Source organism: Actinacidiphila polyblastidii (assembly GCF_036353415.1).
GTDB lineage: Bacteria > Actinomycetota > Actinomycetes > Streptomycetales > Streptomycetaceae > Actinacidiphila > Actinacidiphila polyblastidii.
Genome location: NZ_JAZEWV010000011.1, coordinates 1 through 226,283 on the forward strand (window position 1 = coordinate 1; position 226,283 = coordinate 226,283).

Annotated in this window: 207 protein-coding genes and 3 pseudogenes (1 of these 210 running past the window's edge); 80 read left to right on the forward strand and 130 right to left on the reverse strand. The window is 73.0% G+C overall.

Features of this window, described 5'->3' with window-relative positions:
- On the reverse strand, positions 1–408 hold a 408-nt coding region (locus V2S66_RS15575; protein ID WP_330795773.1), incomplete at its 3' end, for a suppressor of fused domain protein.
- Positions 409–780: 372 nt separating this feature from the next.
- On the opposite strand from V2S66_RS15575, the gene V2S66_RS15580 reads away from it, so the two are divergent.
- On the forward strand, positions 781–1,914 hold the full coding sequence (locus V2S66_RS15580; protein ID WP_330795775.1) for a magnesium and cobalt transport protein CorA: 1,134 nt from the start codon (positions 781–783) through the stop codon (positions 1,912–1,914).
- Positions 1,915–1,935: 21 nt separating this feature from the next.
- Here V2S66_RS15580 and V2S66_RS15585 read toward each other — a convergent pair whose 3' ends face one another.
- Positions 1,936–2,955 carry a DMT family transporter gene (locus tag V2S66_RS15585; protein ID WP_413966404.1) on the reverse strand — a complete coding sequence of 340 codons (1,020 nt, stop codon included), beginning with the start codon at positions 2,953–2,955 and terminating at the stop codon, positions 1,936–1,938.
- A gap of 147 nt (positions 2,956–3,102) precedes the next feature.
- Here V2S66_RS15585 and V2S66_RS15590 point away from each other — a divergent pair, with 147 nt between their 5' ends.
- The gene (locus V2S66_RS15590) at positions 3,103–3,600 is read left to right on the forward strand and encodes a hypothetical protein (RefSeq protein WP_330795777.1); all 498 of its coding nucleotides are present in this window, start codon (positions 3,103–3,105) and stop codon (positions 3,598–3,600) included.
- A gap of 22 nt (positions 3,601–3,622) precedes the next feature.
- Here the strand turns inward: V2S66_RS15590 and V2S66_RS15595 are convergent, their stop codons facing one another.
- A complete protein-coding gene (locus V2S66_RS15595; RefSeq protein ID WP_330795780.1) occupies positions 3,623–4,339 on the reverse strand; it encodes a hypothetical protein in 717 nt (238 codons plus the stop codon).
- Positions 4,340–4,528: 189 nt separating this feature from the next.
- On the opposite strand from V2S66_RS15595, the gene V2S66_RS15600 reads away from it, so the two are divergent.
- The 3 genes from V2S66_RS15600 to V2S66_RS15610 are packed head-to-tail and all read left to right on the forward strand — an operon-like array spanning position 4,529 to position 7,825.
- The gene (locus V2S66_RS15600) at positions 4,529–5,944 is read left to right on the forward strand and encodes a magnesium transporter MgtE N-terminal domain-containing protein (RefSeq protein ID WP_330795781.1); all 1,416 of its coding nucleotides are present in this window, start codon (positions 4,529–4,531) and stop codon (positions 5,942–5,944) included.
- A complete protein-coding gene (locus tag V2S66_RS15605; protein WP_330795783.1) occupies positions 5,934–6,632 on the forward strand; it encodes a DUF1003 domain-containing protein in 699 nt (232 codons plus the stop codon). The genes V2S66_RS15600 and V2S66_RS15605 overlap by 11 nt, the downstream gene beginning before the upstream one ends.
- Before the next feature lie 32 nt (positions 6,633–6,664).
- Positions 6,665–7,825: an Mrp/NBP35 family ATP-binding protein gene (locus tag V2S66_RS15610; RefSeq protein WP_330795785.1), complete on the forward strand. Its 1,161-nt coding sequence runs from the start codon at positions 6,665–6,667 to the stop codon at positions 7,823–7,825.
- A 112-nt stretch (positions 7,826–7,937) separates the two neighbouring features.
- On the opposite strand, the gene V2S66_RS15615 is transcribed toward V2S66_RS15610, so the two are convergent.
- The 4 genes from V2S66_RS15615 to sigE form a co-directional block, all read right to left on the reverse strand.
- A complete protein-coding gene (locus V2S66_RS15615; RefSeq protein ID WP_330795786.1) occupies positions 7,938–8,552 on the reverse strand; it encodes a hypothetical protein in 615 nt (204 codons plus the stop codon).
- 165 nt (positions 8,553–8,717) lie between these two features.
- Positions 8,718–9,194: a sec-independent translocase gene (locus V2S66_RS15620; RefSeq protein ID WP_330795787.1), complete on the reverse strand. Its 477-nt coding sequence runs from the start codon at positions 9,192–9,194 to the stop codon at positions 8,718–8,720.
- A gap of 177 nt (positions 9,195–9,371) precedes the next feature.
- The gene (locus tag V2S66_RS15625; RefSeq protein ID WP_330795788.1) at positions 9,372–10,346 is read right to left on the reverse strand and encodes a zf-HC2 domain-containing protein; all 975 of its coding nucleotides are present in this window, start codon (positions 10,344–10,346) and stop codon (positions 9,372–9,374) included.
- Positions 10,343–11,134, reverse strand: a complete 792-nt coding sequence (gene sigE / locus V2S66_RS15630) for an RNA polymerase sigma factor SigE (RefSeq protein ID WP_330795791.1) — start codon at positions 11,132–11,134, stop codon at positions 10,343–10,345. The genes V2S66_RS15625 and sigE overlap by 4 nt, the downstream gene beginning before the upstream one ends.
- 219 nt (positions 11,135–11,353) lie before the next feature.
- On the opposite strand from sigE, the gene V2S66_RS15635 reads away from it, so the two are divergent.
- Entirely contained in the window at positions 11,354–11,986 is a 633-nt protein-coding gene (locus V2S66_RS15635) for an O-methyltransferase (protein WP_330796164.1), read from the forward strand.
- 65 nt (positions 11,987–12,051) lie between these two features.
- On the opposite strand, the gene V2S66_RS15640 is transcribed toward V2S66_RS15635, so the two are convergent.
- On the reverse strand, positions 12,052–12,219 hold the full coding sequence (locus V2S66_RS15640; RefSeq protein WP_069464762.1) for a DUF3117 domain-containing protein: 168 nt from the start codon (positions 12,217–12,219) through the stop codon (positions 12,052–12,054).
- 268 nt (positions 12,220–12,487) lie between these two features.
- Here V2S66_RS15640 and V2S66_RS15645 point away from each other — a divergent pair, with 268 nt between their 5' ends.
- Positions 12,488–13,270, forward strand: a complete 783-nt coding sequence (locus V2S66_RS15645) for an enoyl-CoA hydratase/isomerase family protein (RefSeq protein ID WP_330795798.1) — start codon at positions 12,488–12,490, stop codon at positions 13,268–13,270.
- Positions 13,271–13,316: 46 nt separating this feature from the next.
- Here V2S66_RS15645 and V2S66_RS15650 read toward each other — a convergent pair whose 3' ends face one another.
- Both V2S66_RS15650 and V2S66_RS15655 read right to left on the reverse strand, forming a co-directional pair.
- Entirely contained in the window at positions 13,317–13,910 is a 594-nt protein-coding gene (locus V2S66_RS15650; RefSeq protein ID WP_330795799.1) for a DNA-3-methyladenine glycosylase I, read from the reverse strand.
- Positions 13,903–14,280, reverse strand: a complete 378-nt coding sequence (locus V2S66_RS15655) for a DivIVA domain-containing protein (protein WP_330795800.1) — start codon at positions 14,278–14,280, stop codon at positions 13,903–13,905. The genes V2S66_RS15650 and V2S66_RS15655 overlap by 8 nt, the downstream gene beginning before the upstream one ends.
- 140 nt (positions 14,281–14,420) lie before the next feature.
- On the opposite strand from V2S66_RS15655, the gene folP reads away from it, so the two are divergent.
- A complete protein-coding gene (gene folP / locus V2S66_RS15660; protein WP_330796167.1) occupies positions 14,421–15,233 on the forward strand; it encodes a dihydropteroate synthase in 813 nt (270 codons plus the stop codon).
- Positions 15,234–15,236: 3 nt separating this feature from the next.
- Here folP and V2S66_RS15665 read toward each other — a convergent pair whose 3' ends face one another.
- The 3 genes from V2S66_RS15665 to dapE all read right to left on the reverse strand — a co-directional run bounded on the left by V2S66_RS15665 (position 15,237) and on the right by dapE (position 18,357).
- A complete protein-coding gene (locus V2S66_RS15665; protein ID WP_330795801.1) occupies positions 15,237–16,055 on the reverse strand; it encodes an LOG family protein in 819 nt (272 codons plus the stop codon).
- 16 nt (positions 16,056–16,071) lie between these two features.
- Complete coding sequence (locus tag V2S66_RS15670; protein ID WP_330795802.1) at positions 16,072–17,154, reverse strand: alpha/beta hydrolase; 1,083 nt, start codon at positions 17,152–17,154, stop codon at positions 16,072–16,074.
- A 135-nt stretch (positions 17,155–17,289) separates the two neighbouring features.
- Positions 17,290–18,357, reverse strand: coding sequence for a succinyl-diaminopimelate desuccinylase (gene dapE, locus V2S66_RS15675; RefSeq protein WP_413966405.1), 1,068 nt, complete (start codon positions 18,355–18,357; stop codon positions 17,290–17,292).
- Between the two features lie 1,050 nt (positions 18,358–19,407).
- Here dapE and V2S66_RS15680 point away from each other — a divergent pair.
- Both V2S66_RS15680 and V2S66_RS15685 read left to right on the forward strand, forming a co-directional pair.
- The gene (locus V2S66_RS15680; protein WP_330795803.1) at positions 19,408–20,337 is read left to right on the forward strand and encodes a heavy metal transporter; all 930 of its coding nucleotides are present in this window, start codon (positions 19,408–19,410) and stop codon (positions 20,335–20,337) included.
- A gap of 166 nt (positions 20,338–20,503) precedes the next feature.
- Complete coding sequence (locus tag V2S66_RS15685) at positions 20,504–20,989, forward strand: ATP-binding protein (RefSeq protein ID WP_330795804.1); 486 nt, start codon at positions 20,504–20,506, stop codon at positions 20,987–20,989.
- Between the two features lie 10 nt (positions 20,990–20,999).
- Here V2S66_RS15685 and dapC read toward each other — a convergent pair whose 3' ends face one another.
- Both dapC and fdxA read right to left on the reverse strand, forming a co-directional pair.
- Positions 21,000–22,100 (reverse strand): succinyldiaminopimelate transaminase, encoded by a 1,101-nt coding sequence (gene dapC / locus V2S66_RS15690; protein WP_330795805.1) that lies wholly within the window; start codon positions 22,098–22,100, stop codon positions 21,000–21,002.
- A gap of 130 nt (positions 22,101–22,230) precedes the next feature.
- Positions 22,231–22,551 (reverse strand): ferredoxin, encoded by a 321-nt coding sequence (gene fdxA / locus V2S66_RS15695; RefSeq protein WP_033319951.1) that lies wholly within the window; start codon positions 22,549–22,551, stop codon positions 22,231–22,233.
- Positions 22,552–22,659: 108 nt separating this feature from the next.
- Here fdxA and V2S66_RS15700 point away from each other — a divergent pair, with 108 nt between their 5' ends.
- Positions 22,660–23,670: a GNAT family N-acetyltransferase gene (locus V2S66_RS15700; protein ID WP_413966406.1), complete on the forward strand. Its 1,011-nt coding sequence runs from the start codon at positions 22,660–22,662 to the stop codon at positions 23,668–23,670.
- Positions 23,667–24,491, forward strand: a complete 825-nt coding sequence (locus V2S66_RS15705) for a transglutaminase-like domain-containing protein (protein ID WP_330795817.1) — start codon at positions 23,667–23,669, stop codon at positions 24,489–24,491. Before V2S66_RS15700 ends, V2S66_RS15705 begins: the two co-directional genes overlap by 4 nt.
- A 456-nt stretch (positions 24,492–24,947) precedes the next feature.
- Here V2S66_RS15705 and V2S66_RS15710 read toward each other — a convergent pair whose 3' ends face one another.
- The 11 genes from V2S66_RS15710 to V2S66_RS15760 form a co-directional block, all read right to left on the reverse strand.
- A complete protein-coding gene (locus V2S66_RS15710) occupies positions 24,948–25,562 on the reverse strand; it encodes a response regulator transcription factor (RefSeq protein ID WP_330795819.1) in 615 nt (204 codons plus the stop codon).
- On the reverse strand, positions 25,559–25,717 hold the full coding sequence (locus tag V2S66_RS15715; protein ID WP_330795821.1) for a hypothetical protein: 159 nt from the start codon (positions 25,715–25,717) through the stop codon (positions 25,559–25,561). Before V2S66_RS15715 ends, V2S66_RS15710 begins: the two co-directional genes overlap by 4 nt.
- 42 nt (positions 25,718–25,759) lie before the next feature.
- Complete coding sequence (locus V2S66_RS15720) at positions 25,760–26,086, reverse strand: nuclear transport factor 2 family protein (protein WP_330795824.1); 327 nt, start codon at positions 26,084–26,086, stop codon at positions 25,760–25,762.
- Positions 26,087–26,140: 54 nt separating this feature from the next.
- Positions 26,141–27,007: a hypothetical protein gene (locus tag V2S66_RS15725; RefSeq protein WP_330795826.1), complete on the reverse strand. Its 867-nt coding sequence runs from the start codon at positions 27,005–27,007 to the stop codon at positions 26,141–26,143.
- Positions 27,008–27,020: 13 nt separating this feature from the next.
- Entirely contained in the window at positions 27,021–28,178 is a 1,158-nt protein-coding gene (locus V2S66_RS15730; protein WP_330796171.1) for a sensor histidine kinase, read from the reverse strand.
- Positions 28,179–28,275: 97 nt separating this feature from the next.
- The gene (locus V2S66_RS15735) at positions 28,276–29,016 is read right to left on the reverse strand and encodes an ABC transporter permease (RefSeq protein WP_330795828.1); all 741 of its coding nucleotides are present in this window, start codon (positions 29,014–29,016) and stop codon (positions 28,276–28,278) included.
- Complete coding sequence (locus V2S66_RS15740; protein WP_330795831.1) at positions 29,013–29,993, reverse strand: ABC transporter ATP-binding protein; 981 nt, start codon at positions 29,991–29,993, stop codon at positions 29,013–29,015. Before V2S66_RS15740 ends, V2S66_RS15735 begins: the two co-directional genes overlap by 4 nt.
- Before the next feature lie 107 nt (positions 29,994–30,100).
- Entirely contained in the window at positions 30,101–32,437 is a 2,337-nt protein-coding gene (locus tag V2S66_RS15745) for a hypothetical protein (protein ID WP_330795834.1), read from the reverse strand.
- A 152-nt stretch (positions 32,438–32,589) separates the two neighbouring features.
- A complete protein-coding gene (locus V2S66_RS15750; protein ID WP_330795837.1) occupies positions 32,590–32,973 on the reverse strand; it encodes a DUF6113 family protein in 384 nt (127 codons plus the stop codon).
- Positions 32,970–33,854: an N-acetyl-1-D-myo-inositol-2-amino-2-deoxy-alpha-D-glucopyranoside deacetylase gene (gene mshB, locus V2S66_RS15755; protein ID WP_330795838.1), complete on the reverse strand. Its 885-nt coding sequence runs from the start codon at positions 33,852–33,854 to the stop codon at positions 32,970–32,972. Before mshB ends, V2S66_RS15750 begins: the two co-directional genes overlap by 4 nt.
- 23 nt (positions 33,855–33,877) lie before the next feature.
- On the reverse strand, positions 33,878–34,072 hold the full coding sequence (locus V2S66_RS15760; RefSeq protein ID WP_330795841.1) for a hypothetical protein: 195 nt from the start codon (positions 34,070–34,072) through the stop codon (positions 33,878–33,880).
- A 258-nt stretch (positions 34,073–34,330) separates the two neighbouring features.
- Here V2S66_RS15760 and V2S66_RS15765 point away from each other — a divergent pair, with 258 nt between their 5' ends.
- From V2S66_RS15765 to V2S66_RS15790, 6 genes are all read left to right on the forward strand, one after another.
- Positions 34,331–36,499 carry an alpha/beta fold hydrolase gene (locus tag V2S66_RS15765; RefSeq protein WP_330795844.1) on the forward strand — a complete coding sequence of 723 codons (2,169 nt, stop codon included), beginning with the start codon at positions 34,331–34,333 and terminating at the stop codon, positions 36,497–36,499.
- Between the two features lie 640 nt (positions 36,500–37,139).
- Positions 37,140–38,171 (forward strand): ABC transporter permease, encoded by a 1,032-nt coding sequence (locus tag V2S66_RS15770; RefSeq protein ID WP_330795847.1) that lies wholly within the window; start codon positions 37,140–37,142, stop codon positions 38,169–38,171.
- 112 nt (positions 38,172–38,283) lie between these two features.
- The gene (locus V2S66_RS15775; protein ID WP_330795850.1) at positions 38,284–40,074 is read left to right on the forward strand and encodes an ABC transporter substrate-binding protein; all 1,791 of its coding nucleotides are present in this window, start codon (positions 38,284–38,286) and stop codon (positions 40,072–40,074) included.
- Positions 40,075–40,176: 102 nt separating this feature from the next.
- On the forward strand, positions 40,177–41,160 hold the full coding sequence (locus tag V2S66_RS15780; RefSeq protein WP_330795851.1) for an ABC transporter permease: 984 nt from the start codon (positions 40,177–40,179) through the stop codon (positions 41,158–41,160).
- 56 nt (positions 41,161–41,216) lie between these two features.
- A complete protein-coding gene (locus V2S66_RS15785; RefSeq protein ID WP_330795853.1) occupies positions 41,217–42,278 on the forward strand; it encodes an ABC transporter ATP-binding protein in 1,062 nt (353 codons plus the stop codon).
- 21 nt (positions 42,279–42,299) lie between these two features.
- Entirely contained in the window at positions 42,300–43,415 is a 1,116-nt protein-coding gene (locus V2S66_RS15790; protein ID WP_330795855.1) for an ABC transporter ATP-binding protein, read from the forward strand.
- A 116-nt stretch (positions 43,416–43,531) separates the two neighbouring features.
- Here V2S66_RS15790 and V2S66_RS15795 read toward each other — a convergent pair whose 3' ends face one another.
- The 12 genes from V2S66_RS15795 to V2S66_RS15850 all read right to left on the reverse strand — a co-directional run bounded on the left by V2S66_RS15795 (position 43,532) and on the right by V2S66_RS15850 (position 59,665).
- Positions 43,532–44,611, reverse strand: coding sequence for an ABC transporter ATP-binding protein (locus V2S66_RS15795; protein WP_330795858.1), 1,080 nt, complete (start codon positions 44,609–44,611; stop codon positions 43,532–43,534).
- The gene (locus tag V2S66_RS15800) at positions 44,586–45,620 is read right to left on the reverse strand and encodes an ABC transporter ATP-binding protein (protein WP_330796173.1); all 1,035 of its coding nucleotides are present in this window, start codon (positions 45,618–45,620) and stop codon (positions 44,586–44,588) included. Before V2S66_RS15800 ends, V2S66_RS15795 begins: the two co-directional genes overlap by 26 nt.
- A 28-nt stretch (positions 45,621–45,648) precedes the next feature.
- Positions 45,649–46,644 (reverse strand): ABC transporter permease, encoded by a 996-nt coding sequence (locus V2S66_RS15805; RefSeq protein WP_330795860.1) that lies wholly within the window; start codon positions 46,642–46,644, stop codon positions 45,649–45,651.
- Complete coding sequence (locus V2S66_RS15810; protein ID WP_330795862.1) at positions 46,637–47,560, reverse strand: ABC transporter permease; 924 nt, start codon at positions 47,558–47,560, stop codon at positions 46,637–46,639. Before V2S66_RS15810 ends, V2S66_RS15805 begins: the two co-directional genes overlap by 8 nt.
- A gap of 64 nt (positions 47,561–47,624) precedes the next feature.
- Complete coding sequence (locus V2S66_RS15815; protein ID WP_330795864.1) at positions 47,625–49,265, reverse strand: peptide ABC transporter substrate-binding protein; 1,641 nt, start codon at positions 49,263–49,265, stop codon at positions 47,625–47,627.
- A gap of 248 nt (positions 49,266–49,513) precedes the next feature.
- The gene (locus V2S66_RS15820; RefSeq protein WP_330795866.1) at positions 49,514–50,542 is read right to left on the reverse strand and encodes an ABC transporter ATP-binding protein; all 1,029 of its coding nucleotides are present in this window, start codon (positions 50,540–50,542) and stop codon (positions 49,514–49,516) included.
- Positions 50,535–51,563: an ABC transporter ATP-binding protein gene (locus V2S66_RS15825; RefSeq protein WP_330795868.1), complete on the reverse strand. Its 1,029-nt coding sequence runs from the start codon at positions 51,561–51,563 to the stop codon at positions 50,535–50,537. Before V2S66_RS15825 ends, V2S66_RS15820 begins: the two co-directional genes overlap by 8 nt.
- An 11-nt stretch (positions 51,564–51,574) precedes the next feature.
- Positions 51,575–52,507, reverse strand: coding sequence for an ABC transporter permease (locus tag V2S66_RS15830; RefSeq protein ID WP_330795870.1), 933 nt, complete (start codon positions 52,505–52,507; stop codon positions 51,575–51,577).
- Positions 52,500–53,423 (reverse strand): ABC transporter permease, encoded by a 924-nt coding sequence (locus tag V2S66_RS15835; RefSeq protein ID WP_330795871.1) that lies wholly within the window; start codon positions 53,421–53,423, stop codon positions 52,500–52,502. Before V2S66_RS15835 ends, V2S66_RS15830 begins: the two co-directional genes overlap by 8 nt.
- Before the next feature lie 132 nt (positions 53,424–53,555).
- The gene (locus V2S66_RS15840) at positions 53,556–55,202 is read right to left on the reverse strand and encodes a peptide ABC transporter substrate-binding protein (protein ID WP_330795873.1); all 1,647 of its coding nucleotides are present in this window, start codon (positions 55,200–55,202) and stop codon (positions 53,556–53,558) included.
- A gap of 390 nt (positions 55,203–55,592) precedes the next feature.
- Entirely contained in the window at positions 55,593–57,461 is a 1,869-nt protein-coding gene (gene typA / locus V2S66_RS15845) for a translational GTPase TypA (protein ID WP_330795875.1), read from the reverse strand.
- A 407-nt stretch (positions 57,462–57,868) separates the two neighbouring features.
- Positions 57,869–59,665 (reverse strand): ABC transporter family substrate-binding protein, encoded by a 1,797-nt coding sequence (locus V2S66_RS15850; protein WP_330795877.1) that lies wholly within the window; start codon positions 59,663–59,665, stop codon positions 57,869–57,871.
- 319 nt (positions 59,666–59,984) lie between these two features.
- Here V2S66_RS15850 and V2S66_RS15855 point away from each other — a divergent pair, with 319 nt between their 5' ends.
- The 6 genes from V2S66_RS15855 (at position 59,985) to V2S66_RS15880 (ending at position 67,032) form a co-directional block, all read left to right on the forward strand.
- Positions 59,985–60,272 carry a hypothetical protein gene (locus tag V2S66_RS15855; RefSeq protein ID WP_330795879.1) on the forward strand — a complete coding sequence of 96 codons (288 nt, stop codon included), beginning with the start codon at positions 59,985–59,987 and terminating at the stop codon, positions 60,270–60,272.
- Positions 60,273–60,342: 70 nt separating this feature from the next.
- On the forward strand, positions 60,343–61,173 hold the full coding sequence (locus tag V2S66_RS15860; RefSeq protein ID WP_330795881.1) for a hypothetical protein: 831 nt from the start codon (positions 60,343–60,345) through the stop codon (positions 61,171–61,173).
- A 1-nt stretch (position 61,174) separates the two neighbouring features.
- The gene (locus tag V2S66_RS15865) at positions 61,175–63,136 is read left to right on the forward strand and encodes a fumarate reductase/succinate dehydrogenase flavoprotein subunit (protein WP_330795883.1); all 1,962 of its coding nucleotides are present in this window, start codon (positions 61,175–61,177) and stop codon (positions 63,134–63,136) included.
- The gene (locus V2S66_RS15870; protein WP_330795885.1) at positions 63,133–63,903 is read left to right on the forward strand and encodes a succinate dehydrogenase/fumarate reductase iron-sulfur subunit; all 771 of its coding nucleotides are present in this window, start codon (positions 63,133–63,135) and stop codon (positions 63,901–63,903) included. The genes V2S66_RS15865 and V2S66_RS15870 overlap by 4 nt, the downstream gene beginning before the upstream one ends.
- A gap of 197 nt (positions 63,904–64,100) precedes the next feature.
- Positions 64,101–66,200: a TPM domain-containing protein gene (locus V2S66_RS15875; RefSeq protein ID WP_413966407.1), complete on the forward strand. Its 2,100-nt coding sequence runs from the start codon at positions 64,101–64,103 to the stop codon at positions 66,198–66,200.
- Between the two features lie 115 nt (positions 66,201–66,315).
- Positions 66,316–67,032: a PspA/IM30 family protein gene (locus tag V2S66_RS15880; RefSeq protein WP_330795887.1), complete on the forward strand. Its 717-nt coding sequence runs from the start codon at positions 66,316–66,318 to the stop codon at positions 67,030–67,032.
- Between the two features lie 125 nt (positions 67,033–67,157).
- Here the strand turns inward: V2S66_RS15880 and V2S66_RS15885 are convergent, their stop codons facing one another.
- The 7 genes from V2S66_RS15885 to V2S66_RS15915 form a co-directional block, all read right to left on the reverse strand.
- Positions 67,158–69,701: a SpoIIE family protein phosphatase gene (locus V2S66_RS15885; RefSeq protein ID WP_330796176.1), complete on the reverse strand. Its 2,544-nt coding sequence runs from the start codon at positions 69,699–69,701 to the stop codon at positions 67,158–67,160.
- Positions 69,702–69,909: 208 nt separating this feature from the next.
- Complete coding sequence (locus V2S66_RS15890) at positions 69,910–72,408, reverse strand: SpoIIE family protein phosphatase (RefSeq protein WP_330795888.1); 2,499 nt, start codon at positions 72,406–72,408, stop codon at positions 69,910–69,912.
- Positions 72,409–72,667: 259 nt separating this feature from the next.
- Entirely contained in the window at positions 72,668–73,096 is a 429-nt protein-coding gene (locus V2S66_RS15895; RefSeq protein WP_330795890.1) for a (deoxy)nucleoside triphosphate pyrophosphohydrolase, read from the reverse strand.
- Positions 73,093–73,248, reverse strand: coding sequence for an SPOR domain-containing protein (locus V2S66_RS15900; RefSeq protein ID WP_330796178.1), 156 nt, complete (start codon positions 73,246–73,248; stop codon positions 73,093–73,095). The genes V2S66_RS15895 and V2S66_RS15900 overlap by 4 nt, the downstream gene beginning before the upstream one ends.
- Before the next feature lie 17 nt (positions 73,249–73,265).
- Positions 73,266–73,763 carry an RpiB/LacA/LacB family sugar-phosphate isomerase gene (locus V2S66_RS15905; protein WP_330795892.1) on the reverse strand — a complete coding sequence of 166 codons (498 nt, stop codon included), beginning with the start codon at positions 73,761–73,763 and terminating at the stop codon, positions 73,266–73,268.
- Positions 73,764–73,864: 101 nt separating this feature from the next.
- Positions 73,865–74,617, reverse strand: a complete 753-nt coding sequence (locus V2S66_RS15910) for a GntR family transcriptional regulator (RefSeq protein ID WP_330795893.1) — start codon at positions 74,615–74,617, stop codon at positions 73,865–73,867.
- A gap of 207 nt (positions 74,618–74,824) precedes the next feature.
- On the reverse strand, positions 74,825–75,853 hold the full coding sequence (locus V2S66_RS15915) for a DUF4190 domain-containing protein (protein ID WP_330795895.1): 1,029 nt from the start codon (positions 75,851–75,853) through the stop codon (positions 74,825–74,827).
- A gap of 307 nt (positions 75,854–76,160) precedes the next feature.
- Between V2S66_RS15915 and V2S66_RS15920 the strand changes: the two genes are divergently transcribed.
- Positions 76,161–77,546 carry a glycoside hydrolase family 18 protein gene (locus V2S66_RS15920; protein ID WP_330795897.1) on the forward strand — a complete coding sequence of 462 codons (1,386 nt, stop codon included), beginning with the start codon at positions 76,161–76,163 and terminating at the stop codon, positions 77,544–77,546.
- An 85-nt stretch (positions 77,547–77,631) separates the two neighbouring features.
- On the opposite strand, the gene V2S66_RS15925 is transcribed toward V2S66_RS15920, so the two are convergent.
- Complete coding sequence (locus V2S66_RS15925; protein WP_330795899.1) at positions 77,632–78,459, reverse strand: oxidoreductase; 828 nt, start codon at positions 78,457–78,459, stop codon at positions 77,632–77,634.
- A gap of 96 nt (positions 78,460–78,555) precedes the next feature.
- Here V2S66_RS15925 and V2S66_RS15930 point away from each other — a divergent pair, with 96 nt between their 5' ends.
- Positions 78,556–79,467, forward strand: coding sequence for a LysR family transcriptional regulator (locus tag V2S66_RS15930; protein ID WP_330795901.1), 912 nt, complete (start codon positions 78,556–78,558; stop codon positions 79,465–79,467).
- Positions 79,468–79,708: 241 nt separating this feature from the next.
- Here V2S66_RS15930 and V2S66_RS15935 read toward each other — a convergent pair whose 3' ends face one another.
- Entirely contained in the window at positions 79,709–80,524 is an 816-nt protein-coding gene (locus V2S66_RS15935; RefSeq protein ID WP_330795902.1) for a LysR family substrate-binding domain-containing protein, read from the reverse strand.
- Between the two features lie 59 nt (positions 80,525–80,583).
- Here V2S66_RS15935 and V2S66_RS15940 point away from each other — a divergent pair, with 59 nt between their 5' ends.
- From V2S66_RS15940 to V2S66_RS15965, 6 genes and pseudogenes are all read left to right on the forward strand, one after another.
- Positions 80,584–80,970 (forward strand): DUF5997 family protein, encoded by a 387-nt coding sequence (locus V2S66_RS15940; protein WP_330795904.1) that lies wholly within the window; start codon positions 80,584–80,586, stop codon positions 80,968–80,970.
- Between the two features lie 780 nt (positions 80,971–81,750).
- A complete protein-coding gene (locus V2S66_RS15945) occupies positions 81,751–82,713 on the forward strand; it encodes a hypothetical protein (RefSeq protein ID WP_330795905.1) in 963 nt (320 codons plus the stop codon).
- A 19-nt stretch (positions 82,714–82,732) separates the two neighbouring features.
- Entirely contained in the window at positions 82,733–84,073 is a 1,341-nt protein-coding gene (locus tag V2S66_RS15950; RefSeq protein WP_330795907.1) for a peptidoglycan-binding domain-containing protein, read from the forward strand.
- Positions 84,070–84,648, forward strand: a pseudogene (locus V2S66_RS15955) (ABC transporter ATP-binding protein); the annotation flags it as partial. The gene V2S66_RS15950 and the pseudogene V2S66_RS15955, both read left to right, overlap by 4 nt.
- Before the next feature lie 378 nt (positions 84,649–85,026).
- The gene (locus tag V2S66_RS15960; protein ID WP_330796179.1) at positions 85,027–86,274 is read left to right on the forward strand and encodes an ABC transporter permease; all 1,248 of its coding nucleotides are present in this window, start codon (positions 85,027–85,029) and stop codon (positions 86,272–86,274) included.
- A gap of 64 nt (positions 86,275–86,338) precedes the next feature.
- Positions 86,339–86,854 carry a hypothetical protein gene (locus V2S66_RS15965; RefSeq protein WP_330795909.1) on the forward strand — a complete coding sequence of 172 codons (516 nt, stop codon included), beginning with the start codon at positions 86,339–86,341 and terminating at the stop codon, positions 86,852–86,854.
- A 322-nt stretch (positions 86,855–87,176) separates the two neighbouring features.
- Here the strand turns inward: V2S66_RS15965 and V2S66_RS15970 are convergent, their stop codons facing one another.
- Together V2S66_RS15970 and V2S66_RS15975 are read right to left on the reverse strand one after the other, a co-directional pair.
- Positions 87,177–87,431 (reverse strand): Txe/YoeB family addiction module toxin, encoded by a 255-nt coding sequence (locus tag V2S66_RS15970; RefSeq protein ID WP_330795910.1) that lies wholly within the window; start codon positions 87,429–87,431, stop codon positions 87,177–87,179.
- Positions 87,428–87,709 (reverse strand): type II toxin-antitoxin system Phd/YefM family antitoxin, encoded by a 282-nt coding sequence (locus V2S66_RS15975; RefSeq protein WP_330795912.1) that lies wholly within the window; start codon positions 87,707–87,709, stop codon positions 87,428–87,430. The genes V2S66_RS15970 and V2S66_RS15975 overlap by 4 nt, the downstream gene beginning before the upstream one ends.
- Positions 87,710–88,335: 626 nt before the next feature.
- Here V2S66_RS15975 and V2S66_RS15980 point away from each other — a divergent pair.
- On the forward strand, positions 88,336–89,523 hold the full coding sequence (locus tag V2S66_RS15980) for a PP2C family protein-serine/threonine phosphatase (protein ID WP_330795914.1): 1,188 nt from the start codon (positions 88,336–88,338) through the stop codon (positions 89,521–89,523).
- Positions 89,524–89,538: 15 nt separating this feature from the next.
- On the opposite strand, the gene V2S66_RS15985 is transcribed toward V2S66_RS15980, so the two are convergent.
- Positions 89,539–89,742: a DUF5133 domain-containing protein gene (locus V2S66_RS15985; RefSeq protein WP_330795916.1), complete on the reverse strand. Its 204-nt coding sequence runs from the start codon at positions 89,740–89,742 to the stop codon at positions 89,539–89,541.
- Positions 89,743–90,085: 343 nt separating this feature from the next.
- On the opposite strand from V2S66_RS15985, the gene V2S66_RS15990 reads away from it, so the two are divergent.
- Entirely contained in the window at positions 90,086–91,375 is a 1,290-nt protein-coding gene (locus tag V2S66_RS15990; RefSeq protein ID WP_330795918.1) for an ANTAR domain-containing protein, read from the forward strand.
- A 14-nt stretch (positions 91,376–91,389) separates the two neighbouring features.
- Here V2S66_RS15990 and V2S66_RS15995 read toward each other — a convergent pair whose 3' ends face one another.
- Together V2S66_RS15995 and V2S66_RS16000 are read right to left on the reverse strand one after the other, a co-directional pair.
- On the reverse strand, positions 91,390–92,592 hold the full coding sequence (locus V2S66_RS15995) for a PP2C family protein-serine/threonine phosphatase (protein WP_330795921.1): 1,203 nt from the start codon (positions 92,590–92,592) through the stop codon (positions 91,390–91,392).
- A 19-nt stretch (positions 92,593–92,611) separates the two neighbouring features.
- Complete coding sequence (locus tag V2S66_RS16000; protein ID WP_330795922.1) at positions 92,612–93,337, reverse strand: GAF and ANTAR domain-containing protein; 726 nt, start codon at positions 93,335–93,337, stop codon at positions 92,612–92,614.
- A gap of 347 nt (positions 93,338–93,684) precedes the next feature.
- Between V2S66_RS16000 and V2S66_RS16005 the strand changes: the two genes are divergently transcribed.
- On the forward strand, positions 93,685–94,518 hold the full coding sequence (locus V2S66_RS16005) for a SigB/SigF/SigG family RNA polymerase sigma factor (protein WP_330795924.1): 834 nt from the start codon (positions 93,685–93,687) through the stop codon (positions 94,516–94,518).
- Positions 94,519–94,671: 153 nt separating this feature from the next.
- Here V2S66_RS16005 and V2S66_RS16010 read toward each other — a convergent pair whose 3' ends face one another.
- Positions 94,672–94,989 (reverse strand): STAS domain-containing protein, encoded by a 318-nt coding sequence (locus V2S66_RS16010; protein ID WP_330795926.1) that lies wholly within the window; start codon positions 94,987–94,989, stop codon positions 94,672–94,674.
- 281 nt (positions 94,990–95,270) lie between these two features.
- On the opposite strand from V2S66_RS16010, the gene V2S66_RS16015 reads away from it, so the two are divergent.
- A complete protein-coding gene (locus V2S66_RS16015) occupies positions 95,271–95,609 on the forward strand; it encodes an STAS domain-containing protein (RefSeq protein WP_330795929.1) in 339 nt (112 codons plus the stop codon).
- A gap of 70 nt (positions 95,610–95,679) precedes the next feature.
- On the opposite strand, the gene V2S66_RS16020 is transcribed toward V2S66_RS16015, so the two are convergent.
- From V2S66_RS16020 to V2S66_RS16030, 3 genes are all read right to left on the reverse strand, one after another.
- Positions 95,680–96,171: an ATP-binding protein gene (locus V2S66_RS16020; protein ID WP_330796181.1), complete on the reverse strand. Its 492-nt coding sequence runs from the start codon at positions 96,169–96,171 to the stop codon at positions 95,680–95,682.
- Between the two features lie 101 nt (positions 96,172–96,272).
- Positions 96,273–97,211 (reverse strand): SDR family NAD(P)-dependent oxidoreductase, encoded by a 939-nt coding sequence (locus tag V2S66_RS16025; protein WP_330795931.1) that lies wholly within the window; start codon positions 97,209–97,211, stop codon positions 96,273–96,275.
- Positions 97,212–97,255: 44 nt separating this feature from the next.
- A complete protein-coding gene (locus V2S66_RS16030; RefSeq protein WP_330795933.1) occupies positions 97,256–97,843 on the reverse strand; it encodes a TetR/AcrR family transcriptional regulator in 588 nt (195 codons plus the stop codon).
- A gap of 243 nt (positions 97,844–98,086) precedes the next feature.
- On the opposite strand from V2S66_RS16030, the gene V2S66_RS16035 reads away from it, so the two are divergent.
- Positions 98,087–98,656: a type 1 glutamine amidotransferase domain-containing protein gene (locus V2S66_RS16035; RefSeq protein WP_330795935.1), complete on the forward strand. Its 570-nt coding sequence runs from the start codon at positions 98,087–98,089 to the stop codon at positions 98,654–98,656.
- Here the strand turns inward: V2S66_RS16035 and V2S66_RS16040 are convergent.
- From V2S66_RS16040 to tal, 5 genes and pseudogenes are all read right to left on the reverse strand, one after another.
- Complete coding sequence (locus V2S66_RS16040; protein ID WP_330795937.1) at positions 98,643–99,947, reverse strand: preATP grasp domain-containing protein; 1,305 nt, start codon at positions 99,945–99,947, stop codon at positions 98,643–98,645. The two genes, V2S66_RS16035 and V2S66_RS16040, sit on opposite strands and share 14 nt — an antisense overlap.
- Entirely contained in the window at positions 99,944–100,987 is a 1,044-nt protein-coding gene (locus tag V2S66_RS16045) for an iron-containing redox enzyme family protein (protein WP_330795940.1), read from the reverse strand. Before V2S66_RS16045 ends, V2S66_RS16040 begins: the two co-directional genes overlap by 4 nt.
- On the reverse strand, positions 100,984–101,196 hold the full coding sequence (locus tag V2S66_RS16050) for a CDGSH iron-sulfur domain-containing protein (protein WP_330795943.1): 213 nt from the start codon (positions 101,194–101,196) through the stop codon (positions 100,984–100,986). Before V2S66_RS16050 ends, V2S66_RS16045 begins: the two co-directional genes overlap by 4 nt.
- 55 nt (positions 101,197–101,251) lie before the next feature.
- Entirely contained in the window at positions 101,252–101,926 is a 675-nt protein-coding gene (locus V2S66_RS16055; RefSeq protein WP_330795945.1) for a HemK2/MTQ2 family protein methyltransferase, read from the reverse strand.
- Between the two features lie 692 nt (positions 101,927–102,618).
- A pseudogene (gene tal, locus V2S66_RS16060) lies at positions 102,619–103,734 on the reverse strand (transaldolase); the annotation flags it as partial.
- Positions 103,735–103,996: 262 nt separating this feature from the next.
- On the opposite strand from tal, the gene V2S66_RS16065 reads away from it, so the two are divergent.
- Together V2S66_RS16065 and V2S66_RS16070 are read left to right on the forward strand one after the other, a co-directional pair.
- Positions 103,997–104,881, forward strand: coding sequence for a SigB/SigF/SigG family RNA polymerase sigma factor (locus tag V2S66_RS16065; protein WP_330795947.1), 885 nt, complete (start codon positions 103,997–103,999; stop codon positions 104,879–104,881).
- Positions 104,882–104,935: 54 nt separating this feature from the next.
- Positions 104,936–105,973, forward strand: a complete 1,038-nt coding sequence (locus tag V2S66_RS16070; RefSeq protein ID WP_330795950.1) for a YihY/virulence factor BrkB family protein — start codon at positions 104,936–104,938, stop codon at positions 105,971–105,973.
- Positions 105,974–106,095: 122 nt separating this feature from the next.
- On the opposite strand, the gene V2S66_RS16075 is transcribed toward V2S66_RS16070, so the two are convergent.
- The 4 genes from V2S66_RS16075 to V2S66_RS16090 form a co-directional block, all read right to left on the reverse strand.
- On the reverse strand, positions 106,096–106,545 hold the full coding sequence (locus tag V2S66_RS16075; RefSeq protein WP_330795952.1) for an SRPBCC family protein: 450 nt from the start codon (positions 106,543–106,545) through the stop codon (positions 106,096–106,098).
- Between the two features lie 120 nt (positions 106,546–106,665).
- Positions 106,666–107,814, reverse strand: a complete 1,149-nt coding sequence (locus V2S66_RS16080; RefSeq protein WP_330795955.1) for a glutathione-independent formaldehyde dehydrogenase — start codon at positions 107,812–107,814, stop codon at positions 106,666–106,668.
- A gap of 27 nt (positions 107,815–107,841) precedes the next feature.
- Positions 107,842–108,456, reverse strand: a complete 615-nt coding sequence (locus V2S66_RS16085; RefSeq protein WP_330795957.1) for a flavodoxin family protein — start codon at positions 108,454–108,456, stop codon at positions 107,842–107,844.
- A 176-nt stretch (positions 108,457–108,632) separates the two neighbouring features.
- Entirely contained in the window at positions 108,633–110,561 is a 1,929-nt protein-coding gene (locus tag V2S66_RS16090) for a SpoIIE family protein phosphatase (protein ID WP_330795959.1), read from the reverse strand.
- 398 nt (positions 110,562–110,959) lie between these two features.
- On the opposite strand from V2S66_RS16090, the gene V2S66_RS16095 reads away from it, so the two are divergent.
- Entirely contained in the window at positions 110,960–111,217 is a 258-nt protein-coding gene (locus V2S66_RS16095; RefSeq protein ID WP_330795962.1) for a DUF6479 family protein, read from the forward strand.
- Positions 111,218–111,288: 71 nt separating this feature from the next.
- Here the strand turns inward: V2S66_RS16095 and tkt are convergent, their stop codons facing one another.
- Both tkt and V2S66_RS16105 read right to left on the reverse strand, forming a co-directional pair.
- On the reverse strand, positions 111,289–113,505 hold the full coding sequence (gene tkt / locus V2S66_RS16100; RefSeq protein WP_330795964.1) for a transketolase: 2,217 nt from the start codon (positions 113,503–113,505) through the stop codon (positions 111,289–111,291).
- A gap of 233 nt (positions 113,506–113,738) precedes the next feature.
- Entirely contained in the window at positions 113,739–114,356 is a 618-nt protein-coding gene (locus V2S66_RS16105) for a GAF domain-containing protein (RefSeq protein WP_330795967.1), read from the reverse strand.
- Positions 114,357–114,646: 290 nt separating this feature from the next.
- On the opposite strand from V2S66_RS16105, the gene V2S66_RS16110 reads away from it, so the two are divergent.
- Positions 114,647–115,489 (forward strand): MFS transporter, encoded by an 843-nt coding sequence (locus V2S66_RS16110; protein ID WP_330795969.1) that lies wholly within the window; start codon positions 114,647–114,649, stop codon positions 115,487–115,489.
- Positions 115,490–115,641: 152 nt separating this feature from the next.
- Here the strand turns inward: V2S66_RS16110 and V2S66_RS16115 are convergent, their stop codons facing one another.
- The 9 genes from V2S66_RS16115 to V2S66_RS16155 form a co-directional block, all read right to left on the reverse strand.
- Positions 115,642–116,478: a thiopeptide-type bacteriocin biosynthesis protein gene (locus V2S66_RS16115; RefSeq protein WP_330795971.1), complete on the reverse strand. Its 837-nt coding sequence runs from the start codon at positions 116,476–116,478 to the stop codon at positions 115,642–115,644.
- Positions 116,479–116,504: 26 nt separating this feature from the next.
- A complete protein-coding gene (locus tag V2S66_RS16120) occupies positions 116,505–117,656 on the reverse strand; it encodes a lanthionine synthetase C family protein (RefSeq protein ID WP_330795973.1) in 1,152 nt (383 codons plus the stop codon).
- Entirely contained in the window at positions 117,653–120,640 is a 2,988-nt protein-coding gene (locus tag V2S66_RS16125) for a lantibiotic dehydratase (RefSeq protein ID WP_330795975.1), read from the reverse strand. The genes V2S66_RS16120 and V2S66_RS16125 overlap by 4 nt, the downstream gene beginning before the upstream one ends.
- A gap of 63 nt (positions 120,641–120,703) precedes the next feature.
- Positions 120,704–120,892, reverse strand: coding sequence for an FxLD family lanthipeptide (locus V2S66_RS16130; RefSeq protein WP_330795977.1), 189 nt, complete (start codon positions 120,890–120,892; stop codon positions 120,704–120,706).
- Positions 120,893–120,956: 64 nt separating this feature from the next.
- Positions 120,957–122,201: a methyltransferase, FxLD system gene (gene fxlM, locus V2S66_RS16135; RefSeq protein WP_330795980.1), complete on the reverse strand. Its 1,245-nt coding sequence runs from the start codon at positions 122,199–122,201 to the stop codon at positions 120,957–120,959.
- Between the two features lie 138 nt (positions 122,202–122,339).
- A complete protein-coding gene (locus V2S66_RS16140) occupies positions 122,340–122,957 on the reverse strand; it encodes a JmjC domain-containing protein (protein ID WP_330795982.1) in 618 nt (205 codons plus the stop codon).
- Between the two features lie 8 nt (positions 122,958–122,965).
- Complete coding sequence (locus V2S66_RS16145) at positions 122,966–123,319, reverse strand: hypothetical protein (RefSeq protein ID WP_330795984.1); 354 nt, start codon at positions 123,317–123,319, stop codon at positions 122,966–122,968.
- Between the two features lie 200 nt (positions 123,320–123,519).
- Positions 123,520–123,978, reverse strand: a complete 459-nt coding sequence (locus V2S66_RS16150) for a DUF6415 family natural product biosynthesis protein (RefSeq protein ID WP_330795986.1) — start codon at positions 123,976–123,978, stop codon at positions 123,520–123,522.
- A 20-nt stretch (positions 123,979–123,998) separates the two neighbouring features.
- Positions 123,999–124,487, reverse strand: a complete 489-nt coding sequence (locus tag V2S66_RS16155) for an ATP-binding protein (RefSeq protein WP_330795988.1) — start codon at positions 124,485–124,487, stop codon at positions 123,999–124,001.
- A gap of 440 nt (positions 124,488–124,927) precedes the next feature.
- Between V2S66_RS16155 and V2S66_RS16160 the strand changes: the two genes are divergently transcribed.
- Both V2S66_RS16160 and V2S66_RS16165 read left to right on the forward strand, forming a co-directional pair.
- Entirely contained in the window at positions 124,928–126,361 is a 1,434-nt protein-coding gene (locus V2S66_RS16160; protein WP_330795990.1) for a helix-turn-helix domain-containing protein, read from the forward strand.
- 11 nt (positions 126,362–126,372) lie between these two features.
- The gene (locus V2S66_RS16165) at positions 126,373–126,864 is read left to right on the forward strand and encodes a hypothetical protein (protein WP_330795992.1); all 492 of its coding nucleotides are present in this window, start codon (positions 126,373–126,375) and stop codon (positions 126,862–126,864) included.
- 132 nt (positions 126,865–126,996) lie between these two features.
- On the opposite strand, the gene V2S66_RS16170 is transcribed toward V2S66_RS16165, so the two are convergent.
- The 5 genes from V2S66_RS16170 to V2S66_RS16190 form a co-directional block, all read right to left on the reverse strand.
- The gene (locus V2S66_RS16170) at positions 126,997–128,739 is read right to left on the reverse strand and encodes a relaxase/mobilization nuclease domain-containing protein (RefSeq protein ID WP_330795994.1); all 1,743 of its coding nucleotides are present in this window, start codon (positions 128,737–128,739) and stop codon (positions 126,997–126,999) included.
- Entirely contained in the window at positions 128,736–129,638 is a 903-nt protein-coding gene (locus V2S66_RS16175) for a plasmid mobilization relaxosome protein MobC (RefSeq protein ID WP_330795996.1), read from the reverse strand. Before V2S66_RS16175 ends, V2S66_RS16170 begins: the two co-directional genes overlap by 4 nt.
- A gap of 182 nt (positions 129,639–129,820) precedes the next feature.
- A complete protein-coding gene (locus V2S66_RS16180; RefSeq protein ID WP_330795998.1) occupies positions 129,821–130,615 on the reverse strand; it encodes a DUF2637 domain-containing protein in 795 nt (264 codons plus the stop codon).
- Between the two features lie 379 nt (positions 130,616–130,994).
- Positions 130,995–132,284 (reverse strand): DUF3631 domain-containing protein, encoded by a 1,290-nt coding sequence (locus V2S66_RS16185; RefSeq protein ID WP_330796000.1) that lies wholly within the window; start codon positions 132,282–132,284, stop codon positions 130,995–130,997.
- A 139-nt stretch (positions 132,285–132,423) separates the two neighbouring features.
- On the reverse strand, positions 132,424–132,630 hold the full coding sequence (locus V2S66_RS16190; protein WP_330796002.1) for a helix-turn-helix transcriptional regulator: 207 nt from the start codon (positions 132,628–132,630) through the stop codon (positions 132,424–132,426).
- 136 nt (positions 132,631–132,766) lie between these two features.
- Between V2S66_RS16190 and V2S66_RS16195 the strand changes: the two genes are divergently transcribed.
- Entirely contained in the window at positions 132,767–133,261 is a 495-nt protein-coding gene (locus V2S66_RS16195; protein ID WP_330796003.1) for a helix-turn-helix domain-containing protein, read from the forward strand.
- Positions 133,262–133,282: 21 nt separating this feature from the next.
- Positions 133,283–134,401, forward strand: coding sequence for a tyrosine-type recombinase/integrase (locus tag V2S66_RS16200; protein WP_330796005.1), 1,119 nt, complete (start codon positions 133,283–133,285; stop codon positions 134,399–134,401).
- Between the two features lie 107 nt (positions 134,402–134,508).
- On the opposite strand, the gene ychF is transcribed toward V2S66_RS16200, so the two are convergent.
- Positions 134,509–135,597, reverse strand: coding sequence for a redox-regulated ATPase YchF (ychF, locus tag V2S66_RS16205; protein WP_330796006.1), 1,089 nt, complete (start codon positions 135,595–135,597; stop codon positions 134,509–134,511).
- A 163-nt stretch (positions 135,598–135,760) separates the two neighbouring features.
- Here ychF and V2S66_RS16210 point away from each other — a divergent pair, with 163 nt between their 5' ends.
- Positions 135,761–136,369 carry a DUF6542 domain-containing protein gene (locus V2S66_RS16210; protein ID WP_330796008.1) on the forward strand — a complete coding sequence of 203 codons (609 nt, stop codon included), beginning with the start codon at positions 135,761–135,763 and terminating at the stop codon, positions 136,367–136,369.
- On the opposite strand, the gene ppgK is transcribed toward V2S66_RS16210, so the two are convergent.
- Positions 136,290–137,027: a polyphosphate--glucose phosphotransferase gene (gene ppgK / locus V2S66_RS16215; RefSeq protein WP_330796010.1), complete on the reverse strand. Its 738-nt coding sequence runs from the start codon at positions 137,025–137,027 to the stop codon at positions 136,290–136,292. The genes V2S66_RS16210 and ppgK overlap by 80 nt on opposite strands.
- A 30-nt stretch (positions 137,028–137,057) precedes the next feature.
- Complete coding sequence (locus V2S66_RS16220) at positions 137,058–138,044, reverse strand: 4-hydroxy-3-methylbut-2-enyl diphosphate reductase (protein WP_330796012.1); 987 nt, start codon at positions 138,042–138,044, stop codon at positions 137,058–137,060.
- A 67-nt stretch (positions 138,045–138,111) separates the two neighbouring features.
- On the opposite strand from V2S66_RS16220, the gene xseA reads away from it, so the two are divergent.
- Together xseA and V2S66_RS16230 are read left to right on the forward strand one after the other, a co-directional pair.
- Complete coding sequence (gene xseA, locus V2S66_RS16225) at positions 138,112–139,386, forward strand: exodeoxyribonuclease VII large subunit (protein WP_330796014.1); 1,275 nt, start codon at positions 138,112–138,114, stop codon at positions 139,384–139,386.
- A gap of 10 nt (positions 139,387–139,396) precedes the next feature.
- Positions 139,397–139,672, forward strand: a complete 276-nt coding sequence (locus V2S66_RS16230; protein ID WP_330796016.1) for an exodeoxyribonuclease VII small subunit — start codon at positions 139,397–139,399, stop codon at positions 139,670–139,672.
- A 15-nt stretch (positions 139,673–139,687) separates the two neighbouring features.
- Here the strand turns inward: V2S66_RS16230 and V2S66_RS16235 are convergent, their stop codons facing one another.
- Positions 139,688–140,227, reverse strand: a complete 540-nt coding sequence (locus V2S66_RS16235) for a DUF4245 domain-containing protein (protein WP_330796017.1) — start codon at positions 140,225–140,227, stop codon at positions 139,688–139,690.
- 177 nt (positions 140,228–140,404) lie between these two features.
- Between V2S66_RS16235 and glpX the strand changes: the two genes are divergently transcribed.
- Positions 140,405–141,436, forward strand: a complete 1,032-nt coding sequence (gene glpX, locus V2S66_RS16240; protein ID WP_330796019.1) for a class II fructose-bisphosphatase — start codon at positions 140,405–140,407, stop codon at positions 141,434–141,436.
- 161 nt (positions 141,437–141,597) lie between these two features.
- Here the strand turns inward: glpX and V2S66_RS16245 are convergent, their stop codons facing one another.
- Positions 141,598–141,951 carry a WhiB family transcriptional regulator gene (locus V2S66_RS16245; RefSeq protein WP_413966408.1) on the reverse strand — a complete coding sequence of 118 codons (354 nt, stop codon included), beginning with the start codon at positions 141,949–141,951 and terminating at the stop codon, positions 141,598–141,600.
- A gap of 200 nt (positions 141,952–142,151) precedes the next feature.
- Positions 142,152–142,850 carry a DUF1707 SHOCT-like domain-containing protein gene (locus V2S66_RS16250; RefSeq protein WP_413966411.1) on the reverse strand — a complete coding sequence of 233 codons (699 nt, stop codon included), beginning with the start codon at positions 142,848–142,850 and terminating at the stop codon, positions 142,152–142,154.
- A 308-nt stretch (positions 142,851–143,158) separates the two neighbouring features.
- Here V2S66_RS16250 and V2S66_RS16255 point away from each other — a divergent pair, with 308 nt between their 5' ends.
- The 5 genes from V2S66_RS16255 (at position 143,159) to V2S66_RS16275 (ending at position 150,509) form a co-directional block, all read left to right on the forward strand.
- Positions 143,159–144,853, forward strand: coding sequence for a fumarate hydratase (locus tag V2S66_RS16255; protein WP_330796020.1), 1,695 nt, complete (start codon positions 143,159–143,161; stop codon positions 144,851–144,853).
- Positions 144,854–144,920: 67 nt separating this feature from the next.
- Positions 144,921–146,306: a class II fumarate hydratase gene (locus V2S66_RS16260; RefSeq protein ID WP_330796021.1), complete on the forward strand. Its 1,386-nt coding sequence runs from the start codon at positions 144,921–144,923 to the stop codon at positions 146,304–146,306.
- 34 nt (positions 146,307–146,340) lie between these two features.
- The gene (gene fomD / locus V2S66_RS16265; RefSeq protein ID WP_330796024.1) at positions 146,341–147,096 is read left to right on the forward strand and encodes a cytidylyl-2-hydroxypropylphosphonate hydrolase; all 756 of its coding nucleotides are present in this window, start codon (positions 146,341–146,343) and stop codon (positions 147,094–147,096) included.
- A 265-nt stretch (positions 147,097–147,361) separates the two neighbouring features.
- A complete protein-coding gene (locus V2S66_RS16270) occupies positions 147,362–148,027 on the forward strand; it encodes a class I SAM-dependent DNA methyltransferase (RefSeq protein WP_330796026.1) in 666 nt (221 codons plus the stop codon).
- A 67-nt stretch (positions 148,028–148,094) separates the two neighbouring features.
- Positions 148,095–150,509, forward strand: coding sequence for an ATP-binding SpoIIE family protein phosphatase (locus V2S66_RS16275; RefSeq protein WP_330796027.1), 2,415 nt, complete (start codon positions 148,095–148,097; stop codon positions 150,507–150,509).
- A gap of 201 nt (positions 150,510–150,710) precedes the next feature.
- On the opposite strand, the gene V2S66_RS16280 is transcribed toward V2S66_RS16275, so the two are convergent.
- Complete coding sequence (locus tag V2S66_RS16280; RefSeq protein WP_330796029.1) at positions 150,711–151,979, reverse strand: APC family permease; 1,269 nt, start codon at positions 151,977–151,979, stop codon at positions 150,711–150,713.
- Between the two features lie 177 nt (positions 151,980–152,156).
- On the opposite strand from V2S66_RS16280, the gene V2S66_RS16285 reads away from it, so the two are divergent.
- From V2S66_RS16285 to V2S66_RS16300, 4 genes are all read left to right on the forward strand, one after another.
- A complete protein-coding gene (locus tag V2S66_RS16285) occupies positions 152,157–152,681 on the forward strand; it encodes a PadR family transcriptional regulator (protein WP_330796031.1) in 525 nt (174 codons plus the stop codon).
- The gene (locus tag V2S66_RS16290) at positions 152,678–153,361 is read left to right on the forward strand and encodes an ABC transporter ATP-binding protein (protein WP_330796033.1); all 684 of its coding nucleotides are present in this window, start codon (positions 152,678–152,680) and stop codon (positions 153,359–153,361) included. Before V2S66_RS16285 ends, V2S66_RS16290 begins: the two co-directional genes overlap by 4 nt.
- Entirely contained in the window at positions 153,358–155,841 is a 2,484-nt protein-coding gene (locus tag V2S66_RS16295) for an ABC transporter permease (RefSeq protein ID WP_330796035.1), read from the forward strand. Before V2S66_RS16290 ends, V2S66_RS16295 begins: the two co-directional genes overlap by 4 nt.
- 192 nt (positions 155,842–156,033) lie before the next feature.
- A complete protein-coding gene (locus V2S66_RS16300; RefSeq protein ID WP_330796036.1) occupies positions 156,034–156,477 on the forward strand; it encodes a hypothetical protein in 444 nt (147 codons plus the stop codon).
- On the opposite strand, the gene V2S66_RS16305 is transcribed toward V2S66_RS16300, so the two are convergent.
- The 4 genes from V2S66_RS16305 to V2S66_RS16320 form a co-directional block, all read right to left on the reverse strand.
- Positions 156,478–158,034 (reverse strand): AI-2E family transporter, encoded by a 1,557-nt coding sequence (locus V2S66_RS16305; protein ID WP_330796038.1) that lies wholly within the window; start codon positions 158,032–158,034, stop codon positions 156,478–156,480.
- 133 nt (positions 158,035–158,167) lie between these two features.
- The gene (locus V2S66_RS16310; RefSeq protein WP_330796040.1) at positions 158,168–158,836 is read right to left on the reverse strand and encodes an aggregation-promoting factor C-terminal-like domain-containing protein; all 669 of its coding nucleotides are present in this window, start codon (positions 158,834–158,836) and stop codon (positions 158,168–158,170) included.
- Between the two features lie 406 nt (positions 158,837–159,242).
- Positions 159,243–160,562, reverse strand: a complete 1,320-nt coding sequence (locus V2S66_RS16315) for a PhoH family protein (protein WP_330796042.1) — start codon at positions 160,560–160,562, stop codon at positions 159,243–159,245.
- Between the two features lie 193 nt (positions 160,563–160,755).
- Positions 160,756–161,517, reverse strand: coding sequence for an isoprenyl transferase (locus tag V2S66_RS16320; protein ID WP_330796044.1), 762 nt, complete (start codon positions 161,515–161,517; stop codon positions 160,756–160,758).
- 131 nt (positions 161,518–161,648) lie between these two features.
- On the opposite strand from V2S66_RS16320, the gene mgrA reads away from it, so the two are divergent.
- A complete protein-coding gene (mgrA, locus tag V2S66_RS16325; protein WP_330796047.1) occupies positions 161,649–162,692 on the forward strand; it encodes an L-glyceraldehyde 3-phosphate reductase in 1,044 nt (347 codons plus the stop codon).
- An 83-nt stretch (positions 162,693–162,775) separates the two neighbouring features.
- On the opposite strand, the gene V2S66_RS16330 is transcribed toward mgrA, so the two are convergent.
- Both V2S66_RS16330 and V2S66_RS16335 read right to left on the reverse strand, forming a co-directional pair.
- On the reverse strand, positions 162,776–163,960 hold the full coding sequence (locus V2S66_RS16330; RefSeq protein WP_330796049.1) for a serine hydrolase domain-containing protein: 1,185 nt from the start codon (positions 163,958–163,960) through the stop codon (positions 162,776–162,778).
- Between the two features lie 81 nt (positions 163,961–164,041).
- Positions 164,042–164,827 carry an A24 family peptidase gene (locus tag V2S66_RS16335; RefSeq protein WP_330796050.1) on the reverse strand — a complete coding sequence of 262 codons (786 nt, stop codon included), beginning with the start codon at positions 164,825–164,827 and terminating at the stop codon, positions 164,042–164,044.
- Between the two features lie 23 nt (positions 164,828–164,850).
- Between V2S66_RS16335 and V2S66_RS16340 the strand changes: the two genes are divergently transcribed.
- On the forward strand, positions 164,851–165,267 hold the full coding sequence (locus V2S66_RS16340) for a DUF192 domain-containing protein (protein WP_330796052.1): 417 nt from the start codon (positions 164,851–164,853) through the stop codon (positions 165,265–165,267).
- 42 nt (positions 165,268–165,309) lie between these two features.
- Here the strand turns inward: V2S66_RS16340 and V2S66_RS16345 are convergent, their stop codons facing one another.
- The 12 genes from V2S66_RS16345 to V2S66_RS16400 all read right to left on the reverse strand — a co-directional run bounded on the left by V2S66_RS16345 (position 165,310) and on the right by V2S66_RS16400 (position 175,220).
- On the reverse strand, positions 165,310–165,837 hold the full coding sequence (locus V2S66_RS16345; protein ID WP_330796054.1) for a hypothetical protein: 528 nt from the start codon (positions 165,835–165,837) through the stop codon (positions 165,310–165,312).
- Positions 165,838–165,962: 125 nt separating this feature from the next.
- Positions 165,963–166,631, reverse strand: coding sequence for an OmpA family protein (locus V2S66_RS16350; RefSeq protein WP_330796056.1), 669 nt, complete (start codon positions 166,629–166,631; stop codon positions 165,963–165,965).
- Positions 166,632–166,637: 6 nt separating this feature from the next.
- Positions 166,638–167,225 carry a hypothetical protein gene (locus tag V2S66_RS16355; RefSeq protein ID WP_330796058.1) on the reverse strand — a complete coding sequence of 196 codons (588 nt, stop codon included), beginning with the start codon at positions 167,223–167,225 and terminating at the stop codon, positions 166,638–166,640.
- Between the two features lie 31 nt (positions 167,226–167,256).
- The gene (locus V2S66_RS16360; protein WP_330796186.1) at positions 167,257–167,844 is read right to left on the reverse strand and encodes a pilus assembly protein TadG-related protein; all 588 of its coding nucleotides are present in this window, start codon (positions 167,842–167,844) and stop codon (positions 167,257–167,259) included.
- Positions 167,841–168,083 (reverse strand): hypothetical protein, encoded by a 243-nt coding sequence (locus V2S66_RS16365; RefSeq protein WP_330796060.1) that lies wholly within the window; start codon positions 168,081–168,083, stop codon positions 167,841–167,843. Before V2S66_RS16365 ends, V2S66_RS16360 begins: the two co-directional genes overlap by 4 nt.
- Before the next feature lie 190 nt (positions 168,084–168,273).
- Positions 168,274–169,176, reverse strand: coding sequence for a DUF5936 domain-containing protein (locus tag V2S66_RS16370; protein WP_330796062.1), 903 nt, complete (start codon positions 169,174–169,176; stop codon positions 168,274–168,276).
- A gap of 13 nt (positions 169,177–169,189) precedes the next feature.
- Positions 169,190–170,176, reverse strand: coding sequence for a type II secretion system F family protein (locus V2S66_RS16375; RefSeq protein ID WP_330796064.1), 987 nt, complete (start codon positions 170,174–170,176; stop codon positions 169,190–169,192).
- A complete protein-coding gene (locus V2S66_RS16380) occupies positions 170,173–171,507 on the reverse strand; it encodes a CpaF family protein (protein ID WP_330796066.1) in 1,335 nt (444 codons plus the stop codon). The genes V2S66_RS16375 and V2S66_RS16380 overlap by 4 nt, the downstream gene beginning before the upstream one ends.
- A complete protein-coding gene (locus tag V2S66_RS16385; RefSeq protein ID WP_413966409.1) occupies positions 171,504–171,824 on the reverse strand; it encodes a TadE/TadG family type IV pilus assembly protein in 321 nt (106 codons plus the stop codon). The genes V2S66_RS16380 and V2S66_RS16385 overlap by 4 nt, the downstream gene beginning before the upstream one ends.
- A 173-nt stretch (positions 171,825–171,997) precedes the next feature.
- Entirely contained in the window at positions 171,998–173,587 is a 1,590-nt protein-coding gene (locus V2S66_RS16390) for an AAA family ATPase (RefSeq protein ID WP_330796068.1), read from the reverse strand.
- 52 nt (positions 173,588–173,639) lie between these two features.
- Positions 173,640–174,362 carry a Flp pilus assembly protein CpaB gene (gene cpaB / locus V2S66_RS16395; RefSeq protein ID WP_330796069.1) on the reverse strand — a complete coding sequence of 241 codons (723 nt, stop codon included), beginning with the start codon at positions 174,360–174,362 and terminating at the stop codon, positions 173,640–173,642.
- A gap of 12 nt (positions 174,363–174,374) precedes the next feature.
- Positions 174,375–175,220 carry a hypothetical protein gene (locus V2S66_RS16400; protein ID WP_330796071.1) on the reverse strand — a complete coding sequence of 282 codons (846 nt, stop codon included), beginning with the start codon at positions 175,218–175,220 and terminating at the stop codon, positions 174,375–174,377.
- A 270-nt stretch (positions 175,221–175,490) separates the two neighbouring features.
- Here V2S66_RS16400 and V2S66_RS16405 point away from each other — a divergent pair, with 270 nt between their 5' ends.
- Complete coding sequence (locus tag V2S66_RS16405) at positions 175,491–177,044, forward strand: chitinase (RefSeq protein ID WP_330796073.1); 1,554 nt, start codon at positions 175,491–175,493, stop codon at positions 177,042–177,044.
- 114 nt (positions 177,045–177,158) lie between these two features.
- Here the strand turns inward: V2S66_RS16405 and V2S66_RS16410 are convergent, their stop codons facing one another.
- The 3 genes from V2S66_RS16410 to V2S66_RS16420 are packed head-to-tail and all read right to left on the reverse strand — an operon-like array spanning position 177,159 to position 179,526.
- On the reverse strand, positions 177,159–177,602 hold the full coding sequence (locus tag V2S66_RS16410; RefSeq protein WP_330796075.1) for a RidA family protein: 444 nt from the start codon (positions 177,600–177,602) through the stop codon (positions 177,159–177,161).
- Positions 177,599–178,375, reverse strand: a complete 777-nt coding sequence (locus tag V2S66_RS16415; RefSeq protein WP_330796077.1) for an IclR family transcriptional regulator — start codon at positions 178,373–178,375, stop codon at positions 177,599–177,601. The genes V2S66_RS16410 and V2S66_RS16415 overlap by 4 nt, the downstream gene beginning before the upstream one ends.
- Positions 178,372–179,526, reverse strand: coding sequence for a sugar kinase (locus V2S66_RS16420; protein WP_330796080.1), 1,155 nt, complete (start codon positions 179,524–179,526; stop codon positions 178,372–178,374). The genes V2S66_RS16415 and V2S66_RS16420 overlap by 4 nt, the downstream gene beginning before the upstream one ends.
- Before the next feature lie 167 nt (positions 179,527–179,693).
- Here V2S66_RS16420 and V2S66_RS16425 point away from each other — a divergent pair, with 167 nt between their 5' ends.
- Positions 179,694–181,061 (forward strand): alanine racemase, encoded by a 1,368-nt coding sequence (locus tag V2S66_RS16425; protein ID WP_330796082.1) that lies wholly within the window; start codon positions 179,694–179,696, stop codon positions 181,059–181,061.
- A gap of 77 nt (positions 181,062–181,138) precedes the next feature.
- On the opposite strand, the gene trhA is transcribed toward V2S66_RS16425, so the two are convergent.
- Positions 181,139–181,837 (reverse strand): PAQR family membrane homeostasis protein TrhA, encoded by a 699-nt coding sequence (gene trhA, locus V2S66_RS16430; protein WP_330796084.1) that lies wholly within the window; start codon positions 181,835–181,837, stop codon positions 181,139–181,141.
- A 241-nt stretch (positions 181,838–182,078) separates the two neighbouring features.
- On the opposite strand from trhA, the gene V2S66_RS16435 reads away from it, so the two are divergent.
- Complete coding sequence (locus tag V2S66_RS16435) at positions 182,079–183,902, forward strand: phosphoenolpyruvate carboxykinase (GTP) (protein ID WP_330796086.1); 1,824 nt, start codon at positions 182,079–182,081, stop codon at positions 183,900–183,902.
- A gap of 76 nt (positions 183,903–183,978) precedes the next feature.
- Here the strand turns inward: V2S66_RS16435 and V2S66_RS16440 are convergent, their stop codons facing one another.
- The 5 genes from V2S66_RS16440 to mca all read right to left on the reverse strand — a co-directional run bounded on the left by V2S66_RS16440 (position 183,979) and on the right by mca (position 190,542).
- On the reverse strand, positions 183,979–185,190 hold the full coding sequence (locus tag V2S66_RS16440; protein WP_330796087.1) for a pyridoxal phosphate-dependent aminotransferase: 1,212 nt from the start codon (positions 185,188–185,190) through the stop codon (positions 183,979–183,981).
- A 67-nt stretch (positions 185,191–185,257) separates the two neighbouring features.
- Positions 185,258–186,859, reverse strand: a complete 1,602-nt coding sequence (locus V2S66_RS16445; RefSeq protein ID WP_330796088.1) for an N-acyl-D-amino-acid deacylase family protein — start codon at positions 186,857–186,859, stop codon at positions 185,258–185,260.
- 205 nt (positions 186,860–187,064) lie between these two features.
- Positions 187,065–189,095: a thioredoxin domain-containing protein gene (locus tag V2S66_RS16450; RefSeq protein ID WP_330796089.1), complete on the reverse strand. Its 2,031-nt coding sequence runs from the start codon at positions 189,093–189,095 to the stop codon at positions 187,065–187,067.
- 262 nt (positions 189,096–189,357) lie between these two features.
- A complete protein-coding gene (locus V2S66_RS16455; protein ID WP_330796090.1) occupies positions 189,358–189,654 on the reverse strand; it encodes a hypothetical protein in 297 nt (98 codons plus the stop codon).
- Positions 189,655–189,669: 15 nt separating this feature from the next.
- On the reverse strand, positions 189,670–190,542 hold the full coding sequence (gene mca, locus V2S66_RS16460) for a mycothiol conjugate amidase Mca (RefSeq protein ID WP_330796091.1): 873 nt from the start codon (positions 190,540–190,542) through the stop codon (positions 189,670–189,672).
- Positions 190,543–190,660: 118 nt separating this feature from the next.
- Here mca and V2S66_RS16465 point away from each other — a divergent pair, with 118 nt between their 5' ends.
- Both V2S66_RS16465 and greA read left to right on the forward strand, forming a co-directional pair.
- Positions 190,661–191,113, forward strand: coding sequence for a DUF4307 domain-containing protein (locus V2S66_RS16465; protein ID WP_330796092.1), 453 nt, complete (start codon positions 190,661–190,663; stop codon positions 191,111–191,113).
- Positions 191,114–191,328: 215 nt separating this feature from the next.
- Entirely contained in the window at positions 191,329–191,826 is a 498-nt protein-coding gene (greA, locus tag V2S66_RS16470; protein ID WP_330796095.1) for a transcription elongation factor GreA, read from the forward strand.
- Between the two features lie 84 nt (positions 191,827–191,910).
- Here greA and V2S66_RS16475 read toward each other — a convergent pair whose 3' ends face one another.
- The 3 genes from V2S66_RS16475 to ilvA form a co-directional block, all read right to left on the reverse strand.
- A complete protein-coding gene (locus tag V2S66_RS16475; protein WP_330796097.1) occupies positions 191,911–192,765 on the reverse strand; it encodes an ABC transporter permease in 855 nt (284 codons plus the stop codon).
- Complete coding sequence (locus tag V2S66_RS16480; protein WP_330796098.1) at positions 192,762–193,763, reverse strand: ATP-binding cassette domain-containing protein; 1,002 nt, start codon at positions 193,761–193,763, stop codon at positions 192,762–192,764. Before V2S66_RS16480 ends, V2S66_RS16475 begins: the two co-directional genes overlap by 4 nt.
- Before the next feature lie 178 nt (positions 193,764–193,941).
- A complete protein-coding gene (ilvA, locus tag V2S66_RS16485; RefSeq protein ID WP_330796100.1) occupies positions 193,942–195,162 on the reverse strand; it encodes a threonine ammonia-lyase in 1,221 nt (406 codons plus the stop codon).
- A gap of 136 nt (positions 195,163–195,298) precedes the next feature.
- Here ilvA and V2S66_RS16490 point away from each other — a divergent pair.
- The 3 genes and pseudogenes from V2S66_RS16490 to V2S66_RS16500 all read left to right on the forward strand — a co-directional run.
- Positions 195,299–195,787 (forward strand): annotated as a pseudogene (locus V2S66_RS16490) (MarR family winged helix-turn-helix transcriptional regulator); the annotation flags it as partial.
- Between the two features lie 215 nt (positions 195,788–196,002).
- Positions 196,003–196,557, forward strand: a complete 555-nt coding sequence (locus V2S66_RS16495) for a sigma factor-like helix-turn-helix DNA-binding protein (RefSeq protein ID WP_330796102.1) — start codon at positions 196,003–196,005, stop codon at positions 196,555–196,557.
- The gene (locus V2S66_RS16500) at positions 196,554–196,808 is read left to right on the forward strand and encodes a hypothetical protein (RefSeq protein WP_330796104.1); all 255 of its coding nucleotides are present in this window, start codon (positions 196,554–196,556) and stop codon (positions 196,806–196,808) included. The genes V2S66_RS16495 and V2S66_RS16500 overlap by 4 nt, the downstream gene beginning before the upstream one ends.
- Before the next feature lie 39 nt (positions 196,809–196,847).
- Here the strand turns inward: V2S66_RS16500 and V2S66_RS16505 are convergent, their stop codons facing one another.
- The gene (locus V2S66_RS16505; RefSeq protein WP_330796105.1) at positions 196,848–198,029 is read right to left on the reverse strand and encodes a cystathionine gamma-synthase; all 1,182 of its coding nucleotides are present in this window, start codon (positions 198,027–198,029) and stop codon (positions 196,848–196,850) included.
- A gap of 143 nt (positions 198,030–198,172) precedes the next feature.
- Between V2S66_RS16505 and V2S66_RS16510 the strand changes: the two genes are divergently transcribed.
- The gene (locus V2S66_RS16510; RefSeq protein WP_330796107.1) at positions 198,173–199,750 is read left to right on the forward strand and encodes a M48 family metallopeptidase; all 1,578 of its coding nucleotides are present in this window, start codon (positions 198,173–198,175) and stop codon (positions 199,748–199,750) included.
- 224 nt (positions 199,751–199,974) lie between these two features.
- On the opposite strand, the gene V2S66_RS16515 is transcribed toward V2S66_RS16510, so the two are convergent.
- Positions 199,975–202,047, reverse strand: a complete 2,073-nt coding sequence (locus V2S66_RS16515; protein ID WP_330796109.1) for a glycosyl hydrolase family 28-related protein — start codon at positions 202,045–202,047, stop codon at positions 199,975–199,977.
- A gap of 389 nt (positions 202,048–202,436) precedes the next feature.
- On the opposite strand from V2S66_RS16515, the gene V2S66_RS16520 reads away from it, so the two are divergent.
- From V2S66_RS16520 to V2S66_RS16530, 3 genes are all read left to right on the forward strand, one after another.
- Positions 202,437–203,354, forward strand: coding sequence for a phosphatase PAP2 family protein (locus tag V2S66_RS16520; RefSeq protein WP_330796112.1), 918 nt, complete (start codon positions 202,437–202,439; stop codon positions 203,352–203,354).
- Between the two features lie 158 nt (positions 203,355–203,512).
- The gene (locus tag V2S66_RS16525) at positions 203,513–205,156 is read left to right on the forward strand and encodes a hypothetical protein (protein ID WP_330796114.1); all 1,644 of its coding nucleotides are present in this window, start codon (positions 203,513–203,515) and stop codon (positions 205,154–205,156) included.
- Complete coding sequence (locus V2S66_RS16530; RefSeq protein ID WP_330796116.1) at positions 205,146–206,855, forward strand: hypothetical protein; 1,710 nt, start codon at positions 205,146–205,148, stop codon at positions 206,853–206,855. Before V2S66_RS16525 ends, V2S66_RS16530 begins: the two co-directional genes overlap by 11 nt.
- Positions 206,856–206,947: 92 nt before the next feature.
- Here the strand turns inward: V2S66_RS16530 and xylA are convergent, their stop codons facing one another.
- Positions 206,948–208,120 (reverse strand): xylose isomerase, encoded by a 1,173-nt coding sequence (gene xylA, locus V2S66_RS16535; RefSeq protein ID WP_330796119.1) that lies wholly within the window; start codon positions 208,118–208,120, stop codon positions 206,948–206,950.
- A gap of 102 nt (positions 208,121–208,222) precedes the next feature.
- On the opposite strand from xylA, the gene xylB reads away from it, so the two are divergent.
- Both xylB and V2S66_RS16545 read left to right on the forward strand, forming a co-directional pair.
- Positions 208,223–209,659, forward strand: coding sequence for a xylulokinase (gene xylB, locus V2S66_RS16540; RefSeq protein WP_330796120.1), 1,437 nt, complete (start codon positions 208,223–208,225; stop codon positions 209,657–209,659).
- A 408-nt stretch (positions 209,660–210,067) separates the two neighbouring features.
- A complete protein-coding gene (locus tag V2S66_RS16545; protein ID WP_330796190.1) occupies positions 210,068–211,204 on the forward strand; it encodes an ROK family transcriptional regulator in 1,137 nt (378 codons plus the stop codon).
- A gap of 55 nt (positions 211,205–211,259) precedes the next feature.
- Here V2S66_RS16545 and V2S66_RS16550 read toward each other — a convergent pair whose 3' ends face one another.
- Together V2S66_RS16550 and V2S66_RS16555 are read right to left on the reverse strand one after the other, a co-directional pair.
- A complete protein-coding gene (locus V2S66_RS16550; protein WP_330796122.1) occupies positions 211,260–212,540 on the reverse strand; it encodes a L,D-transpeptidase in 1,281 nt (426 codons plus the stop codon).
- Positions 212,541–212,745: 205 nt separating this feature from the next.
- Positions 212,746–213,099: a hypothetical protein gene (locus V2S66_RS16555; RefSeq protein WP_330796123.1), complete on the reverse strand. Its 354-nt coding sequence runs from the start codon at positions 213,097–213,099 to the stop codon at positions 212,746–212,748.
- A 102-nt stretch (positions 213,100–213,201) separates the two neighbouring features.
- Here V2S66_RS16555 and V2S66_RS16560 point away from each other — a divergent pair, with 102 nt between their 5' ends.
- Positions 213,202–213,483 (forward strand): hypothetical protein, encoded by a 282-nt coding sequence (locus V2S66_RS16560; protein WP_330796126.1) that lies wholly within the window; start codon positions 213,202–213,204, stop codon positions 213,481–213,483.
- A gap of 56 nt (positions 213,484–213,539) precedes the next feature.
- Here the strand turns inward: V2S66_RS16560 and hutH are convergent, their stop codons facing one another.
- The 5 genes from hutH to V2S66_RS16585 all read right to left on the reverse strand — a co-directional run bounded on the left by hutH (position 213,540) and on the right by V2S66_RS16585 (position 219,985).
- A complete protein-coding gene (hutH, locus tag V2S66_RS16565; protein WP_330796127.1) occupies positions 213,540–215,108 on the reverse strand; it encodes a histidine ammonia-lyase in 1,569 nt (522 codons plus the stop codon).
- Positions 215,109–215,440: 332 nt separating this feature from the next.
- On the reverse strand, positions 215,441–216,589 hold the full coding sequence (locus V2S66_RS16570) for a GGDEF domain-containing protein (RefSeq protein ID WP_330796130.1): 1,149 nt from the start codon (positions 216,587–216,589) through the stop codon (positions 215,441–215,443).
- A 191-nt stretch (positions 216,590–216,780) separates the two neighbouring features.
- Positions 216,781–217,578 carry an enoyl-CoA hydratase-related protein gene (locus tag V2S66_RS16575; protein WP_330796132.1) on the reverse strand — a complete coding sequence of 266 codons (798 nt, stop codon included), beginning with the start codon at positions 217,576–217,578 and terminating at the stop codon, positions 216,781–216,783.
- Between the two features lie 79 nt (positions 217,579–217,657).
- Entirely contained in the window at positions 217,658–218,683 is a 1,026-nt protein-coding gene (locus V2S66_RS16580) for an adenylate/guanylate cyclase domain-containing protein (RefSeq protein ID WP_330796192.1), read from the reverse strand.
- Positions 218,684–219,124: 441 nt separating this feature from the next.
- Positions 219,125–219,985 carry a biotin--[acetyl-CoA-carboxylase] ligase gene (locus tag V2S66_RS16585; RefSeq protein ID WP_330796135.1) on the reverse strand — a complete coding sequence of 287 codons (861 nt, stop codon included), beginning with the start codon at positions 219,983–219,985 and terminating at the stop codon, positions 219,125–219,127.
- Positions 219,986–220,118: 133 nt separating this feature from the next.
- On the opposite strand from V2S66_RS16585, the gene V2S66_RS16590 reads away from it, so the two are divergent.
- From V2S66_RS16590 to V2S66_RS16605, 4 genes are all read left to right on the forward strand, one after another.
- The gene (locus tag V2S66_RS16590; RefSeq protein ID WP_330796138.1) at positions 220,119–221,708 is read left to right on the forward strand and encodes an acyl-CoA carboxylase subunit beta; all 1,590 of its coding nucleotides are present in this window, start codon (positions 220,119–220,121) and stop codon (positions 221,706–221,708) included.
- A 48-nt stretch (positions 221,709–221,756) separates the two neighbouring features.
- Positions 221,757–221,963 (forward strand): acyl-CoA carboxylase subunit epsilon, encoded by a 207-nt coding sequence (locus V2S66_RS16595; RefSeq protein WP_413966410.1) that lies wholly within the window; start codon positions 221,757–221,759, stop codon positions 221,961–221,963.
- 84 nt (positions 221,964–222,047) lie between these two features.
- Positions 222,048–222,182 carry a morphogenic membrane protein MmpB gene (gene mmpB / locus V2S66_RS16600; protein WP_330796140.1) on the forward strand — a complete coding sequence of 45 codons (135 nt, stop codon included), beginning with the start codon at positions 222,048–222,050 and terminating at the stop codon, positions 222,180–222,182.
- 178 nt (positions 222,183–222,360) lie between these two features.
- Positions 222,361–222,969: a Maf family protein gene (locus V2S66_RS16605; RefSeq protein WP_330796142.1), complete on the forward strand. Its 609-nt coding sequence runs from the start codon at positions 222,361–222,363 to the stop codon at positions 222,967–222,969.
- A gap of 49 nt (positions 222,970–223,018) precedes the next feature.
- On the opposite strand, the gene V2S66_RS16610 is transcribed toward V2S66_RS16605, so the two are convergent.
- On the reverse strand, positions 223,019–223,576 hold the full coding sequence (locus tag V2S66_RS16610) for a hypothetical protein (protein ID WP_330796144.1): 558 nt from the start codon (positions 223,574–223,576) through the stop codon (positions 223,019–223,021).
- 395 nt (positions 223,577–223,971) lie between these two features.
- Between V2S66_RS16610 and V2S66_RS16615 the strand changes: the two genes are divergently transcribed.
- Positions 223,972–225,735 (forward strand): acetyl/propionyl/methylcrotonyl-CoA carboxylase subunit alpha, encoded by a 1,764-nt coding sequence (locus V2S66_RS16615; RefSeq protein ID WP_330796146.1) that lies wholly within the window; start codon positions 223,972–223,974, stop codon positions 225,733–225,735.
- A 95-nt stretch (positions 225,736–225,830) separates the two neighbouring features.
- Here the strand turns inward: V2S66_RS16615 and V2S66_RS16620 are convergent, their stop codons facing one another.
- On the reverse strand, positions 225,831–226,283 hold the 3' portion of the coding sequence (locus V2S66_RS16620; protein WP_330796148.1) for an MFS transporter. Its footprint extends 1,005 nt past the window's final position; only the last 453 of its 1,458 coding nucleotides appear in the window; its start codon lies off the right edge, out of view — the gene reads right to left on this strand; it ends in the stop codon at positions 225,831–225,833.

A 226,283-nucleotide genomic window follows, 5' to 3' on the forward strand; every position in this document is an offset into this window, starting at 1 on the left:
TTCCGCGACGAGGACCGCGGAGAACGGCGCGCCCGGCCACAGCGGCTCGCCGAGGTCGAGCGAGTTGCCCGGCGCCACCACCACGCCCTCCACCTGCGGGGACGCGGCGAGCACCGCCAGCGGCCTGAGCACCTGGGCGGTGTCCGCCGCACCGGCCCGCACGGTGAGCAGCAGCTCCGCGCGCGGGCCGCGCAGCGGGTCGGCCACCGGGGCCAGCGGGTCGTTCATGGGCTGCGCCGACATGCCGAGCGTGGCGTAGCGCAGCAGGCCGCCGTCACCGTCCTCGAAGCGGAGCACCTCGATGCGCTCCGCGCCGAGGAAGGTGACGGCGGCGCGGGCGCCGGGCGGGCCGAAAACGGAGCGCAGCCGCTCCTCCACAAGAGCCGGAACAGCGGCGGAACGGGTCATGTCGCGAGCATAGAACGCGTATGGAAGAGGCAAAGCGCGCCGGTGGCGGCCCGCCCGCTTGCTAAAGTGGGGCGTTCACGTGTTCACGCACGTACGTCATCCCTCAGCGGGGAACGGCCGGAGGAGGTGGGACTGACATGGATCGAAGTCATCCGTGCAGTACCGGCAGCTCTTCCCTGTCGCACCGTTCCGCGATCTGAGCCCCCGCGTTCCATACCCGGCCTCCAGGCCACGAAACGCGCGGTTTTCACGGCTTTCCCGCGGCTCGTCCCCGCCCTGGAAGAGCGCCCTGAACTGCTTGCTGACCTACCAGCCCTGACCAGCATTTCAGTGCGGCGTGATGCCGTCGGCCAGTCCGTGAAGGAGCTTGCCATGTCGATGATCCGTGACCTGCGCGCAGTCGTCCGTCCCGCGCTGCGCAAGTCCACCGCTTCGTACGACTACGGCCCGACGTCCGACCCGGCCGCGATCAGCGCCGTCGTGGACTGCGCGGTCTACCGCGACGGAGTGCGCCGCAGCGACAACATCGGGCTGCGCGAGGCGCTGGACGCGGTGCGCGACGGCCGGCCCGCCGACAGCTGCGACGGCAGCAACGGCTTCGTGTGGATCGGCCTGCACGAGCCGACCGAGCAGGAGTTCGCGGGCATCGCGGAGGCGTTCGGCCTGCACCCGCTGGCCGTCGAGGACGCGGTCCACGCCCACCAGCGGCCCAAGCTGGAGCGCTACGACGACTCCCTGTTCACCGTCTTCAAGACGATCAGGTACGTCGAGCACGCCGAGCTGACCTCCACCAGCGAGGTGGTCGAGAGCGGCGAGGTGATGGTCTTCACCGGCCCGTACTTCGTCATCACCGTCCGGCACGGCGGGCACGGCTCGCTGCGGGCGCTGCGGCACAAGCTGCAGGACGACCCGGAGCTGCTCGCCAAGGGCCCCTCCGCGGTGCTGCACGCGATCGCCGACCAGGTGGTGGACGACTACCTGGCGGTCACCGAGGCCGTCCAGGACGACATCGACGAGGTCGAGATCGACGTCTTCTCGGCCGGCAACGGCAAGACCTCGCGCGGCGGCGACGCCGGCCGGATCTACCAGCTCAAGCGCGAGGTGCTGGAGTTCAAGCGGGCGGTGTCGCCGCTGCTGCGGCCCATGCAGATGCTCGGCGAGCGGCCGATGCGGCTGATCGACCCGGAGATCCAGAAGTACTTCCGGGACGTCGCCGACCACGTGGCCCGGGTGCACGAGCAGGTCACCGGCTTCGACGACCTGCTCAACTCCATCCTCCAGGCCAATCTCGCGCAGGCCACCGTCGTGCAGAACGAGGACATGCGCAAGATCACCGCCTGGGCGGCGATCCTGGCCGTGCCGACGATGATCACCGGCGTCTACGGCATGAACTTCACGCACATGCCCGAACTGCACTGGCGCTACGGCTATCCGGCCGTGCTCTGCACGATCCTGGCGATCTGCTACGCCATCCACCGCGGCTTCCGCCGCAACGGCTGGCTCTAGGCTCCGGCGGCGGGGCGGGGGTCAGGCCCCGGCGGGGGTGCCCGCCGGGGCGACCGCCTCCGCCGCGGCGGAGGCGGCAGCGGCGCTCTTCCTGCGGTCGGCGAGGATCACCAGGGCCAGGCCCGCGAGGATCACGCCGAGCGCCGGATAGGCGGCGGCCGGCGGGGTCTGGCCCAGCCACAGGGCCGCGATCAGGGCGGCGCCCGGGGTCTCCAGCAGGATCGCGGTGGAGGTGGTCGACGGGCCGAGCCCGCGCACCACCCGGTTGAGCAGCGAGTGGCCGAGCAGCTGGGCGACCACCGTCAGCGCCGCGATCTTCAGCCAGGTCCGCCCGTCGTACCCGCCGAGCGCCGAGCCCGAGACCAGGCAGGCGCCGAGCAGCACCGCGGCCGTGGTCGAGTAGCAGACATAGGTGTACGCGGTGGTGCTCGCGGTCCTGCGCACCTCGGAGCCCAGCAGCATGTACCCGGCGGCGGCCGCGCCGGCCGCCAGCGCCAGCGCGTCGCCCTCCAGCGCCCGGGTGTCGGTGGACAGGTCGATGCCGGTCAGGATGACCACGCCGAGCACCGCGAGCGCGGTGCCCGCCCAGACCAGGGCGGGCGGCCGGTGGCCGCGCGCCCGCAGGATCAGCGTGGTCCAGATCGGGGTGGTGGTGACCAGGGCGGTCGAGGTGGCCACCGAGGTCATGTCCAGGCTGGGCAGCCACAGCCCGAAGTGCAGCGCCAGCACCACGCCGGCCAGCACGGACATGAGCGCCGCGCGGCGGCCCATGTGGCGCAGCTCGCCGCGGTGCCGCCACAGCGCGACCGGGCTGAGCACGCCGACCGCCATGGCGTTGCGCCAGAAGGCGATGGCCAGGGCGGGCGCCGCGGTGGCCGCGATCAGCGGCGCGGACATCGACACCCCGGCGATCGCCACCGCGAGCAGCGTGAAGTCCACGCCGCGGGCCGGCACCGGCGCCTGGGGGTGGCCGTGGTCGGCGGCGGGGAGCGCGGGCGCCGGAGTGGCGGCGGCGCTCTGCGGGGCGGCGGGGGCGGTCACGCCCACCAGGGTAAGGCGCGTACCGGGCCCGTACACCTGTCGTCCCGGTCCGTGGACGGCCGCCGGGCGTCCGGGGCTCGGTCCGGGACCCGTCCTGGGTGCGGTCCGGGGCCCGCGGCCGGCCGCCGCCCCCATAGGGTGGGCCGCATGAGTGACGAGCTGAGCGCCCTCGTCGAGGAGGCGACCAAGAAGTCCGGCCTGGTGTGGGTGAACGGCCAGGCGGTCTGGCACGCCTGGGTCGACGGCGCCCTGGTGCTGGTCGGCGGCCCCGGCGAGCAGCCGCTGCCGGGGCTCTCCGAGGGCGGCACCGCCACGGTGGTCGTGCGCAGCAGGGACAAGGGCGGCCGGCTGGTGTCCTGGCAGGGCGCGGTCTCCCTGCTCGCGCCCGGCGGCGAGCCGTGGACGGCCGCCGCCGCCGAGCTGAAGACCAAGCGGCTCAACTCCCCCGACGGCGAGGCGATCACCGGCCGCTGGGCCCGGGAGTGCGCGCTGTACCGGCTGACCCCGCTGGGCGTCCCCGCCGAGCACCCGGGTGCGATGCCGGACGTCTCGGGCGCCGCCGCGCCCGTGCCGACCCCGGCGACCACCCGCCGCCCGATCCCGGCCGGCCTGCCGCGCCTGCTCGCCCGGCGCCGCAGGGTCTGAGCGGCGCGGCGCGCGTGGCGGGCTACTGCGACGCGGTGGGCGCGGGCGTCGCGCCGACCGTCCTGCCGTAGTCCACGACGTCGGACCCGGCGGGAGCCGCGAGGCTGAAGTCCTGGCCCCAGTCGGAGAGCGTCAGGGTGCCGGCGCCGCCCGCGCGGACGTACCGCAGCGGGTAGGGGGCGCCCTTGAGGGACACGTCGAGCGAGCCGCCCTGAGAACCGTCCAGGGCGATGGTCTTCGTCGAGTCGACCTTGCGGTGGGCCCCGACGGTGACCGTGCCGTCCAGCACGAACAGGCCCGCGAGCAGCACCTTCTTGTCGGTCAAGCCGCTGAACTGCCGGTACGCCGGGTCGCCCGGCGGCACCTTGACGTACTTGCCGTTGAGCTTCGCCGCGGCCGCCTGGCTGTCCTTGTCGTCGCCGCCGTCGCCGTAGAACTCGGCGCTCGCCTTGAGGTAGAGGTCGTCGCCGACCCGCAGCAGCTGGAAGGTGCTGCCCTGGGTGGAGACCTCGCCGACGCCGCCGTTGTCGCGCAGCCGCATGTCGAGCCGGTACGACCGGCCGTCGCTGACCACGGTGCCGGCCAGCCGCAGCGCGTGCGCGCCGGAGGCCGCGGTCCTCGCCTGCTGCTCGATGGTCGGCGCGGGCAGCTTGCCGACGCCGTTCGTCCCCGCGTCCGGGTCGCCGCCGAATCCGAGGCAGCCGCTGAGCACGGTGCCCGCGCACAGTGTCGCGAGCACGGCGGCGGCGGTCCTGCGGCCGGAAAACACAGCTTCTCGTCCTCCAGGTGAGACGGCTTGGCGGGGCGAAGCTACCGCAGCGTACCCCTGGGGAGCACCCCGCAGGGCGGCCAAGATCGGCCCGGAGTAGCCTGTCAGACGGATGAGGTGTGGACCGGAGCAGCCCTCCGCCGACTCTAGGAGGCCCTGATGGCGGCTGGCGCCCCGCGGGTCTTCGTCTCCCATCTGTCCGGCATCGCCGTCTTCGACCCCAACGGCGACCAGGTCGGCCGGGTCCGCGACGTCGTGGTCATGCTGCGGGTCGGCGGCCGTCCGCCGCGGGTGCTGGGGCTGGTCGTCGAGGTGGTCAGCCGGCGGCGGATCTTCCTGCCGATGACCCGGGTGACCGGCGTGGAGTCCGGCCAGGTGATCACCACCGGCGTGCTCAACATGCGGCGCTTCGAGCAGCGCGCGACCGAGACCCTGGTGCTCGGCGAGCTGCTGGACCGCCGGGTCCGGCTGGCCGGTCCCGAGGGCCGCGGCACCGCCGCCGCGGACCGCCCCGGCAGCGGCGGCGACCCGCAGGACGGCGAGGAGGTGACCGTGCTGGACGTGTCGATGGTGCAGCTGCCCGCGCGCCGCGACTGGGAGATCGACAAGGTCTTCGTCCGGCGCGGCAAGGGCGGCGCGCTGCGCCGCAAGGGGCAGACGCTGACCGTGGACTGGTCGGCCGTCACCGGCTTCCGGCTCACAGAGGACGCCCAGGGCGCCGAGAACCTCGTCGCGACCTTCGAGCAGCTGCGCCCGGCCGACCTGGCGAACGTGCTGCACCACCTGTCGCCCAAGCGCCGCGGCGAGGTCGCCGCCGCCCTCGACGACGACCGCCTCGCGGACGTCCTGGAGGAGCTGCCGGACGACGACCAGGTGGAGATCCTCAGCAAGCTCAAGGAGGAGCGGGCCGCGGACGTCCTGGAGGCGATGGACCCCGACGACGCCGCCGACCTGCTCGCCGAGCTGCCCGCCGACGACCAGGAGCGGCTGCTGACCCTGATGCAGCCCCAGGAGGCCGCGGGCGTACGGCGGCTGCTGTCGTACGAGGAGCGGACCGCGGGCGGCCTGATGACCACCGAGCCGATCGTGCTGCGGCCGGACGCGACCGTCGCCGACGCGCTGGCCAGGATCCGCAACCCCGACCTGTCGCCGGCGCTGGCCGCCCAGGTGTACGTGTGCCGGCCGCCGGACGAGACGCCGACCGGCCGCTACCTGGGCCTGGTGCACTTCCAGCGGCTGCTGCGCGATCCGCCGTTCACGCTGCTCGGCTCGATCGTCGACACCGACCTGCAGCCGCTCCCGCCGGACACCGCGCTGCCGTCGGTGACCAGCTTCCTGGCCACGTACAACATGATCTCCGCGCCCGTGGTGGACGAGAGCGGGTCGCTGCTCGGCGCGGTCACCGTGGACGACGTGCTGGACCACCTGCTGCCCGAGGACTGGCGCGAGACCGATCTGCACGGCGCGGTCGGCGCGCACTCCGAGCCGCCGGACGACGAGCCGGACGACCGGCCGTACGAGGGGCCGGAGGACCGGCTCGACGAGGACGGGGCGGGGGCCGGCGATGGCCGCTGAGGAGCGCGAGCGGGACCGGGAGCGGGGCCGCCACCCGAGCGGCGCCAGCGCCGCGGATCGCCGCAGGACCAGGCTCGACCAGCCGCGGGCGCCGCGCCGCAGCCTGCTGCCGACGTACGACCCGGAGGCGTTCGGCAAGTTCTCCGAGCGCATCGCGCGGTTCCTCGGCACCGGCAGGTTCATCGTCTGGATGACGGTCGTCATCCTGCTCTGGCTGGTGTGGAACATCTTCGCGCCCGGAGGGCTGCGATTCGACCCGTACCCGTTCATCTTCCTGACGCTGCTGCTGTCGCTCCAGGCGTCCTACGCCGCGCCGCTGATCCTGCTCGCGCAGAACCGGCAGGACGACCGCGACCGGGTCAACCTGGAGCAGGACCGCAGGCAGAACGAGCGCAGCATCGCCGACACCGAGTACCTGACCCGCGAGGTCGCGTCGCTGCGGGTGAACCTCGGCGAGGTCGCCACCCGCGACTGGATGCGCTCGGAGCTGCAGGACCTGCTCAAGGAGCTGGAGGACCGCCAGGACCACGCCAGGATGCGCCACGGCCACGGCCACGGTCAGGGCCAGGGCCACAGTCAGGGCCAGGGCCAGGGCCACGGTCAGGGGCAGGGGCAGCCGCGGGAGCCGGGCGAGGGCCGCGGCGGGCGCGGCGCCCGTGGTGACGAAGCAGACGGACGGGGCCGCTGAACCGGGGGCAGGCGCCGCCGTACCATCAACGTATGGCTACGACCACTCCCCCGGACACCAAGCCGACCGACGAAGCCGTCCGCGCCGCACTGGCGACCGTGGACGACCCGGAGATCCACCGGCCGATCACCGATCTCGGCATGGTGAAGTCCGTGGACATCGCCGAGGACGGCACGGTCGCCGTGACCGTCTACCTGACCGTCTCGGGCTGCCCCATGCGGGACGAGATCACCGGTCGTGTCACCACCGCGGTGCAGCAGATCCCCGGGGTCGCCTCGGTCCGCGTCACCCTGGACGTGATGAGCGACGAGCAGCGGCGCGAGCTGGCGTCCTCGCTGCGCGGCGGCCAGGCCGAGCGGGAGATCCCCTTCGCCCAGCCCGGCTCGCTCACCCGCGTCTACGCGGTCGCCTCCGGCAAGGGCGGCGTCGGCAAGTCCTCGGTGACGGTCAACCTGGCCGCGGCGATGGCCGCGGACGGCCTGAAGGTCGGCGTGGTCGACGCGGACATCTACGGGCACAGCGTGCCGCGGATGCTCGGCGCCGAGGGCCGTCCCACCCAGGTCGAGAACATGATCATGCCGCCCTCCGCCAACGGGGTGAAGGTCATCTCCATCGGCATGTTCACCCCGGGCAACGCGCCGGTGGTGTGGCGCGGCCCGATGCTGCACCGCGCGCTCCAGCAGTTCCTGGCGGACGTGTACTGGGGCGACCTCGACGTGCTGCTGCTCGACCTGCCGCCGGGCACCGGCGACATCGCGATCTCGGTCGCCCAGCTGGTGCCGAACGCGGAGATCCTGGTGGTGACCACGCCTCAGCAGGCCGCGGCCGAGGTGGCCGAGCGGGCCGGGTCGATCGCGGTGCAGACGCACCAGAAGATCGTCGGCGTGGTGGAGAACATGGCGGGCATGCCGTGCCCGCACTGCGACGAGATCGTCGAGGTCTTCGGCACCGGCGGCGGCGACCGCGTCGCCGAGGGGCTCTCGCGCACCACCGGCACCACCGTGCCGGTGCTCGGCCGGATCCCGATCGACGTGCGGCTGCGCGAGGGCGGCGACGACGGCCGGCCCGTCACCCTGTCGCACCCCGACTCCCCCGCGGGCGCCGTGCTGCGGTCCATCGCGGGCAAGCTGGGCGGCCGGGCCCGCGGTCTGGCCGGGATGTCGCTCGGCATCACCCCGCGCAACAAGTTCTAGCGCCGTCTCCGGGCCCCGCCGGGCCCTGACGGGGCCTTCGGGCAGCCGCCTGAGACGGGGCGGGGGGCGGACGCTCAGGCGTCCGCCCCCGCCCCGTGCCGCTTCGGGCGGCCTACGCCTGGTAGGTGGTGAGGTCGCGGACCACGGACAGGGCGAGCCCGTACGCGCTCATGCCGCGCCCGTACGCCCCCAGGTGCACGCCGCGGGCCGCGCCGGCCATCACCCAGCCGTACTCCGACTCGCGGTAGTGGAAAGGCGTGGGCTCCCCGTCGACCGGAAGGGTGAGGGTGGACCAGTCCGAGCCGGTCAGATCGTCGGCCAGCTCCCAGGCGGCCGCGGTCTGCTGGTCCATCCAGTCCTGCCGCAGCGAGCGCTCCATGTGCGTGGGCCACGTGCAGGACAGCAGGCCGGATCCGGCCAGCCAGGCCGCGGAGGCGACCGAGGTGGCCTCCAGCAGGCCGGTGCCGTCCGCGCTGCGCCGTCCCGGGCGCCTGGCGACCGTCACCACGGTCGCGAACCGCTGTCCCTCCGGGTCGGTGGCCTCGGCCTTGAGGGACGGTTCGTCGCCGTGCCCTATCGAGCCGTGCTCGACCGTACCGTCCGCGCTGACGCCCACCGCCCCGAGCCAGCGGCGCCCGGTGAACGCCTCGTCCAGCCCGTACCACGGAAAGTCGGCCATCAGATAGCCGTCGACCGCCCCCTGTGCCGTGCCGGTCTTCGTCTCCATTGGGTCGCGCCTCCTCATTGCCCTTATGGGCGACTCGCCATCTTGCCCGACCCTGCGGAGGTTCGGGGGACGAAACGGCGTGGGGTGACGGCGAACACACGGTCAAAGCTCAACCGAACGGGTGAAAATTCGCACCCTGGTTGACGGGCGAACCGGGGCGTGACCTCAGGTGGCGTCGGCGTCGAACGGCGGCGCCTCGCCCGGGTCGAGCCGATCGCGCTTGGTGAGGCGGTCGGGCGTGGCGGAACCCCGGCCCGAACCCGCGCCGGTCGCGGAGGAGGCGCCGGCGGCCGCGGCGCCCGGCTCCACGCCGTTCACCGCGTCGGTGACCTCGGCCATCTCCTTGCGCAGGTCGAAGCTGTTGCGCAGGTCCTTCAGCTCGCCCAGCCCGTACTCGTCCTCGCCGCTCATCAGGTTCTTCCGGATGAACGTCTTCGGGTTGAGGTCCTCGAACTCGAAGTCCTTGAACTCCGGGCCCAGTTCGCGGCGGATGTCCTCCTTGGCGCTGTCGGAGAACTCCCGCACCTTGCGGATGAAGGCCATCGTGTCCTGGATGACCTTCGGCAGCTTGTCCGGGCCGAAGACGAGCACGGCAAGGACCACGAGCGCGACCAGCTCCAGCGGGCCTATGTCGAAGAACACCTTGCAGCTCCTTGGGACGACCACAGCCGGTGGGCCCGGGTGGGCAGGGTCCGGCGGACTTACGGTACCCGCCCCCGCGTGCGCCGCGGGAGTGGCTCAGGCCAACACTACGTCGCCGGGCGGTAAAGGGTGACCCCCCCGGGCACCCGTCCGGAGCAGCCGGCGCTCAACTGCCGCTCAGTGCACGACCACCGAGGACTGCGAGGCCGGGGCGCTCGCGGCCGTCAGCAGCGGCACCGTCCCGGGGGTCAGCAGCGGGCGGGCCAGCGCCACCGAACTGGCCGACACCGCGGCGGCGGGCAGCGCGCGCCGGGTGGGCCGCTCCTCGGCGTCCAGCATCCCGCGCGGGGTCACCCCGCGGGTGTCGGAGACCGTGTTCGTACTCGCGCTGAGCGGACTCACCGCCGGACCGTCGTCGGGGCGTGCGCCGCCGTCCACGGCCGCCTCCATCGGCAGGGCGCCGCCGATGGCGATCGCCGCCATCGAGAAGGCGCCGGCCGCCGCGAAGGCGAACCTGCGGCTGCGGGAGGCCGCACTCGGGGCCACGCCGGCCGCCGCTGCCGCCGCGGCGGCGTGGGCGTCCCGGCCGGTGCGCATCGGGGTGTTCGCGTCCGGCGCGACCGGGGTCACCGGGGCGATCGGGTTGACCGCCCTGATCGCCTGGTGGATGCGGAAGCCGCGCGAGCGCGAGCCCTCCGGCGCGGTCAGATCGGGAGCAGGACCGAGAAACGAGAACTCCTCCCCCCGCCCGCTGCCGAAGATGCCGGACCCGGAGCCGAGCAGCCCGCCGTCGAACGGCCCGCGGCGCGCGGCCGCCGCCTGTTCGGCGAAGGGCGAGCCGGGGCCGCCGGGATCGCCCGGGAAGCCTCCGTCGCCCGGTCCCATGCCGGGCAGTCCCTGCAACCGGGCCATCAGGCCGGCCGATATGGCCGGCAGCTCCGACTCGGCGATGACGGACTTCAGCCGGCGCTGTTCGGTGGCGGCCGCCTTGCACTGCGGGCACGTCGCCAGATGGGCGAGTACCCGGTCACGGCTGTCGTCGGTCAGCTCGCCGTCCACGAAGGCGGCAAGCCGGTCTCCAAGATGCTGTTCGGCAGGCGCAGAACGCTCGGTGCGTTGGGGACGCGCCTCGCCTGAACCGCTGCTGCTCACGCTCTCCCGCCCTCCAGGCCAGGTTTCGGTGCGGTGACAGCGAGCGCGGGGGCCGGGGCAGGTCGAGCGGCGACCGCCGGGGCCCGGTGTTCCAGAGCCTTGCGCAGGTGGGACCGGCCGCGGTGGATGCGGCTGCGGACCGTGCCCAGCTTCACGCCGAGGGTCGCGGCGATCTCCTCGTACGACAGTCCCTCGATGTCGCAGAGCACCACCGCGGCACGGAACTCCGGTGCGAGGGTGTCCAGCGCCTGCTGGACGTCCTCGTCGAAGTGCGTGTCGTTGAAGTGCTGCGCCGGGGAGGGCTCGCGGCTGGGCAGTCGCTCTGCCGCGTCGTCCCCGAGGGCGTCGAACCGGATCCGCTGACGTCGCCGCACCATGTCCAGGAAGAGATTGGTGGTGATGCGGTGCAGCCAGCCCTCGAACGTGCCGGGCGTGTAGGTGGACAGGGAGCGGAAGACCCGCACGAAGACCTCCTGCGTGAGGTCCTCCGCGTCGTGCTGGTTGCCGGTCAGGCGGTAGGCCAGCCGGTAGACCCGGGCACTGTGCGTACTGACGATCTCCTCCCAGGAGGGAGGCGTCCACGTCTGCGCATCTCCGTCGGTGGCGAAGGTCGCGGTGGCGGAGTTCGCGTCGTCGGCGTGGGATGCGCGTGAACGGTCATCAGCGGTGTCGGTCACGGATTTGGGCTGTCCGGACGACCTGGAGAAGCGGGTGAGCGCCTTCCGGTCACCGGCCGCAGCCACACCTCCCCTGTCGGCTCTGGTGGTGTCCAGTAGAGCCCCTACCATATCCACCTCGCCCGTTAGCTCCGGATAAACGTACTGTTCGCAGCGCTTGCGCGCTGCTTCGCGCGATGCTGTCGAGGCGGGTGAACACCGCTGCTCTCCCGCCCGTGTGCCTTCGCTGTGACTAACGCGCAGTCCCATCAGCAGGTTCCCGCCCGCAGCGGATACAGTCGCCCCCGCGGGAGCGCAACGGCGGAGCGACCATGGAGCGGGGAGAGGGCCATTAGCGGCAACCGGCAGGCGGACTGGGCGTTCGCCGACGCGTTCGTCGCCGAGGACGATGCCCTGGTACGGACCAGGGCGCGCTCGCACGCGGCCGGCCTGCGGCCGGTCTCCCCCGGCACCGGGGCGGCGCTGCGGCTGCTGGCCGCCGCCGCCGACGCGAAGGCCGTGGTGGAGATAGGCACCGGCGCCGGGGTCTCCGGCATCCACCTGCTGCGCGGCATGCGCCACGACGGGGTGCTGACCACCGTCGACTCGGAGCCGGACCGCCAGCAGCTCGCCCGGCTGGCGTTCGCCGAGGCCGGCGTCGCCGGCAACAGGGCCCGCTTCATCTGCGGCCGCGCCGACGCGGTGCTGCCCCGCCTCACCGACGGCGGCTACGACATGGTCTTCTGCGACGCGGACCGGCTGGAGTACCCGGACTACCTCGACGAGGCGCTGCGGCTGCTCCGGCCGGGCGGCCTGGTCTGCTTCGAGGGCGCCTTCGGGCGCGGCCGCGCGCTGGACGCGGCGCACCAGGACGCCGAGTCCCAGCAGCTGCGCGAGCTGCTCAGGGCGGTGCGGGACAGCCCCCGGCTCTCCCCGGTCCTGCTGCCCACCGAGGACGGCCTGCTGTGCGCGGTGGTGCGCTGAAGCAGACCGCGGCCACGACGCCCCTCAGGGTGTCGTGGCCGCGGTGGTGTCTGGGACCGCTGGTCTCAGGCGATGGCCTTCTTCAGCGCATCGCCAAGGGCGTCCGCCTCGTCCGGGGTCAGCTCGACGACGAGCCGCCCGCCGCCCTCGAGCGGAACGCGCATGATGATGCTCCGCCCCTCCTTGGTCACCTCGAGCGGGCCGTCACCCGTCCGCGGCTTCATGGCCGCCATGCTCGTTCCCCTTCCTGAAACCAGCTCGGACTCGAACACATTGGTTCTCGGCCATTATCCCGCATCCCGGGACCCGATGACCAACATCGGGAACACTCCGTTCGGCCCCGGGCCTGCCCATACCCGGCCAATTCAGTGGAGGTGCACGCCGAGTGGGCCTGTCCGGGGGTCCTGGGACGCAGGAATTGTTTGATGTTCGTCACATGTCCGGCCGGGGTGGCGTCCGGCATTCTGGCCAGGACAGTTGCCGCGACGAAGGGGTTACGCCATGGCCGACAGCGTGCTGTACGAGGTGGGCGACGCGCTCGCGACCCTCACCCTGAACCGTCCCGGGGCGATGAACGCCCTCGACACCGGGACCAAGGACGCGCTGCGGGACGCGCTCGAGGAGGCGGCGGGCGACCCGGCGGTGCGGGCGGTGCTGCTGACCGCGGCCGGCCCGGCGTTCTGCGTCGGGCAGGACCTCAAGGAGCACGTGAAGGTGCTCGCGGCCGGCGGCGGGCTGGCCACCGTCGCCGAGCACTACAACCCGATCGCGCTGACCATCGCGACCATGCCCAAGCCGGTGGTGGCGGCGGTGAACGGGGTGGCCGCGGGCGCCGGCGCGGGTTTCGCCTTCGCCGCGGACTACCGCCTGGCGGCGGACTCGGCGTCCTTCACCACCGCTTTCACCGGCGTGGGCCTGGCCGCCGACTCGGGCATGTCGTGGACGCTGCAGCGCCTGGTCGGCTACGGCAGGGCGGCCGACCTGCTGCTCTTCCCCCGCTCGGTGCGCGCCCAGGAGGCGCTGGAGCTGGGCCTGGTGCACCGGGTGGTGCCGGCCGCCGAGCTGCCGGCGGCCGCCGCGGAGGTGGCCCGCGCGCTCGCGGCCGGCCCGACCGTGGCGTACGCGGCGGTCAAGCAGTCGCTGGCCTACGGCGCGGACCACTCGCTGCCGGACACCCTGGCGCTGGAGGCCGCCCTGCAGAACCGGGCCGGGGCGTCCGCCGACCACCGCGCGGCGGTCGACGCCTTCCTGCGCAAGGAGCCCGCGGTCTACCAGGGCCGCTGACCTCCGCTGCGGCGCGCTGTCCGGCCCCCTCGGACGCCGCTCGGCGCTACCTCGCGGCGCAGTCGGCGAGGTGGTCGTTGACCAGGCCGCACGCCTGCATCAGCGCGTAGGCGGTGGTCGGGCCGACGAAGCGGAAGCCGCGCTTCTTCAGGTCCTTGGCGAGGGCGACGGACTCCGCCGTGGTGGCGGGCACGTCGGCCGCCGTGCGCGGGGCCGGCCTGGTCGCGGGATCGGGGGCGAAGGACCAGATCAGGGCGTCGAGCCCGCCGTCGCGGGTGTCGCGGACCAGGCGCGCGGCGGCCGCGTTGGCGACCGCCGCGTCGATCTTGGCGCGGTTGCGGATGATCCCGGCGTCGGCGAGCAGCCGGGCCTTGTCCTCGTCGGTGAAGGCCGCCACCGCGTCGATCTTGAAGCCGTCGAAGGCGGTCCTGAACCCCTCCCGCCGGCGCAGGATGGTGATCCAGGACAGGCCCGACTGGAACGCCTCCAGGCAGACCCGCTCGAAGAGCGCGTCGTCGCCGTGCACCGGCACGCCCCACTCGCCGTCGTGGTAGGCCACGTAGTCCGGCGTGGACAGCCCCCACGGGCAGCGGGCCAGGCCGTCCTCGCCGACGACGACGCCGCTGACCGGCTCAGTCATCCGCGTCGTTCCCCGGCGACGGCTGCGGCAGCTCCTCGACCCGGGTCGCGCCGTGCGCGTGCACCCCCGCCTGCGCCCCTGCCTGCACCCCGGCCAGCGAGGACTCCAGCTCGGCGATCCGCGCGTCGCGCTCGGCCAGCTCCGCGCCGAGCCGGTCGAGCACCTCGTCGACGTCGAGCATGCGGTAGCCGCGCACCGCGGTCGGCAGCCGTACCGCGTCGATGTCGCCGCGCAGCAGCGGGCGGTCGGGCGGCAGCCGGTCCTGCAGCCGGTCGGGGTCGGAGTCCTTCAGGACGCCGCCGTCCCCGAGGACGGCCATCGCCACCGCGGCGACCACCGCGACGAGCGCGATGAGCATGAACCAGAACACGACGATCTCCCCAGGGACTCAGGACAGCGGGTGCCACATGTCAGGCACGATCGTGCCACGATCGCATGAGTCTGAGATGAGGAGCGGCAGTGGCACTTCGGCTGGGCACCCGGGAATTCGGCGAGCGGGAGCCGGTGATCATGGCGATCGTCAACCGCACCCCCGACTCGTTCTACGACCAGGGCGCCACCTTCACCGACGAGCCGGCGCTGGAGCGGGTGGCGCGGGCGGTCGACGAGGGCGCGGCGATCATCGACATCGGCGGGGTGAAGGCGGGTCCCGGCGAGGAGGTCACGGCGCAGGAGGAGATCCGCCGCACGGTCGCCTTCGTCGCCGAGGTGCGGCGGCGCCACCCCGACGCGGTGATCAGCGTCGACACCTGGCGGCACGAGGTCGGCGAGGCGGCCTGCGAGGCCGGCGCCGACCTGCTCAACGACGCGTGGGGCGGCGTCGACCCGAAGCTCGCGGAAGTCGCCGCGCGCTACGACGTGGGGCTGGTGTGCACCCACGCCGGCGGCGCGCAGCCGCGCACCCGGCCGCACCGGGTCGGCTACGAGGACGTGATGGCGGACATCCTGCGGGTCACCGTGGGCCTCGCCGAGCGGGCCGTGGAGCTGGGCGTACGGCGTGAGGCGGTGCTGATCGACCCGGGCCACGACTTCGGCAAGAACACCCGGCACTCGCTGGAGGCGACCCGGCGGCTGCCGGAGATGACCGCCACCGGCTGGCCGGTGCTGGTGTCGCTGTCGAACAAGGACTTCGTGGGCGAGACGCTCGACCGGCCGGTCAAGGAGCGGCTGGTCGGCACGCTCGCCACGACGGCGGTCTCGGCGTGGCTGGGCGCGCAGGTGTACCGCGTGCACGAGGTGGCGGAGACCCGCCAGGTGCTCGACATGGTCGCGGCGATCGCCGGGCACCGGCCGCCGGCGGTCGCCCGCCGCGGTCTGGCGTAGCGGCTACGCGGTCTCCTGGGTGACCAGCTTGACGGCCTCGTCCACGTCGTCGGTGATGTGGAACAGCTCCAGGTCGGCTGCGGACGCCTTGCCCTCGCCGACCAGGGTGCCGCGGATCCAGGAGGCCAGACCGCCCCAGTACTCGGTGCCGAAGAGCACGATCGGGAACCGGGTGACCTTCTTGGTCTGGACGAGGGTCAGCGCCTCGAACAGCTCGTCCAGGGTCCCGAACCCGCCCGGCAGCACCACGAAGCCCCGGGCGTACTTCACGAACATCGTCTTGCGGACGAAGAAGTAGCGGAAGTTCACGCCGATGTCGACGTAGGGGTTCAAGCCCTGCTCGAAGGGCAGCTCGATGCCGAGGCCGACGGAGATGCCGCCGGCCTCGCCGGCGCCCTTGTTCGCCGCCTCCATGGCGCCGGGGCCGCCGCCGGTGATCACCGCGAAGCCGGCCTGGGCGAGCGCCCGGCCGATCCGCACCCCCGCCTCGTACTCGGGGGTGTCCGCGGGGGTCCTGGCGGAGCCGAACACGCTGACTGCGGGGCCGAGTTCGGCGAGCGCGCCGAAGCCCTCGACGAACTCGGACTGGATGCGCAGCACCCGCCACGGGTCGCTGTGCACCCAGTCCGTCGCGCCGCGGCTGTCCAGCAGCCTCTGGTCGGTGGTGCCGGAGAGCACCTGCCCACGCCTCCTGATCACCGGCCCGGTGTGCCGTTCCGGCCAGCCGCGGCCCTCGGGACTGCCTTCGGCCGCCGCGTTCGCGCTGGCTGCCGCCTCCTGCCGCTCGTCGGCCGGCTCATGTGGTTCCCTCGCATCTCTCATACGCGCAGCGTACGCATCAGGGGGCCGCCGAAGGGGCGAGCGGGACGGCGCGGGGCGCCTCTATCCGGCCGCTGACCCAGGTGAAGGCGTCGGGGAACATCCGGCCCCAGGTCTTCCAGTTGTGGCCGCCGTTCTCGATCCGCATCGTCGTCACGTGGGTGGGCGGCGAGACCGCGCCGGTGATCATGTCGGCGAACCGCGGCGGGCTCTCCGGGTCCTGCAGGCTGGACTCCACCAGCAGCTGCACGGCCGGCGCCGGGTCGGAGTTGCGGGCCAGCCACACCGGCGAGCGCACGCCCTGGGTGGGGTCGTCCGGGGCCAGCGCGGCGCCCGCGGCGAAGGTCTCCGGGTGCTCCAGGGCGAGCCGGGCCGCGCAGTAGCCGCCGGTCGATATGCCCATCACCGCCCAGCCGCGCGGGGCGGGCAGGGTGCGGAAGTTCCGGTTGATCGTCTTGACCACGTCGTCGGTCAGCCAGGTGGCGACCCGGCTCCTGCCCGGCACGTCCGCGCAGCCGGTGTTCACCCGGTCCGGCGTGATCGTCGGCAGCACCAGGATCGCCGGCTCGGCGCGGCCCGCGGTGATCTGGTCCTGCATGATCTGCCCGAGCCGCATGCCCCGCAGGAAGCTGTGCGGGGTGCCGGGGATGCCGTGCAGCACCTCGATCACCGGGAAGCGGGTGTGCGCGAACTCCTTCTTGGTGTACTGCGGCGGCAGCCACACGATCACGTCGCCCTTGGTACCGGAGTCCCAGCCGCGCACCGTGGCCCGCTCGAACCCCTGTGAGTAGCCGGTGAACTTCGCCCGGTAGTCGGGGATCGCCGGCGTCTGCCCGCCGGTCGCCATGGCGGTCGGCCGGCCGCCGCTGTTGGCGTCGCCGAGCAGGTCGTCCCACGACGCGTAGAAGCCGTTCTCGTTGTTGACCACGACCATCACCACGAGGATCGCGGTGATCTGGCAGAACACGATCATGCCGAGCCTCGCCGCCAGCCGCAGCGGCCGCGGCCCGCGGACCCGCGACCAGAGAAGTACCGCGCCCGCCACGGCGGCGATCGCCACGGCGAACAGCAGTACGGCGAACCCAGTGCCGGTCAGACCCACGACGCGTCTTCCTCCCCCCAGAAGAGCGGAAGCATCCGGCCCCCTGACGGCCGGACGCGTCCGATCACACCTTGCCGGGAAGGAGGACCGTCGCGCACCCCAGTTCGGTTGCTCGCGGCCTGCCGGCCCGGCGGGTCAGGCGGTGAGCCAGCGGCGCAGCTTGTCCTCCGCATCCAGGACGGCGGCCACCGCGACGTTCTCCTCGCGGGTGTGGGCGAGCGTCGGATCGCCGGGACCGTAGTTCACCGCGGGAATCCCCAGCGCGGAGAAACGGGCCACGTCGGTCCAAGCCTCCTTGGCCGCGGGAGGAGTTCCGATGGCGTCGAGGAACGCGGCGGCCGCCGGGTGGGACAGTCCCGGCAGCGCGCCGGGCGCGCTGTCGGTGAGCACCACCTCGAAGCCGTCGAAGACCTCGCGGACCCGGTCCAGCGCCTCCGCTTCACTCTGGTCGGGCGAGAAGCGGTAGTTCACGGTGACCGCGCAGGTGTCCGGGATCACATTCCCCGCGTGGCCGCCCTCGATCAGCACCGCGTTCAGGCCCTCCGGGTAGACCAGCCCGTCGATCTCCACCCGCCGCGGCCGGTACGCGGCCAGCCTGGCCAGGATCGGCGCGGCCTTGTGGATGGCGTTGTCGCCCAGCCAGCTGCGCGCGGAGTGCGCGCGGCGGCCGCTGGTCTGCACCCGCACCCGCAGCGTGCCCTGGCAGCCGCCGTCGACGCGGCCCGCGGTGGGTTCGAGCAGCACCGCGAAGTCGCCGGCCAGCCAGTCGGGGTGGCGGTCCACCAGCCGGCCGAGGCCGTTGTGCTCGGCGGCGATCTCCTCGGCGTCGTAGAACACGAAGGTCAGGTCCCGGTTCGGCGCGGGCAGCGTGGCCGCCAGGCGCAGCTGCACCGCGACCCCGGCCTTCATGTCGGTGGTGCCGCAGCCCCACAGCAGGCCGTCCGCGTCCAGCCGCGACGGCAGGTTGCCGGCGATCGGCACGGTGTCCAGGTGGCCGGCGAGCACGACGCGCTCGGCGCGGGCCAGACCGGTCCTGGCGACGACCGCGTCGCCGTCCCGGTCCACCCGCAGGTGCGGGATCGCCCGCAGCGCGCCCTCCACCAGGTCCGCGAGCGGCTTCTCCGCCAGACTCACCGACGGGACGTCCACCAGTTGCGCGGTGAGCGCGGCGGCATCAACGCTCAGATCGAGTGCGGTAGGCATGGCCAGAGCCTATGTCGCTGCCGCTCCACCTCCCGCCCCCAACCCCGGGCTGCGCCCGGACGGCGCTGCGCCCTGCGCCCCACCAGGGGCGCGGGCAGCCGGCCACCGGCCGGTGGCCCGGTCTGCGACCGCAACAGCCCCACCGGGCCGGTGACGACGCACAGCCCTCGCCGCGGCCGGCCGCGCAGTTCCCCGCGCCCCTGAAAAACCCCGGGCTGCGCCCTGCCAGGGGCGCGGGCAACCGGCCAGCGGCCGGTGGCCCGGTCTGCGACCGCAACAGCCCCACCGGGCCGGTGACGACGCACAGCCCTCGCGACGGCCGGCCGCGCAGTTCCCCGCGCCCCTCAAAAACCCCGGGCTGCGCCCGGACGGCGCTGCGCCCTGCCAGGGGCGTGGGCAACCCACCACCGGCCGGTGGCCCGGTCTGCGACCGCAACAGCCCCACCGGGCCGGTGACGACGCACAGCCCTCGCGGCGGCTGGCCGCGCAGTTCCCCGCGCCCCTCAAAAACCCCGGGCTGCGCCCTGCCAGGGGCGCGGGCAACCCACCAGCGGCCGGTGGCCCGGTCTGCGACCGCAACAGCCCCACCGGGCCGGTGACGACGCACAGCCCTCGCCGCGGACCCCGGGCAGCGCCCGGACGGCGCTGCGCCCTGCCAGGGGCGCGGGCAACCCACCACCGGCCGGTGGCCCGGTCTGCGACCGCAACAGCCCCACCGGGCCGGTGACGACCTCCAGCCCTCGCGACGGCCGGCCGCGCAGTTCCCCGCGCCCCTCAAAAACCGCGGGCTGCGCCCGGAATGCGCTGCGCCCTGCCAGGGGCGCGGGCAACCCACCAGCGGCCGGTGGCCCGGTCTGCGACCGCAATTGCCCCTCCGGGCCGGTGACGACGCACAGCCCTCGCGACGGCCGGCCGCGCAGTTCCCCGGGCCCGTCAAAAGCCCGGGGGGCCGGTGGCGGACCGCGCGCCGCGCGGTTGGCCGCGACCCGGCGGAAGCGGCGGGGGGATTCGGCGTGCGGGAGTGGGCTGACGGTTCGGTAGTCTCGGCCCGTGCCCTCGTCATCACGCCCGCCCGGCCAGGGCAAAGGCTGCGGCCTGCGGTTCTTCACCGCGATCGTCGTGCTGCTCGGCGTGGGCGTTTTCCTCGCCTATCACTTCACCAACAACGCGCCGCCCGGGGCGGGTTGCACGGTGAAGGCGGACGCGGGCGAGCTGAAGCTGACGCCGGACCAGGCGTCCAACGCCGCGACCATCGCCGCGGTGGCGGCCTCGCGCGGGCTGCCGGAGCGGGCGCTGACGATAGCGCTGGCGACCTCCCTCCAGGAGTCCCGGCTGGAGAACCTCGACCACGGCGACCGGGACTCGCTGGGCCTGTTCCAGCAGCGTCCTTCACAGGGCTGGGGCAGCGCGACGCAGATCATGGACCCCGTCCACGCCGCGAACTCCTTCTTCACCAGCCTGGTGAAGATCGACGGCTACACCCGGCTGCCGGTGACCGTGGCCGCCCAGCGGGTGCAGAAGAGCGGCTACCCGGAGGCGTACGCCCAGCACGAGGCGGACGCGACGCTGCTGTCGGCCGCGCTGACCGGCCGGCACCCGGCCGCGCTGAGCTGTACGACCGGCGCGGACACCGCGTACAGCGCGGGCGGCCGGCTGGGCGACCCGCGGAAGGTGACGGCCCGTCTGTCCCGGGAGTTCGGCGCGCGGGTGCGGCCGCGCGAGGACACCCTGCCGCGCACCGTCGCGGTGCCGGCGGGCGGCGGCACGCAGCGCGGCTGGGAGCTGGCGCAGTGGGCGGTGGCCCACGCGCACGACCTGCGGGTCGAGCAGGTGACCTTCGGCGGGATGCGCTGGCAGGCGGCCCGCTCCGGTGCGGGCTGGCAGCGGCAGCCGGACTCCGGCGGCAAGGGCGCCACCGCGTCGGCGGCCGCCGGGACCGCCGCCGGCGACGGCCTGGTGCGCATCACCGTCGCGCGCTGACCGGCCGCCGCGGCCCCGGTCAGCGCGGCTGCCGCGTATTCACCCGGACGTGCGCCATTCGGCTTGCGTCACTCGAACGGCCGCAACTTTACGGCGGGTCGAGCGGTAGTCACGGGGACCCCACGGGGCCGTACCGACCCATCCCCTCGACGAGGAGCACCGCATCATGTCCCTCCCCCTCCCGCGCCGGCTCGCCCAGGCCGCCCTGCTGCTCGGCGCCGCCGCCGCGCCCCTGGTCGGGGCCGGCGCCGCGCACGCCGCCGCCCTGCACCCGCAGGGCCTGGGCGGGCTGAGCGCCCTGGACGGCGCCGGGCTCGGCGACACGCTGCGCGGGGCCCCGCACCAGAGCACCGTGCTGGCCGCCGACGCGGGTGGGGACGCGATGAGGTCGACGCTGCCGACCGCCGACCACCTGGTGGGCGCCACCGGGCACAGCGCGGTGCCGACCGCCGAGCAGGGCGCCAGCGACGCGGCCGACACGGCCGGCCGCATCCTCGGCGAGACCGCCGAGTCCACGGCGGGCGAACTGCCCGCGACGGGCGCGCTGCCGAACCTGGGGGCGCTGCCGATGACCGTCCTGCCCACCGCCGCGCTGCCGACGGCCGGCCTGCCCACCGACCACCTGCCGCTGAAGGGCCTGCCGGTCACCTGACCGGTCGGCGTCAGCTCGCCAGTCGTGCCACCGCGGCTGCGACCCGCTCGTCGGTGGCCGTGAAGGCGACCCGGACGAACTCCGCGCCGCGCGGGCCGTAGAACTCGCCGGGAGCGACGAGGACGCCGAGCTTGGCGAGGTCGGCGACGGTGTCCCAGCAGGGCTCGGCGCGGGTCGCCCAGAGGTAGAGGCTCGCCTCGCTGTGCTCGATCCGGAAGCCGGCCGCCTCGAAGGCGGCGCGCAGGGCGGTGCGGCGGCGGGCGTACCGCTCCTTCTGCTCGACGGCGTGCGCGCGGTCGCCCAGCGCTGCGGCCATCGCGGCCTGCACCGGCTGCGGCACGATCATCCCGGCGTGCTTGCGCACCGCGAGGAGTTCGGCGACGACCGCCGGGTCGCCGGCCAGGAACGCCCCGCGGTAGCCCGCGAAGTTGGACCGCTTGGAGAGGGAGTGGACCGCGACCAGGCCGTCGTGCCGGTCGCCGCAGACGTCCGGGTGCAGCACCGAGACCGGCTCCGCGCCCTCCCAGCCCAGCTCGATGTAGCACTCGTCGGCGACGACGAGGATGCCGTGCTCGCGCGCCCACGCCACGATTCGGCGCAGCTCGGCGGCGGCCAGCACCCGGCCGGTCGGGTTGGAGGGGCTGTTCAGCCAGAGCAGCCTGACCCGCGCCGGGTCCAGGTCGGCGACCGGGTCGCCGTAGGTGACCGGCTCGGCGCGGGCGATCAGCGTGCCGATCTCGTACGTCGGGTAGGCCAGCTCCGGGTAGCCGACCTGGTCCCCCTCGCGCAGGTCGAGCAGCGTCGGCAGCCAGCCGACCAGTTCCTTGGAGCCGATCAGCGGCAGGATGTGCGCGGGGTCGGCGCCGGCCACGCCGTGCCAGGTGCGCAGGTACTCCGCGGCGGCCCGGCGCAGCGCCGGGGTGCCGTGCGTGAGCGGGTAGCCGGGGCTGTCCGCGGCGTCGGCCAGCGCCTGGCGCACCGCCTCGGGGACCGGGTCGACCGGGGTGCCCACCGACAGGTCGACCACGCCGTCGGGGTGGCCGGCCGCCGCGGCCTTGTACGGCTCGAGCCGGTCCCAGGGGAACACCGGGAGGCGGGCGGAGATGCTCACGTGCTCACTCTCGCTTTGCGTGGTGGTGGGTGCGTGCCGGCGGACGGCTGCGGGGGGAAGAACGCCGGGCCCCGTACGGCGCATGCGGCCGTACGGAGCCCGGTGGAGTCAGCCGTCGCGGACGCCGTCGTTACTGGTTCTGCGGAGGCAGCTCGGCGATGAAGGGGTGGTCGCGCTCGATCAGGCCGAGCTTGGACGCACCGCCGGGCGATCCCAGCTCGTCGAAGAACTCCACGTTCGCCTTGTAGTAGTCCTTCCACTCCTCCGGGGTGTCGTCCTCGTAGAAGATGGCCTCGACCGGGCAGACCGGCTCACACGCGCCGCAGTCGACACACTCGTCCGGGTGGATGTACAAGGACCGCGAGCCCTCGTAGATGCAGTCGACCGGGCACTCTTCGATGCACGCCTTGTCCTTGACGTCGACACAAGGCTGCGCGATGACGTAGGTCACGCTGTCGTTCCTCCTCGATAGGGCTCATCTCGCGCGGGAGCGCGGCGTCGTCGATGCCCGCACCTAGTATCTCCGTTCCTGAGCACGTTCCGAACAGGAGGGGCATGCATGCCAGCGGAAATTCCGTCCGGTGCACGGCTCGAAATCCGGATCACCCCCGCTGACGTGGGAAAACGCGTGTCGGTACGGCGGCTGACAGGTGTCGCCGACGGGCATCCTACGTTCACGGACACAGTCGGTCTTCTCGCATCTTGGGATGCAGGGGTGGTGTACATCACGCGAAAGAGCGGTGAGACCGTCCGGATCGTGGAATCGTCGCTGGTGGCGGGGAAGGTCGTGCCGCCCGCTCCGGCGCGTCGCGGGCTCGCGGTGCCGCGGGTGACGGCCGAGGAGCTGGAGGAGATCGCCTCGCGCGGCTGGCCCGCGGGCGAGACCGCGCGGCTCGGCGACTGGACGCTGCGCGCGTCCGGCGGCTTCACCCGCCGGGCCAATTCGGTGCTGGTCGCCGGCGACCCGGGCGTGGCGCTCGACGACGCGCTGGCGCAGGTCGAACGCTGGTACGCCGAGCGTCGGCTTCCCGCCTGCCTCCAGGTGCCGGACTCCTCCGCCTGGGCGCAGCGGATCGACGCGGCCGGCTGGGCCCGCGAGGCCGACACGCTGATCCGCACCGCGCCGCTCGCGCCGCTGACGTCACTGCCCGAACCGCCCGCGCACCTCGGCCGGGTACGGCTGTCGCGCGACGTGGACGCGGCGTGGCTGGCCGCCTACCACCGCACCGGGGAACTCACCGACGCGGCGCTGAAGGTCGTCTCCGGCGGCGCGTCGGTGTGGTTCGCGACGCTGCCGGGCGCGGCGGGACACCCGGGGCCCGGCGCGATAGGCCGGGCCGTCGTCGACGGGCCGTGGGCGCTGTTCGGCGCCGTCGAGGTGCCGCCGGAGCACCGGCGCGGCGGCCTGGCCACCGCGCTGATGGGCGCGCTCGCCCGCAGGGCGTACGAGGAGGGCGCGACCGCCGCCCACCTCCAGGTCGAGGCGGACAACGCGGCCGCACGGGCGCTCTACGACCGGCTCGGCTTCACCGACCACCACGGCTACCACTACCGGCGTCCCTTGGCATGAGCGCATCCGTACGCGAACGCTTCGCCGCCGCGGCCCGCGAGGAGCGGCCCGACTTGGCGGAACTGTGCCTGCTGGTCGGCGCGGAGGCCGACCCGGCGCTGGACGGCGCGGCGCTCGACGCCGCCCAGATCGAGCTGGACCGGCTGGCCGGGCTGCTCCCGCACGGCCTGGCGGAGCCGATGGAGTGGGCCGCCGCGCTGCACCGCGTCCTCGGCGCGGGCCACGGCTTCCACGGCACGCCCGCCGACTACCAGCGGCTGGAGTCCTCCCTGCTCCAGCAGGTGCTGGTACGCCGCCGCGGGCTGCCGATCCTGCTGTCGGTGGTGTGGATCGAGGTGGCCCGGCGGGCCGGCGCGCACGTCTACGGGGTGGGCCTGCCCGGTCACTTCGTCGTCGGGCTCGGCGATCCCGACGGCTCCCATGTGCTGGTCGACCCCTTCGACGGGGGGCGGGCGCTCTCGGCCGCCGACACGGAGCTGATCGTCGCCGGGGCGACGGGGGCGGCGCTGACGCCGGCGATGCTCACACCCGCCGATCCGCTGGACACGGTGCAGCGGGTGCTCAACAACATCCGGGCCTGGGCCGCGCCCCGGCCCGAGCTGCGGCCGGTCCAGCTCTGGACGCTCGAGCTGACGCTGCTGATGCCGCGCCACCCGGCGAAGCTCCGCTACGAGCGGGCGCGGCTGCTGGTCGACATGGGGGATTTCCTGGGCGGGGCCGCGGAGATGGACGAGTACGCCGAGATCATCGGGGCGTTCGACCCGGAGACGGCCCGCGCGATGCGCGCGGAGGCGCGCTCCGCGCGCGCCCGACTCAACTAGGCGTCGCAGGATCCTCCTTGACCCCGGAACCGTCCGCCCTGCCCCCCGAGGCACACTCCGGACCACCCACCGGCGCGCAACCGGCACCGCACCCCCCGGGGGCACCCGGCGCGAGGAACAGCGCGCCCAGCCACCCACCGGCGCGCAGCCGGCACCGCACCCCCGGGGGCACCCCGAACCCCGCAGGGGCGCGAGGAACAGCGCGCCCAGCCACCCACCGCCCCGCGGCCGGCACCGCACCCCCCGGGGGGCACCCCGACCCCCGCAGGGGCGCGAGGAACAGCGCGACCAGCCACCCACCGGCGCGCAGCCGGCGGCGAGCCCCCGGGGGCACCCCGACCCCCGCAGGGGCACGAGGAACAGCGCGACCAGCCACCCACCGCCCCGCGGCCGGCACCGCACCCCCCGGGGGGCACCCCGAACCCCGCTGGGCCACCCGCCAGCGCAGCGCAACGGTCAGAGCCACCCCTTCTCGCGGGCCATCCGGACCGCCTCCGCCCGGTTGCGGGCGCCGGTCTTCTGGATCGCGGTGGAGAGGTAGTTGCGGACCGTCCCCTCGGAGAGCAGCAGCCCGCGGGCGATCTCCGCGTTGACCGCGCCGTCGGCCGCGGCCCTGAGGACGTCGCGCTCGCGGGCGGTGAGCGGGTCGGGCCCCTCGGCGAGGGCGGCCGCGGCGAGCGTGGGGTCGATCACCCGCTTGCCCTGGAGCACTTGGCGCACCGCGTCGGCGAGCTGCGCGGCGGGCGCGTCCTTGACGAGGAACGCCTCCGCGCCGGACTCCATCGCGCGGCGCAGGTAGCCGGGCCGGCCGAAGGTGGTGACGATGACGACCTTGACCCCGGGGAGGTGCCGGCGCAGCTCCGCCGCCGCCTCGATGCCGGTCATGCCCGGCATCTCGATGTCGAGGAGCGCCACGTCGGGGCGGTGGGCGCGGGCGGCGTCCAGCACCTGGTCGCCGCGGGCGACCTGGGCCACCACTTCCATGTCCTCTTCGAGTCCGAGCAGCGTGGCCAGCGCCTCCCTGACCATCGACTGGTCGTCGGCGAGCAGTATCCGAATCGTCCCCGTCACCCCGGCAGGGTACCGGCCACCGCGGGGAGGAGCGTCCAGCCGTCGCACTCGTCGGTCCAGTCCCCGCCGATCCGCCCGCCGCGCGACGGCACGGCGTCGTGCAGGGCCCGTACGGTGCCGGGCTCGTGCAGGTCCAGCCGCGGGCCGTCGGGCACGCCGACGGAACCGGCCAGGGCGCGGGGGCGCCGGCCAGGCGGTCAGCCGGTGATGCGCATGAGGGTGACGTGGTTGCCGGCGACGGTGAAGGCGAAGTCGGAGGGGCCGTTGAAGCCGTTGCCGCCGACCTGGGCGCTCACCGTGGTGGTGTCGCCCTCGGTTCGGGCGCCGGTGACCTCCAGGGTGACCTGCCTGCCGATGAACTCGGCGTCGCTCCAGCCGCGTACGGCCTCACGGCCGCGGAACACGCGGCCCCAGTCGTCGACCGCGCCGTCGTCGGCGAAGGCCGCGAGGAAGTCCTCGGTGTTCCCGGCGTCGGCCGCTTCGAGGGCGGCGGCGACAGGGACGGGCAGCACGGGTGGCGTCATGGTCGGGGACCGTACCCCCCGCGGCCGGCCGCGGCCCGCCGCCGCGCGGGCCGTTCAGCCGCGCCGCCACCAACGGCGCTTGAGCGACGGCGTCACCGCGTGGATGGCCGGGCGCAGCAGGTCGAAGGTGACCACGGTGGGGGTGGGGTCGCCGGGCAGCGCGAGGCCGAGGCAGACCAGCTTGACCTGCTCGTCGTCGACCGGCAGGACGGTGAAGACCGGGGCGCCCGCCAGCCCGTCGGGGAACGGTCCGGTCCAGCGCACCGGGTCGGCGTCCTGCCGCGACACGGTGCCGGGCAGCAGCACCTGGGGGCGCTCGGCGTGCCGGGCGCCGGCCTCCTCGGTCACCTCGTGCCCGAGGAGGTACGCGGGCAGCGGCTCGGTGCCGACCATCGCGATGTCGGCCGGCTGGGCGGCCAGCCCCGAGGTGACCTCGTGGGTGGTCCAGTTCCAGCCCTTGCGCTCGGCGTGGATGTGCAGGTCGGTGGTGGGCATCACGGCCACGCCGAGGTCGCCGAGCCGGGTCCACTTCTTGGCGAACGAGGGCAGCACCAGCTCGTCCGCGGGCAGTTCGGGCTCGGCGAGCCCGTCGCGCAGGGTGAACTGGCCGATCTCGTAGCGGGTGCGGGCCTCCGCGGTCACCAGGTACTGCCGGATGACCTCGTGCTGCCCGTTGCTCTGGACGAGGTCGTTGTACCAGAAGGCGGTGGCGAAGCTGCGGTCCGCGCGGGCCGCCTGGAAGGGCAGCGTGGCCCGCGCGGCCGACCTGAGCACGGCGTCCTCGATCAGGTTGCCGGTCCCGGCCGCCGGGTCGTACGCCGGGGCGGGCGCGCTGTCGTACGACGCGCCGGACGCGGGCCGCGCCGCGGACTCGTCGTGGTCGGGGGCGGGCGCCGCTGCGGGCTCAGGGGTCTCAGGCACGTCCCGGACCCTACTACCCGCCGCCGCCGCGCCGGTCCGCACCCACCGGCGCCGGATCGGCCGGCACGGTGGCCGTCAGCCGGAAGCCGCCGTCGCCCGAGCGGCCGGTGTCCAGGGTGCCGCCGGCCAGGATCAGCCGTTCGGTCAGCCCGGTCAGGCCGTTGCCCGACCGCTGGTCGGCCACCGGGCCGCGGCCGTCGTCGGAGACGGTGAGCGTGGCCAGGCCGTCCTCGACCCGCAGCGCCACCACGCAGGTCGCCGCGCCGCTGTGCCGTACGACGTTGGTCACCGCCTCGCGCAGCGCCCAGGCCAGCGCGCCCTCGCCCTGGGAGCCGAGCCCGGCGGGGCGCTCGGCGGCGGGCAGCCGGGCGGCGATCCCCGCGGAGGCCAGCGCGCCGCGGGCGGCGGCGAGCTCTGCGGCGAGCGTCGGCCGCCGGTAGCCGCTGACCGCCTCGCGCACGTCCACCAGCGCCTGCCGGCTGACCTTCTCGATGTCGGCGACCTGCTGCGCGGCGTCCTGCGGGCGGTCGGGCAGCATCCGCCCGGCCAGTTCGCTCTTCAGGGTGATCAGCGAGAGCGAGTGGCCGAGCAGGTCGTGCAGGTCGCGGGCGAGCCGCAGCCGCTCCTCGGTGGCCGCGAGGTGCGCGACCGTCTCGCGGGCCTCGCGCAGCTCCCGCATGGTGCGGACCAGCTGCTTGACGCCGACCATCGCGAAACCGCCCAGCAGCGACGGGATGAGCAGCGCCGGGTAGAGGTCGGCGCCGGTGTCCTGCCAGGCGCCGACCGCCGCCAGCAGCGCGGTCACCGCGGGCACCGCCCAGCGGGACTCCTTCGCGGGCAGCGCCGCCCCGCACGCCACCGCCACGTAGACGAAGAGCACCAGCCAGTTCTTCCCGAGGGCCGCCGACAGCACCAGCGACAGCGCGGTCTGCGCGGCGAGGATGCCGTACACCCACCGCTCCGGGCGCTCGCCGGTGTTGGTGCGCAGGAAGACCAGCGCGAGGTAGGCGACGACGAAGGCGGCCAAGCCGAGCGCGGCGACGACGGTGACGGCCACCGCGTGGTGGCCGTGCACCAGGTCGTCGACCGGCGCGCCGAGGTAGATCAGCCAGATGCCGACCCAGGCCAGCTTCACCAGCGCCTGCCTGCGGTTCTCCGGCGCGCGGGCCATCGCGGTGTCGTCGTCGTCCTCGATCTGCCGCCGCCAGGGCGGCCAGGGCGCCTTGCCCGGCTCGTTCGGGCTCGTCGGTTCCTTCACGGCTTCCCTTTCACGCCTTCCGGGTGTCCTTGCGGTACAGCCAGGCCGCCACGCCGGCGAAGAGGAGCAGGTACACGGCGAGGACGGTGACGTCCTTGGCGTGCGGGGCGTCGCCCAGCTCGATCGCCTGGCCCAGCGCGGCGTACGGCCGCGCGGGCGTGTAGCCGGCGAGCGTCTGCACCCACTGCGGGTACTGGGTGATCGGGAACCACAGGCCGCCCAGCAGGGACAGGCCGAAGTAGCAGATCATCGAGATCGGCCGGGCCACGTCGGCGCTGGCGACGTAGCCGATGGCCACCCCCAGCGCGGCGAAGACCAGACTGCCCGCCCAGGTGGCGACGCCGATGCCGACCCACTGCCAGGCGTCCAGCCGGACGCCCTTGGTCGTCGCGCCGAGCAGCAGCACGATCAGGATGGACGGCAGGCTGACGGTCGCCGCGGAGGCGATCTTCGCGGTGACGTAGCCGCGGCCGGGCAGCGCGGTCAGCCGCAGCTGGCGCACCCAGCCCTTCTCCCGCTCGCGGGCGATGCGCTCCGCGTTGCCCATCAGCACGGCGGTCATCGCGCCGAAGGCGGCCATCGCCGTCATCAGGTACGCCACCCGGGTCAGCCCGAGTCCGCTGATCCGCTCCGTCCTGCTGGTCCCCAGGGTGAAGAAGGAGAAGAGCATCGCCGGGTAGAGCACCGAGAAGAACATGAACTTGCGGTTCCGCAGGGTGCGGGTGATCTCCAGGCGGATCAGGGTCTTCATCGGTGGTCCGCCTCCTCGGCGGTCGCTGCGTCGGTGAGGGCGAGGAACGCCTGCTCCAGGCCGAGCCCGGAGACCTCCAGGTTCCGCGGGTACAGGCCGAGCCCGTACAGCTCGTGCACGGTGGCGTCGGCGTCGTCGGAGCGGATCCTGACGGTGGGCCCGCTGACGTCCAGGCCGACCAGGTGCGGCAGCGCGGACAGCTGCCGCTCGTCGGCGCCGTCGGGCAGGTCGAAGGTGATCCGGCGGGCGCCGGCCCGCGCCTTGATCTCGGCCGCGGTGCCGTCGGCGATCAGCCGGCCGCGGTGCATCACCAGGACCCGGTCGGCGACGGCGTCCGCCTCTTCGAGGTAGTGGGTGGCGAACAGCACCGTCCTGCCCTGCTCGACCTGGGCGCGCATCGTGGCCCAGAACGCCTGCCGGACGCCGACGTCCATGCCGGTCGTCGGCTCGTCCAGCACGATCAGGTCGCTGGCGCCCGCGGTGGCCAGCGCGAACCGGACCCGCTGCTCCTGGCCGCCGGAGAGCTTGTTCACCTTGCGGTCGCCGATGCCGGCGAGGTCGGAGGCGGCGAGCACCTGGTCGACGGGGTACGCGCGCGGGTGCAGGTCGCAGGCGAGGCCGACCAGCTCGCGGACGGTGACCTCCTCCATCAGCCCGCCGCTCTGCAGCATCGCGCCGACCCGGCCGCGGGCGATGGCCTTCGCGGGCGTCGCGCCGAAGATCCGCACCTCGCCGCGGTCGGGGTTCTTCAGCCCGAGCAGCAGGTCGAGCGCGGTGGACTTGCCCGCGCCGTTCGGGCCGAGCAGCGCCACTGTCTCCCCGGGGTGCAGCGCCAGGCTGAGGTCGGCGACCGCGCGTACGGCCCCGAAGCTCTTGTTCACGTCGGTGAAGCTCACCACGGGCGCGGCGGTCGGGTCCGCCGGGCCGTCCCCGGCCGGCCCGTCGCCGGTCTGCGTGCTCACTGCTGGTGCGGTCATGCCATCAGCTTCGCCGGTGCGCGGCGGCTCCGTGCAGTGCCGCGGCTCCGGTCTTCCGGATGACAGATGTCATACCCGGCCGGGGGCGGCGCCCCCGGCCGTCGGGGTCAGCCGACCACCCCGGGCAGCGTGACGGTGCGCTCGGTGCTGGAGCCGAGCGCCTTGACCAGCGCCGTCGCGACGTCCTGCGGGGTGACCGGGGTGCTGCCGCCGCCGCTGCGGCGGAGCAGGACGCCGTCGAACTTGCTCCCGTACAGGGACTTCAGCACGCCGAGGTCGATGTGCGGCTGGAGGGTGCCGCTCTGGTCCGGGACCATCGTCAGGAACTGCGGCAGGGTGTTGTTGAAGGGGATCTGGTGGGCGGCGTCCGCCCGTACCGTCACCGGCCCCTGCATCGCGGTCCTGCCGAACCCGTTGACCGCCTTGTCCAGCGCGGCCTGGCCGACCCTCGGCGGCACCGTCCTGACCGCGAGCGCGACCGGCTGGTCGGCGCCGGTCTCGGCGCGGGTGCGGTAGGCGGCGGCGACCTGGGTCGCGGCGGAGTCCACGTCGAAGGAGGTGCCGGGCTTGCCGGGGACCGCGATGGCCTTGTGGTCGGCGAAGGTGACCTTGCCGTCGCTGCCGGAGCTGCTCCTGCCGGCCAGGCCGCCGAGCGCGGCCTTCAGCTTGTCACCGTCGACCAGGTAGACCGGGGCCGCGGTGCGGCTGCCGCCGAACAGCGAGCCGATCACCGAGACCGGGTTGTAGTCGGCGTGCGCGACGTTGCGGACGGTCGTGTCGGTGTCCACCGAAAGACCGGCCACGGACGGCTTGAGCAGCTGCTTCCTGCCGCCGATGGTGAGGGTGATCGGCGCGGTGGCGCGGTTGCCGAGCGCCTTGTCGAGGGTCTGCACGGCGGCGTCCTGGTTCATGTTGCCGATGTCGACGCCGAGCACGGTGGTGCCCTTGGGCACGTCCGCGTGGTTCATCAGCAGTCCGGCGCCGTAGGCGAGGACGAGCACACCGCCGGCCGCGACGGCCAGCAGCACCAGCTTGGAGCGGCCCTTCTTCTTCGGCGCGGTCTTGCGCTGCCCGGAGGAGGCGGCGGCGACCCGCTCGGGGGCGGGCGCCGGGATGCGCTCGGGGGCAGGTGCGGGCGCCGGGCGCGGACCGCGGGTCTCGCCCGCGGGGACCGCCGGGATGCCGCTGACCAGGGTGTCGCCGGCGACCCGGTCCGCGGGCGGCGGGAAGCCGCCCTGGCCGCCGGGGCCGGTTCCGGGGCCGGCTGCCGGCCCGGGGCGCGGCGGGGCGGCCGGGCCGCCCGCCGAGGGCACCTGCATCGGACCGGTGACCGGGCCGGCCGTCGGGCCCGCGGGCGGGCCGGCGGGCGGCTGGTAGCCGGGGAAGGGCGCGTCGGGAGCCGGGCTGCCTGCCTCGCCGTACGGGTCGCTGGGGCGCGGCACGCCGGGCGGGAAGTCCTGGGTGCCGAACGGCGAGGCGGCGCCGGCCGGCGGGGTGTCCCGCGGGCCGCGCGGGCCGGGCCCGCCGTCCTGCGGGCCGACCGGCGGCGGGAGGTGGGGGATCGGCTGGGTGCCGGTGTCGCCGCCGAAGCCGCCGCCCTGGCCGTCGTTGTGGGCGCCGCGGTGCCGCGGCCCCGACGGGCGGTCGGCCGCCGGGCGCTCGGGCAGCGGCGGCGCGCCCATCGGGCGCCCGGCCGGCGGGCGTTCGCCGCGCGGCGGTGCGGCCTGCGGGTCGGCGGGCGGCGAGGTGAACGCCTCGGCGAAGGGGTCCGCGCCGGGCGCCGGGGCACCGAAGCCCCCGCCGCCGCGGGGTCCGCCCGCAGCGGGACCGAAGTCCCGTGCGCGGCCGCCCGGTTCGCCACCGCCCGGTTCGCCGCCGAACTGCGGGCCGGGGCCGGGCGCGGGCGCGCCGGGCGCCGTTCCCCGGCCGGCTCCGCGGCCCGCACCGGTCTCCGGCGCGGCGCCCGGCTGCCCACCCGAGGCCGGCTGCCCGCCGGCGCCCGGCTGCCCGCCGGCGGCCGGCTTGCGCGGCGCGAACCAGTCGCTGGGCTCCTGCTTCTCCGGCTCGGCCTCGGCCGCGGGGGCCGCGGGCTCGGGCTCGGCGGCGGCAGGGGCGGCGTCGGGGCGGACCGTGCTCTCGTCGACCGGCGTGCGGACGACGACCGGCGGGATCGGCCGCGAGCCGGGGATGTTGATGCGGATCCTGGTGGTCAGCGTCGTCTCGGTCTTCGGCTCGTCGGCCGCCTGCGACGGCCCGCCCTGGCCGGCCGCGCCGTCGGGGGCGTCCGCCTCGGGGGCGCCGCCCGGGGCGTCCGCGGGACGCGGCCGCTCCTGCGGGTGCAGCGAAGGAAACGGGCGCGTGCCGTACGGCGGCGTGCCCGAGGGGTATGCGGCTCCGCCGCGGCCCTGGGGACCCGAGGACGAACTGTCAGTTTCACGACTCAAAGCAGGCTCTCCCGGTTAGCTTCGCCGCCCGTCACGGTTCTCCGCGGGCGGCTCGCCGGCGCGACCACCCTACCGACCGCCGTCGGAGGACAGCCCCGGTGCGGCGGAACGCTCGCGCTCACCCAACCACGTGCCCACCCCTGCCTGCCAAGTCAGGCGGTGTTCCGTCCCGATCCGGGCAGTTGGGGCAGGGTCTGGGGCAGAGTGGCGCAGATCACGGCGGCGCCCGCGCCGCCGAGCAGATAGACGTAGGGTCCGACGCCCGCCGCGAAGAGGAAGTCGCCCTCGGGCCGGCTGGTGCTCAGCAGGATCACGCCGACCACCCACACCACGGCCGGCACCACCACGCCGATCCGCGATCCGGTGAGCTTCAGGCCGCCGTAGAAGAGCGCCACGCAGCCGCCCAGCGCCAGCAGCAGGCCGCCGGGGAACAGGCCCGCCTGCACGAGCGCGCCGGCGGCCGCCACGAGCGCCCCGAGGACGCCGAGCAGGACGAGGGCGGCCACCCGCGGCGGCCCGCTGAGACCGCCCTTCATCGCGCGCCCCCCGCGCCGGCCGCGTCACCGGTCTCGCCGCCGAACAGGTCCCGTGGATCGGCCGGCGGATCGCCGTGCACCTGGTGGTAGTACTCGGTGCCGAAGTACGGCTGGCCGAGGTCGTTGGAGAGCGCGAAGAAGGGGCCGTCCACCGCGATCTGACTGGCGTGCGCGTGCATCGCGGCCTTCTTGCGGTCGGTGTAGGCGCTGCCGTCGACGGTCACCGTCACCTTGTCGTCGTCCACCACGCCCGGCACGTCGTCGGGCGTCGCGATGAACGCGAAGGGGAACTCCCTGCCCGCGGCGGCCAGCCGCTCGAAGCCCGCCTCGACCTCGGAGCGCGGCATGCAGATCTCGTAGACCCGGTCGACGCGGTGGCCGCGCAGCGCGGCCAGTTCGTAGCCGCGCATCGCGACGCGGTGCGCCTGGATGTGGTCGGGGTGGCCGTAGCCGCCGTTGCCGTCGTAGGTCACCAGCGCCTGGGGGCGCACCTCCAGGATGACGTCGGCGAGGTGCCCCGCGGCCTCGTCGAGGTCGGCCTGCCAGAAGCAGCCCGGCACGTCGTTCTGCGCGACGCCCATCATCCCGGAGTCCCGGTAACGTCCGGCGCCGCCGAGGAACCGGTGGTCGGTGACCCCCAGCTCCCGCATGGCGGCGGCCAGTTCGCCGATCCGGTGCGGGCCCAGGCGGTCCTCGCGGTCGGCGGCCAGATGGGCGAGGCCGGACGGGATGACCTCACCCTCCTCGCCGAGCGTGCAGGTGACGAGGGTGACCAGGGCGCCTTCCGCGGCGTACCTGGCCATGGTCGCCCCGTTGTTGATCGTCTCGTCGTCCGGGTGTGCGTGGACGAGCAGCAGACGGCGGGCGGGCAGATCGCTCATGGCGGAAGCCTACGGCCCGTGGCTCAGAACTTGATGTCCGAGATCATCCCCGCGACGTTGTTGGTGAGGTCGGTGATCTGCGGTGCCCACGACGAGCCTGCCAGGTAGAACCCCAGCAGCGTGCAGGCGACCGCGTGCCCGGGCTTCAGCCCGGACCTGCGGACCAGCAGGACGACGATGATCAGCAGCAGCAGCGCCGCCGAAATCGAGAGTGCCACAACGGCTCACCTCCCAGGTACGCAGGGTCATGTCAGTTGCCACATGGCTATTACCCACCCACGGCTACGGATCATAACTTTCCGTGCCACCGCATATGTCGGAGCACGGAAGCACGCGGGGGCGCATGACCAGATCCAGCCACCCGGCCGCGGCGGCGGCGCGCGGCGGCCGGCGCGCCGCCGCAGGTCAGCGGGGCGGCGCGCCACGCGGGTGAAATCCGGGGGCGGTTGTCGGCGCCACCCTCTACTGTCACCGCTATGACGTACCTCTCATTCCCGCGTCAGCACGCCAGGACCCAGCGGTTCACCCTCGGGGCGCCGAGGGGCTTCGTGGCGACGCCGGACGGGAGGGTGGTGTTCGCCCGGTCGCGGTCCGGCACGGACCCGGCGCAGCTGCTGTGGGTGCTGGACGCCGCCTCGGGCGCGGAGCGGATCGCGGCGGACCCGGCGGCGCTGCTCGGCGGGGCGGACGAGGACCTGCCGGCCGCCGAGCGGGCGCGGCGCGAGCGCAGCCGGGAGGGCTCCGCGGGCGTGGTCGCGTTCGCGGTGGACGAGGCGGTGTCGACGGCCGCGTTCGCGCTGTCGGGGCGGCTTTTCACGGCGCCGCTGGACGCCCCGGGACCGGACGCGGCGCCGGACTCCTCCGGCGGCGCGGACGGCGGAGCGCGCGAGCTGGCGGTGCCGGGACCGGTCGTCGATCCGCGCCCCTCGCCCGACGGCCGCTGGATCGCCTACGCCTGCGGGGGCGCACTGCGGGTGGTCGAGAGCACCGGCCTGGGCGACCGCGCCCTGGCGGAGCCGGCGCGGGACCCGGCGGAGGCGTCGGTGACCTGGGGGCTCGCGGAGTTCGTCGCGGCCGAGGAGATGGACCGCAGCCGCGGCTTCTGGTGGGCGCCGGACAGCTCGGCGCTGCTGGTGGCCCGGGTGGACGAGGCGCCGGTGCAGCGCTGGTGGATCGCCGAGCCCGCGCACCCGGGCCGGCCGCCTGTCGAGGTGGCGTATCCGGCGGCGGGCACCGCCAACGCCGAGGTGTCGCTGCACCTGTGCGGGCTGGACGGCGCGCGCCGCGAGATCCGCTGGGACGCCGCCCGCTATCCGTACCTGGCGGCGGTGCACTGGTCGGCCGGCGGCCCGCCGCTGCTGCTGGTGCAGACCCGGGACCAGCGCGAGCAGCTGTACCTGGAGGCCGACCCGGAGACCGGCCTGACCCGCACGGTCGCCGCCGAGGAAGATCGAATCTGGCTTGATCTTTTCGCCGGGGTGCCGGTCATGACGCCCACCGGCGAGCTGGTCAGGATCGCCGACGAGGAGGGCGTGCGCGTCCTGAAGGTCGGCGGCCGCACCCTGACAGGACCCGAGCTGCACGTGCGGGCGGTGCTCGACGCGGGCGGCCCCGGCGTGCTGGTGTCCGCCTCCGCGGGCGAGGCGGCCGCCGACCCGGAGACCGGGCAGTTGCACGTCTACCGGGTGGACGCCTCGGGCGCGGTCCGCGTCTCCGCCGAGCCGGGCGTGCACAGCGCCGTGCGCTCGGGCGGGTGGACGGTGCTCAGCTCCGCGACGCAGGACCGCCCCGGCACCCGCGTCCGGGTGCTGCGCGACGGCGCGCCGGTCGTGGAGATCGCCTCGTACGCCGAGACGCCGTCGCTGACCGCGCGGCCGGTGCTGTGCGAGGCGGGCGAGCGGCGGATTCCGACCGCGGTGCTGCTGCCGTCGGGATACCGGGAGGGCGACGGCCCGCTGCCGGTGCTGCTCGACCCGTACGGCGGCCCGCACGGCCAGCGGGTGCTGGCGGCGCACCATCCGCACCTGGTCTCGCAGTGGTTCGCCGACCAGGGCTTCGCGGTGATCGTGGCGGACGGCCGCGGCACCCCCGGCCGCTCCCCCGGGTGGGAGAAGTCGGTGGCCTTCGAGCTGGCCGCGGTGACCCTGGAGGACCAGGTGGCCGCGCTGCACGCGCTGGCCGGGACGTATCCGCTGGACCTGGAGCGGGTGGCGATCCGCGGCTGGTCCTTCGGCGGCTATCTGGCCGCGCTCGCGGCGCTGCGCCGTCCGGACGTCTTCCACGCCGCCGTCGTCGGCGCCCCGGTCACCGACCTGCGGCTGTACGACACGCACTACCAGGAGCGGTACCTCGGGCACCCGGCCGAGCGCCCGGAGGTCTACGAGCGCAACTCGCTGGTCTCGGACGCCGGCCTGGTCGGCGCGCGGCAGCCGGCCCGGCCGATGATGATCATCCACGGCCTCGCCGACGACAACGTGCTGGTGGCCCACTCGCTGCGGCTGTCCACCGCGCTGCTGGCCGCCGGCCGCCCGCACGAGGTGCTGCCGCTGTCCGGTGTCACCCACATGACCCCGCAGGAACAGGTCGCCGAGAACCTGTTGCTCCTCCAGGTGGATTTCCTGAAGCGCTCGCTGGGTCTCGCCTGACGCGCCGGCGCCGGGCGCCCGGCCGCTGACGGGGCCGGCGCTCCGCGCCCGCGCGGGCCGGGTCCGTATACGGGCCGCCCGCCGCCCGGCCGTCGGCCGTCCCGGTGAATCGTCGAGCCGCCCGCGCATCCGCGCCGGCGGCTTTCTCTCTTTCAACAGGCGTCACAGTCGCCCCGGTTGTCCCTATCCGCCGTCTACGCTGAATCCGCATCCGGCTGGGTAGGTACCTGCGACCGGGGAGCGAGGGTTGGCGAGCGGGATCGAAAGGGGTCATTTCAGGGTCCGGCCGGGGGCCGCGGGAGCCGGCCGAAGCGCCGTGAAACGCTCCGGCCGGCCGACGGCACCCGCACGGCCGTACGTTGTTCAGACTGCTCGGTCCGTATATCGGAGTCACGACAGTCAAGTTGCCAACATGTTAACGCGCTTCGCCCTGACATATACCCTTTGTCCGTTCTGGTGGAGCAATGTCAAGCACATAAGGAAGACGATCTGCAAAACCTTCGCTCAAGATGCCAAACAACAAGGTTTCTTCCTCACGTCCCCCCTTGACTGGAAGTTGATTCCATTGCGAAAGTCCGCTCAACCCACGACGCACACACGGCGTCGCAACGCACGCTCTCGGTCCCGGGGGATGTAACGAATGACCAGTCCAAGTCAGGCTGCCGACGAGTCGGGCAGCCTCACCCTCGAGCCCGAGGGAACGTCCGGCACGCCGGGCGAGAAGGGCGCCCCCGAGCTCGCTGGACGTACGCCGCGACAGCTCGCATGGATCCGCTTCAAGCGTGACAAGACGGGCATCGCCTGTGCGATCATCGTCGCGTTCTTCATCCTGATCGCCGTCTGCGCGCCGCTGATCGCCAAGGTCTACGGCAAGAACCCGTACGACCTCTACGGCCAGGACGACGGCCTGCTGAACAGCTACGGGCTGCCGATCAAGCCCAACGGCGGCATCGACGGCAACTTCTGGTTCGGCCTCGAGCCCAGCCTGGGCCGCGACGTCTTCACGCTGCTGCTCTACGGCATCCGCAACTCGCTCGGGATCGCCGCCGCGACCACCATCCTGTCCGTGGCGGTGGGCGTCCTCTTCGGCCTCAGCCAGGGCTACCTCGGCGGCCGCAGCGACTTCTTCATGGGCCGGTTCTCCGACTTCATGCTGTCGTTCCCCTCCCAGCTGTTCTTCATCGCCTTCTCCCCCGTCGCCATCGCGCTGTTCGTCGGCGTCGGCGACCAGGAGCCCTGGTGGGTGCGCCCGCTGGTGCTGGTCGGCGTGCAGTTCCTGCTCGGCTGGATGAGCATCGGGCGACTGGTCCGCGCCCAGGTGCTGAGCCTGCGGGAACGCGAGTTCGTGGAAGCGGCACGGATCAGCGGGGCCTCCTCCTGGCGGATCATCCGCAAGGAGCTGCTGCCGAACCTGTGGAGCACCATCCTGGTGCAGACGACCCTGATGCTCCCGGTCTTCGTGACCGCGGAGGCGGGCCTGTCCTTCCTCGGCGTCGGCATGCTGCCGCCGACCCCGGACTGGGGTCTGCTCTTCCAGACCGGCGCGCAGTACTACCAGAGCGACATCACCTTCATGTTCTTCCCCGGCATCGCGATGGCGCTCTTCGTGGTCGCCTTCAACCTGCTCGGGGACTCGGTCCGGGACGCTCTCGACCCCAAGACCCTCCGCTAGCCCGCTAGCGCACCTTCAGTCCAAGTTGTCCAGGTCGCCGGAACCGGCCCGATCTCCTGCGGGCACGGCCGACGGCATCGATGGCAGTCAAGTCACTGACAGGCAGGAATTCATGAGAAACAGCAGAGCACGCGTGGCGGCGGCCATCGTGGCGGCCGGGGCGCTGTCGCTCACCGCGGCGTGCAGCAGCGGCGGCAGCGACGGCGGCGGCACCACGGGCACCAAGGGCGGGGGCTCCACGACGGCTCCGCCGGTCCCGAACTACGGTCTGGGCACCGCGGCCGACTCCAAGGGCCCGGCTCCGGCCGTTCCCAGCGCGGTCAAGGGCGGCACCGTCAACGACCTGAACCAGGCCGGCTTCGACTACCTGGACCCGGCCCAGCAGTACGTCAGCGACCAGCTGTCGGTCTCGGTGCTCTACGCGCGCACGCTGACCGGTTACAAGATCGACCCGACCACGGGCAAGACGATCCTGGTCGGCGACCTCGCCACCGACACCGGCAAGATGTCGGACGCCGGCAAGACGTGGACGTACACGCTCAAGGACAACCTGAAGTTCCAGGACGGCACGCCGATCACGTCCAAGGACATCAAGTACAGCGTCGAGCGGCTCTTCGCGGACTTCGAGACCCAGGGCCCGCAGTACATCCAGTCCTGGCTGTACGGCCCTGACTACCGCAAGCTGTACAAGGGCCCGTACACCGGCCAGGAGATCCCGGACACCCAGCTCGCGACGCCGGACGACAAGACCATCGTCTTCCACTTCAAGGAGGCGCACGCCGACGCGCCGTACGCGATGGCGATGCCGGTCACCGCTCCGGTGGAGAAGTCGAAGGACGACAAGGGCGCGTACAACAACCACCCGGTCTCCTCCGGCCCCTACGAGATCGCCTCGTACAAGCCGGGCAAGTCGCTGGTCTTCAAGCGGAACCCCAACTGGGACCCGGCCACGGACCCGATCCGCAACGCGTACCCGGACACCTGGAACTTCCAGCTCGGCATCGAGCAGCCCAGCCTCTCGCAGCGCCTGCAGGCCGGCGCCGGCTCGGACAAGAACGCGCTGGACCTGTCCGGCGTGGCCGACCCGACCGTGATGCAGCAGCTGGTCACCGACCCGAAGTTCAAGGCGCGGACGGTCAGCCAGTACCAGCCGTACGTCGAGACCCTCGACATCAACACCAAGCGCATCACCGACCCGAAGGTGCGCCAGGCGATCGCCTACGCGTTCCCGATGTCGCAGGTGCAGCAGGCGTTCGGCGGCGCGGCCCAGGGCGACCTCGGCACCACGCTGCTGAGCCCGACCATCGCCGGGTGGAAGAAGTTCGACCCGTTCGGCAAGCTCGCCAAGCCGACCGGCGACCCCGACAAGGCCAAGGCGCTGCTCGCCGAGGCCGGCCAGCCGCACCCGAAGCTGGTCTACGCCTACGCGAACACCCCGCGCTGGCAGAAGATCTCGCTGACCGTCGCCAACGCCCTGCAGAAGGCCGGCTTCGACGTCGTCCGCAAGGCGATCGACCCGACCTCCTACTACACGGTCGTCGGCAAGGTGAACAACCAGTACGACATCTACCGCACCGGCTGGGGCGCGGACTGGCCGAGCGGCAACACCGTGGTCCCGCCGACCATGGACGGCCGTAACCTGGCCGACGGAACGAACAACTACTCGTTCCTGAACGACTCGCACGTCAACTCCGAGATCGACCGCATCAAGGCGGAGACCAACCTCACCCAGCAGAGCGCTGACTGGGAGAAGCTGTCGGAGTACTCGCTGCAGACCGACACCGCGCAGGTGCCGTTCCTGTACGACAAGTACTTCAACATCTACGGCGAGGGCCTGGGCGGCGTCACCTACAACTCGGTGACCGGCGTCATCAACGCCAGCACCGTGTTCGTCAAGCAGTAACACCCGCAAGGGCGGCCGGCCCCGGCTCACACAGCCGGGGCCGGCCGCTCCCGGATCTGACCGCGCGGCCGCCGCCCGCGCCCCCACGGAAGAGCCTCACCGATGCTCCGTTTCCTCACACGCCGCGTTCTGGGCGCGATCGTGATTCTGGTGGCCATCAGCGCCGTCACGTACTTCCTCTTCTTCGTGCTGCCGGCCAACCCGGCCGAACTCGCCTGTGGCAAGAACTGCGCGAACCCGGACGTGGTCCACGCCATCAAGATCCGCATGGGCCTGGACCAGCCGATCTACGCGCAGTACTGGCACTACATGACGGGCATCTTCACCGGCCGCACCATGCCGGACGGACAGCACTGCCCGGCCCCCTGCTTCGGCTACTCCTTCGCCGACAGCCAGATGATCTGGCCCGAGCTGAAGGACCGCTACCCGACCACGCTGTCGCTGGCGCTCGGCGGTTCCGCCGCGTTCCTGATCATCGGCGTGGGCCTCGGCATGCTGTCGGCCTGGCAGCAGGGCAAGACCTTCGACCGCGTCGCCAGCTCGATCTCGCTGCTGGGCAACTCGGTGCAGATCTACTTCATCGGCCCGCTGGCGATCGCCCTGTTCGTCAACAACCTCGGCTGGCTCAAGAACGGGTCCGACCCCACCTGGACGTCGAATCCCGGAGCGTCGCTCAACGGCCTGATCCTGCCCTGCCTGGTCATGTCGGTGATCTTCTGGTCCAACTACAGCCGGCAGACCCGCTCCCTGATGGTGGAGCAGCTCTCCGAGGACCACATCAGAACCGCCCGCGCCAAGGGCATGGGGTCGAAGTACGTCTTCTACCGCTACGCGCTGCGCGGCGCCGCGGCGTCCATCATCACGATCTTCGGCATCGACCTCGGCAGCGTCTTCGGCGGCGCGATCATCACCGAGGCCACCTTCAACCTGCACGGTCTCGGAACCCTCGCGGTCGAGTCCGTCAACAAGGAGGACCTGCCGATGGAGATGGCCGTCATGCTCTTCAGCGCCAGCGCCATCGTGATCTTCAACATCGTCGTCGACGCCGCCTACGCCCTCATCGACCCGCGGATCCGGCTCGCGTGACCGCGGCCGCCACCCCCCGCCGCGACCAGCGCACCACCCGGTAGGAGAACCCGCCCGTGACCACTCTGACGAAGCCCGAGGCCGAGCCCACGCCTCAGGAATCCGAGCACTTCCTCTCGGTGCGCGACCTGTACGTGCAGTTCGCCACCGAGGACGGCATCGTGAAGGCCGTGGACGGGCTCTCCTTCGATCTCGACCGGGGCCAGACCCTGGGCATCGTGGGTGAGTCCGGCTCCGGCAAGTCCGTGACCAACCTGGCCGTCCTCGGCCTGCACAACCCGCGCAACACCACCATCACCGGGGACATCATCCTGGACGGCCAGGAGCTGACCGGGGCGTCCGACCGGACGCTGGAGAAGCTCCGCGGCAAGAAGATGGCGATGGTCTTCCAGGACTCGCTGACCGCCCTGTCGCCGTACTACACGGTCGGCCGGCAGATCGCCGAGCCCTACATGAAGCACATGGGGGCCTCGAAGAAGGAGGCCAGGGCGCGGGCGATCGAGATGCTGGCCCGGGTCGGCATCCCGCAGCCGCAGACGCGGGTGGACGACTTCCCGCACCAGTTCTCCGGCGGCATGCGCCAGCGCGCGATGATCGCGATGGCCCTGGTCTGCGACCCGGACCTGGTGATCGCGGACGAGCCCACCACCGCACTGGACGTCACCGTGCAGGCCCAGATCCTGGACCTGCTCAAGGACCTCCAGCAGGAGACCGGCACCGCGATCATCCTGATCACCCACGACCTCGGTGTGATCGCCAACACCGCGGACGACGTGGTGGTGATGTACGCGGGCCGCGCGGTCGAGCGCGGCACCGTACGGGACATCCTCAAGACGCCCGAGCACCCGTACGCGTGGGGCCTGCTGGGCTCCATCCCGCGGCTGTCCGCGGACGTGGACGTGCCGCTGGCGCCCATCCCCGGGTCCCCGCCGAGCCTGCTGAACCCGCCGTCCGGCTGCCCGTTCCACACCCGGTGCGCGTTCACCGACCTGGTGGGCGGCGACCGGTGCAGCACCGAGCGGCCGCAGCTTCCGGCCGGGCGGGGTTCCGCGTGCCACCTGGCGCAGGACCAGAAGCGTGACATCTTCATCGAGCAGATCCAGCCGCGGCTGCGCTGACCAGAGTCGAGGGAACAGCAAATGAGTGAACAGACCCTGGACAAGGTCCCGACGCCGAGTCCGGCCCAGGGGGAGAAGCTGCTGGAGGTCTCCGGCCTGCAGAAGTACTTCCCGATCAACGGCGGTTTCGTCTTCAAGCGGCACGTCGGCGACGTGCGCGCGGTCGACGGGATCGACTTCCACATCAACTCCGGCGAGGCGCTGGGCATGGTCGGCGAGTCCGGCTGCGGCAAGTCGACCACCGGCCGCCTGGTGACCAGGCTGCTGGAGCCGACCGGCGGCCGGGTCAGCTACGCCGGGCAGGACATCACCCACTCCAACCGCAAGCAGCTGGCGCCGATCAGGTCCGAGATCCAGATGATCTTCCAGGACCCGTACGCGTCGCTCAACCCGCGGCAGACGGTGGGCTCGATCATCTCCGCGCCGATGGAGATCAACGACGTCAACCCGGCGGGCGGCCGCGAGAAGCGGGTCCGCGAGCTGCTGGAGATCGTCGGCCTGAACCCCGAGCACTTCAACCGCTTCCCGCACGAGTTCTCCGGCGGCCAGCGGCAGCGCATCGGGGTGGCGCGGGCGCTCGCGCTGGACCCCAAGCTGATCGTGGCGGACGAGCCGGTCTCCGCGCTGGACGTCTCCATCCAGGCGCAGGTGGTGAACCTGCTGCAGAAGGTGCAGAGGGAACTCGGCATCGCGTTCCTCTTCATCGCCCACGACCTGGCGATCGTCCGGCACTTCTCGCAGCGCATCGCGGTGATGTACCTGGGCAAGATCGTGGAGATCGGCGACCGCGACGCGATCTACAACCGCCCGCGCCACCCGTACACCCACGCGCTGCTCTCCGCGGCCCCCGAGGCCGACCCGGACGACGACGGCAGGGAGCGCATCCGGCTGGCCGGCGACGTGCCCTCGCCGATCAACCCGCCGTCCGGCTGCCGCTTCCGCACCCGCTGCTGGAAGGCGCAGGACAAGTGCGCGTCGGAGGAGCCGCCGCTGCTGCAGATCGGGGGGAACACGGAGGGTCACCTCACCGCGTGCCACTTCCCCGAGGAGCCGACGGTCACGGCGCGGGAACAGGACATCGTCCTCGACCCGGCACTCGCCGCGATCGAGGAGGGCGGGACTGACAAGACCCTTTGACCCGGGCTCAGTTCGACCTCCGCTCGGATCGGCCCGTACCCGGGACACCCCAGCACCACCCCGGGTACGGGCCGTTTCACGTGCCCGGCGGCGGCCGGGAGGGCCCTGGACACGCTCTAGTCCCGCGGGACGACCTGCTTCTCCTCGGCGAAGTGGCACGCCGAGGGGTGCTCCGCGGGGCCGGCCGTGCCGCGGAAGACCTCCGGGACGGCGAGCAGCGGCTCCTCCACCGCGCACCGCTCCTGGGCCTTCCAGCAGCGGGTGCGGAAGCGGCAGCCCGACGGCGGGTTGGCGGGCGAGGGCACGTCCCCGGTGAGGATGATGCGCTCGCGGTGCGCGCGCGCCTCGGGGTCCGGCACCGGCACCGCGGAGAGCAGCGCCTGCGTGTACGGGTGCGTGGGGTGCTCGTAGATCGCCTGGTCCGCGCCGATCTCGACGATCTTGCCGAGGTACATCACGCCGACCCGGTCGGAGATGTGCCGCACGATCGACAGGTCGTGCGCGATGAACATGTACGCCATGCCGAACTCGTCCTGGAGCTTCTCCATCAGGTTGACGACCTGCGCCTGCACCGAGACGTCCAGCGCGGAGACCGGCTCGTCCGCGACGATGATCTCCGGCCGCAGCGCGAGGCCGCGGGCGATGCCGATGCGCTGGCGCTGGCCGCCGGAGAACTGGTGCGGGTAGCGGTTGATGTACTCGGGGTTCAGCCCGACGACGTCCAGCAGGTCCTGCACCCGCCTGCGCCGCTCGCCCTTGGGCGCGACCTCCGGGTGGATGTCGAAGGGCTCGCCGATGATGTCGCCGACCGTCATCCGCGGGTTCAGCGAGGTGTACGGGTCCTGGAACACCATCTGGATGTTCCGCCGCACCGCCTTGAGCGCCCGGCCGCTGAGCCGGGTGATGTCCTCGCCCTTGTACAGGATCTCGCCCGAGGTGGGCTGCTCCAGGTTGGTGAGCAGCTTGGCCACGGTCGACTTCCCGCAGCCGGACTCGCCGACGATGCCGAGCGTCTCGCCCGGGAAGAGGTCGAAGTTCACTCCGTCGACGGCCTGGACGGCGCCGATCTGCTTCTTGAAGAGGATGCCGCGGGTCAGCGGGAAGTGCTTGACCAGCTTGCGCACCTGGAGGACGGGCTCGCGGTCCGCCGCGCCCCCGCCCGGTGCCCGCTCAGTTCTGGTCGGTACCTGCGTCATCGAGCGTCTCCTTCCAGAAGTGGCAGGCGCTGGCCCGCACGGTGGACACCTGGTAGAGCGGCGGCACGTCGGTGCGGCACACCTGCTGGGCGCGCGGGCAGCGCGGGTGGAAGGCGCAGCCGGGCGGGATGTGCAGCAGGTTGGGCGGCAGGCCCTTGATCGCGTACAGCTCCCGGCCCTTCTGGTCCAGCCGCGGGATCGAGTCGAGCAGGCCCCGGGTGTACGGGTGCGCGGGCGCCCGGTAGATGTCGTGCACCGGGGAGGTCTCGATGATCCGCCCGGCGTACATCACCGCGATCTTGTCCGCGACGTCGGCGACGACACCGAGGTCGTGGGTGATCAGGATCAGCCCCATGTTGTACTCGCGCTGCAGCTCCGCGAGCAGGTCCATGACCTGCGCCTGCACGGTCACGTCGAGCGCGGTGGTCGGCTCGTCCGCGATGATCAGGTCGGGCTCCAGCGCCATCGCCATCGCGATCATCACGCGCTGCCGCATGCCGCCGGAGAACTGGTGCGGGTACTGCCTGACCCGCTCCGCGGCGGCCGGGATGCGCACCCGGTCCATCAGCTCGACCGCCTTGGCCCGGGAGTCCTTGCGGGACATCCCGCGGTGCACCCGGAACATCTCGCCGAGCTGCTCGCCCACGCTGAGCACCGGGTTGAGCGAGGACAGCGCGTCCTGGAAGACCATCGCCATCCGGGCGCCGCGGACCTTGCGCCGCTCCTCGCCGGACATCCTCAGCAGGTCCTGCCCCTGGAAGAGCACCTGGCCGCCGGTGACGTAGCCGGGCGGGGTGTCCAGGATGCCCATGACGGCCTGCGCGGTGACGGACTTGCCGGAGCCGGACTCGCCGAGCACCGCGAGCGTCTCGCCGGCGTTCACCGAGTAGTTGACGCCGTTCACGGCCTTGGCCACGCCCTCGCGGGTACGGAACTCCACGTGCAGGTCCCGTACGTCCAGCAGCGGGCCGCTCTGCTGGGCGCCGGCGCCCTCGGGGACCGGGGTCATCTCGGCACTGGTGGCCATCGCGTGCTCCTCAGCGCAGCTTCGGGTCGAGGGCGTCGCGCACCGCGTCGCCGAGCATGATGAACGCCAGCACCGTGATGCTCAGCGCGCCCGCGGGCCACAGCAGCATGTGCGGCGCGTTGCGGATCTGGGTGGAGGCGTCGGAGATGTCGATGCCCCAGGACACGGTGGGCGGTTTCAGCCCGACGCCGAGGTAGGACAGCGTGGCCTCCAGGGCGATGTACGTGCCCAGCGCGATGGTGCCGACCACGATGACCGGGGCGACCGCGTTGGGCGCGATGTGCCGCAGCAGCATCCGGGAGTTGCCCGCGCCGAGCGCCCGGGCGGCCTGCACGTAGTCGTTCTGCCGGGCGGTGATCACCGAGCCGCGGGCGATGCGGGCGATCTGCGGCCAGCCGAGCAGCACCATGAAGCCGACCACCGGCCAGACCGTGGAGTTGCTGACCACGGAGAGGAAGACCAGGCCGCCGAGGATCACCGGGATGCCGAAGAAGACGTCGCTGATCCGGGAGAGGATCGCGTCCCACCAGCCGCCGAAGAACCCGGCGAGGCCGCCGAGGACGCTGCCGAGCAGGACCACGCCCGCGGTCGCGCAGACGCCGACGGTGACCGAGGCGCGGGCGCCGTACACGACCCGGGTGTAGACGTCGCGGCCCTGCTGGTCGAAGCCGAAGGGGTGGCCGGCCTCGGGGCCCGCCTGGGACTTGGCGAGGTTGGCGTTGAGCGGGTCCTGGGTGGCGATGGTGCCGGGCCACAGCGAGATGAAGACCAGGAAGAGGATGATCAGCGCGGAGATGATGAAGATCGGGTTGCGCCGCAGGTCCCGCCAGGCGTCGGACCACAGGCTGCGCGGTTTGCCGGCCGGGCCGCCGGACTCCTGGTCGTGGCCCGGCTTCTTCTCCAGCGTCTGGGCGTCCGCGGCGGCGAGGTCGAAGCCGCCGCCGTAGCCGCCGCCCGGGGCGATCGGGCCCTGCTCCGGGTCGAGCGGGTTGCTCGGTTCAGGCATACCGGATCCTCGGGTCCAGGACCGCGTAGAGCAGGTCGACGAGCAGGTTGGCGACCAGGAAGACCAGCACCAGGACGGTGACGAAGCCGACCACCGTGGGTGAGTTGTTGCGCAGGATGCCCTGGTAGAGGTTGTAGCCGACGCCGTGGATGTTGAAGATCCGCTCGGTGACGATCGCGCCGCCCATCAGCGCGCCGATGTCGGTGCCGATGAAGGTGACGACCGGGATCAGCGAGTTGCGCAGCAGGTGGCGGGTGATCACGCGGCGCCGCGGCAGGCCCTTGGCGACCGCGGTGCGCACGTAGTCGGCGCGGGTGTTCTCCGCGATGGAGGTGCGGGTCAGCCGGGTGACGTAGGCGAGCGAGACCAGCGCGAGCACCAGGCCGGGCAGGATCAGCTCGTTGAAGGGCGCGCTGGGCGAGACCGACGAGGCGGTCCACTTGAGCTGGACGCCGAAGATGTACTGGAGCACGTAGCCGGTGACGAAGGTGGGCACCGAGATGACCACCAGGGTCAGCAGCAGCACGCCGGTGTCGACCGGCTTGCCGCGCTTCATGCCGGTGATCACGCCGAAGGCGATGCCGATGACGATCTCGAAGAGGATCGCCACGATGGTGAGCCTGATGGTCACCGGGAACGCGTGCTTCATCAGGTCGATGACGGACTCGCCGCTGAAGGCGGTGCCGAAGTCGCCGGTGAAGATGTTCTTCATGTAGTGCAGGTACTGGGCGCCCAGCGAGTGGTCGAGGTAGAGGTCGTGCCTGATCTGGGCGGCGGTGGCCGGGTCCGGGGCCCTGTCGCCGAACAGCGCGGACACCGGGTCGCCGAGCGCGTAGACCATGAAGAAGATCAGGAATGTGCTGCCGATGAACACCGGGATCATCTGGAGCAGCCGCCGGATCACATAGCGTCCCATGGAGCCTCCCGAAACGGCGGGCGGAGGCCGCACCGGGGGTGCCCGGTGCGGCCTCCGCCCGGTGTCACTTGACCTTGATCTCGTTGTAGACCGGGACGCTGAACGGGTTGAGCAGCACGTTGCTGAGGTTGGTGGAGTAGCCCGCGCTGCCGTTCTGGTACCACAGCGGGATCGCCGGCATGTCCTTGACGAGCTGCCGCTCCGCGTCCTGCCAGGTGGAGACGGCCTTGGCGGAGTCGGACTCCGCGTTGGCCTGGTTGGCGAGCTTGTCGAACTGCGGGCTGCTGTAGTGCGCGTCGTTCGACGAGGCGTTGGTGTAGTACTGCGGCTGCAGGAAGTCCTGGATCAGCGGGTAGTCCATCTGCCAGCCGGCCCGGAACGGGTTGTTCAGCTGCTTGTTGGTGACCTTGTTGCGGAAGTCGGCGAAGGTCCCGATCGGGGCGCCGACGCACGCGTTGTTGTTGCCCAGCGAGTTGTTGATGCTGTTGCAGACCGCGTCGATCCACTCCTTGTGGGAGCCGGTGTCGGCGTTGTACGAGATGGTGATCTTCCCGCCGGGCAGGCCGCCGCCCTGCTGGACCAGCTGCTTGGCCTTGGTGGGGTTGTAGGTGCACTCGGCGCCGCACAGCCCGGACTTGTAGCCGCCCGCGTCGCCCAGCACCGGGGAGGTCCAGTCGGTGGCGGGGGTGCGGGTGTTCTGGAAGATCTGCTGGGTGATCTGCTGGCGGTTGATCGCCATCGACAGGCCCTGCCGGACCATCGCCGACTTCGCGGACGACCACCGGCTGCTGTAGAGCGGGAAGGAGATCGTCTGGATGATGCCGGCGGGCTCGTTGATGTAGCGGCTGCCGAGGTCGGACTTGACGTTCTTGAGCTGGTTGGCCGGGATGTCGTCGACCAGGTCGAGGTTGCCGGCCTGCAGGTCGGTGTACGCGGTGTTGTTGTCGGTGTAGACCCGCAGGTCCACGCCGTTGTTCTGGGCCGGGTCGGGGCCCTTGTAGCCGCTCCACTTGCGCAGGTTCATCCCGGTGCCCTTGGTGTACGAGGAGATCTCGTACGGGCCGTTGCCGATCGGCTTCTTCAGCCAGCCGGCGTGGTCGGTGAAGAAGGACTGCGGCAGCGGGTAGAACGCCGAGTAGCCGAGGGTGTCCGGCCACAGCGAGAACTTCTGGTTGAGCCTGACCTTGAACTCCAGGTCGCTGACCTTCTGCAGGCCGGACAGCGTGGTCGCGCTGGGCGTGGCGCCGGCGGCGTCGGGGTGCACCTTGGCGTAGCCGTCGATGTAGCTGAAGAACGAGGCGTTCAGCTGGGCGTTCTTCAGCAGCGCGTCGTAGTTCCAGGCGTTGATGAAGGAGTCGGCATTGACCGGCTGGCCGTTGCTGAAGGTCCAGCCGGACTTCAGCTTGATGTCGTAGTTCTGCGAGTCGCTGGTGGTGATCGACTGGGCGATCATGTTCTCGGCCTTGGCGGTCTTCGGGTCGTACTTCTTCAGACCCCGGAAGATCATGTCGAGGACCTTGCCGCCCTGCACCTCGTTGGTGTTCGCCGGCTCCAGCGGGTTCTGCGGGTCGCCCCAGGAGGCCCGTACGATGCCGCCGCCGCCACCACTGCTGCTGCCACCACTGGTGCCGCCGCCGCAGGCAGTCGCGGACAGGGCGACCGCCGTCACGCCGACGGCCCACATCACGCGCGTGGCTCCGCGCATCGCGTGCCTCCTCATGGGTCACAAATGTCACTTCGCACCCCATGACACCGCAATACGGTCAAAGCCGCACCTATTCACCTCCGTGTCGCGGCCTCCAATGTGTTGGCCACGACCCGACCCATCGTCAGGACACCACCCGTACGGACGTACCGCGCGGGCCGCGGCGCCGGCGTGCGGACATGCCGAAGGGCGCCCCGGTCCTTCCCTCCCGGACCGGGACGCCCTTCCACAGCGGGGGCGCGGACGGCTCAGGCCGCCGGGACCACCTGCTTCTCCTCGGCGAAGTGGCACGCCGACTCGTGCGCGGCCGGCGTGGGCAGGCCCGCGAACACCTCCGGGACGGCGAGCAGCGGCTCCTCCACCGCGCACCGCTCCTGCGCCTTCCAGCAGCGGGTGCGGAAGCGGCAGCCCGACGGCGGGTTGGCGGGCGAGGGCACGTCCCCGGTGAGGATGATGCGCTCGCGGTGCGCGCGCGCCTCGGGGTCCGGCACCGGCACCGCGGAGAGCAGCGCCTGCGTGTACGGGTGGGTCGGGTGCTCGTAGATCTCGGCGTCGGTGCCGATCTCCGCCATCCGCCCGAGGTACATCACGCCGACCCGGTCGGAGATGTGCCGGACGATCGACAGGTCGTGCGCGATGAAGATGTAGGACAGGCCGAACTCGTCCTGGAGCTTCTCCATCAGGTTGATGACCTGCGCCTGCACCGAGACGTCCAGCGCGGAGACCGGCTCGTCGCAGATGATGATCTCCGGGTTGAGCGCGAGGCCGCGGGCGATGCCGATGCGCTGGCGCTGGCCGCCGGAGAACTGGTGCGGGTAGCGGTTGATGTACTCGGGGTTCAGCCCGACGACGTCCAGCAGGTCCTGCACCCGCTTGCGGCGGTCCCCCTTGGGCGCGACCTCCGGGTGGATGTCGAAGGGCTCGCCGATGATGTCGCCGACCGTCATCCGCGGGTTCAGCGAGGTGTACGGGTCCTGGAACACCATCTGGATGTTCCGCCGCACCGCCTTGAGCGCCCGGCCGCTGAGCCGGGTGATGTCCTCGCCCTTGTAGAACACCTGGCCGGACGTGGCCTGCTCGAGGTTCATCAGCAGCTTGGCCACGGTCGACTTGCCGCAGCCGGACTCGCCGACGATGCCGAGCGTCTCGCCCGGGTAGAGGTCGAAGGAGATCCCGTCCACGGCCTTGACCGCGCCGATCTGCTTCCTGAACACGATGCCCTGGGTCAGCGGGAAGTGCTTGACCAGGTCGCGCACCTGGAGGATGGGTTCACTCACCGAGGGTCTCCTTCCAGAAGTGGCAGGCGCTGCCGCGTCCGTCGCCCACCGGGTGGAGCGCCGGGACGTCGGTGCGGCAGACGTCCTGCGCCATCGGGCAGCGCGGGTTGAAGGCGCAGCCGGACGGGATGTGCAGCAGGTTGGGCGGCAGGCCCTTGATCGCGTACAGCTCCTGGCCCTTCTGGTCCAGCCGCGGGATCGACTGGAGCAGGCCCTTGGTGTACGGGTGGGCGGGCGACCGGTAGATCTCGTGCACCGGCGCGTTCTCCACGATGCGGCCCGCGTACATCACCGCGATCTTGTCCGCGACGTCGGCGACCACGCCGAGGTCGTGGGTGATCAGGATCAGGCCCATCGTGGACTCGCGCTGCAGCTCCGCGAGCAGGTCCATGACCTGCGCCTGCACGGTCACGTCGAGCGCGGTGGTCGGCTCGTCCGCGATGATCAGGTCGGGCTCCAGCGCGAGCGCCATCGCGATCATGATGCGCTGGCGCATACCGCCGGAGAACTGGTGCGGGTAGTCGTTCACCCGCTCCCTGGCGGCCGGGATGCGCACCCGGTCCATCAGCTCGATCGCCCGCGCCTTGGCCTGCTTGCGGGACGCGCCCTCGTGCACCCGGAACATCTCGCCGAGCTGGTAGCCGACCGACAGCACCGGGTTGAGCGAGGACAGCGCGTCCTGGAAGATCATGGCGATCTTGCGGCCGCGGATCTTGCGGCGCTCCTCGCCGGACATCTTCAGCATGTCCTTGCCCTGGAAGAGGATCTCGCCCTGCGGGATCCTCCCCGGCGGCATGTCGAGGATGCCCATCACGGCCTGCGCGGTGACGGACTTGCCGGAGCCGGACTCGCCGAGCACCGCGAGCGTCTCGCCGGGGTTCACCGAGTAGCTGACGCCGTTCACGGCCTTGGCCACGCCGTCACGGGTGTGGAACTCCACGTGCAGGTCCCGCACTTCGAGCAGCGGGGAAACCTGCGGGGCGGACGCCGGGGCGCCCGCGGTCTGGTCGATGACAGTCAACGTACGCCCTCCTAGCGCAGCTTGGGGTCGAGGGCGTCGCGCACCGCGTCGCCGAGCATGATGAACGCCAGCACCGTGATGCTCAGCGCGCCCGCGGGCCACAGCAGCATGTGCGGGGCGTTGCGGATCTGGTCCGAGGCGGCCGAGATGTCGATGCCCCACGAGACGGCCGGCGGCTTCAGGCCGACGCCGAGGAACGACAGGGTCGCCTCCAGCGAGATGTACGTGCCCAGCGCGATGGTCGACACCACGATGATCGGCGCCAGCGCGTTCGGCGCGATGTGCCGCAGCAGCATCCGGGAGTTGCTCGCCCCGAGCGCCTTGGCGGCCTGCACGTAGTCCTGCTGCTTGGCGGTGACCACGGCGCCGCGCGCGATCCGGGCGATCTGCGGCCAGCCCAGCAGGATCATGAAGGTCGACACGGTGGTCACCGAGCCGCCCTTGACGACCGACAGGAACACCACGCCGCCGAGCAGGATGGGGATGCCGAAGAAGATGTTGCCCAGCATCGAGATCAGGCTGTCCCAGATGCCGCCGAGGAAGCCGGCCAGGCCACCGAAGAAGGTGCCGAGCAGCGCGGCCCCTGCCGTGGTCAGGATGCCCACGGTCACCGAGGCGCGGGCGCCGAACACCGTGCGGGTGTAGACGTCGCAGCCCTGCGTGTCGAAGCCGAACGGATGGCCGCTCTTCGGTCCCACCTGGGAGTTGGCCAGGTCGCAGTTGAGCGGGTCGCCGCCGGCGATCAGGCCGGGCCACAGGGAGATGACGACCAGGAAGAGGATGAGCACGCCCGCTATGTAGAACATCGGCTTGCGGCTCAGGTCGTGCCAGGCGTCGCTCCACAGGCTGCGGGCCTTCTCCCGCTCGCCGCCGGGGACCGCCAGGCCGTCCGGGGTGGTGGCGGTCCCGGCTTCCGTGACCGCCGAAGGGATGGTGTCAGGCATACCGGATCCTCGGGTCCAGGACCGCGTAGAGCAGGTCGACGAGCAGGTTGGCGGCCAGGAAGATCAGCACCAGGATGGTGACGAAGCCGACCACGGTCGGGGGGTTGTTGCGCAGGATGCCCTGGTAGAGCTGGTAGCCGACACCGTGGATGTTGAAGATCCGCTCGGTGACCACGGCACCGGCCATCAGGCCGCCGATGTCGGTTCCGAGGAAGGTCACCACGGGTATCAGCGAGTTGCGCAGCAGGTGGACGGTGATCACCCGGCGCTTGGGCAGGCCCTTGGCGACGGCGGTGCGCAGGTAGTCGGCCCGGGAGTTCTCGGCGACCGAGGTACGGGTCAGCCGTGCCACGTACGCCAGCGAGACGGCGGCCAGCACCACGCCCGGCAGGATCAGGTCCTTGAACGGTGCGCCCTCACCCACCGCCGGTTCGGTCACGTGCCACTTCACGCCGAGGAAGAACTGGAGCAGGTACCCGGTCACGAAGGTCGGAATGGAGACCACGAGCAGGGTGAACGCGAGCACGCCGGTGTCGGCGAAGCGTCCGCGCCGCAGACCCGCGAGCAGGCCCAGCGCCACGCCGACGATCGCCTCGATCGCGAACGCGACGACGGTCAGCCGCAGGGTCACCGGGAACGCGGTGCCCATGAGGTGCGTGACCGGCTGCTGGTCGGCGCTCTTCCCGAAGTCTCCGGTGAAGATGTGCCCCATGTAGTGGAGATACTGCTGCCACAGGGGATGGTCCAGGTACAGCTGGTGCCGCAACTGCGCCGCTGTGGCGGGATCGGGTGCCCGGTCGCCGAACATGGCGGCCACCGGGTCGCCGAGCGCGTAGACCATCACGAAGATCAAAAGTGTGGTTCCGATGAAGACCGGAACCATCTGGAGCAGTCGCCTGATGACGTAGCGCCCCATCTGCCCTCCAGGGATCGGGCAGACGCCGGCCAGGGTCCTGGGACCCCGGCCGGCAGCCTTACCGCGAGCTATTGCTGTCAGTTCCCCCTGCGCCCGGCCTCCGGGGGGAGGCCGGGCGGCAACCGGATCAGGTCAGTTGTTGACCGTGATGTCGGTGAAGACGGGGTAGCTGAACGCGTTCTCCGTCACGTTGGACACCTTGGAGGACCAGGCGGCGCCGCCGTTCTGGTACCACAGCGGGATCACCGGCATGTCCGTGAACAGCAGCTTCTCCGCCTGCTGGTACAGCTGGACGGCCTTGGTGGTGTCGGGCTCCGCGTTCGCCTGCTTGATCAGCGCGTCGAACTTCGGGTTGCTGTACTTCGAGTCGTTCGAGCTGCCGTCGGTCGCGTAGAGCGGCGTCAGGAAGTCGTCGATCAGCGGGTAGTCCATCTGCCAGCCGGAACGGAACGGCTGGGTCATCTGGCCCTTGGTGATCTGGTTGCGGAAGTCCGCGAAGGTGCCCGTGGGGGCGCCGACGCAGGCCTTGTTGTCGCCCAGCACCTGGTTGATGCTGTTGCAGACCGCGTCCACCCACAGCTTGTGCGAGCCGCTGTCGGCGTTGTAGCCGATCGTCATGTGGCCGCCGGGGATGCCGCCGCCCTGCTGGATCAGCGCCTTCGCCTTGGCGGGGTCGAACGTGGTGGCGTCACCGGCGATGGTGCTGCTGTAACCGCCGGCCGCGCCCAGCACCGGGGAGGTGAGGTCGTTGGCCGGGGTGCGGGTGCCCTGGAAGATCTTCTCGGTGATCGTCTTCCGGTCGATCGCCATCGACAGGCCGAGCCGCACCTTCTCCATGCCCGCCTTGCTCCACTGCTTCTGGTTCAGCGGGAACGAGATGGTCTGGACGATGCCGGCCGGCTGGTTGAGGTAGCGGCCGTCGGTGTCCGACTTGACGTGGCCGATGTCCTGGGCCGGGATCGAGTCGTCGACGTCCAGGTTGCCGGCCTGCAGGTCGGCGTACGCGGTGTTCTCGTCCGTGTAGACCTTCAGCAGCACGCCCTTGTTCTTGGGCTTGCTCGGACCGGTGTAGTACGGGTTCGGGACCAGCTTCATGCTGGTGCCCTTGGCGTAGGACTGCACCATGTACGGGCCGTCGCCGACCGGCTTGGCCAGGTAGCCCGCGTGGTCGGTGAAGAACGACGTGGGCAGCGGCGCGAACGCCTTGTAGCCGAGGCGGTCCGGCCAGGTGGAGAACTTCTGGGTCAGCTTGACCGTGAAGGTCGTGTCGTTGACGACCTTCAGACCGGACATGGTCCGGGCGGTCGGCTTGGCGCCCGCGGCGTCCGGGTGCACCGCGCCGTAGCCCTCGATGTCCTGGAAGAAGTACGCGTTCAGCTGGGCGTTGGTGAGCAGCGCACCGTAGTTCCACGCGTCCACGAAGGACTTGGCGGTGACCGGGGTGCCGTCGGAGAACTTCAGGTTCGGCTTGACCTTGACCGTGAAGTTCTGCTGGTCCGTGGTGGTGATCGAGTCGGCCGCCTCAAGGTTGGCCTTCCCCGTCTTGGGGTCGTACTCCTTGAGGTTCATGAAGATCATGTCCAGGACCTTGCCGCCCTGGACCTCATTGGTGTTCGCCGGCTCGAGCGGGTTCTGGGGGTCGCCCCACCAGGCCCTGACGACGCCGTCGTTCGATCCGCCGGCCTTGGTGTCCGAGCTTTCGCCGGAACCGCAGGCGGTTGCTGCCAGGGCGACGACTGCCGCTCCAACGACCCACTTGGCGCTCTTGGCACCGCGCATGGGTTGCCTCCTCAGGAGTCACTATCGATACGTGAAGGAAGGCCGTGCAGCGTGCTGACACCCCTGACAGCGGCTGCGGCCCTCCGGCTCGTGAGTCGGCGGCCTCCGACAGGAGGGCGTGACCCATTGACCCGAGCTCAACTCCGTCCACTATCCGACAGGTCGGAGGGCGATTCGCACGCCCCATATCTCGCTCAGGTCACGGCGGCCATCGGAAGGCGTCCGGAATTCGGACATTCCGGAACGTAGGCAGACAGGTTCTAAACGGACATTGTGAGATATCCGACAACGATCACCGGGTCCCGATGTCCGATATTCGGACACCGTTCACCACGAAGGGGCGCGGGTACGGCGGGCGGGTGACGGCCGCGGGTGCTGCGGCGCCGCGGGTCAGCCGTGCTTGGCCCGCGAGGCGGCGCGGCCGCGCTCCTTCTGGTCCAGGACGACCTTGCGGATGCGCACCGTCTCCGGGGTGACCTCGATGCACTCGTCGTCGCGGCAGAACTCCAGCGACTGCTCCAGCGAGAGCTTGCGCGGCGGCACCACGTTCTCGGTGTTGTCCGCGGACGCGGCGCGCATGTTGGTGAGCTTCTTCTCCTTGGTGATGTTCACGTCCATGTCGTCGTTGCGCGAGTTCTCACCGATGATCATGCCCTCGTAGACCTCGGTGGTCGGCTCGACGAAGATCACGCCGCGCTCCTGGAGGTTGATCATCGCGAACGGCGTGACCACGCCGGCGCGGTCGGCGACGAGCGAACCGTTGTTGCGGGTGCGCAGCTCGCCGAACCACGGCTCGTGGCCCTCGAAGATCGAGTGCGCGATGCCGGTGCCGCGGGTCTGGGTCAGGAACTCCGTCCGGAATCCGATCAGGCCGCGGGACGGCACGATCCACTCCATCCGGATCCAGCCGGAGCCGTGGTTGGTCATGGTCTCCATCCGGCCCTTGCGGGCCGCCATCAGCTGGGTGATGGCGCCGAGGTGCTCCTCGGGCGAGTCGATGGTCATCCGCTCGATCGGCTCGTGCACCTTGCCGCCGACCTCCTTGGTGACCACCTCGGGCTTGCCGACGGTCAGCTCGAAGCCCTCCCGGCGCATGGTCTCCACCAGGATGGCCAGCGCCAGCTCGCCACGGCCCTGGACCTCCCAGGCGTCCGGGCGCTCGGTCGACAGCACGCGCAGCGAGACGTTGCCGATCAGCTCCCGGTCGAGGCGGTCCTTGACCTGGCGGGCGGTGACCTTGTGGCCCTTGCCGCCCTTGCCGACCAGCGGCGAGGTGTTGGTGCCGATGGTCATCGAGATGGCCGGCTCGTCCACCGTGATCAGCGGCAGCGCGATCGGGTTCTCCGGGTCGGCCAGCGTCTCGCCGATCATGATGTCCGGGATGCCGGCCACCGCGCAGATGTCGCCGGGACCGGCGCTCTCGGCGGGCTTGCGGGTCAGCGCCTCGGTCATCATCAGCTCGGTGATGCGGACGTTGGAGATCGAGCCGTCGCGCTTGATCCAGGCGACGGTCTGCCCCTTCTTCAGATGGCCTTCCTCGACCCGCAGCAGCGCGATCCGGCCGAGGAAGTTGTCCGCGTCCAGGTTGGTGACGTGCGCCTGGAGCGGGGCCTCCTCGTTGTAGACCGGGGCCGGGACGGTCGACAGGATCGTCGAGAAGAACGGCTCCAGGCTGTCGCTGTCCGCCGGCACCGTGCCGTTCTCCGGCTTGGTCAGCGAGGCGACGCCGTCGCGGGCGCAGGCGTAGACGATCGGGAACTCGATCTGGTCCTCGTCCGCGTCCAGGTCGAGGAAGAGGTCGTAGGTCTCGTTGACGACCTCGTCGATCCTGGAGTCCGGTCGGTCGGTCTTGTTGATGCACAGGATCACCGGCAGCCGGGCCGACAGCGCCTTGCGCAGCACGAAGCGGGTCTGCGGCAGCGGGCCCTCGGAGGCGTCCACCAGCAGCACCACCGCGTCCACCATGGACAGGCCGCGCTCGACCTCACCGCCGAAGTCGGCGTGGCCCGGGGTGTCGATGATGTTGATCGTGACGGGCGAGCCGCCGTCCTTCGGGTGGTACTTCACGGCGGTGTTCTTCGCGAGAATGGTGATGCCCTTCTCGCGCTCCAGGTCGTTGGAGTCCATCATCCGGTCGTCCAGATGCTGGTGCGCCGCGAAGGCGCCCGCCTGCTTGAGCATGGCGTCGACGAGGGTCGTCTTGCCGTGGTCGACATGGGCGACGATGGCGACGTTACGGATATCGTGGCGCGTGGACATGCGGCGGCGCTTCTCCCGGAATCGTGGATGACGTCGCGCCCCTTGTCCGGCGCACACGCCTGCCGGGCTCACGCCACGGCCTGTCCCATGGTACGGGCCCGCGGCGGCCCCGGCCGCCCGCCGTCCGGCCAGGGGCGTCCGCGCTGGTGGCGGCGGTGCCGCCGCCGCGCCGGCATCCCGGATCGTGTTCATGCCACCTTTGCCGGCCTCGCCGGCGTCTCCGGGCTCGCCCGGCCTCCCGGCCCGGCCCTCCCCGGCCCCGCGCCCCCGCCGGACGTGAACCCGGCTGCCGCGACCCCGCCGGCCGCGCGGAGGCCCGGCCCCGCGCCCCCGTGCGGGGGGGCGGGACCGGGCCTGCGGGGTCCGCGGCGCCTACGGCGCCTGCGCTGTTCGCGGGCCGCCGCCGGCTACTTGCGGAAGCCGAGGTCCGCGTAGGAGGGGGTCTGGAAGCCGAAGGCGCCGGCGTTGGCGACCGCGGTGCGCAGGCCGACCACCTCGGGGCGCTGGTAGAGGGGGATGGAGCCGGCCGCGGCCCAGATCCGGGAGTCGGCCTCGTCGGTGAGGTCGCGGGCGGTGGAGGCGTCCAGCTCGGCGCCGGCCCGGGTCAGCAGCTGGTCGATCTGGTCGGTGCCGACCCGGCTGTAGTTCTGCGCGACGGTCAGCGAACCGTCGGGGGCCGGTACCGGCTTGGCGAAGATCGGGGTGTCGTCGGTGGCCGGGAAGGCGGTGCCGGGCCAGGAGTACAGCGCCAGGTCGAAGTCGCCGGAGGCGATGTGGTCCTGGAAGTAGCTCTCGTCCTTGACCTTGCTGATCTCGGTCCGCACCCCGATGCCGGACAGCATCCGGGCGATCCGGCCGCCGACGTCGTCCAGCGTGGGCGAGTCCGAGGGCAGCACCATCCGCAGCGTCAGCGGCTTGCCGTTCTTGGCGACCGCGCGGGCCGGCTCCACCACGGTCAGCGCTCCGGCCGCCGAGGTGTCGCCGGGCCCTGCCGCCTTCTCGCCGGTCTTGGCGGCCGACCGCTGCCAGCCCGCGTCGGCCAGCAGCGCCTGCGCCTGCTGCACGTCCAGCTTGCCGAGCGCCGAGCTGTGGTCGGCGTAGCCCTCCTGGGAGGGCAGCACCAGGTGGTTGCCGAGCGGCTGCACCGGCAGCCCGAGCGGCTTGAGCACCGCCCTGGCGATCGCCTTGCGGTCGATGGCGCGGGCCACCGCGTGCCGTACCCGCTCGTCGGTCAGCGCGCCGGCGGTGCCGTTGATGGCGAGCTGCGCGTAGGCGGCGTCGGGGGCCTTGCGCACCGCGACGCCGGGCTCGCGGCGGACCGCGGCCAGCGCGCCGGGGTCGATCTCGGCGATGTCCACCGTCCTGGCGGCGAGCCGGGCCGCCCGCTGGGCGCGCGGCACCGCGGTGAGCACGATGGCGTCGAGCTTGGCCCGGTCGCCCCACCACGAGGGGTTGCGGCCGAGCGTGACGGTGCCGGCCTTGGTGTCGACCGCCCGCACCGCGAAGGGGCCGGCGGCGGCCGGCAGCTTGGTGCGGGCGCCGTCGTTGAAGGCGTCGGGGCTGCTGGTGACCGCCTTGGGGTACAGCGGGCTGAAGAGCGAGCGCCAGTCCGCGTAGGGCGTGGCGAAGGTGACCTCGACCTGGTGTGCCTTCGGGCCTGCGGCGACCGCGGAGATCCGGTCGTAGCCGGCCGTGCTGGCGGTCCAGTACGCGGAGTTCCGGCCGTTCAGCGCCTTCCACTGGCCGGCGAAGTCGTCGGCGCCGATCGCCCGGCCGTCGCTCCAGCGGGCCTGGGGGCGGAGGGTGTAGGTGACGACCTGGCGCGGTTCTGTGGCGGTGACCTCCGCGCGGCTGACGAAGTCGGCGTCGGCATGGGGGGTGCCGTGCGCGTCGAGGGTGAACATCTGCGGCAGGGTGGCGCCGGCGACCGTCGCGGTGTCGGCGTCCGCGTCGGACTGGTAGGCGTTCAGGGTGCGCGGGACGCTGTCCACCGCCCACCGCAGGGTGCCGCCGTCGCGCACCTTGGCGCGGGCGACCTTGGCCAGGTCGGCGCCCGGCACGCTCGCCGCGTGGGTGCCGGAGGACGAGCAGCCCGCCGCGAGGGTGAGCAGGGCCCCGGCGGTGAGCGCCACGGCGATGCGCACGGCCCGGCGCCGGGGCGCCGGCGCCGGGGCGGGGGCGGGCGGGTACACGCTGTGGTTCATGGGTGACACCTCCGCGGCCCCGGCGGCGCGGTGGGCGAACCCTGGCGTCCGGGGACATTTCATCTGGTCTGACGTGCCGTTTGTCGGTCTAATCCGCGCGCTCATGGCACATCACCGGCAGCCGGGGCGGCCCGCAGACCCGCCGGTGCGCCCGCGGAGACCACCCGTCCGGCCCACGCCGGCCGCGCTTACCACCTGCGGCGGGAATCCGTGCAGCCGTCTTCACAAGACCCGGTGTGACGCGAAACACTCGCATGCGCGACCGCGAGAGCGACCACGTCACACCCACCGCACGGCGGCAGATGGTGAGGGCACCCCCATGTCCCTGCACGACGACCTGACCTCGGTACAGCGACGGCTCGACGATCTGATGCGCTGCGTCGCGCGCCTGGACGAGCAGGCGGGCGACAGTCTGGACATGCGCCGGGTCCGCGCCGACGCCGCCCACCTGCGCGAGAGCCTCGGGCTGCTGCAGGCGTCGGCGCCGGCCGCGGCCGGGTCCCGCACGGTCGACATGGTGTCGATCTCGGACGCCCCGTACGACCGCGGCCTGTGGACCGACGCCGAGGACGAGGGGCTGGGCTCGCCGTACCGGCACGCGCCCTGAGCCCGCGGCCCCGGCCCGGGGCCCCGCCCGGCCGCGCACACCCCTCACCCCCGCTCCTTCGGAGTCCCCCTTGGCCACCGGAACCACTTCCTCCACCCCCGACACACAGGCACGCGGCGTCCGGGCCCCCGGACGCGCCGCGATCGCGGCACCGCACCTGCGGACCGACCGGTGGTGGGTGCCACCGCTGGCCACCGCCCTGGGCCTGGCCGCGTTCGTCGTGTACTCGACCTGGCGGGCGTTCGCGAACTCCCACTACTACGCGGCGCCCTACGTGTCGCCGTTCTACTCGCCGTGCCTCGCCTCGAACTGCACGGACATGAAGGGCGGCGCCGACTGGGCGCTGTTCGGGCACTGGTGGGGCCTGTCCCCGGCGCTGCTCGTGCTGGTCTTCCCGCTGGGCTTCCGGCTGACCTGCTACTACTACCGCAAGGCGTACTACCGCGGCTTCTGGGCGTCGCCGCCGGCCTGCGCGGTCGCCGAGCCGCACGCGACGTACACCGGCGAGACCCGGCTGCCGCTGATCCTGCAGAACGCGCACCGGTACTTCTTCTACCTGGCGCTGGTCGTGGCGGGCATCCTCACCTACGACACCGCGCTCGGCTTCCGGGACGCGCACGGCCGCTGGGGGCACATGGGCCTGGGCACCGTGGTGCTGCTGGCGAACATCACGCTGATCTGGGCGTACACCCTGTCCTGCCACTCCTGCCGGCACATCATCGGCGGCAAGCTCCGGCACTTCTCCCGGCATCCGGTGCGCTACCGGCTGTGGGGCTGGGTCGGGGTGCTCAACGGCCGCCACATGCTGCTGGCCTGGTCCTCGCTGGTCAGCGTCGGTGTCGCGGACCTGTACGTGTACCTGGTGTCCAGCGGCGCCTTCGACGATCCGAGGTTCTTCTGAGATGACGAATGTGGAACGGCACGCGTACGACGTGGTCGTGGTCGGCGCGGGCGGCGCGGGGCTGCGGGCCGCCATCGAGGCGCGCGAGCGGGGCCTGCGGACCGCGGTGATCTGCAAGTCGCTGTTCGGCAAGGCGCACACGGTGATGGCCGAGGGCGGCATCGCGGCGAGCATGGGCAACGTCAACTCCGGCGACAACTGGCAGGTGCACTTCCGCGACACCATGCGCGGCGGCAAGTTCCTCAACCAGTGGCGGATGGCGGAGCTGCACGCCAAGGAGGCGCCGGACCGGGTGTGGGAGCTGGAGACCTGGGGAGCGCTCTTCGACCGCACCCCCGACGGGAAGATCTCGCAGCGCAACTTCGGCGGCCACGAGTACCCGCGGCTCGCCCACGTCGGCGACCGCACCGGCCTGGAGCTGATCCGCACCCTCCAGCAGAAGATCGTCTCGCTGCAGCAGGAGGACTTCGCGGACAGCGGCGACTACGAGGCGCGGCTGAAGGTCTTCCAGGAGTGCACCGTCACCCGCGTGCTGAAGGAGGACCGCCCCGGGCAGGACGCCCGGGTGGCCGGGGTCTTCGGGTACGTCAGGGAGTCCGGCCGGCTGTTCGTCATCGACGCGCCTGCGGTGGTGCTCGCCACCGGCGGCATCGGCAAGTCCTTCAAGGTGACCTCCAACTCCTGGGAGTACACCGGCGACGGCCACGCGCTGGCGCTGCTGGCCGGGGCGCCGCTGATCAACATGGAGTTCATCCAGTTCCACCCCACCGGCATGGTCTGGCCGCCGTCGGTGAAGGGCATCCTGGTCACCGAGTCGGTGCGCGGCGACGGCGGGGTGCTGCGCAACAGCGACGGCAAGCGCTTCATGTTCGACTACGTGCCGGACGTCTTCAAGGAGAAGTACGCGCAGAGCGAGGAGGAGGCCGACGGCTGGTACGGCGACCCGGACCGCCACCGCAGGCCCCCCGAGCTGCTGCCGCGCGACGAGGTGGCGCGGGCGATCAACTCCGAGGTGAAGGAGGGCCGCGGCAGCCCGCACGGCGGGGTCTTCCTCGACGTGTCGACGCGGCTGTCCGCCGAGGAGATCACCCGGCGGCTGCCGTCGATGCACCACCAGTTCAAGGAGCTGGCGGACGTCGACATCACCGCGGAGGCGATGGAGGTCGGCCCGACCTGCCACTACATGATGGGCGGCGTCGACGTCGACCCGGACACCGCGGCGGCCCGCGGCGTGCCGGGGCTGTTCGCGGCCGGCGAGGTCGCCGGCGGCATGCACGGCTCCAACCGGCTGGGCGGCAACTCCCTGTCGGACCTGCTGGTCTTCGGCCGCCGCGCCGGACTGTTCGCGGCGGAGTACGCGGCCTCCCTCGCCGGGGACGAGCGCCCGCGGGCCGGCGACGCGCTGGTGGACGCCGCGGCGACCGAGGCGCTGCGGCCCTTCGCGCCGGTCGGCGACGTGGAGGCGGCGCGGGGCGCGCCGGGGGACGCACCGGACAGTGCGCCGGACGGTGCCCCGGAGAACCCGTACACCCTGCACCAGGAGCTGCAGCAGGTGATGAACGACCTGGTCGGCATCATCCGCCGCGGACCCGAGATGGAGCAGGCGCTGGAGCGGCTGCGGGCGCTGAGGGCCCGCTCGCTGCGGGCCGGCGTGGAGGGCCACCGGCAGTTCAACCCCGGCTGGCACCTGGCCATCGACCTGCGGAACATGCTGCTGGTCAGCGAGTGCGTGGCGCGCGCCGCGCTGGAGCGCACCGAGAGCCGCGGCGGCCACACCCGCGACGACCATCCCGGCATGGACCGCGCCTGGCGCAAGGTCAACCTGGTGTGCGCCCTCGACGAGGAGGCCGGCGCGGTCGCGCTGCACCGGCGGCCGACCGACCCGATCCGGCCCGATCTGCTCGGCCTGTTCGAGCGGGACGAGCTGCTCAAATACCTGACGGACGAGGAGCTCGACGCGTGAGTACGTACACGGCCCACTTCCGGGTGTGGCGGGGCGACACCGACGGCGGCGACCTGCGGGACTACCAGGTCGAGGTGAACGACGGCGAGGTGGTCCTCGACATCGTCCACCGGCTGCAGGCCACCCAGACGCCGGACCTGGCGGTGCGCTGGAACTGCAAGGCGGGCAAGTGCGGGTCGTGCAGCGCGGAGGTCAACGGGCGGCCGCGGCTGATGTGCATGACCCGGATGTCGGTGTTCTCCCGCGAGGAGACGGTGACGATCACCCCGATGCGGGCCTTCCCCGTGGTGCGCGACCTGGTCACCGACGTGTCCTTCAACTACCGGAAGGCGCGCGAGGTGCCGGCGTTCGTGCCGCCCGAGGGCGTCGCGGCCGGCGAGTACCGGATGCAGCAGGTGGACGTGGAGCGCTCGCAGGAGTTCCGCAAGTGCATCGAGTGCTTCCTGTGCCAGGACACCTGCCACGTCGTGCGCGACCACGAGGAGAACAAGGCGGCCTTCGCCGGGCCGCGGTTCCTCATGCGGATCGCCGAGCTGGACATGCACCCGCTGGACGCCGCCGCCGACCAGGGCCTGGTACGGGCCGCGTCCGCGCAGGAGGACCACGGCCTCGGCTTCTGCAACATCACCAAGTGCTGCACCGAGGTCTGCCCCGAGCACATCCACATCACCGACAACGCGCTGATCCCGCTGAAGGAGCGGGCGGTCGACCGCAAGTACGACCCGCTGGTCTGGCTCGGCTCCCGGATCCGCCGCCGCGGGCAGTGACGCCCGGCCCGCGCGCCCCCGTACCGCTCCAGGCCGCCGGCGTACGGCTCCGGGCCGCCGCCGCACCGTGACGGCGGCCCGGAGTCGCGCCCCGGGCAAACCCCGCATAGCCTCCGAAAAAGGAGCCACGGGGTGCGCCGTGGCGCGGGCGAGCGGGAGGCGGCGCGGTGCGCAGGAGACGACGGAGCCTTCCCGCCGTGCTCACGGCCCTCGCCGCCGTGACGGCTTTGACCGCGCTGCCCACCCTGGCGGTCGTCACCGCCTACGGCGCCGCCGCGCCGCCGGCCGCCGCCCCGGGCGACGGTCCCATACCGCTGTCCAGGGAGGGCCAGGTCACCGACCGGGTCGGCGCCCTCGGCGACCGCGCCGCCCAGGTCCGCTCGGCCCTCGCCGCCCTCGACCGCGACCAGCGGGTCCAGCTCTTCGTCGCCTACGTCGCCACCTTCTCCGGCCGCAGCCCGCAGGACTGGGCGAACGCCACCGCGGTCAAGAACGGCCTGGGCCGCAAGGACCTGCTGCTCGCGGTCGCCACCCACGCCCGGCAGTACGCGGTCTCCGCCGACCAGGGCGCCGGGCTGAGCCAGGCCCAGCTGGACGAGGTGAACGACCAGGCGATCGAGCCCGCGCTGCGCGCGAACGACTGGGCGGGCGCGGCGATCGGCGCGGCCGGCGGCTTCGGCGCGGTGCTCGCCGGGCAGGCGGTGACCGCGCCGGCCCTCACCCCGGGCGCCGCCGACCCCGGCGGCGGCCAGGACGGCGGCGGCGCCAACGGCGCGGCCGTGCTGTGGATTCCGGTGGTCGCGCTGGCCGCCGCGCTCTTCGCCGGCCTGTGGGCGTACCGCAGGCGGCGCGCCCCGAGGCCGCCCGCCGTGCGCCCGGCCGGCGCCGGCCGCACGGCCGGTGCGCCCGGGTGGGGCCCCAGACGGCCCACCCCGCTCACCCCGCTGCCGGAGCTGGACGCGCAGGCCCGGCATCTGCTGGTGGCGACCGACGACGCGGTCCGCACCAGCCAGGAGGAGGTCGGCTTCGCCGCCGCGCAGTTCGGCGACGAGGCCGCGCAGCCGTTCGCCGAGGCGGTGGAGTACGCCAGGGGCGAGCTGACCGCGGCCTTCCGGCTGCGGCAGAGGCTCGACGACGCCTTCCCCGAGGACGACGCGACCCGCCGCGAGATGCTCGACGAGATCCTGTCCCGCTGTACCCAGGCCAACCGCAGGCTGGACGCCGAGTCCGACGCCTTCGACCGGCTGCGCGCGATGGAGTCGAACGCCCCGCAGGTGCTGGCGCAGGCCGAGGCCGCGGCGGCCGCCCTGCCCGGCCGGATCGCCGCGGCCGAGCAGGTGCTCGCGCCGCTGGCCGCCCGCTACAGCGACGCCGCGCTCGACAGCGTCGCGGGACACCCGGCCGAGGCCCGCGACCGGCTGGAGTTCGCCCGCGCCAGCCTGGGCCAGGCGCGCGGCCTGGTCGACTCCGACCGGGGGCGCGCCGCGGTGTTCGTCCGCGCGGCGGAGGGCGCGCTCGACCAGGCGGCGACCCTCGCCGACTCGGTCACCCGCAGGGAGCAGGAGCTGCGCGGCGCCGACGCGAAGCTGCGCGACGCGCTCGCCGAGACCGACGCCGACCTCGCCGAGGCGCGCGGCCTGCTCGCCGCTGCCCCGCACGGCTCGGCCGCCGACCTGCGCGGCCGGATCGCCCGCGCCGAGGCGGTGCTCGGCGAGGTCCACAAGGAGCTGGCAGCGGGACGGCACGACCCGATCGCGGCGCTGCGCCGGGTGGAGGAGGCGGACGCGGCGCTCGACGCGTCGCTGGCCGGGGTGCGCGAGCACGAGGAGGCGCGGCGGCGCGCCCACGGGTCGCTGGAGCAGGCGCTGCTCGCCGCGCGCAGCGAGGTCGCGGCGGCCGCCGACCAGATCACCACGCACCGCGGCGCGATCGGCAGCCGGGCCCGCACCCGGCTGGCCGAGGCCGAACGGCGGCTGCGGCTCGCCGAGTCGTCCGCCGCCGACGACGCGGCCGGCGCCCTGGAGCACGCCCGGGAGGCCGACCGGCTGGCCCGCGAGGCCCAGGAGTACGCCCGCCACGACGTCAGCGGTTTCGGCGGCGTGGGCGGCGGCAGGCGGACGTCCGGGATGGGCGGCATGGGCGGCGCGGTGCTGGGCGGCATCCTGCTGGGCGACCTGCTCGGCGGAGGCGGCGGGTTCGGCGGGTTCGGCGGCATGGGCGGCGGCTTCGGCGGCGGCCCCGGGGCGTTCGGCGGCGGCCAGACCCGCGGCCGCATGGGCTCGGGCGGCCGGTTCTGATGCCGCCGCCGTACCGGCCCGCGCGCCCGTACCGGCCCGCGCCGCCCTACCAGACAGCCCCGCCGCCACGGCGGCGACGGTGTGTATCCGACAGTGCAGCACAGGGAGTTGAGCGATGACCAAGCAGACGATCCTCGGGCGGGTGGCGCAGCTCGCGAAGGCGAACGTCAACGCGCTGCTCGACCAGGCCGAGGACCCGCAGAAGATGATCGACCAGCTGATCAGGGACTACACCGCCAACATCGCCGAGGCGGAGAACGCCGTCGCCGACACCATCGGCAACCTGCGGATGATGGAGCAGGACCACGCCGAGGACGTGGCCGCCGCCGCGGAGTGGGGCGGCAAGGCGCTGGCCGCCAGCCGCAAGGCGGACGGGCTGCGCGGCGGGGGCGGCGCGGCGGAGGCCGACCGCTTCGACAACCTCGCGAGGATCGCGCTGGACCGCCAGTTGCAGTCGGAGAAGGAGGCGTCGGCCGCCGAACCGGTCATCGCCGGGCAGAACGAGACGGTCACCAAGCTCAAGTCGGGCCTGGACCAGATGCGGGCCAAGCTCACGCAGTTGCAGGCCAGGCGCGACGAACTGGTCGCCAGGTCCCGTACCGCGCACGCCCAGAACACCATGCTCGACGCGGTCAGGAGCATCGACGTGCTCGACCCGACCAGCGACCTGGGCCGGTTCGAGGACAAGGTGCGGCGTGAGGAGGCCCGCGCCCAGGGCCGCCAGGAGCTGGCCGCGTCCTCACTGGACGCGCAGTTCGAGTCGCTGGACTCGGTGTCGGACGCCGCCGAGGTCGACGCCCGGCTGGCCCGGCTGAAGACCGGCACGCCGTAACCGGGGGCGTGCGGGCGGCTCGGGGGGGCGGTCCGGGGGCTGCGGGCGGCTCGGGGGGCGGCGGCGCTTGGGACGACCGCCGGGCCGACGTGCGGAACGGGCTGACGGTCAGAACATGCTGACGGTCAGAACATGCTGAGCAGGTCGTCCACCGACGGCCCGGCGGACGCGGACTGGCCGCCGCGCAGGGCCAGTTCGAACCACACGGTCTTGCCGCGGTGGGTCCGCCGGCTGCCCCAGCTCTGGCTGAGCATGGCGACCAGCTGCAACCCGCGGCCGCCCTCGTCGGTCTCCCGGGCGCGGCGGCGGCGCGGCTGCATCAGCGCGCTGTCCCACACCTCGCACACGAGCGTGCGGTCCAGCAGCAGGCGCAGCCTGATGTCGCCGTAGCCGTGCCGCAGCGCGTTCGTCACCAGCTCGCTGACCAGCAGCTCCGTGGTGTCGACCAGGTCTTCGAGGCCCCAGGTGAGCAGCTGCTCGCGGGCCCGCTCGCGGGCCTTGGCCACCGAGGTCGGCTGCGCCTCCAGCGTCCAGTCGCCGACCTTGTCGGGGGACAGCCCCTGGACGCGGGCCAGCAGCAGGGCGATGTCGTCCTCGCCGTGCGCGGTGTCCAGGGTGGCCAGCACGTAGTCGCAGATGTCCTCCAGCGGCCTCGACGGGCCGGCGAGCGAGGTGCGGAAGGCGTCCAGGCCCTCGTCGAGCGGATGGCTGCGGGACTCCACCAGGCCGTCGGTGTAGAGCGCGAGCAGGGCGCCGTCGGTGAGTTCGACCTCGATCTCCTCGAAGGGCTCGCCGCCCACGCCGAGCGGCACGCCCCGGGGCAGTTCCAGCAGCAGCGGGCTCTCGTCCGGCTCCACCACGACCGGCGGCAGATGGCCCGCGTTGGCGATGGTGCAGCGGCGGGTCACCGCGTCGTAGACCACGTAGACGCAGGTGGCCAGGTAGACCTCGGCGAGGTCGGCGTCGCCCGGGTCCTTGCCGCGGCGGCCGCTGCCGGGCGCGCCGAGGCCGCTGACCACCTCGTCCAGCGCGGTGAGCACCTCGGCGGGCTCCAGGTCGAGCATGGCCAGCGTCCGCACGGCGGTGCGCAGCTCGCCCATCGCGACGGCGGCGCGCAGGCCGCGGCCCATCACGTCGCCGACGACCAGCGCGGTGCGGTGGCCCGGCAGGTCGATGACGTCGAACCAGTCGCCGCCGACCTCGGTCTCCATGCTGCCGGGCAGGTAGCGGCAGGCGATGTCCAGGCCGGCCGCCTCGGGGTCGTCCGGCGGCAGCAGGCTGCGCTGAAGGATCAGCGCGCGTTCGTGCTCGCGGCGGTAGAGGCGGGCGTTGTCCAGGAAGATCGCGGCGCGGGCGGCGAGCTCCTCGGCGAGCATCCGGTCCCGCTCGGTGAACGGCTCGCTGCCCTTGGCGCGGGAGAACTGCACCAGGCCGAGCACCGTGTCGCGGGCGACCATCGGCACCACCAGGGTGCACTGCACGAGCGCGCCGCCGAGGTCGCCCGCGCCCTCGCCGTCGAGCACCTGCGGCTGGGCGGTGCGCAGCGCGCGGGCACTGGCCGAGCCGAACCGGTAGCGGTGCACCGCGCCCACCGACACCGGGCCGTCCGCCGGGACCATGTCGTCGTCGCCCGCCATCACCACCGGGGCGTCGGACACCGCGCTGGCGAACGCCACCCGGCGCACCTCGCCGCTGCCGTCGGTGGTGCCGGTGAGGTCCTCCTCGCCGGACAGCAGCACCTGGTAGAGGTCGACGGACGCCAGGTCGCAGAAGTGCGGGACCGCCACGTCGAGCAGTTCGCGGGCGGTGGTCTCCAGGTCGAGCGAGGTTCCGATCCTGGACCCCGCCTCGTTGAGCAGCGCCAGGTTGCGGCGGGCGTGCGCGGCCTCCCGCTCGGCGCGCTGCCGACCGGTGACGTCCATCGCCAGGCCGGCCACGCCGATCGGCCGGCCGCTGCCGCTGTGCAGCCGGTACAGCGACATGGTCCAGCGGCGCCGCGTCGGATCGCCCGGCACGGTGCCGACCAGCGGCATGTCGAGCACCGTCTCGCCGGTCTCCAGCACCTGGCGCAGCGCGGCGTTGAGCCGGTCGGCCTCGACGCGGGACAGGAAGTCGTGCGGGCCGCGGCCCTGGTGCTGCTCGGCGGGACGGCCGAAGACGGTGGCGAACCGCTCGTTGACGCGGATCAGCCGCAGCCGGGTGTCGAAGAGCACGAAGCCCATCGGGGACTGCCCGAACACCGCCTGGGAGGCGGCCAGATCGGTCTCGATCTGACGCAGCGTGGCCACGTCCACCGCGATGCACAGGGCGCCCTGGTCGGCCGGCATCACGTAGACCTCGGCGAGGCCGCGCTGCCCGGTGGCGTCGTTGTACGGCACCAGGCCGGTCCACTCGTGGCCGTCGAGGATCTCCTCCAGCCGCTCGTGGCCGCGGATCTGGACGTCGGGCGGTGCGAAGGCGGCGACCGGGTCCTTGCCGAGCGCCTCCTCGGCGGGGACGCCGAAGAACTCCTCCGCGCGCAGGCTCCACTGGTCGATCCGGCCGCGGCTGTCGAGCGAGAAGGAGGCGACCCGTATGTAGTCGTAGATCGAGCCGGGCGGGCTGGAACGCCAGACCGCAGCCGCTGCCGGGTCCACGTCGTCTTCGGGCGGAACCGCCCCGGCTGGCATGTCGCTCACGCCCGACCCCTCCAGCTCAGCACACGGACCGGTTGGAGCCGAGTATTCAGCATCAGGACCGTCCAGCACACGGTCTTGTCGATCACAGCATCATCTCGGCTCCTGGGGTACGGGGGCCGTCCCCGGAACACCACGGTCGCACCCTTCGCTCCCGCCTCTTCGGCATACCCGGCACAGTCCCTTCGAACCATTCCGGCCATCACGGCAGGGCCAGTTCGAACCAGACCGTCTTGCCCAGCGTGCCGTGCCGCGTCCCCCACCGGCGCGCGCTGCGGCCCACCAGCTGCAGTCCCCTGCCGCCCTCGTCGTCCTCGTCCGCCACCCGCTCCAGCGGCGGGTCGGGCAGCGGATCGGAGACCTCGACCAGCAGCGAGGAGCCGCGCACCATGCGGACCCCGATCGGCCCGTGCGCGTACCTCAGCGAATTGGTGACCAGCTCGCTGACCAGCAGCATGGTGACGTCCGACAGCGCCGTCAGCTCCCACTCCACCAGGGTGTCACGGACCCGGCGGCGCGCCAGCCGCACCGCGCTCGGCTCGGCCGGGAAGGTCCAGCCGGCGGTGGAGCCGGCCGGCAGCCCGCCGAGCCTGGCCATCAGCAGCGCCACGTCGTCCGGCTCGCGGCCCGGCTCCATGGTGGAGAGCAGCTCGTCGCACGCCTCCTCCAGGGACTCCAGCGGACGGCACATCGTGTCGCGCAGCCGGGCCAGACCGGTGCCGATGTCCTTGCCGCGGGCCTCCACAAGGCCGTCGGTGTAGAGCACCAGGACGGTGCCGTCCGGCACGTCCATCTCGGTGGTCTCGAAGCGCTCGGAGCCGACGCCCAGCGGCAGCCCGGTCGGCAGGTCGAGCAGCCGGGCGTCGCAGCTCTCCGGGTCGTCCCGGTGCTCCACGAGCAGCGGCGGCAGGTGTCCCGCCTGGGCGATGGCGCAGCGGCGGGTGGAGGGGTCGTAGACGCAGTACACGGCGGTGGCCATCCAGCCCTCCGCCTGGCTCTGCGCGAGGTCGTCGCCCAGCTCGTTGACGCGGCGCAGCAGCTCGTCGGGCGCCATGTCCAGGCCCGCCAGGGTCCGTACGGCGGTGCGCAGCCGGCCCATGGTCGCGGCGGCGCCCAGGCCGTGGCCCATCACGTCGCCGACCACGAAGGCCAGCCGGCCGCCGGCCAGCGGGATCACGTCGAACCAGTCGCCGCCGACCTCGGCGCCGCTGCTGGCCGGCACGTAGCGGAAGGCGATCTCCACGCCGGGCGGCTCCGGCAGCTCCCGGGGCAGCAGGCTGCGCTGCAGCATCAGGGCGCCCTCGCGCTCGCGGACGTAGAGCCGGGCGTTGTCCAGCGCGGCGCCCGCCCGGTCGGCCAGCTCCATGGCCAGCGCCAGGTCCTCCTGGTCGAAGGGCTCGCGGGGGCGGGCCCGGCCGACCACCAGCAGGCCGAGCACCACGCCGCGGGCCCGCAGCGGCAGCACCAGCAGCGAGTTGACGCCCAGCTCGACGGCCGCCTCGACCTTGGGGTCCTCGGGGAAGGTGGTGGCCCGCAGCTCGGCGTCGGAGGTGACCAGCCGGGGCTGCCCGGTGAACAGCACGGTGCCGAACACCGAGGAGGCGGTGAAGGTGATCGGCTGGCCGCGGCGCAGCATCCGGGAGACCGCGGGGGTCCAGCGCAGCGCGCCCACGCCCAGCTGGCGCAGCGGCGTGCCCTCGCTGTACTGCACCGAGGGCAGCTCCCCGCCGCCCGCCACCTCGGCGTGCAGGATCACCCCGGAGTAGTCGCTGAACGTCGGCACCAGCGCCTCGGCCAGCTCCTCCGCCGCCCGGTGCACGTCGAGCACCCCGGCGATCCTGCTGCCCACGTCGTCGAGCAGCGCCAGGCGGCGCCGGGCCCGCTCGGCCTTCGCGGCGGCCTGCACCCGCTCGGTGACGTCCATGACGGTCGCGCTGATGCCCAGCACCCGCCCGGCCCGGTCCACCAGCCGGTGGTACGACAGCGAGCGGTGGCCGCGGCCGTGCGGCGCGAGCGCCACCAGGTCGATCACCGGGCGGCCGGTGACCAGCACGGTGCGCTGCAGCTCGGTGAGGTTCGCCGCGCTCACCGGGTCGAGGATCTCGGCGACGGTGCGGCCCAGGTGGTCGGCGGCGGGCATGCCGTTCAGCCGGGCCAGGGCCTCGTTGACCCGCACGTAGCGCAGGTCGCTGTCGAAGATCGCCACGCCGAGCGGCGAGGCGTCGAAGAGCGAGTCGAGCGCGGCCAGGTCGTGCTCCAGGGTGCGCAGTCTGCTGGTCTCGACCATGGACGCCAGCACGAAGGGGCGGCCGTCGCCGTCGACCAGCAGGCTGGCCCTGGTCTCCACCTGCACGCTGTGCCCGTCGCGGTGGCGCAGCGACAGGATGCCGTCCCAGCGCCCGCCGCGCAGCAGCTCGGCGAGGATCGCCTCGGCCTGGCCCGGCTCGGGGACGGAGCGCAGCCGCGGCGGGCCGCCGTCGGCGCCCTCGACCGCCTCCGCGGGTCCGAACAGGCCGCCCACCCGGCGGCCGACGATGTGCTCGCCGGCCCAGCCGAGCACCTCCTCCGCCAGCGGGCTCCACAGCAGCACCCGGCCGCTGGTGTCGAGCATGACCACGGCGACGCGCAGGGTGTCCAGCAGGGTGCCGCTGCGCTGCCCGCGGTCGGAGGGGGGCGCGGGGTCGTCGCCGCTGGCGCTCATGCGTTGCACCCCCGACCGGGTCCGGCCGGGGCGCACGCCCAGCCTCCAAGAGGGTTTCGTCCCCTCCTACCCGATATTGCCCCTATCGCCGCCGAAGCGCCCCTCCGGGCGGGGAGACGGGTGGCCTGCCCGCGGCGGCCGTCCGCCGCGCGGTCCCGCCGCGGGCAGGGCGGCGCCACCGCCCGCCGGAACCGGGCTGCGGGAGCCGTCAGGGCTCAGGGGCGTCGCGGCCGAGGCGCCGGGCGTCATGGGCCGGGCGTCACAGCCGGCCGGCCGCCCAGGCGAGCGCGGGACGGTCGGGGTCCAGCCAGGGCAGCGCGGCGGCCTCCTGCGGCGTCACCCAGCGCAGCTCGTCGTGGTCCTCCAGCGGCTCGGGGACGCCGCGCAGCAGCTCCGCGGTCCACACCCGCAGCACGAACCCCGCGGTCAGCGGCCACTCCCCCGGCACGCGCACCAGCGGGCGCACCTCCACGCCCAGCTCCTCGCGCAGCTCGCGCACGAGCGCCGCGCGCTCGTCCTCGCCCGGCTCGGCCTTGCCGCCGGGGAACTCCCACCGGCCGGCCGTCTCGGCCGGCGCGGTGCGCCGTGCGGCCAGCAGCCGCCCGCCGCGCACCAGGATGCCGCCGACGACGATCCGCGGCGCGCCGGCCGCCGGGGTCCCGGGTCCTTCCGCCGTGCCGGCACTCACGTCTGGGCCGCCCGCGGGGCCGCCCGCTCGATCACGTAGACCTCCTGCGCCCCGGCGTCGCCGAGCGACTGCGCGACCCGCTCGGCCTCGGCCTTCGTCGCGTACCGTCCGACGCGGTAGCGGTTGCCGCCCGCGTCCTGGCGTATGAGCATCCACACCAGCTCCGCGGTCACGACGAGCCCCCCTCCACCGCGCTCAGACGCGCCACGTTCCGCAGGTCCTCCGGGTCCCGGCTCGGCCGGCCCCCGAACCACGCGTCGAGGATCTCCGCCAGCATCGGCCCTGACACCGTACGCAGGCTGAGCGCCAGCGCGTTCGCGTCGTTCCACTTCCGTGCCCCCTCGGCGGTGTATGCGTCGCCGCACAGTGCGGCGCGCACCCCCGCGACCTTGTTCGCCGCGATCGACGCCCCGGTGCCGGTCCAGCAGCAGACGACGGCCTGGTCCGCCGTGCCGTCCGCCACCGCCCGCGCCGCGGCGGACGCGCTCCACGCCCAGCCGTCGCGCTCGGCCGTCCCCGCCGCGGGCTCCGCGCCCGTCCCGGCGGCGGCCGCGCCGCCGTCCTCGAGGGCGCCGTGCACGAGCACGGAATGCCCGCGCCGGCGCAGCTCGTCGAGGAGCTGCCGGGCCACGGGCTCATCCATGTCCGAGGAAACGGCGATGCGCATATGCCCGACCCTACGCCCGAGCTTCACCGCGCGGGTCCGCATTGACACGAAGAGGTACCGAACCGGCCAGCCGTTCGTCCAGAAGTTGACGCCCCGTCAACTCACCGTACCGGCAGGTGGTACACCGCCCGGTAGCGCTCCGCGGGGATCACCACGTCGGCGGTCTCCACCGGGCGGCCGGACGCGAAGTAGGTGCGCCGGATCTCGATCACGATGTGGCCGGGCACGCCGCCGAGCGCGGCGGTCTCCTCGGCCAGCCCCGGCCGCGCGCCGACCTCCTCGGCCATGTGGTCGACCAGCACGTCGATCGCCGCCATCCGCGGCACCACGCCCTGCCCGCCGACCGGCCCCTCCTCCGGCAGCAGCACGGGCGTGCGGGCGGTCAGGCCCAGCGGCTCCCAGGACGTCGAGATCATCGACGGCTCGCCCTCGGTGCGGAAGAGGTAGTGGGTGCGCATCACCCGCTCGCCGGGCTCGATGCCCAGCCGCTCGGCGATGGCCGCGGTGGCCACGTCCTGCACGCTCCGGGACTCCCAGCTGCCCTTGCTCCCCTCGTCCGCCTGCTCCTGGCGGTACGGGGTCGACGGGCCGGCCGGGCGGAAGCCGCTGCGCAGGATCGTCCGGCGGCGGGGGCGCTCGCGGACGTAGGTCCCGGAGCCGGAGCGGCCCTCCACGAACCCCTCGGCCATCAGCACCTTGCGCGCCTCCAGCGCCACGGTGTCCGAGACGCCGTACTCGGTGCGGATGCGCGCCTGCGAGGGGAGCCGGGCGTGCGGCGGCAGCGTGCCGTCGAGGATCTTCCGCCGCAGGTCCCCGGCGACTCGAAGATAGGCGGGCTGCTCACCGAAGGCCACGTGCCCCTCCCAGGGGTTGACTGTCTGCGACAGCTTGGCAACGGTCGGTACTCGACCGCAAGCCTTCCCCTTAACATGACATTCCGTATCGCCGCCGGTCCGCCGCCGGTCAGCCGCCCGCAGCTCCTCGTTGAGGCCGCCGGCCCGCCCCCCGGGCCGCTCCGCGCGCCCCCCTTCCGGGTGAGCCTCAGACCTTCCGGGTGAGCCTCAGACCCCCATGCCGGGGTCGGAGTCGGTGCCGGCGCCGGACTTCACCGAGCCGGACACCTTGCCGCCGCTGCTGCCGAAGAAGCAGGTCACCGCCCGGTCGCCGCGGTTCCAGCCGGACTTCGGCGGCATGTAGAAGTAGATGTCCATGTCGTCGCCGAGCGTCTGGTCGCCCAGGTAGTCGTCGGCGTAGTCGGCGCACTTGTCGTTGGAGATCTCGGAGATCCGGTCCACCCCGGGGTACGTGTCGCCGAGGGACTCGTCCAGCGTGAAGACCGCGTACGCCTCCGCGTCGTGCTCGTCGCCGCAGGACACTACGTCCACGCTGGTGGAACGGCGGCCGTCGCCCCCGTAGTCGGACAGCGAGCTGCCGACGGTGTTGAAGCACTGGCCGACCCTGATGTCCTGCACGTCGGTGTTGCCCTCGTCGAGGGCGCCGACCAGGCCGAGCACCACGAACACCGCGACCAGCACGGTCGCGACGCTGTTGATCACGATGCCCGCGATCGCCAGGCCGCGGCCGCCCTGGCCGGTGCGCCGGATCTGGCGCAGGCCGAAGATGCCGAGCACGGCGGCGACGACCGGCAGGCAGAAGGCGGCGATCGACACCACGAGCGAGGCGATCGCCAGGCCGTTGGTGCCCAGGTTCTGCTGATAGCCGCCGTACCAGCCGGGCGGCGGCGGGGGATAGCCGTAGCCGGCGGGGCCGCCGTACGGGTACGGGCCGCCCGGCGGCGGGCCGCCGTACGGGCCGGAGCCGGTGCCGGTGCCGGTGCCGTACGGCGACTGCGGGTAGGCCGGCAGGGCGCCGTACGGCCCGCCGGGCTGAGGCGGCGGCATCGGGACCGGCGGCGGTCCCGCCGCTCCGCCGGGCGGCGGCGGGGCGAACGGGTCGCGCGGCTCGGCGGGCGGTTCCGCACGCGGCGCGGGCACGGCCGGCATGGTCGGCTGGGCGTCGGCGGGAGCCGGGCCGGGCGGCGGCGCGTCGTCAGCGGACGGCGGGGGCGGGGGCGGCGGAGGTATGTCCACCAGGGGAGTTTACGGTCCCGGCGCCCGCCCGGTGGGTCCGTCGCCCTCCGGGCCGTCCCGCGGCCCGCTCGGCGTCTCGCCGCCGAGGCCGCGGGTGCGGGCGGCGCGCCACCGGGCTCCGTCGCGTCCTCGCAACTCTCCCGAGCCGGGGGGCTGTCGGGGCCGCCGGGGCAGTGGGGGCCGCCGGGGCGGACCGGGTCCGTGGGGCCGGGCGCGGAGCGCCGCGCGTCTACGCCGATCCGCGTATACGGACCCGGTTCACCCGTTTCCCTTGACCCGCATTGGTCCAGACCAATAGCGTCCGGCCATGCGTCGACGATTCCTCGGCCGTATGGCCGCGACGGCCGCCACCCTATCCGTGGTCGCCGTCCTGCCCGCCGTCACCGGCGGCACCTCCGCGCAAGCCCACGACGGACACGGAGGCGGCCGCCCCGCCCCCGCGTCGGCCGACTCGGCCTACAAGAGCGTCGGTTACTTCACCCAGTGGGGCATCTATGCCCGCAACTACCAGGTGAAGAACGTCCAGACCTCCGGCACCGCCGGAAAACTGACGCACCTGAACTACGCGTTCGCCAACATCGGCGCCGACGGCAAGTGCTTCGAGGCCAACGTCGCCGGTGAGGGCGACGCGTGGGCGGACTACCAGCACCCGGTGGACGCCGCGACCTCGGTGGACGGCACCGCCGACACCGCCGAGCAGCCGCTCGCCGGCAACTTCAACCAGCTGCGCGAACTCAAGGCGAAGAACCCCCGGTTGAAGGTGCTGATCTCGATCGGCGGCTGGGGCTGGTCCACCCACTTCTCCGACGCGGCGCTGACTCCCGCCTCCCGCAGCACACTTGTCTCCTCCTGCCTGGACATCTTCATCAAGGGCAACCTGCCGCTGCTGGACGGCAAGGGCGGTCCGGGCTCGGCCGCCGGGCTCTTCGACGGCGTCGACATCGACTGGGAGTGGCCGGGCTCCTCCGGTGACACCGACACCGTCTACCGGCCCCAGGACAAGCAGGACTTCACGGCGCTGGCCGCGGAGTTCCGCAGGCAGCTCGACGCGTACGGCCGCACCACCCACAGGCACTACGACCTGAGCGCCTTCCTGCCCGCGGCGCCCGCGAAGATCGACGCGGGCTTCGAGGCGAAGAAGATCTTCAAGTACCTCGACTTCGGCACCGTGCAGGGCTACGACTTCCACGGCCCGTACGAGGCCACCACCAACCAGCAGTCCGCGCTGCGCGCCCCGCGCGACACCCCGGTGGCGAACGACTTCTCCGACACCCAGGCGGTCGGCGACTGGCTGCGCCGCGGCGCACCGGCCCGCCGGCTCGTCCTCGGCGTGCCGTTCTACGGCCAGGGCTGGACGGGTGTGCCCGACGGCGGCACGGCCGGCCTCTTCCAGTCCTCCACCGGCCCGGCGCCGGCCACCTGGCAGGCGGGCAACGAGGACTACCACGCCCTTGAGGCGCTCGCCCGGTCGGGCACGTACACGGTCCACCGCGACGTGAAGGACGGCTTCGCCTGGCTCTACGACGGCACGAACTTCTGGACCTACGACGACCCGCAGGTCATCGCCCAGAAGACCGCGTTCATCCGGGCCGCCCACCTCGGCGGCGCGATGGCCTGGTCGCTCGACGGCGACACCGCCGACGGTGAGCTGATCTCCGCCGTCCACGACGGCCTCACCCCGCACCACCGCTGAGACGGATCTCCGCGGACCACGACGGCGCCCGGTCCCCCTCGCCAGGGGGGCCGGGCGCCGTCGCCGCGCGGTGGCGCGGCCTCGCTCACGCGTCGAAGGCGGTGGCCCTGGTGCGCTCCTGCCAGGCGCCGACCTGGGCGCGGACCTCGTCGAGGTGGCCGAGGACGGCGTCGACGCCGTCCTCGCCGAGCGGCAGGTGCAGCGGGGTCCGCTCGGCCTCCAGCGCCGCGATGATCAGCGCGGCGGCCTTCGCCGGGTCGCCCGGCTGCGCTCCGTCGCCGGCCGCGAGCATCGCCCGCGTGGCACCCACCGTCGCCTGGTAGTCGGGGAGTTCGGCGCTGGCGCTGCCGTTGCCCATCAGCGAGGTGCGGAAGGCGCCCGGCTCCACGATCAGCGTCCTGATGCCCAGCGGCCCCACCTCGTCGGCCAGCGCCTCGGTCATCCCCTCCAGCGCGAACTTGGTGGCGCTGTAGGCGGAGAAGCCCGCGAAGGACATCTGGCCGCCCATGCTGCTCATCTGCACGATCGCCCCCGAGCGGCGCTCGCGCATGCCCGGCAGCACCGCGCGGGCCAGCGCGGCCGGCCCGAAGACGTGCACCTCGAACAGGTCCCGCAGCTCCGCGTCCGAGGTCTCCTCGAAGGCGCCGACGTGGGTGCGGCCCGCGTTGTTGACCAGCACGTCGATCCGGCCGTGCCGGCCCAGCACGTCCTTGACGGCCGCGTCGATCGCCGCGCCGTCGGTGACGTCGAGGCGCAGCGCCTCGACCTGGTCGGGGTGTGCGGCGACCAGCTCGTCGAGCGTCTCGACCCGGCGGGCAGCGGCGACCACCACATCGCCCGCGGCCACCGCCGCCTCGGCGATCGCCCGCCCGAGACCGCTGTTCGCACCCGTGACCAGCCAGACCTTGTTCATGACGCCTCCCGTTTTCCCGCTGCTGCTTCCTTACGCGATCGACTCTGCCCGCAGCCGCCCTTGCCCGTCCAAGACCCGCCGTGATAACCGATAGTTATGGATGTGCACGGGCGGGATCTCCGGTACTTCGTCGCGGTCGCCGACGAGCTGCACTTCACCCGGGCGGCCGAGCGGCTGTTCGTGTCGCAGCCCGCGCTGAGCAAGCAGATCAGGGCGCTGGAACGGCAGTTGGGCGCCACCCTCTTCGTACGCGGCCGGCAGGGCGTCGAACTCACCGCGGCGGGGGCGGCGCTGCTGCCCTCGGCCCGCAGGGTGCTGGACGCCTGGGACGACGCGTGGGCGGCGGTGGAGGGCGCCAAGGCGGACCAGCGCAGCACCCTGGTGGTGGGCATGAGCACCAGCCCGGGGCGCGGCGGGCTGCTGCCCGCCATCCGGTCGCGGTTCGGCGCCGCGCACCCCGACGCGGCGCTGCGGCTGCGCCATGTCGGCTGGGAGGACCCGAGCGCCGGGCTCGCGGACGGCGGCAGCGACGTGGCCTTCGTCTGGCTTCCGCTGCCCGACCAGGACCGGTACGCGTACCTGGTCGTCGCCGAGGAGCCGCGGCTGGTGGCGCTGCCCGACCGGCACCCGCTGGCGGCGCGGGACACGGTGGACTTCGCCGACCTGCTCGACGAGCCGTTCCTCGCACTGCCCGCCGCGGCCGGCCCGCTGCGCGACCACTGGCTGGCCACCGACGCGCGCGGCGGCCGCCCGGCGCGCATCGGCGCGGAGGTGGCGAGCACCGAGGAGACGTACGAGGCGCTCACCGCCGGGCTCGGCGTGGTGCTGCTCGCCGCGGGCAACGCGGCGCTGGTCACCCTCGGCGGCGTCGCCACCCGCCCGGTCCGCGGCGTCTCCCCCAGCCGGTTCGCCCTGGCCTGGCCGCGCGCCACCACGAACCCGCTGGTGCGGGGGTACGTCCAGGCATGCCGCCAGTCGCGCGCGGCGCGCGACGGCGTACGGGAGTAGCCGCCACCCGGCCGGCCCACGACCGCCTGCGGGCGGCAACCGCCGCGCGACCCGTACGCGCGGGGGCCAGGGCCCGGCCGGCCCACGACCGCCTGCGCCGGGGCAACCGGCGCGCGACGGTGCAGGCGCGGCAGCGGGGGCCCGGGGCATTCCGGACCCGCGGCCCGGCCGCCTGCGGCGACGGCGACCGGCGCGACGCCGTGCGCGCGACCGCGGGCACCCGGGCGGGGCCGTCCGGCGGCTACGGGCGGCGGGGCTTGCCCCGCTTGGCGCCCTTGGGCGCACCCTTCGGAGTGTTCCTCGGCGTGCCGCCCCTGCCGCCGGCCTTTCCGGCCGCCTTGCCGCCGCCCTTGGCGGCGCCCTTCTGGGCCCCGCCGCGCGGGTTCCTGCCCGCCGCGCCGCCGGCCGCCTCGGCGCGCCGGCCCTTCGGCTGGGGCGGGGTGGGACCGCGGCCGCGGGTGCTGTTGACGGTGCGCCCGCGGACGATGCCGATGAACTCCTCCACCAGGTCGGTGGTGGTGTCCTCGCGCCAGGAGAGCGCGACCTGCGAGCCGGGGGCGTCGGTCAACGGCCGGTAGGTGAGGTCCCTGCGGTGGTGCAGGCGGGCCAGCGACTGCGGCACGACCAGCAGGCCGACGCCCGCCGCGACCAGTTCGACGGCGTCGGCCGTGGCGGCCGGGCGTTCCAGCGCGGGCAGCCCCGGCGGCCGCTCCCAGCCCAGGGTGTCGTCGAAGGGGTGCAGCACGACCTCCTCGGCGAGGTCCGCGGCCGTCACCTCGTCGGCGGCCGCCAGGAGGTGGTCCTTGGGGACCACGACCACGGTCGCCTCGGTGTAGAGCGGGATCGCGCTGAGGTCCGTGCGGTCGATCGGCAGCCGTACGAACCCGGCGTCCGCGTCGAGCCCGCGCAGCAGGTCGGCGGCTTGCGCGGGCGGCACCTGGGTGAGCGTGAGCGGTACGTCGGGCAGCCGCTCATGCCAGATCCGCACCCACTTGGCGGGCGTCACACCGGGGACGTACGCCAACCGGAACGCGGGAGGTACTTCCGAGCCTGTCACCGGGCAAGGCTACCGGCCGTGGTCCGAGCAGGGCGCGCGCGCTCGTTACCCTTGACCCCATGACGTCGCAGAAGACCACCCAGACGATGAAGCCCGCGACCGCGGCGAAGAAGCTGGGCGTGTACCTCCAGGCCACCCCCGCGGACTTCCAGGAGGGCGTCGTCTCCCGCGACGAGCTGAACGCGCTGCAGGCCGACCCGCCCGAGTGGCTGCGCGCCCTGCGCCGCAACGGCCCGCACCCCCGCCCGGTGGTCGCCGCCAGGCTCGGCGTCTCCATCGCCGGCCTGGCCCGCGGGGGCGTCACCGAGCCCCTGACCACCGACGAGATCGAGGCGCTGAAGTCCGAGGAGCCGGGCTGGCTGCGCCGCGAGCGCGCCACCGCCGCTGAGGTCCGCGCCGAGTCGGAGCGGCTGAAGTCCCGCGACACCGGGGACGCCGGGGCCTGACCGGCCCGCCAGCCGGGGGCCGTACGGCCTGGTCGTGGCCGTCCGCCGTGGCGCCGTGGCCGTGGCGCCGTGGCCGTACGCCCGTCGCGCCCCTCACGCCCGCCCCCGTGCCCGCGGCGGTCGCGCGCCCGGCGGGAGCCGCTCGGCGGCGGCGACGGCCTCCGCGCCGCGGCTGTCCCGCGCGCACTCCTCGCGGGCGACGGGCAAGGGCCCCGGCGGTGCGCGGAATTTCGTCCGCGCCTCCCCGCCGCATTCACCCGGCGGCCACGACCTGCCTTTATCAGCGGCCATGGCGCTATGGGACCCCTTTCCGGGGAAGGCATCGGCGCAATTGCGCCTCCGCTCGCATCGGCTCACCGCACGGCGACGGTGGAACAACCGTGAGAACTCGCCGAGACCCCGCCCGTGCCCGCCTCTGCCCGCGCTGTCCGCTCCTCGGTGGCGGGCGGGTCCAGCACGTCAGCGTGCGCGGGCGTCTCCGCCGGCCGGCACGCGGCGGCAAGGAGACCGCACGCCGTACCGGAAGGCACCCGGCGGCGAACCGGCAGCCCGATCAGCGATCGGAATCCGGTTCTCGCCGAGGAATCGATGTCAAGCGATCCGGTCGGCGCAATGCCGCCGCGCATTCCCGGCGCCGGATGTGCGGCAGCGTGCAAATATTTCCGAGGTCATCCTGCGCACCGATGCCGATTCGCCGGAAGGATGCATTCCCTCCGGTCCTGCGCGACTTCCACCGGGATAACGGAATGGGTGAACCCCGACTTGACGCTGAGGAACGAAATGCCGCACCGCAGTGGGCGCAGCGCCCGATTCCCCGCCGCCGTGGTCGGCGTCGTCCTGCTGACCGCCGGCGCCGCCGGGTGTTCTGACGGCCGGAGCGGCGGCACGGCGTCGCCGGGCACCTCGGGCGCGAACCGGGTGGCGGCGGCCGCGTGGCCCGCCCCCGTGCCCAAGACGGGGCTGGCCCAGGGACTCGTGCTCCCCCTTGAGGCGTACATGGAGACGTACCCCGAGACGGTGACGATCGGCACGGCGATCGACAAGCTCACCGAGCGGTGCATGGCGCGCTACGGCTTCAGCCTCACGCTCCCGCCGCGCGGCACGCTCCCGCCGCCGAACTACGACGACTCCAACATGGCCCGCCGCTACGGCATCACCGAGCCGGACAAGGCCGCGAAGTTCGGGTACACCCTCGGGGACGAGGGCGAGGACGGGACCGGCGGGCCGCAGCTCATGCTCACCGATGCCGCCCGCACCGTGCTCACCGGCCGCACCGGCTCGGCGCCGTCCGCACCGAAGGCGCCGTCCTACCAGGGCAAGGCCCTGCCGGACGGCGGCTGCAAGGCGGAGGCGGCCCGGAAGGTGGGTGCGGACCGGGTCGACCCCACCCTGGCGTCGCGGCTCGACGCGGCCAGCCTCGACAAGTCCCAGGCGGACGCCGGTGTCCAGCAGGTCGTCACCGCGTGGTCGGCGTGCATGAAGAGCAGGGGCTACACGATCGACACCCCGCTCAACGCCCCCCGCCTCGCGCCGTACGTGCACGGACGGCCGGTGGGCCCGAAGGCGATCCAGGTCGCCACCGCCGACATCGCCTGCAAGAAGCAGACCGGCCTGGTGAAGACCTGGTTCGGCGTCGAGTCGGCCATCCAGCGCCAGCAGGTCGAACAGAACCAACTGGCCCTCCAGGAGCAGCGCGACACGGTGACCGCCGCGGTCAAGGCCGCGACGTCGGTGACCGGGTGAGGACGCGGGGGCGGTTCGGATGAGCGCGAACGGTGCGGGCACGGACACGGGTCCGGGGCCGGCGGGCGGCGGCACCTCCGGCACGCCCGCCGCCTCCGGGCCGAGCGGGTCGCGGCTGGTCCGCAGGCGGCGGGCGGTGGTCACCACCGCCGCGGTCGCGGTGGCGCTGTCCGTCGGCGGGGTGGTGGCCGCCCAGTGGGTGCAGTCGCCGTCGCAGGCGGTGGCCGACACCCGGCCGCCGAAGGCGAGCGTGATCACCGCGCAGGCGGTCCGGCAGGTGCTGCGCTCCACGGTGGTGCTGCGCGGCACGTTCTCCGACGGGCGCACCGTGTCGGCCGCGCCGACCTCGGTGGCGGCGACCGACGCATCGTCGCAGCCGTCCCAGTTGGTGGTCACGGGCGTCTACGTGCACCCCGGGCAGAAGGTGCGGGCCGCCCAGGTCCTCGTCGAGTACTCGGGCCGCCCGATCATCGCGCTCGCCGGCGTGCTGCCCGCCTACCGCGATCTGACCTTCGGCGCGCAGGGCAAGGACGTCACGCAACTGCAGTCGGCCCTGCGTGAGTCGGGGTACGCGACGGGCGGCGACGCCAAGGGCTCCTTCGGCGCCGGCACCGAGTCCGCGGTCAAGCGGCTGTATGGCGGGCTCGGTTACCCGGTGCCGGTCAGCACGGCGGGCCCGGCGGGCCCGACGGCGGGGAACGACAAGGCGCCTCCCGCCGCGCCGACCGCGCCCGTGGCGCACGCGATGGTGCCCGCGTCCGAGGTGCTGTTCATGCCGTCGCTGCCCGCACGGGTGGTGTCCGTGCCGGTGCAGGTGGGCGACCCGGTCAAGGGGCCGGTGGTGACGCTGGCGCGCGGCGGTATGACGCTCGTCGGACAGCTCGACCCGACGCAATCCGGGCTGGTCGCCGCCGGGATGAGGGCGCAGGTGCTGTCCGAGGTGACGGGCGCGGAGGCGGACGGCACCGTCGAGTCGGTCGGCGCACTCGTGGTTCCCGGCAGCGGCAAGGAGGGGGACGGCGGCGGGGACGGCGCAGCCGGCGCCCCCGCCGCGATGGGCGGCGGAGCGTACCTGCCGCTGGTGATCCGCCCGTCCAAGCCGTGGGACGGCCGGTTCGCGGCGCAGGACGTCCGGATCACCCTCACCGCCGCCGCGACCGACACCCCGGTGCTCGCCGTGCCGCAGGCGGCGATCTCCGCGCGGGCCGACGCCCGCACGACGGTCACGGTCATGGACCCGAGCGGCACGCAGCACGTCGTACCGGTGAAGGCGGGCGTCTCGGCGGACGGCCTGGTCCAGGTCACGCCCCTGGGCGGCGCCCGCCTGGCGCCGGGCGACAAGGTCGTGGTCGGCCAATGAGTCTCTTCCGTACCCGTACCCGTACCCGTACCCTCGGACTCGGCCTCGGCCCTGCGCCTGCACCCGCGCCTGCGCCTGCGCCTGCGGTTGAGGCGGCGCCCACGGCCGTGCCCGAGGAAGTCGGCCTCCCCGTGCTGGAGTTGTCCGGGGCCGCCAAGACGTACCCGGGCATACCGCCTGTGCACGCCCTGCGGCCGGTCGACCTCGCGGTGCGCGCGGGCGACTTCGTCGCCGTGGTCGGGCCCTCCGGCTCGGGCAAGTCGACGCTGCTGAACCTGCTGGGGCTGCTCGACCGGCCCACCGCGGGCACCTACCGGCTCGGGCACACCGACACCGGCGGGGTCGGCGAACGCGATCGGGCCGCGCTGCGCGGCCGCCGGGTGGGCTTCGTCTTCCAGTTCTTCCACCTGCTGCCCTACCGCACCGCGCTGGAGAACGTCGTCCTCGCCCAGCTCTACGTCACCCCGCGCTCGGCCCCCCGCACCGAGGCCGCGCACGAGGCCCTGCGCCAGGTCGGCCTGGCGCACCGCGCGCACGCGCTGCCCACCACCATGTCCGGCGGCGAGCGCCAGCGCGTGGCCATCGCCCGCGCCCTGGTCAACTCCCCCGACCTGCTGCTCTGCGACGAGCCGACGGGCAACCTCGACTCGGCGACCGCCGCGTCCGTCATGGACCTGCTCGGGGCGCTCAACGCCTCCGGCGTGACGGTGGTCGTCATCACCCACGACCCCGCGGTCGCCGCCCGCGCCCACCGCCGGGTCACCCTCCTCGACGGCACTCTCGCACCGTCCCCGGCGTTCGGCACGGCGGCGCCGGAGCCGCGCGGGGCAGCCCCCGCCGGGCCACGGGCGGCGGCCGCCGCGCTCCGGGAGACGCCCCCCTCGCAGGGTGCCCGCTCCCGGCCCGCAGGCAGGGCGTCGCTCCGTCCCGCGGCCCGGCGGACGCGGCTCGCCGTGCGCGACGCGCTCGCCGAAGCGCTGGCCGGGATCGTCCAGCGCCCCGGCCGCTCGATCCTGACCACCGTCGGCACGGTCCTCGGCGTCGGCGCGTTCGTCGCCGTCCTCGGGCTCACCTCCACCGCCACCGGGCAGATCGGCAAGTCGTTCAGCCTGCTCCAGGACACCACCGTCACCGTCCAGGACCTCGGCGCCGGGACCGAGGCGGGCCCCGGCACGAGCGGCCGGGGCGCGATGGACTTCCCCGCCGACTCCGACGCCCGGCTCGCCGCGCTCAACGGCGTGACGGACGCGGGCGTCTGGTGGCAGGTGCCGCTGCGCAACCCGCGCATCTCGGCGCGCCCCGACGTCACCGCCGCCGCGGCGAACGGCGCGGGCGCCGACAGCGCCTCCGGCAGCGGCTCCGGCTCCGGCATCGGACTGTTCGCCGCGTCGCCCGGTGCGCTGCGCGCCATGCAGCCGACGCTCGGCACCGGCGCCCTCTACAACGGCTTCCACCAGCGGCGCGGCGAGCGGGTCGCCCTGCTCGGCGCGCCCGCCGCCCGACTGCTCGGCATCACCCGCACCGACGACCAGCCCGCGGTCTTCGTCGACGGCGTCGCCTACACGGTCGTCGGGATCGTCTCCGACGTGCAGCGGCTCCCGCAGACGCTGCTCGGAATGATCATCCCGTCCAGCACCGCCCTGCGCGCGTACGGGCCGCCGGCGGACGCGGCCGCGCAGGCGCTCATCCGCACCCGGCCCGGTGCGGGCCCGCTCATCGCCCGCCAGGCACCGCTCGCCCTGCGCCCGGACGAACCGCGCCTGCTCAAGGCGGTTCCGCCGCCCGACCCGCACGCGCTGCGCGACCAGGTGAGTACCGACATGTCCGGGCTCTTCCTCATCCTGGCGGCGATCTGCCTGGCCGTCGGCACGCTCGGCATCGCCAACACCACCCTGGTGGCCGTCCTGGAGCGCACCAGTGAGATCGGCCTGCGCCGGGCGCTGGGCGCGCGCCCCCGGCACATCACCGCGCAGTTCCTCACCGAGTCCACCGCGCTGGGCGCTCTCGGCGGCCTGATCGGCGCCGCGTCGGGCGCGGCCACCGTGGTGGGCACGGCCATGGCCCGCGACTGGACCGCGGTGCTCCAGCCGTACACCGTGCTGGCCGCCCCGCTGATCGGTATGGCCACCGGCTTCGCGGCGGGCCTCTACCCGGCCCTCCGCGCCGCCCGTATCGAGCCCCTCGACGCACTACGCCGCTGAGGAGCGCCCGAACGGAGAATCGGCCCGCGGAAAAACCGCGGGACCAGCGAAAGGGAGTTCGACCATGATGGGTTCCACCCTGAAAAAGGCGGTTCAGCGCCTCGGCATCGTGGCAGCCACGAGCGGCGCGATCGCCGGAGTCTCGCTCGCCGCTTCGCCCGTCGCACAGGCGGCCACCCACATCTCCTACGTGAGCAGCAACTGCGGGGGGTTCAGCGGCTGCTCCGACGACGCACTCGATCTGAAGTACAACTCGAATCTGAGCGGCGCCAATTTTGTCTGGCAGGGCAACAACGTGGACTACGCGGGCTACGAGAACACCTGCGGCCTCGATACCTGCAGGACGGTGTACGTCTTCGAAGCCGGAACCGGCGGCGCCGCGAACGGCGCGGGACAGGCCGTCAAGAACAACGCGGCGGGAGCGTGCACCTACTCCACCACCCACGCGTACTACGTCTACTACAACAGCTTCTACACGGGCCATTCGCAGAAGTTCGACGACCGGGGCACCAGCTACGGCTGCAGCGACTTCGACTCGACCCTGCACAACGAGAACGCCTCGCAGAAGATCGTCTCGTGACCCGGCCCTCCGCCGCGAGATCCGCCTGACCGGCGGAGACCCCCAGAACCAGACCCGGCCCCCGACCCACCGGCCCCCCGGCCGGTCGGGGGCCGGCCCCTGATGAGCGCTTCAGTGACGCGGCATGCTCGGGATCGCCTTCTCCGCATGCCCGCGCGCCCGGCCCAGTTCCGCTTCTGCGGCCTCCCGAGAAGCGGGGACTCCTTCAAGGCCGCCGCTGGCGATGAGTGGATCCACCGTCGACCGCCCTTGATTCCAGCGCGTCGCTCCGCCTCCGAGTCAAGGTTCAGCCAGTGAAACCAACGCTCCGGACCCTCACCGATCAGTAGTGGTACCGGGCGGCGAGGATGACGATCTCCTCGTCCGTCACCAGGTAGACGAGGCGGTGCTCATCGTCGATCCGTCGCGACCAGGCTCCGGGCAGGTGGTACTTCAGCGGCTCCGGCTTGCCGATGCCCGCGAAGGGGTCACGCCTGACATCTTCGATGAGCTTGTTGATCCGGGCGAGCATCTTGCGGTCGCTCCTGAGCCAGGACGTGTAGTCCTCCCACCCCTGGTCCTCGAAGAGGAGCCTCACGCGACACCCGCACCTGCGTCCGGTGACTCGGGATCGATCAGCTCACGCTCCGACACGTTGATGTGCGACAGGGCGTTCTCGTACGCCTTGAGCAACCGCCGGGCGTTCGCCGGCGAGCGCAGCAGGTAGGAGCCCTCGCGCAGCGCCATGTAGTCCTCGGCCGAGACAAGCACCGCGTTACCGTGCTTGGAGACGATCTCGATGGCCTCATGGTTCTCGTTGACCTTTTTGATCAACGGAAACAGTTCCCTGCGCGCTTCACTCGCAGTGATGGACATGACTTCGACCCTCCCATCAAGTGGTACTCGATAACGTACCACTCTTGGTGTCATCCGAGAGGGGAACCGGCTGATGGTCGCTCAGCCGATCCAGCACCCATCCAGCACGGGGTACGGCCAGGGGCCCGCCTCCGGAGAGGTGGACCCCATCTGACCTGTATGTTTGCCACGCCAACGACGTGGTGGCATCTCGTCCGCTCAGACGTTGAAGCGGAACGTATCCGGCCCGAACCTGACCTGCGGCGGAACGTCGATTGTGGCGCTGACCAGGGAATCTGACGTTGGCATGCGTTGGCCTCCGACGGGGGTTTACGGGTGTCCTGCGGACTGTCTGCGGACTGGTCCGACGGGCCGCGGAAGCGAAAAAGCGTGTTGCCCCGGCTGGGCCTTCAACGAGACTCCGCGGGAGCGCGACCGATACCCCTGTCCCTGCTGCGGGCACTGCGTCCTCGACGAGATGCCCGGTTCCTTCGAAGACTGGCAGGACGAATGGCTCCAACTGTTGCCCCGTACCTGACCTCGGAATACGCCGCTCCTTCGACGTCCACCGCTCGGCGTCGGAACGCCGTGCGGGTGATGTCTCCTGTTCCAGGGGAAGGAGATCCCTCTGACCGAGGGAGGATGTCGTGGCGCGAGACCGGATCGAGCTGGCTGAGGTGCTGGCGGCGGCGGAGGCCGCCGCGCCGGTGGGGTCCCTCGATGTCGTGGCGCGCAACCTGCGCCAGCGGTTCGGCGCGCAGTACGTGTCGTTCCTCTTCGTCGACGTCCTGGGCCAACGCGTGGTGCGGGTCAGCGAGGAGGGGGCCGCCTCGCGAGGCCGGCGCGCCGACCAGACCCCGCTGGCCGACAGCATCTACGACGAGGTGCTGCGTACGCAGAAGCCGGTGCGGACGGGGGGCGGACACGGGCGGCGGGTACTGGCCCCGGTCACCAACCGCGGAGACGTCATCGGGGTCCTGGAGCTGTCCCTGTCACGGGTCTCGCCGGATGTTCTCCAGCAGGTCGAGGAGGCCGCGCACGCACTCGCGTACATCATCGTCACCGACCGGCGCTTCACGGACCTCTACCACTGGGGCCGGCGCACCACCCCGGTGGGCCTGGCAGCGGAGATCCAGCACCAACTGCTGCCGTCGGCGCCCTCCTGCGAGTCCGCGGAGTTCGCCCTTGCCTGCGCGTTGGTACCGGCGAGCGACGTCGCGGGTGACACCTACGACTACACCTTCGACCGCGACACCCTGCACCTGTCCATCACCGACGCGATGGGGCACAACGTGGACGCCGCACTGATGGCGACCCTCCTGGTCAACGCCTCACGCGGTGCCCGGCGCGCTCGCAGCGGCCTCGCCCAACAGGCCCGGCACATCCACCAGGCCCTCCTCGACCACGGCCGGCGGACGTTCGCCACCGGCCAGTTGCTGCGCGTGTCCCTCGACGGGACCGGCGCCCGGCTCGTCAACGCCGGACACCCCTGGCCGCTGCGGCTGCGCGATGGCCAGGTCGACGAGCTCCACCTGCGCGTCAACCTGCCGTTCGGTGTGCGCGGGCAGGGGGCCTACCAGGTACAGGACATCGACCTGCGCCCGGGCGACCGCCTCGTGTTCTACACCGACGGCATGCAGGAGCGCGAGGCGAGGTCCGTCGACCTGCCCGGCCTCATCCGCGACACCGCCGGCGACCACCCGCGCGAGGTCGTCCGCGCGCTGGTCGCCGCGGTCACCGACGCGTTCAAGGGCCGGGCGCCGAAAGACGACGCCACCGTCATGTGCCTGGACTGGCGGGGCCCCGCCGGTGAGGGGCCGCGTGGACGCGGCTAGCCGGAACGCCCGGTCTCAGGTGTCCATGGACGACAGCCGTTCGCGGGCCGCGGACAGTGCGGCCTCGATGTCGCGGGTGCCGGTGGAGACGCACAGGGTGTAGATGACGTCCTCCATCCGGGCTCGGGCCTGCCGGCCGCCGATCTCGGCGTGCAGTGTTTCCAGCGCCTCGTACTGGTCGACCAGGTTCCGCAGGACGGCGGGGTGTGCCATCAGCATGGCGGGTCTCCTTCATGGCATTCGTGTGCGGAACCGTTTCCGCGGGGCACTCGGTGTGGTCCCTGCTCAGCAGCGGATTCGCTGTCGTCGCGGCAGCGCGCAGCTCCTGCGCGCGAGGCGCGAGCCGGCAGGCAGCGGGAGATCGCGACAATCCGGGTGGAAACAGGAAGCGGGATACGGCCTCTTCCTGACCTCACCTCATCTTCCCTATGCCCGCTGCCGGGCAGAGCACGCCTCCGGCAGGGTGCCTGCTTGCTTTCGCGGGCGATGGGCAGGAAAGTTGCTGTTGAACATCATTACGGTCAGGAACCGGCCGTCCCCTTCTGGACGGCTGAGGTGTGCCTTGAGCTCGCGATCCGCAACCTTCGACCCCCTCGGCAGCGGTGACTCCCGCCATCAGGGAGGTCCTGAACCGGAGCCGCAGTACCGGGTGGAGGGCGTACTGCTGCTGCGCCTGGCCGGCGCGCTCGATGCCTCTGATGTCGGTGAACTCACCCTGCGGGCCCGTCAGTACGTAGCGGCCGCCCGCACCCTGGGCCGGTATCTGATCCTGGACCTGACCACGGCCACCCTCCTCAGCGGGGCGGTGGCCGCCGCGCTGGACGCCGAGGCCCGACAGACCCCGGGCGTGACGGTCGCCGTAGCGGCACCGGACCCCCGCATCCGCGCGGTCCTCGACCGCGCCCTGCTGTCCGCTGTCACTGTGTACGCCTCGATCGCCGAGGCGATCCGCGCTCACGCCGCAGACACCGGCAGCGACGATCCGCCCTGGTCGGACCCGGTCACCGCCCACGACGACACGGACGGCACGCTGGCCGGACTGCACGAGGAGATCTACGGCCTGCGGGCCCGGTCCCGCTCCCGCGGCCTGATCGACTACGCGCAGGGCGTGGTGCAGACCCGCTACGGGCTGACCGCCCTGCGCGCCGCGTTCACCCTGCTCACCCGGACCTCGCAGTCCCACAACGTGCCGCTGCGGGTCCTCGCCTCGGCCGTCGTCACCGCCCCCGTCCCGCCCGGGGCCGGGCTGTGGTTCCCCGGCCGCCGCCGCAGCGCGCCCCCTGTTGTGGGCTTCCTCGCCGGCCAAGGGGCCCGGCCCCGGGACCGCGGCAAAGCGCTGCAAGCGGCCGTCGCGGAATCCGTCGGCCTCGTGGAAGCCGACGCCGGCACCCTGCACCTGGTCGATCCCGTTCGCGGGCCCGGCCTGTTCCTGGAAGCCCACGAGGGCCACCAGCCCGCCTACTGCGACGCCTATGCGCACCTCACGGACACCGCGACAGTCGCCGCCAGGGCCCATGCCGCCGGGCGCCCGGTGACCGACACCGAAGCCGCCCGGCCGTCCAACGGGCACCCCGGCAGCCGTCGCGGTGACGGGCCCGCCGCGCCGCAGCCCGGCACAGCCCTCCACACCGTCCATGCCGTACCCCTGACCACCAGGAACGGCCGCTGCACCGGCACACTGGCCCTCCAGCACAGCCTCCTGGGCCGGCGTCTCACCGCGGACCAGGAGACGGCCCTGCTCCAGCTGGCCGCCGACATCGCGTCCTGGCACTCCTGGTACCAGCGCACCGTCGTCCTCGACGCCCTCGAACATCTGCACGCCCAGGCCACCGAGGCCGGCGCCGGGGCCTGACGGCCGCCGTTCGGTCAGCTGGGCCCGTTCCACTGGCAGAACAGGACCGTGGCGTCGTCGTCCAGCCTTCCCTGGTGGTAGTCGAGAAGGCCGTGGATGAGGCGGCGCAGCACCTCGGCGACGGGCAGCCCGGTGGCGTGGTGGCGGATGACGAAGTCGGTGAAGCGCTGCACGCCGAACTGCCCGCCGGCGCGGTCCTGGGCCTCGGTGATGCCGTCGGTGTAGAGCAGCAGCCGGTCGCCGGGCTCCAGCCGGTCCTGGCACAGCGTCACCGGCAGGCCGAGCCCGGCGCCCATCGGCCCGGCCGGGGGGCAGCGGGTGGTGGTCGCCCACCGCTCACCACGGATGACGAGGGGCAGCAGATGCCCGCGGTTCACCCAGGACAGGACGCCGGTGTTCAGGTCCAGGTCGGCCAGGATCCCGGTGGCGTAGCGGCTGTGCCCGAACTGCCCGACGAGGGTGTCCTCGATGGCCCGGCTGACGTCGGCCAGGTCCGCGCCCTGGCGGCGCTGGTTGCGGGAGGTGGCCATGGCCAGGCTCGCGGTCAGCCCGGCGGAGGTGTCGTGGCCCATGGAGTCGAAGACCGCCAGGTGCGCCACATCGCCGGTGACCGCGTAGTCGAAGCCGTCACCGGCGATCTCGTAGGCCGGTTCCATCGCGGCGCTGATGGTGACCCGTTCGTCGGCGAACGTCATCGGCGGCAGCAGCGTCCACTGCATCTCCGCCGACACGCTCATCAGGCCGGTGCGGGCCAGTCTGGCGTAGGAGTCGCTGTTGGCGCGCTTGGAGACCAGCAGCATCCCGGCCAGCGACGCCAGCGCCCAGCCGGCCGGGTCACGGGTGACCTCGTCCTGTATCGCCTTCGGCGCGACGGCCCGGCGCAGGTCGAACACGCCCAGGCGTTCGGTGCCGTCGAGCACCGGGATCCACGCGTGCCGGCCGTCGCCACTGAGCACCGGCTGACCGCTCTGGTAGGCCCGGCCGGCCAGCGTGGAGTCGATCGCCCACTCCTGGCCGCCGTCGCCCGCGCTGCGGCCCTTTCCGGTGACCTCGCGCAGCACGTCCTGCTGCAGATCGACCACGAACAGCCGGGCTCCCGCATAGCCGCAACCCACCGCGGCCTGCTGCATCAGGCCGGGCAGCTGCTCGAAGGTCGCGCGGTGGCTGGCCTGCAGCAGGCCGGCCAGCGCCTCGCCCAGATCGCGCTCCTCAGACATCACGGCAGCCCTCCACCCGTCACCGGCGGGGTCGCAGCTCCGCGTCGTCGCCGGAGTCGCCGTACCGGGCGACGATCTCCGCGCTCACCTCCCGCAGCTTGACGTTGCGGTGCTGGGAGGCGGTGCGCAGCAGTTCGAACGCCTTGTCCGGGCCGCAGTGCTGCTGCGCCATGATCACCCCGGTGGCGCGGTCGATGACCGACCGCGAGCGCAGGGCGGTCTGGAGGTCGTCGGCGAACTCCTGGATGTCGGCGGTGCGCTGTACAAGCGCGATCGCGCTGGTGGCCTGTGACGCGGTCGAGCGCAGCGCCGCGATGTCGGCGTCGGCGAAGCCGTCGGGCCCGGGCGCGTACAGGTTCAGGGCGCCCGCGGTGTGGGTGTGCGCGGCGATCGGCAGCGACAGCGACGAACGGGCGCCCGACTCGGCCGCGAAGGCGGGGTAGGGGCCCCAGCGCTTCTCGGTGAGCATGTCGGACACCGCCACCTCACGGCCGGTGCGCAGCGCCTCAAGGCACGGTCCGTCGTCCTGCGCGTACTGCGCCTCGTCCAGCCGGGTGGCACTGCGTCCGGCGCTGGTCACCGTCAGCGGTCTGCCCTGCCGCTGCAACGTCACACCGCACCCGTTGGCCTGCGGCGCCAGCTCGGTGGCCGACTCGGCCAGAGCGGTGAGGAAGCCGTCCAGGCTGTACGTGCCCAGCAGCAGATTCAGCAGGTCAGGGACCCCGCGGTCCGTCGACCCAAACATGAGCGTCACCTACCAGCAGGCCATCGCCTGCCATCGGCATCAGATGCCGGAACCACGGGCCTCGGTCCAGACCCGAAGAACTCTCCTCATTTTCGTCTACCCCCTCCAAGCCGTCCACACCAGGGTCGATCGGCGCCCCGTCGGGGCGCGCTGCCGTCCGCCGAACGGCTCGTCCGCCACGGGGAGGGCCCCGAACCGGGTTTGGGCGGTTGCGGTACGGACAGACGCTCCATGTGTGCTTCGGACTGGAGGCGCCGTCGCTGGTGGGCAGGAAAGCTCTGCCTCCGTAGCGGCTCGCCTCCGGTCGCCGGACGGCGGGTCGTGTGAAGCCGTCCGGATGTGATCACATGCAGGATCAAAGACTCCGTACCCCGCGCACGGCGGGACGGCAGCACGACGAACCGCCCGAGTCCGACGAGCTCTTCCGGGCGATGGCCGACGCCACCGGGACGCGGAACCGGGAGGCGTACCGGCAGCGCGTCATCATCGCGTGGATGCCGATGGCCCGGCGGATGGCCGGGCGCTACCGCGACCGTGGTGAGTCGATGGACGATCTTGAGCAGATCGCGGCCGTCGGCCTGATCAAGGCGGTGGACGGCTTCGACCCCGACCGCGGCCACGCGTTCGCCTCGTACGCCGTCCCCACCATCGACGGCGAGATCAAGCGGCACTTCCGGGACCACCTGTGGAGCGTCCACGTGCCGCGCGCGGTCCAGGAGTCCCGCAACCGGGTGCGCGCCGCCTGCCGGGAACTGGGCAGCGGCCCCGCGGACGCCGCACCGCCGGTGGCGGTGCTGGTCGCCCATACCGGGATGGCGGAGAAGGACGTCCTGGCCGGACTGTCGGCACTGGACAGCTTCTCCGCGCTGTCCCTGGACGTGGCGCTGGAAGGAGACGGCGACGGGGCCGCGCTCGGCAGCCGGATCGGCGGCTGTGACCCGGCCTTCGACGTGGTGACCGACCGGGTGGCGCTGGGATCGCGGCTGGGCGAGCTGCCGCCCCGCGACCGCACCATCTTGTACCTGCGCTACTTCCGTGACATGAAGCAGGCGGAGATCGCCGGGCAGTTGGGCATCTCCCAGATGCACGTCTCCCGGCTGCTGAGCACGATATGCGCCCGGGTGCGGTCCGCCGTGCTGGACGAGCACGAACCGCCCGCCCAGCACCCCGCCGCCGCCTGACCGGCCGGTGACGGCGCCCGGATAGCGGCAGTAGCGGTCCACGGCCAGCATCCGGGAACATCGCGGCGAGGGGGCTGGGCCATCTGGAGAGCCGCGGCGCTCGGACCCCCGGCTGCCTCTCGCCTTGTCCCGCTGTCGATGCCGGAGGGACAGCTACTGACGCGCTCCTTGGGCGTGGGTGACGGTGGGGAAGATGTGCAGGATGGTGTCGACGCCGACGATGCGGAACAGCCGGTCCAGCGGGGGCCCGAGGCCCACGACGCGTAGTTCGGTGTCCTGGTGGGTGCGAAGCAGCAGGTTGATGAAGCCGGAGTCTCCGAAGGTGACGTCGCTGATGTCGAGGATCACACCGGAGGCGGTCGTGACGGCTGCCCGGAGTTCGGCGTCCAGAGAGGGCAGGGTGTCGGCGTCCAGGTCTCCCTTTGCGGTGATGACCGGCAGCTGCGTGGGAGCGTGGTCATTTGCCGACATGCCGCTCAGTATGTCGCAGACCGTGCCCTCCGGTGGCCACTCGGGGATCCGTATCGGTACAGAGCCGAGTCGTTACCCTGCCCAGGGGACTGCTGTGGTGAGATGATGGCGGGACGAGAGATTGACCGGTGTCCTGCTGCTGCGGCTGTGGGGGCTGGTTCACAGGGTTCGGGAATCGCCCCCTCCACGGGCATCCGCTCCCTGCCAACGCTGCCAGGACCGCTGAACAGGGGCACCTGGTGTCCTTGGGCTCATGACCCCCTGAAGGGGGCGTGCCCACCATGATCATCACCAGTACGAACCGCGGCACCGCAGCCGTCATCAGTCCGCGCGGGGAGATCGACTTCAGCACCCTGCCCGAAGTGATCGCCGCAGCCGCTGAGCTGCCCCTGTCGGTCACTGAGGTGACCTGGGACCTGCGGGAGGCCCAGTTCATGGATGTCGCGGGTCTCCACCTGCTCGTCCACCAGCAACTGGCCTGCCGGAAAGCCAAACGGAAGCTCACGGTCGTCGGCCTGCAACAGCAGCCACTTCGCCTGCTGGCCGTGGCCCAGGACGTTTTCCCCGGTCATCCCTGGGGAGACCTCCTCCAGCGGGACCTGCCGATCGTGGCCGCTTGAAACAACGGCCCCGCGCTCTGTCACCACGGCCGGCGCTGAGGTCCGCGCTCCGCAGCCGGCCGGGTGCCCGCTACCGCGGGGCCGGGGTGGGGAGCCGCAGGACGGCGGTGACCGTCTTGCCGACGGGCACGACGCGCTGGACGTCCACGCTGACGCACAGGCGATTGACCACCGGCAGTCCGAAGCCGCCGGGGGCTGAAGGCCGGCCCGGCTCGCGGATGAGCGGCATGTCGTCACTCGGATCGCCGACGCGCATCTCCAGCGCTCCGGGATATGCCCGGACGATGAAGGCGGTGACGCCGCCCGCGTGCACGAGGGCGTTGGTGACCAGCTCGGAGACCACCAGCAGGGCGTCCGCGAACGCCACCGGAGCACTGTCGGGCGTCACACCGGCCGCCCGCAGCACCTGCCGAACCCGTTCGCGTGCCGCCGCCGCACTCACCGGCACCCCATCGTCATCAGCCGCACGAGCCGGTGGCGGCGGGTGAGGCATGACGCTGCTCCTGCTCTGCCGGAGACCTGATCTCCGGTCATCTTCCCTCAGCCCCGCGGTGCACGCCATGATCGTCGTCGCCTGGGTGCCTCCAGCGGGCCAGTCGGCGGCATACGCCCGTGCCCTGGCCACGGGTCGGCCTGTCCGGTGACCGCCTGGCGTGAGGTGCGTCAGGTGGTTTCGCCGGAGATCTTTGTGAGGAGTGCGCGGGTCTCGGCGACGACTCGGTCCTGGAACGCGGTGTCGCGTACTTGGGCGGAGCCCTGCATCGGCTTGCCGTTCTCGTTGTAGTACACGCCGGTGCGGCCCGACTCGTCGGTCAGTACCTCGGTGATCATCCGTGCGGCTCGTTTCGGGGTGCTCAGGTACTTCGTGACCGGCGCCAGCGGCGTGAGCACGTACCGGCTCAGGAAGCGCACGGCGACGTTCTGTTCGCCCTCCAGACCGGTGCCGGGGTTGACCCCCGGCTCGACCGCGTTGACACGCAGCCGCGGGTTCTCGCGGGTGAAGGCGTACGCGGTGGCGAGGTTGCACTGCTTCGACGTGGCGTAGGCGTCGTAGCCGGGCCTGGTCGAGCCGCCGGGCTGCCATTCGCCGCGGGCACTGGCCTCGGCGGAGATGTAGCGCCCGCCGCGGAAGCCGGCCATCACTGCGGGCCTGCGCTCCGGGTCCTCGACGGCCGAGCAGATGAAGACGATGTGGGCGCCGTCGGGCAGGTGTCCGATGAGCTCGTCCGTCAGAGCGAACGGGCCCAGGTGATTGGTCGCGAAGGCGAGGTCCTGGCCTCGGGCGTTCCGTTCGGTGCCGCGGGTCCTGATGCCGCCGTTGTTGAGCAGACCGGCGATGGGCAGGCCGAGGGCGGTGATCTCGGCGGCGGCCCGACGCACACTGGCAAGGTCGGAGAAGTCGCAGACGACGGAGACGGCACGGCCATGGGGTTGGGCGTTGATCTCGGCCTCGACGTCCTTCAGCTTGTCCGGGTTGCGGCCGACCAGCACGAGGGTGCCGTGCCGGGCGAGTTGGAGGGCGGTGCGATGACCGATGCCGGAGGTGGGCCCGGTGACGATCCACGCCTTGGCGGGCGGGTTGGTGGGGCTGGATGTGGTCATGGTGTCGCTTCCTCGGGGTGCTGGTGGCCGGGTGGCGGTCCGGGTCAGAGGGCGGGCGCAGCGGGGCCGGCCAGGACCCTCCAGATCGCGTCGAAAGCGACGCTGCTGCGGGCCTCGGCCTGGGCGGGCTCGCGGATCATTTCGTCGATCGCGGCCTCGGCTATCGCGCTGATCAGGACGAGAACGAAGCCGAGCGGCACATCCCGCATCGGCCCCTCCGCCCGGCTCCCCTCCAGCACGTCAGCGGCACCGGTCATCGCGGAGTGTGCCCTCTGACGACTCTCCGCGGTGATGTCATCCGCGACCTGGAGCTGCGCGAGCGCACGCCGCCTGTACGGGTAGGCCGCCGCCCACTGTGACCACTGGGTCCACAGGTGACGGACCTGCTCGCGCGCCTCGCCCGCGACCGGGAGGCCGGCCACCACGGCCGCTCCCAGCTCCGCCTTCAGCGCCACGTAGAGCTCGTTCAGGAGCGCTGTCTTCGTGTCGAAGTAGACGAACAGGGATCCGTTGGAGACTCCCGCCTCCTTCGCGATCACGGCCGTTGCCGCCCCGAGCCCTTGGGAGGCGATGACACGGGCGGCTGCCGACATGATCGCGTTGCGGCGATCCTCGCTTCGTGGTCTGGGCATGCCGTCAGCATATAAGAGAGTGACTAGTCACTCAAACTCGGCGGCGAACGGTCCCCGCATCAAGGCGTTCGGCGACGCCGACACGGAAGGCCGGCTGGTAGAAGGCCGGCGCCTCCCGTGCGTCGGCTGCCTGACCGGCCGGTTCGCATCGGAGGCCCGGCCGCCGCATCAAAACGGACAGCGGGGTACTCGCGGGTGGACACGTACGGCAACCGCGGAACGACGAGTGAGGACGGCACAGCCATGGCGGACAACGACCTGAAGAGCCGAAGTGTTCTGGTGATCGTGACGGACTACGGAGTGGAGCAGGACGAACTGGTGGTCCCCGTGGAGCACCTGCGAGCGAAGGGGGCCCGGGTGGACGTGGCGTCGGTGCCGAACGGCTCGCCCGTCCGGACCCTCGTCGGCGACAAGGACCCCGGCAAGACCGTGGAGCCGACCCTCGCGCTGAAGGACGCGGACACCTCGGCGTACGACCTGCTGCTCGTCCCGGGCGGCACGCTCAACGCCGACGACCTGCGACAGGAGGAGGCGGCCGTCCGCACGGTCCAGTCGTTCGTGTCCTCCGGCCGCCCGGTGGCCGCCATCTGCCACGGCCCCTGGGCACTGGTCGAGGCCGACCTCGTCCGCGGCAAGACGCTGACCTCCTACGCGTCCCTGCGCACCGACATCCGCAACGCCGGCGGCCACTGGGTGGACCGGTCGGTGATCAGCGACACGGCCGGCGGCTGGACCCTTGTCACCTCGCGCAACCCCGGCGACCTGGACGACTTCCTCCGGGAGGTCGAGGCGGCCCTCGTCACCTCGCCCTGATCCCGCCGTCCGCCGGTCGCGGCGGAGCGGCGCCGAAGGCGGCCACGAGCCGTGCTTCCAGTTCGGTGAGCCGGGCGCGGTCGGCGGCCAGGGCCGCGTAACGCCAGTTGATGCTGTCCGCCGGGCGGTCCGCGTACAGGAGCACGCCTTCGGTGTCGCCGGGCTGGAAGTCCAGATCCGCTTCGGTCAGCCGGGCGACGGCCGCGTCGAAGGCCAGCGGCACGGTTGACGTGACCGTTCCGGTGGACCAAGCGGGGGCGGCGCGGCCGGTGCTGGACAGGCGGGAGACCATGGAGTGGGCGGTGGTGGTCGCGGTGCGCCGCACATTGCATTCCAGCGCGTACAGCGTGCCGTCCCGGGTGGTCACCGCGTCTAGGCTGAACGGCCCGCGGTAGCCCTCGGCGGCCAGCTCGCACCCCAGCGCCAGGGTCCAGTCGGCCAACTCCTCGCGCGCTGGGCCCGGCAGGTCGTCCAGGGGCGAGCGGTAGCCGGCGAAGGAACCGCCGTTCATCCGCATCTCGCCGTCGTACGTCACCTGGGCCCGTCCCGCGATGACGTCCCCCTGGGCGCTGATGGCCATGGTGTGGTCCACGTACGCCTCGACGACCCAGCGGCTGCCCGGCGCCGGCACTGGATGCGCCGACCCTTCGCCACGGGTGACGAAGCGCAGGCCATGACCGCCGGCCGACCGGTTGGGTTTCATGACCACCTGCTCGTGCCCGGCCAGCATCTCCTTCGTCACACTGTCCAACTCCGCACCCGTGCAGACCATGCCGTGCGGCAGCCGCAGGCCGAGCCGGTCGGCGACGGCCCGGAAGCCGGACTTGGTGTTCAGGTCGGCGACCGTCCCCAGCACGCCGGGGTGCGGCAGGCCCATCTCGTAAGGGACGACGGGAATGCGCAGGTCGGCGGCCAGGCCGACGGACGCCTCGTCGAAGGCGGTCGGCAGCAGCCGCGCCCCGGGGCGCTCGCGCGCCAGGGCGCGCAGCGGATCGAGCAGCCCGTGCACGGCCAGCGCCTCGGCCATCGGGACGTGCGGGGTGTCCGGCACGGTGATGACGGTGACGGAGCCGTCCGGTATGCCGGTCCGGTGGAAGACGTAGCGGCAGAAGGCGTCGCTGAAGGGGACCGGCGTGATCACCACGTCGCCGGGCCGGGTGAGCCACAGCTTGCGGGGCGCCTGCTGCGCCCACTGCCGCAGGACCGATTCCTCCAGCAGATCGACGGCCAGCGGGGAGACGAAGTTGGCGAGGATGACGAGAGGGCCCGGGCCCTCGTGTTCGGTGATCATGATCCGCTGTGCGACGCGGCGGCCGTGAGCGGGGTGCGCAGGGCGGAGCGGCCGTTTCGCCAGGCGTTCAGCAGGTGTGCGCCCAGCCGGTCCTCGAGCAGGCCGGTGGCCTGCACTCCGAAGGCGACATCGGGGTCCAGGAGGGGTTCGGCCGCCAGCAGCGGGTCGATCAGCTCGTGCCGGACGACCTGCTCGTGCACGGCGTCGGCCTCGACGTGCTCGTCGTAGAAGCGTGCGGCGGCCGGCCCGGCCCCCGCTGTGCGCATCGCCTCCGCCAACCGCCGGGAGCCGGGTGAGGAGGTCACCTCCACCGCGGCGAAGTGCCCGACGAGGGCGCCGCGCAGGGCGCGGTGCAGGCCGAACAGCGACATCAGGTTGACGGTGCACAGGGCCTGCGCGGGGGCGGCGCCGAGATAGCGGCCGTAGGCATGGTCCAGGCCGAGGTCGTCCATCAGGTCGGCGAAGAGCCGCGCGTGGATGTTCTCGGCGCGTCCGGCGCCGAACTCGTCGTACTCGACGGCCACCATCGCGGCCTTGGCGCGGCCGTGCAGCCGCGGGATGACCCAGGCGTGCGGGTCGGCCTCCTTCAGGTGGTACAGCGAGCGGATCGCGGCGTATTCCCGCAGCTGCCACAGGTGGCCCTCGCGTCGCAGGTGGTGGCTCACGCCGGTGCCGTCGTCGGCGGCCGGCTCGACGAGGATCCCGGCCAGGGCGTCGTGCGCGCTCGCCTTCGGCGGCGCGTCCGCGCGCAGCGCGTCCAGGAAGTGGCGCTCCAGTGCCGCGCGCAGCCGCAGCAGGTCGGGATCCCACTCGCGGTCGTCACCGATGCCGTCGAAACCCTGGTAGTGCAGCTCGTACAGTACGTAGAGGGCCAGCTGGAGGTCGTCCCCGTACGGCTCCGCGTCGGCCGTCTCCCGCGGGCCCACCACGGGCGCGCGGCCGTCCCGCATAGCCGTCAGGACCGCGCCGGACACCGGACCGCGTGGATCCGGCAGCGGGGGGCGGGTCTGGCGGGATTCGAGGTAGGGCGTGGTGGTCATGAGGCGTCACCGTTGTCCGTGCCGTCGTCGGAGCCGGTGCCGTTGTCGGTGGCCGTGCCGGTCGCGGTGGCGCCGTTCTGCCGGGCGGGGCCGTGGCGGCGGTGGCTGGTGTCGCACCAGGGATAGCTGCGGCTGCGGCGGCAGGTGCACACCGCCACCATGAAGCGCTCGGAGGTGTGGGCCACTCCGTCGTCGCCAGCGACGGTCACGGGTCCCTCCACTACCAGCGGCCCGTTGCGTTCGATGCGGATGCGGCGGGGGCGTTCAGCATTGTCGGGCACGGATGACCACCAGCTCCTCTTTGTCCTGCCCGTCCTCGATCAGCCCTTGCCCGCGCAGCCACGGCAGGCGGGAGGTCAGCACCGGGCCGAGGGGGACGAGCTCGCGGTCGGTGACCTCGGCGTCCAGGCCGTGCCGGGCGAGGGCGTCGAGCGTGGCGTCCGTGCCGCACATCTGCGAGTGGACCATCAGGAGCGTGCCGCCCGGCCGCAGCACGGCCGCCGCGGTCGCGCAGACCCGGTCCACGGCGGCGCGGCCGTCCCAGCCGGCGTCCCAGGCGCGGGCGCTGCCCCGCCGGGGCGGCCGGAGGGCCGGCGCCGGCACGTACGGCGGGTTGCTGATCACCACGTCGTAGCCGTCCCCGCCCGGCCACGACAGGTCGCGCCGCCTGACGGTGACGCGGCTGCGGTGCAGCGTGGCGTTGATCCGGGCGCACAGCACGGCCCGGTGCGAGATGTCCACGGCCGTGACCCGGGCGCCCAGGCCGGCGGCGTGCACGGCCAGGGCTCCGCTGCCGGTCCCGAGTTCCAGTACGTGGGTTCCCGTGCGGATGCCGTGGTGGTTCAGCGCCCGCATGAGCAGATGCGTGTCGTGCTGAGGGGCGTAGACGCCGGGTACGGTCAGCATCCGCCGCGGCCCGTGCAGGGGTGGTACGGCCATGGCCGCCTCCCGTCGTGGTGGCGATGCCGGCTGCCCGCCGCTCGTCCAGGATGGGCCGCTCCCGCGCGGGCGGCCACTTCGACGGCCACCCTCCGTGTCCGGCCTTCTGCCTCCTGTGAAGAGGCGGAGGTGCGAGCCGGTCACGCGGGTGTCCGGCCGGAGAACAGCGCCCGTCCTGCCGCGGCGATGCGCAGCCGTTCCAGTTCGGCGCTCTGCTGCTCGGCGCGTTCCAGGAGGACGTCCAGGTGCTCGGCGAACAGCCGCTCGTCGGTGTCGGCCAGGGCGCGCAGGGTGCGCCAGCAGGCCGCCTTGCCCTGGACTCCCAGCAGCATGGATTCCACTTCCAGCAGGTCGCTGAGCGGGGAGCGGGAGAAGAGGTGGCCGTTGGGCTTGAGGCGGCCGGCCTTCTCGGCCAGCCAGCCCATGGCCACCTTGGGGCGGTCGGTGGGCACGCCGAGGTCGGCCATGATCTGGATCAGCGAGTCGCGGTCCTGCTCGACCTGCCGGGCCAGCCCGGCCAGCGGGCCGCCGCTCTCCGCGTCCTGCTGGGTCTGTGCGGCGCGGCGGAAGAGCTCCAGGCCGGCGGTCGCGCCGGACAGGTGGTCGTTGAGGTAGATCGCCAGCAGGCCGGCGCTGCCGGCGGGCTGCTCCGGCCCGTCGCCCGGCTTCGGGCCGGGACCGGTGGCGGAGCCCCGCATCTCCCGGTCCACCGATGCGCCGAGTTCGGCCCAGCTGGCTTCGAACTTCTCCAGGCCCTCGCGTTCGAGGGTGTCGGTGACGTCCGCGAAGTCGATGCCGGCCCGCTCCAGCGCCGCGAAGTGGGCGGCGGCAGCGGCATAGTCGTCCACGGCCGGGGAGTGGGCCGGGATGGTGCCGTGGTCGGCGAACGCCGTCAGGGTGGCGCCGGGCATGGTGTTCACGGTGCCGGCGATGACGAGTTCACGGACGTACATGGTGTCGGGGTAGGCGGGGTCCTTGACCCCGGTGGAGGCCCACAGGGGCCGCTGCGGGCGGGCGCCGGCCGCGGCCAGGGCCTGCCAGCGCGGCCCGGCGGCCATCTCCTCGTACGCCTGGTGGGCCAGCCGCGCGTTCGCGATTGCCGCCTTGCCCTTCAGTTCCTGCGCCTCGGGGGTGTCCAGGGCGTCCAGCCGGGCGTCGACCTCGGTGTCGACCCGGGAGACGAAGAACGAGGCGACGGAGTGGATGCCGGCCAGGTCGTGGCCGGCGGTCCGCGCCTGCTCCAGGCCCGCCAGGTAGGCGTCCATCACCGCCCGGTAGCGGTCCAGGGAGAAGATCAGGGTGACGTTGACGCTGATGCCTCGGGCGATGGTGTCGGTGATCGCCGCCAGCCCCTCGCGGGTGGCGGGAATCTTGACCAGCAGGTTCGGTTCGCCGACCGTCGTCCACAGCTTCACCGCCTGCTCGGCGGTCGCCTCCGCGTCCCGGGCCAGCCGGGGATCGACCTCGATCGACACCCGCCCGTCGACGCCGTCGGTCAGGCGGTGCACCGGGGCGAGCACCTTGCAGCCGTCGCGCACGTCGTCGGTGGTCAGCGCGAAGACCGCGTCATCGACGCCGGCGCCCTCCTGCCCCAGCCGGCGTAGCTGCTCGTTGTAGCGGTCGCCCTTGGACAGGGCCGAGGCGAAGATCGTCGGGTTGGTCGTCACCCCGACGACGTGCCGTTCCGCGATCAGCTTCTTCAGCTCACCGCCGGCCAGCAGCTCGCGGGACAGATCGTCCAGCCAGACGGAGACACCGGCCGCGGACAGCTCGGCCAGCGGATCGGCGGGCGCGGATGGGACAGTCATGCGAGACCTCCACGGAGAACGCTGCGAGCAGGGGATTCGGTGTACACGCCCATTCCGGGCCACCGTCTGGACGGGCCCGCGCGTACGGGTCGCCGTTCCGAGTACCCCTGCCTGCCCGGTCAAACGTCCCGGAGAGTGGCGGCCCCCGCCGGGCGAGCGGGCGGGATCGGGGCGTGTACGAACGGCGGGAACGGGCACTCGGCGCACGGCCGTCGGCTGGCGGCCGTCGTCCTCCGCTCGACAAGGCGCAGGTGATCATGTGATGTCGTCCGATCCGACCTTTCCCCTTCCTGCGGTGCGGCCGGACAGCCGCTCCGATGCCGTCCAGGCCGCCGCCACCGCGGAACTCCCGTGGATCCGTGTCCCCCGCACGATGGCGCCGAAGGACGCCCGGGCCCTGGGCGCGCTGTTCTTCGACCGGCTGCGGACGCTTGAGGAAGGGACGCCGGAGCACGCCTATGCGCGCGGCACGCTGATCGAGATGAACATGTCGCTGGTGGTGTTCTGCTCGCGGCGGTTCCGCAGCCGCGACGCCGACGAGATGCAGGACATCGTCCAGGCCGGGACGATCGGGATGATCAAGGCGATCGACCGGTTCGACCTGTCCAGGGAGGTGGAGTTCACCACCTTCGCGATCCCCTACATCGTCGGCCAGATGCGGCGGCACTTCCGGGACACCTCCTGGGCCGTGCACGTACCGCGCCGCCTCCAGGAGTTGCGGGTGGCCATAGCCAAGGCCCGCGACCACCTGGCCGCCGTGCTCGGCGCGCCGCCCGGCGTCGCGGAACTGGCCGCCTACTTGGAACTGCCCGAGGAGGAGGTCATCGAGGGCCTGATCGCCACCAACGGCTACACCGCCGGCTCCCTCGACGTGCCCGTCGGGGACCCGGACATCTTCGACGGCGCCGGGACCTACGCCGATTCCGTCGGCGCCGACGACCCCGGCATGGAGCTGTTCGACAACCTCCACACCCTCGCCCCGCTGCTGCGCACCCTCGAGCCCCGGGAGCGCCGCATCCTCGAACTGCGCTTCGGACAGGACAAGACCCAGGCCCAGATAGGCGAGGAGCTGGGCCTGTCACAGATGCACATCTCCCGCCTCCTCAGCGGCATCCTCCGCCGGCTCAAGACGGATCTGCTCAGCTGAACTCCGGCTCGGCCGCCGAGGCATGGAGCCGGGCCGGGCGGTCAGCCGGGAGGCATGAGACTCAGACGCGGAACCCCAGGCGCGGACGACGGTGACGGGGCCGGCCGGGAGGAGAGCCCCGGGCCGGACGAGCGGGTGGAGCGGCGCGCGCCGAACCAGCCGACCGAGTTGCCGAGGCGTTCCTGGGCGGGAGTGCTGAAAGGGACGCTGAAGGAGTTCAAGCGGGACGAGCTCAGCGATCGTGCGGCGGCGCTGACGTACTACAGCGTGCTCTCGCTCTTCCCGGCGCTGCTGGTGCTCGTGTCGGTGCTCGGGATCGCCGGGCAGTCGGCGACCGACAAGGTGCTTCACAACGTCAGCAAACTCGCCCCCGGCTCGGCCCGGGACATCATCACCGACGCGGTACGGCAGTTGCAGGGCAGCGGCGGTCTCGGGTCGGTGCTGGCCGTGGTGGGTGTGCTGCTGGCGGTGTGGTCGGCGTCGGGGTACGTCGCGGCGTTCATCCGTGCCTCCAACGTCGTCTATGACGTTCCCGAGGGCCGGCCGGTGTGGAAGGTGCTGCCGGTACGGCTGGGCGTGACCGTGGTCCTGATGGTCATCGCGGTGGCCAGCGCGCTGATCGTCGTGTTCACCGGTGGCCTGGCCCGCCAGGCCGGTTCCTGGTTCGGCGTCGGGGACACGGCGCTGACAGCGTGGTCGATCGTGAAGTGGCCGGTGCTCGTCGTCCTGGTCACGGTCATGATCGCGATGCTGTACTGGGCCTCGCCCAACGCGAAGGGCCGCGGCTTCCGGTGGGTGACTCCGGGGAGTTTCCTGGCACTGGTGCTGTGGATGGCCGCCTCGGCGGGGTTCGCGTTCTACGTCGCCAACTTCTCCTCGTACAACAAGACCTACGGGACGCTGGCCGGCGTGATCGTCTTCCTGGTCTGGCTGTGGATCACCAACCTGGTCATTCTGCTCGGCCTTGAGTTCGACGCCGAGATGGCCCGCCAGCGCGCGATCGCCGGCGGCTATCCGCCGGACAAGGAGCCCTACGTCGAGCCCCGTGACACCCGCGCGTGGTCCGACGAGGACCGCCGCCGTATGCGCTGACCGGCGCCCCGGCATCCTCCGGGACGCCGCCGGGCGACGCCCGGTCGGCCAGCCGTGGGACGGCGGCGCCAGGCAGTCCTGGCGCCGCCGTCCCCAGTCGGCCGGGGTGCTCCGAGGCGGTCTCAGACCTGGCCGCGCCAGGCACCGCTCTCGGCGCCGCGGGACTCGATGAACGACTTGAAACGCTTGAGGTCGCCCTTGGCCTGGTGCCGTACGAAGCCGAGCTTGTCGCCGACGGTGTCGGCGATGCCCTGAGGGTCGTGGTCGAGCTGGAGCATGATCTTGGTGCGGCTGTCGTCCAGCCGGTGGAAGGTGACGACGCCGGCCTGACGCGCCTCGCCCGCGACCGTGGTCCAGGCGACCCGCTCGTCCGGGATCTGCTCGGTGACCTCGGCGTCGAACTCTCGTGTGGTCCCGCCGACCTTGGTCACCCAGTGGGTGAGCGTGGGGCTGCGCTGCTCGATCCGCTCCACGCCGTCCATGAAGTTCGGGAACTCCTCGAACTGGGTCCACTGGTTGTACGCGGTGGTCACCGGGACCTCGACCTCGACGGATTCCTCGACTACGGACATGGTGTCCCACTCCTCTCGCTCGCTCTTCTGTCGTCGCTCTTCTCGTGCTGCGAGTGCCCGTCGAGCAGGCGTGAAACGTGCTCGCCCGCTCCCGTGGGACGGATCGCCCGCTCTCTCTGCTCAGGCGGCCCGGCCCGGATGGAGCAGGACCTTGGTCCAGCCGTCGTCGCGCTTGTCGAAGTGCCGGTAGGCGTCGGGTGCCTCGTCGAGTCCGAGTTCGTGGGAGACCAGGAAGGACGGCTTGGCCCGCCCGGCGGTGATCAGGTCACGCAGGCCGCGGTTGTAACGCAGCACCGGGCACTGGCCGGTGCCCATGTGCTGGCCCTTGGTGAAGAACGTGCCATAGTCGAAGCCGACCCGGCCGTGCTTGGCGCCTTCGTCGGCCGCCTGCGGGTCCTCGGGGACGTAGACGCCGACCACGCCGATGCCGCCGGTGGTCCGGACCGCCTTGACCAGGTTGTCCAGCACGAGTTCGGGGTGCTCCTGGCCGGACGGGTCGTGCGCCTGGTACCCGACGGCCTCGACACCGCAGTCCACACCGCGCCCGTGGGTGGCGTCCAGGATCTGCTCCACCGGGTCGGCCGCGGAGAAGTCCACCGGGGTGGCGCCGACGGACTCGGCCAGTGCCAGCCGGTCGGGTGCCTTGTCCACCACGAACACCTGCGAGGCGCCGCGGATCATCGCGCTGTGTGCGGCGAGCAGGCCGACCGGTCCCGCGCCGAAGACGGCGACGGTGTCGCCAGCCCGCATCCCGGCCAGTTCGGTGCCGTGCCAGCCGGTGGGGAAGATGTCGGAGAGCATGGTGAAGTCGTTCTCGTGCTCCTCGCCCGCGGGCAGGTGCAGCAGGTTGAAGTCGGCGTACGGGACGCGCAGCAGTTCGGCCTGGCCGCCGTCGTAGGGGCCCATGTTGGCGTAGCCGTACGCGGCACCGTCCACGCCCTCGGTGGGGTTGACCCGCGTGCAGAACGCGGTCCAGCCGCCCATGCAGTTGCGGCAGCTGCCGCAGGCGATGTTGAACGGCACCGACACCCGGTCGCCGGCCTTGATCCGGGTCACCCCGGGGCCGACCTCCTCGACGATGCCCATGTTCTCGTGTCCGAGGATCTTGCCCTGCTCGACGGCGGTGCGGCCCTCGTACATGTGCAGGTCGGAACCGCAGATGTTGGTGGTGGTGATCCGGATCAGCGCGTCGCCCGGCTGCTCGATCCGGGCGTCCGGCACGTTCTCCACCGAGACGTCGTGGGGTCCGTTGTAGACCAGCGCTTTCATGGGTGGCTCCTTCGGGGATCGGGGTGGTCAGCTCGCCGGGTAGGGTGCCGTGCGCAGTTGGCGGGCCAGGTGAGCGGTGTTGGCGGCCAGCGCCTTCGTCGCGGACGCCACGGAGCCGGGCGTCTTGTCCAGGTCCTGGTAGTCGGTGCCCTGCATGGCCTCGCCGACCCAGTAGGTGACGGCGTTCGGTGCGAGGGAGAAGCCGACGTCGTTGAGCCCCTGGAAGAGGTCGGCGCTCACCTTGTGGGCGCCGTCCTCGTTGCCGACCACGCAGACCGCCGCGGCCTTCCCGTAGGTCAGCAGCCGGCCCTCGTCGTCGCTCTCGGACAGCTCGCCGTCCAGCCGTTCCATGACGCGCTGCGCCACGCTGGAGGGATGCCCCAGCCAGATCGGCGTGGACAGCACCAGGATGTCGGCGGCCAGGATCTTGTTCCGAATGGCCGGCCAGGCGTCGCCCTCGCCCATGTCCACGGCGACGCCGGGACGGACATCGTGGTCGGCGATCCGGATCGCTTCACCGGTCACGCCGTGTCCGGCCAGCGCTGTGAGCGTCTGCTCGGCGAGCAGCTGGGAGCTGGACCGGGCGGGGGACGGGTTGAGCGTGCAAACTAGGGCAATTACCCGTAGAGGCGTCGATTCCATGCCTGGCGAGTACCCGGTCAGCGCTATTGACACATAAGGATCGAATCAATGCCTGCGTGGCGGGCGCTACTCACCCGTGCTCGAACCGGCGGCGCGGGGAAAATCAGCCGGTGTCGTGCGACGTCAGCTCTCGTGGCCCGGTAGGCGCACCGCTCCGTCTCCCTGGACCGGGGTCGTCATCGGGCTCGGTCGGCCGTGGGTGGAGGATCGGTGCGATAGGGCAGGGCGGCCAGGTCCAGGACGGCGGCGGCCACGGATCCGCGCGGGGCGTGCAGGGTGAGTGGTTGGCCGTGCTGGTCGAAGACGGTTGTGGCGCGGTGCAGGGCCTGGACGGCGGCGCTGGCCAGGTGGGTGACCTCAGCCAGGTCGAGGGTCAGCGGGAGGGTGCCGCCGCGGGAGGTAGTCATCAAGGTGTCGGTCAGGTGCTGCGCGGTCGTGGTGTCGGCGGTGCCGCGTGCGTGCACCAGTCCCGGTGTGTCGGGGTCGGCGTCAATGCTCAGGGTGTGGTGCCGGGGATCAGCGGGGGTGGTGCCTTGAGTGAGGGCGGCCGGGCGGTGCAGGGTGCGCGTGATCGTCACGGTGCTGCCCGGCCCCGATTCGGTGCCCTTGTCGATGGTGAAGGTGTCGGTGAACATCTCCACCATGGACAGGCCGCGCCCGCGGTAGGGGTCGGGCTGGTCGGTGTCCGACCATCGGCCGTGGTCGGTGACGTCGATGTGTGCGGTGCCGTCGGCGGTGAGCCGGGCGCGGACCGTGACCTCGCGTGGCGTGCCGGACGGCCGCCGGCCGGTGTAGGCGTGGTCGACGGTGTTGGTGACCAGTTCGACCACCGCGTGCTGGAGCGCGGACTCGTCGTCGCTGCCGCAGCCGACCCCGACCAGCCACTGGCCCAGCTCGAACTGGACCGCCCGCACGCTGTCCACCTCGGCGGGCAGTGTCAGCTCCAAGGCTTCGGGACCGGGCCGGCGGTGGGCGGCCAGCAGGGTGACGTCGTCGCTGTGCCCGTTGTCGCGCAGCAGCACCTCCAGGGTCTGCACCACGGTCCGTTCGGCGGTCGCGTGCGGGCTGTTGTGCGGCATGAGCTGGTCGACGGCTGCGGCGCCCGCGGTGCGCCGCAGTTCCTGACGGCCCTGTTCGGGGGTGAGGCCGGGGCGTTCGACGATGCCGTCGGAATAGAGCAGCACCGTCCCGCCCTGGGGCAGCCGGGCTTCGGTGTCGGTGTAGACGGCGCCGGTGGCCAGCGGGCCCTGCCCGGTCGCGGGCAGGAAGCCGGTGCTGCCGTCGGGCGCGATGAGCAGTGGGGGCGGGTGGCCGGCGCTGGCGTACCGCAGGTGCCCGTCGGCGGGATCGGCGAGGGTGATGCAGCAGGTGGCGGCCTGGGCGCCGGGTACGTGCCGGGCATGGGCGTCGGCGGCCTGCAGGGCCTGGGCCGGGGTGCAGCCGGCCCGGAGGCGTTCCTGGACCACCGACCGGAGCTGGCCCATGACGGCCGAAGCCTGGACGCCGTGGCCGACGACGTCCCCCACTACCAGGGCGACGCGTCCGTCGGGCAGCACTACGGTGTCGTACCAGTCACCGCCGGCCGCGGTGTCGGCCTCCGCCAGCACGTAGCGCGCCGCGAGGTCGAGTTCCGGCAGCAGCGGCAAGGTGGCCGGCAGCAGCGCCTCCTGCAGGGCGGCCAGGGTGGAACGGGCCTGCTCATAGCGGGCCTCGGCTGCCACCGCCCGGGCTTCCGCCGCCTGTTGCGCCACGATCTGCTCGCTGACATCCACGAGATGGACGATCACCCCGGCAACCGCCCCGTCAGGCTCGAACCACGGCTGGAGGGTGAAGTCGAAGAAGAACTCCTGCAACCCCGCGTCCGAGGTGATCTGCATCCGCCACGCCTTCTTCGTCTCGGCGACACCGGTGGCGTAGACCCGGTCGAACAGCGGGACGATCCCCTGCAGCACCGCTTCGGGGTATAGGGCCGCCGCCGTGGAGCCGACCATCTCCTGTCGCCCGATCATGGCTCTATAGGCGGCGTTGACCGCCACGATCAGGTGCTCGGGTCCCGCCATGCCCGCGAGGGCGGCCGGCGCCTGCTCGAACACCTCCCGCGCCACGACGAGGTCTCCTGTGAGACGGTCCCGGTCTTCCGGTACTGACGCCACCATCGAGCAACAGCTCCTTCGTATGGGTAGGACCCGCCAGGCGTCCCGTGACCACTCGTCCGGTTCACGCAGGCTATGCACCGCCTCTCAACGGCCTACCCCACGGCACCGCCCTCACCAGCACCTCTCCCACCGCCACGGGCGGCCTCTGCCCGGGAGCTCATTACCGGAGAAGCGGATTTCGAGGTGTAGAGCCAACTGTCCGGGGGACCCGTGCAGGAGTCGTCGGGATCACGGCGACGATCTCCCCGGCAGGGCATCCGCGTGACGGAGCCGCTGTGCCGACCACCGACGTCAAGTCCTACCAGCTCGAACGTGACGTCCGTCAACGGAAAGGCGCGTTGATCCATATGACGACCTCCCACCTAGCGGCCGGCTCCGGGTCCTCGACCCTGCTCCTCCTCCTTGCCGCGGTGATCGTGGCAGCGGTCCTGCTCGGCGGCTTCTGGTACGGCAGCCGCCGGACGCGGTCCCGCCGCTCGCCAGGACCGCCCCCTGCCGTCAATCCCGCCGAGTCCGGCGGAGCACAGCGCGGCAGAACGTGGCAGACCATCGATGACGACCCCGACCAGGGAGCCCCCACCAAGAACCGCCACAGAAAGGCCTAGCGCTCCGAACGCGGCCACCCCCGGGACCAGCCCTCGGCGAGCCGGCCTCCGGCGGGGGCACAGCCGGACGGTCAGGGGCGGTCGCCGGTGCCGCCCGCGGTGGGGGCTGCGGTCTGCTGGTGGCCACCGGGCCGTGGCGCCTGCTGGGTGTCGTGGATGCTGTCGCGGGCGGCGGCGGCCACCGCCTCCGGGGTGATGCCGAACTCGGTGTAGAGGCGCTGGTAGTCGGCGGAGGCGCCGTAGTGCTCCAGGCTGACGATGCGCCCGGCGTCGCCGACCACGTCGCGCCAGCCCTGTCCGATGGCGGCCTCCACACTGACCCGGGCCCGTACGTCCGGCGGCAGGACGTGGTCCTGGTACTCCGCCGGCTGGGCGGCGAACCATTCCCGGCAGGGCATCGACACGACCCGCACCGCCAGGCGGTCGGCGGCCAGCAGGGTACGGGCGTCCAGGGCGATCTGTACCTCGGAGCCGGTGGCGACCAGGATCACCTCGGGCGCCGCGCCGCCGGCCGGGTCCGCGAGGACGTATGCGCCGCGGGCCGCTCCTTCGGCGGGGGCGTGTTCGCCGTTGTCGCGGTTAAGGACCGGCAGGTTCTGCCGGGACAGGACCAGCCCGGCGGGACGGTCGCCGTGCTCCAGGATGGCCTGCCAGCAGGCGGTGGTCTCGTTGGCGTCGGCGGGACGCACCACGTCGAGGCCTGGGATGGCGCGCAGCGCGGCCAGGTGCTCCACGGGCTGGTGGGTGGGGCCGTCCTCGCCGAGCCCGATGGAGTCGTGGGTCCAGACGTAGGTGGCCGGCAGTTGCATCAGGGCGGCGAGCCGTACCGCGGGGCGCATGTAGTCGGAGAAGGTCAGGAAGGTGCCGGCGTAGGGCCGGGTCAGGCTCTGCAGGGCGATGCCGCCCAGGATCGCGCCCATGGCGTGCTCGCGGATGCCGAAGTGCAGCGTGCGCCCGTAGGGGCCGCCCTTCCAGTCCTTGGTCTGCCGGTCGGACGGCACGAACGAGGGCTCGTCGTCCATGGTGGTGTTGTTGCTGGAGGCGAGGTCGGCCGAGCCGCCCCACAGCTCCGGCAGGACCGGCGCCAGCGCGCTCAGGATCTTGCCGGAGGCCGCCCGGGTGGCCATGCCCTTGGTGTCGGCGGGGAAGGCCGGCAGCGCGTCGGTCCAGCCGTCGGGCAGTCGCTGCTCCTGGAGGCGGTCCAGCAGCGCGGCGCGCTCGGGGTTCGCGGTCCGCCAGGCCGCGAACCTCTCGTCCCACTCGGCGTGCGCCTGCCGCCCGCGGTCGGCGGCCTGCCGGGTGCGGGCCAGTACCTCGTCCTCGACGGTGAAGTGCTGCTCGGGGTCGAAGCCGAGCAGCGCCTTGGTGGCGGCGACCTCGTCCTCGCCCAGCGCGGAACCGTGCGCCTTGCCGGTGTTCTGCTTGTTCGGCGCCGGCCAGCCGATCAGGGTGCGGAGCATGATCAGCGAGGGGCGGCCGGTCTCCTCCCTGGCCGACCGGGTGGCCGCCAGCAGGGCGTCGACGTCCTCGACGTAGCTGCCCGTCGAGGTCCAGTCCACGGTCTGCACGTGCCAGCCGTACGCGGCGTAGCGGGCCGGGACGTCCTCGCTGAAGGAGACGTCGGTGTCGTCCTCGATCGAGATGTGGTTGGAGTCGTAGAACACGATGAGGTCGCCGAGCTCCTGGTGGCCGGCCAGGGACGCTGCCTCGCCGGTGACGCCTTCCATCATGTCCCCGTCGGAGGCGATCACGTAGACGTGGTGGTCGAACGGGCTGGTCCCGGCCTCGGCGTCCGGGTCGAGCAGGCCGCGCTCGCGCCGTGCCGCCATCGCCATGCCGACCGCGCTGGCCAGGCCCTGGCCCAGCGGTCCGGTGGTGATCTCCACACCGCGGGTGTGCCGGTGCTCGGGGTGCCCGGGTGTGGCCGAGTCCCAGGTGCGGTACGCCTCGATGTCGGACAGCTCCAGGCCGAAGCCGGCCAGGTAGAGCTGGATGTACAGGGTCAGGCTCGAATGCCCGCAGGACAGCACGAACCGGTCCCGGCCCAGCCACCGGTCGTCGGCCGGGTCGTGCCGCATGACGTTCTGGAACAGCAGGTACGCCAGCGGCGCCAGGCTCATCGCCGTGCCCGGGTGACCGTTGCCGACCTTCTGGACGGCGTCGGCCGCGAGCAGCCGCACGGTGTCGACCGCCCGGACATCGACCTCGTCCCATCCTGCCTGCTCCGCGACCGGATCCGGCACCGACCGGTCGTGCCGTGCGGTGCTGCCGGACTTCTCATTCGCCATGCTGTTGCTCCTTGGTCAAGCCGATGCGCGGAGGGATGCTCGGATCGGCTGTCTGCAGCTTTTTCGGTCGCGGAGTGCGTCAAGGTGAGCCGCCCTCGACCTGAAGCCGCTCGTCCGGCGGGCGGACAGATCCGGCGTATCAGTGGCGGCACCGCTACTGCGCGCATCTCCGTTTTCGTCGGTGCCACTCATTGCCTGGTCAGAGCCTCAATGCGATCTCGAACGCACCTGGCTCAGGGCGAGAGGATGTCGGCGGTGATCTCCGCGAGTGTCTGGCCGGTGGCGAAGGCGCGGGCCCGCATGAGGGCCAGGGCGTTGTCCGGGGTGGTCATCTGGCGGGCCGCCACGACGCCGACGGCCCGGTGGGTGGTGGACCAGTGGGCGCCGATGACGTCGGCGGGCTCCCAGGGCGGATGCTCGTCCTCCTCCAGGAGCAGGCGCTGAGCGGGTACGAGGGCCGCGGACGTGGCCTCGACGGCGCCGACGGCCTCCTCGATCGCTTCGGCGGGCATGCCCGCCGGGTCGCGGCAGGCGAGGTCCATCGCGCCGAGGACGTAGTCCCCCAGCCACATCGGGAAGGCGTGGACGGCCCCGATCTCCGGCTGCTTCTCGCGCAGCGCGGTCACGAACAGGGGCCAGCGTTCGGTCTCTGCGGCCAGTTCGGTCAGGTGCACGGTCTCGCCGGTGGCCGCCGCGGTGATGCACGGTCCTTCCGCGACGGTGAACTGCACCTCTTCCAGCGCGATCGCCATGTCGTTGGACGCGCACAGCAGTTGGCGCGCGGGGGTGTCGGTGAGCAGCGAGAGGGTCACCGCGTCGACCGGCAGCCCGTCGGCCAGCACGGCGCACAACCGGCGGGGTATCTCCCGGGGCGGGCACCTCGTTGTGGCCCGCTGTACCTGCCGTGCGAGCCGTGAGCGGTGGTTCATGAAGGTGTCACCCGTCGTCGGTCGTTCCCCGGTGTGCCGACACTGATGTGCCGGCCAGCGAGTACCCGGCTTCACCCGGAACACTCCGGCCGGAACTGGCTGTCGGAGGACATCCGGCCGGTTTGAGGAACGGGGGACGGGCAACCGCCCGTTGCCGCTTCGATAGCAGGCGGGCACTGCCCGCCGGTGCGCTGGCGATCACCGAGGCGGCGATGCTGATGAACCAGCGGCTGCTGCACCCGGCGATGAGCCTGGACACCACCTTGCTGGAACTGGCCTGGACGGTCGCGCCGGCGGGTGCGGCCGGCCTGGTCGCGCTCGCCGACGCGCGGCCGGCACTCGCCGTCATTGCCCTGCTGGCGGCGACCGCGGGACTCACCGCGCTGCGGCTTCCGACCGCCCCGCCCGCCACCGGTGACGAGCGGCCGTCCAGCACGGCGCTCGGCCGCATGCTGTGGCGCGCGGCACTGCCCTCACTCGGCCTCGGCCTGGTCGGAGGCTTCGCCGGCGGCGTGCTCGACACGGCGGTGCCGCCCACACTGGACTCCATCGGCTCGGCGGCGTCCCTGGCCGGTGTGCTGTTCACCGGGTACTCCATCGCGAGCCTGCTGGGCGGTCTGGCGTACGGCATGCGCCGGTGGCCGGGCCGTATCCACCGCCAGGCGATCACCCTGCTCCTGGTGCTGCTCGCCGTCCTGCTGCCCGCCGCGCTGATTCCCAGCCTCCCCGTGGTGGCCGTCTGCGTCGTCGCGGCCGGGATGTTCGCCGCACCCCAGCTCACCGCCCGCTCCCTGTCCCTCCAGCAGGACCTGCCCAAGTCGGCCTGGAGCGCGGGCTTCTCCTCCCTGTACGCGGCTAACGGAGTCGGCTACGGCCTGGCCGGATTCGCTGTCGGAGTCCTGCTCCCGATGGGCGCGCACCTTGCCTTCGCCGTTCCCCTGCTGCTCTGCGCCACCGGGGGCTGCGTCGCCCTGTTCCAGTCCCCGCCCCCGCCGGCGAGCAAGGAGGACGCGGTGCCCGCGGGATCCGCGGCCGGAGGCAACCTGAGGGAATGAGCGGAAGCTGTTCACCAACAGGTGGCGAGGGGACGGGGCGCAACGCGGTTTCTACGGCGGGCGTGCGGGCGTATCCGGAGTAGCGGATCGGGTCGATCAGGTCGTTTCGGAGTCGTGCGGCCCCGGCCCGGTTGAGGGCGACGATGCGGTGGTCACCGCTCCGAAGCTAGAGGTTTTTTGGGCGTGGCCTCAGCTGGCGACGGGGTGTTGTCGCTTGATCCCATGATCGCCTCTCGTGCGGTGGTGAGCAGGGCGCTTTGGTCGTGCAGGGGGAGGCCGGCTCGGTTGGCGTGGAAGATCACGTGGTGGGCGATGACGGCGCGCAGACCGCGCGACAGGCCGCCGTCGGATGCGAGGTAGGCCAGGGTCGTTCCAGCTCGTTCGAAGGCAGCCACCCACTCGCCGTGCCGGTGGAGCGGACCGCCCGCTCGGCACAGGCTGAAGGCGTCGACGGTCATCAGGGCGCGCATCGCCGGCATGAGGGCGGCAGCCTGCTCCGGTGTGAAGTGGGTGGTCGGCCGGAGTGCGGCGGCCTTGGCCCATACGTCGCCCTGCTCGAACCAGTCCAGGTTGGCGGCGCGCATCATGGCGCTGATCAGGAGGACGGTGGTCTCGCGGCGGCCGAGGTGTCCGGGGCCGGGTTGGTAGGTGAGCAGGTGGCGGCTGTCCTCGTGGAAGAGGTCGTGGGCGGCGTCCATGGCGAGGGCTCCGCCAAAGGCGGTGGCCTCCGGCTCGTAGATGCCGGACTGCCAGTAAGCCACCGTGCCGTCGGCAACGAGGTCGCTCAGGACCGACTCGACCAGCGGTGACGGCTGCGCGGCGCGGTAACGCAGCGGCCAGGGCTGCTTGTTCATGAACCACCAGCCGTCGAGCTGCTTGGCTTCCTCGGCCGCGAGCAGGGCCGGGCCGAGGCGTTCGGTGATGGCGCGCTTGCCGCTCTCGCGGTCGATGAAGACGACGTTGTGCTGGTGCCAGTGGTCCGGGTCCATGGGCGGGCGTCCTTCGATCAGCGGAGTCAGGCGAGAAGCAGACAGGAGTCCCAGTGCCCCTGGGGTATGGCGGCGCCGTTGGATTCGGCGTCCTGGAAGGCGAGGGCCGCGCCGGTCTTTCCTTCGAGGAACCCGTCCTCTTCGGGCGTGCCGGCGGTGAGGAATCTGCCGGTGAGCAGGCCGATTCGGGTGGTGAAGGCGTCTGGTGTGTCGGCGTCTTCGGCGACGCGCAGCACGGTGCGAAGGATGCCGCCGAAGCCGTGGCACAGGCCCCGGTTGCCGATCCGGTTGAGCTGGTGGGGGTCGGTCATGCAGTGCAGCAGGGCGCGTTCGGCCATCCGTTTGCGGTCGTGGTCGCCGGTGACGATGGCGGCGAGTTGTTGGGCGCGGGCCAGGCCCGGTGTGCCGTAGCACCAGGATGGTGCGGCGGGCAGGGCCGGGGCGGGGCCGTTCTGGTTGATCCAGCGGGGCCAGCGGACTCCCTGGTGGTCGTGCTGGCGTATCTCGTCGAGCCAGCGGCAGATGCGCAGCAGGGCGGCCTCGTGGCCGTTCACGATGGTTCCGGCGCGCATCGCCAGGGCCAGGAGTGCGAGCGGGCCGGTGATGCCGTGGGCCATGCCGGCGTTGGCGTGGCCGCCGGGCATAGCGGCCTTGTTGTTGGCCGGGGCGTGGCCGACCCACCACCCCGGCAGGGGAGCGCCGTTGACGGAGATCGGCTCGGTCAGGCGGACGAGATACTCCAGGACGGCCTTGGTCTCCGGTCCGCGCGGCTGTCGGCGCAGCAGCAGGGCGCCGATTCCGGTGAGGCCGCGGAACAGGTCGTACTCGGCGAACTCGGTGAGACGGCCGGCGTCGATACGGTCGTGCGCGGCAGCCAGGCGCCGCCGGGCATGGGCGGCCACGATGCCGTCGAGCGTGTCGAGGGCTCCGGCGTACCGGCCGGTGCCGTCGGCGGCCAGGTGCAGGACGAAGGCCATCGCGGGGGCGCCGAGGTAGAGGCTGGCGTCCGGGCCGTCGATCACGGGTCCGGTGTCGGACAGGCGCTGGTGCACCGCCTCCCAGGTGTCGGTGCTGCGACGGGCCCGCTCGATGGACAACAGGGCGGCTCCGAGGGGGCCGTGGGCGAGGGACTGCCGGGACGACAAGGTGGTGTCGATCACTGGTAGGGCTGCGGTCACCGCGGGGCTCCTTCGGGGCGGGCGGTCCAGGAGAGGGCTGCCGCGCGGGCGGTGCGGCGGCAGCGGGCTTCGGCTGCGGGGTCGATGCCCGCGACGCGGTTGTGGTGCATGTGCAGGAGGGACGGCAGTACGTCGGTCGGATCAGCTCCGGATCTCTCCAGCGCCCCGCGGTACTGGAGCAGGGCATGACGCCGTACTTCCCACACCTTCATCACGGCGAGTCCGGCGAGATCGGCGCGGGCTTCGGGGCGGGTGAGCCGGATGGCGAGGGCCTGAACGTGCCGGGGCAGCGCGTCGCCGTCGGTGCGCAGCAGGGTGCGGGCCAGCCAGTCCAGTCCGGACCGGCGGGAACCCAGCAGGGCGATGGCGATGTCCACGAACGAGGCCGCGGCCACTGCTGGCTGGTAGTCGGCGGGGGCAATGAGCATCTGCGCGAGCGCTGCGGCGGAGTCGGCGGCGAAGTACGCCTCCGCGGCCTCCAGCACCAGGCCGGTGCCATACCGGCCCGTCTCCGGGTGGTCGGTGTCCCACGCCACGCGCTGGACCACGCCCTGCTCCCGGAGCCCTGAGGCCCAGTCCGCCACCTTCCGTACCGCCGCGCCGAACGAATCGCCGGCCGGGAGACGCAGTCGCAGCCGTACATGCGGTTCGGGATCGGCGTATCGCACGAACCAGGCGGCGGGGTCGGCGCCCCAGTCCGCGAGCAGACGCGGGAGGTGCCCGGTCAGCAGTTCCGGCGCGCGGGCCGCGGTGCCGTACAGCTTCACCAGCGCCTGATCCGAACCGCCCGGGACACGCGCGTCGCCGTGCTGCGCCACGACAGCACGGCGCCGGGCGGGCGCGGGTTGGGGTTGCTGGTCGGCGGCGAAGGGCAGCACCACTTCGTGGGCGTGGCCGATCCAGCCGAACGCGGCGTCGTCTGGTGCTTCGTGGAGCACGACGGTGCGCCGGCGGTTCACCTCTTGCCGCAGCAGGTCCCGGTGGGCGGCCAGGTCGAGATCGAGCCGGAGCAGCTGGTCGTCGGAACCGGCATAGACCGTCCGGGGAACGCCGTAGGTGATGCGCCAGTTGGTGAACCGAATCGCCCAGTTGCCGTCGTCGCCCAGGTCCCTTGAGCGAAGCCGCCAGCAGGCGGCGGACAGGATGGTGCGGCCGTGGCGGACCTCGGGCAGGAAGGGAAGGCGGGCGGCGGCGCTCCAGGCGAAGGGGACGAGGATGGCGGTATGGGAGCGGTGGACCTCGCACAGGAAACGCACCAGCGGGTGGGTGGCGTGGCTGAGTTCGACCGCGTTCATCACCGACGGTTCGATGACGCGGCCCGTGGACAGCGACACGAGGGAGAGGCGGCGGGCGTCGGCCACTACGCCCAGGTCGGTCAGCTCAATGGTGGCGGCCGGGTTGTGCTCGCCGACGGCGATCACCTCGGGCGCGGCCACGGGGGCCCGCCCGACGTTGTACGTCTGCTGCTTCATCGGGGGCGCCGAGACCTGCGCGCGCACCGCGCCGGCGGTCAGCGTCGGCAGTCCCCTGTACACACCCGTGCGTCGGGCCAGCTCGTCAGGCGTCAGCGTCCACAAGAACCGGCCGGTGGTCGTACCGGCGGCCAGCGACAATCCCGCGGTGGACAGGGCAAACGTTCCCTCGTCCAGGTCGTGTTGGGATCGAGCGAGCACGGTGAAGCACAGCTCGACGTGGGCCGGGACGTAGGCCGGTTCTCCGGCGGACAGGGCCTGGATGTCCTCGTCGGTGAGGGTGATCTCACGCCGGTCGGTGAGCGCGGCGTCTTGCGCGAGCGAGAGGAGGTACTCGTCCCGCGGTGTCGTGCCGAGAACGGGGCGAGGCAGCACACTTCCCCGGTAGCCGACGGGAAGACCGAGGCCGGTGTCGGGGTCGGTGAGGTCCAGCAGCGGCACGGCGGTGCCCATGCTGTAGCGCTCCAGGAACCGGGTGCGGTAGTCGTTCCAGGCCGGTGAGCCGTTCGGATACGGGGTGATGCGGGCCATGACCCTCAGCGCCTGCTCGGCCTCGCGCGCGACCGGTTCGGGTAGCACGATCTCGACGTCGGGCCGGGTGTTGACCACCAGAGGCCGCTTCGTGGTCGGCACCAGTCCGGATATCGCAGCGGTTGCTTGCGCGCGAAGGCCGGCCTGATCGTCAGGGCGGGCAGCGTCGTGGCGATGCAGCATGCCGTGGATCCGACTGAGCCGCCCGGGTAATTCGCTCTCCACGCGTTCGAGTTGGGTAACCAGGTGGCCGAGCGTGTCCCCGGTCGTCATCGGCGGCCGAAGGCCGGTCAGTAGGACGTGGTGGGCCACCAGTTCAGCAGCCATCGCCTCGATGGCGGACACGGGCGTGTCGGGGTAGTCCGCATGGACCTTGTCCACGAGGTCATGCACGGGGATCGGAGTACGGGTCAGCGCGAGGGTCTTCTCGACGGCCCGCGTGCGCCGCAGGCTGGTGCTCGTCGGGCCGTCACTGCCGGGTTGGCAGGACACGACGATGCGCTCGCCCCGCGCGACCCAGGTCGGATCCGCGACGACGGTCAGATCCCGGAGTACGGCGTGGTCGCCCTCCAGCGCCCTGATGATCTCGTGCAGCCACCCGGCGTCCGCCTCGGCGAACACCCGGTGTTCCGTGCCCCATCGGACGTACGCCTTCGGCCCGAGGCTCATCGTGGTGGGTCCCGCGAACAGGCCGAACGGGGTGGCGCGGTACTGCATGCGCAGCAGATACCGGGCCAGGGAACGCGCGGTGCTCGCGATGCGCGGCGGTTGCGCGGTGCCGCCGAGCGCCTTGCCGACGGCCTGGGCGAGCGAGGGCGCGGCGTGGGTGATGGCCTCGGCCCGGAAGCCGTCCGCCCAGACCTGCCCCATCCACTCGCGCAGTTGCTCGGTGTCGGCGAAGTCCCTGGGCCAGGAGGGCACCGTGGCCGCCATCGGTATGACCGACGCCCGGATCATGCCGGCGTCAAGCACGTGATACATCGTGCCTCCTTCCTTCTACGGGCCCCGGGGCCGGGCGGAAACCCCCGCCCGGCCCCGGGATCGTCAGCCGCCGATGCAGGTGCTGTTGGCGCAGGCGGACTGGCAGGTGGAGGTGCAGTTGTCACTCGTGTCGTTCAGCAGCGAGCCCAGCACGGGGGCCGCGCCGATGGTCTGGATGTCGAGGTCGAAGTCGCTGTCCGTGCGGTAGTCCGTCGCCGCCTTGAGGACGGTGCCGGTGTTCTGCTGTGCCATCTCGTTCCTCCTGAAGGGTGGGTGGTGATGTGCTGTGCCGCCTGGCCGCGGGCCCGGTACGCGGCTACGGCCAGGTGATCGTGACCCGGGTGTGCCGCCGTTCGATCCGGCGGCCTACGGGAAGCTGTTCGTCCGGCGTGGCCGCCGGGTGAACCTCGATGCGGGCGCGGTCGCCGCGGTGCTCGCGGTCCCAGGTCCGGATCTCGGAGGCCAGCCGCTCGGCGAGTTGCTGCGCGTGCGGGCCGTGTCCGATCGCGCCGAGCTCGTAGCGGTCTTCGGCCTCGGTGGCCCGCACCGTGCGATAGGCGAAGCTGCCGTCGTCCACGAGGGTCGGGACACCGAGGGGGGAGGCGGACGTGACCAGTCCGCGCTTGCGCGCGCCGGGCTTCGCCGCCATCAACGGCAGGTTGTCCAGCGCCGTTGTCAGCCAGAGGTCCAGGTGCTCGTTGGACTCCGTGCCGCCCAGCGTGACTCCCGACCACGCCGTTGCCCTCGGCGTGAACAAGGCCGCGGCGAGCGCCTTGGTGTCCGGCTCGGGGTGCCCGTCGAGGCGCAGGGCGATCTGTTCGCCCTCCTCGTCGTGCAGGACCGCGAGCTGGACACGGTTCTGGCCGGCGCCTTGCATCGGGACGAAGCCGCACAGCTCGAAGCCGTCGCTGACCAGCCGGTGGCCGTCGCGGACGAACGCGACGGTGCGTGTCATGCCGCGCATCCGCAGCGGAACGACCAATCGGCCTCCGTCCTTGAGCTGCCGGACCCAGGCGGGAGGGATGTCGGCGGCCTGCACCGTGACGACGATCCGGTCGAACGGTCCGTCGCCGGCGGCACCATCCTCGGCGTCGGCGGTGAGGACCCGGACGTTTCGATAGCCGGTCGCCGCGAGGAAGGCCGTCGCGCGATCCGTCACCTCAGAGTCGATGTCCATGGTGACGACCCGGCCGGCGTCGCCGACCATCTCGGCGAGGTAGGCGGCGTTGGGACCCCCGGAGCCGATCTCCAGTACCGTCATCCCCGGCTCGATCCCGGCCTGCTCGATCTGCATGGCCTGGACGCGCGGCGCCGACACCGAGCTGATGTCCACGCCGGTCGCATCCGTCTTGGTCACGGCCGCGAACTCCGCGTTGTACGTCTTGGCCACTTCCACGTCGGGGGTGGCCAGGTGCCGCGGCACGGCGCGGAAGGCGGCGATGACCCGGGGATCCCGGACGGCATCGGACTCGATCAGGCGCCGTACCATCGCGTCACGCAACTGACGCCCACCGTCATCCAGTTGGTCCATGTCGTTCGTCGTACTGGGGATGTCAGGCACCAGTGCTCTCCTTCTTGGTGTGTGCGCTGTGCGTCAAATGGACGCTGCCGGATGGCAGGGGGTGCCAGAGCCGTCCGGTCCGTGTCGGGTGGGGGACCGCCCGCCGGTCCGGACTCGGATCGGGCCGGCGGGCGGTCGTCATGAGGCCGTGGCGGTGAGGGGTTCGTCGGTCACGGCGAGGACGAGGTGCACGGAGTAGTCCGGGGTCGTGACCTGATGGGTGACGCCCTGGGGCAGCAGGAGTACGTCGCCGGCGCGGGTCAGCAGTTCGCGCGGCTGCCCGTGCGGTTGCGGCCACAGCCGCCAGGTCTTCGCCCCGCGGATCTGCACGATGACGCCGTCCCACTGGTCGTCGTGGGCGCCGAGGTTGAGGTCTCCGGCGCGGGACTCGTACAGGGTGGCGATGACCCGCCGGCGCAGCAATCCGGCCAGGCGGAGGGCAAGCAGGCTGTACCAGCCGTCGGACTGGGCGTGGATGCTTTCGAAGACCCGGGTGCGCGGGCGCTGGGCGTAGGCGGCGGCGACAGCCTCCTCGGCCACCTCGCGGTGGAAGCCGGTTGCGTCGACCAGCGCCACCGTCTGGCCGGGGACCTTGTCTTCGGTAGGGATCGCCAACGAGGCGATCCACTCCTCGTTGAAGGCCTGCGGCAGGTGGGCGAGTTCCATCTCCGGCCCGGGCCGGCGGCGCGGCACGACCGCGGTGCTCAGGCGGGTGTAGAGGGTGAAGGCCGTTTCGCGCTGCGATGGGGGATGCATGACAGGCTTCACAGCATGTAGAGGTGGGTGGTACGGCCGTCGATGACCTCGTCCTTGCACCACTCGGCCCTCGGGGAGCCCGCGTGGAGCGCGAGCGCCTGGTCCGCCGGGTCGATCACCTGGGCGGCGTGCAGCACGTCGTCGAGGTTGACGTCGCTGAGCTTGCGCGGGTGCAGCTCCACCACGCCCCGGTCCGTGTCGATCTCCTGGACCAGGACCTCGTCGTCGGCCACCGGCAGGTCGGCGGGTGCCAGGAGGAGCCGGAAGGCGGCGCCGGCGGGGTGGCCGTCCAGGATGGCCTTGAGGCGGCCGAGCAGGTCGGCTTCCTGGGCCACCAACGTGTCCTCGGCAAGGATCGTCACGGGGTCTGTCTCCTTCGGTGTGTTGTGAAGTCGGCCTGCTACGGCCGGGAGGGACGTACTTGCTGTTCAGCCGCACCTTGGGCCACCGCGTCAGCGCGGAGAGACCGGGCGGAGGTGTCTGCTGGCCGGCCTTGGCGGGGCCTGCCAGGGGGATGGTGGCGGCCGGGGCGCGCGCCGGCAGCGGGCCCGGCCGGTGGTGGTCACGCCGCCCCCTTGACGGAGTCGTGCGTGACGAGCTGGTCCAGCAGGTCACCCAGGATCCAGGCCATGCGCCGCAGGTGCGCAACGGCACGGCGGTGGTCGTCGGGCATCTCCTCCGCCCGCAGCACCCGCGCCCGCTGGATAAGGGTGTCGGCGTAGGCCGACGTCTGCCACACCCGGGCGGACACCGCGATGTCCACCAGCCGCATCAGGTGGCCGCGCAACCGCTGGACGATCTCCTCGACGTCCTCCTCGCACGGAGCCACGTCGTCCAGGGCTGTCGCGACGTCGTCCAGCAGGGCTTCGCTGTCCGCGCCGGTCCACGCCCAGCGGCGCAGCAGGCCGAGCACATCGGTCAAACCGGCCGCGTCCAGCGGCGGCAGCCACCGGGAAACAGCTGGCTCCTCGGACTCGGGACCGGTCGGCCACCAGGTCCTCGTACCGGCTCCTGGCGTCACGGGGCGACGGGTGCGAACGGTCACCGGCTCGCCCCCGCAACGCTCAGCGTGCACCAAGTCGCCCGCCCGTCGGGACTCACACCCCAGTCATCAGCGAACGCCGCCACGAGGTAGAGCCCGCGACCGGTCTCGTCACCCGCGCCGGCCACGCTCAACCGCGGACGGTGTGCCGAGCCGTCGTCCACCGCGATCAACAACCCCCGCAAGGTGATGACCAGACGGAACTCGACCTCACCGCCCTTGCCGTACCGCAGGGCATTGGTGACCAGCTCACTGATCAGAAGCTGCGCGTCATCCACCAGCGCAGCCAGCCCCCACAAACGCAGCTTCGCCGCGCCAATGTGACGAAGCCGCCCCACCCACTGACCATCGAGACCACCTTCGACGGCACTGCCCGTGCCCGCGCCGATGGAGATCCGCACCGCGAGCTCGTCGCAGATGGAGTCAGTCAACGCCGGTACAGGAGCAACGAGGGTGGCGCCCACACCAGCATGTGCCGTCCTGGTCACGAGACCCATTCCTCTCGTCGAGGGAGGAGCAGGTGCGACCTCATCGCCGACGCTCTACGAAGGGCGGCTACGCCCGTGCCAACCGGACGCGCGCAGATGGCAGCCGAGCTGCCTTGCTGAGGTCGCGGGGCGTCGAAGGTCGCCGTTGACGGCGACTCGATGGTGTGGTCGTTCAGCGTGTCTCGTCGGTCCGCCTGCGTGAGGCTCACTGGCCGTTCACCTCATCGGCACAGACCTGACGATGCGGCCCGCGGGTCGAGGTTCCCACGCGACGGGGCAGGTTCAGCATGAGAATTCCCCAGTCCGTTTCGGTGATCGGTTCCTGTGAGTAGCGTGTCGCTCACGCCGTTTCGTCACCATGACCGCCGGGGATTACCGAGGCGGTAACACCGCTGTTCCGCCCTGGGAGCTGGGGCGCCGCACACCTCCGGAGCTGGCTCGTGAACGCCACACCGATTCCCACGGACATCCTGACCAGGAACGATCTCCGCCAGGCGCTGAGCGAACACGACTTCGCCGAGGCGTTCAAGCTCCTCAAGAAGCACGGTGGGCTCTCCCAGAACCGCATCGCATTGGCGTGCGGATTAACACCCGGCAAGGTGTCGACCATCATGAACGGGCAGGCCTGCGTGGCCTCGTACGACGTGCTGTGCCGCATCGCCGACGGCCTGCACATCCCCGGCCGGCTCATCGGTCTCGCCGCCCGCCCCTGGGAAACGGAGGAGGCCGATCCGGCCCGCTCTGAGACTCCCGAGGTGACAGCTCGCATGGACGGCCCCTGGCAGAACGGCGACACAGTCGAACTGGCGGATCAACTCACGCGGGTCGATCTGACAATGAACCGACGCGGACTGGCCCGAGCCGTCGCCGCCACAGTGATGACGGGGCCCCTCCTGCTGGACTCGCTGGAAGGGTGGATGCTGCCTGGTGAGACAGGATCGCGCCGAACCCGCCCGGGTCGGCTGGGAATCCGCGACGTTGAGCAGCTTGAGGAGACGGCGAAAGCGTTCCGTACCTGGAACCACAAGTACGGCGGCGGATTGCGGCGCCGGGCCGTCCTCGGCCAGCTCCAGGAAGTGACCGCGCTGCTCCAGGAACACCAAGCCCCGCTCGTTGAGCAGCGGTTGCACGCGGTGATGGCCCAACTGGCCGGCACCGCGGCAGGTATGGCGTGGGATGCGGGGCTCCAACGGCGGGCGCAGGACTATTACCGGCTCAGCCTTCGGGCCGCGCACGCTGCTGGGGACCGTCTCTGGGGCGCCAACACCCTGGCGGGCATGGCCCGCCAGATGCTCTACGCGAACCGCCCGACGGACGCCCTGGAACTCGTTCGTTTCGCACAGGACGGGGTCCGCAGCGAAGCCGGTCCACGCCTGCGCGCGATGCTCTCTACGCGAGAGGCGTGGGCATTGGCCGCCCTGGGGAGGACAGCGGCATTCAACCGGGCTACTGAACAGGCCCGCCACGTGCTGGCCGATGCCGAGCTCGATGAGCCCTACTGGATCAGCTACTTCGATGAAGCGGAACTGGCGGGGGTCACCGGCGGCCGCTATCTGGAATTGGCCCGGCAAGATCCGCGACTCCATGCAGAACACGCCGAGGAGCAGATCCGCACCGCGCTCGCTCGCCGAGGACCGGAGGCGGGGAGATCACACGCGTTGGACCGCCTCGGCCTGGCCGAGGTCTACTTCCTGTCCGGGAATCTCGCGGCGGCCGTCGCCGAAACCCACGCAGCCTGTGACGTCGCCGAGCGGGTCCACTCCGGTCGCGTCCGGGAGGGCATGGCCGAGCTGTACGCCTACACGGTGGGCCACGGAACGTCGGCACCCGTCCGAGAAGCGCGCGCTAGGCTCCGCGAGCAACTCGCCGACTGACAGGGGACACCGTGACCATCCTTGCCGTGACCGGCCATATGGACCTCACCGACGCTTCTGTGCCCCTTGTCAGAGCTGCACTCGGCCAACTCGTGGACGAGTTGGCCGACGGCGAACTCGTCGGCGTCTCCTGTATCGCCGCCGGGTCGGACTCCTTGTTCGCCGAGGCTGTCCTGGACGCCGGCGGGCGCCTCGTCGCCGTGATCCCCTCACGCGACTACCGAGAGACCAAGGTCAAAGAACCGCACGCCGCACGATTCGACCGGCTTTTGGCAGAAGCCGCCGAGGTGGTGGTGATGGACCATGACACAGCCGGCCGGGAAGCCTACGAAGCCGCCAACAACGAACTGCTGCGTCGGGCCGACCGGCTCGTCGCCGTCTGGGACGGCATGCCTCCCGGCACCAAAGGAGGCGGCACAGCCGATGTGGTCGAGGACGCTCGCGCCCTCGGCCTCCCCATCGAGGTCGTCTGGCCGGCCGGCGCCGAGCGGCGCAACGGGTGATCTCGTCGCAGACTCTCGGGACCACCAGGCGGCTTGGCTGCTCTGCCGGAGCAGTGCACGGACAAGCCTTGAGTGACTAGCGGTTCGATCCTGCGTCGTGCCCTCGGCTTCTGCATCGGGCGCGAGGATGCTTCAGCGCCCGTGGCGCTGTCGGGGTTCGGTTGCGGGGCTGGTCGGTCGTGTGGCGGGCTGGGGGTTGTTCGGGCGGGGGAGGTTGCCTGCGGCGTGGGAGCGGAGGCGGGCGGCTTCGGCGCGGGGGTTGGGGGCGGGGTTGCGGGTGGTGTGTTGGATGCGGCCGAGGAGGACTTTGGCGGGTTGGCGGGCTGTGGTGAGTTCGCGGCGTGCGGCGGCTTCGGCGAGGAGTGTGCGGGGTGGGTGGCCGGCTGCGTGGGCGTCGGCGAGGACGGTGGCCAGGGCTGGCCAGTTGGGGTCGGTGAGGATGCGGTCGGCGTGGTCGGGGATGGCGGAGCGGACCGCGCCGGCGAGGGTGTTGGTGGTCTCCGGGGTGGGTTGGCGGTGGGTGAGTGCGGTGAGGTGTGGTGTGGCGGCCTGGTCGTAGGCGGCTTGCAGGTGGATCACGGTGGTGCGGGCGGCTTCGGCCTGCTGCTGGTGGCCTTGGGCCTGGTGCCAGCGGGCGGCCAGGATCGCCGACCAGACCAGGGCGGTGAGCAGGACGGCGAACGCGCTGCCATCGGCACCGTCCCCGGCGTGGACGATGTCGCGTGCCGCCTGACGCAGGCCAGTAGCGGTGTGGTGGTCAGCGCGGATGCGGGAGCGTTGGGCGCGAGCGAACTCCCTGCTTGCGGACCGCAGCTGGCTTCGCAGCTCGGCCGGTGCGGTCTGGGCGATGGCGTCGATGAGCTCTCCCAGCGCGGCGATCTGCCCCTGCGCCGCCTCCTTCGCGTTCCGGCTGCCACCGCTGCCGTCGTCGGCGGTGAGATGGTCGTGGAGCGTGTCGAGGGCGTCGGTGGCGCGCTGCCAGCAGGTAGCGGGCCGGTTGCGGCGGGCCGTCGGGTGCTGCTCGGGCTGCCCTGCGGCGAGGCGGTCGTGGAGTTTGGGCAGGGACAGGTCGGGGGCGATCTTGCTGCCGGAGATGTAGACCTGCTCGCCGTCGGCCTTCACATCTCCTGGGCGGCCGACGCTGTAGCCCTGGAGGTCGCCGGAGGGATAACGGCGGACCTTCACCTCGACGCCGTCGGCCTCAAGGTAGGCGAACAGTTCCTCGACGCTGGCGGCGTGCGGGATCGCGGCCCGGATGCGTTCCTGGAGCCATGCGCGGCTGGTCGTCTCCCAGCCCAGGCGGTCGGCCTTGTGCATCTCGGCCTGGGTGGGGCGGCGGTCCCCGGTCCGGTCGCCGGGGGTGACCTGGTGGAGGCCGAGTTCGGTCTCGATCGCGCGGGCTTCGGCCTGGGCGCGGATGCCGCAGTTGTGGAGTTTGGGGCGTCGGCCGTCTTCGCGGACGGTGGTGGCCAGGATGTGGATGTGGTCGTCGGCGTGCCGCACCGCGATCCAGCGGCATGCGAGGGGGTCGCCGTCGGGGGCGATGCCGGCGGCGTGGACGATACGGCGGGCGACCTCGCCCCATTCGGCGTCCGACAGGTACCGGTCGCCGGGCGCGGTGCGGACGGGGCAGTGCCAGACGTGGTCGGTGACCTTCCTTCCGAAGCCTTCGTTGCGGAGCTTGACGGGGGCGTCGAGGATCCGGCCGAGCTGGGTGAGGGTCGCGTCCTGGTCGCGGCCGGGGTCGGGCAGGCCGCGCGGGCTGAAGGACGCCACGATGCGCGGGTCGAGGTGTTCGTCGTGCCGGCCGGGACCGTAGAGGTAGGCCAGCAGTCCGCGGGTATTGCTACCGGGCTTCTTCACCGAGGGGATCATCCGCACACGTCCTCGGAGGTGCCGGTGACCTCGGTGGTCTCGGTGGGGAGGAGCAGCGCTCGGGCGATGTGGGTGAGGAGGCGGTCCAGACGCTCCAGGCGTTCGCGGATGTCCGGCTCGATCCGGTCGTCGCGGTGCAGCACGTAGACCATCTGGTTGACGTTGACCCCGATCCGGTTGATCTCGTACCGGACCTTCGCGCGGAACTCCTGCACCGCCTGCCGGTCGGTGTGCAGCGGAAGGTCGACGCTGAACGCGCCCCGGATGAAGGCCAGCGCGATATCCGCCAGGTAGCCCGACAAGGTGCCCTCGTAGCCGTGCCGCTCAGCGGCTGCCAAGAGGTCGGCGTGCTCGGACTCGGTGAAGCCCACCGGCCCGACGCGCAGCGTGCGGCGCTTGCCGTTGAACCGGCGGATCTTGCCCTTCGGTATCGCCTGGGCACCGTCTTGGACGGTCAGCGGCGGCACGTCGAGAGCGGGGACGCCGGCGTGGATGAACGCCGCGTCTTCCTCACTCGCCGGCGCGGTGTGGGCGCGGTCGTGGGTGTGTGCGGCGGCGAGGACGGCGCGCTGGACGGCGTCGAGTGCGTCCGGGTCGGGGCCGCTGGCGGCGCCTGCTTGTCCGTCCGGCGCGCCCTCGCGCCGGGTCTCCTCCGCCACCCCCGGGGGGGAGGACCCCAGACTCCGGCCGACAGTCGGATACTGGGTACAACTGGCTCCGCCAGGAGCCGTGTTGGTGAAGGCTCGCCGCCACAGACCAGCCAGTTTACGGGCCTTGGTGGCAGGCTCGGGGCTTTCCTCGGCGTCCGTGCCGGTGTCGGGGGTGGGCTTCACGGCGGTCTCCAGCGGTGCGTTGTCGGTGTGGCGGATGACGGGCGGGTCCTCTCGATTACGGGTCATGGTTCGGGCGGGTGGCGGTTTGGCCGAGCCGCGTTCGGGGTGTAGGAGAGCGGCGCCCGGATGTGCGGAAGTCCCCGGCGATGGGACATCCGCACATCCGGATCGGGCGGTGCCGTAAGCGGCCCTGCACCCCGACCCGGCCAACCCGGCCGGGTCGGGGTGAGCAGGACTACGGGCTGGCGTCAGGCGTCCGGGGGGTGGGATCGGGCTGCCTCCGGCTCAGGCTGCCGAGCCTTCGCGGCGGTGCCGTGTTCGTCCTTGAGGTGCTTCATCAGCTGGGTCAAGCGGGCGCTGGCGACCGGCGTGTCGGCGTCGTCTAGGGCCTGCTTGACCACGGCGGTGGTGATGATTCCGCGTTCGGCGACGGCGGGGCGGGCTATGGCGATGAGCTGGTCCATGGTTGCCGCCGGCGGACGTCCGGTGCGTTTACCCGTCGTGGTGGGCTTGGCGTTCCTTGGCTGTGTCTGCGCACTGAGTGGTGAAGGGCGGGCTGGGGCGGCTGCCGCGACCGGTGCCGGGGCCGGTCGGCGCTGCTGTGCCGGTGGGGGTGGTGTGTGGAGGTGGCGGAGGAGGGTGGGGCCGACGGTTCCCCAGCCGAGCAGGAGTGCGGGGGCGACGGTGTCGATGGCGGCGCGGCCGTAGTGCCGTGCCAGCAGGGGCTGGGCGGTATTGAGGGCGAGGGTGAGCAGGCCGCACAGGTGCATGAGGCGGGTGGCGGAGCGCAGGTGGGCGGGGTCGGTGCCGTGGGCGGCCAGGTGGTGCAGGGCGACCAGGAGGCCGACCACGGACAGGTCGACCATCGGTGCGATCAGCGGCGCGATCGGGCGGGGCACGCCGAGCCGCAGCGCCAGGGTCCAGACGTTGCCGAAGGAGAAGACGAAGGCGAGCGCGGCGATGACCGCCATCACGACCGTGATCGTGGTGCGGGCGAACGCACCCGTGGCGGCCGGGTGCGCGTCCATCGGGGTGGTGGGCATGCGGGAGAACATCCTTACGGGGAGGGCTTGCTGGAAGATCCGTCTTTGCCGTCTTGGCCGTTGCAGCCGCAGGTCAGGGCGGTCACGGCAGCGGGCCGACGGTGCAGTCTTGGGTGAGCACGCCGCCGTCACACGGGTGCCTGTGGACGGCAGGGTGTGGGGCTGCCGTCCCAGCGCCACCGCGTGTGACCTGCGGCGGTACGGCGGGGACGGTCAAGACGGCACGGGACGGGTGCGGGCGCCGTCCCAGGGCGGCAACGCGACCTGTTGATGATCGCGTTGCCGTCTTGGGCCCGGTTGCCGTCTCGCGAAGAGCCCTGCTGGTCTGCGGTGTTACGGCAGGGACGGCAAGGACGGCAACCGGGGGACAGCCTCCGGGTCAGCCGGTGACGGGTGCCGGGTTCGCGGCGGTGGGGTGGACGGTGGGGCAGTAGCGGCGCCACGGGTCGAGGAACTTGCTGCGGGTGTAGCCCTTGCGCTGGGTGCTGTCGGCGATGCGGACGTTGCCCGAGACGATGCCGAACTCCCGCAGCAGCGAGCCCAGGTCGCGGGCGGACAGTCCTGCCCTCCCCCACTCCCCCCACGGGGCCTCGGGGTCCGAGCGCAACTCGGCGAGGAGCTCGGTGGTGGTCAGGCTGTCCGGCTCGCGGCGGGCGAAGAAGATCCGCCGGATGTCGGCGAGGACCCTCGCGCCGCCGGGATTGTCCTCTTCCGCCTGTTCCTCAGCGGCGACCATACGGGCGCACGCCTCCCGCGCCAGTTCCGGCCACGGCCCGCCGGCCAGGTCGGCGACGATCACCAGAGGCTCCCAGGTGTCGGCGGCGCGGTCCTCCACCGGTAGCTCCGGCTCCAGGTCGGCCGCCGTGTCCGCCAGCGGTCCGGCCCAGGAGACGATCCGCTCCCGCAGGCCGTGCAGGGCCGGGGTGTCCCGCTTGGAGCGGAAGGGGTGGACCCGCTCGCCCTCGGCCCGGCGGCGCATCCGGATCACCACCGACCGGTCCATGATCGTGTCCGGCAGGTCGCCGATCCCGGCCAGCGCTGCCATGGCGAAGGTGGCGAAGCGGTGCGGGGTGTGGTCGTTGCCGACCACGCGGGTGACGTACCGGTTGCGCTGGTGGCCGGCGTTGAGCAGGCCGCGCAGCTCCTCGTTCTTCTCCGCGACCTTCACGCTGCCGAAGATCGTGTCGGCCTCGTCCACCAGCAGTGTCGGCGGCTGGTCGCCGATGGAGCGGAAGACCGCGGCCGGGGTCGTGTTGACCGTCAGCATCGGCTCGTGGACGGTCTCGGTCAGCACGTCCAGCAGCCGGGACTTCCCACACCGCTTGGCCGGGCCGACCACCGCCAGCCGCGGGGCGTGCTGCCAGGCCGCTTGCAGGTGCGTTGCCGCCACCCACAGCGTGACCGCGTCCAGGGCGTGCGGGGAGGGCAGGATCACGAACCGGGCGATCTGTGAACGCAGAGCGCCCAGCGTCTGCGAGCCCTCGGCCGGACCCCAGTCCAGCGCCTTGGGTGGCGCGACGGGGGGTGCCTCCGGCCTTTCGGGACCGGCCTGGGTGGCCCCAACGGGGGCCGTGCCGGGCGCGTAGTGGCCTTGCTGGCCCGGTATGGCCACCAGTGGCCAGACGGGTCGCTGGGATGCGCCCTCGGGCGTCGGGGGCGTAACATTCATGCTGAACTCCTTCCGGTGGGGCTGTGGCTGGCAGGCCCGCCTCCACCGTGGTGAATCGATGGCTCGGTTGCTGGGATGTTCACGAGGCCCTCGGCGTTGGTAGCGCCGGGGGTCGTTTCGTTCTCCGGGGCTGGGCGCATCAGGCCCCCAGGGTCCAGTCGTCGCGACTGGTGGCCTGCTTGGCCAGGCGCTGCTCGAAGCGGGTGAGTTCGGCCTCGCTGTAGAGCACACGGCGGCCGATCTTCACCCCCTTGGGCCCGTATCCGATGTGGCGCCAGTAGCGGACGGTGCTGTCGGCCGTGCGGTAGCGCTGGGCCACCTCGGCGGTGGTCAGGTAGCGGTCCATCTCTCCCCTTCGACTAGAACGCTAGCGATTTTGAACAAGCATCCCACACGAAGTGCCGTTATGCAAATCGCATAATCTGTGGTACATTTTGACTAGACCCGGGGAACCCGACCACACCGGAGAGGAGACACGACCGATGACCGAGCCCGACCCCGGCAGCGCCCCGCTGCTGTACAGCGAAGGCAACGCCGCAGCCCGCATCGCCCTGGAACGCGAAACGAGAGGCTGGAGCACCACCGAACTGGCAGCCCGCATGACCAAGGCCGGCATCCCGATGAACCAGACAGCCGTCTGGCGCATGGAGAACGGCAAACCCCGCCGCAAGATCACCCTGGACGAAGCCCTCGGCTTCGCCCGCGTCTTCGAACTGCCCCTGGAAGAGCTCATGTCGCCGCCACTGGACGGCATCGACCTCCAAGGCCGGCGGTTCGTCCAGGAAGCCGTCGAAGCCTTCTACGAATCCCGCGACGCCCAGGACCGGCTGCACAGAGCCGTCACCACCATCGCCGCCTACCTCAAAGCCCACCCCGACAGCTCCACCGGGATCCATACCCAATGCCTCCGCCTCATGGGCGAGGAGCGCGACGCCCGCGCCCTGACCGAGTACATCGAAGACGGGGGCTACTACTGACCCACAGAAGGAGAACCTGAGTTGGCCAACATCCAGAAGCGCCCCAACGGCAGTTGGCGCGCCCGCTACCGCGACCAGGACGGCAAGGAGCACGCCCGGCACTTCGACCGCAAGGTCGACGCCCAGCGCTGGCTCGACGAAGTCGCCACCAGCGTTGTCATCGGCCAGTACGTCGACCCGCGATCAGCGAAGAAGCCGTTCAAGGAGTACGCGGAGCAGTGGCGCTCCAGCCAGCCCCACCGCCCGTCCACCGCGAAGTCCGTGGAACAGCACCTGCGCTGCTACGTCTATCCGGCCTGGGAGAAGCGAGCGCTGGGCATGATCAAGCCCGGCGACGTTCAGAGCTGGGTCACCGGACTGTTGACGACCCACGGGCTCGCCGCCAGCACGACACGGACCGTCTTCAACACCGTCAACGCCGTCTTCCGAGCCGCTGTCCGTGATCGCATGATCCCGACCAACCCGTGCAGCGACGCGAAGCTCCCCTCCGTTCCCCGGAAGCGCGTGGTGCCGCTGGCGGTGGAACAAGTCCGAGCGCTGTCCGCCCAAATACCGGGCCGCTACAAGGCCCTGGTGCTGCTGGGTGCCGCCACGGGGCTACGGCCAGGCGAGCTCTTCGGGCTCCAACTCCGCCACGCGGACCTGCTGCATGCGACCGTCACGGTCGAGCAGCAGATCCAGCAGACCGCCAAGCACGGGGTCTACGTCGGACCGCCCAAGACTGCCCGCTCGCACCGCACCGTCCCGCTGCCGAAGATGGCAGTCGACGCACTGAAGGCGCACCTGCGGGACTTCCCCGTCGAGGGCGCCGAGGGCTGGGTCTTCACCGCACCGCAGGGAGGACCCATCGTCTACACCCACTTCATGGACCACGCCTGGCGGCCCGCCTGTGTCAAGGCTGGCGTCCCGAAGGGGACCGGCCCCCACGCCCTGCGGCACCACTACGCCAGCCTGCTCATCAAGCACGGCGAGTCCGTGAAGACCGTCTCCGAGCGCCTCGGCCACACCAACGCAGCCATGACGCTGAACATCTACACCCACCTGTGGCCCGACTCCGAGGAACGGACCCGAGCCGCCGTCGACAAGGCATACGCGGACAGCCCCGACGAGGGTGACGCGCCGGCCACAGAGGCGGCGTAACCACTCCCCCGCGCTGATCCTTCGTCAGCGCGCTTGCGGACTCGGTGCGGACCGCTAAGCCCGCCCGAACTCTCCGCCGCAGGTCAGACGGCCTTCCGCCCACTCAACTACACGTTGAAGCGGAACTCCACCACGTCGCCGTCCTGCATGACGTAGTCCTTGCCCTCCATGCGGGCCTTGCCCTTCGCGCGGGCTTCGAGGACGGAGCCGGTGGTGACCAGGTCGTCGTAGGAGACGACCTCCGCCTTGATGAAGCCCTTCTGGAAGTCCGTGTGGATGACGCCGGCCGCCTCGGGGGCGGTGGCTCCGCGCTTGATGGTCCAGGCGCGGGCCTCCTTCGGGCCGGCGGTCAGGTAGGTCTGCAGGCCGAGGGTCTCGAAGCCGACGCGGGCGAGGGTGGCCAGGCCCGGCTCCTGCTGGCCGACGGACTGGAGGAGTTCGAGGGCCTCCTCGTCGTCGAGTTCGGCGAGGTCCATCTCCAGCTTGGCGTTGAGGAAGATCGCCTCGGCGGGGGCGACCAGCGCGCGCTGCTCGTCCTTGAACGCCTCGTCCGTCAGCTCGTCCTCGTCGACGTTGAAGACGTAGAGGAACGGCTTGGTGGTCAGCAGGTGCAGCTCGTGCAGCAGGCGGCCCTGCTCGGTGCCCTTGCTGATGCCGTGCGAGAAGAGTGTGTCGCCCGCGGCGAGGATCGTCTGCGCGGCCTCGGCCGCGGCCAGCACCGCGGCCTTCTCCTTCTGCAGCCGCGCCTCCTTCGTCAGGCGCGGGATCGCCTTCTCGACGGACTGCAGGTCGGCGAGGATCAGCTCGGTGTTGATGGTCTCGATGTCGTCCTTGGGCGACACCTTGCCGTCCACATGGACCACGTTCTCGTCCTTGAAGGCCCGGATGACCTGGCAGATCGCGTCGGACTCGCGGATGTTCGCGAGGAACTTGTTGCCCAGGCCCTCGCCCTCGGAGGCGCCGCGCACGATGCCGGCGATGTCCACGAAGTCGACGGTGGCCGGCAGCACGCGGGCCGAGGCGAAGATCTCGGCGAGCCTGCCGAGCCGCGGGTCGGGCACGCCCACCACGCCGACGTTGGGCTCGATGGTGGCGAACGGGTAGTTGGCCGCCAGCACGTCGTTCTTGGTCAGGGCGTTGAAGAGCGTCGACTTGCCGACGTTCGGCAGGCCGACGATTCCGATGGTGAGCGACACGTGGCGACTTCCCGTAGCGAGATCCGAGGGGGTGCGAGAACGCCGCCCAGTCTACGGGCCGCGCCCCCGCCTCCCGGCCGGGCCGTCGAACGGCCGCCCCCACTGGAGGGAATCCGCGTGTCCTGTCATGCGATCACCCGACTGCCGTGCCTACTGTAAGTAGGTGGACCAACACACTGCGCGTACGGGACCGGGTCCGGCCCCGGCCGGGGAGACCTCGGCCGGCGTCTACCGCGCGCCGCGCCCGGCCCACCCGGCGGGCGATCCGGCCCGCCGGCCGCGCACCGCAGGCCCGCCCGGGTCGAGGCCGGGGTCGATGCCCGGGTCCCGGCCGGGGAACAGGCCGGGGAGCCGGCCCAGGCCGCGGCTGACCGGCCTGGGCGCGGGCGCGCTGACCACCGTGGTCACCGCCCTCGGCGGGGCCGCCGACGCGATGCTCTTCGGCGGGCCCGGCGTCCTCTTCGGCGTAGTCTTCGTCGCGGTCAGCGTCGCGGGCGCGGTGTACGTGCGCCCGTACGACCTGGTGGCCGCGCCGGTGGCCGCGCCGATCGCCTTCGCGGTGGGCATCGCGCTGACCGCCGACAGCGGCACCGGCGGCCTGGTCGGACACCTGATCGGCGTCTTCACCGGGCTGGCCACCATGACCGGCTGGCTCTACACCGGCACCGCGCTCGCCGCGCTGATCGTCGGGGTCAGAGCTTTGCGGCTGCCATCGCGGCGCCGACGATCCCGGCGTTGTTCTGAAGCTCCGCCGGCACGATCTCCGCGCTGATCCCGGTGATCAGCGGCAGGAACTTCTCCGCCTTGCGGCTGATCCCGCCGCCGATCACGAACAGGCTCGGCGAGAAGAGCATCTCCACGTGCGCGAGGTACTTGCGCAGCCGGTGCGCCCAGTGCTCCCAGCTCAGGTCCTCGTCCTCGCGGGCCTTGACCGAGGCGCGGGTCTCCGCGTCGTGGCCGTGCAGCTCCAGGTGGCCCAGCTCGGTGTTGGGCACCAGCCGGCCGTCGACGAAGAGCGCGCTGCCGATGCCGGTGCCGAGGGTGAGCATGATGACCGTGCCCCCGCGGTCGCGGCCGGCGCCGTACGTCATCTCGGCGATCCCGGCGGCGTCCGCGTCGTTCATCACCACCACGGGCAGCCCGAGCCGGTCGCCGATCAGCTTGCGGGCGTCGCAGCCGATCCAGCCCTTGTCCACGTTCGCCGCGGTACGGGTCACGCCGTCCACCACGACCCCGGGGAAGGTCACGCCCAGCGGCCCGGTGTGGCCGAAGTGCGTGACGACCTCGACCACCCCTTCGAGCACCGCCTCGGGGGTCGCCGGATGGGGTGTCGCCACCTTCAGCCGCTCCTGGGCGAGATCGCCCTTCTCCAGGTCGACCGGGGCGCCCTTGATGCCCGTGCCGCCGATGTCCACTCCGAACACGTCCATGGCCTCCACGTTAGGGGTGGGTGGGAACACTCACCTCTTGGCCGATTCCCCGGCCGAGAGCTCGGCACGCAGATCACGGCGCAACTCCTTGGGCAGCGAGAACTGGATCGACTCCTGCGCCGAGGTGACCACCGAGACGTCCGCGAAACCGCGGGCGGCCAGCCACTCCAGCACGCCCTCGACGAGGATCTCCGGCACCGAGGCGCCGGAGGTGACGCCGACGGTGCCGACGCCGTCGAGCCAGGCGTCCTCGCACTCGTCGGCGAAGTCCACCAGGTGGGAGGCGGCGGCGCCGGACTGCAGCGCGACCTCGACCAGCCGGATGGAGTTGGAGGAGTTGCGGGACCCGACCACGATCACCAGGTCGGCCTCGGCGGCGATCTGCTTCACCGCGACCTGGCGGTTCTGGGTGGCGTAGCAGATGTCGTCGCTGGGCGGCGAGAGCAGCTGCGGGAAGCGCTGCTTGAGCGCGTCCACGGTCTCCATCGTCTCGTCCACCGACAGCGTGGTCTGGGAGAGCCAGACGACCTTGGACTCGTCGCGGACCTGGACGGTGGCGGCGTCGGCCGGGCCGTCGACCAGGTGCATCCGCTCGGGCGCCTCGCCCATGGTGCCGACGACCTCTTCGTGGCCCTCGTGGCCGATCAGCAGGATGTCGTAGTCGGAGTCGGCGAACCGGACCGCCTCCTTGTGCACCTTGGTGACCAGCGGGCACGTCGCGTCGATGGACGCGAGGCGCCGCTCGGCGGCCTCCTCGTGGACGACCGGCGCCACGCCGTGCGCGGAGAAGATCACGATGGCGTTCTCGGGCACCTCCTCCGTCTCGTCGACGAAGATCGCGCCCTTCTTCTCCAGGGTCTGCACGACGTACTTGTTGTGGACGATCTGCTTGCGCACGTAGACCGGGGCGCCGTACTGCTCCAGCGCCTTCTCGACGGTGATCACGGCACGGTCGACGCCCGCGCAGTACCCGCGGGGGGCGGCCAGCAGGACTCGGCGGGTGGTGTCAGAGGTCATGGGCCCATCGTACGGGGCGGTCCCGGCGCGACGCCGGGGTGTCGGCGGGGCGCAATAGAGTGCGGGCATGGCTCTGAACACCTCGGCGGACGCGCCGATTCCGGTCGGTGAGGTGTCGCGGCTGATCGGCGGGTGGATCGACCGGCTCGGCGCGGTGTGGGTCGAGGGCCAGATCACCCAGCTCTCGCGCCGGCCGGGCGCCGGGGTGGTGTTCCTGACGCTGCGCGACCCCTCGCACGACGTGTCGATCCCGGTGACCTGCTTCCGCGGGGTGTACGAGCAGGTCGCGGACGTGGTCGGGGAGGGCGCGCGGGTGGTGCTGCACGCGCGGCCCGAGTGGTACGGGCCGCGCGGCACGCTGTCGCTGCGGGCGGTGGAGATCCGCCCGGTCGGGGTCGGCGAACTGCTCGCGCGGCTGGAGCAGTTGAAGAAGACGCTGGCCGCCGAGGGCCTGTTCGCGCTGGACCGCAAGCGGCCGCTGCCGTTCCTGCCGCAGCTGGTCGGCCTGGTCACCGGCCGCGCCTCGGCCGCCGAGCGGGACGTGCGGGAGAACGCCCGGCTGCGCTGGCCCGCGGTCCGCTTCGAGGTGCGGAACGTGCCGGTGCAGGGCGCCTCCGCGGTACCGCGGGTGATCGAGGCGGTACGGGCGCTGGACGCGCACCCCGAGGTCGACGTGATCATCGTCGCGCGCGGCGGCGGCAGCGTCGAGGACCTGCTGCCGTTCTCCGACGAGCAGCTGATCCGTGCCGTCGCGCAGTGCCGCACGCCCGTCGTCTCGGCGATCGGGCACGAGCCGGACACCCCGCTGCTCGACCTGGTGGCCGACCTGCGGGCGTCCACGCCGACCGACGCCGCCAAGCGCGTCGTGCCGGACGTGCGCGAGGAGCTGGCCCGGGTCCGGCAGGTGCGCGAGCGGGCGCTGCGCGTGGTGCGCGGCCTGCTGGACCGGGAGGAGCGCGGTCTGGCCGCGGCGCTGAGCCGCCCGTCGCTGGCCGCGCCGTACGGGATGGTCGACGAGCGGGCGGCGGAGGTCGCCGACCGGGTGGACCGGGCGCGGCGGAGCCTGCGGCACGCGCTGGACCGCGCCGACTCCGACCTCGCCCACACGCTGGCCCGGGTGGTCGCGCTGTCCCCGGCCGCGACGCTGAGCCGCGGCTACGCGGTGCTCCAGCGCGCGGCGGACGGCGCGGTGGTGCGCTCCGCGCAGGACGTACGCCCGGGGGACGCGCTGCGGGCGCGGGTCGCCGAGGGCGGCTTCCCGGTCCGGGTGGGCGCGCCGGACCCCGGCGAGGGCGCCGGGGCGGGCCCGGACGGCGGCGGAGATCCACACGCCAGGCCCTAGGCTTGCCGCCATGGCTGACACGACCCTGGGGTACGAGCAGGCGCGCGACGAGCTGGTGGACGTGGTGCGGCGGCTGGAGGCGGGCGGCGCCACGCTGGAGGAGTCGCTCGCGCTGTGGGAGCGCGGCGAGGAGCTGGCGAAGGTGTGCCGGCGGTGGCTGGAGGGCGCCAGGGCCCGGCTGGACGCGGCGCTGGCCGCGGAGGAGGCGGACGAGCTGGCCGCCGGTGCGGCGGAGCAGGCGCGGGTGGACGCCGAGGAGGCGCGCCGGGGCGCCGGGCAGGAGTGAGGGCGGCGGGGCCGCTCAGTGGCCGCCGCGCTCCTGGAGCGCCGCGGCCGTCTTCGTGAGCACGGCCTCGGGCGCGGTGCCGAGCACGACGGTGGTGTGGCCGGTCTCGCGGTGCACCAGCGCGGAGTAGCGGCCGCCGGTCCAGCGGTCCCAGGTCTGCCCGGCGACGGTCACCGTGCGGGCGCCGTCGCGGTGGCCGCCGAGCGTGACGGAGGCGGCGAAGGCGGCGCTCGGCGCGTTGCCCTGCTCGATCGCCACGTAGCTCTGCTGCGGGTCGACGAAGCCGAGGTGCCAGGTCACGTTCTTCGGGTCGGTGTCGCTGTAGGTGACCGAGGTGCAGCGCCAGCCCGCGCCGAGGCCCTCGGGGGCGGCCACCGGATAGGGCGCGGCGCGGCGTGCCTGGCCCAGCTCCACCGAGTACGGGACGACCACGACCGGGTCCGCGTGCGAGTCGTGCGGGATGAACACGTAGATCGCGAAGACGACGAACCCCAGGACGAACAGGGAGAGGACCAGGTCCCGCAGCGTCTTGTTGCCGCGCTTGTCAGCTGCCACGCCCCCTATCGTCCCCCATGCCCGGTCGCGGCCGGCCCGCGGGGGTCCGGTGATGCCTGCCGGGAGAACGGACGGGTAGGCGCTCATGTGACATGCACCCTGCTCATATTCGCGGCCGACCGGTAGGGTCGCTGCACCCTCATATCCGGCCGTCCTCGTACAGAAAGGTGCGCTGTGATGACCGAACAGCACTTGCCCCCGCAACTCGAAGTGAGCCCGGAGGCGCCCGACCGCAACCTCGCCCTGGAGCTGGTGCGGGTCACCGAGGCCGCCGCGATGGCGGCCGGCCGGTGGGTCGGCCGCGGCGACAAGAACGGTGCGGACGGCGCGGCCGTCAAGGCGATGCGGACCCTGGTGCACACCGTCTCGATGAACGGTGTGGTGGTGATCGGCGAAGGCGAGAAGGACGAGGCGCCGATGCTCTTCAACGGGGAGCGGATCGGCGACGGCACCGGCCCCGAGGTCGACGTCGCGGTGGACCCGGTCGACGGCACCACGCTGACCGCCAAGGGCATGCCGAACGCGGTGTCGGTGCTGGCCGCCGCCGACCGCGGCACGATGTACGACCCGTCGGCCGTCTTCTACATGGACAAGCTGGTGGTCGGCCCGGAGGCCGCCGAGTTCGTGGACATCACCGCCCCGCCCGCGGTGAACGTGCGCAGGGTGGCGAAGGCCAAGGGCGGCACCCCCGAGGACGTCACCGTGGTGGTGCTCGACCGGCCGCGCCACGACGACCTGGTCAGGGAGCTGCGCGAGGTCGGCGCCCGGATCAAGTTCATCTCCGACGGAGACGTGGCGGGCGCGATCATGGCCGCCCGCGAGGGCACCGGCGTCGACATGCTGATGGGCATCGGCGGCACCCCCGAGGGCATCATCACCGCCTGCGCGATGGCCTGCCTGGGCGGCACCATCCAGGGCCGGCTGTGGCCCAAGGACGAGGCGGAGAGGCGCAAGGCGCTCGACGCCGGGCACGACCTGGACCGGGTGCTGCACACCCAGGACCTGGTCAGCGGCGACAACGTGTTCTTCGTCGCCACCGGCATCACCGACGGGGAGCTGCTGCGCGGGGTCCGCTACCGCGCGGAGACCGCGACGACGTCGTCCCTGGTGATGCGCTCGAAGTCCGGCACCATCCGGCAGATCGACTCGGTGCACCGGCTGTCCAAGCTGCGGGCGTACAGCGCGATCGACTTCGACCGGGCGCGCTGAAGCTCAGCGCACCGCGCGACGGCGCACCGCGCGGAGTCGCACCGGCGGCGCGGGAGGCCGCCGCGCGACGCCGCGCCGAGGGGCACCTCCGCCGCCGGCCCGGGCCCCGTAATCCCGGGACGGCGGCGGAGAGGGCGTTTCGGCCCGGGGTCGGCCCGGGGTCAGCCCGCGGCCGCTATCTGCGGCGCGGGGCGCTGCAGTTCGAGCTCGCGGCGGCGCCGGCGGGCGAGCACCACCCGGCGCTCCGCGGCGGTCATACCGCCCCAGACGCCGTACGGTTCCGGTTGCAGCAGAGCGTGTTCACGGCATTCGAGCATCACCGGACAGCGGGCGCAGACCCGCTTGGCGGCCTCCTCCCGGGACAGCCTCGCCGCGGTGGGCTCCTTGGACGGCGCGAAGAACAGCCCCGCCTCGTCCCTGCGGCAGGCGGCCTCCGAGTGCCAGGGACCGCCGAGATCCCGCGGATGTCCTGGCGGGAAGGAGGGGTCCGTGACGGGCTCGATCGGTTGAAGCACGGGAAACTCCTGACGACGGCTCGGCGGTTGCCACGCTTGCCGCGTCGCCGACCGGTCCCGGCGTCAGGTGTGCCGTGGCAGCCGGCGCGGCGGCGTGCTCCATCCCCTACCCGCTGTACGCGACTTCATGCGCACCGTGTTCACCGGCCGTACCGGGTGGGGCCGTTGAGTCGTCGGGAAACTGCCGTGACGTGACCCCATCACGCGCTGAGGTGCTTCTTCGACCAGTCCCTGATCTTCTTGCCGCGCTTGGCCTTCGCCTCGACACCGCCCCAGAGGGCGAATCCGTCCACCCGGACCACCGGGGCGCCCGGGTCGGGCGACTCGTACGCCTTGACGTCGGAGCCGCCCATGATGCCGACGACGCCGCCGCCGCGCAGGGTGACGTTCTCCGGCAGCTTGATGCTGACGCCGCCCATGATGGCGGTGCAGTGGATGACCAGTTCCGGCGCGGTGAAGGTCGCCTCGGTCAGGTCGATCTCCACGCCGCCCAGGATCGCCACCGCGGTGATGCGGCTGCCGACCCGCCAGCGGCCCTTGCGCTCGGCGCCGCCGAGGATGCCGACCAGGTGGGGGTTGTCGCCGCCGCCGTCGGGGAAGTGGGCGCGCGGCGGCGCGGCCGCGGGCTGCGGGGCCGCGGTGCGGCCCACCGGCAGGTCGCGCACCAGCGGCTGCAGTTCGCCGAGCGTCTTGGCCGCGTAGACGCGGTCGATCCGCTCCGAGTGCTCGGACGAGTCCAGCCGGCCTTCGGCGAGCGCGTCGCGCAGGATGTCCGCGATGCGGTCGCGGTCCGCGTCGGACGCGCGCAGGTCGCCCTCGGCGGCGACGGCCGGCGCGGCAGGGGCCGCGGGGGCGGGTACGGGGGCCGGCGGCGGCGCGGGCTGCTTGGTCACGCTCACCGGCGCGGGCGCGGAGGCAGGCGCGGGCGCGGGCGGGGGCGCCGGGACGGGCGCCGGCTGCACGGGCTGCTGGGGGTTTTCCTCGACCGGTTCGTCCACCGGACCACCGTACACAGACGCGATAGATCGCGACCAGCCTCGGAACCCTGAGCGCCGCCTGACCTCACCCCGGCCCGTCCCCTAGGGGACGGCGGAGGCCGCCGCGCCCGCCGGCCGCGGTGAGGGGGACCTCACAGCGGCGGCGGCCCGGGAACGCCCTACCCTGGAGGCGCTTCAGCGTCGATGCAGCCGAGTGAGGATTGCGCCTTATGCCCGAGTTCGCCTATACGGATCTGCTCCCCCTCGGCGAGGACACCACTCCGTACCGCCTGGTCACCGCCGACGGCGTGAGCACCTTCGAGGCCGACGGCCGCACCTTCCTGAAGGTCGAGCCGGAGGCGCTGCGCACCCTGGCGGCCGAGGCGATGCACGACATCTCGCACTACCTGCGGCCCGCCCACCTCGCACAGCTGCGCCGCATCCTCGACGACCCGCAGGCCAGCGCCAACGACCGGTTCGTCGCCCTCGACCTGCTGAAGAACGCCAACATCGCCGCGGCCGGCGTGCTCCCGATGTGCCAGGACACCGGCACCGCCATCGTGATGGGCAAGCGCGGCCAGCAGGTCCTCACCGCCGGCCGCGACGAGGAGGCGCTCTCGCACGGCATCTTCGACGCCTACACCAAGCTCAACCTGCGGTACTCGCAGATGGCCCCGCTGACCATGTGGGACGAGAGGAACACCGGCTCCAACCTGCCGGCGCAGATCGAGCTGTACGCGACCGACGGCGGCGCCTACAAGTTCCTCTTCATGGCCAAGGGCGGCGGCAGCGCCAACAAGTCCTTCCTCTACCAGGAGACGAAGGCGGTGCTGAACGAGAGCTCCATGATGCGGTTCCTGGAGGAGAAGATCCGCTCGCTGGGCACCGCCGCCTGCCCGCCCTACCACCTGGCCATCGTGGTCGGCGGGACCAGCGCGGAGTTCGCGCTCAAGACCGCGAAGTACGCCTCCGCGCACTACCTCGACGAACTGCCCGCCGAGGGCTCGCCCGGTGGGCAGGGCTTCCGCGACAAGGAGCTGGAGCAGAAGGTCTTCGAGCTGACCCAGCGGATCGGCATCGGCGCGCAGTTCGGCGGCAAGTACTTCTGCCACGACGTGCGGGTGGTCCGGCTGCCGCGGCACGGCGCGTCCTGCCCGGTGGCGATCGCGGTGTCCTGCTCCGCCGACCGCCAGGCGCTGGCGAAGATCACCCCCGAGGGCGTCTTCCTGGAGCAGCTGGAGACCGACCCGGCGCGCTTCCTGCCGGAGACCACCGACGCGGCGCTCGGCGGCGGCTCCGCCGCGGGGCTCGACGACGACGTGGTGCGGATCGACCTCAACCGCCCGATGGACGAGATCCGCGCCGAGCTGACCAGGTACCCGGTCAAGACCCGGCTCTCGCTGTCCGGCCCGCTGGTGGTGGCGCGCGACATCGCGCACGCCAAGATCAAGGAGCGGCTGGACGCCGGCGAGGGGATGCCGCAGTACCTGCGCGACCACGCGGTCTACTACGCCGGCCCGGCCAAGACCCCCGAGGGCTACGCCTCGGGCTCCTTCGGCCCGACCACCGCGGGCCGCATGGACGCCTACGTCGAGCAGTTCCAGGCGGCCGGCGGCTCCTTCGTGATGCTCGCCAAGGGCAACCGCAGCAAGCAGGTCACCGACGCGTGCGCCGCGCACGGCGGCTTCTACCTCGGCTCGATCGGCGGCCCCGCGGCCCGGCTGGCGCAGGACTGCATCAGGAAGGTCGACGTGCTGGAGTACGCCGAGCTGGGCATGGAGGCGGTCTGGCGGATCGAGGTCGAGGACTTCCCGGCGTTCGTCGTCGTCGACGACAAGGGGAACGACTTCTTCACCGACCCCGCCCCCGCCCCCACCTTCACCACCATCCCGGTCCGCGCGCCGGGCACCGCGGGCGCCGTGTAGGCCGCCTCGGCGCGGCACCCGTCCGGGGGCGGGAACAAACCCCCTCGGGCGGGGCACTGTAAGAGGCATGGACGAGTACCGGACCGAGCACGACTCGATGGGTGAGGTGCGGGTGCCCGCGGGCGCCCGCTGGGGTGCGCAGACCCAGCGCGCGGTGGAGAACTTCCCGATCTCGGGCCGGCGCATCGAGCGCGCCCACATCCAGGCGCTGGCCAGGATCAAGGCGGCCGCCGCGAAGGTGAACGGCGACCTCGGGGTGCTGGACGCCGACCTCGCCGAGGCGATCCAGGCGGCGGCCGCCGAGGTGGTCGACGGCGAGTGGGACGCGCACTTCCCGGTCGACGTGTTCCAGACCGGCTCGGGCACCTCGTCCAACATGAACGCCAACGAGGTCATCGCCACGCTCGCCACCGAGCGCCTCGGCCGCGCCGTCCACCCGAACGACGACGTGAACGCCTCGCAGTCGTCCAACGACGTCTTCCCCTCCAGCATCCACATCGCGGCCACCGACGCGGTCACCCGCGACCTGATCCCGGCCCTCGCCCGGCTGGCGGAGTCCCTGGAGGCGAAGTCCGCGGAGTTCGCGGACGTGGTCAAGGCCGGCCGGACGCACCTGATGGACGCCACCCCGGTCACCCTCGGCCAGGAGTTCGGCGGCTACGCGGCCCAGGTGCGCTACGGGATCGAGCGGCTGGAGTCGGCGCTGCCGCGGCTGGCCGAGCTGCCGCTGGGCGGCACCGCGGTCGGCACCGGCATCAACACCCCGGCGGGCTTCGCCGCCGCCGTGATCGCCGAGGTCGCCCGCACCACCGGGCTGCCGCTGACCGAGGCCCGCGACCACTTCGAGGCGCAGGGCGCCCGGGACGCGATCGTGGAGACCTCGGGCCAGCTGCGCACCCTCGCGGTCGGCCTCACCAAGATCTCCAACGATCTGCGCTGGATGTCCTCGGGCCCCCGCACCGGCCTGGCCGAGATCAGCCTGCCCGACCTGCAGCCGGGCTCCTCGATCATGCCGGGCAAGGTCAACCCGGTGGTGCCCGAGGCGGTGCTGATGGTCGCCGCGCAGGTGACCGGGAACGACACGGCCATCGCGGTGGCCGGCGCGGCCGGCAACTTCGAGCTGAACGTGATGCTGCCGGTGATCGCCCGCAACATCCTGGAGTCGGTGCGGCTGCTGGCGAACGTCACCCGGCTGCTCGCCGACCGCACCGTGGACGGCATCACCGCGCACGTCGAACGCGCCCGGGAGTACGCGGAGTCCTCGCCGTCGGTGGTCACCCCGCTCAACCGCTGGATCGGCTACGAGGAGGCCGCGAAGGTCGCCAAGAAGGCCCTCGCCGAGCGCAAGACGATCCGGCAGGTCGTCGTGGAGGAGGGGTACGTGGAGCGCGGCGTGCTGACCGAGGAACAGCTCGACGAGGCGCTCGACGTGCTGCGGATGACCAGGCCGTGAGCGGCGCCTGACGGTCCGTCCGTAAACTCCGTTCATGACAGCCGACGTCGACACGACACCGCCGAACCCGCCGGACGGCCGGCCGGGGCGCTTCTGGGCGCCCGGCAGCCAGGTGCTGTGGCGCTACCGCGGGAACGCCACCGACGAGGTGCACATCTGCCGCCCGGTGACGGTGGTGCGCGACGACGCGGAGCTGCTCGCGGTCTGGATGGCGCCGGACACGCCGGTGGTGCGGCCGGTGATGGCGGACGGCACGCCGGTGCACCACGAGCCGCTGGCCACCCGGTACGTCAGGCCGCGGGTGCCGAGCGTCGAGCGCTGGTACGGGGCGGGCGTGCTGAAGCTGGCCCGGCCGGGCGAGCCCTGGTCGGTGTGGCTGTTCTGGGACGAGGACTGGCGGTTCCGCAGCTGGTACGTGAACTTCGAGGAGCCGCTGCGCCGCTGGTCGGGCGGGGTCGACTCGGAGGACCACTTCCTGGACATCTCAGTCCACCCGGACCGCAGCTGGCACTGGCGGGACGAGGACGAGTTCGCGCAGGCGCAGGCGGACGGGCTGATGCCGGCCGAGCTGGCCGCCCGGGTCCGCCGGGCCGGGCGGCAGGCGGTCGGCGTGATCCGGTCCTGGGGGCCGCCCTTCCGCGACGGCTGGGAGGACTGGCGGCCCGACCCCGCCTGGCCGCTGCCGGCGCTGCCCGCCGACTGGGACCGCCGTCCCGACGGGCCGCCCGGGGCCGGCCGCGGCCAGGACCGGCCGCGCGCGGCGGGCCGCCCCCCGCGCGGCCGCCGCTGACTGCGTCCGGGCGCCGCTGACCCCGCGCGCCCCCCGCCGAATCCGCGGAGCCCCTTGTGGCGCCCCCTGGCGGTAACCGTAGGATCGTCCTCCGGAACACAGCGCACCCGCAGCACTGCACAATTGTCAATCGCGGCCTAGAGTTTGACGCCACGTCACCGGCGGGCGTACGAATCGCGCGCGCACCGCCCCGCACACCAGCCCGCACAGCCGGCGCCGCCCGTACGGCGCCGTGATCGACGATCAGTCAGGGAGGCCCTGAGCAGTGGGAACCGGCGGCTACGAGCATGTGGACAGGGACCGTGCCGGTCAGGCCGAGGCGTTCGACGCCATCGGCGACCGGTACGACGAGGCGTTCCCGCACAAGGAGGGCCAGCTCGCCGCGGGCGGGTGGCTGACCGCCTCGCTGCCCGCGGGCTCCCGGGTGCTCGACCTCGGCTGCGGCACCGGCCTGCCGACCGCCCGCGACCTGAGCGCCGCGGGACTCCAGGTGACCTGCGTGGACCTGTCCGCCCACATGCTGGAGCTGGCCGGGCGGAACGTGCCGCAGGCGCGGTTCTTACGGGCCGACGTCGCCGACCTGGCCGCCGACGGCCCGCTGCCGCACGGCGGCTTCGCGGCGGTCGCGGCGTTCTTCACCCTGCTGATGCTGCCGCGGCCGGAGATCCCGCTCGCCCTGCGCACCGTCCGGGACCTGCTGGAGCCCGGCGGGCTGCTGGCGCTCGGCATGGTCGAGGCAGATGTGGACGATGCGCCGATTCCGTTCCTCGGCCACACGATCCGGGTATCCGGTTACTTGCGGGACGAACTGCGCCATGTCGTGGTGGACGCGGGCTTCGAGGTGATCAAGGAGGAGTCGTACACCTACGCGCCGGCGAGCACCGATGTGCCGCCGGAGGAGCAGCTCTTCCTCTACTGCCGACGCGCCTGACCTGGCCAGGCCCGAGCACCCCCGCGCCGTCGGCGCGGGGGGCGCACCGACGGACGGAACGACTCGCGTGACCACGGACCCGCCCCACACCCACGCCGCGCCTCCACGGGACCCCCGCGGCGGCCTCACCGCGCACGCGACGCTGCGCGGCGCCCTGCCCGAGGACGCCCCGCAGGACCCGCCGCCCGTCGCCGCGTGCGACCTGCCGCCCGGCGCCCGCAGGGCCGCCGCCGACCCGGCGGGACCGCAGCCGCCCGGCCCCGCGACGGCCCAGGACCGAGGTCCCGCCACGGACGGGACCGATGCGCCGTATGGTGAGCCAGTGGCCGGACAAGGGGCGGCGGAGCCGCCGGGCGCGACCAGCCCGTACCGCACGTCCGCCGGCGGGCTGCCCGCCGACGGGGACGGCGACGGCGACGGCGACGACGGGCCGTACCCCGAGGCGCACGGCGGCCGCGGCGGCGGCGACGCGGACGGCGAGGGCCGCCCCTACGGGCACGCCGAGCGCCCCGCGCACACCCTGCCCGACACCGCGAGCCGGCCCGACGCCGAGAGCCGCCCCGCGGCGCCGCAGCCGCCCGGGGCCCGCGAGGAACCGCGGGGCGACGGGCTGCCGCCGATCCCGGCGCACGGCAGCGGCTGGACGCCGGAGCCGACCGAAGGGAACGGGTCGTTGGGCACGTCGTACGCCGGCACCCCGCAGCGCGGCGGACCGCTGGACCCCACCGGCCACCCCGGCGACGAGGACTCGGTGGGCCTGCGCATCCCGATGCCCGTGCAGACCGGCCCGGAGGCCGACCGGCTGCGCTACGTCGGCGCGGCGACCCGGCGGATCGCGCGCGGCCTGGACCTGGACGAGATCCTGCTGGGCCTGTGCCGCTCCGCGGTGCCCGCCTTCGCCGACGCCATCCTGGTCTACCTGCGCGACCCGCTGCCGGTCGGCGACGAGCGGCCGTCGGGCCCGCTGCGGCTGCGGCTGCGCCGCTCCGACGGCGGCCTCGACGGGCCCGACCCGGCCGGCGACCAGCCGGTCGGCGCGGTCGGCCCACCGCTGCCCACCCTGGAGCCCGCCTACGGCTCCGAGCCGATCAGTGTGCTGCTCGACGGCCCGCTCGCCGAGGTGCTGCGCGGCGTGCGGCCGGTCTTCGCCGACTCGCCGCGGGCCGCCGACGCGCTCGCCGAGCTGCTCGGCAACCCCGAGGGCCCGCTGCCCACCGGCCGCCGCGCGCTGCTCGCGCCGCTGCGCGGCCGGCGCCGGGTGATCGGCGCGGCGGTGCTGCTGCGCCGCCCCGACCGGCAGTCCTTCGAGGCCGACGACCTCCTGGTGGCCGCCCAGCTCGCCACCCACACCGCGCTGGGCGTCGACAAGGCGGTGCTCTACGGCCGCGAGGCGTACATCGCCGACGCCCTCCAGCGCGAGATGCTGCCGGACTCGCTGCCGCAGCCCACCGGCGTCCAGCTGGCCAGCCGCTACCTGCCCGCCGCGGAGTCCGCGCGGGTCGGCGGCGACTGGTACGACGCGATCCCGCTACCCGGCAGCCGGGTCGCCCTGGTGGTCGGCGACGTGATGGGCCACTCCATGACCTCCGCCGCGATCATGGGCCAGCTGCGCACCACCGTGCAGACCCTGGCAGGACTCGACCTGGCCCCCCAGGAGGTCCTCTACCACCTCGACGAGCAGGCCCAGCGGCTCGGCCAGGACCGCATGGCCACCTGCGTCTACGCCGTCTACGACCCGATCGCGCACCGCCTGGTGGTGGCCAACGCCGGCCACCCGCCGCCGGTGCTGCTGCACGCCGACGGCCTCGCCGAGGTGCTGCGGGTTCCGCCCGGCGCCCCCATCGGCGTCGGCGGCGTGCCCTTCGAGGCGGTCGAGCTGCCCGCGCCGGCCGGCGCGACGCTGCTGCTCTACACCGACGGCCTGGTCGAGTCCCGCAGCCGGGACGTGTGGGGCGGCATCGAGCTGCTCCGCGAGCGGCTGCACGACGCGGCCACCGTGGTCTCCCCGCCGCCGCTGGAGCCGCTGTGCGACGAGGTGCTGGAGATCCTCGGGCCCGGCGACCGCGACGACGACATCGCGCTGCTCGCCGCCCGCTTCGACGGCATCGCCCCCAGCGACGTCGCCTACTGGTTCCTAGAGCCGCAGGCGCAGACCGCGGGCCGGGCCCGCCGGCTGATCCGCCAGGCGCTGCACCGCTGGGACCTCGACGACCAGGTCGACGCGGCGGAGCTGCTGGTCAGCGAGATCGTCACCAACGCGGTCCGCTACGCCGAACGCCCCATCACCCTGCGGCTGCTGCGCACCGACGTGCTGCGCTGCGAGGTCGGCGACGACGTCCCGCTGCTGCCGAGGATGCGGCACGCCGCCCCCGAGGAGGAAGGCGGCCGCGGGCTCTACCTGGTCAACCGCATGGCCCAGCGCTGGGGCGCGACCCGCCTGGGCGCCGGCAAGGTGGTCTGGTTCGAGCTGCCGCTGGGCTGAGCGGGCCCTTCGGCTCACCGGCGCCGAGGGGGCCGGGGCGACGGCCCGGCGGCCGGAAGCCGGCCCGCGGGCGTCGCCGCGCCGACGTGCGCGCGCGGTGCGAATCTGAGGGCAGCCACGCGGACGCCCGCCGTCCGCGCGCCTGTTGGACGCAGCCCCGGGGCAGGTGCGGACACCCCGTGCCCCGGGGCTGCAGCCCGCTCAGGCCCGCTGTCCGAGGACGCGGCGCAACCCGTAAGCCACGGCGCCCAGCGCGAGGACGCCCGCGCCCCACCCGACCGAGGCCAACGGCAGGGCGCACGCCAGGACCACGCACCCGGCGCCGCCCACGAGCGGCACGAACCGGGGCGGGCGGCCCTCTTCGGGGGTGAGGGTGCGGGCCGCGGCGTTGGCGACGGCGTAGTAGGCGAGGACGCCGAAGGAGGAGAAGCCGATCGCGCCGCGGACGTCGGTCGTGGCGGCGAGGGCGGCGGCGACGGCGCCCACGGCCAGTTCGGCGCGGTGCGGCACCTGGAAGCGGGGGTGGACGGCGGCCAGCACGTGCGGCAGGTGCCGGTCGCGGGCCATCGCCAGGGTGGTGCGCGAGACGCCGAGCAGGAGCGCGAGCAGCGAGCCGAGCGAGGCGAGGGCGGCGCCGGTCCTGACCGCGGGGGCCAGTCCGGGCAGCCCTGCCGCGCGGACGGCGGCGGCGAGCGGCGCGGCGGCGTGGGCGAGCGGGCCCGGCCCGAGCACGGTGAGGACGGCGGCGGCGACGGCCGCGTAGAGGGCGAGCGCGATGCCGAGGGCGAGCGGGATCGCGCGCGGGATGGTCCGGCGCGGATCGCGGACCTCCTCGCCGAGGGTGGCGATGCGGGCGTATCCGGCGAAGGCGAAGAACAGCAGCCCCGCCGCGCGCAGCACGCCGCCGGCGGTGGCGTCGCCGCCGGCGCCCAGCCGGCCGGCCCGCGCGGCGCCGCTGGTGAGGCAGCCGGCGACCACGGCGAGCAGCACCGCGATGACGGCGGCGACGATCGCGCGGGTGAGCCAGGCGGACTTCCTGACGCCCGCGTGGTTCACCGCGGTGACCGCCGCGACCGCGGCGACGGCGAGGACGTGGGGGTGCGCGGGCCAGGCGTAGGCGCCGGCGGTCAGGGCCATCGCGGCGCAGGAGGCGGTCTTGCCGACGACGAAGCCCCAGCCGGCCAGCCAGCCCCAGAAGTCGCCGAGCCGTTCGCGCCCGTAGACGTAGGTGCCGCCGGACCGCGGGTAGCGGGCGGCCAGCCGGGCGGAGGACGTCGCGTTGCAGTAGGCGACGGCGGCGGCCAGCGCGAGGGCGGGCAGCAGTCCGGACCCGGCGGCGGCCGCCGCCGGGCCGAGGGCGGCGAAGATCCCGGCGCCGACCATCGCCCCGAGGCCGATCACCACCGCGTCGAACAGGCCGAGGTGGCGGCCGAGTCCACCGGTCCGCTGAGCCGGCGCCGTGCTGCCCATCGTGCGTCCTCCCGCCGTGCGCGGCCGTGCGGGGCCGTCGAGGCGGTGCCGGCGCGGGTCGCAGCATAGGCGCGCCGGGTGAACGGGCGGCGGACGGCGGTGGGCCCCGAGGGGGCCGAAGGGCGTATGCACCATGGGTATACACGTGATGTATACCCATGGTGTAGTGTGCTCGGCATGTCAATCGGCCACACCCTGCTCGGACTTCTGGAGTCCGGCCCGCGCCACGGTTACGACCTCAAGCGCGCCTTCGACGAACGCTTCGGACACGACCGGCCGCTCGCGTACGGCCAGGTCTACTCGACGATGGCCAGGCTGCTGAAGAACGGCCTGGTCGAGGTCGAGGGGATAGAGCCGGGCGGCGGTCCCGAGCGCAAGCGCTACGCCATCACCGACGCGGGCGTCACCGACGTCGAGGGCTGGCTCGCGCAGCCGGAGAAGCCGGAACCGTACCTGCAGACCACCCTCTACACGAAGGTGGTCCTCGCGCTGCTCACCGGCCGCTCCGCGGCCGAGCTGCTGGACACCCAGCGCGCCGAGCACCTGCGGCTGATGCGCGAGCTGACCCGCCGCAAGACCGCCGGCGACCTCGCCGACCAGCTGATCTGCGACCACGCCCTGTTCCATCTGGAGGCCGACCTGCGGTGGCTGGAACTGACCGCGGCCCGGCTCGACCAGCTCGCCGCGGAGGTGACCGCATGACCACGGACCCGCTGCTCGTCGCCACCGGACTGCACAAGTCCTACGGCCACACCCCCGCCCTGGACGGCGCCGACCTCACCATCCGCTCCGGCGAGGTGGTGGCGGTGATGGGCCCGTCCGGCTCGGGCAAGTCCACGCTGCTGCACTGCCTGGCCGGCATCGTGCGGCCGGACTCCGGCGAGGTGCGCTACCGCGGCGAGGAGCTGTCGGCGATGTCCGACGGCGAGCGCAGCGCGCTGCGCCGCAGCGACTTCGGCTTCGTCTTCCAGTTCGGCCAGCTGGTGCCGGAGCTGACCTGCCTGGAGAACGTGGCGATACCGCTGCGGCTGAACGGCACCCGGCGGCGGGCCGCGGAGGCGGAGGCGGTGAAGTGGCTGGAGCGGCTGGAGGTCGCCGACGTCGCGGGCCAGCGGCCCGGCGAGGTCTCCGGCGGCCAGGGGCAGCGGGTCGCGGTGGCGCGCGCGCTGGTCAGCGGCCCCCGGGTGATCTTCGCCGACGAGCCGACCGGCGCCCTCGACTCGCTGAACGGCGAGCGGGTGATGCGGCTGCTGACCGAGGCCGCGCACGACACCGGCGCCGCCGTCGTGCTGGTGACCCACGAACCGCGGGTGGCCGCCTACTCCGACCGGGAGATCGTCGTGCGGGACGGGAAGTCGCGCGACATGGAACGGGTGTCATGACCAGCTCGCACGAGCCCTTCGCCGGCTTCGACGCGGCCGGCTCCGGCGGCGCCCCCGCCGCGACCGCCGCGGCCGGCGGTGGTCCCCGCGGTCCCGGCCGGGCCCCGGAACCCCCCGCCGGCCTGCGCACCTGGGCGCGCGACCTGTGGCTGGGCGCGCGCTTCGCCGCGGGCGGCGGCCGCGAGGGCTGGACCCGCACCGCGCTGACCGCGGTCGGCGTCGGCCTCGGCGTGGCGCTGCTGCTGCTCGCCGCCGCGGTGCCGGCCATGATGCACACCCGCGACGGCAAGCGGGTCGCCCGCGACACCGCGTCCACCGGCGTGCTGACCCGGCCGACCGACACCAGCCTGCTGCTCGCCGACGTGAGCACCACCTTCCGCGACAAGGACATCTCCGGGGTCCTGCTCCAGCCCGAGGGCGCCCGGGCCGGGCGGCCGCCGGGGGTCCGCGCCCTGCCGGGCCCGGGCCGGATGGTGGTCTCCCCCGCCCTGGGCAGGCTGCTCGCCTCCTCCCCGCTGCTGCGCGCGCGCATCCCGTACACGATCGTCGGCACCATCGGCCACGCCGGGCTGATGGGCCCGGCCGAGCTGTACTACTACGCCGGCAGCACCGCGCTGACCGCGCGCGACGCGGACTACCAGCACGGCGACGCGGACCGGGTCAGCGGCTTCGGGCACCGCAGCAACTCCGACGTGCTCGGGCCGACGTTCATGCTGCTGCTGATCGTCATGCTGGTGGTGCTGCTGCTGCCGGTCGCGATCTTCGTCGGCACCGCGGTACGGCTCGGCGGCGAGCGGCGGGACCGCCGGCTGGCCGCGCTGCGGCTGGTCGGCGCGGACATCCGCTCGACCCGCAGGATCGCGGCCGGCGAGGCGCTGCTCGGCGCGCTGCTGGGGCTGGTCTGCGGCGCGGGGTTCTTCCTGATCGGCCGGCAGCTCGCCTCGCACGTCACCATCAGGGACATCTCGGCGTATCCGGCCGATCTGACGCCGAACACCGCGCTGACCGTGCTGGTCGCGCTCGCGGTGCCGGTCGCGGCGATCGCGGTGACGCTGCTGTCGCTGCGCGGCACGGTCATCGAGCCGCTGGGCGTGGTCCGCCGGCACCTGGGGCGGCGGCGCCGGCTGTGGTGGCGGCTCGTGGTGCCGGCGCTCGGACTGGGCCTGCTCGCGCCGCTGTTCGGCACCGTCAGGGGCAACGCCGCGATGAACGAGTACCAGGTCACCGCCGGCACCGTCATGCTGCTGGTGGGCGTGACCACGGTGCTGCCGTGGCTGGTCGAGGCGGTGGTCGGCCGGCTGCGCGGCGGCCCGGTGGCGTGGCAGCTGGCCACCCGCAGGCTGCAGCTGAGCAGCAGCGCGTCCGCGCGCATGGTCAGCGGCGTCACCGTCGCGGTGGCCGGGGCGATCGCGCTGCAGATGCTCTTCACCGGCGTCAACGGCGACTTCGTCAGGTCCACGGGCGCCGACCCGGCCAGGGCGCAGGCCACGGTCGACACCGAGGGGGTCGGCATCGGCCGGCTGCGGCAGCAGGCGCAGGCCATCGCGGCGACCAAGGGCGTACGGCAGGTCTACGGCTACGTCGACTCGCGGGTCACCCAGGCGGGCGCGGCCGGGCTGGCCGACGCCTCGAACGACGCGTACATCCCGCTCGTCGTCGGCGACTGCGACTCGCTCGCCCAGCTGGCCCAGGTCACCGGCTGCGCGCCGGGCAGCGTCTTCGCGGTGCCGCCCACCGACGGCAACGGCGACGACGCCGCGATGAGGAAGTACGCGCGGCCCGGCATGCGGGTCGACCTCAACGCGCCCTACGGCGACGCCTACAGCGGAAAGCCGCGGCTGTGGACGATCCCGGCCGCGACCCGCACGGCGCCGGCCCGGATCGATCCGACCGGCAGCTACAGCTGGGGGGTGCTCGCCACCCCCGAGGCCGTCGGAGCGGCCGAACTGGCCTCGCCCAGCGCGCAGGTGATGGTGGGCCTGGACCCGCGGCAGCCGGACGCCGTCGAGTACCTGCGCAACACCGCCGCGGGGTTCGGCGTGGACAGCTACGTGATGAACATCAGCGGCACCGTCACCTCGTCGCAGTACGTCCAGCTGCGGCGCGCGCTCGTCGCGGGCGCCGCGCTCACCATGTCGCTGATCGGGGCAAGCCTGCTGGTGACGATGCTGGAGCAGTTGCGCGACCGCAGGAAGCTGCTGGCGGTGCTGGTCGCCTTCGGCACCCGGCGCAGCGCGCTGGCCTGGTCGGTGCTGTGGCAGACCGCGATCCCGGTGCTGCTCGGCCTGGTGCTGGCCTGCGCGGGCGGCATCGGCCTGGGCGCGGCGCTGCTGGCGATGGTCGGCAGCGCCTTCCACGTCGACTGGGGGGCCATGGCCACCATGTCGGCGGTCGGCGGCGCGGTGGTCTTCGCGGTGACGCTGCTGAGCCTGCCGCCGCTGTGGCGGATGATGCGCCCGGACGGCCTCCGCACGGAGTGACCCCGGCGGTGCACCGAGCGGGCCGCGGCACCTGCCGCGGCCCGCTTACATGACCGAACATCCCAGGTCAACGGCGCAATTGCGCCTCCCGATCGAGGGCAAAACAGTGGATCGGCGCGGCGTCACGTCCGTAGCATCCTTGCCCGAGGGTCTCGGGGGCCACCCCCGCCCCACACGACAACGGGAGTGAAGTTGAAGCGCGTTCTCCGCACCGTCGCACCGCTCGTCCTCGCCGCCGGCACCGTCATCGCGATACCCACCGTCAGCCACGCGGCCTCGGCGCCCTGTGCGGGCTACACCATCGACAACGACGCCGCGCAGCGCTACTACGACAGCAAGGGCGTCGCGGTGGCGACCTCGTACATCTACACCAAGGGCTCGCCGTACCTGGACTCGTCCCCGTCGTGCGCGGTGTTCTACGCGGAGGGCACGTACTCCACCGAGACGAAGTACATGGGCATCACCCTGTGCGACAACTACACCGCGACCGCCTGCGACACCGACCACGGCAACTACAAGGAGTACGCCGGGCCGGTCACCCAGGCGCACGGCGGCTGCGGCACCGTCCACGTGGTGATGCGCAACCCCGCGGGCACCACGATCGTCGACAGCTCGTACGGCATGCCCTGCGACTGATCACCCCGTGACGGGGGACGCGGCGCGGGGACCGGACGGCGGTCCCGTCCCCGCGCCGGGGTCCCGGTCCGGGTCGGCGCCGCCGCCCCCGCCACTGCCGTCTCCGCCGCCGCCGTCTCCGGCGTCGTCGTACGGGTCCTCGTCCCCGTCCTGCTCGCCGTCCTGCTCGCGGTCCTGGAACTGCTGCTCGAAGAGCGCGGCCTCCTCGGCGTCCGCGAGGGCCTCCGCCTCGGCCAGCAGCGCGCGGTTGTGCGCGCGCAGGTAGCCGACCACCGTGTTGCCGACCGCGACGAGCGGCACGGCCACCACCGCGCCGCCGATGCCCGCGACCAGGGAGCCGGCCGCCACCGACAGCACCACCGCGAGCGGGTGGACCCGCACCGCCCGGCCGAGGATGAACGGCTGCAGGATGTGCCCCTCGATCTGCTGCACGGCCAGCACCACGACGAGCACCATCAGGGCGGTGAACGGCCCCTGGGTGACCAGCGAGACGACCACCGCGACCGCGCCCGAGGCCACCGCGCCGACCAGCGGCACGAAGGACGACAGGAAGATGACGACGGCCAGCGGCACCGCCATCGGCACCCCGAGGAAGAAGATGCCGACGCCGATGAAGATCGCGTCGATCATCGCGACGATGACCGTGCCCCGCACGTAGCCGGTGAGGGTCTCCCAGGCCCGCGGGCCGGCCCCGGCCAGCCCGTCCCTCGCCGCCTCCGGGAAGAGCCGCAGCACCCAGTTCCAGATGTTGGGGCCGTCGTAGAGCAGGAAGATGGTGCTGAACATCGCCAGCAGCATCCCGGTGAGCAGCTCGACGAGGAACGTCACGCCCTGCAGGCCGGCGTCGGTGAGCTGCTTGGTGTTGTGGCTCAGCGCGTTGCTGAGGTTGTTGGCGACCTGGTTGATCTGGTCGTCGGTGACGTGGAAGGGGCTGTTCAGCAGCCACTTCTTGCCCTCGGAGATACCGTCCTGGAGGCTGCTCGACAGGTTGTCGATGTTGTCCATCACCTGCCACACCACGAACCAGCCGACCAGCCCCATCACGACGAAGCCGCCTATGCACACCAGCGCGGTGGCCAGCGACCGCGGCACTCCGGCCCGCTTCAGCCGCGCCACGAACGGCTGCAGCAGCGCGGTGATGAGCAGGCCGGCGACGAAGGCCAGCACCACCAGGCGCACCGCGCCGATCACCCGCATCAGCACCCAGACGGTGCCGGCCAGCACCAGCAGCCGCCAGCCCACCTCGGCGGCGACCCGCATGCTCCACGGCACCACGGCGCCCGGGTCGACCCGCGCGGGCCGCCGGGGCGCCGCCCTGCGGGCGCGGGCGGCGGGCGCGGGGGCGGCGGCCGGCGGCGGCTCCGGGGCGGGCGGCGTGCGGCCCTCCGCGCGGGCCGGGGAGCCGGCGGGCGCGGACACGGCGACGGGGGCCGCGTCCGCGGCCCCCGTGACGGCCGCGTCGCGTGCGCTGACGGCGGCCTGCCGTTGCTCGATGCGCCGGGCCAGGTCCGCCAGCCCGTGGGCCAGCGCGGCACTCCAGTGGCGCTTGTCCGGCATGGTGCTCTCCCCTGACCCCTCAGGCCGTCCATGACAGCGCCGCTGTGGCACTGCTGTGGAGGACGACGTTACCCGGGTTCCGGGTTGCTCCGCCGGGGAGGACGTCCGGGCTCACGACCGGACGGCACGAAGGTCAGTACGAGTGGTGGACCTGCCAGTAGTCCCACGCGCCGCACGGGCTGCCGTACCGGACGTTCATGTAGTTCAGGCCCCACTTTATCTGCGTGGCCGGGTTGGTCCGCCAGTCGGAGGCCACCGAGGCCATCTTCGTGCCGGGGTTCGCCTGCACCAGGCCGTACGCGCCCGACGACGGGTTCGTCGCGGTGTAGTCCCAGCCGCTCTCGCGGGTCACGATGTTGGAGAAGCAGGCGAACTGCCCGCTGCCCACGATCTGCTGGGCCATCGCCTTGACCTGCGCGGTGCTGTACGAGGCCTGGATCGCGAAGCTGGCCCGCGCGTTCCCGCGGCTGGCTGCTTCCTCCCGTGCCTTGGCCGCCTTCTCGTCCGCGGCCTTCTTCTTGGCCGAGGCGTCCTTGGCGGCCTGCACACGGGCGGCCTGCTCTGCGGTCTGGCGCGCTGTCGCGTCCGCGGCGTCGGACTGAGCCAGGACCTGCTCGGTCAGCGAGGCCTGCTGAACCTGCTGCCCCTCGGGGATGTCCGCGAGGAGGGTGGTCGTGCCGGCGGCTTCCACGGGCTCGCTGCTGCCCTGGTCGGCGCCTGACGCGACGCCGACGACGGCGCCCACAGTGGTGACCGCGGTGGCCGATGCCACCGCGAGCCCCCGGACCGAGATCCGGCTCACACGGTTTCCTTCCGGAATCGCCCGCTCGGTGACCGCACGGACGAAATCGTGCCCCTGGCGCGGTCCCCCTGGTCCGGTCCGCCGTACGGGCCGGTCGGTCACGAGGGTACTGGCCCGGTGCGAAGTCCGTTGCGGAATCCGCGTGTTGCGCGGGCGGCTCATGGCGGTCGATGTGTATTTGTGTGGAGCTGGGTTCCGTTGCCCGAGGGCGCTGGAGTGCCATGAGCGGGGCCTGACAGCCTCACACCCTGCCGTACGGGGACGCGTCGCGGCAATTTCCGGTTGAGTGGCAAAGCTCACACGCTGCGGACGGGCGCAATTCCCGGCCGTACCGGCCCGGAAACGCTAGGCTGCTGCGCCCCTTCGCGGGGCGCAGCAGCCTCAACTCGTGCGATAAACGGTCAGATCACCCGACGCCGTCTTCCAGCATCTCCGTCACCAGAGCGGCGATCGGCGACCGCTCCGAACGGTTGAGCGTCACATGGGCGAACAGCGGATGGCCCTTCAGCTTCTCGACCACCGCGACCACGCCGTCGTACCGCCCCACGCGGAGGTTGTCCCGCTGCGCCACGTCGTGGGTGAGCACCACCCGCGAGCCGGCGCCGATCCGGGACAGCACCGTCAGCAGCACGTTCCGCTCCAGGGACTGGGCCTCGTCCACGATCACGAACGCGTCGTGCAGCGAGCGGCCCCTGATGTGGGTGAGCGGCAGCACCTCCAGCATGCCGCGCGCCACGACCTCCTCGATGACCTCCTTGCTCGACACCGCGGACAGCGTGTCGAAGACCGCCTGGGCCCACGGGCTCATCTTCTCCGCCTCGGTGCCCGGCAGGTAGCCGAGCTCCTGGCCGCCCACCGCGTACAGCGGCCGGAAGACCATCACCTTGCGGTGCTGGCGGCGTTCGAGCACCGCTTCGAGGCCCGCGCACAGCGCCAGCGCCGACTTGCCGGTGCCGGCCCGGCCGCCCATCGACACGATGCCGACCTCGGGGTCGAGCAGCAGGTCAAGGGCGATCCGCTGCTCGGCGCTGCGGCCGTGGATGCCGAACGCCTCGCGGTCGCCGCGGACCAGCCGCACCCTGCCGTCCGCGGTGACCCGGCCCAGCGCCTTGCCCCGCTCGGACTGCAGCACCAGACCGGTGTGCACGGGCAGGTCCGCGGCCTCGGGCAGGTCCACGGACTCCTGCGCGAAGAGGGTGTCCACGTCCTCCGCGGAGACCAGCAGTTCCTCCATTCCCGTCCAGCCCGAGGTGATCGCCAGCTCCGCGCGGTACTCCTCGGCCAGCAGACCGACCGAGGACGCCTTCACCCGCAGCGGCAGGTCCTTGGAGACGACGGTGACGTCGTACCCCTCGGCCTGGAGGTTGCGGGCGACGGCGAGGATCCGCGAGTCGTTGTCGCCGAGCCGGAAGCCCGCGGGCAGCACCCCGGGGTCCGAGTGGTTGAGTTCGACCCTCAGCGTGCCGCCGATCTCCCCGATCGGGATCGGCGCATCGAGCCTGCCGTACCTGATCCTGAACTCGTCGAGCATCCTCAGCGCCTGGCGGGCGAAGTAGCCGAGTTCGGGATGGTGGCGCTTGGCCTCCAACTCCGTCACCACGACGACGGGCAGCACGACCTCGTGCTCGTCGAAGCGGGTGATGGCGTTGGGGTCGGCGAGCAGCACGCTGGTGTCGAGTACGTACGTGCGCCGGTCGTGATCACGGCGATTCTTGCTGGTCACCACGTGTGGACGAACCCCCTCGGGAGAGGTGAGTCTGCGGTCCGGCAGCCAAGGTCCGGATGCCGGTCTGCCCTTGATATGCCCGGATAGGACCGCACCCATGCGAATGCATATGACAGTCGTCCGACCGTCATCGACCGGTCACCGACCGCTCACCGCGGCTTTCGCCGCGCTCCCCGCCCACCGCCCGCCGGCGTCACGAACCGTAGCGGCGGTGCCGGGCGGCGTAGTCCCGCAGCGCCCGCAGGAAGTCGACCTTGCGGAACGCGGGCCAGAAGACCTCGCAGAAGTAGTACTCCGAGTGGGCGCTCTGCCAGAGCATGAACCCGGACAGCCGCTGCTCGCCCGAGGTCCGGATCACCAGGTCCGGGTCGGGCTGGCCGCGGGTGTAGAGGTGCTCGGCGATGTGCTCGACGTCCAGGATCTCCGCCAGGTCCTCGATCGAGGTGCCGCGGCCGGCGTGCTCGTGCAGCAGCGAGCGGACCGCGTCGGCGATCTCCTGGCGCCCGCCGTAGCCCACCGCCACGTTGACCAGGATGCCGGTCACGCCGTCGGTGGCCTGCTCGGCCTCCTTCAGCACGGACTGGGTCCTGGCCGGCAGCAGGTCCATCGTGCCCACGTGGTGCACCCGCCAGCGGCCGGTCGCGGCCAGCTCGGTCACCGCGTCCTCGATGATGCCGAGCAGCGGCACCAGCTGGTCGGCCGGGCGGTCCAGGTTGTCGGTGGACAGCAGCCACAGGGTGACCACCTCGACCCCGGTCTCCTCGCACCAGCCGAGCATCTCGGAGATCTTGTCGGCGCCGGCCCGGTGGCCCTGCTCGGGGCTGCCGCCGGACGCCTTGGCCCAGCGCCGGTTGCCGTCCAGGATCACGCCGACGTGCTTGGGGCCCTGGGACACATCGAGTCTGCGTTCCACCCTGCGGGAGTACAGCCCGTACACCAGGTCGCGCAGATTCATCGCGTACCAGCCCCTCCTGCGCTCGTCGCCCGCCGGCCACACTACTGCGCGAACGCCCTTGCGGACGAACCGGGGCGCGGCAGGGACGGGCGGGTAGTAACCGGTTCAACCGCTCGTGATAAGCAGGAAGCGTGAACATCAGAGACCTCTACCGCGCCTCCGACGAGCGCTACGACTCGATGGAGTACCGCCGCACCGGACGCAGCGGGCTGAAGCTGCCCGCCGTCTCGCTCGGCCTGTGGCACAACTTCGGCGACGACCGCACGCTCGACTCGCAGCGGGCGATCCTGCGCCGCGCCTTCGACCTCGGCGTCACCCACTTCGACCTGGCGAACAACTACGGCCCGCCCTACGGCGCCGCCGAGGCGAACTTCGGCACCCTCTTCGCCCAGGACTTCCGCCCCTACCGCGACGAGCTGGTCATCTCCAGCAAGGCCGGCTACGACATGTGGCCCGGCCCGTACGGCGAGTGGGGCTCCCGCAAGTACCTGCTGGCCTCGCTCGACCAGTCGCTGTCCCGGATGGGCCTGGACTACGTCGACATCTTCTACTCCCACCGCTACGACCCCGAGACCCCGCTCGAGGAGACGATGGGCGCGCTGGCCACCGCGGTCCAGCAGGGCAAGGCGCTCTACGTGGGCATCTCCTCCTACGGTCCTGACCGGACCCGCGAGGCCGCGCGCATCCTGCGCGAGATGGGCGTGCCCGCCCTCATCCACCAGCCGTCGTACTCGATGATCAACCGGTGGATCGAGGACGAGGGGCTGCTCGACGTCCTCGCCGAGGAGGGCATGGGCTGCATCGGCTTCGTGCCGCTGGCCCAGGGCCTGCTGACCGACCGCTACCTCGACGGCGTGCCGGAGGGCTCGCGCGCCGCGCAGGGCAAGTCCCTCGACCCGGCGCTCGTCAACGACGAGACGGTGGCGCGGCTGCGCGCGCTCAACGAGGTCGCGGCCGGCCGCGGCCAGTCGCTCGCCCAGCTCGCCCTGTCCTGGGTGCTGCGGGACCCCCGCGTCACCTCCGCGCTGATCGGGGCGTCGTCCGTGCGCCAGCTCGAGGCGAACGTCGCCGCCGTCGGGGCCGCGCCGCTCACCCCCGAGGAGCTGGCCGAGATCGACCGCCACGCGGTCGAGCCCCCCGGCGTCAACCTCTGGTCCATCAGCTCCGAGGCGTAGCCCTCCCGCCGGGCGCGGGCCCGTGTGCACCGGGGCGCGGGGCGGCGGCGCCCCGCGCCGGGGTGCCGCGCTACGCCGCCCGCTCAGGGCCGGGCGGCGTAGCGCCAGGACGACTCCAGGAGCCGGGCGGGGGCGGCGGGGCCGCCCAGCTCGACCTGGGTCAGGAGCACCGCGACCGTGCCGGTGGACGGCGTGACGTACGCCGACGTGCCGGACCCGCCGACCCACCCGTACCGCCCCGGCACCGCGCCGGGCCGGTCCGCGGTGAGGTCCACCCCGCCGCCGTACCCCCACCCCTGGTCCTGGAGGAAGAAGCCCGCGCCGGAGCGCTGCTCCGCGGTGAGGTGATCCGTGGTCATCCGCCGCACCGACTCCGGGGTGAGCAGCCGCCGGCCGTCCGGGCCCGCGCCGCCGGCCAGCAGCATCCGGCCGAAGGCCAGCAGGTCCTCCGCCGTCGAGACCATCCCGCCCGCGCCGGACGGGAAGGCGGGCGGCACGCTCCACTGCCCGTCCGGCCCGTCGACGCGTTCGAGCGGGCCGTCCGCCGTCGGCCGGTAGTACGTGGTGAACCGGCCGAGCTTCGCCGCCGGCACGTGGAAGCCGGTGTCGTCCATGCCCAGCGGCGCGCACAGCCGCTCCGCGAGGAGATCGCCGAACGGCTGCCCGGTGACCCGCGCGACGAGCGCGCCCTGCAGGTCGGAGCAGGTGTTGTACAGCCACGCCTCGCCCGGCTGGCGCAGCAGCGGAATCCGGCTGAGCTGGGCCAGCCAGGTGTCGAGCGGCGGCACCAGCGCCGGCTGCGGCGGCGCCTGCTTCAGCACGCTGAACAGCGGCACCACCGCGGGCAGCGTGAAGTCCTCGGGGAAGCCGTACCCGGCCCGCGAGGTCAGGACGTCCTCGACGGTGATCGGCCGCGCCGCGGGCACCACGTCCTCGACGGGGCTCCCGGGGGTGCGGACCACCACGCGGTCGGCCAGCTCGGGCAGCCACCGCTCGACGGGGTCGCCGAGCTTGATCCGGCCGTCGTCGACCAGCACCATCACCGCCGCGGCGGTGAGCGGCTTGCTGACGGAGGCGATCCTGACGATCGTGTCCCGGGCCATCGGCGCGCTGCCCTCGGTGTCGGCGAAGCCCGCGGCGGCGCGCTCCACCCGCTCGCCGCGTGCCACGAGCGCCACCGCGCCGGGCACGCCGGCGGCGTCGCGGTCCAGCAGTTCCTGCAGCGTGCCCGGGGAGGCCGGGGAGGTCGGGGAGGTCGGGGAGGTCATGGGAACACCCTCCCGCGGCCGCGGCGCGAGCGCACGCCCCCGTACGGCGCCGTCCGGCCCGTACGCCCCCGTGCGGCGCCCTCACGCGGCGAGCAGCACCGCGCCGAACGCGCCGAGCAGCATGAACGGCCCGAAGGGGATGGGGCTCTTGCGGTTCGCCCGCCGGGTGAGCAGCAGCACCAGCCCGGTGAGCGCGCCCAGCAGGAAGCCCGCGAAGGTGCCGAGGAAGACGGCCTGCCAGCCGTACCAGCCGAGCGCCAGCCCGAGGGTGGGGGCGAGCTTGACGTCCCCGAAGCCCATGCCGACGGGGTTGACGAGGAACAGCACGAGGTAGAGCACGCCGAGTGCGGCGGCGGCGATCAGCGCGCGGGTCCAGGAGCCGTCGTGCCGGGGCAGCAGTGCGGCCAGCCCGAGCAGCAGCGCCGCCCCGGCCGCCGCGGGCAGCGTGAGCACGTCGGGCAGCCGGAAGACGAGCAGGTCGACCCGGGCGAGCAGCAGGCCGGCCGGGGCCAGCAGCAGCCACACGCCGAGTTCGGGCCGCGCGCCGACGGCGTGGGCGAGCGCCGCGCAGGCCAGCGCGCAGGCGAGCGCGAGGACCGGTCCAGGACCGTAGCGTCCGTCCGCGCGGACCGGGGCGGCGACGTCCTCGGCCGCGGTGGCGTCGACGGTCGCCGCCGCGCCGCCGGCCGGCCGCGCGCACGCCCGGCAGCGGGCCGGTCCGAGCCAGCCGCCGACCGGGTGGCCGGCGGGGCAGGCGCCGGCCCACGGCTGCTCGGGCTCGACCGCCAACCGGTAGGCGGCGCGCGGCAGAAGGAGCCCGCTCACCCCTCCCCACACGGCGGCGGCCGCGATCAGATAGACATGCACCGGGCGACCGTACAGGAGGGGCTTTGCGGCGACACTGGCAGGACGGGGAGGCGACGCTTCACGCGCCCGCCGCCGAGGTGCCGCTGCGGATCGCGGCCTCCTACCGCGCCCGTACCCGCGGCCTGCTCGGCGTGGACGGCGTCGCGGGCGCGCTGCTGCTGACGCCCGCGTCGAGCGTGCACACCGTGCGGATGCGGTTCGCGATCGACGTCGCCTACCTGGACCGGCGGCTGCGGGTGCTCGCGGTCCGCACGATGCCGCCGGGCCGGGTCGGCCGGCCCCGGCTGCGCGCGCGGCACGTGCTGGAGGCGCAGGCCGGCGCGATGGCGTCGTGGGGCGTCGTCAGGGGGGCCCGCCTGGAGGTCGTCGGCGAAGGCGGCCGCGAGGAGAGCGGCGAAGACGGCGGCGGCCTGCCGCCGGCCGGCCGCCCCGGACCGTGACGCGGACCTGACGCGGGCTGCGCGGTCGGCGCGGGCGAGCCCTCAGGATGCGGCGCGCGCCGGTAACTCGATGCCGTTGACGATCTCGGCGAGCAGCGTCCGGTCGTGCCCGGCGCCGTCCACCGCCCAGGCCCGGACGGTGAGCGGGCGGCCCGCCCCGTCCCGCAGCCGGACCTCCACATGGCCGGCCGGGCGGCCGTCGGGCGCGGGCCCGGCGTAGCTGGACACCCGGGCGGTACGGCCGTCGATGGTCAGCGTCTGGCGCCGCGCGTCGGCGGGCACCGCGTCCGGCCCGGAGTCCGCCGCGGGGGCCGAGTCCGCCGCGGGTCGCGCTGCCGCGGCGACGGTGAGCGCGGCGTCGGTGCGGCCGCGGGGGCCCGGCAGCACCGCGCCGCCGGGGGTCGCCCGCCAGGTCTTGGGCAGCGCGACCGCGATCGGTCCGTGCCGCTGGTACCGCCACCCGTCGGGTGCGCCCTGCCCCACCGCGCACCCGGCGACGCCGCTCAGCACGAGAGCGGCCGCACCGGCGGCCGCGGCGTTTCGTCCGCTTCTGCTGCACTTCTCCCGCATGCGGGCAATCTACGGCCCCGCCACCCCCGGGAGGGCAAAAGAAACGGGCCGGTTCGCAGGGGGGAGAGCGAACCGGCCCGAGGGGGGGAGTTACACCGTACCGCGTCCGGCGCGCGCTCACGGCCTTACGCACCAGGTGGCGTGAAAGTGATCTCGACCCGCCGGTTCTGGCGCCGTCCGGTCTCGTCGGTATTGTCCGCAATCGGATAGTCCTCGCCGTAGCCCCGTACCTGGAACGTGTGCGAGGCATCACCCAGTGCGGTCAGCTCCATTGCCAGGACTTTGTACACCGCGTTCGCGCGCGCCTTCGACAGGACGTCGCCGTGCTCGCTGCTGCCCAGATCGTCGGTGAACCCGAAGACACGAATGGGTGAGGAGACGTGCCGCGCGTTGATGTCGTTCGCGATCGCCTGGATCCGGGAGGTCGCGGAGGCGGAGAGCGTCGCGCTGTCCCTGGGGAAGAGCACCTCGGACTGCAACGCGTAGGTGACCGTCGAGTTGGACGTCTCCTGGCGCTGCTCCGGCTGGCTGGCCGCGACCGTGCTCTGGTCGGTCACCGACACGACGTCGAGCACCTTCGGCGGGGCCAGGGTGGCGCCCTCCGGGAGCCGCAGGTTCGGTGAGGCGGTGTTGATCGGCACCGGCGCGGAGGGCGCGGGCTCGCCCGCGCTCGGCGGCGGATTGTCGTCCGCGACCGCCGTCCCGGCGCCGGCCGCCAGCACCAGCACCACCGCCCCGATGGCCGCGGCCGTCCTCGCGTGCTGCCTCGCCTGCCGTCCTGCCCGCTGCCTCATCGGGGCTCACCCCTCCCCGTCGGAGAGGGTGATCTTCGCCGGCGGCATGGTGGGCAGCTCGAACTCCACCTCGGTCGTGGCGGTGGGCGGGGAGGGGAACTGGGCGAAGAAGGGGCGGGTCTCCTTGGGTTCGAGGCCGATCAGGCCCATGGTGCACAGGCAGCGCCCGTCGGTGTCGCGCAGGACGTAGTAGCGCTTCTTGCCCGCCTCGTCGACGAGCACCGCTCCGGCGACGGAGGGCCCGGACCGCACCAGGGCGGTCTCCTGCCCGCGCCAGGCCACCGCGTTGAAGGACGAGGTGCCGTTGTTGGTGATGGCGCCCTGCACCGTGACGAAGCCGTCCTGGTCGCGGACCGCGGAGCTGACCGTCACCAGGACGTCCTGCTCGCCCTTGATCTGGGCGAGCACCTGCGTGGGCGTGGCGGACGGCGACGCGGGGTCGGCTCCGCCGGCCTTGCCGGCCTTGGTGGCGCTCGCCGTCGCGGACGGCTTGGCGTCGTCCTTCTTGCCGCCGCCGCTCCCGCAGCCCGCGGCGACCATGACCACGGCCGCGGCCAGCGCCGCCGCTGCCGCCGCCCTTCTGGTGTGTCCCATCACTCCCCGATCCCTCACCGCTCGTCCGCCCTCACTTGCTCAGGTGCACGGAGAAGAAGGCCGACAGGTCCAGGACGAATCCCGGTGCGGTGGGGTCCACCGCCAACGGCCCGTTCCGGCAGCTGAAGTTCACCGTGTGCCCGCTGGTGTCGCCGACATGGCAGCGCGGTTCCACCACCGCGGTCGCCGTCGCCTTCCCGTGCACGTCCTCGGAGCCCTTGACCACGCTTCTGCCGACCGTCCCCCGGGTGACCACCTGGACGGTGAACCCGGGCGGATCGGCCACCGGGACGCAGGGCCCCAGCGAGGCGTGGTTCTGCTCCGCGTACGCGCTCGCCGCGCCGCAGGGGTCGCCGGCCCCGGTGACCTTCGCCAGCAGGTCGCCGATCGCCGTGCCGTCGCCGGCCAGCAGCGCCGCGAGGAAGGCGTCGTGGACGTCGTCGCGCTCCTGGCGTGCGGCAGCGAGCGCCGCCGCGTCCGCCGCGGTCTGCGCGCTGTTGCGCGTCACCGCGGCCTGGCCCACCGCGAAGTACGCGAAGGCCAGGAAGAACAGCGCCGCCATGGCGACGATGTAGACCCCGATGGTCTGCCCGCGGTCGCCGTGCGCGGCGCGGCTCAGCCGGCGTCGGTGATCGCCTTGATCTTGTCCAGGATCGCCTGGAGGATCGTGTCGCCGATGCTGGTGGTCCCCGCCAGCACTCCGATGATCACCACGATGACCACCGCGATGCCCAGGTATTCCAACGACGTCTGACCCCGGTCCGCCGTCCCCGCGACCGTCCGGGCCGCGAGGCGCCCCGTACGGTCGCGGAGCCAGGCTCCGGTGACGGTGTAGCGCTGAAGTGCCCACCTTTTCATGCCTTTTCGCCCCATCCCTTGTCACCTGGCTCCTCACTGGCCGTACCCTCGCCCAGTCGAACCACCACCGGCCGCGTCGATGCCCGTCACGCCAGCATGACGGTTGATCACGTTCGGTGGCACCCCCGTCACGGTTCCGTCTCCCCCGCCGGGGCGGAGTTCATCCCGGGGACACGCCGTGTGTGTGCGCTCATCCGTTGCCCCCGAAGAGATCGCCGAAGTGGATCTGGCTGCCGATGACGGTCCCCGCGATCAGCAGGATCATGGTCGCCGGGACCAGCAGCATGGTCACCACGACGGTGGCGCGCGGCACCATGCGGGCCGCGCGGCGGCGGGCGTTCTGCGCCTCGGTGCGGCGCATGTCGGCGGCGATCTGCAGCAGCGTGCGGGCGATCGGCGCGCCCAGCTCCTCGCCCTGCTGGAGCGCGGTGACGAACTGCGCCACCTGGTCGCTGCGGTTGCGGCGGCGCAGCTGGTCGAAGGCGTCCCTGCGGCTGACACCGACGTCCAGTTGGCGCAGCGCGATGCGGACCTCGTCGGACCAGGGGCCCTGGTAGACGGCGTTGACGCGCTCCAGCGCCTGACGGAAGCCGAGCCCGGCGCTGACCACGACCGCGAGCACGTCGAGGAAGTCGGGCAGGGTGCGCTCGATGTCGTCACGGCGGCGCCGCAGCGCCAGCCAGATGCCGACGTCGGCCCACCACCAGGCGTAGCCGAGCAGCAGCAGCGCGAACAGCCAGCTGCCGCGGGTGATCAGCAGCAGCGCGGCGAAGCCGCCGAGGGCGCCGTAGACCGCGCGGCGGGCCGCGTACCGCTCGACGGTGAGGCCGTACGGGTGCCCCGCGTGCTCGATCCTGGCGCGCATCCTGGCCACCCTGGCCGGGCCCATCAGCCGCATCACGGCGGGCGCCCAGCGGATGCCGAGGCGGTCGACGGCGTTGCCGGTACGGGTGGTGCGGGTGCTGCCGACCTCCAGGGCCAGCCGCAGGTCGTCGGGGAGTTCGACGTCGGCGCGCAGCAGGCCGATCGCGTGGACGACGCCGAAGAGGGCGGCCGCCAACGCCACGGCGAGTCCGATTCCTGCCAGGGTCATCGCGGTCGTCTCCTCACACGTCGATCCGGGACATCCGGCGGATCAGCGCGAAGCCGACCACGTAGAGCCCGAGGGAGATCAGCACGCAGATCCGGCCGACGTTCGAGCCGGTCATGGCGCTCAGCGAGCCGGGCATGATGCGGTCGATCAGCAGCAGCGAGCCGAGTCCGATCACCGGGACCGCGTAGGCGGTGACGGTGACCTGCGACATCTGGGTGCGGACCTCGCGGCGGGTCTCCTTGCGCTCCTCCAGGGTGACGGTGAGGTTGCGCAGCGACTCCACCACCGAGCCGCCGGCCCGGCTGGACAGCACCAGGGTGGACACCAGCACGATCAACTCCCGGCTGGGCAGCCGCTGCTGGAGTTCGGCGAGGGCGTCCTCGACCGAGCTGCCGAGCGCCATCGCGTCCGCGACCTGCTTCAACTCCTCGCCCGCCGGGGCCTCCAGCTCGTCGGCGGCCATCGACACCGCGGTGCGCAAGGCCAGGCCGGCCTGCGTGGCGTTGGCCAGCACCCGCGCGAGGTCGGGTAGTTGCGCGATGAACCGCTCGGTGCGCACCCGGCGCCGCCACTCCAGGAAGGAGTAGCCGGCCCAGGCGGCGATCAGCCCGGCGATCGGCCCGAAGAACGGCGCGAGGACCAGCGCCGCGGCCAGCCAGGCGGCGGCGACCAGGCCGGCCACCGCCGCGGTGAACTGCCCAGGCGTCAGGCTGGTGCCGGTCGCGGCCAGCCGGCCGGCGAGCCGGCGCCCCCACCGGTAGCGGCGCACCCTGCGGTCGAGGGCGGCGAACGGCACCTGGCCGCGCGGGTCGCCGGAGCCGGCGCCGCCGGCGAGGCGTTCGACAAGCGCGGCCCGGTCGGCGCGACCGCCCCGCCAGGCGTGCAGGCCCCACACGCCGAGCACCAGCGCGCCGGTGCTCACCACCAGCACCAGCAGCGGGTACGGGCCCGCGGCGAAGTCGGTGGCCGCCAGCGGGGCTTGGGCGGCGGCGGCGCTCATCTCGCCTCCCGGCTGTCGAGTTCGAGTTCGGAGGCGCCGACGCCGAAGGCCGCCGGGACGTGCTCACCGGCCAGGTAGAGGCGTTCGCCGAGCTCGCGCGGCAGCGGGTGGTGCTCGTACCAGCCGCGCACGATCCGGTCCACGCCGAGCGGTTCGGCGCGGAAACGGGTGGCGGAGGTGAGCCGGAAGACGTCCCGGCCGCGCGAGGACAGCGTGGCGATCTCGTCGATCCTGCGGGTGCCGTCGACGTGCCGGTGCAGCTGGACGATCACGTCGACGGCCGAGTTGATCTGGTCGCGCAGCGCCTCGAAGGGGATCTTGACCTCGCTCATCGACGCGAGCGTCTGCAGCCGGAGCACCGCGTCCTCCGCGGAGTTGGCGTGCACGGTGGCCAGCGAGCCGTCGTGGCCGGTGGACATCGCCTGGAGCATGTCGAGCGTCTCGCCGCCGCGGACCTCGCCGACGATGATCCGGTCGGGGCGCATCCGCAGGCTGTTGCGGACCAGGTCGCGGATGGTGATCCGGCCCTCGCCCTCGACGTTCGGCGGGCGGGACTCCAGCCGGATCACATGCTCCTGCTGGAGCTGGAGCTCCGCCGCGTCCTCGACGGTGATGATCCGCTGGCCGTCGGGGATCAGCCCGGAGAGCGCGTTGAGCAGGGTGGTCTTGCCGGAGCCGGTGCCGCCGCTGACGATGATGTTGCAGCGGGCGCGGACGAACGAGGCGAGCAGCATCAGCATGTGCTCGTCCAGCGCGCCCAGGCCGATCAGCTCCTGGAGCGTGTACGCGCGCGGGAAGCGGCGGATGGTGAGCGTCGGTCCGGTCAGGGACAGCGGCGGGATGATGACGTTGACCCGCTCGCCCGAGGGCAGCCGGGCGTCGACCATCGGATTGGACTCGTCCACGCGGCGGTTGACGGTCGAGACGATCCGCTCGATGGTCTGCAGGAGCTGCTCCGCCGAGGAGAAGCGGGCCGCCACCGCCTCGACCCGGCCGCCGCGCTCGACGTAGATCCGGTCCGGGCCGTTGACCATGATCTCGGTGATCGAGGGGTCCTCGAGCAGCGGTTCGAGGATGCCGAGGCCGAGCGCCTCGTCGACCACCCGGCGGATCAGCGCGGCGCGCTCCGTGGTGGACAGCACCGGGCCCTCGCGGCTGATGATGTGGCCGAGGACGCGTTCGAGGCGGGCCCGGCGCTCGGCCGCGGCCAGCGCGGACATCTCCGCGAGGTCGATCTCCTGGAGCAGCTTGGCCCGGTAGACGGCGACCAGGTGACCCTCCTGGGTCTGCGGGGCCGTCTCCTCGGTGGCGATGCGGGCGCGGAGACTCACGGCGACGCGTCCTCCTTCGGCATGGTGGCGGAGCGGGTGACCGGGCCGAAGATCGTGATTCCCGGGAGCACGGAGGGGACCCGGACGGTGGCCGTCGCCTTGACGGCCCTCGCGTCGTCGGCGGGCGGGAACCCGATCGCCGGGTTCACCCAGCCGCTGACCGCGTCATGGCCGGCCGCCCCGGCGTCCGGGTGCGGGTCCGGCTCCGCCGCGGTACGGGCGGCGGTGCGCGCGGCCGTGCCGGCCTGCTCGGCGCAGTAGGCGACGATGCCGAGTTGGATTCCGGCGAGGGCGATCAGCAGGAGGAACGGCAGCATGCCGAGGTATTCGAGGGACGCCAGGCCGAGGTCCTCGCGGTTGCGGGTGGGGCGCCGCCCCTTCCGGTTCGCTGTCGGCCGCGCCCCCGTCGTGGCTGGCCGCGCGGTTCCCCGCGCCCCCTCAGGGGGCTGCCCCTGCGCGGTCGGCCGCGGCTCTGCTACCGGTGGCGGCGTCATGGGGTGGGGTTTTCGTCGACGGTGCGGGCGTGGCCGTGGATGTGGAAGGGGAAGTCGATGGCGCCCGGGAAGAGGACGGGGACCTTGAGGGTGACGGTGGCGTCGACCTGGCCGTCGGTGCGGCCGGCCTGGACCTTGGCGTCGCCGGCCCACGCGCCGGGCAGATCGCTTCTGGCCGCGGCGTCGGCGGCGCCCTGGGCGTCGGCGGAGACGGCGGCGGCGCGGGCCGCCTGGTCGGCGGCGTTGCCGGCGAGGGTGAAGGTGTAGCCGGCGAGCACCGCCTGCCAGACCAGGATCAGCGTGATGAGGATGATCGGCGTCATGCCGAGTGCCTCCAGGGTGACCTGGCCGCGGTCGCGGTCGGCGCGGCGCGGTTTCCTGCCGCGCGGCGCGGGCAGCGCGGCGCCCTGGACGATGCCGAGCTCCGCGGCGAGCGACCAGAGGCCGGCGCGCACGGTCGAGCGGGCGTCGAGGTCGTGGAGGCGGCCGGCGTCGACGACCGCCTGGAGCTCGCGGTAGGCGGAGGGGACGACGGACGCGGCGATCCTGGTGCCGGTGATCCGGCCGATGAGCGAGGGCTGGATCTCGCTGCCGCGGCTGTGCCGGTTGACCACCGCGGTGGTGTCCTGCGGCTTGCGGATCTGCAGCCGGTCCCACATGCGGACCATCCGCTTGGCCGCGCGGACCGCGATCACGTCCGGGGTGGTGACCAGCACGGCGGTGTCCGCGGTCTCCACGGCGACCGCGTTCGCGCTGGTGACCTGGGTGCCGCAGTCGACCACGACGACCTCGTAGCGCTGCCGGAGGGCGGCGAGCACGAGCCGGGCGGCGCGGTCGGTGACGTCCTCGCCGCGTTCGCCCTCGGCGGGGGCGAGCAGCAGGGCGGGGCCGGCCTCATGGACGTACATCGCGTCGTGCAGGACCCGCGAGGAGACGTCGGCGATGTCCGCGAGGTCGGCGATCGAGCGGCGGAACTGCACGTCGAGGTAGGAGGCGATGTCGCCGCCCTGGAGGTCGAGGTCGACCAGTGCGGTGGAGTGGCCGGACGCGTGGGCGGCGAGGGCGAGTTGGATGGCGGTGACGGTGGTGCCGACGCCGCCCTTGGCGCCGGCGACGGCGACCAGGGTGCCGCCGGCGACGGCGGGCAGCGCCGCCGTGCCGGGCCGTCCCGGGCCGAGGTGCCGGCGCACCCCGACCGCCCAGGCGGCCGCGGCCTCCACGCGGGCGCCCAACTCCTCGTAGGCCAGCGGCAGTCCGATGACGCCGCGGGCGCCGGAGTTCATCGCGGCGGCGAGCATCGCGGGGCTGCCGTCAGCACTGAGCAGCACGACTCCGGTGGCGGGGAAGCGCAGCGAGATGTCCCTGACCAGGTCGAGCGCGGGCAGCGGGCCGATGCCGTCGTGCACGACGACGACTTCGGGCAGCTCGTCGAGGCCGGTCTCGGCGGCCCGCGCGAGGGCGTCCAGCAGCGCGGCGGAGTCGGCGAGGGTGCCGCCGGGCTCGACGCCGGGGAGCTGCGCGAGCAGTCCGACCAGCGCGCGTGCGGTGTCCGGGTCGCCGGTGCCGGCGATGATCCGTACGGTCACGGCCGCCACCCTCTTCCCGCCGCGGGCCGCTGCCCGGGTGTGCGCCGCGCGTTCATCGGGCGGCTCCTGTGCCGGCGTCGCCGGCCAGCGTGTAGCTGCGGTCGCCGGGCGGCGGGGCCGCGGTGTCGCCGGGGGCGACCAGCGCGAGCCGGACGTGGCGGGCGAACGACTCGGCGAACGCGACCCGTTGGGCGTCCTCGGCGCCGAGCGCGAAGGTGATGGGGACGCCCTGGGTGGACAGCCGCTGCGCGTCCTGGTCCTTGTCGAACGCCTTGATCTCGCCGACGTCGATGACCTGCGCGCCGGCGACGATGATCTTCGAGATGTCGGGGTCGCTGTCCTTCTTGCCGGCGAAGGTGGCGAAGATGTTGACCCGGGAGCCGGGGGTGATCTTGCCGGCGACGCCGGTCTCCGCGTCGATCATGATGGCGATCTCCATCTGCCCGGACCTGAGTTCGGGCCGGTCGGCCACCATGTCGGACTGCAGCAGCGAGCCCTTCTTCAGCGGCACCGCGGCGATCTTCCCCTGGAACTCGCCGGTGTCGCGTATCGCGGTGTCGGGCAGCCAGCGCTTGGGCACCGATATGCGGTGCACCTGGGCGGGGGTCAGCGCCGTGTACGCCGGTACGTCGGCGCCGAGTTCGTACGCGGTGACCTTCGGCCCGACCTGCGACCGCGCGTCGCTGACGACGGCGAGCACCCCCGCGAAGGCGGCCACCGCGCACAGCACGGAGACCACCAGGAGGACGGCACCACGGCGCTGACGTGAGTTCATGTGCGGGCGGACCTATCGCTTGTGGGGTTCGAGTTGGGGACGGCGCGGGGTCTCCACCGCCCGGCCCGACGGCGCGGCGGCGTGTTTGGCCGCGGTGCCCCGGGTCAGCCGGGTGGCGCAGAACAGGCACTGGTCGCCGATGACTTCGAGCCCGCACCAGGTGCAGGTGTCACGCCGCACGGAGGTGACGAGCTGGTAGAGCATGCCGACGTCCGCGATGTACGCGGTGAACTCGACCAGCCGCGCGGTCCCCCACCAGGCGGCGGCGTCCGGCTGAAGCGGCACCTCGCGGACGTGCTGGGTGCGCCAGGCGGTGGCGAGCGGGCCGGTGATCCAGGACGCGTCGAGGCCGGTGCCGGCCATCGCCAGCTGGGTCTGGTACGCGGGGCCGGGCGGCACGGAGGCCGGGTCGGCCGGTCCGAGGTACGGCTCGGGGTGCGCGATCGCCGCGAAGTGCCGCCCGGGGACGAGGGACTTGACGTGCGCGCCGACGCCGACCGGGATGCGGTCGAGTTTGGCGACCGAGCCGAGCAGCGCGCCGGAGTGCAGGTAGTGGGCGAGCAGCCGGGCGGCGCCGGCGAGCACGCCGGGGCCGAGGTCGGTGCCGGACAGCTGACGCAGCTGCTCGCCGAGCAGGGTGCGGGCCAGCGGCGGCAGGGCGAGCGGGACGATCGCGATCCGGTCGGCCTCCAGTGCGGAGCGCACGGTGTGCAGCCGGCGCCGCGCCGGATCGGCGGGGTCGTCGGGGGCGAGGGCCACGATGTGGCCGAAAGCGTCCAGCGTCGCGGAGGTCCTCATCACCTGGTCCTCCAGCGGCAGCGCGAGGTCGTCGGCGGTGACCGTGATGACGCTCGGCATGCGAGAACCTCCCCATCTCCGCCCGGCGCAGCCGTGCCCGACGGGCTGGTGAGCCCGGCCGACCTGGCGATTCGCGTGCGTCAGCTTATCGATGTGTAGCGACCTGGGTGCGGAAAGTCGCGCATCGGACTCGGTGAACGACCGGTGTCCACCAGAGGTCTTGACAACCCGATTGGTCTGGACCAACTTTCTCCCTGAGAGGACCTTCCCCGTGTTCATGCCACCCAGCACTCACGCCACCCCCCAACTCCTTGCCCCCAGGAGGCAGTCGTGGAACGTGCATCGCACGCGAATCAATCGGGCCATGCCAGGAGCAGATCAACCGCCCTGCGGCGGGCCGTCGCCGGGCTGAGCGCCGCCGCCGTCATCGGCGGCGGCATCGCCCTGGTCAACTCCGGTGCGGCAGGGGCCGCGACCACCAACCTGGTCGCCAACCCCGGCTTCGAGAGCGGACTTTCCAACTGGACGTGTTCGGCCGGCTCCGGCGCCGCCGTCTCCAGCCCGGTGCACTCCGGCGCCGGCGCGCTCAAGGCCACCCCGTCCAGCAGCGACACCGGCCAGTGCACGCAGACGATCAGCGTCCAGCCCAACTCCCAGTACACGCTGAGCGCGTACGTGCAGGGGTCGTACGTCTACCTCGGCGCCACCGGCACCGGTGGCACCGACCCGTCCACCTGGACGCCGAGCGCCTCCTCCTACAGCCAGCTCAGCGTCAGCTTCACCACCGGCGCGAGCACCCACTCGGTGACCGTCTACACGCACGGCTGGTACGCGCAGCCCGCCTACTACGCCGACGACGTGACGCTCTCCGGCCCCGGCGGCACCACCACCACGCCGCCGACCACGCCCCCCACGACGCCCCCCACCACCCCGCCGACCACGCCCCCCACGACGCCGCCGACCACTCCGCCGACCACGCCCCCCACCTCGCCGCCCGCCACCGGGCTGCCCAAGCACGTGGTGACCGGCTACTGGCAGAACTTCAACAACGGCGCGACCGTGCAGACCATCGCGCAGGTGCAGAGCCAGTACGACATCATCGCGGTGGCCTTCGCCGACGCGACGACCACACCGGGCGCGGTCTCCTTCACCCTCGACCCGTCGCTGGGCTACAGCGTGGCGCAGTTCAAGGCGGACATCGCGGCCAAGAAGGCGGCCGGCAAGAAGGTGATCATCTCCGTCGGCGGCCAGAACGGCACCATCTCGATCCGTGACTCCGCCTCGGCCACCAACTTCGCCAACAGCGTCTACTCGCTGATGCAGACCTACGGCTTCAACGGCGTCGACATCGACCTCGAGAACGGCATCGACAGCACCTACATGCCGCAGGCGCTGCGCGCGCTGAGCGCCAAGGCCGGCTCCGGCCTGATCATCACGATGGCCCCGCAGACCATCGACATGCTCTCCGCGGGCAGCGACTACCTGGCCACCGCACTGAAGGTCAAGGACATCCTGACCATCGTCAACACGCAGTACTACAACAGCGGTTCGATGAACGGCTGCGACGGCGGCGTCTACAGCCAGGGCAGCGTCGACTTCATCACCACGCTGGCCTGCACCGCCATCCAGGCCGGCCTGTCGCCGTCCCAGGTCGGCATCGGCACCCCGGCGTCCACCAGCGCGGCCAGCTCCGGCTACGTCAGCCCGAGCGTGGTGAACAACGCGCTGGACTGCCTGGCCAAGGGCACCGGCTGCGGCAGCTTCCACCCCGCCACCACCTGGCCGGGGATCGGCGGCGCGATGACCTGGTCGACGAACTGGGACGCGTCGGCCGGCAACACCTGGTCCAACGGCGTGGGCCCGCACGTCCACGCCATGTCGTGACCCGCCGCCCCCGCTGAAGGGGCCGGCACCGCCGAAACGCCGGGCCCCGGGGGACGTCGACCGTCCCCCGGGGCCCGGACCACGCGCGGTGCGCCGCGGCGCACCGGCGGCGCGTCAGCCCAGCACGGCCAGCGCGTCGATCTCGACCAGCAGCCCGGCCGGCAGGCCCACGTAGACCGTGGTGCGGGCCGCGGGGGGCTGCTGCAGGCCGGCGAAGTAGTCGTTCCACAGCTCGTTGAACTCCGCGAAGTGCGCGGTGTCGGTGAGGTAGACGCGGATCATCAGCGCGTCCTCCCACGTCGCGCCGCCCGCCTCCAGCACCGCCCGAACGTTGGCGAGCGTCTGCGCCGTCTGCTCGCGCAGCGTCGGCCCGGCGGGCGTCGGCGGCTCGCCCTCGCGGGCGGGCAGGAAGCCGACCTGCCCGGCGACCTGGAGGATGTTGCCCTTGCGGACACCGTGCGAGAACCGCGCCGGCGGCACGGTGTGCGTGTCCGGGGTGATCGCGGTCTTCGGCAGGTGCGGCAGTCGGCCGGGGTTGTACTCGGGCAGCTCGCTCATCGTGGTGCGTCCTCGGATGCGGTACGGACAGGGGTGGCGCCGGACAGCTCCGCGCTGATCGCCTCCGCGGTACGGAGGATCAGCGGGCGCAGCCGCAGCAGTTCGCCGGCGGTGACGACGACGTTCGGGGCCGAGACGGACATCGCGGCGCGGACTCGGCCGTCGGGGCCGCGCAGCGGCGCGCCGACGCAGTTGATGGACTCCTCGTGGCCGCCCAGGTCGGCGGCCCAGCCCTGCTCGCGCACCCGGGCCAGCTCGGCGAGGAACGCGGCGGCGTCCGTGGTGGAGCGGGCGGTGTAGCGGGGGTAGTCCAACCGCTCGGCGACCGCGCGCCGTTCGGCCTCCGGCAGGTCGGCGAGGAGCAGCTTGGCGACCGCGGCGACGGTGATCGCCACCGGGCGGCCGACCCGCGAGTACATCCGGACCGGGTAGCGGCTGTCCACCTTGTCGATGTAGACCACCTCGCCCTGCTCGTACACCGCCAGATGGACGGTGTGGCCGGTGCGCTCGTTCAGCGCGGCCAGGTGCGGGTGGGCGATCTCGCGGATGTCGAGCGCCTCCACGGCCTGCTGGGCGAGCGCGAAGAGGGCCGCGCCGAGCCGGTAGCGCTGGTCGCGCTGGCGGTAGACCAGGCCGTGGTCGTGCAGGGTGCGCAGCAGCCGCAGCGCGGTGGACTTGTGCACGTCGAGCCGGGTGGCGACCTGTTCGAGCCCGGCCGGGCCCTCGGCCAGCAGCGGCAGGATGCGCAGCGCCCGGTCCAGTGTCTGGCTCACCCGTCCGCCCCCCGCACCCCGTCGCCGCCGGTCCAGCCCGGCGCCAGCCGCAGCGACCGCCACGCCCGGTCGTCCAGCCCGGCCAGTTCGTCCAGGCGGGCGCGGGCCGGGGGCGCCGCCAGGTCGCCGGGCACGGTGAGGGCGGCGGCCGCCATCAGGTGGCCGTGGCGCAGCCGCAGGACCGTCGGCAGGCCGCGCAGCGTCGCGGACAGGTACCCGGCGGCGAAGGCGTCCCCGGCGCCGACGTGCGCGACCACGTCCACGGCGGGCGCCGGCATCTCGGTGCGGCCCTCGGCGGTGAAGGCGACCGCGCCGGCCGCGCCGCGCTTGACCACCAGCGCCGCCGGCTCCGGCAGTGCGGCGCGCACCGCGTCGGCGTCGCGCAGACCCCACGCCGCCTGCGCCTCGTCCTCGCCGACGAAGACCAGGTCGCAGCCGCGGGCCAGGTCGGCGAGCAGCCACGGATCGGCGCCCTGCCACAGCGCGGGCCGGTGGTTGACGTCGAAGGAGACCAGCGGGCGGCCCGGCTCGGGGTGGGTGAGCCGGCGCATCAGCGCCCGGCAGGTCGCGGAGAGCGCGCCGGTGATGCCGGTCAGGTGCAGCACCCGGCCCGACCACGCCTCGCGGCGCCGCACCAGCGCGGGCGACAGCGCGGACGCCGCCGAGCCCTTGCGGTAGTACGCCACTTCGGGCCGCGGCGCCGGGATGCCGCCGGGCGCGGCGGCGAGCGGTGTGGTGACGCGTTCGCCCGCGGTGCGGAAGTACACCCCGGTGGGACGGCGCGGGTCGCGCTGGACGGCGCTGACGTCGACGCCGGACGCGGCGATCTCGGCCAGCAGGTGGTCGCCGAAGCCGTCGTCGCCCACCCGGCTGATCCAGCGGGCGGTGTGCCCGGCGCGGGCGAGGGTGCAGGCCACGTTGGACTCGGCGCCGCCGATGGAGCGCCGGAACGCCGGCACGTCGGCGAGCGGACCGGGCTGCGAGGGCACGAAGGTGACCATGGACTCGCCGAGCGCCACCACGTCGACCGTCCCGCGCGGGCCCGCCGCGCGGGCGGGAGCCGCCCCGCCCGCCGCCTCGGGCCGCACGCGCTCGTCGGGCTGCTCGGGCTCGTCGGGCCGCTCGCGCTCCTCGGGCATCTCGCTGCACATGCCTTTCGTCGGGTTCTCCGGCGGCCGGGCCGCCGTTGACCTGGTGCCGGACCGGATGTTAAACAGCTTGAAGCAGCATACGCAATGACCGTTGCACTGTGCGCAACGCCATGCGACGGCATGCGACGGCATGCGAACGACGGCACGAACGAGCAGGCGGAGGCGGCATGGACGGCGGGACGGGCGGGGCGAGGAGCGGGGCGTCCGGCAGGGCCACGGGCGGGGCCGACGGCGGCGCCACCGGTGGCGCCTCGGCCATCGGCGCGCGGGTGGCCGAGCTGGGCCGGGAGCGGGTGGACCACCGGTTCAAGGGGCTGCCCCCGGACGCCGAGGGCCTGACCGTCGACGAACTGGCCGCCCAGCGGCGGAACCTGTTCGAGGGCGGCTTCACCACCCCGGTCCTGGCACTCTCCGCGCCGTCGCTCGCGCACAACCTCGACCTGCTGGAGCACTACACCGCCGCGCACGGCCTCGCCTTCGCGCCGCACGGCAAGACCTCGATGGCGCCGCAGCTCTTCGCCGACCAGCTGGCCCGGGGCGCCTGGGGCATCACGGTCGCGGTCCCCCACCAGGTGCGGGTCTGCCGGGCGTTCGGCGTGCCGCGGGTGTTCCTGGCCAACGAGGTGGTCGACGCGGCGGCGCTGCACTGGCTGGGCGGCCTGCTGGACGCGGACCCGTCCTTCGAGCTGGTCGTGTACGTCGACTCGGTGCGCGGCGTCGAGCTGATGGACACGGCCCTGCGGGCGGCCGGCACCCGGCGGCGGCTGGACGTGGTGGTGGAGCTGGGCACCGCCGAGGGCGCGCGCACCGGCGCGCGCGGCGAGGCGGCGTGCGAGGCGGTCGCCGAGGCCGTGGGGCGGACCGGCACGCTGCGCCTGGTCGGCGTCGCGGGCTACGAGGGCGAGGTGCCGGCCGCGCAGCCGGACTCCGTACGGGCCTATCTGCGCCGCCTGGTGGCGCTGGCCGAGGGCCTGGACAAGGCCGGGCACTTCGCGGACGCGGACCGGATCGTGGTGAGCGCGGGCGGCTCGGCGTGGTTCGACGCGGTCGCCGAGGTCTTCGCGGACGTCCCCGAGCTGTCCGCGCCGGTGCTGAAACTGCTGCGCTCGGGGGCGTACGTCACGCACGACGACGACCACTACCGCAGGCTCACGCCGTTCAACCGGGTGCCGGAGGAGGGCGCGCTGCAACCGGCCTTCCGGCTGTGGGCGCAGGTGGTCTCGCGGCCCGCGCCCGGCCAGGCGTTCCTGAACGCGGGCAAGCGCGACGCGCCGTACGACCTGGGGCTGCCGACCCCGGTGGCGGTGCGCTCGGCGCGGGACGGCTCGGTCCGCACGCCGGCCGAGGGCACCGCGGTGGCCAAGCTCTCCGACCAGCACGCCTGGCTGTCGCTGCCGGCCGACGAGCCGCTGGAGGTGGGCGACTGGGTGGCGCTGGCGCTGTCCCACCCGTGCACGACCTTCGACCGGTGGCAGCTGATCCCGGTGGTCGAGGAGGGCGGCGCGGTCACCTCGTACGTCCGGACGTTCTTCTGACCGGACCCGGCACGCCGTAGCCGGCACGCCGCGACACGCCGCCCCCCGCGCGCGGCGTGTCGCGGCGTGTCGCCGCGTCAGGCGTGGGTGTAGGCGACCAGCGAGATGCCGATGTAGTGCACGATGAACGCGGCCAGCGTGAAGGAGTGGAAGACCTCGTGGAAGCCGAACCAGCGCGGTGACGGATTGGGCCGTTTGAAGCCGTAGATGACCGCGCCCAGGCTGTAGAGGACACCGCCGACGACCACGCAGACCATCACGGCGACGCCGCCGGTGCGCAGGAAGTCCGGCAGGAAGAAGACCGCGACCCAGCCGAGGGCGATGTAGCAGGGGGTGTAGAGCCAGCGGGGGGCGCCCACCCAGAAGACCCGGAAGGCGATGCCGGCCAGCGCGCCCGCCCACACCAGCCACAGCAGCAGCTCGGAGGTGGCGCCGGGCAGCAGCAGGATCGTCAGCGGCGTGTAGGTGCCCGCGATGATCAGGAAGATGTTGGCATGGTCAAGTCGGCGCAAAATTCCGGCGCCGCGCGGGCCCCAGTTTCCGCGGTGGTACAGGGCGCTCACACCGAACAGCGCGCACGCGGTCACGGTGAAGACGGCGCACGCGATGCGCCCCCGGGTGCTCTGCGCGAAGGCGGTGAGCACCACGCCCGAGATGAGCGCCGCCGGGAACATTCCGGCGTGCAGCCACCCTCTGAGCTTGGGTTTTACGAGTTGTGGCACGTCGGCGAGGTTCTCGGCGGGGGTCACCTCGTCAGTCTCGTCCACGTCGGTCATAGCGTCAATCCTACCTACGCGACCGTAAGTTACCCGTAAGTAGATACGCCGCCGCCCGAGTGGTGATGGTCACCTTCGGCGCCCTGGACAGAATCATTTGAAGCCCCCCACACTCATATGAGTGCGGTCGGTACCGGATGAGCACTCCACGAACGCGTCCGGGCCGCAGCCCCCAAGGGGCCGAGACACAACCCTCAACTTGCGACGCCGGTCTGTGCGGACCCGGCGGGACGGAGCGATCGTGGCGCGCGGCAATGCGGCTCCCACCAATCACCAGGACCTGATCAGCTGGGTCGGCGAGATCGCCGGACTCACCCAGCCCGACGAGATCGTGTGGTGCGACGGCTCGGAGGAGGAGTACCACCGGCTGGCCGGACAACTGGTCGACCAGGGCACCTTCACCCGGCTCGACCCCACCCTGCGGCCGGACTCCTACCACGCCGCCTCCGACCCCACGGACGTGGCGCGCGTCGAGGACCGCACCTTCATCTGCTCCGAGCGCGAGCAGGACGCGGGCCCGACCAACCACTGGAAGGCCCCCGCCGAGATGCGGGAGATCTTCCAGGGCGCGGGCGAAGGCGCCGGGGGGCTCTTCCGCGGCTCGATGCGCGGCCGGACCATGTACGTGGTCCCGTTCTGCATGGGCCCGCTCGGCTCGCCGCTGTCCGCGATGGGCGTGGAGATCACCGACTCCGCGTACGTCGCCGTCTCCATGCGCACCATGACGCGGATGGGCCAGGAGGTGCTGGACGAGCTGGGCTCCGACGGCGCCTTCGTCAAGGCCGTGCACTCCGTCGGCGCGCCGCTGGCCGAGGGCGAGAGCGACGTGCCCTGGCCGTGCAACAGCACCAAGTACATCTCGCACTTCCCCGAGGACCGCGAGATCTGGTCCTACGGCTCCGGCTACGGCGGCAACGCGCTGCTCGGCAAGAAGTGCTACGCGCTGCGCATCGCCTCGGTGATGGCCCGTGACGAGGGCTGGCTCGCCGAGCACATGCTGGTGCTCAAGCTGACGCCGCCGCGCGGAGAGGCCAGGTACGTCGCCGCCGCCTTCCCCTCGGCCTGCGGCAAGACCAACCTCGCGATGCTGGAGCCGACCGTCTCCGGCTGGACGGTGGAGACCATCGGCGACGACATCGCGTGGATGCGGTTCGGCGAGGACGGCAGGCTCTACGCGATCAACCCGGAGGCCGGGTTCTTCGGCGTCGCCCCCGGCACCGGCGAGCACACCAACGCCAACGCGATGAAGACGCTGTGGGGCAACGCCGTCTTCACCAACGTCGCGCTCACCGACGAGGGCGACGTGTGGTGGGAGGGCATGACGGAGGAGCCGCCGGCCCACCTGACCGACTGGAAGGGCGACGACTGGACGCCGGACAGCGACACGCCGGCCGCGCACCCCAACGCGCGGTTCACCGTGCCCGCCGCCCAGTGCCCGACCATCGCGCCCGAGTGGGAGGACCCCCGCGGCGTGCCGATCTCCGCGATCCTCTTCGGCGGCCGCCGCGCCTCGGCGGTGCCGCTGGTCACCGAGTCCTTCGACTGGCAGCACGGCGTCTTCCTCGGCGCCAACGTCGCCAGCGAGAAGACCGCGGCGGCCGAGGGCAGGGTCGGCGAGCTGCGCCGCGACCCGTTCGCGATGCTGCCGTTCTGCGGCTACAACATGGGCGACTACTTCGGCCACTGGGTCGGCCTCGGCAAGCGGCACGACCCGGCGAAGCTGCCGAAGATCTACTACGTCAACTGGTTCCGCAAGGACGCCGCGGGACACTTCGTGTGGCCCGGCTTCGGCGAGAACAGCCGCGTCCTGAAGTGGATCGTCGACCGCCTCAACGGCACGGCGCAGGGCGTCGAGTCGCCGATCGGCATCCTGCCGGCGCCCGGCGCCCTCGACACCGCGGGCCTGGACCTGTCGGCCGCGGACCTGGAGCTGCTGCTCACCGTCGACCGGGAGGTCTGGCGCGAGGAGGCCGCGCTCATCCCGTCCCACCTGGAGACCTTCGGCGACCACACCCCGCCCGAGCTCTGGGACGAGTACCGCGCCCTGGTCGAGCGCCTGGGCTGACGCCGGCGGCGGGGCGCGCCCGACGGCGCGCCCCGCCGGAACGCCGCGTCGCCGGAAGGCCTCGCCCGCGCGGGCGTCAGGGCTGGCTGTAGCCGTCGAGGAAGCGCCCGATGCGGCCGACCGCCGCGGTCAGGTCCTCGGCGCGGGGCAGCGTGACGATGCGGAAGTGGTCGGGCTCGGGCCAGTTGAAGCCGGTGCCGTGCACGATCATGATCTTCTCGGACCTGAGCAGGTCGAGGACCATCTGCCGGTCGTCCTTGATCTTGTAGACCTGCGGGTCGAGCCGCGGGAAGGCGTACAGCGCCCCCTTGGGCTTCACGCAGGTGACGCCGGGGATCGCGGTCAGCGCCTGGTAGGTGGCGTCGCGCTGGGCGCGCAGCCGGCCGCCCGGCAGCACCAGCGAGTTGATCGACTGATGGCCGCCCAGCGCGGTGGCGATCGCGTGCTGCGCGGGCATGTTCGCGCACAGCCGCATGTTCGCCAGGATGGTCAGGCCCTCGATGTAGCTGCCGGCGTGCGACTTGGGGCCGCACACCGCCATCCAGCCGCTGCGGTAGCCGGCCACCCGGTACGCCTTGGACAGGCCGTTGAAGGTGAGCGTCAGCAGGTCGGGGGCGATCGCCGCGGTCGGCGTGTGGGTGGCGTCGTCGTAGAGGATCTTGTCGTAGATCTCGTCGGAGCAGACGACCAGCCGGTGCCTGCGCGCGATGTCGGCGAGGCCCCGCAGCATCGCGTCGTCGTAGACCGCGCCGGTCGGGTTGTTCGGGTTGATGATCACGATCGCCTTGGTGCGGTCGGTGACCTTGCGCTCGATGTCGGCGAGGTCCGGCATCCACTCGGACTGCTCGTCGCAGCGGTAGTGCACCGCGGTGCCGCCGGCCAGCGAGACCGACGCCGTCCACAGCGGGTAGTCCGGCGCCGGGACCAGCACCTCGTCGCCGTCGTCGAGCAGCGCCTGCATCGACATCTGGATCAGCTCGGAGACGCCGTTGCCGAGGTAGACGTCCTCGACCTCCAGCGGCACGTTCTTGGTCTGGTAGTGCTGGACCACCGCGCGCCGCGCCGAGAGCAGGCCCTTGGCGTCCCCGTAGCCGTGCGCGTCCTTCAGGGAGCGCAGCATGTCCTCGAGGATCTCCGGCGGGCATTCGAAGCCGAAGGGCGCCGGGTTCCCGGTGTTGAGCTTCAGGATCCGGTGTCCCGCCGCCTCCAGCCGCATCGCCTCCTCCAGGACCGGGCCCCGGATCTCGTAGCAGACGTTCGCGAGCTTCGTTGACTGGATGACCTGCATGCCGGTCACACTACGGGCAGGTCACGCGGACCGCTCGGTGTTTTCCGCCACGTGGGACGGGGCCCGCTCAGCTCCCCGTACGGGCCGGGGTCCGGCGGACCGAGCGGCCCGGCAGCTCCCCGGTCCGGCGCCCCCCGTCCATGACGAACCGGCCGTCGACCAGGACGTACGGGATGCCCGTGGGCAGCGTGCGCGGCCGCTCGTAGGTCGCCCCGGCGGCGACGGTGGCCGGGTCGAACAGGACGAGGTCGGCGCGGTACCCCTCGCGGACCAGGCCGCGGTCGGGCAGCCGCAGCCGGGCCGCGGGCCGCCCGGTGAGGTGGGCCACGCACTCCTCCAGCGGCAGCACGCCCAGCTCCCTGCTGTAGCGGCCGAGGTACTCGGGGAAGGTCCCGTACGCCCGCGGGTGCGGCTTGACGCCGTGCAGGATGCCGTCGGAGCCGGCGGTGTGGGCGCGGTGCCGCATGATCGTGACGACGTTCGGCTCGTCGCCGACGTGCTGCAGGATCGTGGTGGCGAGCCGGTCGGCCAGCAGCAGCGCGCGGGCGGTGGCCCAGCCGTCCAGCCGGGTGCCGACGTGCGCGGCCAGAGCGGCGTCCGCGCCCTCGCCGACGCCGGAGACCTCGATGGTGTCCCAGTCCATCGGCACGCCGTGGCTGCCGTCGGAGCCCTCCACCTCCAGAGCGTGCCGGACCCGTTCCGCGGTCGCGTCGTCGCGCAGCCGCGCGAGCGTCGCCTCGGGACCGCCGGCCGCCGCCCAACTGGGCAGCAGCGCCGCCAGCGTGGTGCAGCCCGGGGTGTACGGATAGCTGTCCAGGGTCACGTCGGCGCCCGCGTCGAGCGCCCGGTCGAGCAGCGCGAGGAGTTCGGGGGCGCGGCCCTTGTTGACGCCGAAGTTCATCGTGGCGTGCGCCAGGTGCAGGGCGCAGCCGGAGAGTTCGGCGACCGCGAGCATCTCCTGGTACGCGGTGAGCGCCCCGGCGCCGTAACTGCGGTGATGGGGGCAGTAGTAGCCGTCGTAGTGCGCCACCACCCGGCACAGCTCGGTGAGTTCGGCGTCCGAGGCGTACATCCCCGGGGTGTAGGTGAGCCCGGAGGACATGCCGACGGCGCCCTCCTGGAGCCCCCGGGCGACGAGTTCGCGCATCCGGTCCAGCTCGGCGGCGGTCGGCGGGCGGTCGTCGAAGCCCATCACCAGGGCGCGTACGGTGCCCTGCGGGACGAGGTAGGCGGCGTTCACGGCGATGCCGCGGTCGAGCCGGTCGAGGTAGCCGCCGACGGTCCGCCAGTCGAAGTCGACGTCGCGGCCGTCGCCGTTCCAGCCGGCCAGCTGGGTGCGCAGCGCGGCCAGCACGGTGTCGTCGGCGGGGGCGTAGGACAGGCCGTCCTGGCCGAGCACCTCCAGCGTCACGCCCTGGGCGGCCTTCGCCTCGTGGCCGGGGTCGCGCAGCAGCGCGAGGTCGCTGTGCGCGTGCATGTCGATGAAGCCGGGCGCGAGGGCGAGACCGTCGGCGTCGAGGGTGCGCCGCCCGGTGGGACGGCCGCCGCCCGTGCCCCCGCTGCGGTCGCGGATCTCCGCGATCCGGCCGCCGGACACGCCGACGTCCGCCGTGTACGAGCGGCCGCCCGTCCCGTCGATCACCCGTGCGCCGCGCAGAACCAGGTCCATGACCGGCCATTTTCCCCCAGCCGGGCGCGGAGCCGCGGGCGGGGCGGCGACGGGGGCGCGGCGCGGACCGGGCGGGCACAGGGCGGCGACCGGGCGGGGGCGGTCGCCGTCGCCGACGGACCACCGGCCGGCGGCCGGTTGCTCGCGCCGTTCCCCGCGCCCCTGATGGGCGCAACGCCCACCGCGATCCGGGCAACCGGAAACGTCAGGGCTGGGCGCGGAGTTGGGAGCGCAGGGTGCGCGGGTCGGAGGTGGGCGCGTCGCACACGAACCGTCGGCAGACATAGGCGGCGGCGCGCCCGACCCGCGTGACACGGCCCCGCAGCAGCGGGAACTCCGTCGACCCCTCCTCACCGAGGGCGACCACCGCACCGGGCGCCGCGCCCAGGAGCGCGACACGGTGCAGCTCCGCGGTGAGCGGATCGCCGATCCCGCCGACCACGGCGACCTCGCGCGGCCCGTCGAGCGCCGCCTCGGCCACCGCCAGGCCCCACCCGATGAACCGCGGCGCGCGCGGCGCCAGCGCCCCGACCACGCCGAGCGCCTGTTCCGCCGCCGCGCGGTGCTCCTCGGAGCCGGTGTGCGCGGCGTACGACAGCAGGGCGCCGGCCGCGGCGGTCCAGCCGGAGGGCGTCGCGTTGTCCGTCGGGTCCTGCGGGCGCCGGATGAGCGCCTCCGCGTCGTCCGCGGTGTCGTAGAGCGTGCCGTCGTCCGCGGTGAAGTGCCCGAGCACGGAGTCGAGCAGCAGCCCGGCGAAGTCCAGCCAGACCCCCTCGCCGGTGACCGAGGCGAGCGCGAGGAAGCCCTCGGCGACGTCGCCGTAGTCCTCCAGCACCCCGTCGTGGCTGCCGGCGACGCCGTCGCGCGAGGTGCGCAGCAGCCGGCCGCGCTGGTCCAGGTGCACCCGCACCAGCAGGTCCGCGGCGTCGACCGCGGCCTGGACGAGGTCGGGGCGGTCGAAGTACGCACCGGTCTCCGCGAGCGCGGCGATGGCCAGGCCGTTCCAGGCCGCGACCACCTTGTCGTCCCGGCCGGGGCGCGGGCGGCGGGCGCGGGCGGCCAGCAGCCGGTCGCGTACGGAGGCGACCCGGTCGGCGTCCACCATGCCGTTGCCCTGCGGGAGTTGCAGGACCGAGGCGCCCTCCTCGAAGGTGCCGGCCGCGGTCACGCCGAAGTACCCGGCCGCGAACTCGCCGTCGGCCGCTCCGAGTTCGGTGCGCAGCTGCTCGGGCGTCCAGACGTAGTAGGCGCCTTCGACGTGCCGTCCGGTGCCGTCGTCGCTGTCGGCGTCCAGCGCGGAGGCGAAACCGCCCTCGGGGGTGCCGAGTTCGCCGATCATGAAGTCGGCGGTCTCCAGCGCGACGCGGCGCGCGAGGTCCGAGCCGGTGGCCCGCCACAGGTGGGCGTAGACCCGTAGCAGCAGCGCGTTGTCGTACAGCATCTTCTCGAAGTGCGGGACGACCCACGCGCGGTCGGTGCTGTAGCGGGCGAAGCCGCCCGCGAGCTGGTCGTAGATGCCGCCGCGGGCCATCGCCTCACAGGTGTCGCGGGCCATCTGCAGTGCGCCCTCGGCGCCGGTGCGGGCGTGGTGGCGCAGCAGGAACTCCAGCGCCATGCCCGGCGGGAACTTCGGCGCGCCGCCGAACCCGCCGCGCCGCGCGTCGTACTCCCGGGTCAGCCCGGTCAGCGCGGCGGCCAGCTCCTGCTCGCCGGCGGCGGCGGAGGCGGTGTACGCGCCGGCCCGCTCGGCCAGGTCCCGCACGATCCGCGAGGCGACCTCGGCGACCTCCTCACGGCGGTCCCGCCAGGCCGCGACGACGCCTTCGAGGACGTCGCGGAACCCGGGCATGCCGCTGCGCGCGGTCGGCGGGAAGTACGTCCCGAAGTAGAACGGCTCGCCGTCCGCGGTGAGGAACACCGTCATCGGCCAGCCGCCCTGCCCGGTGGCCGCCTGCACGGCCTCCATGTACACGGCGTCGACGTCGGGCCGCTCCTCGCGGTCCACCTTCACCGACACGAAGTGCTCGTTGAGATACGCCGCCAGCGCCTCGTCCTCGAAGGACTCGTGGGCCATCACATGGCACCAGTGGCAGCTGCTGTACCCCACGCTCAGCAGCACCGGCACACCGCGCTTGCGCGCCTCGGCGAAGGCGTCCTCCCCCCAGGGCCACCAGTCAACCGGGTTGTCGGCGTGCTGCAGCAGATAGGGCGAGGTCGCGTCACCGAGTCGGTTCACCCGCCCACTTTCTCACGCCCCGCCGCCCCCTGGGGCCCGCGCCGAACCCGGTGTCACACCGCTCCCGGCAATCCTCCGCGTCGGGCTCCCCGGCATCACAGGACAGGAGGCCGAACCCAGCAGTGCCGGGCCTGTCCCCCGGCCCCCGACCCCACAACCGACCTCCCCCGCCCCCCGAGAACGAACCCGGGCCGGGGCGGCCAGGCGGCGGTCGAGCGGTCAGGCGATGGGGCGGTCGGGCGGTCGGGCGGACCCGGAGGCCCTACTCGGCGGCGGGCCTGTCCGACGGTTCGGCCACGGGGTCCGCCGGAGCCTGCGCCGCGGCGGCGACCGCGGCCCGGTGCGCGGCGAGTCCCGCCCGCGGCTTGGCGGCAGGACCCGGCGGCTCCTCGAAGTCGATCTTCTTCATCTGCTTGCCCATGTTCTTCATCAGCGCCCACAGGGCGAGGGCGATGACGGCGAAGATCACGAATCCGAGGAGCCCCGGCGTCACCTTGTTGTCGTCCAGCTCCTGAGCGGCGAGCGGGACGAGCTGGTGGAGGGCGTGGGTCTGGGTCACGCCCCCCATTGTCCCCTAGGCGCCGCGGACGCCCGCAAAGAGGTCGTCCTCGGGCAGCGAGACGTCCACGCGGGACTTCGCCAGCTCGTAGTCCTCGGTGGGCCAGACCTCGCGCTGCACGTCCATCGGCACCCGGAACCAGCCGCCGTCGGGGTCGATCTGGGTGGCGTGGGCGAGCAGCGCCTTGTCGCGGATCTCGAAGAAGTCCGCGCACGGCACGTGGGTGGAGATGGTGCGTTCGGGGCGGGCGAACTCGTCCCAGCGCTTGAGCCACTCCCCGTACGGGGACTCCAGGCCGCGGGCGAGCAGCGCCTCGTGCAGGGCGAGGGTGCGCTGCTTGTTGAAGCCCTGGTTGTAGTAGAGCTTCAGCGGCGTCCAGGGCTCGCCGGCGTCCGGGTAGCGCTCCGGGTCGCCCGCGGCGTCGAACGCCACCATGGAGATCTTGTGGGTCATGATGTGGTCGGGGTGCGGGTATCCGCCGTTCTCGTCGTACGTGGTGATCACGTGCGGCCGGAACTCGCGGATGAGCCGCACCAGCGCGCCCGCCGCCACGTCGACGTCCTGGAGGCCGAAGCAGCCCTCGGGCAGCGGCGGCAGCGGGTCTCCCTCGGGCAGCCCGGAGTCGACGAACCCCAGCCACGCCTGGCGCACCCCCAGGATCTGGCGCGCCTCGTCCATCTCCTTCGCCCGTACCTCGTGGATGTGCTCCTCGATGTAGGGGTCGCCCTGGAGCCTGGGGTTCAGCACCGAGCCCCGCTCGCCCCCGGTGCACGTCGCCACCAGTACGTCCACCCCCTCGGACACGTACTTGGCCATGGTGGCCGCGCCCTTGCTCGACTCGTCGTCGGGGTGGGCGTGGACGGCCATCAGTCGCAGCTGCTCAGTCAAGGCGAAATCCTCAAGTCTCCCGTTTTCGGGCCCCCTCCGTCGGCCCGGAGGGCGCATCTTATAGTGACCGAGTGAGGGGACGAATAATTCCGCGCTCCCCTGACCCGGAGGAATGATCATGACGGCCGTGCAGTCAGGCCCGCCGGAATCGCCGGCCGCCCCGCCGAAGGGCCGCTACGGACCCGGCGACCGGCGCTTCGGCCAGAACGCCGACGCCCGCGCCGACCGCAAGCTCAAGGTCGCCGCCGGGGTGCTGGGCGCGCTGGCCGCCGTCGGCATCGGCTGGTACGGCTGGCACACCGTCGCCGACAGCGGCGTCAGCGCCCAGGTGGTGGCCTTCAAGGTGGTCTCCGACCAGGCGGTGGAGATCCATCTGGAGGTCCACAAGGACGCCGGCGCCGTCGCGGTGTGCACGGTGCGCTCCGAGGACGCCGACCACGGCGAGGTGGGCCGCAAGGATGTGCGGCTGGCGCAGCACGCCGAGCAGGTCGACACCGTGGTGACGGTCCGCACCACCGCGCGCGGCACCACCGGCGAGCTGGTGAGCTGCGGCAGCGCGCCACGCGGCTGATCTTGACGGCTTACCCGCTCCCTTCGACCCCCGGTAATTGTTAGGCTCGTGGTTTCGTCCCGGCGGCCGGTGGCAATGCAATTGTTCACCGGGTCCGTTCCCACAACGGCCGTCGGCGACCCACCGCCGGCCGTGCCTTCACACGGCGGCGCCACCGTCCCGCGGACAGCCCGCGGGACCGGCCTACGGCTCGACAGTACCGACGAGGAGCACCAGTGACCCAGACCAGCGACAACGTCACCTGGCTCACCCAGGCGGCGTACGACCAGCTCAAGGCCGAGCTGGAGCATCTGTCTGGTCCCGCGCGCGCCGAGATCGTCGCCAAGATCGAGGAAGCCCGCCAGGAAGGCGATCTCAAGGAGAACGCCGGGTACCACGCGGCGCGCGAGGACCAGGGCAAGCTGGAGCTGCGCATCAGGCAGCTCAACCAGATCCTGGAGACCGCCAAGGTCGGCGAGGCCCCCGCGGACACCGGCGTGGTCGCGCCGGGCATGGTCGTCACCATCGCCTTCGACGGCGACCCGGACGACACCATGACCTTCCTGCTCGGCTCCCGCGAGGGCGTGAGCAGCGACCTCGACACGTACTCCCCGCAGTCGCCGCTCGGCCGCGGCGTGGACGGGAAGAAGAAGGGCGAGAAGGCCACGTACGAGCTGCCGAACGGCAAGCAGGCGTCGGTGACGGTCCTCGACGTCAAGCCGTACCAGGGCTGAACCAGGGCTGAGCACAGGCTGAGCTGAGCACCACCGCACGACCGGGCCCCGGCCGCCGTTCTCACGGCGGCCGGGGCCCGCGTGTCAGGCGGTGGCCGAGCGGTACTTGTGGACCGCCCAGGTGCGGAAGGCCGCGATGATCACCACGGACCAGATCAGCGAGGCCCACACCGGGTGCTGCATCGGCCAGGCCCCGGAGTCGGAGACACCCGGGTTGCCGAAGAGCACGCGGCACGCCTGCACGGTCGCGCTGAACGGGTTCCAGTCCGCGATCGGCTGCAGCCAGCCCGGCATGTTGGAGGAGTCCACGAAGGCGTTCGAGATGAACGTCACCGGGAAGAGCCAGATCAGGCCGCCGGACGTGGCCGCCTCCGGGGTGCGGACCGACAGGCCGATCAGCGCGCCGATCCAGGAGAACGAGTAGCCCAGCAGGAGCAGCAGGCCGAAGGCGCCGAGCATCTTCGGCACGCCGTTGTGGATGCGCCAGCCGACGAGCACGCCGACCACCGCCAGCACCACGAGGGTCAGCGCGGTCTGCACGGAGTCCGCGAGCGTCCGCCCGGTCAGCACCGCGCCGCGGGACATCGGCAGCGACCGGAAGCGGTCGATCAGGCCCTTGTGCATGTCGTCCGCGATGCCGGCGCCGGCGCCGGCGGTCGCGAAGGTGACCGTCTGCGCGAAGATCCCCGCCATCAGGAAGTTCCGGTAGTCCGAGGCGCTCAGCGAGCCGCCGACGGCAACCGAGCCGCCGAAGACGTAGCTGAACAGCACCACGAACATGATCGGCTGGACCAGGCCGAAGATGACGACCTCGGGGATGCGCATCATCCGCAGCAAATTGCGCTTGGCGACCACCAGCGAGTCGCGTGCGGACTGCACGAGCCCGCCGCGCGCCACCGGCGCGAGGGTGACCGAGGGGGTGTCGGTGACGGCGCTCACTTCGCGGCCTCCTTCTCGGCCGTGCCGGCCGTCCGGTCCTCGTCGACGCTCTCGGCCGCCTCGGCGGCGTGACCGGTCAGCGAGATGAACACGTCGTCCAGGGTGGGGCGGCGCAGGCCGATGTCGTCGATCTCGATGCCCTCGGCGTCCAGGTCCCTGATGACCTCGGCGAGCAGCTTGGCGCCGCCGCTGACCGGGACGGTGATCTTGCGGGTGTGCTGGTCGAGCTTGGCGTCGCCCTCGCTGTGGCGGGCCAGCAGCCGGGCGGCCTCGTCGATCCGGTCGCGCTCGTGCACGACCACCTCGACGCGCTCGCCGCCGGTCTGCGCCTTGAGCTGGTCGGAGGTGCCGCGGGCGATGACCAGGCCGTGGTCGATGACGCAGATGTCGTGCGCCAGGTGGTCGGCCTCCTCCAGGTACTGGGTGGTGAGCAGCAGCGTGGTGCCGCCCGCGACCAGTTCCTGGATGACCTCCCACAGGGCCTGCCGGTTGCGCGGGTCCAGACCGGTGGTCGGCTCGTCCATGAACATCACCGGCGGGCTGACCACCAGCGCGGCGGCCAGGTCGAGCCGCCGCCGCATGCCGCCCGAGTAGGTCTTGGCGGTGCGGTCGGCGGCGTCGGCGAGGTTGAACCGCTCCAGCAGCTCGTCGGCCCTGGCCTTGGCCTGCTTGGCGCTGAGCTGGTAGAGCTGGCCGACCATCCGGAGGTTCTCCCGGCCGGTCAGGTACTCGTCGACGGCGGCGAACTGGCCCGACAGGCCGATGTGCCGGCGGACCTCGTTGGGGTGTCGCAGGACGTCGATGCCCGCGACGACGGCCTTGCCGCTGTCCGGTCGGATGAGGGTGGTCAGGACGCGGACGGCGGTGGTCTTCCCCGCGCCGTTGGGACCGAGCAGCCCGAGGACGGTGCCCTCGGGCACGTCGAGGTCCACTCCCCCCAGTGCCCTGACATCGCCGAAGGTCTTCACGAGCCCCTCGGCGTAGATGGCGCCCGGCATGTTCTCGCTCCCGTTCCGTTGCTCGTAGCTCCTGTGCCGGCGGTCCTGCGCGAACCGGCCGGGATGGTGCGGTGCCGCGTCGTGCGCGAGGCGGGAGAGCGATACCGCAGCCCCCCACGCGATACGACGCGAGAATGCCAGACGCGATATATCGCGTCAACCCCGGTGGGTTGCCGCGTCAGGCGATCACCGTGTACCCGGCGCCCTCCAGCGCGGAACCGACCGCGTCGCAGTGCTCGGGCCCCTTCGTCTCCAGATGCAGTTCGACCTCCGCCTCGGCGAGCCCGAGGCGCGGATCGGTCCGCACATGGCTGATGTCGAGGACGTTAGCGTCCACCACTGACAGCACCCCCAGCAGCGTCGCCAGCGCCCCCGGCCGGTCGGTCAGCCGCAGCGTCAGCGACAGGTAGCGGCCCACCGCCGACATGCCGTGCCGCAGGATGCGCTGCATCAGCAGCGGATCGACGTTCCCGCCGGACAGCACCGCGACCACCGGGCCCTCGTACGCCCGCGGCGCGGCCAGCAGCGCCGCGACCGGGCTCGCGCCGGCCGGCTCCACCACCAGCTTGGCCCGCTCCAGGCAGAGCAGCAGCGCCTTGGACAGCTGGTTCTCGGTGACCGTGACCACCTCGTCCACCAGGTCCCTGATCACCGCGAACGGCACGTCGCCCGGCCGGCCGACCATGATGCCGTCGGCCATCGTCGCCACCGAGTCCAGCGCCACCGGCCGGCCGGCGGCCAGCGAGGGCGGGTACGCGGCCGCGCCGGCCGCCTGCACGCCCACGATCCGCACCTCGGGCCGCAGCGACTTCACCGCGATCGCCAGCCCGGCCGCCAGCCCGCCGCCGCCGATGCCCACCACGATGGTGCGCACCTCGGGGCACTGCTCCAGGATCTCCAGCCCGACGGTGCCCTGACCGGCGATCACGTCGGGGTGGTCGAAGGGGTGGATGAAGACCGCGCCGGTCTGCTCGGCGTACTCGGTGGCGGCCCGCAGCGTCTCGTCCACGACCGCGCCGTGCAGCCGTACCTCGGCGCCGTACTCGCGGGTCGCGGCGACCTTCGGCAGCGGCGCGCCGACCGGCATGAAGACCGTCGAGCGCACCCCGAGCAGCGAGGCGGCGAGCGCCACGCCCTGCGCGTGGTTGCCGGCGCTCGCCGCGACCACGCCGGCGGCGCGCTCCTCCGGCCGCAGCCCCGCGATGCGGACGTACGCGCCGCGGATCTTGAACGAACCGGTCCGCTGGAGGTTCTCGCACTTGAGGTGCACAGGTGCTCCCACCAGCGACGACAGATGCCGGGAGCCTTCCATACCGGTGACCCGGGCGACCCCGGAGAGCATTTTGTGCGCCCCGCGCACGTCATCGAGGGTGACCGTGTGGGACGGCGAGGTGTCCATGGCACCAGTCTCGCAGTTTCGCCCCTAACGGTTTGCGCGGGAAGGACACCGACACCATCGCGTCCGCGTACTCTTCTCCCAACTTCCTGCCCTACCGTCCCTTCCGCAGGACCGACAGAACGCGAGTTTCAAGGTCATGTCCAACCCTCCGGAGACCTCGACCGATCTTCTTGAGCGCCTCCAGCACCAGGTCGCCCTCTTCGCCCGCCGTGCGGAGCAGACCCGCCTCGGCGGTGTCGGCAAGGCGCGCAACTCCATGGACCGCGCCGCCTACCTCCTGCTCAACCGGCTCGACCACGAGGGCCCGATGGGCGTCAAGGCGCTCGCCGAGGCGATGGGCATCGACTCCTCGACGGTGACGCGCCAGGTCGCACCGCTGGTCGACACCGGTCTGGTCAAGCGGACCTCCCACCCCGAGGACGGACGTGCGGTCGTCCTCGCGCTGTCACCCCGCGGCCGCGGCCGGCTGGACGAGGTGCGCGACTCGCGCCGCCGGCTGATGGCCCAGGTCACCGACGAGTGGAGCGGCGAGGAGCGCGAGGTCTTCACCGATCTGCTGGTCAGGTTCAACGCGGCGCTCGCGGAGTGGCACGCCGGGCTCGGCCAGCGCGACGAGCCGGGCGGCGGACCCGCCGCGGAACCGGCCGCGGGCGCCGAGACGGCGGGCGAACCGGCGGGCGCCGCCACGGCCGACACCGCGGGCGACGCGGCCCGCGGGCTGCCCGGACAACCGGCGGCGGCCTCCGCTTCCGGCCCCGCGCAGCGCTGAGCACCCCCGCCCGCCTGGGCAGACGCGCAGGGGGCTTGACCGCGAACACCGGGTTGCCGTCCCATGGCCACGTGGGCAGACGCCGGGCGGAGGCCGAGCTCCGACGGGACGCCGAGTTCGCGGCGTTCACCGCGGGAGCGGGAGGACGGCTGCTGCATGCCGCCACCCTGCTCACCGGCGATCCGCAGGCCGCCGAAGCCCTGCTCACCACGGTCCTCGCCCATGTCTACGCGGACTGGTTCCGGATGCGCGCCGAGGACCCGTACGAGCAGGCCAGGAGCGAGCTGGTGCGGCGCTTCAGCTACCGGCCGTGGTGGCACCGGCCGCGCGGCGGCCAGCTCGACCGGCTCTCCGCGCGGGAGCGGCTGATCGTCACCATGCGGTTCTTCGAGGGCATCGCGGAGGAGCAGACCGCGGCCCAGCTCGGGCTGCCCCTGGAGCGGGTCAACGCGATCTCCGCGCGGGCCGCCGCGACCCTGCGCAGCCGCCGGCCGCCGAGCGCCGCCGCGGCGGGCACGTCGCGGCCGCCGCGCCGCACGGACCGCGGCGAACGGCCCGAGCCGCCCGACCGCGCCGAGCGCGACGGCGGCGGCGCTCGCCGCCCGGCCCGGGGGGCGAGCCGGTGAACGCGCTGCCGAACCGCCGGGACGACGAGGTGCGCCGCCTGCTCGACACCCCGCATCCCGTGGTGCCGGTGGACATGGCGGCCCGCGCGGCGCTGCGCGGCCGCCGGATCGTGTGCCGCCGCCGGGTCGAACACACCGTGCTGTGGGCGCTGTTCGTCGCCGCGGCCGTCACCGGCCTGGTCCTGGCCGCGCTCACCTGGCCGAACGACCCGTCCTCGGTGCCGTCGGACGGCACCTGGTGGTCGCCGTGACCACCGGGCGCCGCCGCGGCGGCGAGCCGGCCGGGCGGCTCAGCCCAGCGCCTGCTTGAGGTCCGCCAGCAGGTCGTCCACCGCCTCGATGCCGACCGACAGCCGGACCAGGTCGGCCGGCACCTCCAGCGCCGAGCCGGCCACCGAGGCGTGCGTCATCCGGCCCGGGTGCTCGATCAGGGACTCCACCCCGCCGAGCGACTCGCCGAGGGTGAACAGCCGGGCCCGGTCGCAGACGTCGACCGCCGCCTGCTCACCGCCCTCGACCCGGAAGGACACCATGCCGCCGAACGCCTTCATCTGCTTGGCGGCGACCTCGTGCCCGGGGTGCGAGTCGAGTCCCGGATAGTAGACCCGCGCGACCCGCGGGTGGGCCTCCAGCATCGCCGCGACGCGGCCCGCGTTCTCGCTGTGCCGGTCCATGCGCACCGCGAGCGTCTTGATGCCGCGCATCACCAGCCACGCGTCGAACGGCCCGGCCACCGCGCCCATCGCGTTCTGGTGGTAGGCCAGTTGCTCGCCCAGCTCGGCGTCGGAGGTGACCAGCGCGCCGCCCACCACGTCGGAGTGGCCGCCCATGTACTTGGTGGTGGAGTGCACCACGATGTCGGCGCCGAGCGCCAACGGCTGCTGGAGGTAGGGGCTGGCGAAGGTGTTGTCGACGGCCAGGTGCACGCCGGCCTGCCGGGCCACCCCGGCCAGCGCCGCGATGTCGGTGACGCCGAGCAGCGGGTTCGACGGGGTCTCCACCCAGATCAGCCTGGTCTCCGGCCGCAAAGCGTCCCGTACCGCCTGGACGTTCGAGGTGTCGGCCACCGACCAGCGCACACCCCAGCGCTCGACGACCTTCGCGAACAGCCGGAAGGTGCCGCCGTACGCGTCGTCGGGGATCACCACGTGGTCGCCCGGCGCGAGCACCGCGCGCAGCAGGCAGTCCTCCGCGGCGAGCCCCGAGGCGAACGCCAGCCCGCGGGTGCCGCCTTCCAGCGCGGCCAGGTTCTGCTCCAGCGCGGTGCGGGTCGGGTTCGCCGACCGGCTGTACTCGTAGCCGCCGCGCAGCCCTCCGACGCCGTCCTGCTTGTACGTCGAGACCTGGTAGATCGGCGTGACCACGGCGCCGGTCTGCGCGTCGGCCGGCTGTCCCGCGTGGATCGCGAGGGTCTCGAAGTGCCGGTGCCCTTGGTCGTCGCTCCGGCCGTGCTGCTCGTGCTGATCGCTCATGCCGCCGAGGGTAGCCGCCGCGGCACCGCGAGGCGCTGGCCCGCGGTGCGCGGCGGGCCGTATGATTCCGCTCCCGATTCGAACCCACGTGCTGCGGACGGGCAGCCGGCGGATCGACGCGAGTCCTGTGGGGGGACCTTCCGATGGCTGCCACCGCGCGCGCCCTGCGCGCCTTTCTGCTGCTCGCCGGCTTCTACGTGATGGGCCTGCTGCTGCTGGCGCTGATCGTCGGCATCGACGCCTTCGTCGTCTACGAGATGTTCCACGGCGAGTTCCGGCTCGGCATGCTCTACATCCTCGGCGGATCGCTGATGGTGACGCTGCCGATCATTGACGGAATGTTCATCCTCGGCCGCCGCGGGCCCAAGGAGGGCCCGCAGGGGTACGAACTCACCCCGGACGCGCAGCCGGAGCTGTGGGCGGAGGTCCGGGAGGCCGCGCGGGTCGCCGGCACCCGCGCGCCGGACCAGGTGGTGCTCGTCGGGGACGTCAACGCCGCGGTGTCGGAGCGCACCCGGCTGCTCGGCCTGATTCCCGGGCGGCGCAGCCTCTACCTGGGCGTCCCGCTGCTCGAAGGGCTGACCGTGCCGCGGCTGCGCGGCGTGCTGGCGCACGAGTTCGGGCACTACGGCCACCACGACACCCGGCTGTCAGCGATCACCCTGCGCGGCCGCGTGGCGATCGGGCACACCATCGACCAGTTCCGGGCCGGCGCCGCGGACAGCGGCCGCGCCTTCGTCCTGGTCGGCAACCTCTACATCCGCTACGGGCGGCTGTACCTGCGCGCCTCGCAGTCCGTCGCGCGCCGCCAGGAGCTGGCCGCCGACCACCGCGCGGCGCTGTCCGTCGGCCGCGACGCCACCGCCAACGCGCTGCGCCAAGTGCCGCTGCTGGCAGCCGCGTTCGGGTTCTACGTCGAGCACTATGCCTCGATCGGCTGGAACGCGGGACTGCTGCCGCCGCCCGGCGAGTTCTACGGCGGTTTCCGCCACCTGCTGGCCGAGCCGGGCCGCGCCGAGGAACTCGCCGCCCTCCAGGCCGAGTCGCCGCAGGAGCCGCCGTCGCCGTACGACTCGCACCCGCCGATGGACGAGCGGGTGCGGCTGCTCGAGGCGCTGCCCGACGACGGCGCCGGGGACGACGCGTCCGCGCCCGCCGCGCTGACACTGCTGCGGGACGAGAGCGCGGTGCTGGCCGGGGTCGAGGCGGCCTCCCTCACCGAGGAGGCCAAGGCGATGCGCCGGCTGCCGTGGGACGACCTCGTGCAGCGCGCGAGCTGGTCGGAGGCGACGAAGGCGGCCGAGCCGCTGCGCCAGGCGGTGTTCGCGGTGCGACGCGGCCCGGACGGCAACCTCCCCACCCTCGACGAGACCCTCGACGCGATCGACGCCGGCCTGCTGTGGACGCAGGTGGCGCCGCGGCTGGCCCCCGCGGGCGCGGCGGCCGACGGCTCGGCGCGCGACGCGGTGCGGCCCGGGGTGCGCGCGGGCCTGGCCGCGCTCGCCCAGCTCTCCCTCGCCCACGCCGGGATGGCCCGCTGGCGGCTCTCCTGGGCCGGCGCACCGGTCCGCTTCGCCCTGCCGGCGTCCGTCGGGGACCAGGCGCTGGACGCCGCTCTCGACGCGGCGTGCGCCGACACCCCCGACACGGCCCCCCTGCGCGGCCTGCTCGCCGCGCGGCCGACTGCGGCCGCGGCCGCGGCGCCGGACCCGCTGGGGTAGCCGGCAGGACGCCGGGCGCGCGGCGGCGGGCGGGGCCGCGCCGCCGCGGGCCCCGCCCGCCACTGCCCCCGTCCGGGTGCGGCGACCCGGGCGGCCCCCGTTGGCGGAGGGCGGGGAGGACGGGACCCGCGGCCGCTCACCCCGGGCGGTCGCGCCCGGAGCGGCTCCCACCGGGCTGACCCGTCCGGCCCGGCGCACCGGCCGGACGGGTCAGCCGGTTTCGCTCACCAGCCGGTCGGCGCCGGCGGCGCGACCACCGCGGGACGGTCGGCGCAGGTGATGGTGTTGGGCAGCTCCCACGGCGCGAGCCACGGTCCCGTGGTGCCGCCGCCGTCGTTGCCGCCGAGGTCGGTCACGGTGAACTCCGAGCCGGTGGCCGGGAAGTTGAACGACCCGCAGTTGTTGATGCCCACCGCCCCGACGTTGCGCGCGTCCACGTTCTCGAAGGTCGCGCCGCCCTTGCTGCGGGCGCTGAGCACCGAGGTGCCGGTGCCGTCCACCCGGATGTCCTTGAAGTGGACGCCGGTGATCGAGTACAGGTCCTTCACCGGGAAGTCGGAGACCAGCATGATCGCGTTGTACGTGCTGTCGAGGAAGTCGTCGCCGGTCACCTGGATGTCCGCGTCGATGTTCTTCTCCAGCGCGTAGAACCAGATCGCGCCGAGCCCGATGTTCCAGTTCAGCTCGTACGTCCCGGCGCGGACCGTGGTGTTGTCGGTGATCCACACGTGGCCGGTGAACGCCTCCGAGCCGAACCGGGAGCCGACCTGGAGGGCGCTGCCCTCGCGGATCGGGTCGGCGATCAGGTTGCCGGAGACGGTGTTGTCGGTGCCGCCGTAGAGCGCGATGCCGTTGGCGAGCACCGGTGTCTGCACCGTGTTGTGGTCGAAGGTGTCGCGGGCGTCCTCGGTCTTCTCCGACCACATCGCCAGCGCGTCGTCGCCGGTGTTGCGCAGGAAGTTGTTCGAGACCAGTGAATCGGTCACGCCGGTGTGGAAGTTGATGCCGTCGGCGATCTGGTCGACGATCACGTTGCCGGTGATCCGCAGGTTCGACATCGGGCCGTCGAACCACATGCCGACCTTGGTGTGCTGGAGGTACAGGCCGTCGATGGTGGAGTCGCTCAGCGCGCCGCCGATGCCGTTGACCTGGTCGGTGTCGACGCGCTCGCGCACGTCGCCCTCGATGGCGAAGCCGGACAGGTGGACGTCCGAACTGCCGCCCGCCGAGGCGTCCTTGCCGTAGAAGCCGACCCCGGTGTGCACACTCCCGTCCGCGGCCGGTGCGGCCAGGTCCACCTGGTGGCCCTTGAAGACGGTGTACCAGCTGCCGGCGCCCTCGATGGTGACGTGGTCGACGACGATGTGCCGGCTGACCTGGTAGGTCCCCGGCGGCACGTAGACCTTCAGGTGCGCGCGCCGGGCGAAGGCGATGGCGCGGTCGACGGCGTCGGCGGAGTCGCGGCGGCCGGTCGGGTCGGCGCCGAAGGCCAGCACGTTCGCCGCCACCAGGTCGACCTTGGGCGGCGCGACGAGTTGCGAGTCGAGCAGGTCGACGGTGGTCGTCGCGGCGCCGGCCGGCACGGTCAGCCGCACGGTGTCGCCGGCCCGGTAGCTGCGGCCGAGGAGCAGCCGCTGCTCGTCGTAGAAGTGGTTGGGCCGGAACGGCTTGGCGAAGACCGGGGTGGGCGTGGTGGCGTTCGGCACGCAGCCGCACTCGGTGACCCACCAGTCGGGGTGGGTGAGGTCGGCCGTCGGGTCGTTGGAGAACGGATAGAGGTTGTACAGCCAGGCGTACTGCGAGGTCAGCGTCATGGTGCGGTGGTTCTTGCCGTCGACCGTGACGTCCAGCGGCGAGGTGAGGCCGCCGCCGGCCGGGGCGTCCGGGATGCTGTAGCGGACGTTGATGGCGTTGGCCGCGGCCGGCAGCGTGAACTCCACGTACTGCCCCGGCTTCAGGGTGACCGCGGAGCGCCCCGACGCCTCGGCCGGCAGGGTGTAGGCGTCGCGGCCCGGGCCGATCACCGTGCCGTCGGTGACGGCGTGCTCGGCCTCCTGCTCGACGAAGGGGACGTCCGCGCCGCGGCCGGCGACGAGTGCGGGGTCCAGGCCCGCGCGGGTGACCGCGGGCGCCGCGCCGTGCCCGGTCGTGCCCGCGCTCCCGGCGCGCGGGAGGGCCGCCGCCGTGCCGCCGCCCAGTACGCCGAGTCCGGCGGCCACCGCGGTCAGCGTCGCGACCGCCACCGCGGCTCTTCGCCGCGGCCGGCCTGCCGCAGCACCTGTGATGCTCCGTGACATCGAAAGCTCGTTTCTGTCGAGTCGTCCCGTGCCCTGATCCCCGGTCGGTTCGCCGTCAGGGTGAGGTGACAGTAGGGCCCGGCGGTCTCCGGTCACAAGGTGTCTGCGAGATGATTTCGTTCTCTTTGGCGTCAAGCTGCAACACACTGTGTGATTCTTGCGCCGAGTGTTTCGCTGAGTTGCGAAAGGCGGCCGTGTCGCGCTCCGCCGCCCACCCGCCCGGCGCCCGGCGTACGGGGGGGACACCGCGACGCCGGTACCCGAAGGCGCCGGTATCCGGAGGAGGCGTCGCGGACGCGTGGCGAGGACGGCCACCGGGGGGCGGCGTGCCGTCGAAACGGCTGGGCAGGCGGTGAACGGGCAGGAATCCGCCGGGAAAGGTCAGAGGCATGGTGTTCGGGAACGCGACGTCGCCGGTACTCACCCACCACCACGTCCCCGCACTCAGACGTCTCCCGCTCCCGACCCGCCTCCCCCGGCTGCTGCCCGAACTCGCCCTGCTGATCGCGGTCAACGCGATCTACAAGTACGGCCGCAGGGTCGCCAACGGCCAGACCGGCGCCGCCTTCCGGCACGCCGACCGGGTCTGGTCGTTCGAGCGCGGCCTGCACGTGCCCAGCGAACGCTCGCTGCAACGCCTGATGCTGCACAGCGAGACGGTGATCCACATCGCCAACTACCTCTACGCCACCGTGCACTTCCCGGCGATGGTGATCTTCCTCGGATACATGTTCGTCCGGCACCGCGCGCACTACCTGTGGATCCGCCGGGCCATCGTCATCCAGACGATGCTGGCGCTGGTCGGCCACATCTTCTTCCCGCTGGCCCCGCCGCGCTTCCTGCCGGGCGCCGGCATGGTCGACACCGCGGCGGTGTACGGCCCGGCCGTGTACGGCAAACCGGACGGCGACTCGATGGCCAACCAGTTCGCCGCGATGCCCTCGCTGCACGTCGGCTGGGCGCTGGCCATCGCCGTCGGGCTGATCGCCGCGGGCCGCTCCCGGTGGCGCTGGCTGTGGCTGCTGCACCCGCTGATCACCATGGCGGTCGTGGTCGGCACCGCCAACCACTACTGGTCCGACTGCGTCGTGGGCTGCCTGCTGCTGGCGCTCGCCGTCGCCGTCATCCCGGGCCCCGACCCGGACGGCGCGGTGGCGCCCGACACCCACTGGGCCTGGCCGCTGCGGCGCACCCGGCACCACCCGGCCGCGGCATCCGGCGTCGCAGAGGCCGCCGCCGCGGAGGCCGCCGCCAAGACGCCCGCGCACGCGAGGGCCGGCTCCGCGAGGGGCCCGGACGCGGCCTGACCGGCGCGGTCTCCCCCATGGTGCCTTCGATACCCCCGATGCGGCCGGTGTCGGTGCGCTCGGATAAGGTGCCGCTTCTCGTGCTTTCTGTGAGCACGTTATGAAGACCTGTGGGGGGTTCCTTCATGCGCCATTCGCGCGCAGTTCGGCCTGCCTCCGTGAGAGCGGCCGCCACATTCCTTCTCGCCGCCGGACTGGCCGTCCCGGCGCTCGCCGCCGCACCGGCCGCCCAGGCCGCGGACGCGACGGTCACCGGTGTCACCACCGACGACAACGGCAAGCTGAACGTCTCGCTCACCACCTCTGACGCCCTGTGGGTGCAGGTCAGCGTCCGCGCCTCGGCGGCAGCCGACGCTCCGGTGCTCGCGACCACCGACGCCCTGACGCAGTCGGGTGGCGGGTGGAAGACCGAGCAGACCGTCTCGCTGCCCGCCGGAACCGCTTACGGCGACTACCCGGTCGACGTCGACTACCGTCTGTTCAACGGCACCGTCCAGCACTGGGCCGGCGCCGACCACCGGACGGTCAGCGACCTGAACTACCGGCTGCACACCGGCGTGTCGAACCTGGCGTTCGACCGCACCACGCTCGACTACGACCACCAGTCCACCGTGCTCAGCGGCACCGCCACCACGCTCGACCCGGCGACCGGGCAGTCCGGTGCGGCCGCCGCGGGGACGAAGGTGGAGCTCGACTACGACGCCGTGGGCGGTCTGCGCAGCTACAAGACGACGGCCACGGTCGCCGACGGCGGCACCTTCCAGGCGCCGCTGACGCTGCCCCTGGGCATCGAGAACGTCCGCGCCGTCGCCGTCCCCGACGCCACCACGACCGCCCGTCCCCTGGTCTGGGACTTCACTCCGCCCAGGGTGATCACCACCCGGTACCGGCTGAGCGCCGAGGAGAGCCGCACCCGGACCAACCCGAACGTGGCCTACACCGAGAAGGGCAGCGTCGAGCGGTACGCCGAGGGCTACTGGCAGCCCTGGACCGGCGTCACCGTCAGCACCGCGTCGAGCGCCGGCGACCCGTCCACGGGCGTCCTCTCCGGCGTCCTCGGCCACGGTGCGACCGACGCGAACGGCGCGTTCTCCTACGCCGTCACGCCCACGCGCACCACCGACACCTTCACGGTCCTCCAGCCGACGCCGTACCTCACGGGCTCTTCGGCGGCATACGAGCACATCGCGGTGCCGACGCCCGGCAGCTTCACCACCCCGGCGGGGTCCATCGACCAGTACGCCACGGTGACGCTCGCGGGCTCCCTGAAGGGCTCCTGCGACTACCAGCCGCTGTCGCTGGAGTACTCGGCGAACGGCACCACCGGCTGGACCACCATGCAGTGGTTCCAGGCCAACGGCGGCAACTACAACGGCACCTGCTCGTACAGCGTCACCAAGGACGCGTACTACAACGGCTACTACCGCGTCCGGCACCCCGAGACCGACGTCATGCAGCCGGCCGTCACGGTGGTCAAGCACATCTACCGCTACCGCACGGGCATGTCGATCGCGATGTCCTCGACGAAGCCGAAGACCAACGCCAAGCTCACCGCCTCGGGCAACGTCTACCAGCTGACGACCGCCGGCTGGAAGCCGTACGCGGGCGTCCACGTGGTGCTGGTCTTCAAGCCGCGCTACGACCCCAACTGGTACTGGGTGGTCAAGGGCTACACCAACGCCTACGGCCACTACGCCCTGAACACCACGGCGTTCGGCGACGGCACCTGGGCGGCGTACATCGAGCCCAACTCCTCGCACTACTACTCCGAGTCGAAGCAGGTGTACGTCGATGCGCACTGACGCCTCCGCGCGCACGGTCCGCACCCGGCGCGCCCTGGCCGCCGGAGTGGTGGCCGCCGCGATCTGCGGCACGGCGCTGACCGCGGCGCCCGCCTACGCCGACGGCACGGCGGGCCAGATCGGCATCGGCCGCGGCGCCGTCGACAGCCTGGACCACGGCTCCTTCGACGTCCCGGTCTGGACCGACGCCACGGACGCCGCGGTCACCTCGGTGACCATGAAGGTCCTCGACGGCGGACAGACCGTCGCCACGCGCTCCCTGGTGGACGGCGGCTACGCCTGGAGCCTGGGCTCCGGCGACCAGCTGAAGCTCACCGAGGACGGCGGCACCCTGCCGCGCCTCGGGCGCTACGACGTCGAGATCACCGCGACCGACAGCAAGGGCGACACGCTCACCAGGGCTGAGCCGGGAGCGCTCGACTTCACCCTGATCCCGCTGTTCGCCGCCGCGACAGGCACCAACGGCCCGGTGACGGGACCGACCGGCGGCGTCAGCCTGGAGCCGGCGGTCGTCGACGCGGACCACACCTCGGAGACCGTCGGCGGGACGCTGCTGGGCCAGCAGCCCGGCAGCCGCGACCTGGTCCCCCTCGCCGGCCGCACGGTCACCGTCGCCATGGGCCCCACGTGGAACGAGGTCGACAGGACCGCGGTGACGGATGTCGACGGCCGTTTCAGCACGACGTTCGCCGTGCCCCAGGGGCTGTCCTTCACCGCGAGGTACACGGAGAGCTCCGACGCGGCGGACGGGCAGGCCAGCACGCCGGAACGGACACCGGAGTACCACTCGTCCGCCGTGGCGATCACGGCCACCGCGGACGTGAGGAGGGTGCTGCCCGGCCAGAACGTCACCATCAGCGGCGAAGTGCACAGCACGCTGTCCGCCACGTCGCCGGGGCTGGCCGGTGTGCCCGTCGTCGGTTCCTTCGAGGGCGGCGGCGGCCTGGAGGTCCACACCGTCACGGACGCCACCGGGCACTTCACGCTCACCCTGCCCGGCGACCCCGAGTCCGGCGGCGTCTGGACGGCGTACGTCTCCCAGCCGTTCCGCTCCGGCTCGGTCAGCGGGGTGGTCGTCATCCCGGACGAGTCGCTGTTCACCTCGGTGGCCTCGGCGGTCTCCGCCGACGACGTGGTCACCGTCAGCGGCAAGCTGCTGCGCACCTACCACCGCGGCGCGTCCACCTACGGCCAGAACGTCGGCCTGTGGTACTCGCCCGACGGCAGGACCGGCTGGAAGGGCCTGGCGGGTGTCAACCTGACCTCCTCCGACGGCTCGTTCAAGATCACCGCCAACGGCTACCTGGACGGCTACTACCAGGTCCGCCACGCGACCTCGGACCAGCTGGTCGCGAGCAACGGCCCGATCGTGCACCTGACCCGCACCAACACGCGGATCTTCCAGATGTACGCCAACACCGCGCGGGCGAAGAAGAACTCCACGCTGACGCTGACCGGCAACCTCAAGCAGGACGTCGGCAACGTGTGGAAGCCGTTCGGCGGGCAGTACGTCGAGCTGTACTTCCAGCCCAAGGGCAGCACCAAGTGGTCGTACCTGGGCTACTCGCACACCGACTCCACCGGCCACGCGAAGTTCACGTCCAAGGCGGTGCAGGACGGCCGCTGGCTGATCCAGTACTTCGGCGACGGCACGCACTTCGAGAGTGACGCGGCGGCGGTCTACGTCGACGTGGTCTGACCGGACCGCACCACACGGCGGCCCTGTGCCGTACGGGACGCGACTCCCGTACGGCACAGGGCCGTTGCCGTGCGCGGAACGCCGGCCGGGGCTCAGCGGGCGCCGAGCAGGTGGTCCATCGCGAGCTGGTCGAGGTGCTCGAACGCCATGCCGCGGGCCGCGACCGCGTCCGGGTCGAAGTCCTCGTAGGCGCTGCGGTCGGCGAGCAGCGCCGCCACCGTCTCGCCCTCGGCGAGGGTGGGGCGGGCCAGGTCGTCCAGGCGCGAGGCGCGCAGCGCCTCCAGGACCTCGGGGTCGGAACGGAACGCCGCGGTGCGCTCCTTGAGCAGCAGGTAGTTGCGCATGCAGCCGGCCGCGGACGCCCACACGCCGCCGATGTCCTCGGTGCGCGGCGGCTTGAAGTCGAAGTGCCGCGGGCCGTCGTAGCCCGCCGACTCCAGCAGGTCGACCAGCCAGAAGGCGGACCGCAGGTCGCCGGCGCCGAAGCGCAGGTCCTGGTCGTACTTGATGCCGGTCTGGCCGTTGAGGTCGATGTGGAAGAGCTTGCCGTGCCACAGCGCCTGGGCGATGCCGTGCGGGAAGTTCAGTCCGGCCATCTGCTCGTGGCCGACCTCGGGGTTGACGCCCACGATGTCGGGGCGCTCCAGGGCGTTGATGAACGCCAGCGCGTGGCCGACGGTCGGCAGCAGGATGTCGCCGCGCGGCTCGTTCGGCTTGGGCTCCACGGCGAACCGCAGGTCGTAGCCCTGCTCGGTGACGTACGCGCCGAGCAGGTCGAACGCCTCCTTCATGCGGTCGAGCGCGACCCGCACGTCCTTGGCGGCGCCGGACTCCGCGCCCTCGCGGCCGCCCCAGGCCACGTACGTCGTCGCGCCCAGCTCGACGGCCAGGTCGATGTTGCGCAGCGTCTTGCGCAGCGCGAAGCGGCGCACGTCGCGGTCGTTGGCGGTGAACGCGCCGTCCTTGAAGACCGGGTGGGTGAACAGGTTGGTGGTGGCCATCGGCACGGTCATGCCGGTGGCGTCCAGCGCCTGCCGGAAGCGCTTGATGTGGCCCTCGCGCTCGGCGTCGGTGGAGCCGAAGGGGATCAGGTCGTCGTCGTGGAAGGTCACGCCGTACGCACCCAGCTCGGCGAGCCGGGTGACCGTCTCGACCGGGTCGAGCGCCGGGCGGGTCGCGTCGCCGAACGGGTCGCGGCCCTGCCAGCCGACCGTCCACAGGCCGAAGGTGAACTTGTGCTCGGGGGCGGGAGTGAGGGAAGTCATGCGGGTCGGCTCCTATTCGTCAGACTGTTGAACAAATTAGTATGCGAGACCGATGATGGGAAGTGGGCACTTCCGATGAGCTCGCGAAGGGATCGGGATCACATGGCGCAGCAGGGGTCGCACGGGCCGGTCGTGCTCGGCGTGGACAGCTCCACGCAGTCCACCAAGGTGCTGGCGGTGGACGCGGGGACCGGCGCGGTGCTGGCCCGCGGCCAGGCGCCGCACACCGTCAGCGCCGGCGCCGGGCGCGAGACCGACCCCGAGGTGTGGTGGCGGGCGCTGCTGACCGCCCTCGGGCAGCTCGGCGAGTACGCCGGGCTCGCGCAGGCCGTCGCGGTCGGCGGCCAGCAGCACGGCCTGGTCGTCCTCGACGCCGAGGGCGCCGCCCTGCGGCCCGCGCTGCTGTGGAACGACGTGCGGTCCGCGCCGCAGGCCGCCGCGCTCGTCGAGCGGCACGGCGCGCAGTGGTGGGCGGAGCGCTTCGGCTCGGTGCCGGGGGCCAGCTTCACCGTCGCCAAGTGGGCGTGGCTGCGCGAGCACGAACCCGAGACCGCCGCGGCGGCCGCCGCCGTACGGCTCCCGCACGACTTCCTCACCGAGCGCCTGTCGGGCGCGGCGGTCACCGACCGCGGCGACGCCTCCGGCACCGGCTGGTGGGCCTCGCGGACCGAGGCGTACGACGAGGCGCTGCTCGCCGAGGCCGGACTCGACCCCGCGCTGCTGCCGGCCGTGCTCGGCGCCGGCGAGCAGGCCGGCACGGTACGGGACGGGCTGCCGCTGCGGGCCGGCGCCGTCGTCGGCGCCGGCACCGGCGACAACGCGGCCGCCGCCCTCGGCCTCGGCCTCACCCCGGGCCGCGCGGTGCTCAGCCTGGGCACCTCCGGCACCGTCTACGCGGTGTCGCGGCGCCGGCCCGCCGACGCCTCGGGCACCGTCGCCGGGTTCGCCTCCGCGGACGGCGGCTGGCTGCCGCTGGCCTGCACCCTCAACTGCACGCTCGCCGTCGACAAGGTCGCCGCGCTGCTCGGCCGCGACCGTGAGGACGTCGAGCCCGGCGGCTCGGTGGCCTTCCTGCCCTTCCTCGACGGCGAGCGCACCCCCAACCTCCCCTACGCCTCCGGCCTGCTCACCGGGCTGCGCCACGACACGACCGCGGGCCAGGTGCTCCAGGGCGCGTACGACGGGGCGGTGTACGCGCTGCTCGACGCGCTCGACCAGGTCCTGGCGGTGGACGCTGACGCGTCCGGGTCCGGGTCCGGGTCCGAGGAGCCGCTGCTGCTGATCGGCGGCGGGGCTCGCGGGGCCGCCTGGCTCCAGACGGTGCGGCGGCTGTCGGGGCGCGCGGTGCAGGTGCCCGAGGCACAGGAGCTGGTCGCGCTCGGCGCGGCGGTGCAGGCGGCGAGCCTGCTCACGTCGGAGGACCCGACGGCCATCGCCCACCGCTGGGCCACCGCCCGCGGCCCCGTCCACCCCCCGCTCCCCCGCGACGAGGCCACCCTCACCCGCCTCGCCGCCGCCCTGCCCCTCGCGGGGTCCTAGACCCGGACGGGGCGGTCGCCCGCACAGGGGCGCGGGGAACGGCGCGGGACCGGCCACCGGCCGGCGGCCCGGCAACGACCGCAACCACCCCGCCCGGCCGGTGGCGACGTGCAGCCCTCGCAGTGGCTGCCCGCGCCCGGACCGCGCGGGGCGCCGCACCCCACAGGGGCGCGGGGAACGGCGCGAGCAACCCACCACCGGCCGGCGGCCCGGGGACGACCGCAACCGCTCTGCCCGGCCGGTGGCGCGGCAACGGCGGCAACCGGTGCACCCGGCCGGTGACCACCCGCGGCAGCGGGGAAACGGCGGGGGCCCGGATACTGGACGCGACGGAAGGAGCCCCGCGTGGGGAACGGCAAGGGCACGGGGCCGCAGGCCGAGCTGCGGCGGCGGAACCTCGCGCTGGTCATGGGCGCACTCGCCGCCGGCGAGAAGGTCACCCGGGCGGCGGTGGCCGCCGAGGTCGGGCTGGCCCGGGCGACCGTCTCCACGCTGGTGGACGAGCTGCTCGCGGCCGGCCTGGTCGAGGAGCGCGGCGCGCAGCGCCCCGGCACCGTCGGCCGCCCCGGCACCGCACTCGCGCTGTCCGAGACCGGCCCGGCCGGCATCGGCGCGGAGATCGGCGTCGACCACCTCGCCGCGTGCGTGACCGACCTGCGCGGCCGGCTGCGCTGCCGCGTCCAGGCGCCGGCCGCGAACCGCGGCCGCCCGGCCCCCGCGGTCCTCGCGGAGCTGGCCGGGCTGACCGCGCTGGTCACCGGGCAGGCCCGCGACCAGGGCCTGCACCCGGTGGGCACCACCGTCGCCGTACCCGGCCTGGTCGGCCGCGACCGCGGCATCGTGCTGCGCGCCCCCAACCTCGGCTGGGAGAACGTGCCGGTGGCCGCCGCGCTCGGCCCCGGCACCGTCGTCGACAACGAGGCGAACCTCGGCGCGCTCGCCGAGCTGTGGCTCGGCGGCCACGACCGGCTCGCCGACTTCGTGCACGTCTCCGCCGAGATCGGCATCGGCGCCGCGGTGGTGGTCGAGGGCCGGCTGTTCCGCGGCGCCCGCGGCTTCGCCGGCGAGCTGGGCCACGTGCCGGTGCGGCCGGACGGGCCGCTGTGCTCGTGCGGCGCGCACGGTTGCCTGGAGACCTTCGCGGGCGAGGAGGCGCTGCTGCGCGCCGCGGGCATCGGCGCGGGCCGCGGCCCCGCACTGCGCGCGGCGGCGGCCGGCGGCGACCCGGCGGCGCTGCGGGCGCTGGCCGAGGCGGGCTCGGCGCTGGGCATCGCGCTGAGCGGCGCGGTGAACCTGCTCGACCCGCAGGCGGTGGTGGTCGGCGGGCCGCTCGCCGACCTGGCGCCGTGGCTGCTGCCGGGGGTGCGCGCCGAGCTGGCCGACCGGGTCACCGACCGCAGGTGGCGGCCCGAGGACGTGGTCACCTCGCGGCTGGGCAGCGACGGGGTGCTGCGCGGCGCCGCCTACAGCGCGGTGCGCACCGTGCTGGACGACCCGGCGCGCTGGATACAGAAGGACGAGCGCAGCCAGCCCGCGGGCGTATGAGCCCCGGCGCGCGGACGCGGGGGGAGGCCGGACGCGGGGGAGGCCGGTGGCCGGCTCACACGGCGGAGCCGGCGACCCACTGGGACCACGTCATGTTCCAGCCGTTGAGGCCGTTGGCGGGCTGGATCGTCCGGTCCGGGGAGTTCTTCACCACGACCACGTCGCCGACCAGCGAGTTGTCGTAGAACCAGGCCGCGTCCGTGGTCTTGTCCTTGCCGCCCTTGGCGTCGCTCAGCCCGATGCAGCCGTGGCTGGTGTTGGCGGTGCCGAAGACGGACTTGTCGCCCCAGTAGTTGCCGTGGATGAACGTGCCGGAGTTGCTCAGCCGCATCGCGTGCGGCACGTCCGGTATGTCGTACTCGCCCTTGCCGTCGTCCTCGGTGAAGCCGACGGTGGCGCCGTTCATGCGGGTCGTCTGGTCCTTCTCCGAGATGACCATCTGACCGTCGTACGTGGTGTGGCCGGGGCCGCCCGCGGAGATCGGGACGGTCCGCAGCACCTGGCCGTCGCGGACGACGGTCATCTGGTGGGTCGCGGTGTCGACCGTGGAGACCTGGGAGCGGCCCACGTCGAAGCCGACGGTCTTGTGCTGCACGCCGTAGACGCCGGGGGCGCCCTCGACGCCGGCCAGCGACAGGGTCATCGAGACGTGCGAGCCGGCCTGCCAGTACGTCTGCGGCCGCAGGTCGAGCCGCTTCGCGCTGAACCAGTGGCCGACCACCTTCTGGCCGCTGCTGGACACCACGCTGATCGACCGCTGCACGTCGGCGCGGTGCGAGCCGGATATCGCCTTGTCGAAGTTGATCGACACCGGCATGCCCACGCCGACGGTGGAGCCGTCCTCGGGGGTGAAGTAGCCGACGAACTTGGTGGTCGCCGTGCTGGTGGCGAACGTGGTGTGCGCGGCGGCGGCGCGGCCCTGCGGGTCGGCGGCGTTCGCCGCGATCGTGTACTGGGTGCCGCGGGCCAGCGTGCCGGCCGGCTTCCACGAGGTGTGGTCGGCCGACAGGGTCCCGCTGACGCGGTGGCCGGTGGCCTTCGACGTCATGGTGACGGAGGTGAGCTTGCCGCCGGTGACGGAGACCTTGACGGCGCCGTGGGTGGCCGCGCCGGTGCTTCCCGACTTCGGCGTGATGGTGATCTTCGCGGTCGACGCCTGCTCGGCGGCGTTCGCGTCCTGCTGCGCCTGGGTGTCGGTGTGCGCGCCGTCGGTGCCGGTGGTGGCCGGTGCGGCGGCCGAGGAGGTCGTGGGGGCGACGCTCGCCGCCGCCTTCGACGTGCCGCCGTTGCCGTGTCCCCCGCAGGCGGTCAGCGCGACGGTTCCCGCGGCAAGCACCGCGGCAGCCGCCAGGGTGCGGCGTCGGCCTGGTGAGAGCCGACGGGCAGGGCGCTGTTCGGGGGTGTTTCCGGCGTTGGACGTCACGCTTTCTCCAAAGGGGCAGGGGACGGGCTTCGCTCCTATGCATGGAAGCAGCCCAGACGCCCGATGTGTACGAATCGGGCGAAAATGTGGCCTTTCCCACGCCGTCCCCGTCCCCCTGCTACCCCTCCTCGTCGTCCTCGTCCGCCGCCCGGTCGCCGTCCCAGTCGTCCTCGGCCTGCGGGTCGTACTCGGTGTGCGCGCACGACCACGACGCCTGGACCAGTTCGATGCCGGGCAGGCCGGCGACCAGCTCGCCCGGGTCCACGAGGTATGCCAGCGCCTCCGACTCGTCCGCGCCGACCGCCGCCCGCGCGTGCTCACGCTCGACGCCCGGCATGAAGGTGTCCTCGTCGATGCGGGACAGCGCCGAGCCGCGCAGCTCGTCGGCCGCCGTCACCTCCAGCACCAGCTCGGCCTGGAGGCGTACGTAGCGCGGGCCGCTGTCGCCGCGGGGAATCTCCGTAGTGCTCATGCCACGGAGAGTAAGCCCGCGGCGGCCCGGCTTCCCACGAGCCACACCCAGTCACTACGATCGGCCCTCACGGTCAAGTCGCCGCAATCCCTGGGGGATCCTTTGACCTCGCCCCGTCCTTACGTCGCCGCAGCCGCCGCTTCCGTGCTGGCCGCGTTGTACTTCGTACCGTCCGCGAGCGCGTCGCCGAGCCATGACGCGCCGGCCAGGGCCGCCACCAGCCGGTCCGTCACGGCGGGCTCGCCGTCCGCGCAGCTCGGCGGCCTCGCCGACACCGGCGCGGTCGACACCAAGCCGTATCTGGTGGGTGGCGCCGCGTTCCTGGTGGCCGGCGCCGGCCTGGTGCTCAACGCCGGGCGGCGCGCCCGCCGTTCGGAAGCCTGACACCGTTCCCGGGCGCGGCCTCGCGGCCGCACCCGGGAACGCGAGCGCACGCCGGCTCAGGCCAGCGGGCCGGTGACCGTCTCGGCCGCGCGGGCCAGCGCGCCGTCGCGCACGAAGACGTGCGCGGCCTCCAGGTCGGGCGCGAGGAACCGGTCCCGGCCGGGGCCCGGCACGCCCGCGTCCCGTACCGCGGCCAGGATCGCCGCGGTGGCCGGCGCGGGGCGCAGCGCGCTGCCGGTGGTCCTGATCTCCAGCGCGCGGGTCGCCGCGAACATCTCGACGGCGATCACCCGGCCCAGGTTGTCCACCGCGGTCCGCAGCTTGCGCGCCGCCGACCAGCCCATCGACACGTGGTCCTCCTGCATCGCGGAGGACGGGATCGAGTCCACCGACGCGGGCACCGCGAGCCGCTTCAACTCGCTGACCAGCGCGGCCTGGGTGTACTGGGCGATCATCAGACCGGAGTCCACGCCGGGGTCGTCGGCGAGGAACGGCGGCAGGCCGTGCGAGCGGTTCCGGTCCAGCAGCCGGTCGGTGCGGCGCTCGGCGATCGAGGCGAGGTCCGCGGCGGCGATGGCGAGGAAGTCCAGCACGTAACCCACCGGGGCGCCGTGGAAGTTGCCGTTGGACTCCACCCGGCCCTCCTGGGAGCCGTCCCCGTCGATGACGACCGGGTTGTCGATGGCGGCGGCCAGTTCGCGCTCCGCGACCAGCCGGGCGTGCGTCAGGGTGTCCCGGCCGGCGCCCGCGACCTGCGGGGCGCAGCGGATCGAGTACGCGTCCTGGACCCGCGGCGCGTCGTCCTGGTGGTGGCCGGTCAGGCCGGAGCCGGCCAGCACCCTGCGCATGTTGTCCGCGCTGGCGGCCTGGCCCGGGTGCGGGCGGATCGCGTGCAGCTCGGGGGCGAGCACCCGGTCGGTGCCGAGCAGCGCCTCCAGCGACAGCGCCGCGGTGATGTCCGCCGCGGTGTACAGCCTGGCCAGGTCGGCGCAGGCCATCACCAGCATGCCGAGCATGCCGTCGGTGCCGTTGATCAGCGCGAGGCCCTCCTTCTCGCGCAGCTCCACCGGCTCGATGCCGTGCTCGGCGAGCAGCTCGGCGGCGGGGCGCACCGCGCCGTCGGGGCCCAGTGCCTCGCCCTCGCCCATCAGCACCTGGGCGCAGTGCGCGAGCGGCGCGAGGTCGCCGGAGCAGCCGAGCGAGCCGTACTCGTGGACGGCCGGGGTGATGTCCGCGTTCAGGATCGCGGCCATCGTCTCCGCGACGACCGGGCGGACGCCGGTGCGGCCGGAGGCGAGCGTCTTGAGCCGCAGGAACATCAGCGCGCGGACCACCTCGCGCTCGACCGCGGGGCCCATGCCGGCCGCGTGGGAGCGGACGAGGCTGCGCTGGAGCTGGGCGCGCAGCTCCGGGCTGATGTGGCGGACGGCGAGGGCGCCGAAGCCGGTCGAGACGCCGTAGACGGGTTCCGGCTTGGCCGCGAGCGCGTCGATGACATCGCGCGAGCGGGTGATTCCGGCGAGGGCCGCGTCGTTCAGCTCGACCCGGGCGCCGGACCGGGCGACGGCCAGCACGTCGTCGGCGGTGATGCCGGTGGGGCCCACCACCACGTTCTGCATATCCATATTCAGGCACCCTAAGCACTGAATCTCTTCCTGTCACCCCGCCCCTCACCTCGCGGTGGGCCCGACCCACCACCGGCCGTCGGCCCGCTCTGCGACCGCAACGGCCCCACCGGGCCGGTGACGGCCCGCGGGCCGCGCCGTGGCTCAAAACCCCGGACTGCGCCCGGACCGCGCCGGGCGTCACGCCCCACCAGGGGCGCGGGGAACCGCGCGGGCGACCCACCGACCGGTGGCCCGGAAACGACCGCACCAGCCCCACCGGGCCGGTGACGATCCTGAGGACCGCGTCACGGCGGCCGACCGCGCCCCTCAAAACCCCGGGCTGCGCCCGGTCAGCGGCCGCGGAGGGTGCGGCGCTCGGGGTCGGGGGGAGAGGGGGGCGCGTCGGCGAGGCGGACGACGGGGTCGCCGGGGCCCTCGATCCCGGCGACGACCGGATGCTCGGCGCGCAGGGCCTTCGCCCGGTACTGGGCCGCGTCGGCCAGCCGGAACAACCGGCGGGCCGACCGCACCGGCCCCACCGCCGGCACGGTGGAGGCCACCCCGCAGGCGACCCCCTCCCCCACCTCCAGCTCCGCCGCCCGGCGGCACAGCTCGTCCGCGGCCCGCACCACCTCCTCCACCGCCGTGTCGACCGCGACGATGCAGAACTCGTCCCCGCCCAGCCGGGCGGCCAGACTCCCCGGCAGCGTCGCGCCGCACAGCGACAGCAGCGAGCCGAATCGTTCCAGCAGCTTGTCGCCGACGGCGTGCCCGTGCCGGTCGTTGACCTTCTTCAGCCCGTTGAGGTCGCAGACCACCAGGCTGACCACCGCACCGCGCGTGCGGTGTCGCTCCAGCGCCTCGTCGAGCCGCATGTCGACCGCCCGCCGGTTGCCGAGCCCGGTCAGCGGATCGGTGAAGGCCAGCCGCTGCACCTCCGCGAGCCGCTCGGTCTGCGCGATGCCGGACGCGATCAGCGCGGCCAGCACGCTCGCGAAGTCCGCGTCCACCCGCCGGAACGCCGGCTCGCCCACCCGCCGCGCCACGTACAGCTCGCCCCACGCCCTGCCGTGCAGGACCACCGGCGCGACCACACAACTGCCCCGGCCACGCCGCCGCAGCGCCGCCGCGCGGCCCCAACTGCTGCCGCCCGGCGAGAAACCCGTGCCCTCGGCGGTCTCCACCCAGGCGTGCGGCTCACCGCCGCCCGCCCACGCGCCGTGCAGGAACTCGGCGATCTCCGGGAAGTCGTGCACGGAGTACGACTCGTCGGCCGGCTCCGGCTCCTCGCCGGGAGCCAGGTCCCCGTCGTTGACCAGGACGCGCAGCCGGCCGGTCTCCCGCTCCCACGCGGACACCGCGGCGAACGACGCGCCCATCGCCAGCCGGGCGCGGCGGGCTCCCGCGCGGGCCGAGCCCAGCGGCGTCTGCGCCGTCGCCAGCGCCTGCGCGAGCTCGACGACGGCGCGCAGCCGCAGATCGGCTGAATCGTCAACCATCACCCCAGGCTAGGGAGGTCCGGGCGGATTCGGGCAGTGGATCGCTGGGCCGCTGGGCCGAACGGAGCTGGCCGGCCACCCCGGCGCCACCCCGGCGCCACCCCGGGCCCACGGCCCGCGCCCGCAGCCCTCCAGCGGCATCCAGCGCCCCTCCCGGCGACGGTGTGGCGGCCGCCGCACCGCCCGAGCCGCTACTCCCCCGGCCAGCGCGGCGCGCGCTTCTCGTTGAACGCCGCGACACCCTCCGCGCGGTCGCCGGAGAAGGCGGTGGTGCGCCACGCCGCGTCCTCCACCTCCAGCCCGGCCCGCAGGTCGAGGCCGTCGCCGAGGCGCAGCGCGCGCTTGGCGGCGCGCAGGCCGACCGGGGAGTTGGCGGCGATCACCGCCGCCAGCTCCAGCGCCGCCTCACGGGCGCCGCCGGCCGGCACCAGCCGGTCGACCAGGCCGAACGCGGCGCCCTCGGCGGCGGGCAGCCGCCGCGCGGTGAAGATCAGCTCGGCGGCGCGCGCCGCCCCGACCCGCCGGGGCAGCAGCTGCGTGCCGCCGCCGCCCGGGATGACGCCGACGGAGACCTCCGGCAGCCCCAGCACCGCGGTCTCGTCCGCGACGATCAGGTCGCAGGCGAGGGCGAGTTCGAGGCCGCCGCCGAGCGCGAAGCCGTGCACCGCGGCGATCGCGGGCATCGGCAGGTCGAGCACACCGGTGTACGCCGCGCGGGTGCGCGGGCGCTGCCGCCGCAGGTCCTCGTCGGTGAAGGAGTTCCGCTCCTTCAGGTCCGCGCCCACGCAGAACGCGCGCTCCGCCGAGGACGTCACGACGGTCACGCTGACCGAGGGGTCCTCCGCCAGCGCCCGGCAGGCGGCGCCGATCGAGGCGGCCATCGCGGTCGACACGGCGTTCATGGCCTTCGGCCGGTCCAGGGTCAGTTCGGCCACCCGCTCACCGTGCCGCCGCACCAGCACGAACTCCCCGTACCGTTCCTCACCCACGCCAGACCCTCCCGGTTAACGACCGTGTACCGCGTTGCGCGCGTCATCCTGCCACGCGGCCGCGCCGGCCGGTACGGGGTCAGCCGCGGCGGCTCAGCAGCCACGGCTCCACGACACCGAGACCGCGGACCGGGCGGCGCCACATCGGCTGCAGCGCGAACCGGTACTTCTCCGCCGTGGACTCGTCCACGTCCGCCTCCGACAGCGGCGCGTCGCCCGCCTCGCCGAGCGCCTCGGCGAAGTCGCCGTCGACCAGCACCGCGTCACGCGGCGCTATCGAGGTCAGCCGGGAGGCCAGGTTCACGGTGGTGCCGAAGACGTCGCCCATGCGCGTGGTGACCGTGCCGAAGGCCATCCCCACCCGCAGCGCCGGCATCGTCTCGTCGCCGGTCATCGTCTCGATCAGCCGTATGCCGATCTCCGCCGCCGTACCCGGGTCGTCCGCGACGAACAGCACCTCGTCGCCGAGCGTCTTGATCAGCCGGCCGCCGTAAGCGGCGACCTGGTCGGCGGCGGTGGTCTCGAACGCCTCGACCAGCTCGCCGAGTTCCTCCTCCTCCAGCCGCCGGGTCAGCCGGGTGAAGCCCACCAGGTCGGCGAAGCCGACGGCGAGCCTGCGGTCCACCGCCTCCTCGTCGTCCGACTGCACCACCCTGCTGGTCGCGGCGGCGACCTGGCGGCGCCACACGTAGATGAGGAACTCCTCCAGCTCCGGCAGGAGGAGTTCGACCAGCGGGTACGCGACCTCGGCCCGGGTCATGCCCGGCTCCGGCGGCTCGGTGAGGCCCTCCAGGAACGAGTCGGTCTGCCAGTCCGCGAGCCGCGCGGTGGTCTGGCCGGTGGACCGCGCCACCTGGATCGCCATCGACTCGCTCAGCAGGCCCGCCTCGACCAGGCCGGCGAGCCGGCGCAGCGCCAGCACGTCGGCCTCGGTGAGGGCCTTGGCCTGGCCGATGTCGGCGAAGCCCATGGCCCGCCAGAAGCGGGACGCCAGGTCCATCGAGACGCCCGCGGTGCGGGCCGCCTGGAAGGGGGTGTACTGGCGCGGCGCGCCCAGGATCAGGTGTTCGAGCCGCAGCGCGAGGGGATGCTCTCCCGGTTCCACGGTGAACTCCGCGCCGGGGTAGGCGCCCGGCTCCGCTTCCGCGGTCTCCGCCGAGATCTCGTCCGGGCTCCCGTCCGCGTCCTTGTCCGCGGCCCCGTCCGCGGTCTCCTCGGCGGTCCGGTCCGGCTGTGCGGCGCCGCTCGCGCCGGGCGCCTCGCCCGGTTCCGCGCCGGGGGCGGCCTCGGAGCGCGCGGGCTCGACGCCGTCCGGCTCCGGCGGGGCGCCCGGATCCGGGGGGGACGGCTGGTCCGGCTGGGCGTGGTCCACGACTACCGCCCGGCCTCTGAAGAGTCCCTGCGCACAGCCCTTCCGATCATCGAGACGACGCAGCGCCTCAACGATACGGCAGGGTGTGCCCCACCTCACTCTCCCGCCCTCGCCCCCGCCGGGGCGCCGGCCCCGTTCTCCGGACCGGGGCCCGGTGTTTCCCGAGCCGGCCGATCAGGGCGCGGCGCGCAGGTGGACGACGTCGGCGGAGCCGACCGCCTGCTCGCCGGCGGGCCCGGCGATGACGAGGCGGCCGTCGCCGTCGACCCCGACCGCCGTGCCGGCGAGCTCGCCGCCGCCCGGCAGCTCCGCCCGCACCTGGCGGCCGAGCGTGGCGCAGCCCGCCGCGTACGTCTGCTGAAGCCGGGACACGGCGGGATCGCCGCCCGCCGCCCGCCACTCCCCGTACCAGTCGGCGAGAGACCTGAGCACCGCCCGCAGCAGCGGGTCGCGATCCGTGCCCTGGGCGCCGGCGAGCGCCAGGGAGGTCGCCGTCGGGACGGGCAGCTCCTCCGCGCGGAGACTGACGTTGACGCCGATGCCGACGACCACCGCGCCGTCGCCGGAACGCTCCGCGAGGATCCCGCCGGCCTTGCGCTCCTCGCCGTCGACGGAAAGCAGCAGGTCGTTCGGCCATTTGAGGGCCGTGTCGATGCCGGCGGCACGGGACAGGGCGGTCGCGACGGCCACCCCGGCGAGCAGCGGCAGCCACCCCCAGCGGTGGACCGGCACCGGTTCCGCCCCGTCCGCGGGTTCACCCGGACGGAGCAGTACGGAGAAGAACAGTCCGGAGCGGGCCGGGGCGCTCCAGCGCCGGTCGAGCCTGCCGCGGCCCGCGGTCTGCTCCTCGGCGACCAGCACCGCGCCCTCCGCGGCGCCCTCCGCGGCCCGCGCGGCGAGGTCGGCGTTGGTGGAGCCGGTGGACTCGGCCACGTCGAGCGCCGTCCACAGCCCGCCGGGCACGACCACCGCCCTGCGCAGCGCCACGGCGTTCAGCGGCGGACGGTCGAGGTCGGACCAGCGGCTGCGCGTCATGCCTCCACACTAGGCGGGCGGCCATCAGTGTGGTGAACGCCGCAGTGCCCGTACCCGAGAGTCGCCACTACGCTACTGAGCAGCGTTACCCGCCAGTTAAACAAGAGCCGCCGAGAGCAGGAGAGCCACCTCCATGTCCGAGCCGGAGTACGACATCCACACGACTGCGGGCAAGCTCGCCGACCTGCGCCACCGCATCGAGTCGGCGACGCACGCGGGCTCGCGGCGCGCGGTGGAGAAGCAGCACGCGAAGGGCAAGCTGACCGCGCGTGAGCGGATCGAACTACTGCTGGACGACGACTCGTTCACCGAACTGGACGAGCTGGCCCGGCACCGCTCGACGAACTTCGGGCTGGAGGCCAACCGCCCGTACGGCGACGGCGTGGTGACCGGCTACGGCACCGTCGAGGGGCGCCCGGTCGCGGTGTTCTCGCAGGACTTCACGGTCTTCGGCGGCGCGCTCGGCGAGGTCTTCGGCGAGAAGATCGTCAAGGTGATGGACTTCGCGCTGAAGACCGGCTGCCCGGTCATCGGCATCAACGACTCCGGCGGCGCCCGCATCCAGGAGGGCGTCGCCTCGCTGGGCATGTACGGCGAGATCTTCCGCCGCAACACCCACGCGTCCGGCGTCATCCCGCAGATCAGCCTGATCGTGGGCCCCTGCGCGGGCGGCGCGGTCTACTCCCCCGCGATCACCGACTTCGTGGTGATGGTCGACCAGACCTCGCACATGTTCATCACCGGACCCGACGTGATCAAGACCGTCACCGGCGAGGACGTCGGCATGGAGGAGCTGGGCGGCGCCCGCACCCACAACACCACGTCGGGCAACGCCCACCACCTGTCCGGCGACGAGAAGGACGCCTTCGAGTACGTGAAGGCGCTGCTGTCCTACCTGCCGTCCAACAACCTGCAGGAGCCGCCGGCCTTCGACGCGCAGGCCGACCTGGCCGTCACCGACGAGGACCTCGCGCTCGACACGCTGATCCCGGACTCGGCGAACCAGCCGTACGACATGCACCAGGTCATCGAACACGTGCTGGACGACGCGGAGTTCCTGGAGACGCAGGCGCTGTTCGCGCCGAACATCCTGACCGGCTTCGGCCGGGTCGAGGGGCGGCCGGTCGGCGTGGTCGCCAACCAGCCGCTGCAGTTCGCCGGCTGCCTGGACATCAACGCCTCGGAGAAGGCCGCGCGGTTCGTCCGCACCTGCGACAGCTTCAACATCCCGGTGCTCACGTTCGTCGACGTGCCCGGCTTCCTGCCGGGCACCAGCCAGGAGTGGGACGGCATTATCCGCCGCGGCGCCAAGCTGATCTACGCCTACGCCGAGGCCACCGTCCCGCTGATCACCATCATCACGCGCAAGGCGTACGGCGGCGCGTACGACGTGATGGGCTCCAAGCACCTGGGCGCCGACCTCAACCTGGCCTGGCCGACCGCGCAGATCGCGGTGATGGGCGCGCAGGGCGCCGTCAACATCCTGCACCGCCGCACCCTCGCCGAGGCCGGGACCCCCGAGCAGGCCGAGGAGCTGCGCCAGCAGCTGATCACGGACTACGAGGACGCCCTCCTCAACCCGTACGTCGCCGCGGAGCGCGGCTACGTCGACGCCGTGATCGCCCCCTCGCAGACCCGCGCCCAGCTGGTCAAGGCGCTGCGCACGCTGCGCAACAAGCGCGAGAGCCTGCCGCCGAAGAAGCACGGCAACATCCCGCTGTAGCCGTCGGTCCGGAAGGCGGTCCGACGTCCCGACGAGAGGAGAGGTCCCGTGGTGATCAAGGTGGAGCGGGGAAGGCCGACCGCGGAGGAGCTGGCGGCCGTCGTGGCGCTGGTCCAGGCGCGGGTCGCGGCGGCGCAGCCCGCCGCCGACGGCCCGCCCCGGCTGGACGCCTGGGCCTCCCCGGCCCGCAACGTGCCGGGCAGCGCGCACACCCCGGGCCCGGACGCCTGGCGCATGTCCGCCTGGCCGCGCTGAGAACCGTGGGACGGGTGGGTCCTGACGGGTTTCTGAGTACGCGTACTCAGGCGCCGCCGCCCGCCCCGCAGCACCCTGGGAGGCATGCTGTGGTCGGACGAGGAACCCCAGGAGCCGCCCGAGGAGATGCGAGCGGCGCAGGTCATGCTGCGCCGCGCGATGGTGGTCATCGCCGTGGCCGCCGCGATCGTGATGGCGGTGAGCGCCTGGCGGCCCTGACCCGCCGGCCGGCCGCCCGCCGGCTGTCGGCCGCCCGCCGGCCGGCGTGCGCCGACGCGGGGTGCGCCACCGCGCGGTGGTTCACTCCGCGCAGGGGTTCACTCCGCACGATGGTTCACTCCACACAGCACCCGGGCGGCGGTCCGGAACCCGGCGGGGGCCGTCCTACGATGGGCCGGTGACCACTGCGCCCCGCGTCCTCGTCCTCGCCTCCGCCTCGCCCGCCCGGCTCGGGCTGCTGAAACAGGCCGGGCTCGACCCGCGCGTGGTCGTCAGCGGGGTGGACGAGGACGCGATCGACGCGGAGACCCCCGAGGAGCTGGCCCGGGTGCTGGCCGAGGCGAAGGCCGAGGCGGTCGCCCACGGCGGGATACTGGACGGCGGCGAGCTGGTCGTCGGCTGCGACTCGGTGCTGGAGCTGGACGGCAGGGCGCTCGGCAAGCCCGCCGACGCCGCCGAGGCGACCGCCCGCTGGCAGGCGATGCGCGGCCGCAGCGGCGTGCTGCGCACCGGCCACTGCGTGATCGACACCGTGACCGGACGGCGGGTCTCCGCGACGGCGTCCACCCTCGTACGGTTCGGCACGCCCGACGACGACGAGGTGGCCGCGTACGTGGCGAGTGGCGAACCACTGCACGTGGCGGGCGCGTTCACCCTCGACGGGCGCTCGGCGCCGTTCGTGGAGGGCATCGAGGGCGACCCGGGCAACGTCATCGGCCTGTCCCTGCCGCTGCTGCGCACGCTCCTGGCGGACCTGGGCGTACGGATCACCGACCTGTGGGCGTAGCGCCGGCGCGCCGGGCCGCCGCGCCGGGCCGGCGGCGGCCCGCCCCGTCCTACGCGGTGGCCGGCGGCGCGGCGGGCGAGGAGGCGTCGCCGCCCTTGTGCTCGGGGGTGCGGCCCGGCCGCTGGACCTGCTCGGGCACGGTGGGGAGTTCGCCCTCCGCCGGCCGCCCGGAACCGGAATCCGCGGGCCGGTCCGGCCGGGCGCGCCGGGCGGGCTCGTCCTCGGGTGCGTACATCAGCAGCGTCGCGACGAGCAGTCCGAGGATCACCATCATCACGAAGAAGGCCGGCCAGCCGACCAGGCCGACCACCAGCGCGCCGACCACGGCGTGCACCACGGCGCAGACGACGAGCACGATCCGGGGGAACGGCCCGCTGATCCTCTCCTGCCAGGCGATCCGCGCGACGAGCACCGCGCACAGGACGAGGAAGAGCCCGAACACCCCGCCGGCCACCCACGATCCGGTGGCCATCGCGTCGTGCGACAGGCCGCCCATGGACATCTCCTGGTGCTGGACGGCCAGCCCGAGGATCCAGTTCACCCCTGCGATCGTCAGCGCTTCGAGCACCAGCACCACGGCGGTGCCGACGGCTATTCCTCTGCGCACGCTGTCCCCCTCGGGCCGGCGGCCGGGGCTCGCGCGAGCCGCGTCGTTACCCCGGGTATTCCGCCCTGGCAGGCTACTCACCGGTACCCAGGGGCGGCAAGTGTCCGCTCACTACCACTCGTTCGGGACGCCGATGGGAAAAGTTTCCGCGTCCGCTTGGTGGGGTTCCTACAAAAATACGTCAGGTCCCATGGTGGACGGCCAGCGAGATGCGGCCCACACCGGGGAGTCCGAGACACCGGCCCGAGCAGGGCCGTACCGTGGATTGAGCAGGCATGCAGGGGTTCCCCAGGCCCTTGGATCACCCTCCGTGTGGGCAAGCTCACGTGCAGGGGTGCCTCGGCATCAAGTGTGGCCAGTACCTAAACTCGGCTTGTTTCAAGGAGGGAGCCATCGTGCGCAAGGTCCTCATCGCCAACCGCGGTGAAATCGCCGTCCGCGTCGCCCGTGCCTGCCGGGACGCCGGGATCGCCAGCGTAGCCGTCTACGCCGACCCCGACCGGGACGCGCTGCATGTCCGCGCGGCCGACGAGGCATACGCACTGGGCGGTGACACGCCCGCGACCAGTTACCTGGACTTCGCCAAGGTCCTGGGCGCGGCCGCCGAGTCGGGTGCCGACGCCGTCCACCCCGGTTACGGGTTCCTGTCGGAGAACGCCGACTTCGCCCAGGCCGTCCTCGACGCCGGCCTGACCTGGATCGGCCCGCCCCCGCAGGCCATCCGGGACCTGGGCGACAAGGTGGCGGCCCGTCACATCGCCCAGCGCGCCGGAGCGCCGCTGGTCGCCGGCACCCCCGACCCGGTCTCCGGGTCCGAGGAGGTCGTCGCGTTCGCCGAGGAACACGGCCTGCCCATCGCCATCAAGGCAGCCTTCGGCGGCGGCGGACGCGGCCTGAAGGTCGCCCGCACCCTGGAGGAGATCCCCGAGCTGTACGACTCGGCGGTGCGCGAGGCGGTGGCCGCCTTCGGCCGCGGCGAGTGCTTCGTCGAGCGCTACCTCGACCGCCCCCGGCACGTCGAGACCCAGTGCCTGGCCGACACCCACGGCAACGTCGTGGTGGTCTCCACCCGCGACTGCTCCCTGCAGCGCCGGCACCAGAAGCTCGTCGAGGAGGCCCCGGCCCCCTACCTGAGCGACGAGCAGAACAAGCAGCTGTACACCGCGTCCAAGGCCATCCTGCGCGAGGCCGGCTACGCGGGCGCCGGCACCTGCGAGTTCCTGGTCGGCCAGGACGGCACGATCTCCTTCCTGGAGGTCAACACCCGCCTCCAGGTGGAACACCCGGTCACCGAGGAGGTCTCGGGGATCGACCTGGTCCGCGAGATGTTCCGGATCGCCGACGGCGAGGCCCTCGGCTACGACGACCCGCCGCTGCGCGGCCACTCCTTCGAGTTCCGCATCAACGGCGAGGACCCGGGCCGCAACTTCCTGCCCGCCCCCGGCACCGTCACCGCCTTCGACGCACCCTCGGGTCCCGGCGTACGGCTGGACGCGGGCGTCGAGGCCGGCTCCGTCATCGGCCCGGCCTGGGACTCCCTGCTGGCGAAGCTGGTCGTCACCGGCGCCACCCGCGAGCAGGCCCTCCAGCGCGCCTCGCGCGCGCTGGGCGAGTTCCAGGTCGAGGGCATGGCCACCGCCATCCCCTTCCACCGCGCGGTCGTCGTCGACCCCGCCTTCGCGCCGCCGCAGGGCTCCGGCCCGTTCACCGTGCACACCCGGTGGATCGAGACGGAGTTCGTCAACACCATCGCGCCGTTCGCCGGCGGGGCGGTGGACGACGAGGAGGCCCAGGGCCGCGAGACCGTCGTGGTCGAGGTCGGCGGCAAGCGCCTGGAGGTGTCGCTGCCCGCGTCGCTGGGCATGACGCTGGCCCGTACCGGCCTTGCCGCCGGCGCCAAGCCCAAGCGCCGCCAGGCGGCGAAGGCCACCGCGGCCGCCTCGGGCGACGCGCTGTCCTCGCCGATGCAGGGCACCATCGTCAAGGTGAACGTCGAGGAGAACCAGCAGGTCGCCGAGGGCGACCTGATCGTGGTCCTGGAGGCCATGAAGATGGAGCAGCCGCTGAACGCGCACCGCTCGGGCACCGTCATCGGCCTCAAGGCCGAGGTCGGCTCCTCGGTGTCGTCCGGCGCGGTCATCTGCGAGATCAAGGACTGACCGGGGCGCCACGCCCCTGGACGTACGGAACGCCGGTCGCGCTGGTGGATCACCAGCGGGCCGGCGTTCGTACGTCACCGCGTGTACGGCGCGGATCAGCGCAGGACGGGCACGCGCGGCGGCCTGAGGGCGAGGACCAGCAGCACGGACAGCGCGGTGAAGACCGCGGCCAGCGTGAAGGCGGCCGTCGCGCCGTGGATGAACGGCTCGGCGCGGTGGTGCCGGGAGACCGTGCCGAAGACGGTGACCAGCACCGACAGGCCCAGGCTGCCGCCGACCTGCTGCATCGTCTGGAGCAGGCCCGACGCCGACCCGGCGTCCTGGGGCTGCACGCCCGACAGGATGAAGGTGTTCAGCGGCATCATCGTGAAGCCGACGCCGACGCCGATCAGGATCAGCGCGGGCAGGATGCCGCGCGCGTAGCCGTCGGACGCGCTGAGCCGGGTGATCCAGCCGGTGCCCGCGAGGTTGAGCAGCCCGCCGAGGACGGCGACCCGCTTGGCGCCGAAGCGGGCCAGCGCGCGCGGCGCGATCCTCGCCGCCGCGAA

Excerpts from the sequence above, each read along its gene's own strand:
- V2S66_RS15580 (WP_330795775.1), top strand. The coding sequence starts at position 781 with ATGTCGATGATCCGTGACCTGCGCGCAGTCGTCCGTCCCGCGCTGCGC.
- V2S66_RS15590 (WP_330795777.1), top strand. The coding sequence starts at position 3,103 with ATGAGTGACGAGCTGAGCGCCCTCGTCGAGGAGGCGACCAAGAAGTCC.
- V2S66_RS15600 (WP_330795781.1), top strand. The coding sequence starts at position 4,529 with ATGGCGGCTGGCGCCCCGCGGGTCTTCGTCTCCCATCTGTCCGGCATC.
- V2S66_RS15605 (WP_330795783.1), top strand. The coding sequence starts at position 5,934 with ATGGCCGCTGAGGAGCGCGAGCGGGACCGGGAGCGGGGCCGCCACCCG.
- V2S66_RS15610 (WP_330795785.1), top strand. The coding sequence starts at position 6,665 with ATGGCTACGACCACTCCCCCGGACACCAAGCCGACCGACGAAGCCGTC.
- V2S66_RS15615 (WP_330795786.1), bottom strand. The coding sequence starts at position 8,552 with ATGGAGACGAAGACCGGCACGGCACAGGGGGCGGTCGACGGCTATCTG.
- sigE (WP_330795791.1), bottom strand. The coding sequence starts at position 11,134 with ATGGTAGGGGCTCTACTGGACACCACCAGAGCCGACAGGGGAGGTGTG.
- V2S66_RS15640 (WP_069464762.1), bottom strand. The coding sequence starts at position 12,219 with ATGGCGGCCATGAAGCCGCGGACGGGTGACGGCCCGCTCGAGGTGACC.
- V2S66_RS15645 (WP_330795798.1), top strand. The coding sequence starts at position 12,488 with ATGGCCGACAGCGTGCTGTACGAGGTGGGCGACGCGCTCGCGACCCTC.
- V2S66_RS15650 (WP_330795799.1), bottom strand. The coding sequence starts at position 13,910 with ATGACTGAGCCGGTCAGCGGCGTCGTCGTCGGCGAGGACGGCCTGGCC.
- folP (WP_330796167.1), top strand. The coding sequence starts at position 14,421 with ATGGCGATCGTCAACCGCACCCCCGACTCGTTCTACGACCAGGGCGCC.
- V2S66_RS15665 (WP_330795801.1), bottom strand. The coding sequence starts at position 16,055 with ATGAGAGATGCGAGGGAACCACATGAGCCGGCCGACGAGCGGCAGGAG.
- dapE (WP_413966405.1), bottom strand. The coding sequence starts at position 18,357 with ATGCCTACCGCACTCGATCTGAGCGTTGATGCCGCCGCGCTCACCGCG.
- V2S66_RS15685 (WP_330795804.1), top strand. The coding sequence starts at position 20,504 with ATGTCCCTCCCCCTCCCGCGCCGGCTCGCCCAGGCCGCCCTGCTGCTC.
- V2S66_RS15700 (WP_413966406.1), top strand. The coding sequence starts at position 22,660 with ATGCCAGCGGAAATTCCGTCCGGTGCACGGCTCGAAATCCGGATCACC.
- V2S66_RS15705 (WP_330795817.1), top strand. The coding sequence starts at position 23,667 with ATGAGCGCATCCGTACGCGAACGCTTCGCCGCCGCGGCCCGCGAGGAG.
- V2S66_RS15720 (WP_330795824.1), bottom strand. The coding sequence starts at position 26,086 with ATGACGCCACCCGTGCTGCCCGTCCCTGTCGCCGCCGCCCTCGAAGCG.
- V2S66_RS15730 (WP_330796171.1), bottom strand. The coding sequence starts at position 28,178 with ATGGCCCGCGCGCCGGAGAACCGCAGGCAGGCGCTGGTGAAGCTGGCC.
- V2S66_RS15735 (WP_330795828.1), bottom strand. The coding sequence starts at position 29,016 with ATGAAGACCCTGATCCGCCTGGAGATCACCCGCACCCTGCGGAACCGC.
- V2S66_RS15740 (WP_330795831.1), bottom strand. The coding sequence starts at position 29,993 with ATGACCGCACCAGCAGTGAGCACGCAGACCGGCGACGGGCCGGCCGGG.
- V2S66_RS15750 (WP_330795837.1), bottom strand. The coding sequence starts at position 32,973 with ATGAAGGGCGGTCTCAGCGGGCCGCCGCGGGTGGCCGCCCTCGTCCTG.
- mshB (WP_330795838.1), bottom strand. The coding sequence starts at position 33,854 with ATGAGCGATCTGCCCGCCCGCCGTCTGCTGCTCGTCCACGCACACCCG.
- V2S66_RS15765 (WP_330795844.1), top strand. The coding sequence starts at position 34,331 with ATGACGTACCTCTCATTCCCGCGTCAGCACGCCAGGACCCAGCGGTTC.
- V2S66_RS15770 (WP_330795847.1), top strand. The coding sequence starts at position 37,140 with ATGACCAGTCCAAGTCAGGCTGCCGACGAGTCGGGCAGCCTCACCCTC.
- V2S66_RS15775 (WP_330795850.1), top strand. The coding sequence starts at position 38,284 with ATGAGAAACAGCAGAGCACGCGTGGCGGCGGCCATCGTGGCGGCCGGG.
- V2S66_RS15780 (WP_330795851.1), top strand. The coding sequence starts at position 40,177 with ATGCTCCGTTTCCTCACACGCCGCGTTCTGGGCGCGATCGTGATTCTG.
- V2S66_RS15790 (WP_330795855.1), top strand. The coding sequence starts at position 42,300 with ATGAGTGAACAGACCCTGGACAAGGTCCCGACGCCGAGTCCGGCCCAG.
- V2S66_RS15795 (WP_330795858.1), bottom strand. The coding sequence starts at position 44,611 with ATGACGCAGGTACCGACCAGAACTGAGCGGGCACCGGGCGGGGGCGCG.
- V2S66_RS15800 (WP_330796173.1), bottom strand. The coding sequence starts at position 45,620 with ATGACCCCGGTCCCCGAGGGCGCCGGCGCCCAGCAGAGCGGCCCGCTG.
- V2S66_RS15805 (WP_330795860.1), bottom strand. The coding sequence starts at position 46,644 with ATGCCTGAACCGAGCAACCCGCTCGACCCGGAGCAGGGCCCGATCGCC.
- V2S66_RS15810 (WP_330795862.1), bottom strand. The coding sequence starts at position 47,560 with ATGGGACGCTATGTGATCCGGCGGCTGCTCCAGATGATCCCGGTGTTC.
- V2S66_RS15815 (WP_330795864.1), bottom strand. The coding sequence starts at position 49,265 with ATGCGCGGAGCCACGCGCGTGATGTGGGCCGTCGGCGTGACGGCGGTC.
- V2S66_RS15830 (WP_330795870.1), bottom strand. The coding sequence starts at position 52,507 with ATGCCTGACACCATCCCTTCGGCGGTCACGGAAGCCGGGACCGCCACC.
- V2S66_RS15835 (WP_330795871.1), bottom strand. The coding sequence starts at position 53,423 with ATGGGGCGCTACGTCATCAGGCGACTGCTCCAGATGGTTCCGGTCTTC.
- V2S66_RS15840 (WP_330795873.1), bottom strand. The coding sequence starts at position 55,202 with ATGCGCGGTGCCAAGAGCGCCAAGTGGGTCGTTGGAGCGGCAGTCGTC.
- typA (WP_330795875.1), bottom strand. The coding sequence starts at position 57,461 with ATGTCCACGCGCCACGATATCCGTAACGTCGCCATCGTCGCCCATGTC.
- V2S66_RS15850 (WP_330795877.1), bottom strand. The coding sequence starts at position 59,665 with ATGAACCACAGCGTGTACCCGCCCGCCCCCGCCCCGGCGCCGGCGCCC.
- V2S66_RS15855 (WP_330795879.1), top strand. The coding sequence starts at position 59,985 with ATGTCCCTGCACGACGACCTGACCTCGGTACAGCGACGGCTCGACGAT.
- V2S66_RS15865 (WP_330795883.1), top strand. The coding sequence starts at position 61,175 with ATGACGAATGTGGAACGGCACGCGTACGACGTGGTCGTGGTCGGCGCG.
- V2S66_RS15880 (WP_330795887.1), top strand. The coding sequence starts at position 66,316 with ATGACCAAGCAGACGATCCTCGGGCGGGTGGCGCAGCTCGCGAAGGCG.
- V2S66_RS15885 (WP_330796176.1), bottom strand. The coding sequence starts at position 69,701 with ATGCCAGCCGGGGCGGTTCCGCCCGAAGACGACGTGGACCCGGCAGCG.
- V2S66_RS15890 (WP_330795888.1), bottom strand. The coding sequence starts at position 72,408 with ATGAGCGCCAGCGGCGACGACCCCGCGCCCCCCTCCGACCGCGGGCAG.
- V2S66_RS15900 (WP_330796178.1), bottom strand. The coding sequence starts at position 73,248 with ATGCTCATACGCCAGGACGCGGGCGGCAACCGCTACCGCGTCGGACGG.
- V2S66_RS15905 (WP_330795892.1), bottom strand. The coding sequence starts at position 73,763 with ATGCGCATCGCCGTTTCCTCGGACATGGATGAGCCCGTGGCCCGGCAG.
- V2S66_RS15920 (WP_330795897.1), top strand. The coding sequence starts at position 76,161 with ATGCGTCGACGATTCCTCGGCCGTATGGCCGCGACGGCCGCCACCCTA.
- V2S66_RS15925 (WP_330795899.1), bottom strand. The coding sequence starts at position 78,459 with ATGAACAAGGTCTGGCTGGTCACGGGTGCGAACAGCGGTCTCGGGCGG.
- V2S66_RS15930 (WP_330795901.1), top strand. The coding sequence starts at position 78,556 with ATGGATGTGCACGGGCGGGATCTCCGGTACTTCGTCGCGGTCGCCGAC.
- V2S66_RS15940 (WP_330795904.1), top strand. The coding sequence starts at position 80,584 with ATGACGTCGCAGAAGACCACCCAGACGATGAAGCCCGCGACCGCGGCG.
- V2S66_RS15945 (WP_330795905.1), top strand. The coding sequence starts at position 81,751 with ATGCCGCACCGCAGTGGGCGCAGCGCCCGATTCCCCGCCGCCGTGGTC.
- V2S66_RS15950 (WP_330795907.1), top strand. The coding sequence starts at position 82,733 with ATGAGCGCGAACGGTGCGGGCACGGACACGGGTCCGGGGCCGGCGGGC.
- V2S66_RS15965 (WP_330795909.1), top strand. The coding sequence starts at position 86,339 with ATGATGGGTTCCACCCTGAAAAAGGCGGTTCAGCGCCTCGGCATCGTG.
- V2S66_RS15975 (WP_330795912.1), bottom strand. The coding sequence starts at position 87,709 with ATGTCCATCACTGCGAGTGAAGCGCGCAGGGAACTGTTTCCGTTGATC.
- V2S66_RS15985 (WP_330795916.1), bottom strand. The coding sequence starts at position 89,742 with ATGCTGATGGCACACCCCGCCGTCCTGCGGAACCTGGTCGACCAGTAC.
- V2S66_RS15995 (WP_330795921.1), bottom strand. The coding sequence starts at position 92,592 with ATGTCTGAGGAGCGCGATCTGGGCGAGGCGCTGGCCGGCCTGCTGCAG.
- V2S66_RS16000 (WP_330795922.1), bottom strand. The coding sequence starts at position 93,337 with ATGTTTGGGTCGACGGACCGCGGGGTCCCTGACCTGCTGAATCTGCTG.
- V2S66_RS16005 (WP_330795924.1), top strand. The coding sequence starts at position 93,685 with ATGCAGGATCAAAGACTCCGTACCCCGCGCACGGCGGGACGGCAGCAC.
- V2S66_RS16010 (WP_330795926.1), bottom strand. The coding sequence starts at position 94,989 with ATGTCGGCAAATGACCACGCTCCCACGCAGCTGCCGGTCATCACCGCA.
- V2S66_RS16015 (WP_330795929.1), top strand. The coding sequence starts at position 95,271 with ATGATCATCACCAGTACGAACCGCGGCACCGCAGCCGTCATCAGTCCG.
- V2S66_RS16020 (WP_330796181.1), bottom strand. The coding sequence starts at position 96,171 with ATGGCGTGCACCGCGGGGCTGAGGGAAGATGACCGGAGATCAGGTCTC.
- V2S66_RS16025 (WP_330795931.1), bottom strand. The coding sequence starts at position 97,211 with ATGACCACATCCAGCCCCACCAACCCGCCCGCCAAGGCGTGGATCGTC.
- V2S66_RS16030 (WP_330795933.1), bottom strand. The coding sequence starts at position 97,843 with ATGCCCAGACCACGAAGCGAGGATCGCCGCAACGCGATCATGTCGGCA.
- V2S66_RS16035 (WP_330795935.1), top strand. The coding sequence starts at position 98,087 with ATGGCGGACAACGACCTGAAGAGCCGAAGTGTTCTGGTGATCGTGACG.
- V2S66_RS16040 (WP_330795937.1), bottom strand. The coding sequence starts at position 99,947 with ATGATCACCGAACACGAGGGCCCGGGCCCTCTCGTCATCCTCGCCAAC.
- V2S66_RS16045 (WP_330795940.1), bottom strand. The coding sequence starts at position 100,987 with ATGACCACCACGCCCTACCTCGAATCCCGCCAGACCCGCCCCCCGCTG.
- V2S66_RS16055 (WP_330795945.1), bottom strand. The coding sequence starts at position 101,926 with ATGGCCGTACCACCCCTGCACGGGCCGCGGCGGATGCTGACCGTACCC.
- V2S66_RS16065 (WP_330795947.1), top strand. The coding sequence starts at position 103,997 with ATGTCGTCCGATCCGACCTTTCCCCTTCCTGCGGTGCGGCCGGACAGC.
- V2S66_RS16070 (WP_330795950.1), top strand. The coding sequence starts at position 104,936 with ATGAGACTCAGACGCGGAACCCCAGGCGCGGACGACGGTGACGGGGCC.
- V2S66_RS16075 (WP_330795952.1), bottom strand. The coding sequence starts at position 106,545 with ATGTCCGTAGTCGAGGAATCCGTCGAGGTCGAGGTCCCGGTGACCACC.
- V2S66_RS16080 (WP_330795955.1), bottom strand. The coding sequence starts at position 107,814 with ATGAAAGCGCTGGTCTACAACGGACCCCACGACGTCTCGGTGGAGAAC.
- V2S66_RS16085 (WP_330795957.1), bottom strand. The coding sequence starts at position 108,456 with ATGGAATCGACGCCTCTACGGGTAATTGCCCTAGTTTGCACGCTCAAC.
- V2S66_RS16095 (WP_330795962.1), top strand. The coding sequence starts at position 110,960 with ATGACGACCTCCCACCTAGCGGCCGGCTCCGGGTCCTCGACCCTGCTC.
- tkt (WP_330795964.1), bottom strand. The coding sequence starts at position 113,505 with ATGGCGAATGAGAAGTCCGGCAGCACCGCACGGCACGACCGGTCGGTG.
- V2S66_RS16110 (WP_330795969.1), top strand. The coding sequence starts at position 114,647 with ATGCTGATGAACCAGCGGCTGCTGCACCCGGCGATGAGCCTGGACACC.
- V2S66_RS16115 (WP_330795971.1), bottom strand. The coding sequence starts at position 116,478 with ATGGACCCGGACCACTGGCACCAGCACAACGTCGTCTTCATCGACCGC.
- V2S66_RS16125 (WP_330795975.1), bottom strand. The coding sequence starts at position 120,640 with ATGTATCACGTGCTTGACGCCGGCATGATCCGGGCGTCGGTCATACCG.
- V2S66_RS16130 (WP_330795977.1), bottom strand. The coding sequence starts at position 120,892 with ATGGCACAGCAGAACACCGGCACCGTCCTCAAGGCGGCGACGGACTAC.
- V2S66_RS16140 (WP_330795982.1), bottom strand. The coding sequence starts at position 122,957 with ATGCATCCCCCATCGCAGCGCGAAACGGCCTTCACCCTCTACACCCGC.
- V2S66_RS16170 (WP_330795994.1), bottom strand. The coding sequence starts at position 128,739 with ATGATCCCCTCGGTGAAGAAGCCCGGTAGCAATACCCGCGGACTGCTG.
- V2S66_RS16175 (WP_330795996.1), bottom strand. The coding sequence starts at position 129,638 with ATGACCCGTAATCGAGAGGACCCGCCCGTCATCCGCCACACCGACAAC.
- V2S66_RS16180 (WP_330795998.1), bottom strand. The coding sequence starts at position 130,615 with ATGCCCACCACCCCGATGGACGCGCACCCGGCCGCCACGGGTGCGTTC.
- V2S66_RS16185 (WP_330796000.1), bottom strand. The coding sequence starts at position 132,284 with ATGAATGTTACGCCCCCGACGCCCGAGGGCGCATCCCAGCGACCCGTC.
- V2S66_RS16190 (WP_330796002.1), bottom strand. The coding sequence starts at position 132,630 with ATGGACCGCTACCTGACCACCGCCGAGGTGGCCCAGCGCTACCGCACG.
- V2S66_RS16195 (WP_330796003.1), top strand. The coding sequence starts at position 132,767 with ATGACCGAGCCCGACCCCGGCAGCGCCCCGCTGCTGTACAGCGAAGGC.
- ppgK (WP_330796010.1), bottom strand. The coding sequence starts at position 137,027 with ATGGACGTGTTCGGAGTGGACATCGGCGGCACGGGCATCAAGGGCGCC.
- V2S66_RS16220 (WP_330796012.1), bottom strand. The coding sequence starts at position 138,044 with ATGACCTCTGACACCACCCGCCGAGTCCTGCTGGCCGCCCCCCGCGGG.
- xseA (WP_330796014.1), top strand. The coding sequence starts at position 138,112 with ATGGCTCTGAACACCTCGGCGGACGCGCCGATTCCGGTCGGTGAGGTG.
- V2S66_RS16230 (WP_330796016.1), top strand. The coding sequence starts at position 139,397 with ATGGCTGACACGACCCTGGGGTACGAGCAGGCGCGCGACGAGCTGGTG.
- glpX (WP_330796019.1), top strand. The coding sequence starts at position 140,405 with ATGACCGAACAGCACTTGCCCCCGCAACTCGAAGTGAGCCCGGAGGCG.
- V2S66_RS16255 (WP_330796020.1), top strand. The coding sequence starts at position 143,159 with ATGCCCGAGTTCGCCTATACGGATCTGCTCCCCCTCGGCGAGGACACC.
- V2S66_RS16260 (WP_330796021.1), top strand. The coding sequence starts at position 144,921 with ATGGACGAGTACCGGACCGAGCACGACTCGATGGGTGAGGTGCGGGTG.
- fomD (WP_330796024.1), top strand. The coding sequence starts at position 146,341 with ATGACAGCCGACGTCGACACGACACCGCCGAACCCGCCGGACGGCCGG.
- V2S66_RS16280 (WP_330796029.1), bottom strand. The coding sequence starts at position 151,979 with ATGGGCAGCACGGCGCCGGCTCAGCGGACCGGTGGACTCGGCCGCCAC.
- V2S66_RS16285 (WP_330796031.1), top strand. The coding sequence starts at position 152,157 with ATGTCAATCGGCCACACCCTGCTCGGACTTCTGGAGTCCGGCCCGCGC.
- V2S66_RS16290 (WP_330796033.1), top strand. The coding sequence starts at position 152,678 with ATGACCACGGACCCGCTGCTCGTCGCCACCGGACTGCACAAGTCCTAC.
- V2S66_RS16295 (WP_330796035.1), top strand. The coding sequence starts at position 153,358 with ATGACCAGCTCGCACGAGCCCTTCGCCGGCTTCGACGCGGCCGGCTCC.
- V2S66_RS16305 (WP_330796038.1), bottom strand. The coding sequence starts at position 158,034 with ATGCCGGACAAGCGCCACTGGAGTGCCGCGCTGGCCCACGGGCTGGCG.
- V2S66_RS16320 (WP_330796044.1), bottom strand. The coding sequence starts at position 161,517 with ATGAATCTGCGCGACCTGGTGTACGGGCTGTACTCCCGCAGGGTGGAA.
- V2S66_RS16330 (WP_330796049.1), bottom strand. The coding sequence starts at position 163,960 with ATGACCTCCCCGACCTCCCCGACCTCCCCGGCCTCCCCGGGCACGCTG.
- V2S66_RS16345 (WP_330796054.1), bottom strand. The coding sequence starts at position 165,837 with ATGCGGGAGAAGTGCAGCAGAAGCGGACGAAACGCCGCGGCCGCCGGT.
- V2S66_RS16350 (WP_330796056.1), bottom strand. The coding sequence starts at position 166,631 with ATGAGGCAGCGGGCAGGACGGCAGGCGAGGCAGCACGCGAGGACGGCC.
- V2S66_RS16355 (WP_330796058.1), bottom strand. The coding sequence starts at position 167,225 with ATGGGACACACCAGAAGGGCGGCGGCAGCGGCGGCGCTGGCCGCGGCC.
- V2S66_RS16365 (WP_330796060.1), bottom strand. The coding sequence starts at position 168,083 with ATGAAAAGGTGGGCACTTCAGCGCTACACCGTCACCGGAGCCTGGCTC.
- V2S66_RS16370 (WP_330796062.1), bottom strand. The coding sequence starts at position 169,176 with ATGACCCTGGCAGGAATCGGACTCGCCGTGGCGTTGGCGGCCGCCCTC.
- V2S66_RS16375 (WP_330796064.1), bottom strand. The coding sequence starts at position 170,176 with ATGAGCGCCGCCGCCGCCCAAGCCCCGCTGGCGGCCACCGACTTCGCC.
- V2S66_RS16385 (WP_413966409.1), bottom strand. The coding sequence starts at position 171,824 with ATGCTGCCGTTCCTCCTGCTGATCGCCCTCGCCGGAATCCAACTCGGC.
- cpaB (WP_330796069.1), bottom strand. The coding sequence starts at position 174,362 with ATGAACTCACGTCAGCGCCGTGGTGCCGTCCTCCTGGTGGTCTCCGTG.
- V2S66_RS16400 (WP_330796071.1), bottom strand. The coding sequence starts at position 175,220 with ATGCCGAGCGTCATCACGGTCACCGCCGACGACCTCGCGCTGCCGCTG.
- V2S66_RS16410 (WP_330796075.1), bottom strand. The coding sequence starts at position 177,602 with ATGAGCGAGCTGCCCGAGTACAACCCCGGCCGACTGCCGCACCTGCCG.
- V2S66_RS16420 (WP_330796080.1), bottom strand. The coding sequence starts at position 179,526 with ATGTGCAGCGAGATGCCCGAGGAGCGCGAGCGGCCCGACGAGCCCGAG.
- V2S66_RS16425 (WP_330796082.1), top strand. The coding sequence starts at position 179,694 with ATGGACGGCGGGACGGGCGGGGCGAGGAGCGGGGCGTCCGGCAGGGCC.
- trhA (WP_330796084.1), bottom strand. The coding sequence starts at position 181,837 with ATGACCGACGTGGACGAGACTGACGAGGTGACCCCCGCCGAGAACCTC.
- V2S66_RS16440 (WP_330796087.1), bottom strand. The coding sequence starts at position 185,190 with ATGCAGGTCATCCAGTCAACGAAGCTCGCGAACGTCTGCTACGAGATC.
- V2S66_RS16445 (WP_330796088.1), bottom strand. The coding sequence starts at position 186,859 with ATGGACCTGGTTCTGCGCGGCGCACGGGTGATCGACGGGACGGGCGGC.
- V2S66_RS16465 (WP_330796092.1), top strand. The coding sequence starts at position 190,661 with ATGACGGCCGTGCAGTCAGGCCCGCCGGAATCGCCGGCCGCCCCGCCG.
- V2S66_RS16480 (WP_330796098.1), bottom strand. The coding sequence starts at position 193,763 with ATGCCGGGCGCCATCTACGCCGAGGGGCTCGTGAAGACCTTCGGCGAT.
- ilvA (WP_330796100.1), bottom strand. The coding sequence starts at position 195,162 with ATGGACACCTCGCCGTCCCACACGGTCACCCTCGATGACGTGCGCGGG.
- V2S66_RS16505 (WP_330796105.1), bottom strand. The coding sequence starts at position 198,029 with ATGAGCGATCAGCACGAGCAGCACGGCCGGAGCGACGACCAAGGGCAC.
- V2S66_RS16510 (WP_330796107.1), top strand. The coding sequence starts at position 198,173 with ATGGCTGCCACCGCGCGCGCCCTGCGCGCCTTTCTGCTGCTCGCCGGC.
- V2S66_RS16515 (WP_330796109.1), bottom strand. The coding sequence starts at position 202,047 with ATGTCACGGAGCATCACAGGTGCTGCGGCAGGCCGGCCGCGGCGAAGA.
- V2S66_RS16520 (WP_330796112.1), top strand. The coding sequence starts at position 202,437 with ATGGTGTTCGGGAACGCGACGTCGCCGGTACTCACCCACCACCACGTC.
- V2S66_RS16530 (WP_330796116.1), top strand. The coding sequence starts at position 205,146 with ATGCGCACTGACGCCTCCGCGCGCACGGTCCGCACCCGGCGCGCCCTG.
- xylA (WP_330796119.1), bottom strand. The coding sequence starts at position 208,120 with ATGACTTCCCTCACTCCCGCCCCCGAGCACAAGTTCACCTTCGGCCTG.
- xylB (WP_330796120.1), top strand. The coding sequence starts at position 208,223 with ATGGCGCAGCAGGGGTCGCACGGGCCGGTCGTGCTCGGCGTGGACAGC.
- V2S66_RS16545 (WP_330796190.1), top strand. The coding sequence starts at position 210,068 with ATGGGCGCACTCGCCGCCGGCGAGAAGGTCACCCGGGCGGCGGTGGCC.
- V2S66_RS16555 (WP_330796123.1), bottom strand. The coding sequence starts at position 213,099 with ATGAGCACTACGGAGATTCCCCGCGGCGACAGCGGCCCGCGCTACGTA.
- hutH (WP_330796127.1), bottom strand. The coding sequence starts at position 215,108 with ATGGATATGCAGAACGTGGTGGTGGGCCCCACCGGCATCACCGCCGAC.
- V2S66_RS16570 (WP_330796130.1), bottom strand. The coding sequence starts at position 216,589 with ATGGTTGACGATTCAGCCGATCTGCGGCTGCGCGCCGTCGTCGAGCTC.
- V2S66_RS16585 (WP_330796135.1), bottom strand. The coding sequence starts at position 219,985 with ATGACGCGCAGCCGCTGGTCCGACCTCGACCGTCCGCCGCTGAACGCC.
- V2S66_RS16590 (WP_330796138.1), top strand. The coding sequence starts at position 220,119 with ATGTCCGAGCCGGAGTACGACATCCACACGACTGCGGGCAAGCTCGCC.
- mmpB (WP_330796140.1), top strand. The coding sequence starts at position 222,048 with ATGCTGTGGTCGGACGAGGAACCCCAGGAGCCGCCCGAGGAGATGCGA.